At 34.8% G+C, this 230,686-nt stretch carries 207 protein-coding genes, 4 tRNA genes and 41 pseudogenes (1 of these 252 running past the window's edge); 157 read left to right on the forward strand and 95 right to left on the reverse strand.

All coding sequences use genetic code 11. The annotated features are described in order from the left end of the window. The 7 genes from OPR24_RS01725 to OPR24_RS01755 all read right to left on the reverse strand — a co-directional run. On the reverse strand, nt 1–32 hold the 5' end (the start) of the coding sequence (locus tag OPR24_RS01725; RefSeq protein ID WP_265033605.1) for a SurA N-terminal domain-containing protein. 1,114 nt of this gene lie to the left of the window's left edge; 32 of the gene's 1,146 nt are visible here — the first part of the coding sequence; its start codon is at nt 30–32; its stop codon lies beyond the left edge, outside the window. A gap of 175 nt (nt 33–207) precedes the next feature. Next, nucleotides 208–298, reverse strand: a tRNA-Ser gene (locus OPR24_RS01730). Between the two features lie 133 nt (nt 299–431). After that, nucleotides 432–938 (reverse strand): inorganic diphosphatase, encoded by a 507-nt coding sequence (gene ppa, locus OPR24_RS01735; RefSeq protein WP_265033606.1) that lies wholly within the window; start codon nt 936–938, stop codon nt 432–434. 114 nt (nt 939–1,052) lie between these two features. After that, the gene (locus tag OPR24_RS01740; protein ID WP_265033607.1) at nt 1,053–2,312 is read right to left on the reverse strand and encodes a WD1261 family protein; all 1,260 of its coding nucleotides are present in this window, start codon (nt 2,310–2,312) and stop codon (nt 1,053–1,055) included. 99 nt (nt 2,313–2,411) lie between these two features. Then, the gene (mnmA, locus tag OPR24_RS01745) at nt 2,412–3,524 is read right to left on the reverse strand and encodes a tRNA 2-thiouridine(34) synthase MnmA (RefSeq protein WP_265033608.1); all 1,113 of its coding nucleotides are present in this window, start codon (nt 3,522–3,524) and stop codon (nt 2,412–2,414) included. Nucleotides 3,525–3,841: 317 nt separating this feature from the next. Next, nucleotides 3,842–4,918, reverse strand: coding sequence for a rod shape-determining protein (locus OPR24_RS01750; RefSeq protein WP_264688040.1), 1,077 nt, complete (start codon nt 4,916–4,918; stop codon nt 3,842–3,844). Between the two features lie 20 nt (nt 4,919–4,938). Beyond that, nucleotides 4,939–6,354, reverse strand: coding sequence for a gluzincin family metallopeptidase (locus OPR24_RS01755; protein ID WP_265033609.1), 1,416 nt, complete (start codon nt 6,352–6,354; stop codon nt 4,939–4,941). Between the two features lie 278 nt (nt 6,355–6,632). Between OPR24_RS01755 and OPR24_RS01760 the strand changes: the two genes are divergently transcribed. The 4 genes from OPR24_RS01760 to OPR24_RS01775 all read left to right on the forward strand — a co-directional run bounded on the left by OPR24_RS01760 (nt 6,633) and on the right by OPR24_RS01775 (nt 11,226). Continuing rightward, nucleotides 6,633–7,112: an OmpA family protein gene (locus tag OPR24_RS01760; RefSeq protein WP_320157125.1), complete on the forward strand. Its 480-nt coding sequence runs from the start codon at nt 6,633–6,635 to the stop codon at nt 7,110–7,112. A gap of 142 nt (nt 7,113–7,254) precedes the next feature. Continuing rightward, nucleotides 7,255–8,547, forward strand: coding sequence for a tRNA lysidine(34) synthetase TilS (gene tilS, locus OPR24_RS01765; RefSeq protein ID WP_265033611.1), 1,293 nt, complete (start codon nt 7,255–7,257; stop codon nt 8,545–8,547). A 12-nt stretch (nt 8,548–8,559) separates the two neighbouring features. Further along, nucleotides 8,560–10,392 carry an ATP-dependent zinc metalloprotease FtsH gene (gene ftsH / locus OPR24_RS01770; RefSeq protein ID WP_265033612.1) on the forward strand — a complete coding sequence of 611 codons (1,833 nt, stop codon included), beginning with the start codon at nt 8,560–8,562 and terminating at the stop codon, nt 10,390–10,392. A 480-nt stretch (nt 10,393–10,872) separates the two neighbouring features. Then, complete coding sequence (locus tag OPR24_RS01775) at nt 10,873–11,226, forward strand: hypothetical protein (RefSeq protein WP_265033613.1); 354 nt, start codon at nt 10,873–10,875, stop codon at nt 11,224–11,226. Between the two features lie 25 nt (nt 11,227–11,251). Here OPR24_RS01775 and tmk read toward each other — a convergent pair whose 3' ends face one another. Then, nucleotides 11,252–11,854, reverse strand: coding sequence for a dTMP kinase (gene tmk, locus OPR24_RS01780; RefSeq protein ID WP_265033614.1), 603 nt, complete (start codon nt 11,852–11,854; stop codon nt 11,252–11,254). A 102-nt stretch (nt 11,855–11,956) separates the two neighbouring features. Between tmk and OPR24_RS01785 the strand changes: the two genes are divergently transcribed. Both OPR24_RS01785 and OPR24_RS01790 read left to right on the forward strand, forming a co-directional pair. Next, nucleotides 11,957–12,529, forward strand: coding sequence for a thioredoxin family protein (locus tag OPR24_RS01785; protein WP_182367219.1), 573 nt, complete (start codon nt 11,957–11,959; stop codon nt 12,527–12,529). 5 nt (nt 12,530–12,534) lie between these two features. Beyond that, nucleotides 12,535–14,253 (forward strand): monovalent cation:proton antiporter-2 (CPA2) family protein, encoded by a 1,719-nt coding sequence (locus OPR24_RS01790; RefSeq protein WP_265033615.1) that lies wholly within the window; start codon nt 12,535–12,537, stop codon nt 14,251–14,253. 30 nt (nt 14,254–14,283) lie between these two features. Here OPR24_RS01790 and OPR24_RS01795 read toward each other — a convergent pair whose 3' ends face one another. From OPR24_RS01795 to OPR24_RS01810, 4 genes are read right to left on the reverse strand one after another with little or no spacing between them, the layout of a single operon-like run. Then, nucleotides 14,284–14,901, reverse strand: coding sequence for an SURF1 family protein (locus OPR24_RS01795; RefSeq protein WP_265033616.1), 618 nt, complete (start codon nt 14,899–14,901; stop codon nt 14,284–14,286). A gap of 1 nt (nt 14,902) precedes the next feature. After that, nucleotides 14,903–15,379, reverse strand: a complete 477-nt coding sequence (gene bfr / locus OPR24_RS01800; RefSeq protein WP_265033617.1) for a bacterioferritin — start codon at nt 15,377–15,379, stop codon at nt 14,903–14,905. Between the two features lie 59 nt (nt 15,380–15,438). After that, entirely contained in the window at nt 15,439–15,933 is a 495-nt protein-coding gene (locus OPR24_RS01805) for an RDD family protein (protein ID WP_264328649.1), read from the reverse strand. Further along, nucleotides 15,933–16,571: an HAD family hydrolase gene (locus tag OPR24_RS01810; RefSeq protein ID WP_265033618.1), complete on the reverse strand. Its 639-nt coding sequence runs from the start codon at nt 16,569–16,571 to the stop codon at nt 15,933–15,935. Before OPR24_RS01810 ends, OPR24_RS01805 begins: the two co-directional genes overlap by 1 nt. A gap of 167 nt (nt 16,572–16,738) precedes the next feature. On the opposite strand from OPR24_RS01810, the gene OPR24_RS01815 reads away from it, so the two are divergent. The 6 genes from OPR24_RS01815 to hemA all read left to right on the forward strand — a co-directional run bounded on the left by OPR24_RS01815 (nt 16,739) and on the right by hemA (nt 24,629). Then, the gene (locus OPR24_RS01815) at nt 16,739–17,608 is read left to right on the forward strand and encodes a hypothetical protein (RefSeq protein WP_265033619.1); all 870 of its coding nucleotides are present in this window, start codon (nt 16,739–16,741) and stop codon (nt 17,606–17,608) included. Nucleotides 17,609–18,417: 809 nt separating this feature from the next. Continuing rightward, a complete protein-coding gene (gene htpG, locus OPR24_RS01820; protein WP_265033969.1) occupies nt 18,418–20,322 on the forward strand; it encodes a molecular chaperone HtpG in 1,905 nt (634 codons plus the stop codon). Between the two features lie 37 nt (nt 20,323–20,359). Beyond that, complete coding sequence (locus OPR24_RS01825) at nt 20,360–21,664, forward strand: hypothetical protein (RefSeq protein ID WP_265033620.1); 1,305 nt, start codon at nt 20,360–20,362, stop codon at nt 21,662–21,664. After that, complete coding sequence (locus OPR24_RS01830) at nt 21,574–23,199, forward strand: ankyrin repeat domain-containing protein (RefSeq protein WP_265033621.1); 1,626 nt, start codon at nt 21,574–21,576, stop codon at nt 23,197–23,199. The genes OPR24_RS01825 and OPR24_RS01830 overlap by 91 nt, the downstream gene beginning before the upstream one ends. Nucleotides 23,200–23,206: 7 nt before the next feature. Next, nucleotides 23,207–23,353 (forward strand): TomO hydrophobic C-terminal domain-containing protein, encoded by a 147-nt coding sequence (locus tag OPR24_RS06585; protein WP_458694317.1) that lies wholly within the window; start codon nt 23,207–23,209, stop codon nt 23,351–23,353. Nucleotides 23,354–23,426: 73 nt separating this feature from the next. Beyond that, a complete protein-coding gene (hemA, locus tag OPR24_RS01835) occupies nt 23,427–24,629 on the forward strand; it encodes a 5-aminolevulinate synthase (protein WP_265033622.1) in 1,203 nt (400 codons plus the stop codon). On the opposite strand, the gene OPR24_RS01840 is transcribed toward hemA, so the two are convergent. The 3 genes from OPR24_RS01840 to rimM all read right to left on the reverse strand — a co-directional run bounded on the left by OPR24_RS01840 (nt 24,621) and on the right by rimM (nt 26,463). Beyond that, nucleotides 24,621–25,319, reverse strand: coding sequence for an inositol monophosphatase family protein (locus OPR24_RS01840; RefSeq protein ID WP_265033623.1), 699 nt, complete (start codon nt 25,317–25,319; stop codon nt 24,621–24,623). The two genes, hemA and OPR24_RS01840, sit on opposite strands and share 9 nt — an antisense overlap. Before the next feature lie 8 nt (nt 25,320–25,327). Beyond that, nucleotides 25,328–25,894: an elongation factor P gene (gene efp / locus OPR24_RS01845; RefSeq protein ID WP_265033624.1), complete on the reverse strand. Its 567-nt coding sequence runs from the start codon at nt 25,892–25,894 to the stop codon at nt 25,328–25,330. A gap of 62 nt (nt 25,895–25,956) precedes the next feature. Beyond that, the gene (rimM, locus tag OPR24_RS01850) at nt 25,957–26,463 is read right to left on the reverse strand and encodes a ribosome maturation factor RimM (protein WP_265033625.1); all 507 of its coding nucleotides are present in this window, start codon (nt 26,461–26,463) and stop codon (nt 25,957–25,959) included. 120 nt (nt 26,464–26,583) lie between these two features. Between rimM and OPR24_RS01855 the strand changes: the two genes are divergently transcribed. The 5 genes and pseudogenes from OPR24_RS01855 to OPR24_RS01875 all read left to right on the forward strand — a co-directional run bounded on the left by OPR24_RS01855 (nt 26,584) and on the right by OPR24_RS01875 (nt 30,483). Next, complete coding sequence (locus OPR24_RS01855) at nt 26,584–27,318, forward strand: DEAD/DEAH box helicase family protein (protein WP_265033626.1); 735 nt, start codon at nt 26,584–26,586, stop codon at nt 27,316–27,318. Then, nucleotides 27,315–27,818 (forward strand): hypothetical protein, encoded by a 504-nt coding sequence (locus OPR24_RS01860; protein WP_265033627.1) that lies wholly within the window; start codon nt 27,315–27,317, stop codon nt 27,816–27,818. Before OPR24_RS01855 ends, OPR24_RS01860 begins: the two co-directional genes overlap by 4 nt. 108 nt (nt 27,819–27,926) lie before the next feature. After that, a complete protein-coding gene (locus tag OPR24_RS01865) occupies nt 27,927–28,601 on the forward strand; it encodes a hypothetical protein (RefSeq protein WP_265033628.1) in 675 nt (224 codons plus the stop codon). A gap of 220 nt (nt 28,602–28,821) precedes the next feature. Beyond that, the gene (locus OPR24_RS01870) at nt 28,822–29,427 is read left to right on the forward strand and encodes a hypothetical protein (protein ID WP_265033629.1); all 606 of its coding nucleotides are present in this window, start codon (nt 28,822–28,824) and stop codon (nt 29,425–29,427) included. Nucleotides 29,428–29,471: 44 nt separating this feature from the next. Next, nucleotides 29,472–30,483: pseudogene (locus OPR24_RS01875) on the forward strand (IS630 family transposase). Between the two features lie 823 nt (nt 30,484–31,306). Here the strand turns inward: OPR24_RS01875 and OPR24_RS01880 are convergent. The 3 genes from OPR24_RS01880 to rpmF are packed head-to-tail and all read right to left on the reverse strand — an operon-like array spanning nt 31,307 to nt 33,486. Further along, nucleotides 31,307–32,263 (reverse strand): beta-ketoacyl-ACP synthase III, encoded by a 957-nt coding sequence (locus OPR24_RS01880; RefSeq protein WP_265033630.1) that lies wholly within the window; start codon nt 32,261–32,263, stop codon nt 31,307–31,309. Continuing rightward, the gene (gene plsX, locus OPR24_RS01885; RefSeq protein WP_265033970.1) at nt 32,256–33,293 is read right to left on the reverse strand and encodes a phosphate acyltransferase PlsX; all 1,038 of its coding nucleotides are present in this window, start codon (nt 33,291–33,293) and stop codon (nt 32,256–32,258) included. Before plsX ends, OPR24_RS01880 begins: the two co-directional genes overlap by 8 nt. Before the next feature lie 10 nt (nt 33,294–33,303). Continuing rightward, nucleotides 33,304–33,486 carry a 50S ribosomal protein L32 gene (rpmF, locus tag OPR24_RS01890; protein ID WP_265033631.1) on the reverse strand — a complete coding sequence of 61 codons (183 nt, stop codon included), beginning with the start codon at nt 33,484–33,486 and terminating at the stop codon, nt 33,304–33,306. Nucleotides 33,487–33,825: 339 nt separating this feature from the next. On the opposite strand from rpmF, the gene OPR24_RS01895 reads away from it, so the two are divergent. The 5 genes from OPR24_RS01895 to OPR24_RS01915 all read left to right on the forward strand — a co-directional run bounded on the left by OPR24_RS01895 (nt 33,826) and on the right by OPR24_RS01915 (nt 37,774). After that, nucleotides 33,826–34,608, forward strand: a complete 783-nt coding sequence (locus OPR24_RS01895) for an MlaE family ABC transporter permease (RefSeq protein ID WP_265033634.1) — start codon at nt 33,826–33,828, stop codon at nt 34,606–34,608. Then, nucleotides 34,601–35,302, forward strand: coding sequence for an ABC transporter ATP-binding protein (locus tag OPR24_RS01900; protein ID WP_265033635.1), 702 nt, complete (start codon nt 34,601–34,603; stop codon nt 35,300–35,302). Before OPR24_RS01895 ends, OPR24_RS01900 begins: the two co-directional genes overlap by 8 nt. 107 nt (nt 35,303–35,409) lie before the next feature. Continuing rightward, nucleotides 35,410–36,519: a hypothetical protein gene (locus OPR24_RS01905; RefSeq protein ID WP_265033637.1), complete on the forward strand. Its 1,110-nt coding sequence runs from the start codon at nt 35,410–35,412 to the stop codon at nt 36,517–36,519. Between the two features lie 99 nt (nt 36,520–36,618). After that, nucleotides 36,619–37,509 carry a hypothetical protein gene (locus tag OPR24_RS01910; RefSeq protein ID WP_265033639.1) on the forward strand — a complete coding sequence of 297 codons (891 nt, stop codon included), beginning with the start codon at nt 36,619–36,621 and terminating at the stop codon, nt 37,507–37,509. Next, on the forward strand, nt 37,418–37,774 hold the full coding sequence (locus OPR24_RS01915; RefSeq protein ID WP_265033641.1) for a hypothetical protein: 357 nt from the start codon (nt 37,418–37,420) through the stop codon (nt 37,772–37,774). The genes OPR24_RS01910 and OPR24_RS01915 overlap by 92 nt, the downstream gene beginning before the upstream one ends. A 170-nt stretch (nt 37,775–37,944) precedes the next feature. On the opposite strand, the pseudogene OPR24_RS01920 reads toward OPR24_RS01915, so the two are convergent. Next, nucleotides 37,945–38,956: pseudogene (locus OPR24_RS01920) on the reverse strand (IS630 family transposase). Nucleotides 38,957–39,120: 164 nt separating this feature from the next. Between OPR24_RS01920 and OPR24_RS01925 the strand changes: the two are divergent. The 4 genes and pseudogenes from OPR24_RS01925 to OPR24_RS01940 all read left to right on the forward strand — a co-directional run bounded on the left by OPR24_RS01925 (nt 39,121) and on the right by OPR24_RS01940 (nt 42,845). Beyond that, nucleotides 39,121–39,618 carry a hypothetical protein gene (locus tag OPR24_RS01925; protein WP_265033643.1) on the forward strand — a complete coding sequence of 166 codons (498 nt, stop codon included), beginning with the start codon at nt 39,121–39,123 and terminating at the stop codon, nt 39,616–39,618. A gap of 73 nt (nt 39,619–39,691) precedes the next feature. Next, nucleotides 39,692–40,855 (forward strand): 1-deoxy-D-xylulose-5-phosphate reductoisomerase, encoded by a 1,164-nt coding sequence (gene dxr / locus OPR24_RS01930; RefSeq protein WP_265033645.1) that lies wholly within the window; start codon nt 39,692–39,694, stop codon nt 40,853–40,855. Nucleotides 40,856–41,098: 243 nt separating this feature from the next. After that, a pseudogene (locus OPR24_RS01935) lies at nt 41,099–41,867 on the forward strand (transposase); the annotation flags it as partial. A gap of 83 nt (nt 41,868–41,950) precedes the next feature. After that, nucleotides 41,951–42,845: pseudogene (locus OPR24_RS01940) on the forward strand (IS630 family transposase). A 41-nt stretch (nt 42,846–42,886) separates the two neighbouring features. Here OPR24_RS01940 and tsaB read toward each other — a convergent pair. From tsaB to OPR24_RS01960, 3 genes and pseudogenes are all read right to left on the reverse strand, one after another. Further along, nucleotides 42,887–43,489 (reverse strand): tRNA (adenosine(37)-N6)-threonylcarbamoyltransferase complex dimerization subunit type 1 TsaB, encoded by a 603-nt coding sequence (gene tsaB, locus OPR24_RS01945; protein ID WP_265033647.1) that lies wholly within the window; start codon nt 43,487–43,489, stop codon nt 42,887–42,889. Continuing rightward, nucleotides 43,489–44,620 (reverse strand): annotated as a pseudogene (locus OPR24_RS06455) (dicarboxylate/amino acid:cation symporter). Before OPR24_RS06455 ends, tsaB begins: the two are co-directional and overlap by 1 nt. A 263-nt stretch (nt 44,621–44,883) precedes the next feature. Then, nucleotides 44,884–45,873 (reverse strand): ribonucleotide-diphosphate reductase subunit beta, encoded by a 990-nt coding sequence (locus OPR24_RS01960; protein WP_253307200.1) that lies wholly within the window; start codon nt 45,871–45,873, stop codon nt 44,884–44,886. Nucleotides 45,874–46,003: 130 nt separating this feature from the next. Here OPR24_RS01960 and OPR24_RS01965 point away from each other — a divergent pair, with 130 nt between their 5' ends. After that, entirely contained in the window at nt 46,004–46,342 is a 339-nt protein-coding gene (locus tag OPR24_RS01965) for an outer membrane protein assembly factor BamE (RefSeq protein ID WP_265033654.1), read from the forward strand. A gap of 104 nt (nt 46,343–46,446) precedes the next feature. Here the strand turns inward: OPR24_RS01965 and OPR24_RS01970 are convergent, their stop codons facing one another. Next, entirely contained in the window at nt 46,447–47,067 is a 621-nt protein-coding gene (locus tag OPR24_RS01970; RefSeq protein ID WP_265033656.1) for a hypothetical protein, read from the reverse strand. 172 nt (nt 47,068–47,239) lie between these two features. Here OPR24_RS01970 and OPR24_RS01975 point away from each other — a divergent pair. Both OPR24_RS01975 and recO read left to right on the forward strand, forming a co-directional pair. Continuing rightward, nucleotides 47,240–48,270 (forward strand): annotated as a pseudogene (locus tag OPR24_RS01975) (PDDEXK nuclease domain-containing protein). 214 nt (nt 48,271–48,484) lie between these two features. Next, on the forward strand, nt 48,485–49,207 hold the full coding sequence (gene recO, locus OPR24_RS01985; protein ID WP_265033660.1) for a DNA repair protein RecO: 723 nt from the start codon (nt 48,485–48,487) through the stop codon (nt 49,205–49,207). A gap of 144 nt (nt 49,208–49,351) precedes the next feature. On the opposite strand, the gene OPR24_RS01990 is transcribed toward recO, so the two are convergent. The 5 genes and pseudogenes from OPR24_RS01990 to OPR24_RS02010 form a co-directional block, all read right to left on the reverse strand. Further along, nucleotides 49,352–50,734, reverse strand: a complete 1,383-nt coding sequence (locus tag OPR24_RS01990; protein ID WP_265033662.1) for a PleD family two-component system response regulator — start codon at nt 50,732–50,734, stop codon at nt 49,352–49,354. After that, nucleotides 50,706–51,002, reverse strand: a complete 297-nt coding sequence (gene tatB, locus OPR24_RS01995; RefSeq protein ID WP_182183153.1) for a Sec-independent protein translocase subunit TatB — start codon at nt 51,000–51,002, stop codon at nt 50,706–50,708. Before tatB ends, OPR24_RS01990 begins: the two co-directional genes overlap by 29 nt. Before the next feature lie 5 nt (nt 51,003–51,007). Then, nucleotides 51,008–55,711, reverse strand: coding sequence for an NAD-glutamate dehydrogenase (locus OPR24_RS02000; RefSeq protein WP_265033971.1), 4,704 nt, complete (start codon nt 55,709–55,711; stop codon nt 51,008–51,010). 27 nt (nt 55,712–55,738) lie between these two features. Next, entirely contained in the window at nt 55,739–58,402 is a 2,664-nt protein-coding gene (clpB, locus tag OPR24_RS02005; RefSeq protein ID WP_265033663.1) for an ATP-dependent chaperone ClpB, read from the reverse strand. A 119-nt stretch (nt 58,403–58,521) separates the two neighbouring features. Beyond that, a pseudogene (locus OPR24_RS02010) lies at nt 58,522–58,677 on the reverse strand (transposase); the annotation flags it as partial. An 886-nt stretch (nt 58,678–59,563) separates the two neighbouring features. Between OPR24_RS02010 and OPR24_RS02015 the strand changes: the two are divergent. From OPR24_RS02015 to OPR24_RS06595, 6 genes and pseudogenes are all read left to right on the forward strand, one after another. Continuing rightward, nucleotides 59,564–60,575 (forward strand): annotated as a pseudogene (locus OPR24_RS02015) (IS630 family transposase). Between the two features lie 85 nt (nt 60,576–60,660). After that, nucleotides 60,661–60,903 (forward strand): hypothetical protein, encoded by a 243-nt coding sequence (locus tag OPR24_RS02020; RefSeq protein WP_265033023.1) that lies wholly within the window; start codon nt 60,661–60,663, stop codon nt 60,901–60,903. Continuing rightward, on the forward strand, nt 60,900–61,085 hold the full coding sequence (locus tag OPR24_RS02025) for a head-tail connector protein (RefSeq protein WP_265033025.1): 186 nt from the start codon (nt 60,900–60,902) through the stop codon (nt 61,083–61,085). The genes OPR24_RS02020 and OPR24_RS02025 overlap by 4 nt, the downstream gene beginning before the upstream one ends. Nucleotides 61,086–61,143: 58 nt before the next feature. Continuing rightward, nucleotides 61,144–61,287 (forward strand): annotated as a pseudogene (locus OPR24_RS06590) (WPE palindromic element domain-containing protein); the annotation flags it as partial. Nucleotides 61,288–61,312: 25 nt separating this feature from the next. Further along, nucleotides 61,313–61,723: a DUF3168 domain-containing protein gene (locus tag OPR24_RS02035; RefSeq protein WP_265033027.1), complete on the forward strand. Its 411-nt coding sequence runs from the start codon at nt 61,313–61,315 to the stop codon at nt 61,721–61,723. Next, nucleotides 61,698–61,769, forward strand: a pseudogene (locus OPR24_RS06595) (phage tail tube protein); the annotation flags it as partial. The gene OPR24_RS02035 and the pseudogene OPR24_RS06595, both read left to right, overlap by 26 nt. Before the next feature lie 10 nt (nt 61,770–61,779). Here the strand turns inward: OPR24_RS06595 and OPR24_RS02045 are convergent. Further along, nucleotides 61,780–62,791 (reverse strand): annotated as a pseudogene (locus tag OPR24_RS02045) (IS630 family transposase). A gap of 51 nt (nt 62,792–62,842) precedes the next feature. Next, nucleotides 62,843–63,124: a hypothetical protein gene (locus tag OPR24_RS02050; protein ID WP_265033665.1), complete on the reverse strand. Its 282-nt coding sequence runs from the start codon at nt 63,122–63,124 to the stop codon at nt 62,843–62,845. Between the two features lie 219 nt (nt 63,125–63,343). Between OPR24_RS02050 and secA the strand changes: the two genes are divergently transcribed. Further along, nucleotides 63,344–66,004 (forward strand): preprotein translocase subunit SecA, encoded by a 2,661-nt coding sequence (secA, locus tag OPR24_RS02055; protein WP_265033667.1) that lies wholly within the window; start codon nt 63,344–63,346, stop codon nt 66,002–66,004. 3 nt (nt 66,005–66,007) lie between these two features. Here the strand turns inward: secA and OPR24_RS02060 are convergent, their stop codons facing one another. The 3 genes from OPR24_RS02060 to guaA form a co-directional block, all read right to left on the reverse strand. Continuing rightward, nucleotides 66,008–66,610, reverse strand: coding sequence for an ankyrin repeat domain-containing protein (locus OPR24_RS02060; protein WP_265033669.1), 603 nt, complete (start codon nt 66,608–66,610; stop codon nt 66,008–66,010). A gap of 2 nt (nt 66,611–66,612) precedes the next feature. After that, nucleotides 66,613–66,996 carry an ankyrin repeat domain-containing protein gene (locus OPR24_RS02065; RefSeq protein ID WP_265033671.1) on the reverse strand — a complete coding sequence of 128 codons (384 nt, stop codon included), beginning with the start codon at nt 66,994–66,996 and terminating at the stop codon, nt 66,613–66,615. A 237-nt stretch (nt 66,997–67,233) separates the two neighbouring features. Next, nucleotides 67,234–68,796, reverse strand: a complete 1,563-nt coding sequence (gene guaA, locus OPR24_RS02070; RefSeq protein ID WP_265033672.1) for a glutamine-hydrolyzing GMP synthase — start codon at nt 68,794–68,796, stop codon at nt 67,234–67,236. Between the two features lie 150 nt (nt 68,797–68,946). On the opposite strand from guaA, the pseudogene OPR24_RS02075 reads away from it, so the two are divergent. Beyond that, nucleotides 68,947–69,842, forward strand: a pseudogene (locus OPR24_RS02075) (IS630 family transposase). 50 nt (nt 69,843–69,892) lie between these two features. Here the strand turns inward: OPR24_RS02075 and OPR24_RS02080 are convergent. From OPR24_RS02080 to OPR24_RS02095, 4 genes are all read right to left on the reverse strand, one after another. Continuing rightward, nucleotides 69,893–70,399, reverse strand: a complete 507-nt coding sequence (locus tag OPR24_RS02080) for a DUF2924 domain-containing protein (protein WP_265033674.1) — start codon at nt 70,397–70,399, stop codon at nt 69,893–69,895. 401 nt (nt 70,400–70,800) lie between these two features. Then, the gene (gene gatC, locus OPR24_RS02085; RefSeq protein ID WP_065094978.1) at nt 70,801–71,154 is read right to left on the reverse strand and encodes an Asp-tRNA(Asn)/Glu-tRNA(Gln) amidotransferase subunit GatC; all 354 of its coding nucleotides are present in this window, start codon (nt 71,152–71,154) and stop codon (nt 70,801–70,803) included. Further along, nucleotides 71,144–72,070 (reverse strand): ribose-phosphate diphosphokinase, encoded by a 927-nt coding sequence (locus OPR24_RS02090; RefSeq protein WP_265033676.1) that lies wholly within the window; start codon nt 72,068–72,070, stop codon nt 71,144–71,146. Before OPR24_RS02090 ends, gatC begins: the two co-directional genes overlap by 11 nt. 351 nt (nt 72,071–72,421) lie before the next feature. Then, nucleotides 72,422–72,619: a hypothetical protein gene (locus tag OPR24_RS02095; RefSeq protein WP_265033677.1), complete on the reverse strand. Its 198-nt coding sequence runs from the start codon at nt 72,617–72,619 to the stop codon at nt 72,422–72,424. A 180-nt stretch (nt 72,620–72,799) separates the two neighbouring features. Between OPR24_RS02095 and sdhA the strand changes: the two genes are divergently transcribed. After that, on the forward strand, nt 72,800–74,605 hold the full coding sequence (gene sdhA, locus OPR24_RS02100) for a succinate dehydrogenase flavoprotein subunit (protein ID WP_265033678.1): 1,806 nt from the start codon (nt 72,800–72,802) through the stop codon (nt 74,603–74,605). A 278-nt stretch (nt 74,606–74,883) separates the two neighbouring features. Here sdhA and OPR24_RS02105 read toward each other — a convergent pair whose 3' ends face one another. Both OPR24_RS02105 and OPR24_RS02110 read right to left on the reverse strand, forming a co-directional pair. Then, nucleotides 74,884–75,135, reverse strand: a complete 252-nt coding sequence (locus OPR24_RS02105; protein ID WP_265033680.1) for a hypothetical protein — start codon at nt 75,133–75,135, stop codon at nt 74,884–74,886. After that, a pseudogene (locus tag OPR24_RS02110) lies at nt 75,132–76,143 on the reverse strand (IS630 family transposase). The gene OPR24_RS02105 and the pseudogene OPR24_RS02110 overlap by 4 nt, the downstream one beginning before the upstream one ends. A 194-nt stretch (nt 76,144–76,337) precedes the next feature. Between OPR24_RS02110 and OPR24_RS02115 the strand changes: the two are divergent. Continuing rightward, a complete protein-coding gene (locus OPR24_RS02115) occupies nt 76,338–76,739 on the forward strand; it encodes a DUF1016 N-terminal domain-containing protein (RefSeq protein WP_265033682.1) in 402 nt (133 codons plus the stop codon). 334 nt (nt 76,740–77,073) lie between these two features. Here OPR24_RS02115 and OPR24_RS02120 read toward each other — a convergent pair whose 3' ends face one another. Further along, nucleotides 77,074–77,895 carry a uracil-DNA glycosylase gene (locus OPR24_RS02120; protein WP_265033684.1) on the reverse strand — a complete coding sequence of 274 codons (822 nt, stop codon included), beginning with the start codon at nt 77,893–77,895 and terminating at the stop codon, nt 77,074–77,076. Next, entirely contained in the window at nt 77,885–78,424 is a 540-nt protein-coding gene (def, locus tag OPR24_RS02125) for a peptide deformylase (protein ID WP_253309681.1), read from the reverse strand. Before def ends, OPR24_RS02120 begins: the two co-directional genes overlap by 11 nt. A 149-nt stretch (nt 78,425–78,573) precedes the next feature. Between def and ftsA the strand changes: the two genes are divergently transcribed. From ftsA to map, 3 genes are all read left to right on the forward strand, one after another. Then, nucleotides 78,574–79,812, forward strand: a complete 1,239-nt coding sequence (gene ftsA / locus OPR24_RS02130) for a cell division protein FtsA (protein WP_265033686.1) — start codon at nt 78,574–78,576, stop codon at nt 79,810–79,812. Between the two features lie 41 nt (nt 79,813–79,853). After that, complete coding sequence (locus OPR24_RS02135) at nt 79,854–80,255, forward strand: nucleoside triphosphate pyrophosphohydrolase (RefSeq protein ID WP_265033688.1); 402 nt, start codon at nt 79,854–79,856, stop codon at nt 80,253–80,255. A 150-nt stretch (nt 80,256–80,405) separates the two neighbouring features. Then, the gene (map, locus tag OPR24_RS02140) at nt 80,406–81,188 is read left to right on the forward strand and encodes a type I methionyl aminopeptidase (protein WP_265033691.1); all 783 of its coding nucleotides are present in this window, start codon (nt 80,406–80,408) and stop codon (nt 81,186–81,188) included. 63 nt (nt 81,189–81,251) lie between these two features. On the opposite strand, the pseudogene OPR24_RS02145 reads toward map, so the two are convergent. Continuing rightward, a pseudogene (locus OPR24_RS02145) lies at nt 81,252–82,461 on the reverse strand (MFS transporter). A gap of 228 nt (nt 82,462–82,689) precedes the next feature. On the opposite strand from OPR24_RS02145, the gene rsmH reads away from it, so the two are divergent. Next, nucleotides 82,690–83,643: a 16S rRNA (cytosine(1402)-N(4))-methyltransferase RsmH gene (gene rsmH, locus OPR24_RS02150; RefSeq protein ID WP_265033695.1), complete on the forward strand. Its 954-nt coding sequence runs from the start codon at nt 82,690–82,692 to the stop codon at nt 83,641–83,643. Then, entirely contained in the window at nt 83,640–83,945 is a 306-nt protein-coding gene (gene ftsL, locus OPR24_RS02155; protein WP_265033698.1) for a cell division protein FtsL, read from the forward strand. The genes rsmH and ftsL overlap by 4 nt, the downstream gene beginning before the upstream one ends. Nucleotides 83,946–83,996: 51 nt before the next feature. Here ftsL and OPR24_RS02160 read toward each other — a convergent pair whose 3' ends face one another. Further along, a complete protein-coding gene (locus OPR24_RS02160; protein ID WP_253309377.1) occupies nt 83,997–84,296 on the reverse strand; it encodes an ETC complex I subunit in 300 nt (99 codons plus the stop codon). Nucleotides 84,297–84,441: 145 nt separating this feature from the next. On the opposite strand from OPR24_RS02160, the gene OPR24_RS02165 reads away from it, so the two are divergent. Together OPR24_RS02165 and pth are read left to right on the forward strand one after the other, a co-directional pair. Further along, nucleotides 84,442–85,050 carry a 50S ribosomal protein L25/general stress protein Ctc gene (locus OPR24_RS02165; RefSeq protein WP_265033699.1) on the forward strand — a complete coding sequence of 203 codons (609 nt, stop codon included), beginning with the start codon at nt 84,442–84,444 and terminating at the stop codon, nt 85,048–85,050. A 2-nt stretch (nt 85,051–85,052) separates the two neighbouring features. Further along, nucleotides 85,053–85,601, forward strand: coding sequence for an aminoacyl-tRNA hydrolase (pth, locus tag OPR24_RS02170; RefSeq protein WP_265033700.1), 549 nt, complete (start codon nt 85,053–85,055; stop codon nt 85,599–85,601). 1,030 nt (nt 85,602–86,631) lie between these two features. Here the strand turns inward: pth and OPR24_RS02180 are convergent. Further along, nucleotides 86,632–87,417 (reverse strand): hypothetical protein, encoded by a 786-nt coding sequence (locus OPR24_RS02180; RefSeq protein WP_265033702.1) that lies wholly within the window; start codon nt 87,415–87,417, stop codon nt 86,632–86,634. Nucleotides 87,418–87,482: 65 nt separating this feature from the next. Then, on the reverse strand, nt 87,483–87,815 hold the full coding sequence (locus OPR24_RS02185; RefSeq protein ID WP_265033703.1) for a phage tail protein: 333 nt from the start codon (nt 87,813–87,815) through the stop codon (nt 87,483–87,485). Between the two features lie 69 nt (nt 87,816–87,884). Here OPR24_RS02185 and OPR24_RS02190 point away from each other — a divergent pair. Continuing rightward, nucleotides 87,885–88,896 (forward strand): annotated as a pseudogene (locus tag OPR24_RS02190) (IS630 family transposase). Beyond that, nucleotides 88,893–89,558 carry a tetratricopeptide repeat-containing protein gene (locus OPR24_RS02195; protein WP_265033704.1) on the forward strand — a complete coding sequence of 222 codons (666 nt, stop codon included), beginning with the start codon at nt 88,893–88,895 and terminating at the stop codon, nt 89,556–89,558. The pseudogene OPR24_RS02190 and the gene OPR24_RS02195 overlap by 4 nt, the downstream one beginning before the upstream one ends. Before the next feature lie 38 nt (nt 89,559–89,596). Here the strand turns inward: OPR24_RS02195 and odhB are convergent, their stop codons facing one another. Beyond that, nucleotides 89,597–90,769 (reverse strand): 2-oxoglutarate dehydrogenase complex dihydrolipoyllysine-residue succinyltransferase, encoded by a 1,173-nt coding sequence (gene odhB / locus OPR24_RS02200; protein WP_265033705.1) that lies wholly within the window; start codon nt 90,767–90,769, stop codon nt 89,597–89,599. A gap of 261 nt (nt 90,770–91,030) precedes the next feature. Between odhB and OPR24_RS02205 the strand changes: the two genes are divergently transcribed. After that, the gene (locus OPR24_RS02205) at nt 91,031–91,738 is read left to right on the forward strand and encodes a pyridoxine 5'-phosphate synthase (RefSeq protein WP_265033706.1); all 708 of its coding nucleotides are present in this window, start codon (nt 91,031–91,033) and stop codon (nt 91,736–91,738) included. Here the strand turns inward: OPR24_RS02205 and OPR24_RS02210 are convergent. From OPR24_RS02210 to rplM, 3 genes are all read right to left on the reverse strand, one after another. Then, nucleotides 91,731–92,042, reverse strand: coding sequence for an HU family DNA-binding protein (locus tag OPR24_RS02210; protein ID WP_264688310.1), 312 nt, complete (start codon nt 92,040–92,042; stop codon nt 91,731–91,733). The genes OPR24_RS02205 and OPR24_RS02210 overlap by 8 nt on opposite strands. Before the next feature lie 145 nt (nt 92,043–92,187). Then, nucleotides 92,188–92,643: a 30S ribosomal protein S9 gene (gene rpsI / locus OPR24_RS02215; RefSeq protein ID WP_265033708.1), complete on the reverse strand. Its 456-nt coding sequence runs from the start codon at nt 92,641–92,643 to the stop codon at nt 92,188–92,190. A 10-nt stretch (nt 92,644–92,653) separates the two neighbouring features. Then, nucleotides 92,654–93,112 carry a 50S ribosomal protein L13 gene (gene rplM, locus OPR24_RS02220; protein ID WP_253309391.1) on the reverse strand — a complete coding sequence of 153 codons (459 nt, stop codon included), beginning with the start codon at nt 93,110–93,112 and terminating at the stop codon, nt 92,654–92,656. A 132-nt stretch (nt 93,113–93,244) separates the two neighbouring features. Between rplM and OPR24_RS02225 the strand changes: the two genes are divergently transcribed. From OPR24_RS02225 to OPR24_RS02240, 4 genes and pseudogenes are all read left to right on the forward strand, one after another. Beyond that, nucleotides 93,245–94,480 carry a TolC family protein gene (locus tag OPR24_RS02225; protein ID WP_265033711.1) on the forward strand — a complete coding sequence of 412 codons (1,236 nt, stop codon included), beginning with the start codon at nt 93,245–93,247 and terminating at the stop codon, nt 94,478–94,480. A gap of 19 nt (nt 94,481–94,499) precedes the next feature. Further along, complete coding sequence (locus OPR24_RS02230) at nt 94,500–95,075, forward strand: PopZ family protein (protein WP_265033713.1); 576 nt, start codon at nt 94,500–94,502, stop codon at nt 95,073–95,075. A gap of 76 nt (nt 95,076–95,151) precedes the next feature. Beyond that, on the forward strand, nt 95,152–95,730 hold the full coding sequence (locus tag OPR24_RS02235) for an RlmE family RNA methyltransferase (protein WP_265033714.1): 579 nt from the start codon (nt 95,152–95,154) through the stop codon (nt 95,728–95,730). Between the two features lie 610 nt (nt 95,731–96,340). After that, nucleotides 96,341–97,352: pseudogene (locus tag OPR24_RS02240) on the forward strand (IS630 family transposase). On the opposite strand, the gene OPR24_RS02245 reads toward OPR24_RS02240, so the two are convergent. Beyond that, nucleotides 97,309–97,923, reverse strand: a complete 615-nt coding sequence (locus OPR24_RS02245; RefSeq protein ID WP_265033716.1) for a hypothetical protein — start codon at nt 97,921–97,923, stop codon at nt 97,309–97,311. The pseudogene OPR24_RS02240 and the gene OPR24_RS02245 sit on opposite strands and share 44 nt — an antisense overlap. A 290-nt stretch (nt 97,924–98,213) precedes the next feature. Here OPR24_RS02245 and OPR24_RS02250 point away from each other — a divergent pair, with 290 nt between their 5' ends. Continuing rightward, nucleotides 98,214–98,999: an enoyl-ACP reductase FabI gene (locus OPR24_RS02250; RefSeq protein WP_265033718.1), complete on the forward strand. Its 786-nt coding sequence runs from the start codon at nt 98,214–98,216 to the stop codon at nt 98,997–98,999. On the opposite strand, the gene secD is transcribed toward OPR24_RS02250, so the two are convergent. From secD to OPR24_RS02270, 4 genes and pseudogenes are all read right to left on the reverse strand, one after another. Then, nucleotides 98,996–100,504: a protein translocase subunit SecD gene (gene secD, locus OPR24_RS02255; RefSeq protein WP_265033719.1), complete on the reverse strand. Its 1,509-nt coding sequence runs from the start codon at nt 100,502–100,504 to the stop codon at nt 98,996–98,998. The genes OPR24_RS02250 and secD overlap by 4 nt on opposite strands. A gap of 778 nt (nt 100,505–101,282) precedes the next feature. Then, nucleotides 101,283–102,178 (reverse strand): annotated as a pseudogene (locus OPR24_RS02260) (IS630 family transposase). A 44-nt stretch (nt 102,179–102,222) separates the two neighbouring features. Beyond that, complete coding sequence (locus OPR24_RS02265; protein WP_265033721.1) at nt 102,223–102,516, reverse strand: hypothetical protein; 294 nt, start codon at nt 102,514–102,516, stop codon at nt 102,223–102,225. A gap of 36 nt (nt 102,517–102,552) precedes the next feature. Continuing rightward, nucleotides 102,553–103,035 (reverse strand): hypothetical protein, encoded by a 483-nt coding sequence (locus OPR24_RS02270; RefSeq protein WP_265033723.1) that lies wholly within the window; start codon nt 103,033–103,035, stop codon nt 102,553–102,555. A gap of 603 nt (nt 103,036–103,638) precedes the next feature. Between OPR24_RS02270 and der the strand changes: the two genes are divergently transcribed. The 8 genes from der (at nt 103,639) to OPR24_RS02310 (ending at nt 111,564) form a co-directional block, all read left to right on the forward strand. Next, nucleotides 103,639–104,964 (forward strand): ribosome biogenesis GTPase Der, encoded by a 1,326-nt coding sequence (gene der, locus OPR24_RS02275; RefSeq protein ID WP_265033725.1) that lies wholly within the window; start codon nt 103,639–103,641, stop codon nt 104,962–104,964. Beyond that, nucleotides 104,961–105,491, forward strand: a complete 531-nt coding sequence (locus OPR24_RS02280) for a disulfide bond formation protein B (RefSeq protein ID WP_320157126.1) — start codon at nt 104,961–104,963, stop codon at nt 105,489–105,491. Before der ends, OPR24_RS02280 begins: the two co-directional genes overlap by 4 nt. Beyond that, nucleotides 105,466–106,008 carry a demethoxyubiquinone hydroxylase family protein gene (locus OPR24_RS02285; protein ID WP_265033728.1) on the forward strand — a complete coding sequence of 181 codons (543 nt, stop codon included), beginning with the start codon at nt 105,466–105,468 and terminating at the stop codon, nt 106,006–106,008. The genes OPR24_RS02280 and OPR24_RS02285 overlap by 26 nt, the downstream gene beginning before the upstream one ends. Nucleotides 106,009–106,178: 170 nt before the next feature. Next, the gene (locus OPR24_RS02290; RefSeq protein ID WP_265033729.1) at nt 106,179–106,529 is read left to right on the forward strand and encodes a hypothetical protein; all 351 of its coding nucleotides are present in this window, start codon (nt 106,179–106,181) and stop codon (nt 106,527–106,529) included. 81 nt (nt 106,530–106,610) lie between these two features. After that, on the forward strand, nt 106,611–108,530 hold the full coding sequence (locus OPR24_RS02295) for a collagen-like domain-containing protein (RefSeq protein WP_265033730.1): 1,920 nt from the start codon (nt 106,611–106,613) through the stop codon (nt 108,528–108,530). Between the two features lie 4 nt (nt 108,531–108,534). Next, complete coding sequence (locus tag OPR24_RS02300; RefSeq protein ID WP_265033731.1) at nt 108,535–109,857, forward strand: hypothetical protein; 1,323 nt, start codon at nt 108,535–108,537, stop codon at nt 109,855–109,857. Between the two features lie 123 nt (nt 109,858–109,980). Beyond that, nucleotides 109,981–110,961, forward strand: a complete 981-nt coding sequence (gene mraY / locus OPR24_RS02305; protein ID WP_265033732.1) for a phospho-N-acetylmuramoyl-pentapeptide-transferase — start codon at nt 109,981–109,983, stop codon at nt 110,959–110,961. 6 nt (nt 110,962–110,967) lie between these two features. Beyond that, the gene (locus tag OPR24_RS02310) at nt 110,968–111,564 is read left to right on the forward strand and encodes a ribonuclease HII (RefSeq protein WP_010082329.1); all 597 of its coding nucleotides are present in this window, start codon (nt 110,968–110,970) and stop codon (nt 111,562–111,564) included. Nucleotides 111,565–111,578: 14 nt separating this feature from the next. Here the strand turns inward: OPR24_RS02310 and virB9 are convergent, their stop codons facing one another. The 3 genes from virB9 to OPR24_RS02325 form a co-directional block, all read right to left on the reverse strand. Then, on the reverse strand, nt 111,579–112,364 hold the full coding sequence (gene virB9, locus OPR24_RS02315) for a P-type conjugative transfer protein VirB9 (protein ID WP_265033733.1): 786 nt from the start codon (nt 112,362–112,364) through the stop codon (nt 111,579–111,581). Between the two features lie 187 nt (nt 112,365–112,551). Further along, nucleotides 112,552–113,007, reverse strand: a complete 456-nt coding sequence (gene mlaD / locus OPR24_RS02320; protein ID WP_182184055.1) for an outer membrane lipid asymmetry maintenance protein MlaD — start codon at nt 113,005–113,007, stop codon at nt 112,552–112,554. A gap of 2 nt (nt 113,008–113,009) precedes the next feature. Then, a complete protein-coding gene (locus tag OPR24_RS02325) occupies nt 113,010–113,324 on the reverse strand; it encodes an NADH-ubiquinone oxidoreductase subunit NDUFA12 family protein (RefSeq protein WP_265033734.1) in 315 nt (104 codons plus the stop codon). Nucleotides 113,325–113,388: 64 nt separating this feature from the next. Here OPR24_RS02325 and OPR24_RS02330 point away from each other — a divergent pair, with 64 nt between their 5' ends. Genes OPR24_RS02330 through purF form a run of 3 tightly spaced genes read left to right on the forward strand, consistent with a single transcriptional unit; the run spans nt 113,389 to nt 117,415 of the window. Further along, on the forward strand, nt 113,389–114,855 hold the full coding sequence (locus OPR24_RS02330) for a proton-conducting transporter transmembrane domain-containing protein (protein ID WP_320157127.1): 1,467 nt from the start codon (nt 113,389–113,391) through the stop codon (nt 114,853–114,855). 45 nt (nt 114,856–114,900) lie between these two features. After that, nucleotides 114,901–116,004 carry a rod shape-determining protein RodA gene (gene rodA, locus OPR24_RS02335; RefSeq protein WP_320157128.1) on the forward strand — a complete coding sequence of 368 codons (1,104 nt, stop codon included), beginning with the start codon at nt 114,901–114,903 and terminating at the stop codon, nt 116,002–116,004. A gap of 25 nt (nt 116,005–116,029) precedes the next feature. Further along, nucleotides 116,030–117,415 (forward strand): amidophosphoribosyltransferase, encoded by a 1,386-nt coding sequence (gene purF / locus OPR24_RS02340; protein WP_265033736.1) that lies wholly within the window; start codon nt 116,030–116,032, stop codon nt 117,413–117,415. A gap of 19 nt (nt 117,416–117,434) precedes the next feature. Here the strand turns inward: purF and OPR24_RS02345 are convergent, their stop codons facing one another. From OPR24_RS02345 to OPR24_RS02355, 3 genes and pseudogenes are all read right to left on the reverse strand, one after another. Next, nucleotides 117,435–117,944, reverse strand: coding sequence for a DNA-3-methyladenine glycosylase (locus OPR24_RS02345; RefSeq protein ID WP_265033737.1), 510 nt, complete (start codon nt 117,942–117,944; stop codon nt 117,435–117,437). Nucleotides 117,945–118,000: 56 nt separating this feature from the next. Beyond that, complete coding sequence (locus tag OPR24_RS02350) at nt 118,001–118,573, reverse strand: hypothetical protein (RefSeq protein ID WP_265033738.1); 573 nt, start codon at nt 118,571–118,573, stop codon at nt 118,001–118,003. A 76-nt stretch (nt 118,574–118,649) separates the two neighbouring features. Then, nucleotides 118,650–119,661: pseudogene (locus OPR24_RS02355) on the reverse strand (IS630 family transposase). Between the two features lie 275 nt (nt 119,662–119,936). Between OPR24_RS02355 and bcp the strand changes: the two are divergent. From bcp to OPR24_RS02370, 3 genes and pseudogenes are all read left to right on the forward strand, one after another. After that, complete coding sequence (gene bcp, locus OPR24_RS02360) at nt 119,937–120,404, forward strand: thioredoxin-dependent thiol peroxidase (protein WP_265033974.1); 468 nt, start codon at nt 119,937–119,939, stop codon at nt 120,402–120,404. Nucleotides 120,405–120,420: 16 nt separating this feature from the next. Continuing rightward, entirely contained in the window at nt 120,421–121,500 is a 1,080-nt protein-coding gene (recF, locus tag OPR24_RS02365) for a DNA replication/repair protein RecF (protein WP_265033740.1), read from the forward strand. Nucleotides 121,501–121,809: 309 nt separating this feature from the next. Further along, a pseudogene (locus tag OPR24_RS02370) lies at nt 121,810–122,157 on the forward strand (IS110 family transposase); the annotation flags it as partial. A 150-nt stretch (nt 122,158–122,307) separates the two neighbouring features. Here OPR24_RS02370 and OPR24_RS02375 read toward each other — a convergent pair. Next, on the reverse strand, nt 122,308–122,661 hold the full coding sequence (locus OPR24_RS02375; RefSeq protein ID WP_265033742.1) for an IS4 family transposase: 354 nt from the start codon (nt 122,659–122,661) through the stop codon (nt 122,308–122,310). Between the two features lie 76 nt (nt 122,662–122,737). Between OPR24_RS02375 and OPR24_RS02380 the strand changes: the two are divergent. After that, nucleotides 122,738–123,749, forward strand: a pseudogene (locus tag OPR24_RS02380) (IS630 family transposase). 48 nt (nt 123,750–123,797) lie between these two features. Next, nucleotides 123,798–123,950, forward strand: a pseudogene (locus OPR24_RS02385) (IS4 family transposase); the annotation flags it as partial. Between the two features lie 129 nt (nt 123,951–124,079). Here the strand turns inward: OPR24_RS02385 and rho are convergent. Together rho and OPR24_RS02395 are read right to left on the reverse strand one after the other, a co-directional pair. After that, nucleotides 124,080–125,483: a transcription termination factor Rho gene (gene rho, locus OPR24_RS02390; protein ID WP_265033744.1), complete on the reverse strand. Its 1,404-nt coding sequence runs from the start codon at nt 125,481–125,483 to the stop codon at nt 124,080–124,082. Between the two features lie 192 nt (nt 125,484–125,675). Next, nucleotides 125,676–126,284, reverse strand: a complete 609-nt coding sequence (locus tag OPR24_RS02395) for a cell cycle transcriptional regulator TrcR (RefSeq protein WP_265033745.1) — start codon at nt 126,282–126,284, stop codon at nt 125,676–125,678. Between the two features lie 337 nt (nt 126,285–126,621). On the opposite strand from OPR24_RS02395, the gene OPR24_RS02400 reads away from it, so the two are divergent. From OPR24_RS02400 to trpS, 5 genes are all read left to right on the forward strand, one after another. Further along, nucleotides 126,622–128,430, forward strand: a complete 1,809-nt coding sequence (locus tag OPR24_RS02400) for a peptidylprolyl isomerase (protein ID WP_265033746.1) — start codon at nt 126,622–126,624, stop codon at nt 128,428–128,430. A gap of 241 nt (nt 128,431–128,671) precedes the next feature. Next, a complete protein-coding gene (gene rpsP, locus OPR24_RS02405) occupies nt 128,672–128,992 on the forward strand; it encodes a 30S ribosomal protein S16 (protein ID WP_006279266.1) in 321 nt (106 codons plus the stop codon). A gap of 11 nt (nt 128,993–129,003) precedes the next feature. Then, nucleotides 129,004–129,990, forward strand: coding sequence for a polyprenyl synthetase family protein (locus tag OPR24_RS02410; protein ID WP_265033747.1), 987 nt, complete (start codon nt 129,004–129,006; stop codon nt 129,988–129,990). Nucleotides 129,991–130,051: 61 nt separating this feature from the next. Then, nucleotides 130,052–130,603 carry a nucleotide exchange factor GrpE gene (locus OPR24_RS02415; RefSeq protein ID WP_265033750.1) on the forward strand — a complete coding sequence of 184 codons (552 nt, stop codon included), beginning with the start codon at nt 130,052–130,054 and terminating at the stop codon, nt 130,601–130,603. A gap of 17 nt (nt 130,604–130,620) precedes the next feature. Further along, on the forward strand, nt 130,621–131,619 hold the full coding sequence (gene trpS, locus OPR24_RS02420; RefSeq protein WP_265033751.1) for a tryptophan--tRNA ligase: 999 nt from the start codon (nt 130,621–130,623) through the stop codon (nt 131,617–131,619). 86 nt (nt 131,620–131,705) lie between these two features. Here the strand turns inward: trpS and OPR24_RS02425 are convergent. Both OPR24_RS02425 and OPR24_RS02430 read right to left on the reverse strand, forming a co-directional pair. Next, nucleotides 131,706–131,914: pseudogene (locus OPR24_RS02425) on the reverse strand (IS256 family transposase); the annotation flags it as partial. Between the two features lie 10 nt (nt 131,915–131,924). Further along, a complete protein-coding gene (locus tag OPR24_RS02430; protein WP_265033754.1) occupies nt 131,925–132,440 on the reverse strand; it encodes a gamma carbonic anhydrase family protein in 516 nt (171 codons plus the stop codon). Nucleotides 132,441–132,584: 144 nt separating this feature from the next. On the opposite strand from OPR24_RS02430, the gene secG reads away from it, so the two are divergent. The 3 genes from secG to OPR24_RS02445 are packed head-to-tail and all read left to right on the forward strand — an operon-like array spanning nt 132,585 to nt 134,958. Continuing rightward, nucleotides 132,585–132,905, forward strand: coding sequence for a preprotein translocase subunit SecG (gene secG, locus OPR24_RS02435; protein ID WP_265033756.1), 321 nt, complete (start codon nt 132,585–132,587; stop codon nt 132,903–132,905). Then, entirely contained in the window at nt 132,905–134,509 is a 1,605-nt protein-coding gene (locus OPR24_RS02440; RefSeq protein ID WP_265033758.1) for a CTP synthase, read from the forward strand. Before secG ends, OPR24_RS02440 begins: the two co-directional genes overlap by 1 nt. Nucleotides 134,510–134,550: 41 nt before the next feature. Beyond that, nucleotides 134,551–134,958 (forward strand): nucleoside deaminase, encoded by a 408-nt coding sequence (locus OPR24_RS02445; RefSeq protein WP_265033760.1) that lies wholly within the window; start codon nt 134,551–134,553, stop codon nt 134,956–134,958. 474 nt (nt 134,959–135,432) lie between these two features. On the opposite strand, the gene OPR24_RS02450 is transcribed toward OPR24_RS02445, so the two are convergent. Further along, a complete protein-coding gene (locus tag OPR24_RS02450) occupies nt 135,433–136,638 on the reverse strand; it encodes an MFS transporter (RefSeq protein ID WP_406833292.1) in 1,206 nt (401 codons plus the stop codon). Between the two features lie 306 nt (nt 136,639–136,944). On the opposite strand from OPR24_RS02450, the gene OPR24_RS02455 reads away from it, so the two are divergent. Continuing rightward, entirely contained in the window at nt 136,945–138,456 is a 1,512-nt protein-coding gene (locus tag OPR24_RS02455) for an ankyrin repeat domain-containing protein (protein ID WP_265033762.1), read from the forward strand. A 213-nt stretch (nt 138,457–138,669) separates the two neighbouring features. Here the strand turns inward: OPR24_RS02455 and OPR24_RS02460 are convergent, their stop codons facing one another. Continuing rightward, on the reverse strand, nt 138,670–139,425 hold the full coding sequence (locus tag OPR24_RS02460; RefSeq protein WP_265033763.1) for a hypothetical protein: 756 nt from the start codon (nt 139,423–139,425) through the stop codon (nt 138,670–138,672). Between the two features lie 267 nt (nt 139,426–139,692). On the opposite strand from OPR24_RS02460, the gene OPR24_RS02465 reads away from it, so the two are divergent. From OPR24_RS02465 to OPR24_RS06605, 10 genes and pseudogenes are all read left to right on the forward strand, one after another. Then, nucleotides 139,693–142,230, forward strand: coding sequence for a valine--tRNA ligase (locus OPR24_RS02465; RefSeq protein WP_265033764.1), 2,538 nt, complete (start codon nt 139,693–139,695; stop codon nt 142,228–142,230). Between the two features lie 68 nt (nt 142,231–142,298). Continuing rightward, nucleotides 142,299–142,484 carry a hypothetical protein gene (locus OPR24_RS02470; RefSeq protein WP_265033765.1) on the forward strand — a complete coding sequence of 62 codons (186 nt, stop codon included), beginning with the start codon at nt 142,299–142,301 and terminating at the stop codon, nt 142,482–142,484. 6 nt (nt 142,485–142,490) lie between these two features. Beyond that, the gene (locus OPR24_RS02475; RefSeq protein WP_265033766.1) at nt 142,491–143,111 is read left to right on the forward strand and encodes a hypothetical protein; all 621 of its coding nucleotides are present in this window, start codon (nt 142,491–142,493) and stop codon (nt 143,109–143,111) included. Beyond that, nucleotides 143,089–143,352, forward strand: coding sequence for a hypothetical protein (locus OPR24_RS02480; protein ID WP_265033767.1), 264 nt, complete (start codon nt 143,089–143,091; stop codon nt 143,350–143,352). Before OPR24_RS02475 ends, OPR24_RS02480 begins: the two co-directional genes overlap by 23 nt. Before the next feature lie 190 nt (nt 143,353–143,542). Then, nucleotides 143,543–144,554 (forward strand): annotated as a pseudogene (locus OPR24_RS02485) (IS630 family transposase). An 85-nt stretch (nt 144,555–144,639) separates the two neighbouring features. Next, on the forward strand, nt 144,640–144,882 hold the full coding sequence (locus OPR24_RS02490) for a hypothetical protein (RefSeq protein WP_265033023.1): 243 nt from the start codon (nt 144,640–144,642) through the stop codon (nt 144,880–144,882). Further along, nucleotides 144,879–145,064 carry a head-tail connector protein gene (locus tag OPR24_RS02495; protein ID WP_265033025.1) on the forward strand — a complete coding sequence of 62 codons (186 nt, stop codon included), beginning with the start codon at nt 144,879–144,881 and terminating at the stop codon, nt 145,062–145,064. The genes OPR24_RS02490 and OPR24_RS02495 overlap by 4 nt, the downstream gene beginning before the upstream one ends. A gap of 58 nt (nt 145,065–145,122) precedes the next feature. Then, a pseudogene (locus OPR24_RS06600) lies at nt 145,123–145,266 on the forward strand (WPE palindromic element domain-containing protein); the annotation flags it as partial. A gap of 25 nt (nt 145,267–145,291) precedes the next feature. Further along, nucleotides 145,292–145,702 (forward strand): DUF3168 domain-containing protein, encoded by a 411-nt coding sequence (locus tag OPR24_RS02505; protein ID WP_265033027.1) that lies wholly within the window; start codon nt 145,292–145,294, stop codon nt 145,700–145,702. Next, nucleotides 145,677–145,748: pseudogene (locus OPR24_RS06605) on the forward strand (phage tail tube protein); the annotation flags it as partial. The gene OPR24_RS02505 and the pseudogene OPR24_RS06605, both read left to right, overlap by 26 nt. Nucleotides 145,749–145,758: 10 nt before the next feature. Here the strand turns inward: OPR24_RS06605 and OPR24_RS02515 are convergent. Continuing rightward, nucleotides 145,759–146,770: pseudogene (locus tag OPR24_RS02515) on the reverse strand (IS630 family transposase). An 82-nt stretch (nt 146,771–146,852) separates the two neighbouring features. Here OPR24_RS02515 and OPR24_RS02520 point away from each other — a divergent pair. The 4 genes and pseudogenes from OPR24_RS02520 to OPR24_RS02535 form a co-directional block, all read left to right on the forward strand. Then, nucleotides 146,853–147,478 (forward strand): annotated as a pseudogene (locus tag OPR24_RS02520) (IS4 family transposase); the annotation flags it as partial. Nucleotides 147,479–148,192: 714 nt separating this feature from the next. After that, nucleotides 148,193–149,179 (forward strand): type I glyceraldehyde-3-phosphate dehydrogenase, encoded by a 987-nt coding sequence (gene gap / locus OPR24_RS02525; protein ID WP_265033975.1) that lies wholly within the window; start codon nt 148,193–148,195, stop codon nt 149,177–149,179. Next, nucleotides 149,176–149,934, forward strand: coding sequence for a twin-arginine translocase subunit TatC (gene tatC / locus OPR24_RS02530; RefSeq protein WP_265033769.1), 759 nt, complete (start codon nt 149,176–149,178; stop codon nt 149,932–149,934). Before gap ends, tatC begins: the two co-directional genes overlap by 4 nt. A 185-nt stretch (nt 149,935–150,119) precedes the next feature. Further along, nucleotides 150,120–151,131: pseudogene (locus OPR24_RS02535) on the forward strand (IS630 family transposase). Here the strand turns inward: OPR24_RS02535 and OPR24_RS06510 are convergent. The 4 genes and pseudogenes from OPR24_RS06510 to OPR24_RS02550 form a co-directional block, all read right to left on the reverse strand. Further along, nucleotides 151,088–151,198, reverse strand: a pseudogene (locus OPR24_RS06510) (hypothetical protein); the annotation flags it as partial. The pseudogenes OPR24_RS02535 and OPR24_RS06510 sit on opposite strands and share 44 nt — an antisense overlap. 40 nt (nt 151,199–151,238) lie before the next feature. After that, a complete protein-coding gene (locus OPR24_RS02540) occupies nt 151,239–152,399 on the reverse strand; it encodes an ankyrin repeat domain-containing protein (protein WP_320157131.1) in 1,161 nt (386 codons plus the stop codon). 57 nt (nt 152,400–152,456) lie between these two features. Further along, the gene (locus OPR24_RS02545; protein ID WP_458694318.1) at nt 152,457–153,671 is read right to left on the reverse strand and encodes a multidrug effflux MFS transporter; all 1,215 of its coding nucleotides are present in this window, start codon (nt 153,669–153,671) and stop codon (nt 152,457–152,459) included. Between the two features lie 146 nt (nt 153,672–153,817). Then, nucleotides 153,818–154,036, reverse strand: a pseudogene (locus OPR24_RS02550) (hypothetical protein); the annotation flags it as partial. 76 nt (nt 154,037–154,112) lie between these two features. On the opposite strand from OPR24_RS02550, the pseudogene OPR24_RS02555 reads away from it, so the two are divergent. Together OPR24_RS02555 and OPR24_RS02560 are read left to right on the forward strand one after the other, a co-directional pair. Beyond that, nucleotides 154,113–155,124: pseudogene (locus OPR24_RS02555) on the forward strand (IS630 family transposase). A 61-nt stretch (nt 155,125–155,185) separates the two neighbouring features. Continuing rightward, entirely contained in the window at nt 155,186–155,521 is a 336-nt protein-coding gene (locus OPR24_RS02560; RefSeq protein ID WP_265033771.1) for a hypothetical protein, read from the forward strand. A 433-nt stretch (nt 155,522–155,954) separates the two neighbouring features. Here the strand turns inward: OPR24_RS02560 and OPR24_RS02565 are convergent, their stop codons facing one another. Further along, a complete protein-coding gene (locus OPR24_RS02565; protein WP_265033773.1) occupies nt 155,955–157,232 on the reverse strand; it encodes an ankyrin repeat domain-containing protein in 1,278 nt (425 codons plus the stop codon). Nucleotides 157,233–157,386: 154 nt separating this feature from the next. Here OPR24_RS02565 and glpX point away from each other — a divergent pair, with 154 nt between their 5' ends. Beyond that, nucleotides 157,387–158,304, forward strand: a complete 918-nt coding sequence (gene glpX, locus OPR24_RS02570; RefSeq protein WP_265033978.1) for a class II fructose-bisphosphatase — start codon at nt 157,387–157,389, stop codon at nt 158,302–158,304. Nucleotides 158,305–158,485: 181 nt separating this feature from the next. On the opposite strand, the gene OPR24_RS02575 is transcribed toward glpX, so the two are convergent. After that, the gene (locus tag OPR24_RS02575; protein ID WP_265033775.1) at nt 158,486–158,968 is read right to left on the reverse strand and encodes a hypothetical protein; all 483 of its coding nucleotides are present in this window, start codon (nt 158,966–158,968) and stop codon (nt 158,486–158,488) included. 201 nt (nt 158,969–159,169) lie between these two features. Between OPR24_RS02575 and carA the strand changes: the two genes are divergently transcribed. From carA to OPR24_RS02755, 36 genes and pseudogenes are all read left to right on the forward strand, one after another. Beyond that, nucleotides 159,170–160,261: a glutamine-hydrolyzing carbamoyl-phosphate synthase small subunit gene (gene carA / locus OPR24_RS02580; RefSeq protein WP_265033777.1), complete on the forward strand. Its 1,092-nt coding sequence runs from the start codon at nt 159,170–159,172 to the stop codon at nt 160,259–160,261. A 114-nt stretch (nt 160,262–160,375) separates the two neighbouring features. Continuing rightward, a tRNA-Tyr gene (locus OPR24_RS02585) sits at nt 160,376–160,457 on the forward strand. Between the two features lie 4 nt (nt 160,458–160,461). Continuing rightward, nucleotides 160,462–160,532 (forward strand) — tRNA-Gly (locus OPR24_RS02590). Nucleotides 160,533–160,610: 78 nt separating this feature from the next. Then, nucleotides 160,611–161,783 carry an elongation factor Tu gene (gene tuf, locus OPR24_RS02595; protein WP_264329094.1) on the forward strand — a complete coding sequence of 391 codons (1,173 nt, stop codon included), beginning with the start codon at nt 160,611–160,613 and terminating at the stop codon, nt 161,781–161,783. 14 nt (nt 161,784–161,797) lie between these two features. Next, nucleotides 161,798–162,118: a 30S ribosomal protein S10 gene (rpsJ, locus tag OPR24_RS02600; protein WP_096616846.1), complete on the forward strand. Its 321-nt coding sequence runs from the start codon at nt 161,798–161,800 to the stop codon at nt 162,116–162,118. Nucleotides 162,119–162,127: 9 nt separating this feature from the next. Next, complete coding sequence (gene rplC / locus OPR24_RS02605; protein ID WP_265033778.1) at nt 162,128–162,850, forward strand: 50S ribosomal protein L3; 723 nt, start codon at nt 162,128–162,130, stop codon at nt 162,848–162,850. 2 nt (nt 162,851–162,852) lie between these two features. Beyond that, nucleotides 162,853–163,467, forward strand: coding sequence for a 50S ribosomal protein L4 (rplD, locus tag OPR24_RS02610; RefSeq protein WP_265033779.1), 615 nt, complete (start codon nt 162,853–162,855; stop codon nt 163,465–163,467). Next, entirely contained in the window at nt 163,464–163,751 is a 288-nt protein-coding gene (locus OPR24_RS02615) for a 50S ribosomal protein L23 (protein ID WP_064124642.1), read from the forward strand. The genes rplD and OPR24_RS02615 overlap by 4 nt, the downstream gene beginning before the upstream one ends. Nucleotide 163,752: 1 nt before the next feature. After that, nucleotides 163,753–164,577, forward strand: coding sequence for a 50S ribosomal protein L2 (gene rplB / locus OPR24_RS02620; protein WP_253309089.1), 825 nt, complete (start codon nt 163,753–163,755; stop codon nt 164,575–164,577). A gap of 3 nt (nt 164,578–164,580) precedes the next feature. Beyond that, nucleotides 164,581–164,865 carry a 30S ribosomal protein S19 gene (gene rpsS, locus OPR24_RS02625; protein ID WP_265033781.1) on the forward strand — a complete coding sequence of 95 codons (285 nt, stop codon included), beginning with the start codon at nt 164,581–164,583 and terminating at the stop codon, nt 164,863–164,865. 5 nt (nt 164,866–164,870) lie between these two features. Beyond that, complete coding sequence (gene rplV, locus OPR24_RS02630) at nt 164,871–165,221, forward strand: 50S ribosomal protein L22 (RefSeq protein WP_096616838.1); 351 nt, start codon at nt 164,871–164,873, stop codon at nt 165,219–165,221. Nucleotides 165,222–165,260: 39 nt separating this feature from the next. After that, nucleotides 165,261–165,875 (forward strand): 30S ribosomal protein S3, encoded by a 615-nt coding sequence (gene rpsC, locus OPR24_RS02635; protein WP_264329100.1) that lies wholly within the window; start codon nt 165,261–165,263, stop codon nt 165,873–165,875. An 11-nt stretch (nt 165,876–165,886) separates the two neighbouring features. Beyond that, nucleotides 165,887–166,300, forward strand: coding sequence for a 50S ribosomal protein L16 (rplP, locus tag OPR24_RS02640; protein WP_250294844.1), 414 nt, complete (start codon nt 165,887–165,889; stop codon nt 166,298–166,300). Nucleotides 166,301–166,311: 11 nt separating this feature from the next. Beyond that, nucleotides 166,312–166,515, forward strand: a complete 204-nt coding sequence (gene rpmC / locus OPR24_RS02645) for a 50S ribosomal protein L29 (RefSeq protein ID WP_265033798.1) — start codon at nt 166,312–166,314, stop codon at nt 166,513–166,515. After that, nucleotides 166,508–166,744 carry a 30S ribosomal protein S17 gene (gene rpsQ, locus OPR24_RS02650; RefSeq protein WP_182320424.1) on the forward strand — a complete coding sequence of 79 codons (237 nt, stop codon included), beginning with the start codon at nt 166,508–166,510 and terminating at the stop codon, nt 166,742–166,744. Before rpmC ends, rpsQ begins: the two co-directional genes overlap by 8 nt. 13 nt (nt 166,745–166,757) lie before the next feature. Beyond that, complete coding sequence (rplN, locus tag OPR24_RS02655; RefSeq protein WP_006279348.1) at nt 166,758–167,117, forward strand: 50S ribosomal protein L14; 360 nt, start codon at nt 166,758–166,760, stop codon at nt 167,115–167,117. Beyond that, nucleotides 167,117–167,434: a 50S ribosomal protein L24 gene (rplX, locus tag OPR24_RS02660; protein WP_406833290.1), complete on the forward strand. Its 318-nt coding sequence runs from the start codon at nt 167,117–167,119 to the stop codon at nt 167,432–167,434. The genes rplN and rplX overlap by 1 nt, the downstream gene beginning before the upstream one ends. Nucleotides 167,435–167,440: 6 nt before the next feature. Further along, the gene (gene rplE, locus OPR24_RS02665; RefSeq protein WP_010962750.1) at nt 167,441–167,974 is read left to right on the forward strand and encodes a 50S ribosomal protein L5; all 534 of its coding nucleotides are present in this window, start codon (nt 167,441–167,443) and stop codon (nt 167,972–167,974) included. A 16-nt stretch (nt 167,975–167,990) separates the two neighbouring features. Continuing rightward, complete coding sequence (gene rpsN, locus OPR24_RS02670; RefSeq protein WP_265033801.1) at nt 167,991–168,299, forward strand: 30S ribosomal protein S14; 309 nt, start codon at nt 167,991–167,993, stop codon at nt 168,297–168,299. Between the two features lie 21 nt (nt 168,300–168,320). Then, nucleotides 168,321–168,716 (forward strand): 30S ribosomal protein S8, encoded by a 396-nt coding sequence (gene rpsH, locus OPR24_RS02675; RefSeq protein ID WP_265033803.1) that lies wholly within the window; start codon nt 168,321–168,323, stop codon nt 168,714–168,716. Nucleotides 168,717–168,732: 16 nt separating this feature from the next. Further along, nucleotides 168,733–169,278, forward strand: coding sequence for a 50S ribosomal protein L6 (gene rplF / locus OPR24_RS02680; protein WP_253309084.1), 546 nt, complete (start codon nt 168,733–168,735; stop codon nt 169,276–169,278). 5 nt (nt 169,279–169,283) lie between these two features. Next, a complete protein-coding gene (gene rplR, locus OPR24_RS02685) occupies nt 169,284–169,655 on the forward strand; it encodes a 50S ribosomal protein L18 (RefSeq protein ID WP_265033805.1) in 372 nt (123 codons plus the stop codon). A gap of 12 nt (nt 169,656–169,667) precedes the next feature. Continuing rightward, nucleotides 169,668–170,180, forward strand: a complete 513-nt coding sequence (gene rpsE, locus OPR24_RS02690; RefSeq protein WP_265033808.1) for a 30S ribosomal protein S5 — start codon at nt 169,668–169,670, stop codon at nt 170,178–170,180. Nucleotides 170,181–170,183: 3 nt separating this feature from the next. After that, nucleotides 170,184–170,654, forward strand: a complete 471-nt coding sequence (gene rplO / locus OPR24_RS02695) for a 50S ribosomal protein L15 (RefSeq protein WP_265033810.1) — start codon at nt 170,184–170,186, stop codon at nt 170,652–170,654. A gap of 3 nt (nt 170,655–170,657) precedes the next feature. Beyond that, complete coding sequence (gene secY / locus OPR24_RS02700; RefSeq protein WP_265033812.1) at nt 170,658–171,986, forward strand: preprotein translocase subunit SecY; 1,329 nt, start codon at nt 170,658–170,660, stop codon at nt 171,984–171,986. Continuing rightward, nucleotides 171,983–172,624 carry an adenylate kinase family protein gene (locus tag OPR24_RS02705; protein ID WP_265033814.1) on the forward strand — a complete coding sequence of 214 codons (642 nt, stop codon included), beginning with the start codon at nt 171,983–171,985 and terminating at the stop codon, nt 172,622–172,624. Before secY ends, OPR24_RS02705 begins: the two co-directional genes overlap by 4 nt. A 59-nt stretch (nt 172,625–172,683) precedes the next feature. After that, the gene (rpsM, locus tag OPR24_RS02710; RefSeq protein WP_265033816.1) at nt 172,684–173,052 is read left to right on the forward strand and encodes a 30S ribosomal protein S13; all 369 of its coding nucleotides are present in this window, start codon (nt 172,684–172,686) and stop codon (nt 173,050–173,052) included. Nucleotides 173,053–173,076: 24 nt separating this feature from the next. Beyond that, nucleotides 173,077–173,463 (forward strand): 30S ribosomal protein S11, encoded by a 387-nt coding sequence (gene rpsK, locus OPR24_RS02715; protein ID WP_264732204.1) that lies wholly within the window; start codon nt 173,077–173,079, stop codon nt 173,461–173,463. 21 nt (nt 173,464–173,484) lie between these two features. Next, nucleotides 173,485–174,552, forward strand: a complete 1,068-nt coding sequence (locus OPR24_RS02720; protein ID WP_265033818.1) for a DNA-directed RNA polymerase subunit alpha — start codon at nt 173,485–173,487, stop codon at nt 174,550–174,552. Nucleotides 174,553–174,559: 7 nt separating this feature from the next. Next, nucleotides 174,560–174,988: a 50S ribosomal protein L17 gene (gene rplQ, locus OPR24_RS02725; protein ID WP_253309077.1), complete on the forward strand. Its 429-nt coding sequence runs from the start codon at nt 174,560–174,562 to the stop codon at nt 174,986–174,988. Between the two features lie 23 nt (nt 174,989–175,011). Further along, nucleotides 175,012–175,377: pseudogene (locus tag OPR24_RS02730) on the forward strand (YraN family protein). A gap of 26 nt (nt 175,378–175,403) precedes the next feature. Continuing rightward, entirely contained in the window at nt 175,404–175,964 is a 561-nt protein-coding gene (atpH, locus tag OPR24_RS02735) for an ATP synthase F1 subunit delta (protein ID WP_265033820.1), read from the forward strand. Continuing rightward, nucleotides 175,961–177,502 (forward strand): F0F1 ATP synthase subunit alpha, encoded by a 1,542-nt coding sequence (gene atpA / locus OPR24_RS02740; RefSeq protein ID WP_265033822.1) that lies wholly within the window; start codon nt 175,961–175,963, stop codon nt 177,500–177,502. The genes atpH and atpA overlap by 4 nt, the downstream gene beginning before the upstream one ends. A gap of 9 nt (nt 177,503–177,511) precedes the next feature. Then, the gene (gene greA / locus OPR24_RS02745) at nt 177,512–178,006 is read left to right on the forward strand and encodes a transcription elongation factor GreA (RefSeq protein WP_007549342.1); all 495 of its coding nucleotides are present in this window, start codon (nt 177,512–177,514) and stop codon (nt 178,004–178,006) included. A 6-nt stretch (nt 178,007–178,012) separates the two neighbouring features. Then, on the forward strand, nt 178,013–178,651 hold the full coding sequence (ribB, locus tag OPR24_RS02750; protein WP_265033823.1) for a 3,4-dihydroxy-2-butanone-4-phosphate synthase: 639 nt from the start codon (nt 178,013–178,015) through the stop codon (nt 178,649–178,651). 76 nt (nt 178,652–178,727) lie between these two features. After that, a complete protein-coding gene (locus OPR24_RS02755; RefSeq protein WP_265033826.1) occupies nt 178,728–180,008 on the forward strand; it encodes a M48 family metalloprotease in 1,281 nt (426 codons plus the stop codon). A gap of 28 nt (nt 180,009–180,036) precedes the next feature. Here the strand turns inward: OPR24_RS02755 and OPR24_RS02760 are convergent, their stop codons facing one another. Further along, nucleotides 180,037–180,372: a TrbC/VirB2 family protein gene (locus OPR24_RS02760; protein WP_265033827.1), complete on the reverse strand. Its 336-nt coding sequence runs from the start codon at nt 180,370–180,372 to the stop codon at nt 180,037–180,039. A gap of 95 nt (nt 180,373–180,467) precedes the next feature. Next, the gene (fabG, locus tag OPR24_RS02765; RefSeq protein ID WP_253309071.1) at nt 180,468–181,202 is read right to left on the reverse strand and encodes a 3-oxoacyl-[acyl-carrier-protein] reductase; all 735 of its coding nucleotides are present in this window, start codon (nt 181,200–181,202) and stop codon (nt 180,468–180,470) included. A 266-nt stretch (nt 181,203–181,468) separates the two neighbouring features. On the opposite strand from fabG, the gene OPR24_RS02770 reads away from it, so the two are divergent. The 6 genes from OPR24_RS02770 (at nt 181,469) to OPR24_RS02795 (ending at nt 190,476) form a co-directional block, all read left to right on the forward strand. Next, nucleotides 181,469–182,989, forward strand: coding sequence for an HlyD family type I secretion periplasmic adaptor subunit (locus OPR24_RS02770; RefSeq protein ID WP_265033828.1), 1,521 nt, complete (start codon nt 181,469–181,471; stop codon nt 182,987–182,989). A gap of 543 nt (nt 182,990–183,532) precedes the next feature. Next, entirely contained in the window at nt 183,533–184,297 is a 765-nt protein-coding gene (gene coxB, locus OPR24_RS02775) for a cytochrome c oxidase subunit II (RefSeq protein WP_265033829.1), read from the forward strand. Nucleotides 184,298–184,312: 15 nt separating this feature from the next. Continuing rightward, nucleotides 184,313–185,863, forward strand: a complete 1,551-nt coding sequence (gene ctaD / locus OPR24_RS02780; RefSeq protein WP_265033831.1) for a cytochrome c oxidase subunit I — start codon at nt 184,313–184,315, stop codon at nt 185,861–185,863. 1 nt (nt 185,864) lies between these two features. Continuing rightward, nucleotides 185,865–186,752: a heme o synthase gene (locus tag OPR24_RS02785; protein ID WP_265033833.1), complete on the forward strand. Its 888-nt coding sequence runs from the start codon at nt 185,865–185,867 to the stop codon at nt 186,750–186,752. A 177-nt stretch (nt 186,753–186,929) separates the two neighbouring features. Further along, a complete protein-coding gene (rnhA, locus tag OPR24_RS02790; RefSeq protein WP_253309066.1) occupies nt 186,930–187,367 on the forward strand; it encodes a ribonuclease HI in 438 nt (145 codons plus the stop codon). Then, nucleotides 187,360–190,476, forward strand: a complete 3,117-nt coding sequence (locus tag OPR24_RS02795) for a YhdP family protein (RefSeq protein WP_265033836.1) — start codon at nt 187,360–187,362, stop codon at nt 190,474–190,476. Before rnhA ends, OPR24_RS02795 begins: the two co-directional genes overlap by 8 nt. A 340-nt stretch (nt 190,477–190,816) precedes the next feature. Here the strand turns inward: OPR24_RS02795 and OPR24_RS02800 are convergent, their stop codons facing one another. From OPR24_RS02800 to OPR24_RS02820, 5 genes and pseudogenes are all read right to left on the reverse strand, one after another. Then, on the reverse strand, nt 190,817–191,707 hold the full coding sequence (locus OPR24_RS02800) for a hypothetical protein (RefSeq protein WP_265033838.1): 891 nt from the start codon (nt 191,705–191,707) through the stop codon (nt 190,817–190,819). 232 nt (nt 191,708–191,939) lie between these two features. Then, nucleotides 191,940–192,951: pseudogene (locus OPR24_RS02805) on the reverse strand (IS630 family transposase). 724 nt (nt 192,952–193,675) lie between these two features. Then, nucleotides 193,676–193,996: a hypothetical protein gene (locus OPR24_RS02810; protein ID WP_265033840.1), complete on the reverse strand. Its 321-nt coding sequence runs from the start codon at nt 193,994–193,996 to the stop codon at nt 193,676–193,678. Between the two features lie 59 nt (nt 193,997–194,055). Beyond that, nucleotides 194,056–195,067: pseudogene (locus OPR24_RS02815) on the reverse strand (IS630 family transposase). Between the two features lie 44 nt (nt 195,068–195,111). Further along, on the reverse strand, nt 195,112–195,429 hold the full coding sequence (locus OPR24_RS02820; protein WP_265033842.1) for a hypothetical protein: 318 nt from the start codon (nt 195,427–195,429) through the stop codon (nt 195,112–195,114). A 274-nt stretch (nt 195,430–195,703) separates the two neighbouring features. On the opposite strand from OPR24_RS02820, the gene OPR24_RS02825 reads away from it, so the two are divergent. Continuing rightward, entirely contained in the window at nt 195,704–197,164 is a 1,461-nt protein-coding gene (locus OPR24_RS02825; protein ID WP_265033843.1) for a TrkH family potassium uptake protein, read from the forward strand. Between the two features lie 27 nt (nt 197,165–197,191). Here the strand turns inward: OPR24_RS02825 and mgtE are convergent, their stop codons facing one another. After that, nucleotides 197,192–198,562: a magnesium transporter gene (mgtE, locus tag OPR24_RS02830; RefSeq protein WP_265033844.1), complete on the reverse strand. Its 1,371-nt coding sequence runs from the start codon at nt 198,560–198,562 to the stop codon at nt 197,192–197,194. A gap of 154 nt (nt 198,563–198,716) precedes the next feature. Between mgtE and prfB the strand changes: the two genes are divergently transcribed. The 3 genes and pseudogenes from prfB to OPR24_RS02845 form a co-directional block, all read left to right on the forward strand. After that, nucleotides 198,717–199,821 (forward strand): peptide chain release factor 2 gene (prfB, locus tag OPR24_RS02835; protein WP_265033846.1). Its coding sequence is split into 2 segments (ribosomal slippage): nt 198,717–198,791 and nt 198,793–199,821, totalling 1,104 coding nucleotides; the frame shifts between segments, so codons are not numbered across the junction. Nucleotides 199,822–199,899: 78 nt separating this feature from the next. Next, complete coding sequence (locus tag OPR24_RS02840; protein WP_265033848.1) at nt 199,900–201,054, forward strand: ankyrin repeat domain-containing protein; 1,155 nt, start codon at nt 199,900–199,902, stop codon at nt 201,052–201,054. A gap of 100 nt (nt 201,055–201,154) precedes the next feature. Continuing rightward, nucleotides 201,155–201,924, forward strand: a pseudogene (locus OPR24_RS02845) (Rpn family recombination-promoting nuclease/putative transposase); the annotation flags it as partial. Between the two features lie 63 nt (nt 201,925–201,987). Here the strand turns inward: OPR24_RS02845 and OPR24_RS02850 are convergent. From OPR24_RS02850 to OPR24_RS02865, 4 genes and pseudogenes are all read right to left on the reverse strand, one after another. Continuing rightward, nucleotides 201,988–202,999, reverse strand: a pseudogene (locus OPR24_RS02850) (IS630 family transposase). Between the two features lie 217 nt (nt 203,000–203,216). Continuing rightward, nucleotides 203,217–203,561 (reverse strand): DMT family transporter, encoded by a 345-nt coding sequence (locus OPR24_RS02855; protein WP_265033849.1) that lies wholly within the window; start codon nt 203,559–203,561, stop codon nt 203,217–203,219. A gap of 16 nt (nt 203,562–203,577) precedes the next feature. Continuing rightward, nucleotides 203,578–203,892, reverse strand: coding sequence for an SMR family transporter (locus OPR24_RS02860; RefSeq protein WP_265033850.1), 315 nt, complete (start codon nt 203,890–203,892; stop codon nt 203,578–203,580). A gap of 108 nt (nt 203,893–204,000) precedes the next feature. Further along, complete coding sequence (locus OPR24_RS02865) at nt 204,001–205,107, reverse strand: D-alanyl-D-alanine carboxypeptidase family protein (RefSeq protein WP_265033851.1); 1,107 nt, start codon at nt 205,105–205,107, stop codon at nt 204,001–204,003. A gap of 744 nt (nt 205,108–205,851) precedes the next feature. On the opposite strand from OPR24_RS02865, the gene radC reads away from it, so the two are divergent. Next, the gene (gene radC, locus OPR24_RS02870; RefSeq protein WP_265033980.1) at nt 205,852–206,526 is read left to right on the forward strand and encodes a RadC family protein; all 675 of its coding nucleotides are present in this window, start codon (nt 205,852–205,854) and stop codon (nt 206,524–206,526) included. Nucleotides 206,527–206,578: 52 nt separating this feature from the next. On the opposite strand, the gene OPR24_RS02875 is transcribed toward radC, so the two are convergent. After that, nucleotides 206,579–209,848 carry a UvrD-helicase domain-containing protein gene (locus tag OPR24_RS02875; protein WP_265033981.1) on the reverse strand — a complete coding sequence of 1,090 codons (3,270 nt, stop codon included), beginning with the start codon at nt 209,846–209,848 and terminating at the stop codon, nt 206,579–206,581. Nucleotides 209,849–209,929: 81 nt separating this feature from the next. Between OPR24_RS02875 and OPR24_RS02880 the strand changes: the two genes are divergently transcribed. The 9 genes and pseudogenes from OPR24_RS02880 to OPR24_RS02920 all read left to right on the forward strand — a co-directional run bounded on the left by OPR24_RS02880 (nt 209,930) and on the right by OPR24_RS02920 (nt 217,979). After that, nucleotides 209,930–210,796: a 4-(cytidine 5'-diphospho)-2-C-methyl-D-erythritol kinase gene (locus tag OPR24_RS02880; RefSeq protein WP_265033852.1), complete on the forward strand. Its 867-nt coding sequence runs from the start codon at nt 209,930–209,932 to the stop codon at nt 210,794–210,796. 4 nt (nt 210,797–210,800) lie between these two features. Further along, the gene (locus OPR24_RS02885) at nt 210,801–211,166 is read left to right on the forward strand and encodes an Mth938-like domain-containing protein (protein WP_264328959.1); all 366 of its coding nucleotides are present in this window, start codon (nt 210,801–210,803) and stop codon (nt 211,164–211,166) included. A gap of 1 nt (nt 211,167) precedes the next feature. Further along, nucleotides 211,168–211,977 (forward strand): metal ABC transporter permease, encoded by an 810-nt coding sequence (locus tag OPR24_RS02890; protein ID WP_253307337.1) that lies wholly within the window; start codon nt 211,168–211,170, stop codon nt 211,975–211,977. 131 nt (nt 211,978–212,108) lie between these two features. Next, nucleotides 212,109–212,294: a hypothetical protein gene (locus tag OPR24_RS02895; RefSeq protein ID WP_265033854.1), complete on the forward strand. Its 186-nt coding sequence runs from the start codon at nt 212,109–212,111 to the stop codon at nt 212,292–212,294. A 5-nt stretch (nt 212,295–212,299) separates the two neighbouring features. Further along, on the forward strand, nt 212,300–213,316 hold the full coding sequence (holA, locus tag OPR24_RS02900; RefSeq protein WP_253307336.1) for a DNA polymerase III subunit delta: 1,017 nt from the start codon (nt 212,300–212,302) through the stop codon (nt 213,314–213,316). Between the two features lie 137 nt (nt 213,317–213,453). After that, the gene (locus OPR24_RS02905) at nt 213,454–214,371 is read left to right on the forward strand and encodes an Rpn family recombination-promoting nuclease/putative transposase (protein WP_265033856.1); all 918 of its coding nucleotides are present in this window, start codon (nt 213,454–213,456) and stop codon (nt 214,369–214,371) included. 462 nt (nt 214,372–214,833) lie between these two features. Next, nucleotides 214,834–215,628: a 4-hydroxy-tetrahydrodipicolinate reductase gene (gene dapB, locus OPR24_RS02910; protein WP_265033858.1), complete on the forward strand. Its 795-nt coding sequence runs from the start codon at nt 214,834–214,836 to the stop codon at nt 215,626–215,628. After that, nucleotides 215,625–216,383 carry a phosphate ABC transporter ATP-binding protein PstB gene (pstB, locus tag OPR24_RS02915; RefSeq protein WP_253307333.1) on the forward strand — a complete coding sequence of 253 codons (759 nt, stop codon included), beginning with the start codon at nt 215,625–215,627 and terminating at the stop codon, nt 216,381–216,383. The genes dapB and pstB overlap by 4 nt, the downstream gene beginning before the upstream one ends. A gap of 584 nt (nt 216,384–216,967) precedes the next feature. Continuing rightward, a pseudogene (locus OPR24_RS02920) lies at nt 216,968–217,979 on the forward strand (IS630 family transposase). 211 nt (nt 217,980–218,190) lie between these two features. On the opposite strand, the gene pdxH reads toward OPR24_RS02920, so the two are convergent. Genes pdxH through OPR24_RS02935 form a run of 3 tightly spaced genes read right to left on the reverse strand, consistent with a single transcriptional unit; the run spans nt 218,191 to nt 219,716 of the window. Beyond that, nucleotides 218,191–218,775: a pyridoxamine 5'-phosphate oxidase gene (gene pdxH / locus OPR24_RS02925; RefSeq protein ID WP_265033982.1), complete on the reverse strand. Its 585-nt coding sequence runs from the start codon at nt 218,773–218,775 to the stop codon at nt 218,191–218,193. 16 nt (nt 218,776–218,791) lie between these two features. Further along, a complete protein-coding gene (mutM, locus tag OPR24_RS02930) occupies nt 218,792–219,607 on the reverse strand; it encodes a bifunctional DNA-formamidopyrimidine glycosylase/DNA-(apurinic or apyrimidinic site) lyase (protein ID WP_265033860.1) in 816 nt (271 codons plus the stop codon). Continuing rightward, nucleotides 219,573–219,716 (reverse strand): hypothetical protein, encoded by a 144-nt coding sequence (locus OPR24_RS02935; protein WP_265033862.1) that lies wholly within the window; start codon nt 219,714–219,716, stop codon nt 219,573–219,575. Before OPR24_RS02935 ends, mutM begins: the two co-directional genes overlap by 35 nt. 19 nt (nt 219,717–219,735) lie before the next feature. On the opposite strand from OPR24_RS02935, the gene OPR24_RS02940 reads away from it, so the two are divergent. Further along, a tRNA-Thr gene (locus OPR24_RS02940) sits at nt 219,736–219,808 on the forward strand. Between the two features lie 53 nt (nt 219,809–219,861). Here the strand turns inward: OPR24_RS02940 and OPR24_RS02945 are convergent. The 4 genes and pseudogenes from OPR24_RS02945 to OPR24_RS02960 form a co-directional block, all read right to left on the reverse strand. Continuing rightward, a complete protein-coding gene (locus tag OPR24_RS02945) occupies nt 219,862–221,388 on the reverse strand; it encodes an acyl-CoA carboxylase subunit beta (protein ID WP_265033865.1) in 1,527 nt (508 codons plus the stop codon). A 172-nt stretch (nt 221,389–221,560) separates the two neighbouring features. Next, nucleotides 221,561–222,572 (reverse strand): annotated as a pseudogene (locus OPR24_RS02950) (IS630 family transposase). 70 nt (nt 222,573–222,642) lie between these two features. After that, a pseudogene (locus tag OPR24_RS06610) lies at nt 222,643–223,311 on the reverse strand (transposase); the annotation flags it as partial. A 167-nt stretch (nt 223,312–223,478) separates the two neighbouring features. Next, on the reverse strand, nt 223,479–224,189 hold the full coding sequence (locus tag OPR24_RS02960) for a class II aldolase/adducin family protein (protein WP_265033869.1): 711 nt from the start codon (nt 224,187–224,189) through the stop codon (nt 223,479–223,481). Between the two features lie 280 nt (nt 224,190–224,469). On the opposite strand from OPR24_RS02960, the gene OPR24_RS02965 reads away from it, so the two are divergent. Beyond that, complete coding sequence (locus OPR24_RS02965) at nt 224,470–225,096, forward strand: AAA family ATPase (protein WP_265033871.1); 627 nt, start codon at nt 224,470–224,472, stop codon at nt 225,094–225,096. A gap of 44 nt (nt 225,097–225,140) precedes the next feature. Continuing rightward, nucleotides 225,141–226,152: pseudogene (locus OPR24_RS02970) on the forward strand (IS630 family transposase). Between the two features lie 4 nt (nt 226,153–226,156). Here the strand turns inward: OPR24_RS02970 and OPR24_RS02975 are convergent. Beyond that, nucleotides 226,157–226,573, reverse strand: a pseudogene (locus OPR24_RS02975) (helix-turn-helix domain-containing protein); the annotation flags it as partial. Nucleotides 226,574–227,258: 685 nt separating this feature from the next. Between OPR24_RS02975 and OPR24_RS02980 the strand changes: the two are divergent. After that, nucleotides 227,259–228,974 carry an ABC transporter ATP-binding protein gene (locus tag OPR24_RS02980; RefSeq protein ID WP_265033873.1) on the forward strand — a complete coding sequence of 572 codons (1,716 nt, stop codon included), beginning with the start codon at nt 227,259–227,261 and terminating at the stop codon, nt 228,972–228,974. Nucleotides 228,975–229,370: 396 nt separating this feature from the next. Then, nucleotides 229,371–230,210: a hypothetical protein gene (locus OPR24_RS02985; RefSeq protein ID WP_265033874.1), complete on the forward strand. Its 840-nt coding sequence runs from the start codon at nt 229,371–229,373 to the stop codon at nt 230,208–230,210. Nucleotides 230,211–230,686 lie beyond the last annotated feature (476 nt).

Genomic DNA, 230,686 nt, shown 5'->3' on the forward strand with positions numbered 1-230,686 from the left:
ACTATCAACAGTAAAATTAGTATTTTATGCATATAAGTAAGGTTAACAACCAATTCTATAATAAATACTGAGTCAACGCTAGCCAACTTTTTAATAGCTATCTAAGCAAAGACGGAAATAAAAACCATTGCAACAAGATCAGGTACATATCTAAACAGGCTAAAAACATGCCAATATAGCGAATTCAGACCGTGCTAAAACAGTATACGGAAGGAGAGGGATTCGAACCCTCGATACGACTTTTCAATCGTATAACGGTTTAGCAAACCGCCGCCTTCAGCCGCTCGGCCACCCTTCCAAATTTAGAACCTAAAGATTATATAATACCAAGACCTCTACCACCTGTCTAATGCTTTTAATTGCAATATTTACCCATTAAAAACAACAACATTTTTCCGAATAACTGTAATTCCAGGCTAAATCAACGTAAACTAATTTCTGCTTTTTTCAATGATTTTCTTTGCTTCTTCTATACCAACCCATTCTCCAACTGCTACCGTTTTTCCCTTTTCTAGATCTTTATAATGAGAAAAGAAATGAGCAATTTTATCTAATAGGTTTTTAGATAAGTCAGAATAGTCCTTTATATTGTCATAATAGCTATCAACACTGGAAACAGGCACAGCTAATATTTTTTCATCTTCCCCTTTTTCATCTTTAGTGAGTAATGCGCCTATTGGACGCACCGATATTAAAACACTAGATGCTAAGGGAAATTGAGTTAGCACCAAAACATCCACAGGATCACCATCACCTGCATGGGTATTTGGTATAAACCCATAATTGCAAGGATAAGTCATTGAGGTAGATAAAAATCTGTCAACTTGTAACAACCCAAGCTCTTTATTAAATTCATACTTTACAGGCTCAGCATTTGCACTTATTTCAATTACCACATTCACTGCGTTTGGTTCCGCTGTTATTTTACTTAAATCCATAAATCACCTCTTAACTTAAGAATAAGCATTATACAATATGTGCTTTTAAGTTGCTACATTTATGTAGTTCTAAGCTTGTTTTGCATGGGGCTGTTCTAAATTTTCATTCGTCATCTAATTGACTGTTGAAAGTGGTGATTTCTGTGGTGATTTCAATAGTTGAAATAAAGCATATACTACTACAATAGTCAGCACAGCAGCAATTATTAGATTAGTTTGTGGCAAAATATTTGTTATTGAGTTGAATAACTTTTGTTTCATAAGGAAATAGTCAGCAGCATATAACCCAACAGATAATACAAACACACCTAAAATAAGTTTACAGACTGTGTTTTTATAGTCTTTTTCTTTTTTCTTGCTGACAATGAAATTTGGCCTACATTTATTCTCTTCTTGTGGCACTGAGTAGTATATATTTTTAGGGCTCGTTACTAATTGTTCAAATTCATCACTATTTTGGTTTTTTAACAGTTGCTCTAGTGTGCTTTTTACATTTTTAGGATATAAGCAATCTTGATTGTATTGCTTGTTTTCAGCTATCAATTGATCAAATGCCTTATTTAGTGCGCTTATACCTTCATAATTAAGTGTATACTTGGTGAATCCATTTCTATGTGGTAACTCAATTTTTCCTAATACTCTTAACAAGTTCAAAGTGTAATTATAATACAGTGGTGTATTGATCATTTCAGCTTTCTTATTAATATATTGATTAAGTAGTAAAATATCTTTACTGCTGATATGCATAGAAAATATGCCATAACTAGAAAATAGTAATGCTATATCTTTATCTACTTTTATATTGTGGATAGAATAATAGTGATTGATGACCTCTTTACATAAGCTAAATTCTTTATCAAATTCATTTGTATAACTTATCTTTAGTAACTTTTTAACATTATTAAGTACTTGTTTCTCAAAATCATTATTATTGTTAAACAAAGCTTTACCTTTCGGATTCGCTAAAATATTAAGAAGCTTTAATTTTTTTTGATTTTCTGTCAATTCTGCTTGATCTACAACTTCTTTTAGCAGTTCTCCTAGCGCACTATAATTAGTAGATGTTCTTTCATTTTCAATTGCAGCATATATTTTATCAATTACTTCTTGAGTATTGAGCTGAGTATTTTCTATAAGAACGCTATAAGCTTGAGTATAAATTAAAAATAACCCTTGTAGACTAAATTTTAAGTTAAAATATTTATCTAATGGTTCCTCTTTTTTTCTAATGAATGCAGACAAACCAAAATGATTTCTGTGGTCTATGCAACGATCTAAGTCAGCATGTTGAAAACTGCCTTTACGAATGAATATAGCCTCTAATAAATTACCCTTGCCAACAATTTTTATTAGTTCTTTAACTTCCTTAACCATTGCTAAAACCTATAATGTTCTACTTTATAGTATAAGTGATACAGGGTAAAATAGCAATAAATATTATTATACGTTTACACTCTGCATTAAAGCCTTTAGTTAAGAGCATATCCATCCACCGCCAATTACTTGCTCATCTTTATACGCTACACAGGCTTGACCTGGACTGATGCCAAAGTAATCGTCGTTTAAAATGACACAGGCTTTATTTTTTTCGTCAGTTGAATGTATTGTTGCTAAACTTCCCGCATGTGATGATCTCAGCTTCACAGTTATTTCCATACCTTCCTTTGGTTGTTCTAACCAATTTAACTCTTTGATCAATATTTTTTTTTGCATTAATGCGTTGATCGGACCTACTATAACCTCATTATTCTCTGTATTAATTTTTATCACGTAAAGAGGCTCATTGTGTGCGATGCACAAGCCCTTTCTTTGCCCCACTGTGAAATTTACTATGCCACTGTGCTCACCTAGCACTTTTCCATTTACATCCACTATTTTACCTTTCTGTACAGATTGTGGAGCTAATTTAGCTATTGTTTTACTATAGCTTTCGGAAACAAAGCATATATCTTGACTGTCCGGCTTTTCAGAAATTTGTAAGCTGAAATACTTTGCTAATTTTCTTATATCACTTTTATAGAACCCACCTAGTGGAAATCGCAAAAGCTTCAACTGCTCCTTTGTTGTAGCAAATAGAAAATAGCTTTGATCTTTACTTTTATCAATGCTTCTGCACAACTTTACCTCACCATTTTTTTCTAATCTTCTCACGTAATGTCCTGTTACAAGCACATCCGCACCAAGATTTTTTGTAACTTGCAATAGATCACGAAATTTTACCGTTTGGTTACATCTTACGCATGGTATGGGAGTTTCCCCACGCATATAGGTACTTGCAAAATCCTCTATTACTTCCTTTTTGAATATTTCCTCGTAGTTTAAAATATAGTGAGGAAAGCCAACACTTTCAGCCACGCGCTTAGCGTCGTAAATATCCTGTCCAGCACAACATGCACCTTTTCTCGCATTAGCATTGCCATCAGTGCCATATAGCTGAAGAGTCACACCTATCACTTCGTACCCAAGGTTATACAGCAGTGCTGCAGCAACGGAGCTATCAACTCCTCCGGACATTGCAACAATAGCCTTGGTTTGCTGCGGAGCTTTATCTTTTAACAAAGGTTCAATTTCAAATTCTTTTAGCATAATCGCCTTAATTTATAAACGCAAATCTTGTGTCATTCCAACATACAACTGTGCAAACGTTTTGATTTGGGGGCAATTTACATAGTAGATGATGTCATGAAAGTAGCTGACACTGGAATCTAGTGTCTATTTATGCAAATTCATTAAAACAGCATATTTATTTGTAATCAAGTTTCCTGGATCCCAGTGTCAGCTACTCGGATGACACCCTTTCCTGCTGGAAGCTGCCTTCAAATTACTTGGTGCGTGACACTGGGATCTCATTTATATTACATAATTCCATCAAAACAATTCGATAAACTACCTTCAAAAACAATTTAATCTTGCTTGAATAAAACATGGCCAAAATAATCCATGTTTTCAAGCACTTTTCCACTACCCAAGGCAACACAACAAAGTGGGTCATCTGCAACACGAACTGGTAATTTTGTTGTTTCACTGATAACTTTGCCCAAGTTACGCAATAATCCACCACCACCGGATAAAATTATTCCTCTATCGACTATATCAGAAGAAAGTTCAGGTGGAGTGCTCTCCAGTGCAGTCCTAATAGCAGAAATTATCTGATGTACAGGCTCTATTAAACTTTCTGCAACTTGATATTCTGATAAAAGCATTTCTTTTGGCATGCCACTCACTAAATCCCTGCCTTTAATTATCATTCCCTCTTTGTTATTTTCACCTGGCAGACTTGCTGAACCTACGTTTTTCTTAATTTTTTCAGCAGTTGTTTCACCGATTAATAACTTATGATTTTCACGAATATACGATTTTATTGCTTCATCCATAATATCGCCACCTACTCTGGCAGAACGTGAATAAACAATTCCGCTTAAAGAAATAATTGCAACTTCAGTTGTACCGCCTCCTATATCAACGATCATAGAACCCTCAGGTTCAGTAACTGGGAGCCCAGCTCCGATTGCTGCAGCCATTGGTTCTTCAATCAAAAATACTTCATTTGCACCAGCACTTTCTGCTGCATCTTGTATAGCACGCCTTTCAACTGGCGTGGATCCAGATGGAACGCATATGATAATATTAGGTTTATTAACAGTGAATTTTGTGTTTGCACTGCGTATGAAATATTTTAGCATTTCTTCCGCACTTTTAAAATCAGCAATAACTCCATCCTTTAAGGGCCTTATCGCCTCTATTTCTCCAGGCGTTTTTCCAAGCATCATTTTAGCTTTTTTACCAAAAGCATAAGGAACGTAGCTTCCTTTTTCTTTTACTCTTGCTACAACTGAAGGCTCATCAAGCACTATTCCCTGATTTTTCTGATAAACTAAAGTGTTTGCAGTACCAAGGTCTATGGCAATATCGCTAGCAAACAAACCTTTGAAAGTAAAAAGGCTATAAAACTTTCCGGTTAACTTTCGAACAAAATTCATACATAACTCAAGAAAACCATTTATTGAGACAAATTATACTTTTCAGATAGGTAGTAAGTAACACACTCAACGTCTAAACCCTTGCCTGTTACTTTTTTTAGCAGTTCCAGGCCACACTTTGCACTGTATATATTTTGAGATAACCAACTGATAAGTAAACTAAAATCTCCTTTTATTATAGCACTTAATGACTCGTAATGATTCTTTTTAACGAAAGAGAAAATCTGCACAGCAGCAATTAAAGCAATAATTTTTATAGGAAAGTAGCCCATAACACCGCTTGCCCAATATTCATCTTGAAAATAAGTGTCCAGCTCATTTTTAGCTTTTACTGGAATTTTATAGTGCTTCATACCTTCCAGCCACGCATCGTGCAGATCCTTAACTTCCAGTGTACCATTTATTATATCCTGTTCTAACCTAGTTCTCAACATAATATGAGCTAACAGACTAAATTCATCTGCGTTCTTTAAAGAAGAGGAAAGGTTTATTTCATTGAAAACCAAGTGCAAATTTTCAACACTGCTATTAGTTTTGCCTTTTATAGCAAATTTCTCTTTTATGTGTGGTTGAATGAACTCAATAAATTCTCTGGATGTTCCAATCATACTTTCCATGAATAACCCTTGAGTTTCATACATAACATGTCTCGTAATTGGGCTACTTATAGAATTTTGCGCTAAACATTTTTGATAAATCGCATAACCACTATGCCGTAAAAGTGAAAATAAACCATAACAAAAATCAGATTCATCATAATCTATAGGGTAGTAATAAGAAGTACGAATCTCATTTAGTGCAATACCCATTTGCTGTAAACATAATGAGCCAAGTTCAATCTGCTTCTGAGTAGCAACTCTTTGTATATTAGTAACCTTATCCTTTTTCTGCTTTTCAATTATTTCATCCACATTTTCGCTAAAAAATTTGCCTACCTTGGGGAATACTTCCCTTATATTCTTTTCTGTGATATCAGAGTCATAGTCAGCAAGCAGTGAGTCGTATTTTGAGCATTTTAATTGCTGCGATTTTATAGAAGCTACTTCGCGAATGAGTGTGATTAAATCAGTAAAACGTTCTTTTAGTTTTTCTAAGTTACTGGTTTCAGAATGAGATAGTTTCCATAAATTTTGGCATTCAACCTTAGCTTTGGATAAAGACTTTACTAAATCAATAGGAACAGCTCTGTTGCTTTTATGTATTCTCTCTATTAACTTTAGCTGCTGAGTATTTGCACTTTTTTTGTTACCAAGAGCATTTGCTAATGATTCCTTTATTGCGTCATGAGAGATAATTTCATGTCTAATTTCTTCTAGAAGACTCATTTGTTCAACTTTGTCCTCTATATTCAATTGGCTTTGGTTTAGTACTTTTAGCGTATTTTCGATATTCTTTACCCTATATAATACTTCCTCTAAAAACTTATAAGATTTCATAATTTATTCATTGTTTTAGAAAACATCTGTTTAATATCGTAATAGATTAATAATAAAGTTAAAAGTATATTTGCTTAAAGTACAATAAAAAATTGTACTTTTTATTCCTTTATTGGATTTTTCTACTCAGAGTCCAGCATATTATAAGAAAATTAATTGTAAGGGTATAGAAAAAGTATTTAGTATTTTATTTCTCTTGACTATATTACAATATGGAGAGATTATTAGCTACTGGAATTAAAGTTACGCACTATTTTAAAATTTATGGAGGTTTAGTAATGTGGAGTAGACTGGTTATAATGTGCTGTTTTTGTTTACTACTTACTGGTGTAAGTTCTTGCCCAAAAAAAGGAGCAAATACAACAAATAAAATGAATTCTGTTGTTAAGCAGATAGGTGATAAAAGAGTTTTCTTTGGTTATGATGAATCTAGTATTACTGAAGTAAGCGCAGATGTATTACTTGACGTAACGAAGGTGTTACAAGATAACCCTGACGCGAAGGTTACTTTAACTGGTCATACTGACAACCGTGGTTCTCATGAATATAATCTTGCGCTAGGCGCTAGAAGGGCAGATGCAGCTAAAAAATTTATGGTTAGTTGTACACCCTACATAGAAAACAGAATAAAAACTGCTTCTAAGGGTGAAACTGAGCCTTTGGTTAATGTAAAAGATGATTCTAGAAATTCTAAATATGAAAAAGAGCATGCTAAAAATCGTAGAGTGGAATTTTCATTTTCTGGAATAAAGAAATAGTTTCTTGCATTAAAACCTGGATCCCAGTGTCAAGCACTGGGATGACAAAAGAGAGCAGTTCTACTGCTTGTTAGCGGGATCTATATATACCACAAATAAGTCGCTGTATGACGTAGAGACTATCTTGCCATCAAGAAACATAATGAAATTAGAGTTATTATTTCAAAATATAGCTAATAGCTTTGCTTTCTATAACCAAATCGCAGTTGCAGTATCAGGTGGTGTAGATAGTATAGTCTTACTGCACTTAATGACTAACTGGGCAAAAAAAAACAAGCTTTCACTTCCTATAGCATTAACAGTAAATCATGGGTTACGTTCAGAGTCTCAAAAAGAAGCTGATTTTGTTATAAGTTATACAAAAGAACTTGAAGCAAAGGAATCGTTCATATTAAATTGGGAGAAGCAAAATATTAAAGGTAATATTCAATTACAGGCACGAAAAGCACGATATAAGTTACTAGCAGAGTGGTGTAAAAACAATAATGTTAAATGTTTGCTCGTTGCTCATCACAAAGATGATCAAGCAGAAACGTTCTTATTAAGATTGGAGCGAGGTAGTGGCGTAGATGGATTATCATCAATGGATTACAAATCTTTCTTAAATGGTATTTATATATTTAGGCCATTGTTAAATTTTAGTCGTAGTGAAATAGAAAAGTACGCTAAGCTTCACCGGTTAAAATGGATCGAAGATAGAAGCAACTACGACTTAAAATACAGGCGAACTTTATACCGTAGCTTACTTAAAGCAAGTGACAATCAAGAGATTTTAACAGAGCGAATATGCCTCACAGCCCTTCATATGAAAAGAGCTGCAAAAGCGTTGATGCACTACACACGCCTTGCATTTAATGACTGTGTTAATGTTCATGATCTTGGTTATATTGAAATTAAACTAAGTGAATTTTATCAATTGCCAGAGGAAATAGCCTTGAGGCTTCTTCTTTACTCTATAATGGCAATTGCCAGTAAACATTATAAACCAAGGTACAATAGCCTTATTGCGATATTTAATAAAATATTGCAAAAGGATAGTAATGTTAACTGTACACTTTCTGGGTGCAAAATAAGAAAATATGGAGAAAATATCTTAATAATTAGAGAATCGTCAAAGATACAAGAAATTACCGTAAACCTACCTTTGAATGAACCTACTCAATGGGATAACAGATTTAGCTGCACAATACTCGGAAATCAAGAATGTTCAGTTATCATCGCTCCATTAAAAAAAACACAAAAAGTTCCTGAATTTCTGAACGATTACAACTGCTGCCCTGAAGTTTTCTACTCTTTGCCTACAGTACAAAAAGATGGAAAGGTGCTTGCTTATCCTGATGTAAATTATAACGAAAAAAATACCAATGACGATAAGGTTCAATGCATTATTAATAGCACAATAAAACAAAATTTGGTAAGCTTGATTAGTACTTAGTTAGAAATAGAAATGAAAAAATTTTTAGAAGGCTTATTGATCTGGTTAGTAATTATTGTTCTTATTTCAGTTGCTTATATTCAGTTCAGCGGAAATGTAGGTAGAAGTAAAACAACCATACCTTTTTCGGAATTTTTAACTAGACTAGAAGACAATGATGTAGAAAATATTGTCATAAAAAACCAGAGCATTGAGGGCAAGTTTAGGGATGGTTCAAGTTTCAACTCAAGCGGTGTTATATATAGCGACCTAATAAAAAATTTACATGATAGAAAAGTGAGATTCTCCTTTTCAACTGGAGATTCTGCCATGAGCGTAATTGGTGGATTACTTATCTCATGGGTCCCAACATTTATCTTTATTGGCTTTTTGCTATTCTTTCTTAAACAAACACAAGCGGGGGGCAACAGAACTATAAGCTTTGGCAAGTCAAGGGCTAGACTCATGACTAGTGGGAAAAAAGTAACATTTGATGATGTTGCCGGAATTGATGAAGCAAAAGAAGAGCTAGTAGAAATCGTTGATTTCCTTAAACAAAGGCAAAAATTTCAAATATTAGGTGGAAAAATACCAAAAGGGTGCCTTTTAATTGGCTCTCCTGGAACTGGTAAAACTTTACTTGCTCGTGCAATTGCAGGAGAAGCTAATGTGCCATTCTTTAGCATTTCTGGATCTGATTTTGTTGAGATGTTTGTTGGTGTTGGTGCGAGCCGTGTTCGTGATATGTTTGATCAAGGCAAGAAAAATGCTCCTTGTATAATTTTTATAGATGAGATAGATGCGGTGGGTAGACATCGTGGCATTGGTCTTGGTGGTGGTAATGACGAAAGAGAACAAACATTAAATCAGTTATTAGTTGAGATGGATGGCTTTGAGTCTAATGAGGGCGTAATAATAATTGCTGCGACTAACCGTCCGGATGTCTTAGATCCAGCACTGCTTAGGCCTGGTCGTTTTGACCGGCAGATTACTATTTCTTTACCCGATATAAATGGGCGCGAGAAAATATTAAATACGCATATGAAGAAAATATCAATGGCCCCTGATGTAAATGTGAAAACAGTTGCAAGAGGAACACCTGGTTTTTCAGGGGCTGATTTAGCAAATTTAGTGAACGAATCTGCGCTTATTGCTGCAAGAAGAAACAAGAAGATTGTTACAATGGATGATTTCGAATATGCACGTGATAAAGTGATGATGGGTGTGGAAAGGCGATCTCTCATTATGACAGAAGAGGAAAAGAGACTGACTGCATACCATGAAGCTGGCCATGCGATGATTGCTGTTAATATGCCTGCTTCTGATCCTATACACAAAGCAACAATTATTCCACGCGGTAGGGCACTCGGTTTAGTTATGAGACTACCAGAAACAGATAGAGTGTCCTTCACAAGAGAAAAGATGCTAGCAGATATAACTGTTGCAATGGGTGGACGTGTGGCAGAAGAGCTAATTTTTGGCTATGATAAAGTCACAAGCGGCGCATCTTCAGATATAAAACTAGCATCAGATTTATCACGTTCTATGGTAACAAAATGGGGAATGAGCGACAAAATAGGTCCGATCTATCACAATCGCGAACAAACTATGCATGGTTCTGAGATAATTTCTGAAGATACGTTAAAACTTATAGATGAAGAAGTGAAGAAAGTTGTGTCTTCTTGCTATGAAAAAGCGAAAGACATTTTGACCAAGCATAAGAAAGGCTTAGATCTCATTGCCGAAAATCTACTGGAGTTTGAAACTTTAACAGGAGATGAAATAAAGGACATATTAAGCGGAAAAGAAATTGTTAGAGAGGAAAATGAGAAGAATGAGAAAATAAAAAAATCCTCTCTCTATTAGATCTGACCCTAGCTTAAAATGCTAATCAGCTAACGCTGCAATAAAATATTCAGAATTGTAACTGTCAATATAAATTGTATTAGAATATTCATAATGTTGCATTTTCATCACAATAATGCTATCATTCAGTTAGTATTACTGTTTAATGAGGTATGAGTAATGGTTGATGTAGCTTCTATTGGTGTAAATGCAGTCATTGATCATAAGTATAAAAAAGAGCGCAATTAACTTTATTAGGGCTATTTCTTGTTGTATCAGCAGCAACTGCTGTCTGGTTTATCTTTCCTGTATCATAAAATGTACTAGTGCCATTTTTGCTCCCAGCCGTATTCTTGTTCTTTACTCTATCTATGGGTTATTACATGTTCATATTTAGTTGTGAAGAAAAATCTTTGGTAAAGAATGTTCTTGGTATGGTTGAACCAGCTGAATCAGTAAAGAGAGTGCATTGCCAAGAAAATATTATCCTTATTAGCAGAAGTGAGAAGTACTACGAGAGATAGGTTTTGCAACGCGCTTGTTAATCTTTGTTTTGAAGATCGTAGTAAAGCACACAAACTTGCATTATATGTGAAAGAAATTGACGATATTGTGTCTTCAATAAAAAATAAAGACCTCTTAGACCATTTTGATCAATTTTTTACTATTACTGAAGTAAGTAATAAAAAAAATAGAAGTGAATTAATGAACCTCACAAGGGCATATAAGATAATAAGTGAAGAAGATCCAGACAAAATACAGGATTTTTTAGCTACTCAAACAAAAAGTTATTCATGTGAAATAATGTTACCTAAAATTAATAATTTTCTATCACAAGTTAAAGGTTCGGTTTAAATTAGTAGAGGTTAAATAAATATAGTTAAGTCTTTGCAATAGTGATTTTATCAATAATCTTAGTGTGTACTTGATTATCATTTTTTGTTTCAATTTCAGTGATGACATGGCACCTACCGGGCTCTTTTATGGCAATTTCTTTAAACCCTTTTCCAACTTTACTATAAAAATTAACATCCATTTCTTCATATTTATTCTTGTCTTTCGCTCTACTTAACCCAACTTTAACATCAATATCTAGAATAAATGTAATATCTGGATATCTAACTCCAGCCAACCTGTGCAAATCTTCTATTAGTTTTAAATCAACTCCAAACCCATATCCTTGGTATGCAATGGTTGAATCAATAAACCGATCACAAATCACTATTTTCCCTTCTGCAAGAGCTGGTAATATTAATTTTTTCATATGTTCGTGCCTCATCGAGATAAGTAGCAAGAGTTCAGAAATAGGATCAATATTATTTGTTAACAACACTCCTCTTATCTTTTCTGCAAAATCAGTGCCACCTGGTTCTCGAGTCGACACTACATTATTTTCGCCGTGAATTTGCTTAAAATGATTTGTAAGTAGCTTAGATTGTGTTGTTTTACCAGAGCCGTCTATTCCTTCGAAAGTTATGAACATAAGTTTTATAATACTAAAAAAGAATATGCAAACAGTATACATAGAAACCGTTTGACATTTAAATAATAAGACCGTAAATTACATACGGTATAATAATAGTCTATGGTTGCTCTGAATACTCCTAAAGTCGATTTTAGTTTTACTGCAAAAGATTTTAATCTTTTGGGAGTAGATAATAAATACTATACATTAAGTGACTGTTGTGGAAAAAACGGTCTTATTGTAATGTTTATATGCAATCACTGTCCTTACGTTCAGTCAATTATTAGCAATCTGGTAAGCGATGTTGATCAATTGAAAAAAGATTATCAGGTAAACACCGTTGCAATAATGTCAAATGATGTAAATGAATATCCAGAAGATTCCTTTGAAAATATGATTAATTTTGCCAAGGAAAATAAGTTTACATTTCCATATTTAATTGATAGTACACAGAAAATAGCTAAAGAATACGGGGCTGTTTGCACTCCTGACTTTTTTGGCTTTAATTCCAATTTAAACCTTTGCTATCGTGGACGTTTTAATGACACAAAAAAAGAAAAGGTTCAAAGCTATGAAGTAGGAAGTAGTGATTTATTTCAAGCTATGAAATTTATTGCAGAAACTGGTAATTCTCCAATTGACCAAAAATCAAGTATTGGCTGCTCAATTAAATGGTCTAATTCTACAGGTTAAATATCATGCACAGTGGCTCTCAGCATTTGTTTGATATTATAATTTTACTTTCTGCTGCTGTGTTTATAGTCATAGCGTTCTGGAAAATGAATATTAGTCCAGTGCTCGGTTACTTCGTTGCAGGTGCAGTTATTGGTTCTCATGGATTTAATCTGATACACTCAGCTGAAGCAATGGATAATCTTGCAGAATTTGGTGTAGTTTTCCTATTATTCATTATAGGCCTTGAATTGACATTTGAACGCCTGATCGCTATGCGTATTCATGTATTTGGGTTCGGGTCTCTTCAAGTTATAGTTACCATGGTAGCAATATGGTGCATCGCTCTTGCTTTCGGAGTGAATACGAATATAGCAACAGTTATTGGTGGTGGGCTTGCGCTATCCTCAACAGCAATAGTGTTGCAGGTTCTGCAAGAAAAAGGTTCTCAAGCAAGTCAGGTTGGTAGGTTGTCAATAGCAGTACTATTAATGCAAGATTTTGCAGTGGTACCATTAATAGTATTGGTACCTTTACTTGCTGGCAATTCTGAGCACAGCCTGATAAGCTCATTGGCAGGTTCATTGGTGCAAGCAGCTATTGCATTAGTGCTGATATTTATAACTGGTAGATTATTGCTTAGACCTTTATTTTCGGTTATTGCTAAAATGGAAAGTAATGAGGTCTTTATATCAACAACGCTTTTAATAGTATTAGGAGCAGCATTTATTACTGAGCAATTCCATTTATCGTTGGCATTAGGTGCATTTGTCGCTGGATTGTTAGTTGCAGAAACAGAATACAGACACTCAGTAGAACACGCAGTATTGCCATTTAAAGATTTGTTTCTTGGCTTATTTTTCATGACTGTTGGTATGTCTATCAATACCGAACTTTTACTCAATAAGTTACCACTAATTACTTTATTATCGATTATCCTTATCGTTTTAAAAACATCTATCATATATATATTGTGTAGATTTTTTGGGTTTAAGAGTGCACCTGCTATACAAGCTGGGTTACTGCTTTCACAAGGCGGTGAATTTGCGTTTATTTTATTTCGCTTAGCAGATGAGCTAAATGTGCTACCAAGTGAAATCGCTCAAGTACTTATGATGGTAACTACAGTAACCATGGCTTTCACTCCTCTTTTATCGGGGCTTGGAGATTGGATAGCAAACTCATTTAGCACTGAGAAAACAATATTAGATGATGAAGCTGTTGAAACAGATACACAAGATCTTTATAACCATGTAATAGTTGCTGGATTTGGTAGAGTGGGATATATGGTAACAAAAATGCTTACTGCAGAGCATTTAAGTTACGTTGTTGTAGATATTCAATCAAAAATAGTCACAGAAGGAAAAAGTGATAGTTTTCCTATATATCTTGGAGATGTTACAAGATGTGAAATTTTAAAATCAGTAGGAATAGAAAGAGCTCAAGCTCTCGTTATTTCAATAAAGAATGAAGTTACTATAAAAAAAGTTGTTTCCTTAGTTGCTGCAAATTTTCCGCATGTAAATATTGTAATACGCTTACCAGATCTGAGTAATGTGGAGGTTTATAGAGATCTAGGAGCTAGTAAAATTATTCCTGAAACATCTGAGATAGGATTGCAGCTAGGTGGAGCTGCACTGAGCCTCAGTGGTATTAGCGAAAGTGGAGTTACGTCTTTAAAAAGTAGATTTAGAAAAGGCAATTACAGTATGTTAAAAGACCTTGGTAGTGATAAAGATGAATGACTACTTCTCTAATTTTATGTACAGAAAGCTTCAAGCTTTATTGAGGTTTTGTCTATAGTAAATTACGCACATAATCAACCAAGTTAAGGAAAGTGCAAACCAAGTTATTGCATATTCCAAATGCTTCATTGGCCGTATAGCTAATTTGCTGCCAAAATTGTTCGTCCACAATATACAATTCTCTAGCTTAATACCTAACTCATTGGAAATTTCTTCTGTACTCAGGGTAAACCATGTATTCGAAGCAGTATCGTTCTTGATAAACCAATTTTTGCTTTTATTGCTATCGCAATATAAAGTTCCATCTGCAACTACTTTTTCAATTTTTACTTTTTCCTCTTTTTTTTCTTTAACTATTCCTTTGTTCACTAACATATAATGTCCAGTAGCAATCAGCATAGGAGATAATACATAATAGCCGTGTTGCCCTGCAAAAACATAAAGTTCTATGCCACTTAGAATCCCACCAATCTTGGCATGCCTATAGTTAAATTTTTCAAGGTCGTTATTGGGCAACAGATGAACAACAGGAAGATTCATATTTTTGATAATATTATTCTTCCAGTTCAATCTGAATACTTGCCATAATCCTAATAAAAAAAGGAGCAAACAAGGTACAATTAAAATAAATACTATCTTTTTTAACACTCTATATTTGTGTTCTTAAATAGTTTTCAACACCCATTAGTTCAATAAGATCGATCTGCTTCTCAATCCAATGGAAGTGCTCTTCTTCATTTTTTAACATCTCTTCTAATAACATTACACTAACAAAATCTTTTTCTTTCTCAGCGATAGAAATCGTTTCTTTGATATCCTTAATACCTTTTCCCTCTAATTTCAAATTAGCTTCTAAGATTTTTTGTATTGTATCTTTTGTAAACTTTCTATCATACTTTGAGATTCCATTTGTATCTTGAAAATTTGGGACTCCTTTAAATAACAAAATTCTTTCTGCCAACTTGTTCGCATGTTCAAGTTCTTCGTTAAGCTCATTTTTTACCTTTTCTGCAAGTCTATTAATTCCATTGTTTTTGAGAACCGCAAAATGCAAAAGATACTGGCGTACAGAAGTCAGTTCATTGGTCAATAATTTGTTCAAATGTTTTACTATCTCTTCATTCATAATCTTCCCTGAGTTCAATTTATCAGCATAATTTATATGATAACGATAGTTATAGCAACTCATTTAATAGTTCCTTTGATAACAACCGTATTAAATAGCATGTCGTGGTATGTCTGTTTTTTCTTAGAGAAGCAAGCAACTAGATACCAATAGAGGGTGAGCAGCATTATAATTACTTTCAATGCACTCAAGACATTCACTAATACCTCCTGGTCTTGCAAAAATTCAGTAAGGACAACTACTACACTGTTTAACAAAGGAAGAAAAAACTGGGAAGTGCTTCTGTCAAACGCTAAATTCAAGTCTATTTTAGAATTATCTAAATTGATAGTACATATATTCATTAACTGTTGACCTGGAGTTGCTTGGGCCTTTGAAGATATAAAATATGTGAAGTAACTACAATTTACACACATGTATGATAGATGTAAGATCAACGGAGAATCCTCTAATAGCAGTATAATTAATAAAGTTGGAATTAATAAAATTGCTACATCTATTAAATATGCGCAAAAGCGCCTTTGTATACTGGCAATCTCTGTAACAGCGGTCATTACCTATCTTCTAAATACTTTATTATAAAATCTATAAGTTTATCAAAATGTTGAAAACATAACAAATCTTCATAACCGCTTATTGATTGACCGTATATAATAGGTAAACAATTGGCATTTTGTGCACACAGAACATCTGTGATGCTATCACCAACGAAAAACACATTTTCTCTATTTATAGGTAACGTACTCTCTTCTAGTGCAAATAGCAGTGGGGTTGCAGATGGTTTATCTTCTGCAGTATCGCATGACCCAACTACTTTTTCAAAGTAAGAATCTAGTTTAAAATAGGCAACTTCTTTACGTAAATTAGTATTTTTCTTATTACTTACTATTGCTAGATAAATATTGTGGCTTTTCAGTGTCTGCAACATTTTCTCTACTCCTTGATTCAGAGCAATGTTTTGCAATAGTGCATCATCTAAATATTGTTGATATATCTGATTTGCTTTTTTCCACTGATCGCCAAATAAATTGACCATATAGCTCTTTCTCGACTCATGGGAATTTCTATCGGCAGCTTTATTACTATACCCCATTGAGTTTACGGTATGCTTAATAGCATTAAAAATGTTATCTTGAGTGTCAACTAAGGTATTATCCCAATCGAATACTACTGCTAATTGACTATCCTTCATCTCTTATATGGTTATACATTTCAACTTAATAAGTAAATAGCATTTTAATAAAAAAAATATAAATAGAACGCTCTTGATAAACACTCTTTACCACAAGTTATGTTAACTGTTTTTTATATCATTAGCTAATATACTGGTTATATGATATGTTTTAATAGGTAGCAGGTATGGCGCAGATATCTAAAGAAAGTGTTGAAAAAAAGTTTAAAGATGTTTTTGAACGTTCTCCAGGTGCTTTTCCAGAAGGCACCTCATTAGAAGAGAAGGTTAATTATATTGCAAAAGGAACCAAGGCTCTAAAAGCTGTAAAAAGTAAGGAGCTTGAGAACAAAATGGAAAATATTGCAAAGTTAAACAAAGAACTTGAAAAACGACAAAGACAGAACGACGAAGAAATAGATAAACTTAGACAATCAACACAAGAGTTAAGGAAAGAGTTTGGTACAAGTAAAAGAAGTAGATCAGGTGCAATACTGCAAGAAGCTAGGCAAGATACGCAACTATCTGAAGGGTTGCGTGATAATAAAGAATTTCAAGAAGTGACTAACACTCCAAGAAAAACTACAACAACAGTTAAAGACCTTGAACATAATACACAGAAAAAGACTACTGAAGCTTCTGTGCAAACAGATACACAGCCATCAAAGCACGATTCACAAATCGTTAGTCCCTCAGTGAGCAAGAGTTCTGTAAAAGAGAAGCTCAACACTGAGCCGGACAAAAAAGATAACACACCTCAACCACAAGAAAATCAAAAAGAAGAAGGGTTTTTGAGTCTTCTGAAGCGCTTTGTTAAGAAAATATTAGAAAAACTTTTAGGTGAGGATGAAAAGAGTGTGGAAAATGCTCGTGGCATAAAAGAAGATGCTCAAAGAGATACGTCAAATAACGAAGAGCAACAAAAGAGTAAGCACTTTGATAAAATTTTAAATCAGGACCAAAGTATAAGCAAGGGCTTAGAGCAAGCAACACAACTTGAAAACCCAACGATAACACCTGTTAATACTCCTGAAGTAAATACAGGTCGTGAAAGGTGATCCGCTTTCAAGCTTCATTATACCGCCGCGAACCGTCATACCGCCGCGGTATCTCATCCGCTAACAAGCAGCGGGATGACGATTGTCAGGGTGTCATCCCAGCGCCTCTATGATGTCATCCCAGTGCCCAGACTACTTGGATCCAGAAAACTTAACTTTAAATAAGTGGCTGCATAATAAAGACTAGATTCCAGCGTCACGCGCTGGAATGACACCATTTTCGGTCTCTTAAATTGCTTTAGCTACAAACATTAAGAAATTTACCAAACGAAAAAAAAGGCAAAAGAAGCCCTTGTCATTGTCTATTTTCTGTATTGGCGTTTTTTTAAGTCTTAAACACTGCAATTTAGCTGCTTTTAAGTGCAACTCACCTTAGTTTAAATGTTTAAGAAATTTACTAAGCAGAAAAAAAGGCAAAAGAAATCCCGTGTTAGCTAGTTGTCACTCTCTAATCCTGCAAATTAGCGTACTATACTGTCTTAAACGACTTATAAGCGCGTTTCAGCTTGTGTAGGTAAAAACCTAGAAATATTGTGAAGACATAAGATGCACATAGTGCAAAAAATTAAAAATAAGACGCCAACTACGTTGTTTTCTTGCTGTTTAATCTGCACAGATGAAGATAACTGAATACCTTCAGTTTCATGATAAGGGGGCTGGCGGAGTTTGTAAAGGAATTTTTATGCAAGAGATCCCATAAATTGGGTGTCATAATATGGCGGCTACATTAATTTTGGCGTGCGTGACCTTGAAAGATTGCAGTGCAATACTTAGATTATTAGGGTAGTAGGCAAATAATGGAGCTCAAAATGCATAACGTACAAGAAACTGAAAATTTAAAATTTGACGCTGAAGTAGGGAAAGTACTGAATATAGTGATTCATTCACTTTATACTAATAAGGACATTTTTCTGCGTGAGTTAATATCAAATGCATCGGATGCATGTGATAAATTGCGCTATGAATCTCAATCTAATTCAAATTTGCTAGATTCAAGTGATGAGTTAAAAATCACTATTAGCTCCAATAAAGATAAGAACGAGCTATATATCACTGATAATGGCATCGGAATGAACAGACAAGATTTAATAGATAACCTTGGTACAATTGCAAGCTCTGGTACGCAAAAGTTCTTAGATGCGATTAAAAATAGCAAGGATTCAAGCCAAGCTGTGGAGCTGATTGGGAAGTTTGGTGTTGGTTTTTACTCAAGCTTTATGGTTGCATCAGAAGTAATAGTAGAATCAAGAAAAGCTGGAGAGGAGGAGTCTTGGGTCTGGAAATCCAAGGGAGATGGAGAGTATTCGATAAGTAAACTAGACAATCAAATTTCTCGTGGAACTAAAATTACACTCATTATGCATCCTGAAGAGAATGAGTTTTTAGATAAATTTCGTGTTGAAAACATTGTTACTACTTACTCTGATCACATAAATTTTCCTGTTGAATTCATAAATGAAGAAGGAAAAAGTGAAAAGTTAAACAGTAAGGCTGCAATTTGGACTAAGCCAAAAAATGATGTTACTCAAGAGGAACACAATGATTTTTTCCGCAGTGTTGCTCACGTTGGCGGGGAGCCTTGGATGATATTGCATAATAAAAATGAAGGTGCAATAGAATATACAAATTTGCTTTATGTTCCCTCTATTAAACCTTTTGATTTATTTCATCCAGATAGACGTTGCTCTGTTAAGTTATATGTAAATAAAGTATTTATCACTGAAGATAACGTACAGATCATACCGCAGTATTTACGTTTCTTGAAAGGTATTGTTGATTCACCGGACTTGCCTCTTAATATCAGCAGAGAAACGCTGCAGAATAATCGTGTTGTTGAGCAAATCAGAAAATCCCTCACTAAGCGTGTAATATCAGAGCTCGGTAAAAAGGCAAAAGAGAATTTAGAGGAATATACAAAATTCTGGACCAATTTTGGTGCAGTATTAAAAGAGGGTCTTTGTGAAGCTATGCCAACTGATGAGAGAGAAGCGCTACTCTCAATTTGCAGATTTCATAGTACTGGTGATGAGAAATTAGTCAGCATTGATGACTACATAAGCAGAATGAAGCCTGAGCAGGAACATATCTATTATCTCACCGGGAATAGCCTCGATTCAGTGAAAAACAGTCCGCAACTTGAGGGATTCGTCAGTAAAGGACTAGAAGTGCTCCTATTTGTTGATCCAGTTGATGATTTCTGGACTAGCGTGATTCATGAATATAAAGATCAAAAATTTAAGTCTGTGACCCGCGCTGATGTTGATTTGGAAAAATTCTCTTCAGAAGAAGATAAAAAAGATGAGGAAAATAAGCAAGATGAAGAAAAGACTGAAGAAAATACGGACTCTATACTGCAATATTTCACCAAGGTTCTTGGCAATTCAGTGAAAAGCGTGAAAATCTCAAAAAAACTGACTGACAGCCCTGTATGTCTAGCAGTTGATGAAGGTGCTATGGATCTTCGCATGGAGCGTTTTTTGCGTGAACAAAAGCAGCTAAATTACCGCACGCCAAAGGTGCTGGAAATTAACACTAAGCATCCTGTAATAAAAAGTATAATGAAATCTCACGCTGAAAATGGTGAAAAACCAACATTGGAGGACATGATTCACTTATTGTTTTACCAAGCTTGCATCGTGGAAGGCGAAGAGATGGACGATGCAAGCCTGTTTGCTAAGAGACTGAATAATTTGCTTGGCAAGATTTCTGTTTAATGCTATACTTAGCTTAGATATTAATCAGGGGTAAAACATGTTTGGTTCCAATTTTAGAGACTTTGTATCACAGGATGAAACTTCACAGGGCCAATCAAATTCTGAAAGATTAATCAAAAGTTGGCATGGTTTTGAAAAACCAGATTCTGAAGATTCAGGTAATTGTTCAGAGGCTGAAGAAGAACAAAATACCAACAGAGCGACTAGATTAGAATTTAAGCTAACGCAATCTTTGCTCAGTAAGGTAAAGGCAAATGAGAATAGCGCTGATGCTAATTCTGGCAAGCAAGCTTATATCGACTTACCTAGAATGAATTTTATAATCAATGGTAAAACCATAAGTAAAGATTTTGTTGGCCAGTTGTGTGATAGGTATAATCAAGAGCTTCAAAGTAATAAACGCCAAGTTGCAAAGCATGTTCTAATAGAAATGTTTAAGCATGCTGAGGCAGAAGTTCCAGATGATCATATACTGAAAGAGTTAATTACTAATTGCAATCAAGCCGGGTATGATGGCTCTTTGCTCATGCAGCTCTTTTCTATATTTTTTGAGCATAACCTACAATTGCCTGAAGCTAATGATAGAAAGATAAAGATTATATGTAATAGCCAAGATTCCCTAAATATTCAGTATTGTCCAAATATGCCTGTTAAGAAACTTGATACAAATATGGAAATATGCAAGCTTGATGCTATTTTAGAGTTCGCGCTTAAATCTCAGAATGGTAAGGTAGAGTATGAAGAAGGTAAAGTAACACTTACCATTCCCGAGCAATTAAAGAATTATCAAGCCGAAGATAAAAGTTTACTAGATGATATCAATGAGTATTTTAAAGATGCTGATAACGCAGTTGTTGAGTCGCTTATTGCAAATATTGATGAAGGTCCTAAGTCATTTGTTGCAAATCCGCCAGCAGAGGTGGATTCAGGTGTTGATAATTCATTTGATATTATTCCTAAAAGTTTAACCTTTGATAAATTGGTAGATATTATAAATAAAGCAAAAAATGGTGATTATAATGATTTAGACGAAGTTATGAGTAACATAAAGGAAGAGAAAGATGACATACCTATTAACCCTGATCTTAAAAATCTGAAGGATTTTTGCTCACAGCAACTTAATTTGACGGCACAAACAGATCATGAGCGCGTGTGTAAAGTGCTCATAGAAAAAATATATAAAAAAGAGAATGCTACGGTGAAAGGATTGGTACTTCTAGCCATTGCAGCTAATGATACGCTTGTGGAAAGATGCACGAAGGTATATTATTCACGCAAGATGAAGATTTGGATAGGCTACTTCTTGGTGTTGGTGGACAATGCTATATTAAATTTTTGTTAGAGCATTTAGGAAAAAAACTAAGTTCTATTCCATCTTGGCATGGTATATATGAAAAACTTAAAAGGGCGTCGTCAATTGGCAATCAGGAATGCGTGAAAGCGATACTAAATAGATTTGAAGATACTGAGAGTAGAGATCCTACTATATCATCAAAACTTTTGCACTATGCTGTAGAAACAGGCGATTATGATTTAGTAAACTTACTTATTAAAAATGGCGCTAATGTTGGTATTCAAGATAGGAATGGCAAAACAGCTTTACATTATGCTGCTGCTTCCAATAAGGATGAAATAGTAAGGCTGCTTTTAAAAGAGGGAGCTAATGAGGAAATTAAAGATAAATCTAATGAGACATTTTTAGCTTATCTAGGCACGGGAGCTTCGGAAACTAAATCATTCCTTTTTAACGTGTTACACCAACAAGGGCTTTTGTATCATGCTGCTATGGAAGATAACATTGACAGGGCTAAAAGACTTCTTGCGAAGGGTAAGGATATTAATGCTAAAAATAGCCATTGTGAGAGTCCTTTAAGTGTAGCTATTGAACGTAATTGCTTGCAGATAGTTAAGTTATTTCTTGAAGAGAAAGCGAAAATTGGTAAGGAGGAAGTTAAAAAAGCCATTAGAGCAGGTAATCTGGAAGTAATAAAATTGCTTGTGAGGAAGAATGCTGTTATAACTGAAAAAGCCATACAATACGCACAAAATGTTTATAAAAACTGTAAGGAAGATAAAAAGCAAGCTCATTCAAGCGTATTAAAGTTTCTTGAGAAGACTAGTAAAGATCAATTTGAAGAAGCCATTAAACAAGGTAACCTGGAAAGAATAAAATTCCTTGTAGAGAAAGGTGCTGTTATAACTGAAGAAATCAAAAAATACGCACAACATGCTTATAAAGACTGTAAGAAGAAAAGAGTTTATATAGCGAATTATCCAGGTGGAATGAAGGCTGAGAGGCAGAATCGTAAAGAAATCCTAGGTTTTTCAACTAACGAAATCCCTGAACAAGAAGATGGTACTCAAACTACCACCAAGCAGCAAGAAATGTCGCTTTTTCCTTATATGCAGAACGGTCGTGTGCTTCCAAGTGGAAGTCTTAACCCTATTGCCGGAATGGAAAATACACAGAATTTGCAATCTGCAATTTTAAGTAGTCAACAGCTTGCTTTCCGCAATGTCATTGAAATTTCCAACAAGCATGGTAGAGAGGATTTTACTCCACTAACACCTACGCCGGTACCAACGCCAAACCTAACACCAACACCGAATCCAATTCCAACACCTACGCCAGAGCCGACACCACAACCAACACCGGCACTGAAGCCAACACTAATACCTTCAGTAGCTAACAACAAATCTGAGCAGGTGAATGATACTCAAACCAATGGCAAGCTGCCTAATAATCCAGGAAATGGAAGTATTACTGCAACACAAAATACGCAAAAGAGTAATTGGCCTACCGTAGCTACATGGACGTTCGCAGTAGCTGGAATACTTGCAGGGGCTGCTGCAACCGGCTGCATATTTTGCTTTTAGTGTTAGCTTGCTGACAACAGGAATAATAGCAGGTGTTGGAGTTCTTTGTTTAGTTGCTGCTGTAATCATATATTGCCGTAACAGACCTTCAAGTTCACTTGAGGGTAGTAATGTTGAACCTGTAGCTAACGGAAAGCTTGTTGAACAACAGTAAGTTGAAGAATAAATATTGTAGTTTACCATTTAATAATTTATTATAATTATATTAATTATTAGCGAATAAAAACTTGGTAAACTACGAAGAAATATTCTTAAATAAAATCAAAGATATAAAAGAGGAGGGGCGCTACCGTGAATTTACGCACTTTGCGTCATTGCCAGGTAGGCTCCCCCACATTATGGACTATGAAAGAAATAGGGAAATAATCGTCTGGTGCAGTAATAATTATCTGGGAATGTCGCAGAACGAGAAAGTTATTGCCGCTATTCAAAATTCATCAATTGGTGCGGGGGGGACAAGAAATATATCTGGTACAACAAAAGAGGTTGTCGAACTTGAAAAATCCTTAGCTTGTTTGCATAAAAAAGAGGCTGCTTTAACTTTTGCTTGTGGCTACCTTGCTAACCAGACAACACTTAGCACTTTATCGTCTATTATCCCAAATGTAGTAATTTTTTCAGACGAGAAGAACCATTCTTCAATGATAGAAGGCATAAAATCAGGAAAAAGACCAAAACATATATTTAGACATAATGATGTTGATCACTTAGAGCAGTTGTTAAAGTCCGTAGACACAAAAACACCAAAGATAATAGCGCTTGAATCCGTATATTCAATGGATGGCGATATAGCGCCGCTTGAGGCGATATGCGATCTTGCGGATCAACATAATGCAATTACCTATTTGGATGAGGTGCACGCAGTTGGCATGTATGGTTCACATGGTGGCGGAATTGCAGAAAGAGAAGGCCTGATGGATAGAATAACCGTTATTCAAGGTACACTATCGAAGGCTTTTGGAGTGATGGGTGGGTATATAGCGTCTTCAAAGAGCTTGGTAGATGTAATAAGAAGTTCCGCTCCAGGATTTATTTTCACCACTGCTATGTCGCCTGTTTTAGCAGCGGCAGCAAAGGCAAGCGTTGAACACCTAAAATCGAGCAACATTGAAAGGGAAAAGCAAAAGCAAGTCGTTGAAAAAGTAAAAAACTCACTGAGAAATGCAGGAATTAATTTCATTCCAACAGAAACTCATATAATTCCAATAATAATTGGCGACCCAGAGTTATCCAAAAAAGCATCAAAATTATTATTTGATGAGTATGGAATATACGTTCAACATATAAATTATCCAACGGTGCCAAGAGGAACTGAGCGTTTCCGTATTACTCCTACACCTTATCATACAGATGAAATGATAAAGCATTTGACAGGATCTCTTGTAAAAATTTTCGAAAAGTTGTCTATCTCTGTAGCCTGTTTATCCTAATTTAATATCGCCAGCGATAATCAATCCGTTGTCTTCCGTTAGCCTTCCACCGCTTTCTTGTAGAAAAAGTCTACCGAGCAAGGTTTTATATTTGTTAACTCTAGAGTAAACTATTCCACCGTGCCTTCCTGCCGCAAAGTATGCAAAGCCTAAAATTATTGAACCGATGGAGCGTACATTACTATTACCAGGCAGCAATTTATTTAATAAATTACCACTTACATCTATCAGACCCCCTTCACGGCTTTTCACCCGCATTTTTATATGACGAGATCTAAAATCCTCAAGAAAAGCACCTTTCTTTTCTTCTGCCCAAAAAGTTTCTCTAAGAGCCGGAGCATCAATTACAGCTGCCACAACTTTATTTTTATGAATGAGACAGACTGATACTGCAAAATAAACCATGCAACTAGAAAAGTTCTCCCTGCCCTCTATAGGCATAATAAACCAAGTGTAACCGTTATCTTTTATTTCTTGGTCAGTATCATCTTCGGAAATAAACTCATAGTCTTGTTTGTAGTCGTGCAAGCAATCGTATATGGTTTGCTTGGATTTTGAATAAGTTTTATTAATAAAGTCTGCTGACTTAACATTAGAAATTTGCAATTCATTAAAATCGCGCATAAGCTGCCTGGAAGCACTACGCACAGAATCAAGCATCACATTAATTCGTGGTGATGAAATGGACATTCTTCCTTTTACTCTTTTACTCTTTCATAATAGCTGTCATCTGGAGTATATACTACAATTTTATCCTCTTCTTTTATAAACTGAGGCACGTTAACGCGCATTCCGTTTTCTAAAATTGCAGGCTTATAAGAAGCAGTAGCAGTTTGTCCTTTAATAACAGACTCTGTTTCTTTCACAGCAAGTGTAACATAATCAGGCACATGCGCAGAAATTATTTTGTCTTGATAAGTTACTATTTTAACTTTCATATTATCCTGTAGATAAATCTTTTTTTCTCCCAATAAGTCCAAATTTATAGTGATTTGCTCGTAATTACTTGGATGCATAAGATTTACAATGTTTCCTTCAGTGAAAAGGTAAGCATACTCCTCTTCATCTAAAATTGCCCTTCTGATTGTTGCATCAGAGCGAAATCTTTCATAGTGTTTTGCTCCGGTTTTAATGTTTTTCATTTCGGCTTGTATGTATGCACCACCTTTACCAGGTTGAGTATGCATAATACCTACAACCAAAAATAATCCGCCGTTATGTTCCAACACCTGACCTGGTCTGATATCGTTAGCTCTTTCTGCCATAATTACATTTTCAACTTGATCTTATAATTATAAATAGCTTTATATAAATATCAAAGTCTTTATTAGTCAATAAATTCTGGCATATTTAATACTATATACCTCCCCCTTATATTTATATGTGGAAATATCTCTTTAGTGAAAGATAGCATAATGCGTTTTTTTGTGCTGATAACCAAAATTTCTAATATATCCCCTGAGCCGAAATTATACACAGATTTTATATTGCCATATAATTCATTACTTTCCAACCTTACTTCCATATCTACAAGGTCACTTTGATAAAATTCATTCTCATCATTTAGCTTCGGTAGCTTGCTTCTTTCTATATACAGCTTCTTATTCCTTAAAAGCTCTGCTTCATTAAGGGAATTTACTCCGCTGATTGTAGCTATTACTAGATTATCACCTATGACGGATACTAAGTCTATTTTATAATTCTCATCACCACTTATTAGCTCACCATATAAGGAGATATTTTCAGGTTTTTCGGTAAAAGTTTTTAATTTAACAGCTCCTTTAATTCCGTGAGGAGAAGTAATCATTCCGAGGCATACCAGATTGTCGTTCATATTAAGATGATAACTAATGTTGGATTTTTTGTCTATAAGGCATAAAATACCTAAAAATGTTTATTGTAATTCTATCAATACAATGTATTATGGAATACATTGTATTGATAGTGGGAAGATATGAGTCAATGTATTACTAATCAAATAAAAGAGCTTATCCCTCATTTAAAGGAAGTTAATAGTAAGCTACAAGGTGAATCTATAAAGCTCTTCAGTGACAAAGAATCTATAATAGTAGAACGTCGTAAACCTGTTGTTGAAGAGATGCTAAAGCATCTAGAAAGTTCTTCCATCACTAACTGTAATACTATGATTGATGCAGAAACTGGGTTTGGCAAGACTTATGATATTGGATTGTGGAGTCATGCGCTAGCTCAAGCAGGATATCACCATTTAGTTGCAGTGCCAAATGGTAATTTAGTTGAACAAGCTAAGAAAATGATAGATGGTGCATTTACTGTAGATGTTAAAACACCTAAAACTGTGCAAGAAATTAAAGATGCGCTGAAAGTCACTGAACCTACAACAATTATAGTAACACATGATCTGCTTTTACAGCAAGAGAATGATCGAAAATTTGAAGAGCAAAACGGTGAAAAGCCTAAATTGTGGGTTAGTGTTGATGAAGCAGATAGCATTAACAAGCAGCAGGACTTTGAAAATATGTGCAAACTTGATGCGGAATATCCTACGACTTACCTAACCGCAACACCAAAGAAAAGGATTTTAAACAGATGTGGAAAAATTATCAGTCCTACAAGATCAAGTAGACGCTGCATTGCAGACACTATCAAAACAGTAAATGTTATTGCAAAACTAATGAAAGAGAAAAATTCAATCGAGCATTCGTGGTGAATGTTGCTGCTACCATAATACCTTTAATTACATTATTCCCTATTATAAATAGTAATGTTGCTCCAATAATTGGTCTAACTTCAGATTATTGGCTGTATTCCGCTTTAATTGAGAATCTATATTATATAGTTTCTATGTTTATATTTAGTATAGTAATGTTGCCAATTTGGTGGGCGTTGACCAAAATAACTGGAGTAGAATCAAAAGAACTGCTCCTTAGGTTTGCTGCTAACGTGCGCAGCTTATTTACTAGGGAAAAGTCTAGTCCAGCTCATGAATATGTTGAAGAATGTGAAGAAGTTTTTAATTACAATAAACTTGTTGACTCTGATAATCTGCTGGAATCTGTGAGATGGAACATACAAAGTCCGGTTGGAGAAAATGCTCTTATTCTAGTTAATGATGTGAATAGCATAATTAACCTTAGCTTTGCGTTGCAAGGTGAGAATAATTTGGTATATGAAGATGGTACGCGTTATGAAGTTTATAATGAATTTTAGCCTGAAGGAATGTCGTACCAAGATTACAGATTCAAATTACGTCAATCAAACTTTATAAACTGCGTTAAAAAGCAACACCCCGGTCTAACGGAAGAACAGATATCTAAATTGAAAGACAAGGTAGATCTTCGCGATACTGCTAAGTATCTAGAATACAGAGTAATGCATTCAATGATTGATCTTACACTTTCGTATTTAGTGGAATGTGATAACACCGCTTTGGATAAACAAAGAAGAGAAGATTTGGGTAGATTAATAGAAGGTGTTAAAAATAAGATTAATACTGCTAATGATGGCAGCATTATAGCTTTCTTAAAGGAAAAAGGTTTTAGTGAGCAATTCGCTAGGGACAAGCTTTTACCACAGGTAAATACAGTTATTAGTGCACTGAAAACAAGCAACGATGATCGAAGCAGATTAATAGTAGACAATTGGCACTTAAGTAAAGAGCTGCATGATCTTATAGAAAGAGAAGAAGGTGTACTACACAACCTCAGCGATTTCTGCAAAAAAAATAAATGTATTTTTGCAGGACTTGGAAAAAATGATCTTGGTATTGAGACAAATAAACCTTTTTTTAAAATAACACGTAATGACGCAGGTAAATATGGAGCTGACTATTGTAATTATGACCAAGGCGATTTAAGTACATTAGCTAAATATGCGTTGACAACAATTATAGACGAGTCAAAAGGCCGTGGTTTCGATAGTGAGTATAATCACGTTGCATCAATATTTACAGATTCAACTAGTCAGTTCAACAATCCATACGCGTCAAGTTAAGGGAAAGTAGCATAAGGAAAAAGAAAAGTGGTAAAAATTATTTTAGATATTAAGTAATAAAGCTAGTAATTTATAGACTCTTCTAAAAGAATTATCTTATTTTAGATCAAAATTTCCCAAAAAATAAATGTAATAAACAAGATACCCACTTTAAATGGTGCTATATTGGGCCTTAACTTGACGCGTATGGTTCAACAATCCAGCAGAAGCTTTGCAGAATTTGGGAAGAAATAGAGAACGCAATCCTAACAGGCAACCTTGGTTTTTTGCTGCTGGAGGTGAAAAAGTTGAGTTATTTGTAGATAAAGTTTTAGCAAAATTAAAAAGCGCACCGCAGGATTTTTGTCAAGAGGTTTTATTTCCAGCTACTGATAGGTACAATAAACTAATAAAAAATAGAATGGGAATAGAGCTTGGAGAAAAAATAGAGATCTATATTAGCGAAAACATGGATGCACTAGGAAATATCGATGACGCAGCTCTGAAAAAATTTTCAAAGGATTTGATAAAAGAGGTGTATGAAAAAGTACATGATATAAATGATTTTGACGTAAGAAAGACAGAAGAAGATTTACGTAAGATTTTAAAAAGCACAGAAAAATATCTTTGTTCATATGAAGACAGAATTAAAAACAACGGTAAGTTATCTTTTACAAACAAGGTAATTTTCTTTGTTGCAAGCACAGTTGCCAAAATTGTTTATTATATATGGTTTGCATTTAATTATGTAATCTTTCTGGCTAAATCATGTACTCTGAATAAAAAAACTGATGGACAAAATGTACTAATACCAATTCCCACTATACAAAGAACGGATAGACAATAATGGGAAAAAAGCCATACTAAAGTAAGTGAAGTAGCGAGGTATAAATGGCATTAAGATCAAAATTATTGGATGAAAAAGTAGTAGAATCAGCAAAAGAAATGCTGAAGAAAGTAAGGAACAATGCATATGTTTCAAAAAAACTAAATGCTGTAATTGCGGCAAAAAAGCATAGTATAACGGCTGTAGCAAAAATATATTGAATTTCAAGAAGCGCACTAACTTCGTGGATAAAACTCTTGAAATTTGGCAGAGAAGAAAAACTGTTTGCTCCTCCATCACGCCGTAGAAAAACTAAATTAAATCAGGCTCAACTACAGCAAATTGAAGCATGTATAGAAGAAAATCCTAATATTACCATTAAAGAAATGAGAATAAGAATCCAGGAAAAGTTCGGATTAAATATCAGCAAATCTACAGTACACCGCCATATGCAAAAGATGAAATTTTCATATATTACACCAAGACCAGTACACAACGTACAAGATAAAAGTAAACAAGAGGAATTCAAAAAAAAATCTCAATGAAGTTATTGGCAAGTATCCAGAAAAAGAGCTATTTTTCTTTGATGAATCAAGGTTTGGCACACATTCGAAAGTTGGGCATGGATGGTTTAAAAAAGGCACTAGGACTCGGGTTAAAATAAAATTAGGTAGGCATAATTTTTATCTCTACAGTGCAGTTAATCCTAAAAATGGAGAGAGTTTTAGCTTATTTGCACTAAATGTTAACACTGATTGCATGAATGTATTTCTTGAGCAAATGTCGCAATATCTAGGGACAAGAGAAGCTGTTCTTGTTATGGACTGTGCTAGTTGGCATAAGTCAAAAAATTTAAAGGTAGCTAAAAATATTGAGATTATATACCTACCTCCATATTCACCTGAACTCAATCCTGTTGAGAGGCTTTGGTTATACATAAAACAGAACATTTTGCGCAATAAAATATACGATACAATTGCTCTGCTTTAGGGTGCTTTGTGCAAATTTATTACTTCTCTTGCCAGCTCCACAATTAAACAACTCTGCAATTTCTCCTATTTGACTGACCAACAATGAGAATTGGTATTATGACTCAAAACTTGTTTTTGACCTGCAGGCTCAATGACAAAATTCAGTAAAAAACTCAGGGTATTTATTGGCGGATTACATAAAATTATAGCGGCTGCATGTCTTTTAAATTTTTTCTACATTCAGCCAAACCGCGCTTAAACTAAGCGTCAGCAAATTATTACAGCACCAATTTAAATTATTATAGGGTCAAAACTCGCACCACGGGGCTTCTTTTGCCTTTTTTTTCGTTTGGTAAATTTCTTAATGTTCGTAGCTAAAGCAATTTAAGAGACCGAAAATGGTGTCATTCCAGCGCGTGACGCTGGAATCTAGTTTTTATTATGCAGCCACTTATTTAAAGTTAAGTTTCCTGGATCCAAGTAATCAGGGCACTGGGATGACACCTTGACGATTTGAAGAATCGTCATCCCGCTACGTGTTAGCGGATGAGATACCGCGGCGGTATGACGTAGGGGTTGCCGAGAACTTGTCATTCCAGTCTGGAATCTAGTTCTTATTGTACATTTACTTGATGTAGAGTTAAGTTTCCTGGATCCCAGTGTTGGCTACTTGGATGACATCATAGGGGCGCTGGGATGACACACTGACAATCGTCATTCCGCTACTTGTTAGAGGGATCTAGAGATACCGCGGCGGTATGACAGCGTTAGCTATACTTTTATACTCACCAACTCAGCATCCAATCAAGTAGTCAAAGCACTCGGATCTGGTGGACTAAAATCACAATGTTCATACAGTTATGCTGTGCCCTATGGTGTGATGTTCTACGAGTATAGCTACTTGGGTGACAGGAGGTAATGCAAGAAGTCTAATAGCGCAGCAACACGGAACCCCATGTGAGACCTGCACCTATTGCAATTAGCAGTACCAGATTTCCTGATTTTATTTTTGATTCTTGTATTGCATAGTCTAAGGCCAGTGGAATTGACGCTGCTGAGGTGTTTGCATGCTTATCAACGTTATTAATCACTTTCTCTATAGGAAAATCTAATTTCTTTACTACTGCTTCAATAATACGAATGTTTGCTTGATGGGGAATTAACCAGTCAATATCAGTGATTTTCAAATTATTGCATCTTAGTGTTTCCTCTACTGAGGCTGTTAACTTATCCACTGCATGTTTAAACACTTCTCTTCCATTCATGCATATTTTTCCGGAATCATCAGTAGAGGATACCCCTCCGTTCGTACATAATATGTCCACATTGCCATCAGAGTGTAAGTTTGTTGATATGATGCCGCTGCTACCCATTTCCGATTTTATTATCACTGCACCAGCACCATCACCAAAGAGTACACAAATTGACCTATCTTCCCAGTCAACAATCCTAGACATTATTTCAGCACCAATAACGAGCGCATATTTAATTCTATTGTTAGATTTTATGAGCGAATCAGCAACTGTAACTGCATATATAAAACCAGAGCATGCTGCTTGTACATCAAAAGAAAATGCGTTTTTACATTTTAACTTACTTTGTACAATCGTTGCACAGCTAGGCAAAGTTTTATCAGGCGTTGTTGTTGCAACTATAATCAAGTCAATTTCATCTACTGAAATTTTAGCTTTTTCTATAGCACTTTTTGCTGCATTTACAGCTAGATCTGACGTTAATTCTCCTTCATCTGCTATATGCCTTTGAACTATTCCTGTTCTCTGCCTTATCCATTCATCGCTTGTCTCAACTATCGATGCAATTTCGTTGTTACTCAACGTTTTTCTTGGTAGATAAGATCCAGTGCTTAATATGAAACTTTTATTCAATATGACTTATCCCGTTAATTATCTTTTGATTTAAATTTTCACTAATTGCATTTACTGCAAATTTTATAGCATGGGCAAAAGAAATAGCATCAGAATTTCCATGACTTTTAATGATGATACCATTCAGCCCTAAAAACATAGCTCCACTTCTAATTTTGGGATTAAAACGCGTTAATGCTTTATTTAGTTTAGATTTTAACAATATACCAATAAGCATTTTCGCTATCCACGACTTGAATACTTCCTGCTTTATTAGATTGATAAAAGTACTAGCGGTTGCCTCAGCTGTTTTGAGCATTACATTACCAACAAAACCATCAGCAACAATCACATCTATATTACCCTCTAAAAATTCACTTGCCTCTATATACCCTTTGAAATTAATGCCTGGAGCGTTTTTAAGCAACTCAAAAGCGCCGCGCACTGAGTCATTACCTTTAACTTCTTCTGTACCGATATTTAGCAAAGCAACCTCAGGATTGTCAATTTTTAGCGCTACTTTTGCAAATATACTTCCCATTAATGCAAATTGGAATAACGAATCGGCATTACAATCGACATTTGCACCAAGATCAAGCAAAGCGAAGCTTTTTGTCTTAGTTGGACAGATAGAGACAATAGCAGGACGATAAATATTTGGTAATGTTCCTAAAATAAATCTGGAAATTGCCATCAACGCCCCGGTGTTGCCTGAAGATACCACTCCGAAAGCTTTACCTTCTTTCACTGCAACAATTGCAGCTTTCATACTTGAGTCTTTACGATGTCTCAGCGCAAAAGATGGCTTATCATTTGCAAGGACATTGTCAGAACAATGAGTAAACTCAGAATTGTTACTTACTTTTTTATATTTCAAAAGCAAAGGAGATACTTTTTCCTTATCTCCATAAATATGAAAAAGAACTTTAATGCCTGGGTCAACAAGATTATCCAAAAAAAAACCAGCACCCTGAATTACGGAAAGAGGCGCAAAATCGCCCCCCATAGCGTCAAGTGCAATAACTATGTGATTATTGACCGTAGGTAACATACCATAATAGTCATTCTGCCTGTTGCTTAATGAAAACTCGTTTTCCTTTGTAACTGCCATCGACTGCTACATTGTGAGGCAACATGAATTCTCCAGTTGTTGAACATACCATAACATTCTTAGGCTCAATAGCATGATGAGAACGATGCATATTACGCCTTGACTTCGACTTTTTTCTTTTTGGAACTGCCAAAACTTCCTCCATTCTACTACAAAATTCAATTCATTAGTAACATGTTTTTTACAAGAAGTAAACAGGGATAATAAAATAAGTAAGGTTTGCTTATGTAATTGAGTCCTATAGCTAAAGTGGCTTAGGTTTACCTACAATTTGAAAAACCGTCATTCCGCTACTCGTTAGCGCCGCGGCGGTATGACGTAGGGAAACCTTTCTTGGGTTAGCTATATGAGCTTTAAATTAAAACATCAAGTATGTTGAACTTAAAACATATCTCAGCTATACTTTGCGATAAAGTTAATAAAAATTTTAATAAAATCAGTAAGACTAACCTCTAGCTAAAATGAATACAAAGTGAGCTTTTTTGATATAAATAGTGTTAGAATAATTGGTAGGTACTTTATCAATTTTTTGTTAAGGCTTGGTAGTGCATTCATATTTTTTATTCAATCTCTATACCACTGCTTTATGCCACCATATTATTTTAGCAACGTAGCAAAACAAATTATAGAGATAGGCTTTTTCTCTCTGCCAATTGTTGGGCTCACTGGAGTTTTTATAGGAGCGGCGATAGTTTTACAAAGCAGCTTGAGTGACTCATTAATTAACCAAGAGCAGATAATACCCAAACTTGTTACAATCACTATCATTAAAGAGTTAGGACCAGTTTTGATCAGCTTAATAATGGTAGGAAAGGTTGGATCATCAATTGCGGCAGAAATTGGTACAATGCGCATCACCGAGCAAATAGATGCCCTTACAACTTTGAACATCAACCCTTTCAAATATTTAATTGCACCGAGAGTTTTGGCATCAGTTATAGTATTCCCTATACTTACAATATGTGCAGATCTAATAGGAATATTTGGAGGGTATGTCACTGCAGTCTTCGAATTTAACCACAATCTAAATATATACATTAAATACACAGCTCAATTCTTTAATATGTACGATTTTATTGTTGGGCTAATAAAAGCAATTGCTTTTGGCTCCATAATTTCTGTCTCAAGTTGCTATTACGGTTACCATTGCAAAGAAGGTGCACGAGGAGTAGGTGTTGCTACAACATCAACTGTTATTTTATCGTCCATACTGATCATTTTAGCAAACTACATGATTACTTTGATACATGCGTAACCCCATAATATCAATATTGAACTTAAGCTTATCTTTTGATGATAGGACAGTACTAAAAGATCTAAGTTTCGATATATTAAAAGGGGAATCATTAGTCATACTTGGCGGCTCAGGGAGCGGCAAATCTGTACTAACAAAAACAATTATCGGCTTGCTTGCTCCAGACTCAGGGTCTGTTAAAATAAATAGTAAAAGCAAAAATAAATTTGGGGTTTTATTTCAAAATTCCGCTTTATTTGACTACGTTACAGTGTGGGAAAATATATCTTTTAATTATAAAAAGCGCTTTAATATCAGCAAAAAGGAGGCAAAACAGCTAGCAATCGAGAAGTTAAATGATGTTGGACTGGAGGAAAGCATAGCAGATATGTTTCCAATAGAGCTATCAGGTGGAATGAAAAAAAGAGTAGCACTTGCAAGGGCGATTGCACACAATCCAGAAATCATCGTATTAGATGAGCCAACTTCAGGATTGGACCCAATTATGTCAGATATAGTAAACGAGATAATAATAAAATTATCTAAAGATCTTAACACTACAATTATCACGATTACACATGATATTCATAGCGCATTTAAAATAGCTGACAAAATAGCAGTATTATATGAAGGGGAGATCATTTCCCATGGAACTGTTCAGGAAATACAAAATACTAATAACGAATATATAAAAAAATTCATTCGTTATATATAGCTATAGGTTCACAAACGAGATTGTGAGTACTAAACAGTTTAACATAAAAATTGACAAAGCTCGATTCTTAAAGTATGTTTAATTGAAGTAGTAATTACGAAACTATAATGGCGGTAAAGCTCATAAGAAAACGTTTATATCAATCTATAATGCTGCCACTGACAGCACTGCTTTTTATAGCAGTAGCTCCATTCTTCTTGATTATTGCTATCTGGGAGACAAAAAACATAAATATAGCATTAAAGTACATTATTATTGCTCCATTGGTAGTGCTGTGTTTGCTATGTGTAATACCAGCTTTAGTATTAAATTTATTGGCTTATGCATCATTGAAGGTTGCAAAAATTACACTTTTTCCTGAGTTCTTTTTGTCTTTGTGGATTAAGGAAGGAATTAAATTTAGTAGAGTTTTTAGCTTATCTATTACCCAGTTCTCCGGTGACGGTCTATATACAGCAGACCTTGAAAATTTTCTTGAGGTAAAAGATAGTAACAAAGAACTTTTAACAGAGCTTCTCAAGAATGGTGATTTTAGTATAAGGGAAGTTATCTCTTGCTGCGTAGGACACTCAAGGCTTATAGCAAGTGTCACTACTAAGATTCATGACAAAGAGAAATCAAAAATTATATCCGACTATTTAGGCCTAAGTAACTCAAAACCTTTAGTTCAGAAAGAGGGGTATGGCAGATATCATATACATGAAATCTATAACACACATGAAAAGCTTGCTAGAGTAGTTAATGCTATCGATATAGAATTACTTAAAACACTGTTTAAGTTAGATGGATTTTTACTAGGGAGGGATCCAAGATATGCACATGCCTCACACTTATCTAACTTCGTAGACTTATTTGACAACCATGATTTAGTGAAGAATATGTCTGATGCCTTTAGAGATAAAAAGATGCTTGCTGTGCAAATAACTAAATATATACCAGTAATCCTTTGTTGCTCATATGATAGATATGATGGGTACCACAAAAAAAGAATAATTCAAGATAATCTTAGAAGATTACTTTTAAAGAAAGATTTAGTTGAAGCCCTACCTTCTGATTTCAGTTATCAGTCCAGTCTGTTTGGAGCGATCAAAGATTTTTTGCACAGAAAGATGAGTGAAGAAGAGTTTGATAGCTTCGCTTCAATGTTGGAAAATAAAAATGTGATTGATAATTTAAAACATATTGATGACCTCAAAGATACTTTTCCGCCTGATTAATCAGAATTCTTCCGTAGTCGTATTGGTTTCTTAGGATGCAAAGAGATTTATGACATTCACGTATCTGCCTCATTTTTAATAGAAAAGTTACACCCATTTTTGGCAAATAACAGGTTATTTTGTAAGCTAATGGACATTCCTACTGAGGTTCTTAAGAACATTTTCAGTACTAAGCTATATGAAAACTGTGCAAATGTTGACGAAGTTTTAGCATTCTTTGATTGCTTGGATGATAAAAGTAAAAATAAAAATATTTTAGATAATCTAATAGTTGCTTTCGAAAAAGACCCTGATGCAACTAATGCGCTCTTAAATAGTAAATTATTCAATTCTCGGGGTGAAGTACTACAAATGCTTTCGGATGAAAGATTTGATGGCAATGAAGTAAGAGAAATATTGAATCGCATTAACTTGTGGTGGACATTGCAAGAAAATAATATGGTTTATAAGGTAAACTATTTAAACACAACAAGAAAGTTTTCTTGCGTGTTTAATCCACAGCTCATAAAATTTGCCTTTTACGTACATACAAATGATTATGTTCTGCACAATGAATCTGACCAGCAGAAAAGAGCTTTTCTTGAAAATGTTGGATTGTTTCAATTTCTCCTCGAAGCGACCATAAAAGCTAGGTATGAATCCGTATTCTCTATCATAAAAGATACTAAATTTGAGCACTTAGCTGATGGCAGATTTATCTCAAAAGTAAGAGATAAAATAAACCGCTATCTTTCTCACTTACTTATTTTTGAAGGAACCCTGTTTTCAGATATAAGTAACACATTTAGATTACAAATAATAGATATCTTTTGTTTCATTCAATTCTCAAACGAAACTGCATACCACTCTAAAAGAACGATGGGAAAAAATATTGAAAATCAAGTTTACAGAGCTTTTTGTGGCACAGAAGTATCAGCAAATTACACCAGAATCTTTAGCAAAAATTCAAGATTTAACAATAAAAGACTTATCAGCAATACCAGAAACTGAGGAGATAGAAGAATTTTTAAGAAAAAAAGGAATAACAAATTCAGATGATCTATCTTTACTAGCAAAATTGATAGAGGACGTTATTCATATTGTAAACACAATTGCGGAGAGGATAAGTCTCAAAAAAGACATGATACAAACAATTTATGATACATTTAAAGATATCCCTGTAAGCGATATTTTAGAAGTAACACCATCAACTCTCCTTGATTTGTGTAAGACAAATATAATTAAAAGCTCATTAACTGAACAAATAAGCTGCTAGGCAGGTTTAGGGATTTATTTTAAAACTTTTGGCATTCGGCGCCTTGATGCTTTACCACAACGCTTTTGTTAAAATCTGTCATCTGGAAAATGATAGTTTTTCAAATTGTCGGTAAATCTAAGTCAGTTTAGCTATATATAGGATGACAGAAATTGTTTTTATACCAATTCTCATTGTTGGTCAGTCAAATAGGAGAAATTGCAGAGTTGTTTAATTGTGGAGCTGGCAAGAGAAGTAATAAATTTGCACAAAGCACCCTAAAGCAGAGCAATTGTATCGTATATTTTATTGCGCAAAATGTTCTGTTTTATGTATAACCAAAGCCTCTCAACAGGATTGAGTTCAGGTGAATATGGAGGTAGGTATATAATCTCAATATTTTTAGCTACCTTTAAATTTTTTGACTTATGCCAACTAGCACAGTCCATAACAAGAACAGCTTCTCTTGTCCCTAGATATTGCGACATTTGCTCAAGAAATACATTCATGCAATCAGTGTTAACATTTAGTGCAAATAAGCTAAAACTCTCTCCATTTTTAGGATTAACTGCACTGTAGAGATAAAAATTATGCCTACCTAATTTTATTTTAACCCGAGTCCTAGTGCCTTTTTTAAACCATCCATGCCCAACTTTCGAATGTGTGCCAAACCTTGATTCATCAAAGAAAAATAGCTCTTTTTCTGGATACTTGCCAATAACTTCATTGAGATTTTTTTTTGAATTCCTCTTGTTTACTTTTATCTTGTACGTTGTGTACTGGTCTTGGTGTAATATATGAAAATTTCATCTTTTGCATATGGCGGTGTACTGTAGATTTGCTGATATTTAATCCGAACTTTTCCTGGATTCTTATTCTCATTTCTTTAATGGTAATATTAGGATTTTCTTCTATACATGCTTCAATTTGCTGTAGTTGAGCCTGATTTAATTTAGTTTTTCTACGGCGTGATGGAGGAGCAAACAGTTTTTCTTCTCTGCCAAATTTCAAGAGTTTTATCCACGAAGTTAGTGCGCTTCTTGAAATTCAATATATTTTTGCTACAGCCGTTATACTATGCTTTTTTGCCGCAATTACAGCATTTAGTTTTTTTGAAACATATGCATTGTTCCTTACTTTCTTCAGCATTTCTTTTGCTGATTCTACTACTTTTTCATCCAATAATTTTGATCTTAATGCCATTTATACCTCGCTACTTCACTTACTTTAGTATGGCTTTTTTTCCATTATTGTCTATCCGTTCTTTGTATAGTGGGAATTGGTATTATTAGCTATATTCAAAAGCTCTATTGATATTTTGCAATATTTGTGATAAAATAATAGCTTAAGGTTGAGAGTAAAAATTTATGAGTGAAGCTCAAGGTCCAAATATTGCAGAATGGCAAGCGCAGCAGCAACACCAAGAAGCCGCTGGTGAGAAAAGTGGTTTTGGTCTTGGTCATAGTGACTCTGTTTCAACAGTCGTGGATGGAATGAAATGGTTGTTCAACTTTCATGAAGGAGCAATTGCTGCTTATAGTAACGTGTTTGAAAGTTTGGTAAGTGGCAGTAGTTTAGTAACACTGTTTGGAAAATCAGGTAATATGTTTGGCATAAAATTTCTTGAAAGCCTTGGAGAACATTTTTCAGGTGGAGGTGGGGAAGATATGCCATCAGAAGGAATGGATATGGCTCATGGTGATGAGGGACCTCACTCAGATGATTACCCTCATGCCAATAATGAAATGGCTCATAATGCTGATGGTTTGCAAGACATGCATGATGCAGGTGATCATCATGGTCAATCTTTTTCACCTGATCCTTCACCATCTGTTGGCGATGACCACGGGCATGAACTTGGTTAAACGCTTAAAAACTGCTGAATAGTGTGCGAGAAGGCCTAATAAGAAAAGTTGCTATTGTTATGAGTTTGTCTTAGTGAAAAAGGTTGCAGTTTTAGGATCAACAGGAAGTGTTGGAAAAAGGACTGTAGATTTGCTCTCAAGGAGAAAAGAAGAATACCAAGTGGAAGCACTAAGTGCCCATTCAGACTTTGCTCTACTGGCACACCAAGCAAAACTGCTGAATGCAAAATACGTTGCTATCTCCGATGAAAGGTTTTACAAAGATTTAAGAGAAAACCTACTTGGTACAGATGTAAAAATAGCAATTGGCGCTACAAATATTGCTACCATACCTGTTGATCTCTCAGTTGTTGCAATAATTGGCATTGCAGGCCTTGAACCAGTTATGCACATCATAGAAAGCGGTACTAAAGTCATTGCACTAGCAAACAAAGAAAGCATTGTTTGCGGTGGAAAGTTATTACTCAAAAAAGCTAAAGAAAAAAACGTACAAATAATCCCTATCGACTCTGAACACAACGCAATTTTTCAAGTTTTGCAAAATGACGACAAATGCGTAGAAAAGATCATACTTACTGTTTCTGGTGGACCATTCTTAAACTATAGTTCTGAGCAATTAAGAAATGTCACGGTAGATCAGGCGCTTAGTCACCCCACTTGGAATATGGGAAGGAAAATCTCAGTTGATAGTGCAACAATGATGAATAAGGCACTAGAGATAATAGAAGCACATAACTTGTTTAACATCAGCCCGGATAAAATTGAAGCAATAGTGCATCCTGAGTCAATAGTACATGGAATTGTAACTTATAAGGATGGGTTCAACTTTGCTGTGCTTGCAGAAACTGACATGGCAATTCCTATTTCATATGCTTTGTCTTGGCCGGAAAGATCAGCTTTAAATCGTAAATTAGATTTAACAAAGCAAGGAAAATTGACCTTTCAAGAACCAGACCATAAGCGTTTTCCTGCGCTAAAGCTTAGCATGGCAGTGTTAAACTCTTCTGCTCCACAAACAAACAGTATTGTGCTCAATGCTGCAAATGAAATAGCTGTTAATGAATTTTTGAAGTCACGAATTGGCTTTTTAAAAATAGTAGAGGTAGTGGAATCAACAATGGAAAGTTTTGATAGTTACACTGATATTAATTCACTATCTGATATAATAAATATTGATTGTGAAAGTCGTATTATTGCTAATAAAATTGTTGAAAGTAAAGTTGTTGCGTATAGCTAGAATAATGTAACCAGACTGCATTCTGTGATTTTAGCAAAACACGATCTTTCATTTGAGCTTTCTTCAATTTAAAATAAATACAGAAACTAGCTATCTTCAAAAATATGGTTGAATAATTGTATCCGTTCAGGCAATGGCGTCAACTTAAGGGATGTTAAGGAGTAAAATACTACAAGAGACAGCACTTTTGTTTCTATTTTATTTCAACAAAAAAGTTTAAAATGTGTCATTTTTAGGTGAGGCATGCAAAAAAGAAAAGATCTTATCTTACAAATTAAAAATGCAATATACTCGAAAACTTTTCAGAAAATCCATTGTGTTGAGTTTTACACGAACAAGAAAACTTCCTTTTTCGACAGTATTTTCTATGATTTTAAAGTTAGTTAAAAAAAGTTTGGGAATAGAATGTGAACTTATGGAGCCGTTGACATGTAAAACTCCACCCTCAAAGCAAGCTTTTTCTAAAGCAAGGTATAAGATTTGCCATACAGGCTTTCAAGAATTTAAGCATCCAAACAGCCTATCAGGATGAACCTGAGTATGGAACTTGGAGAGGCTATAGACTTATTGCAGCAGATGGTTCTGGTATGAGATTACCCAGCTCTGAGGAAATTGTATCCGAGTTTGGCCGCTTTAAACCAAATGGAACAACAGGCACAATGCCACCATTAGCAATTTGTTTGTTGATTTGTGTACTTCGCTGATTTGTAGTGCTCGTCTTGCGGCTTGGAATATAGGTGAACAAACGTTGGCGGAAGAGCAATTACCCGAAGTTATCACTCAAATGCGTTCATTAAATCAAGAGAAATTATTATTTATCTATGATCGTCTTCAGTAAAATTCATTCAGCAGCATGATGATTTGGAAGTAGATTTTATTTTTCGCTTGCAAAAAAGAAGTTATAGCAAGCTATGGGAACGCTGGCGAATTAGATTTTGATTTTATATTGGAAAATGAAAAGCTAAAAAATAAAATGAAAGGACAGAAAGTAAGAGCTATAGTGCTGACATTATACTAATTCCCATTACAAGGCAAACAGATGGACAATGATGGAAGAAAAGCCATAATGAAGCAAGTAAAATAGTTGAGGTATAAATGGCATTAAGATTAAAATTATTGGATGAAAAAGTAGTAGAATCAGCAAAAGAAATGCTGAAGAAAGTAAGGAACAATGCATATGTTTCAAAAAAACTAAATGCTGTAATTGCAGCAAAAAAGCACAGTATAGCGGCTGTAGCAAAAATATATTGCATTTCAAGAAGCGCACTAACTTCGTGGGTAAAACTCTTGAAATTTGGCAGAGAAGAAAAACTGTTTACTCCTCCACAACGGCGTAGAAAAACTAAATTAAATCAGGATCAACTACGGTAAATTGAAGAGTGGATAGAAGAAAATCCTAATATTACCATTAAAGAAATGAGAATAAGAATCCAGGAAAAGTTCGGATTAAATATCAGCAAATCTACAGTACACCGCTATATGCAAAAGATGAAATTCTCATATATTACACCCAGACCAGTTCATAATGGACAAGATAAAAGCAAACAAGAGGAATTCAAAAAAAATCTCAATGGAGCTATTAGCAAGTATCCAGAAAAAGAGCTATTTTTCTTTGATGAATCAAGGTTTGGCACACATTCAAAGGTTGGACATGGGTGGTTTAAAAAGGGGATTAGAACACAGGTTAAAACAAAATTAGTTAGGCAAAATTTCTATCTCTATAGTGCGGTTAATCCTAGAAATGGAGAGAGTTCTAGCTTATTTGCACCAAATGTCAACACTGATTGCATGAACATATTTCTTGAGCAGATGTCGCAATATCTAGAAACACGAGAGGCTTTGGTTATATATAAAACAGAACATTTTGTGCAATAAAATATACGATACAATTGCTCTGCTTTAGGGTGCTTTGTGCAAATTTATTACTTCTCTTGCCAGCTCCACAATTAAACAACTCTGCAATTTCTCCTATTTGACTGACCAACAATGAGAATTGGTATTAGCCACATTGTATGTACGCGAAAGAATAGTCTATAATGATTTCATATACTGAGGCTCATTTAAATATAGAGCCTCAACTTCATTTAATTTTTGCTTGTTCTTCAGTCTATAATGAACCAATAGTCCTGCATGGCTAGCATTTAAATTGCAATCCATATGTGTAATGCAGTCACTGCTTGTAGCGTGACACTTGGATCCAGGGTCACGTGCTGCAGTTGGACCAGATAGCGGCAATAAATTGAAATCAAATAACTGCGTATAAAACCCTTGAGCATTTTTGATTATAGCTCTGATATTTTTTTTGCTATTCGTACAAAGCAAAGATATTGTATAAGCTTGAACTTCCAGCGCATTAACTCCGTATAATGGCTTATTTGTAGCAAGATTTATACCTTGTGCTGCTGATATACCAACTCTAATTCCAGTGAAACTTCCTGGTCCAACTACTACCGCTAAATGATCTATTTTATCATAATTATAATTGTGCTTATCAAACAAAGTATTCAGAATTTGAAAAAATGATTCTACATGATTGTTGCTGGCGGAATTGCGCGCTACAAAACAATTACCATCATAATCAACTATTGCTATTGAACTACCAGTACCTACAGTATCAATCGCTAAAATAGACATTACTTAAGCTTATCATAGAGTTTTGTAAACATCATAGTAAAGGCACCATTACCCATAACATTTGCTGAAGTGATTATTGGATCAAACACTATATACAAGGCTGTGATTAACGAAAGCATTTCTGGAGAAAATTTGAGGTATTTCTCAAGAATAGGTAGCATTACCATAATTCCTCCTGCCGGCACTGCAACGATAGCAAACTTAAATAACAAAAAATAGAGAAGAAAAGTTACATAGTCCGTTGTGGACAATAAATAACCAGAAGTAATTACCATTGATAATATTATAACAAAAAAGCAATCACCTACTAAATGGAAGCTAGCAGTTATTGGTATAACAGACGATGCTATATCAGGTTGCTTTACATTTTTTTTGCTTCCTTCAAGAGTAAGCGGCATAGTTGCATTACTAGACATTGTGCTCATCGCAGTAATAAATGCCGGTATCATATTGCTTATACTAGCTATCCAGCTTGTGATCTTGAATGAATTTGCTGCTGCCATATAAGAGGAAAACATAAAGGTAGGTTGCAGATGCTATAATAATGAAAATTATTGAGTAATCCTTAAATATTATAGATAAAACTTGATCATGCTGCATTTTTAAAGCAAGCCCAAGTACAAATATTGGAATAATTGGCGTCAAAAACGTCTTCAAAATAAAGAGAGTTAAATCTAACATTTTGTTCGAAAGCTCTTTGCTTTTCTTAGGTAGCAGTATAGACACTACTATGCTGGACACAAATCCACAAGCAAGAGCATGAAAGTTAGAAAGGAGTAGCGGAAGCCTAAACGACCATAAAGGAACAATTGTTTCTTCATACGTTATATCTTGTATTGAATAAGTGTTTTGTATGATAAAATGCCCAACAGAATAAGCTATTAAACTTGAAGCCAGATTCGATAAGAAGATCATTATAATAAGTAACAATATAAACTTTATAGCTGACTGCTTAAGATTGTTAACACTGCTAAAGATTAACGCAAAAATAATAAAAGGCATTATAAATAGCAAAACCTCTTTTATACTCAGGCTCGTTGAGTACAAGAAGGTTTTTGCTTCCATTGGAACTAAATGACCAAAGAATGCAACTGAAGTGATGACCGTGAGTAAGATTAATAGTTGTAGCACGTTCTTATATACCAATGTCCTATGGACATATATATGGTAAGTTAGTTGTTAAGTAAAGCAAAACTGCCTATTGCTACGAAACATTATGAAAGACAAGCAGCTTTTGTTACTCCCGCGCGTACTGCACGAATATTATCTATTAGATCCCAGTGCCTTGACTACTTCGATCCAGGAAAATTGATTATGCACTATACAACATTCTCGATCAAAAAACTGATTCCAGTGTCAGCTACTTGCATGACAAAGAAGAGTGAAATTAGCACTCACCTATTATTCGTGTCGTTTTCAGTAAAAGCCTCCTCCCATGTGCCTTGAGTTGCTGCACGACTATACTCTGTTACTCTATTTTCAAAGAAATTCGTATGTTCAACGCCATTTAGTATTTCATCGAGCCATGGAATAGGATTATCATTGACATCATATATGGACTCAAGACCTAATTGCATTAACCGTCTATTTGCTACGTAGCGTATGTAATTGCGCACTTCTTCTGCGGATAGTCCTTCAACATCTCCTAAATCAAAGGCAAGCTTTATGAATTCGTCCTCAAGCTCAACAATAGTGCGGCATGCAGAATATAATTCCTCTTTAAACTCGTTGTCCCAAATTTCATTATTCTCTTTAATAAATGTATTAAATAACATAATAATTGAATTGGTGTGCAAAGTTTCATCACGGGCTGACCAGGCGATTATCTGCCCCATGCCTTTCATTTTTCCAAAGCGTTGGAAATTGAGCAAAATTGCAAACGATGCGAATAACTGCAACCCCTCGGTAAATGCACCAAACACTGCTAGAGTTTTAGCTACATGTTTTTTATCGTGTTTTTTGCTTTCCTCAAATTCCAGCATGTATTCATATTTCTTTCTCATAGCATCATACTTTAAAAATGCTTGATACTCGCTTTCTGGCATGCCAATTGTGTCTAAAAGATAAGAATAAGCTGCAATGTGTATGGTTTCCATATTGGAAAAACTTGCAAGCATCATGCATATTTCTGTTGGCTTAAATATATTTGAATAATGCCTCATGTAGCAGTTATTTACTTCAATGTCCGCTTGAGTAAAGAATCTAAAAATCTGAGTTAGTAGATTTTTCTCTACGTTTGAAAGTTTAGTTTTCCAATCCTTCACGTCATCAGCAAGCGGAACTTCCTCAGGTATCCAATGGATTCTTTGTTGCTGCAGCCACGCATCATACGCCCAAGGGTAATTAAAAGGTTTGTATATTGGATCTGCTTCTAACAATGACATAAGACACCTATTATTTTCTAAAGTAAATATTATATTAAGTGATATTGAGAATCGGTCAATTTAACTTTTTGAAATTTGACGGCAGGTAATTTATTAGTGTATTATAGCTTCAAGTAATTTATCAACAGAAATGCGAGTATTAATATCTTTTATTTTATTATTTACAGTGAGCTGCACACACACTATTCACAACCACGGAGCTCCTGGCATTAGTGTTGAATTGTGGAGCAAGATAAAAGCAGGTGACGATAAAGAAAAAGTGGTTCACACTTTAGGATTACCAACATTAGTATCAAAGTTCGATGACAATGTTTGGTACTATGTCTCATATAAAATTAAACAAGCTAACTTCTTAGGAAAAAGGAAGTATAGCAGTAAGACTCTGCAAATTTCATTCGATCAGGACGGTAAAGTTGCAGATACAAAAGAAACTGACATCTTAGAGAGATCTTTGGCTGTTCCTGATTGAAAGTTTGCTCAGATCTTCCTACGTCATACCGCTGCGGTATCTCAGAATAGATTCCGCTAACAAGCAGTGGAATGACGGCTTATTAAATTATAGAATTACTTTAGCTATAGAATAAAGTCTAGTGTTACTTCACGCCAAATGTGGTGGTGCTGAGTAGGCAAGCCAGTCAATGGGCTACATTTATATACTGCACGCATTGCATTATCTGCTATCGACCTGAAAAGTGGATTATTTCGATAGGAATCACTGTCTGCTACATCGGACATAATTATCTCGCCTTGACTGGATAATAATAAGTTAATTTTTATATTAAAATTTTCTTTGTAAGCTATGCTTTCAGGAATGCTCCAGCATTTTGTAAGTTTGTCTCTTATAGAGTTAATAATTTCTGTTACAACTAATTCATCCTTTTTATTCTCAACGCTTTTTTCGTTTCCTATTTCATTTTTTGCCTCTCTAACATCCCTTCTTAGTTTCTTCCCTACACTTTTTTTTCTTTTTGGAACTGGAATGAATTCTTTACCCTCGTTAATAATGACTTCTTCTTGCATTTCGATAATTTGCCTCGGTTGTGCTACAACAGTGTGCTCAACTGTTTCTTTTTTCCTTTGTGGTATAGGAACAACTGACGTATCATTCGTTTGGGCTTTTGTTGAAGGTAACGAAAGGAGCAGAAAACAACATAAAGATAAAAAAAGAATGTAATTAGAATAGAAAAAACGCATATGTTAAGCAGTTTGTTTTACTGGTTTAAAGCTAATATTGCACATAAAGTCAATATATTTTAGTTGATGGACGAGTTTGAAGTAAATAAGGAATCCCTTCAAAGTTGCAGGCAAGCGAAAGATTGTCTTCTCGACAGACAAAGGAATTGTATAATGAATTAAAAGGAACCGTATGACAAAAATTATAGCAAAAGAATATACAGAATTTTTAGAGCAGTTGAAAGAACATATCGCTACTAGTCGTTATAAAGCAGCACTTGCAGTAAATAGTAAGCTTATTTTGCTTTACCACCATATTGGTACAGAGATCCTAAAACGCCAAAAAGAACATGCCTGGGGAGCTAAGGTAATTGATCAATTAAGTAAGGATTTGAGAAGTACATTTCCAGAAATGAGAGGCTTTAGCACGAGAAATCTGAAGTATATGCGTAAGTTTGCCGAAGAATATCCTGATGTTGAATTTGTGCAGGAGCCTCTTGCACAATTAACTTGGTATCACAATATCACTCTTTTGGAAAAAATAGAAAGTCATGAAATAAGATTATTTTATGTAAAAAAAGCTATTGAACATGCCTGGTCACGTAACATTATGGTTATGCAGATAGAGCTTGGACTACATAAACGTCAAGGGAAAGCTATTACTAACTTTAAAGAAAAATTACCATCCTCTCAATCAGATTTAGCACATTATACATTAAAAGATCCATATATTTTTGATTTTTTAAGTATAGGTAAGGATGCTCATGAAAGAGAAGTAGAAAAAGGACTCGTAGGACATATGGAAGAATTTCTGTTAGAACTCGGTGAAGGATTTGCTTTTGTTGGCAGACAATTTCATTTAGATGTTGGAGATGAAGACTTTTATATTGATTTATTATTCTACCATTTAAAATTACGTTGCTTTATAGTGATTGAGTTGAAAGATAATAAATTCAAACCAGAATACGCTGGAAAAATGAATTTTTATCTTTCTGCAGTGGATAATTTGCTAAAACACTCAACAGACCAGCCATCTATAGGATTAATTTTATGTAAATCAAAAATAATGTACTGGCCGAATATACACTGCGAGACATGACAAAGCCAATAGGTCTTGCAGAATACCGAATAACTGAAAATCTACCAGAGAACATAAAAACAGCTTTACCGACGATAGAAGAATTAGAAGCTGAATTATCCAAAATTTCAGATGAGGAAAAGTAATGTTACTAAAATCATTCAAACAATTATTTAGCAAACCAAAAACCAAAAGCTCAGTATGAAATGCATCAGGCTCAGGAAGAAGAGTGGCAGCCAATAACTTACTCTCTCATAGCCTTGAAACTTTGGAAGCAAACAGTAACAGAGTAAGTGATTTTTATGGATTACAAGCTCTAGGTGTACTATCCTATAATATCATATGGTCAATATACTCTAAATGAGATGGAAAGATGAAGGCATCATTATAGCTGCTAAAAAATACGTCGATAAAAACTTAATTCTTTCTCTGTTTACAAAAAATCATGGAAAGCGCAGGGGATTAATTAAGCTAACAAACAATAGCAATTATAAGTTTCAGATAAGTAATCTATTACATGCAGAATGGAGTGCTAAGTTACCTGAAAATCTAGGTTTTTTAAAGTGCGAATTAATCGAATCTCCATTCCATCATTTCTTTCAAGATAGGTTAAAAAGCATTACTATTGTCTCTTTCTCCTCTATTTTAGAAAAAGTGCTTCCAGAAAGTGAACCCTGTGCCGTGCTGTATGACAATTTTCGATATTTCATCGATGTAATTAAACACAACAATCAGTCTTGGCAAAGCCATTATCTTAACTTAGAGCTTCTGCTTCTTACGCAATTGGGATTCAAGTTAGACTTATCCAAATGTGCTGTAACAGGTGTTAAGGAAAACTTACAATTTATTTCTCCAAAAACTGGTAGAGCAGTGTCAAAAAAAGCAGGAGATTATTATGCAGATAAACTCCTACCTTTTCCACAAATGTTGCATGATGTATACAATAATAACTTACAAAACAGCTACTCATTCCAAGAATTTCAGTTAGGACTGAAAGTCACAGGATATTTTTTAAATAAGTATCTATTTTTGCAGTTAAACATGAAATTTCCAGAGCTGAGAAACCTCATGTTGTCGCTTTAACCTTAGTTATCATTTTTTTGAAATCATTTCAGAAATCTATAGCTAACCCAAGCAACACGTCATACCGCGATTCATTCGCGGTATCTCAGCATAGATTCCGCTAACGAGTAGCGGAATGACGGTTGTCGGTAAACTTAAGCCACTTTAGCTATAGCCAGTAACCACTCTATTTCTACCACTGTTTTTTGCCTTATATAAATATTTGTCAGCACGTACTATAAATTTTTTAATATCGTCAAGGTCAGATCCTTGCATTTCTGCAATTCCAATGCTCACAGTTATGTTATGGGTTGTATTTTTGTCCGCAAGTATAAAAGGTTCTTTAGCAATAATTTTTCGTATTCTCTCCGCAATAGTATACGCATCTGATACATTGGTATCTGGCATTACAACAACAAACTCCTCACCACCAAACCTAGCTAGTAAATCTGTCACTCTGATATTTTCAGAAATTCTTTTCTGTACTTGCTTTAAAAGTTCATCTCCAGCACTATGCCCAAAACTGTCATTCACCATCTTAAAATAGTCTATATCAAGTATCATAAGAGACAACCTTCTATCCTTTTCCACAGAGTTCTTAACAATGTTTCTTAAGTGTGCATCAAAATATCTTCTATTATAACAGTTAGTTAATGGGTCCTTTATAGACATTTCCGCATTATTAAATAAATTCATTCTCAAGGCATCTTGATATCTTTTGCGTTTTACTTGCGAATTAACCCTTGCTATTAACTCGCCCTCATCCAAAGGTACTGTTAAATAATCATTAGCACCTACATCAAGTGCTTTTACTAAATTGTTTTTATCATAATCCTCAGAAAGAATCAGAATTGGTGTATAGCGTGTTTCTACTTTACTACGAAACTCAGAACACAAACGCAGGCCGTCAGTTTTTGAAAACTGCATATCAGAAATGATCAGGTCGTAATTATTCTTAATACCAACCTTTAATGCCTCCACTGGATCACTCAGTATTTTAATTGACCTAAAGCGGTGCTTTAGTATATTATATATCTGCTCTGCTTGAAAGACATCTTCATCTACAACAAGTATGCTAGCATCAAAAATCTGATTAGAATAATCCATAATACTGTTTCCTGCTACTCCGCCAATCTCAGCGTTGGTTTCTCCTCTTAAACGCAATTCATCTATAATCATTTTTAAGCGCGTGAGAGACTTGATCCTTGCAGATAAAGCAGTTTCGTCTATTGGTTTAGTCAGAAAATCATCTGCACCAGCATTAATGCCCTGTACTCTATCATGAGCGTCATGCAGCGCAGTTACCATAATTATTGGAATATGGGTTGTCAAGGGATCATTCTTTAGCTCCTTACAAACTTCAAAGCCATTCATTTTTGGCATCATAATATCGAGTAATATAATATCGGGCTGCTGTTTTGCTACTAAATCCATGGCTTCCTCACCATCATAGGCCACGATAACCGTATAGTACTCTGCTTTTAGTCGAACTTCTAAAAGCTTAACATTACATAGTACATCATCTACTACTAGGATCTTTGCTGTCATTATCTTTGGATGTATTATCTATATCGTAAGTAGGATAAAGCTTACCATTTTTACCAACTATGTAATTTACTTTTTCAGTATTACACTCTTTATATAAGTCTTCAATTCCTGCGTCTTTCAATAACCTCCTAGCTTTTGATTTTATAATCATAAGATACTTATATGTATTCCTAATAAGATCAATAAATACAGGCACCTTATTTCTATCAAGAACAATTATGCTCACTAAAGCAACGACCAAAATTTCTGAAAGACCTATATTAAACATTTTTCCTATGAAGCAAGTACTTTAATCCTCCTGATTATAAATATTAATTTGCTTAAATCAAGTTTAGAAGCAACTATCTCATCTAAAAAACTATTATAACGTTCTATGTAGTCCTTATCATTACAAGCCCAGGTTTGAACCTTATCTTCGGGGTTATCAGTAGCTTTTATGACTTTAACAGCTAGCTTGTGATGGTAATTGCTTAAATCGTCCAATAAATCATTAACTAAGCTGCGATCCCAATAAGAAGAGCGGCTTTTCATCTTGATGGCAATTGTTCTAATCAGATCGAATCTTAACAGCGACTTTAACTCAAAGTATATTTTACCAGCATCAAGAATGGACAAAGATGTCTGTTCAGCAACAGATATAATGTCCAGTGCATAAGCAAGAACGCATAGATCAGCAACTTTTTTTGCTAGATCTTTATTTATATTAAGTTCTACTAAAGAAGTTGATCCATGGCTATAGACCTTTAATAGGTGTTCATCTAAAACATCAGTTAAGTTCTGGCCTAAAGTTTCAATTGCATCTTTAAATTTTGTAACATCATCCAACTCTACAAAGCTAAGCTTGCCAAGATTTTTCACTAACCAAAACGATACTCTGCCAATAAATTTCTGCACGTTCCTCACTATTTGTAAGTATGAGTTAACATCAATTTTTCCATCCAATTCATCAATTTTCTGCCACAGGCTGTTTAAATCATACAGGTGGTTAACAACAATATATATGTTAACCGCTTCTTGTACCTTAATTCCAGTGTTCTCAGCCAAATTATTGATGAATATACAGCCCATTCTATTCACTACATCATTTGCAATGCAAGTAGAGATAATTTCTCTACGAAGTTGGTGTTTTAATATGAAATCCTTAAACTTTGTTATCATCTTTTTAGGAAAATAACCTAGCAAGTAGTCATTAGATATAAGATCTTTTTCAGGCAGATCGGAATGTATAATTTCATTTTTTATTGCCGTTCTAGCATAAGACATTAGAATAGAAAGCTGAGGAGAACTGAAACCTTCTGCACTAGTTAACATCCTTGCTATCTCTTCTTCAGTTGGAAGAAATTCTACGCTTCGGTTTAACAGCCCAGATTTTTCTAAACTGAGCAGTAACCTGTGGTGCTGCTCCAATCTCTCTTTAGCTTGCAAACACTCAAGAAGTAATGCTTTTGTTTCAATTCTGTTGTGGTTCTCAAGCACTTTGGATGCAACTTCGTCTACCATACTTGCCAGTATTTCATTCCTTTTTTCTAAAGAAACACCCCCTGCTTTCATAGCTGAAACAAATGCAATCTTGATGTTAACTTCAAGGTCCGAACATATCACTCCGGCTGAATTATCAACAAAATCTGCATTGATATATCCACCTCTTTCAGCATATTCTATTCTTCCAAGCTGTGTGCATCCCAAATTTCCGCCTTCTATAAACATAGAAGCTCTAATATCTTTACCATTTACTCTTAACTCATCGTTTGCTTTGTCACCGACCATGCTATGATTTTCACTCTTTGCCTTAACAAACGTGCCAATTCCTCCATTCCATATGAAGTCCACTTCTGCTTTGAGTAGATATCTAATCAAATCACTTGGAGGTAGCATATCTTCTGTTATATCAAAGCATTTTTTTATTTCTTGAGAAATGTTTACTTGCTTGCTGCTACGCTCAAATACTCCTCCACCCTTAGAAATCAAATCTTTGTTATAATCCATCCAAGTTGAAAATGGTAACTCAAAGAGACGTTTACGCTCTGTGAAACTCTTTTCTGCACTAGGATTTGGATCAATAAAAATATGCATATGGTTAAATGCGCCGATTAAATGTATATTTTTTGAAAGCAGCATACCGTTTCCAAATAGATCGCCAGCCATATCTCCAATTCCAATAACAGTTGCATCTTGGTAAATATCCTTATTCATTTTCCAAAAATGCCTCTGCGCTGCAATCCATGCACCTCTGGCTGTAATACCCATTTTTTTGTGATCATAACCTGCTGATCCACCAGATGCAAATGCATCGCCAAGCCAAAAATTGTATTCAGAGGCTATTTGGTTTGCATAGTCAGAAAAAGAAGCAGTGCCTTTATCTGCTGCAACTACCAAGTATGGATCATCCTCATCATACCTAATCACATTCTCTGGTGGAATTATTTTGCCATTAACTACATTATCAGTAATGTCAAGCATTCCCCTGATAAAACTCTTATAGCATTCAACACCTTTCTCTCTTAAAATATCTTTGTCTTTATAAACTTGCTTAATTACAAACCCACCCTTTGCGCCAACAGGTACAATAACCGCATTTTTTGTCATCTGAGCTTTCATGAGCCCCAAAACTTCAGTGCGAAAATCTTCCGTCCTATCCGACCACCTTAAGCCACCACGGGCCAATTTCCCTCCTCTTAGATGTATTCCCTCAAAAAGATTTGAATAAATATACAATTCACGATATGGACGAGGATCAGGCAAACCATTTATTTTATTTGAGTCAAATTTTGTAGATAAATATGGTTTATCGTCTTGATAATAACTGGTCCTTAAAATAGCCATTATCAAGTTAAATATTGAGCGCAAAACGTAATCATGTGAAACATTGCTGATCTCTTTTAGAAGTTCCTCAATTTTTTCTATGAAAATGTCCGTGGTTTCTGCTCTATCAATGTCTATGCTAGGATCAAATCTTGCATGAAATAGTTGTATCAAATACTTTACTATTTTTGGATACTCTGAGACTACCTTTTGGATATATTCTGGATTGTAGTTAAATGACGTCTGCTTTAGGTAAGCACTTAACGCTCTAACCAGAAGCACTTCTTTCCACTCCAGTCCAGCAATAATGACCAAACTATTGAAATAATCATTTTTAATTTCCTTTCTAAACACTTTCGCAAGTGTTATTTCAAATTGCTCTTTTAGAGTAATGTTGTCTATTAATTCATCGACTCTTGACAACACAAAATGGTGTATCCATATTCCGCCGTTAATTTCTATGTAATAGCCATTATGAGATAGAATCTTAGCTCCCAAATTCTTAGTAATTCTTAATATCTTCGATAATTCAAGACCTCCATTGCTCGAAGTGTAAACCTTTAATTGATAATTAAGATTATCACAAGTAAGTCTTAAATCGACCTCGCTAACTCCTTTTTTCCTCACTATCTCCAATTTTTTCATATCGTAATATGCGTAATGAGGTTCGAAACTCTCTTGATAGCTTATTGGAAATGCCTTGCAATAACGGATGAATATATCCTCAACAGTACTAAAAGTATTATATAAATTGTCTATAAAACGATCTTCCCACTTTTCCGTAATGTTCCTTAATTTGTTTTCGATACGCAAAACTTCGTCATCAGGAACACTAGCATTTTTGGTCTTTAGCACTACATGCAATTTCATCAAATCATATTCATTGATAATGTGATTGTTATAAATATCTGAACTTTCTGCACTTGTCTCATCCTTCAATATGTCACGTATCTTGAACATTAGCCTAGCGCTAGCATAACGCATTGGTATCAGCACTATGCAACTAATAAAATCCCTTACTCTTCTTAAAAATAATCTGACCCTTGGCCTAATCGCAAGAGACATGATCGAAATGCAAATTTTAAATAATTCGTCTTCATTTGATTGGAATAATTCATCACAAGAGAATGCTTGTAAAATAGAAATTAAAGCTTTGTTATTGTGGCCCCCGGTTACAAACCCTGCATTTTTTTCTATAACTTTAACTTTATCTCTTATTATTGGAATAGTTCGAATATCTTGGACCTCCGCTACAGAAGTAAATAGCCCGAAAAAACGCCGTTCCTTTACTACATTACCCTGGTCATCAAATTCTTTTACTCCTATACAATTCATGTATGTACGCCGATGGACTATTGAGATTAGATCTGATCTCAATATGTATAGGGAATCAAGGTTTGCAGAAGGAATCAACGTACTTTGACCTACTCTCAGGCCAAGGTCCTTTTTGCTATCACAGACGAGTTTTTCATCTTTACCAGCAATATATTCTTGATAACCTAGAAATACAAAATTATTGTTTTTTAGCCAATCTAAGAAATCTTTTCCTGGTATCACTCCAGCATTCGACACTGGCTGCTCGATGGCAAAAAGAAGACTTTTTGCTTCATCAAGTTTCTTGAGCATTAAGTGCCAATCTTTCACAACGCAATTAACTGCTTTCAGCGTTTTTTGTAGAGATTCTTTTAATGTATCAACAAAACTGTCACTTATACCTTTGATAATTACATATATAACTGACTCTTTGACTCCATTGCTTTCTTCCAAAGAGTAAATCTCATCTATTAGGCCATCTTTTCTTTTAATGTTAATTATGCTGTTGCTGTAATAGCATATGGTTAAATTGTGCGATTTAATAGTTGCAATAACAGAATCAACCAAAAATGGCATATCATCGTTTGTTATCTTAATCGTGGTAAAATCTCCTTCTATTCCTGGTATATCATCTATATTGCTTACTACTAACTTACTTTCATCTTTCTCTTTTTGAGAAACAAAATTGTAAGCATCGTTTACAATATATAGCAAAAACTTATCGTTGGCTTTTAGGTCGCTTTTATAAACAAAACTATAAAAATACTTAATAAATCTTTTAATTTTTTCTTTATCTTGCTGATTTTCTTGATCAACTAACTCAAATAAAGACTCAGTGTCAACATTATGATCTATACACATTTTTTTTAACAAAAATACACAGTGAACTTAAACCTTTTTAACTAAGATTTCATTGTCAAGAGCGTACACTATTAGCTCATCATTTTCTACTACTTTCCCTGATAAAACTAATTTAGCTAAATTATTTTGAATACACTCTTGTATAACCCTTTTTAGGGGCCTTGCTCCATATTCAGGGTCATAGCCAGTTTGTGCTATTAGTTCTTTAGCTTCCTGCGACAAACTTATACTCAGTTTACGCTTAGCAAGTGTTTTTTGTAAATAAGAAAATTGAACATCTATAATTTTATAGATGTCATCTCTGGTTAAACTGTGGAATATAATAATTTCATCCAGCCTGTTTAAAAATTCTGGACGAAATGCTGATTTAACTATTTGCATCACTTCGCTTTTTACAGAGTTAGCAACTCCTCCTTCCGATGTCATTCCAGCGCGTGACGCTGGAATCTGCATCTGGATCCCAGTGTCAGCTACTTGGATGACAGGAGGTAGAGTCTCATTTTCTGTAACTCCCTTAAGCATTATCTCTGCACCAAGGTTAGAAGTTAAGATCAGTATGGTGTTGCGAAAATCAACTAATTTGCCATGACTATCAGTGAGTCTACCCTCATCCAAGATTTGCAGCAATAGATTAAATATATCTGGATTTGCCTTCTCTATTTCATCAAACAGAATAACCTGATATGGCCTTCTTCTTACTGCTTCGGTTAATCTGCCACCTTGCTCATAGCCAACATACCCTGGAGGCGCGCCAATTAGCTTTGAAACAGAATGTTTTTCCATGTATTCTGACATATCAAAACGCAAAAGCGCTGATTGATCGTCAAACAGAAATTCAGCAAGGGCTTTTGCCAGTTCTGTTTTTCCAACCCCGGTTGGGCCTAAGAATAAAAATGAACCGAAAGGTCGATTAGTATCTTGCACACCAGAGCGAGAGCGCCTAACTGCATTACTTATTGCTTCTATCGCGCCTTTTTGCCCTATTACTCTTCTTCCTATTTCATTCTCCATGTTAAGAAGTTTTTCCTTTTCGCTGTGCATCATGTTATCAACTGGAATTCCTGTCCACTTTGAAACAATGTTTGCAATATCATCTCCAGTCACTTCTTTCTTTAAGAAACTATCAGTAACCTTTTCCTGATTTTTTAATTCATTCTCAAGCTGAGGGATCACACCATACATCAGCTCTCCTGCTTTTCCTAAATTTCCACTCCGCTGAGCCAATTCCAGCTCTTTTCTGGCGTTATCTAATTTTTCAACTGTTTCTTGTATTCTAGCTATTTTATTCTTTTCCATCTGCCATTTGCTGCTCAAGTCAGCAAATTTACTGTTTAGATTTTCGATCTCTTCATTTATCTTTTTTAAACGCTGTTTAGAATTTTCATCACTTTCTTTTTTTAGAGCTTCTGCTTCAATCTTTAGCTGTATAACCTTTCTCTCAAGTTCATCAATAACTTCAGGCTTGCTATCCATTTCAATTCTCACCCTACTTGCTGCTTCATCAATCAAATCAATTGCTTTATCAGGTAAAAACCTATCTGTTATATATCTATTGGACAACGTTGCAGCAGCAATTATTGCACCGTCTGTAATTCTTATACCATGATGCACTTCATATCTTTCCTTCAAACCCCTGAGTATTGAAATGGTATCAGTTTCAGTTGGTTGAGAGATAAACACAGGCTGGAAACGCCGTGCAAGTGCAGGATCTTTTTCTATATGTTCACGATATTCATCTAAAGTTGTGGCTCCTATACAGCGAATTTCTCCACGCGCAAGAGCAGGCTTCAGCAGATTCGAGGCATCCATTGCACCACTTGTTGCTCCTGCTCCAACTAAAGTATGAAGCTCATCTATAAACAAGATAACTTTTCCCTCTGTTTTTGAAATTTCATTAATCACTGCTTTTAACCTTTCTTCAAATTCTCCTCTAAACTTCGTTCCAGCGATTAATGCACCAAGATCCAAAGCTAAAACCTTTGCATCACGCAAACCAAGTGGCACATCATTTGCAACAATTCTGTTTGCAAGCCCCTCGACTATTGCAGTTTTTCCAACACCAGGTTCACCTATCAGCACTGGATTATTTTTTGTCCGCCTCAGTGACACCTGCATAGTTCTTCTGATCTCTTCATCACGACCAATTACAGGATCAAGCTTGCCTTGCATAGCAAGCTCTGTAACATCTTTTGTATATTTCTTTGCCGCGTTTAATTTTTCCTCACTGTTTGGCGAGTCCGCACTGCTGCCTTTTCTCATTTCTGCAATAACTGAGTTCAGTTTTTGTGGAGTCACACCATTCTCTGCCAGAATTTTGCCTACAGTATCATCTTTTTGTGCAGTGAGGCCCTGCAGTAAACGCTCAACGGCAACAAACGAATCTTTATTCCTCCGAGCAATACCAATTGAATCTTCAAAAACTTTTGCTATTTCCCTTGAAAGTTGAAGGCCCCCACTTCCTGGACCTTCAATTACTGGCAGCTTTTTTATTGCGCTATCCACAGCATCAGAAATACTTTGCACATTTCCACCACAAGCGTTTATCAAATCCTGAACTAAACCTAATTCATCCTCAAGCATTACTTTTAGTAAATGTTCAGGCATAAAAATCTGATGCCCAGCTCCCAACGCTTTCATCTGAGCACTTTGAATTAGACTTTTTGCTTTTTCAGTAAATTTATTTAAGTCCATAACACCAGTTAAATCCGTATTTGCTTATGTATATAACAACTGATTTCATAAATTTAAACCTAAAGTTGTTTATTGTTAGGTATGGTCTGCAAAAATTTAAAACTTTCTTAAGAACCTGTTTAAAATCTTCGTAATAGGAGAGAAATGAAGGAAAGGACAATCATTTGCAAGCTGGTATTGAGTTTACGTTCGCAATTTTTCCACAACCGCCTACACTTTTCCAACCAAGCAAAAGAGCGCTCAACGACTCATCTCTTTGGCAATACAACAAAGGTCACTGGGATCCAGAAAAGTTTGCTTGTTTATAAGCAAACTAGCATGGAAAGTAGCTGATCTTATACTAAATGAATGTTTTTGATGAGGTTGCATAAAAGCTGGATTCCAGTGTCAAGCACTGGAATGACAGCAGTCCTACGTCATACCGCCTCGGTATCTCTAGATCCCGCTAACAAGAAGCGGGATGACGAATTACTATACCACCGCGAACCGTCATAACGCCGCGGTATCTCATCCGCTAACACGTAGCGGGATGACGATTCTTCAAATCGTCAAGGTGTCATACCAGTGCCCTGACTATTTGGATCCAGGAAACTTAACTTTAAATAAGTGGCTGCATAATAAAGACTAGATTCCAGCGTCACGCGCTGGAATGACACCATTTTTGGTCTCTTAAGTTGCTTTAGCTACAAACATTAAGAAATTTACCAAATGAAAAAAAAGGCAAAGAACTCCCGTGGTGCGAGTTTTGACTCTCTAATACTTTAAACTGGCGCTGTAATAATGTGCGAACGCTTAAAATAAGCGTGATTTGGCTGAATGTAGAAAAAATAAAAAAGACATGCAGCCGCTATAATTTTATGTAATCCGCCAATAAATACCCTGAGTTTTTTACTGAGTTTTGTCATTGAGCCTGCAGGTCAAAAACAAGTTTTGAGTCATAAATACCCTTATTGTCATAATAAGGGGGCTGGCGGAGTTTGTCAAGCAACTTTCTATATAATATTTTCTAAAATAAATGGACTTCTCGCATCCAATTTCGGCAGCGCGTGACACACAACTGCAATGACAAGGTGTTGTAATACCAATTCCCACTATACAAAGAACGGATAGACAATAATGGGAAAAAAGCCATACTAAAGTAAGTGAAGTAGCGAGGTATAAATGGCATTAAGATCAAAATTATTGGATGAAAAAGTAGTAGAATCAGCAAAAGAAATGCTGAAGAAAGTAAGGAACAATGTATATGTTTCAAAAAAACTAAATGCTGTAATTGCGGCAAAAAAGCATAGTATAACGGCTGTAGCAAAAATATATTGCATTTCAAGAAGCGCACTAACTTCGTGGATAAAACTCTTGAAATTTGGCAGAGAAGAAAAACTGTTTGCTCCTCCATCACGCCGTAGAAAAACTAAATTAAATCAGGCTCAACTACAGCAAATTGAAGCATGTATAGAAGAAAATCCTAATATTACCATTAAAGAAATGAGAATAAGAATCCAGGAAAAGTTCGGATTAAATATCAGCAAATCTACAGTACACCGCCATATGCAAAAGATGAAATTTTCATATATTACACCAAGACCAGTACACAACGTACAAGATAAAAGTAAACAAGAGGAATTCAAAAAAAAATCTCAATGAAGTTATTGGCAAGTATCCAGAAAAAGAGCTATTTTTCTTTGATGAATCAAGGTTTGGCACACATTCGAAAGTTGGGCATGGATGGTTTAAAAAAGGCACTAGGACTCGGGTTAAAATAAAATTAGGTAGGCATAATTTTTATCTCTACAGTGCAGTTAATCCTAAAAATGGAGAGAGTTTTAGCTTATTTGCACTAAATGTTAACACTGATTGCATGAATGTATTTCTTGAGCAAATGTCGCAATATCTAGGGACAAGAGAAGCTGTTCTTGTTATGGACTGTGCTAGTTGGCATAAGTCAAAAAATTTAAAGGTAGCTAAAAATATTGAGATTATATACCTACCTCCATATTCACCTGAACTCAATCCTGTTGAGAGGCTTTGGTTATACATAAAACAGAACATTTTGCGCAATAAAATATACGATACAATTGCTCTGCTTTAGGGTGCTTTGTGCAAATTTATTACTTCTCTTGCCAGCTCCACAATTAAACAACTCTGCAATTTCTCCTATTTGACTGACCAACAATGAGAATTGGTATAAGTCTGAATCTTTTCCAGTTATTTTAGAAGAGGTTAAATCTTTTTTACGCATTGAGAACGATCAAGATGATAAGTTGATTTCAGATCTAATTTTTATGGCAACTGATTATGCTGAGTGGCATATGGAAAAGTCACTGGTGAAACAAACATGGCAAGTTTCATATGAATATTATGTACCTCGTAGGATCTATTTAAGCTATGGCCCTGTGAGTAAGATAGTATTGGCTACTGCAATGATGTCTAAAGGTCAAGAGAAGAGAACACTTAAGTATTATTTTAGTGATGTAGGGGCTACGTTGAGTTTTTCAATTATTTGAATGCAATAAGAGTTGATGTTGTATACGAGGCTAGCTATGACAATGTTCCTGAGCAGATAAAACTAGGTATTATGCGGCATGTTTCTGCTATTTACAAAGATCGTGAATCGTGGGTAAGTAGCCATTTGTCTGAAGTGAAGAAGGTGTATTCTCCATTTCGCGAACCAAAGGTTGTTTTGTAGCTCTTTCTTGTCATCCAAGTAGCTCTGTACAAACATTGTCCACCAGAAGGGTGTCATCCCAGTGCCCAGACACTGGGATCCAGAAAAATTGATTGTGCACTATACAACATTTTCGATCAAAAGCTGGATTCCAGTGTCAAGCACTGGAATGACACCATCTGCCACGCAAATTGCCTGCAAATTGCAATGTCCGTACAGCCGCGTCTGAGTAAATCTGAGGATTAATCATGGAAAAAATTCAAGCTATAAACGAGTTGTACAGTAGCATTTATGAAGCACTAAAAGCAAACTCTGATTTAAGGAAATATGTTACTAACATTTATGACTACTTACCTAAACAGGTCACCATTCCTTACCTGAGATTGCATGTAGTGAATTATAATAATCTGCATATGCTGTCCAATTTTGCTACAAAGGCAAGATTTTCATGCGACATATATACCCATCATATAGGCAGTATGTTTGCCATTATAAGGTATATTAACTTGATACTTAAGAGTATTAAATATTCTGATAATGAAACTATTTTGGAAAGTAATTGTGCTATGAGTCAGCACGATGAGATTTTACATTCAACAATTAATTTTGATATTTTAATGAAAGGAGGTGATAATGAGCAAATTACAGCTAAAAATTAAAGATCATGACAATAATTTTATTGTGTTAAATAATATACGAAACCTAATACCAATTCTCATTGTTGATCAGTCAAATAGGAGAAATTGCAGAGTTGTTTAATTGTGGAGCTGGCAAGAGAAGTAATAAATTTGCACAAAGCACCCTAAAGCAGAGCAATTGTATCGTATATTTTATTGCGCAAAATGTTCTGTTTTATGTATAACCAAAGCCTCTCAACAGGATTGAGTTCAGGTGAATATGGAGGTAGGTATATAATCTCAATATTTTTAGCTACCTTTAAATTTTTTGACTTATGCCAACTAGCACAGTCCATAACAAGAACAGCTTCTCTTGTCCCTAGATATTGCGACATTTGCTCAAGAAATACATTCATGCAATCAGTGTTAACATTTAGTGCAAATAAGCTAAAACTCTCTCCATTTTTAGGATTAACTGCACTGTAGAGATAAAAATTATGCCTACCTAATTTTATTTTAACCCGAGTCCTAGTGCCTTTTTTAAACCATCCATGCCCAACTTTCGAATGTGTGCCAAACCTTGATTCATCAAAGAAAAATAGCTCTTTTTCTGGATACTTGCCAATAACTTCATTGAGATTTTTTTTTGAATTCCTCTTGTTTACTTTTATCTTGTACGTTGTGTACTGGTCTTGGTGTAATATATGAAAATTTCATCTTTTGCATATGGCGGTGTACTGTAGATTTGCTGATATTTAATCCGAACTTTTCCTGGATTCTTATTCTCATTTCTTTAATGGTAATATTAGGATTTTCTTCTATACATGCTTCAATTTGCTGTAGTTGAGCCTGATTTAATTTAGTTTTTCTACGGCGTGATGGAGGAGCAAACAGTTTTTCTTCTCTGCCAAATTTCAAGAGTTTTATCCACGAAGTTAGTGCGCTTCTTGAAATTCAATATATTTTTGCTACAGCCGTTATACTATGCTTTTTTGCCGCAATTACAGCATTTAGTTTTTTTGAAACATATGCATTGTTCCTTACTTTCTTCAGCATTTCTTTTGCTGATTCTACTACTTTTTCATCCAATAATTTTGATCTTAATGCCATTTATACCTCGCTACTTCACTTACTTTAGTATGGCTTTTTTTCCATTATTGTCTATCCGTTCTTTGTATAGTGGGAATTGGTATTAGCTTGAACCAAGATAATTCTCGATTTGTTCTTCTGATCTTTATACTCAAAAAAAATATCATCAAAGGCTCCAAAACCTTCTATGTTTGATGCTAACCAAAAGTCAATTTTACTACTTAACCCATGAAGTAGATACAGCATTAATAATTTTACTTCATACTTGCGACCTTGATAACCTGTTGATGTGCCATCTCTCTTCTTAAATTTAGGATTACCAAGTTCTTCAGACTGCTTATTTTCTACATTCATACCCTACTAAACCTACGAATAACTTCTTTCTATAAAAAATTAAAGTCACCAAGTGCCTAAGATAATGCAACAGATTCTTTAATATTTCGATAACAGTGCCGAACAGGGTTGATTTTGTTTTCTATCTTAAGTATAAAGACTCCCCAAATCTAATATGTCATTGCTGTAGGCTGCATTTAGTAATATAATCTCATATTAAATAAGACGTTACTTAAGTTTATGCTAGATTCTCCGCTAATTTTGACAGCCATTCTTATATTTTTCATTTTTACGTTGTCATTCTTTTTTATAAGAAAGATATTTGGGTCAACAAACAAGAAGATAATAAAATCCTTCAGGAAAATTGTTCAGCAAATAAATGCATTAGAAACAGAAATGCAGAGCTTATCTGATGAGGAGCTTGCTGGTAAAACTCAAGAATTAAAACAGGAATTGAAAAATGGGAAAACGTTAAATGATCTTCTCGTACCTGCATTTGCGGTTGTGCGCGAAGCCTCTCGAAGGTTTCTTAACATGAGACATTTTGATGTTCAACTGATTGGTGGAATGGTGCTCCATAATGGCATGATATCAGAAATGAAAACAGGAGAGGGAAAGACACTCGTTGCAACTTTAGCAGCATATCTAAATTCCTTAGAAGGGAAAGGCGTGCACGTCGTAACTGTTAACGATTATCTTGCAAAACGAGACACAGAGTGGATGAGCAAATTATATAATTCTCTTGGGGTTTCTGTTGCGTTTATCACAAATAACTTGACAGATGAAGAGAGAAAAGAGGCTTACAGTGCAGATATCGTGTATTCCACAAATAACGAGCTTGCCTTTGATTACCTGCGAGACAATATGAAATTTTCTCAAGAAGACATGGTTCAGAGAGGCTTTCACTACGGAATAGTTGATGAAGTAGACTCAATACTCATTGATGAAGCTCGCACTCCGCTTATTATTTCTGGCCAGATTGAGGAAAACAATCAGATATATAAGCATATCAATAAAATAGTAACCAAATTAGTTGACTCTGATTATGAGGTGGATGAAAAGGGTAGGGCAGTATTCCTTACTGAAGATGGTATTTCACGAGTGGAAGAACTACTCAGGTCATACAATCTCATTCCTGAAAATTCCTCGCTCTATGATACTGACAGCATGATAATGACTCATTATATAGACCAAGCATTACGTGCACATAAGCTGTTTACTGCTGATAAAGATTATATAGTAAAGGATGGCAAGGTAGTGATTATTGATGAATTTACTGGGCGTATGATGGAGGGCAGGAGATATTCCGATGGTCTTCATCAGGCACTTGAAGCGAAGGAGAATCTTGAAATTCAGCATGAAAACCAAACTTTAGCATCGGTCACATTTCAGAATTACTTTCGTATGTACAATAAACTTTCCGGAATGACTGGAACAGCAGCAACAGAGGCAGAAGAGTTTCGTGATATATACAGACTAAATGTAGTAAAAATTCCAACCAATGTACCTGTAAAAAGAGTTGATATTGATGATGAAATTTATGGCACAGGAAAAGAAAAATTTAATGCTGTGTTGAAGTTTATAGAAGAATGCCACAAACGCCTTCAACCGGTCCTTGTTGGCACGGTAAGCATCGAAAACTCTGAGAAGCTTTCTGCGCTTTTGCAAAGCCATTCTCTTAAGCATTCAGTATTGAATGCTCGTTATCATGAACAAGAGGCGTACATAATAGCACAAGCTGGAGTGCCAGGTAGTATCACTATAGCAACTAACATGGCAGGACGTGGAACTGATATTCAACTCGGTGGAAACGCTGAAATGATTGCAAAGGTAGAGCTAAAGAAGATAAAAAATGCTGATGAAAGAGAAAAAAAATACCAAGAAATAGTCGAAAGAGTAAAAAAAGATAAGGAAATTGCTATAAAAGCTGGTGGTTTATGCGTGGTTGGAACCGAAAGACATGAAAGCAGGAGAATAGATGATCAATTACGCGGCCGTTCTGGTCGTCAGGGGGATCCTGGACTTTCTAAGTTCTTTTTATCGCTTGAAGATGACCTAATGAGAATATTTGGTTCTGATAGAATGAGAAGCTTTTTACAAAAAGTAGGGTTAAAGAATAACGAAGCTATTCATCATCCATGGATCAATAAGGCACTTGAGAAGGCGCAGAAGAAAGTTGAAGCTAGAAACTATGATGTGCGGAAGTCTTTGCTTAAGTTTGATGACGTAATCAACAACCAACGTAAAGTTATTTTTAAGCAGAGAAACAATATCTTAGGCAACGAAATTAATGATTTACTTGAAGTATATAGCGAAGTAAATGAGAGCATAGTAGAAGGTATAATCCAAAGTGGCTATTATGAGGATTATATTGAAGATATAGTCAAAGAATTCCATACAAAGTATGGAATAACGCTTGATAAAGAAGATTTAGCAAAGTTTTTAAACAAACAAGAAGCTTTGAATTATATAAATGATAAGATACAAGAATTTTTTACTGAGAAAGAAAAATATTTCAACAGTCAGCACACTACAGATTTGTGGAATACGATCGTGAAGCAAGTAATGATCATGACACTCGATCATTTATGGAGGGAGCATCTTTCAACTTTAGAAAGCTTAAGACAAAGCATAAGCTTACGTGCCATGGGGCAGAAAGACCCACTGAATGAATTTAAACGCGAAGCTTTCTTGATGTTTGAGTCAATGCTTGAAAAATGGAAGGAACTCACCATTCATCGCTTAGCACACTTTAAGTTGGCAGACAACCAAGAGATAGGCAATAGATTACATTCTGCGAGAAATAACAGACTTCCCAAAGTCTCAAGAAACGACAAATGTCCTTGCAACTCCGGAAAGAAATACAAACACTGCCACGGCGCGGTTACTGTGGTGAGCTAATAATTATGGTTGTACAGTTTGTTTATTTCCATCAACATTACTGCATCTAACCTCACTTAGCTTACTGCCAATTGTAACTCCATAGGCAGAGCATATAACTCCATAAACAATACTACCAGCTATTAACACAGATGCTGCAGTAATTCCAACTATTGCTAGTACAGATAATTCAGTAGCGTATGCAAGCATCAATGGAATTACAACAGTAGTAATAGCACCCACAGCAGCGCTAATTTTTATTGCTTTATTCTTAATACATGATGGATCTGCACCATAGTCTAGTAGTAGCTTTATTAGCTTTGGATGTTTATAATTGTAATGAATAGCGTAATCCAAGGGAGTTTTTCCTTCTCTATCTAGCAAATTAACACTTGCTTTTCTTTCGAGTAGAGGTTTCACTATTTCTGTATTGCTTTCCCTCATAACGGCATAATGCAAAGGAGTTCTTCTATAAAATTGATTTTGTACATTAACATTCGCTTCTTTTTTCAGTAGAAGCTCTACTATCTCTACATTGCCGAACCAAGCAGCATAATGCAAAGGTGTCATTTCAAGTTCACTTCGCACATTAACATTTGCATTGCTTGCTAGCAAGAGCTTTACCATTTTTAATTTTGTTCACCGACAGCAAAGTGTAAAGGAGTCCTGTTGAATATGTCTTTCACATCAATATTAGCCCCTATTTCCATTAAGAATCTTGCTAGCGTTTCATAACCATTTTTAACCGCTAGGTGCAATAAACTATACCTATCTTTACACCCAAAACCTGTATATTCGTATTCTTTGAATATGTGATTTACATTGAAATTATTCTTTTTCCATTGAAAATATTGATCAAAACTATAAATATCGTCTTGATTATTTTTGGGAGGACATCTTTTTTCCAATTTGTCTCTTATTTCATCAATTATATTTTCTTTATTTATATCTTGATTATTATTGATCTCTTGTAATATTTCTTGTAACCACATCATTTTTCGTTTAAACTTCATAGTTTTATTATGGCATATGAAGTGAATTATGTCAATGAAGAACTAAGAAACTGGTTCTTCTTTTTTTCTATAGCTTTAGGTTTACCTACAATTTGAAAAACAACAAATTCGTCATTCCGCCTCAGTATCTCTAGATCCCGCTAACACTTAGCGGGATGACGAGTTACTTAACGTCATACCGTGATTTATTCACGGTATCTCAACCGCTAACAAAGCGGGATGACTAGACTTTTTGATTTACTCCCACTCAATGGTTGCTGGTGGTTTAGAAGTTAAGTCATAGACAACTCTATTTACTCCGGAAACGTTATTAATAATTATACTGCCAACATTCTGTAAAAAGTCCCAAAACACTAGCGAATGCTGATCCTTATCTTCAAATGGAAATGCATCAGCCGTCATACCATCGGACGATGTTACAGCCCTTAAAGCACAAACATATCCGTATGTACGACCATCTCCCATGACGCCTACAGTTTTTATTGGTAATAATACAGCAAAAGCTTGCCATATCTTATCGTATAGATCGTAATTTTTCATCGTATTAATATATATTTCATCTACTTCTTGCAATATTCGCACCTTTTCTTCATCGATTTCACTTATAATCCTCACTGCAAGTCCGGGTCCAGGAAATGGATGTTGAAATATTATCTCGTCTGAAAGCCCAATTTCTTTTCCAAGTAGCCTTACCTCATCTTTAAAGAGGTAGCGTAAAGGCTCTACTAGCTTCAGGTTCATCTTTTCTGGCAACCCACCAACATTATGGTGAGACTTAATTGTACTAGTGTTGTCTGAGGCATGCCCTGACTCAACTACATCAGAGTAGATGGTACCTTGCATCAAAAAATCCACATCACCTATTTTTTTTGCTTCTTCTTCAAACACTTCAATGAAAGCGTTACCGATAATTTTTCGCTTTTTTTCTGGATCAGTTATTCCCTTTAACCTACTCAAAAATAAATTTGATTTATCAACGTAGTTTATCGGAATTTCTTTCAACATAGCAATGGTCTGGTTCTTGCGTAACAACCCAGTATCGATAAAAATACAGTTCAATTGTTTTCCTATAGCTTTATGTGTGAGAGCCGCTGCAACACTTGAATCAACCCCACCACTTACTGCAGCGATTACTTTTTTCTCTCCTACTACATTTTTGATTTTTTCCTTCTGCTTTTCAATAAACGATTTCATTGTCCAGTCTCTCTCGCAATTTGCAATATCCAAGAAGTTAGAGAGCAATTTACTGCCATTTGTTGTGGGCCTCACTTCAGGATGGAACTGAGTACAGTAAATCTTCCGCTGTTCGTTAACAATCATTGCAATTGTTTGATTTATCACACCTGATGCGATAACAGTAAATCCCTGTGGTATAGTATCAACACTGTCCGCATGGTTCATTAATACATCCACTTCAGAATTAACATCCCAGGTATCCTTTATAATGGGGGATTCTTTTAGTATCTTGATTTTAGTTCTGCCAAACTCCTGTTTGAAACTCTCTTTTACTTTTGCTCCAAAATAATGACAAATGAGTTGCTGTCCATAGCATATTCCAAGTATAGGAACGTTTGTTGCCTTATTAAGTTTTATAATTTCATGTACTACTCTACTTGTTTCAGAACAATCATCATTTACAGATTGTGGTCCTCCAGAGAGAATAAACCCATTGAATTTTGATATTGTTTCAAAACTGATGTTGCTTGGAAATATTTCGCAATACACACCCATTTCCCTGACTTGTCTTGCGATAAGCTGTGTAAATTGTGAACCAAAATCAATAATGGCAATTGCTGACAATTTGCTCCTCCATATTATTTAAAAGTGATATCTGATAATAAAGAAAATAAAGAAGTAAGTAAACTAATACCAATTCCCATTACAAGGCAAACAGATGGACAATGATGGAAGAAAAGCCATAATGAAGCAAGTAAAATAGTTGAGGTATAAATGGCATTAAGATCAAAATTATTGGATGAAAAAGTAGTAGAATCAGCAAAAGAAATGCTGAAGAAAGTAAGGAACAATGCATATGTTTCAAAAAAACTAAATGCTGTAATTGCAGCAAAAAAGCACAGTATAGCGGCTGTAGCAAAAATATATTGTATTTCAAGAAGCGCACTAACTTCGTGGGTAAAACTCTTGAAATTTGGCAGAGAAGAAAAACTGTTTACTCCTCCACAACGGCGTAGAAAAACTAAATTAAATCAGGATCAACTACGGCAAATTGAAGAGTGGATAGAAGAAAATCCTAATATTACCATTAAAGAAATGAGAATAAGAATCCAGGAAAAGTTCGGATTAAATATCAGCAAATCTACAGTACACCGCTATATGCAAAAGATGAAATTCTCATATATTACACCCAGACCAGTTCATAATGGACAAGATAAAAGCAAACAAGAGGAATTCAAAAAAAAATCTCAATGGAGCTATTAGCAAGTATCCAGAAAAAGAGCTATTTTTCTTTGATGAATCAAGGTTTGGCACACATTCAAAGGTTGGACATGGGTGGTTTAAAAAGGGGATTAGAACACAGGTTAAAACAAAATTAGTTAGGCAAAATTTCTATCTCTATAGTGCGGTTAATCCTAGAAATGGAGAGAGTTCTAGCTTATTTGCACCAAATGTCAACACTGATTGCATGAACATATTTCTTGAGCAGATGTCGCAATATCTAGAAACACGAGAGGCTTTGGTTATATATAAAACAGAACATTTTGTGCAATAAAATATACGATACAATTGCTCTGCTTTAGGGTGCTTTGTGCAAATTTATTACTTCTCTTGCCAGCTCCACAATTAAACAACTCTGCAATTTCTCCTATTTGACTGACCAACAATGAGAATTGGTATAAGACCTCTTAAAAGCTTTGATGTATGACTTAAACGTTAGCTATGATTTATTTTGAGTTGACAGAAACTTTGCATGGTGGTGACTCAGAGTCCTCAGTTTTTCTTTGGGGTCAAGGCATACTTTAAAAAAATCCCAACCGTTGCAACTTTTACCGGTAATTCTTGTGCCAGCCGTAGAATGAGCACTATATTCTTCCCCATTGTAAATAAACTTTCCCTCATTACTGACTGTAACTTCATACATTTTCTTTTTATATTCTCCAACAAGTGTTCTAACTATAAAAAGAGCTTTAATAACTTTTTGATTTTGCGTTAAGCCATCATCATCAACTTGCACAATTTCTTTAGGTTTATCTATTTTGAGCTCATTTAGTGGCTCATTACCCACCATATTGTTTAATACTTTATTTATTATATATGTTACTGCCTCATCTTTGACTTCTTCTACTCTTTTATCTACATATTTTTCTACTTCACTACGCACATGCCTTTTCAAACTTTCAAGCAAATCCTGTAAGTCGAGTAAAGTTAATTCAGATGTTTCCATAAAAACCCCCAGTTTTATTATCACGTATCAATAATACATCTAGTATACTTAAAATATCTTTAAGAAAGGCAACTCTGACCTTCAGGTAGCTAATGTTAACTACCGATATCGTACGTGAACCAAAATCAATAATGGCAATTGCTGACAACTTACCCCTCCATATTATTTAAAGCAATATCTGATAATAAAGAAAATCATGGGGCAAGTAAACTATAGCTAAAGTGGCTTAGGTTTACCTACAATTTGAAAAACAACAAATTCGTTATTCCGCTACTTGTTAGCGCCGCGGCGGTATGACGTAGGGAAACCTTCTTGGGTTAGCTATACCTGTTTTGCCACTCTGCTGAACGGATACTTTGAAAGTAGATCTATTATAGAATTGATATGAGCCTTATTTTACCCTAATCGTTTATAACCTTTGGCACTACGAAATACCCATGCTCAGGTTTTGTATTGGACAATATCTCTTCTTTAATGTTTTGAGAATTTATAACATCATCGCGTACATGAATGTCCTTGTCTATACTGCCATAACGCATAGGAGAAACACCTTCAGTATTAACTTGCAATAAAGTATCATGTATCCAATCCAGCATTGTCAGTTCTTTGGAGTAGTGATCAATCTCGTCATTTGATAACTTAATCCTTACAAGCTGTGCAATTTTAAGCATTTCTTCCTTGGTAATTGTTATTTTTCTCTTATTTGCAAATTCTATTAGTGAAGTAATAACGTCTTCTGTTGACTTAGCTGGCATCTTTACCTCCTTGGATGAAGTGAGTTAAAATATCTACGACCGAAACAACTTCCATTTTACCAGTTTTTTCAAGTTTGTGAAGTATAGTATCCGTAATCACTAATTTATCTAAAGAAGAGGAAGAAATTTTTTCAACTGCACTTCCTGAAAGCACGCCATGTGTGATGCATGAAATTACGGACTTTGCTCCGCAATTTTTTAAAGCAAGGGCTGCATTACACAATGTTCCACCAGAGTCAACTATATCATCAACAATGACACAATTTTTATTCGCAACTTCTCCTATTATGTTCATTACTTGAGATGTGCCTGCTTTCTCCCTATATTTATCTACTACAATAATCTTATCACTTAACCCTATCTTGTACTTTTCCTCTAAAGTCTTTGCAAAAGCACGTGCTCTGCCAATTGCTCCAACATCAGGTGCAACAATTGCCAAATTTTCCGTGTGTATACAGTCAACAAATGCTTCAAAGCAGTTCAAATTAGTTATCGGTACATCAAAGAATCCTTCAATTTGACTTGAGTGCAAATCAATCACTGCAACACTACTTGCACCTGCAGTTTGAATAAGATTTGCAACTAATTTGGCATTTAAAGCAGATTGCATATCATTGTTCTTGATAATTCTATCTTGTCTGCTATATCCATAATAAGGAATAATTACTACTATCCTTTTGGCTCCTAATCTATTTACTGCATCAATTATAAGCAGAAGCTCCATAAGGTTATCATTCACAGGGGGAGAAAGAGATTGTACTATGTATACTTCTTGATTATATAGATCATTTGCTACTTCTACATTTACCTCGCCATCGGTAAACTTTGATATCCAAGCAGAGGATGGTTGAACATCTAGCCGGTTAACTACTGATTCCCCTAATTCTTTACTAGCATTACCTATTATTATCTTCATAATGTACCAATTGAGCTTGTAAGATTATACAGAAATTATAAAATAATTGAAATGTAAGTTTCTTTATCTAGCATTCTTGTCGGCAAATTAGGTACCTCTTGTACAATGACCTGTCATTTTCACGCATTGTTTCAATATACAGACCCAAATTGAAACAACTATACAAAATCCTGCTTATGTTTCAAGATAAATGACTTCAATGAAATATAATTTACCTTACCACTTCGTTTTGATTCTCCAGTTCAACATAGGATAAATTACTCATACATTCTCCTAGTATTTCCTCCTTTTTATCATTATCTAGTCCACTACTAAACCCCTGACACTTTTTCTCAAGAGCTAAGCGTGTAGCTATCTTACTGTTTCAGATGATAATTCCGGCAACTCATTACGAATCTTTTCCTGCTCTTCCTCAGAGAAATTGCCAAGGTTTTCCCTGGCCATTTCAGAAAATTTTTGAGTAATCGTTTCTTTTATCGTTCCACCAACTTCCTGTTTATTTAGTGTAATAACTACCGATGGATGCAAGCCAGATAAATACTCAACCATTTTATTGTATGTTCCACCTGAAGTAAGTAAAATAGCGAGGTTTAAATGGCATTAAGATCAAAATTATTGGATGAAAAAGTGGTTCACTAATAATGAGAATTGGTATTAGCTATAGAAAACTTGTATAGATTTTTTCTACTTCTGTGATATCATAAGCCTGTAATAATAAAATAAGCAAATATGGATAAGTCAGCGTATGAGATCATAGAACATGAGTATGATGTGGTAGTAGTGGGTGCAGGTGGAGCAGGGCTCAGAGCAACGCTTGGGATGGCTGCAACTAATTTTTCAGTTGCCTGCATTTCTAAAATTTTCCCTACACGAAGTCATACAGTTGCAGCACAAGGCGGAATTAGTGCAGCTTTAGGTAATATTGGTGAAGACGATTGGCGCTGGCATGCATATGACACAATAAAAGGTTCAGACTGGCTTGGTGATCAAGATGCAATAGAATATATGTGTAAAAACGCTGCTAAAGCTGTTATTGAACTTGAAAATTTTGGCGTACCTTTTTCTCGTACAGAAAATGGCAAAATATACCAGCGTTCCTTTGGTGGAATGACAACTCACTTTGGTAAAGGAAAATCAGCGCAGCGCACTTGTGCGGCAGCAGACAAAACTGGGCACGCAATCCTTCACACTCTATATCAGCAGTGTCTTAAATTCAACGCTGAATTTTTTGTTGAATACTTTGTGATTGATTTAATTATGGATAGCGAAACCGGAGCATGCTGCGGAGTTCTTGCTTGGTCGCTATGCGACGGTACATTACATAGATTTCGCGCACATTCGGTGGTGCTAGCAACAGGTGGATATGGACGTGTTTATTTCTCTGCAACAAGTGCGCATACCTGCACAGGTGATGGTAATGGCATGGTGGTGAGAGCTGGGTTACCACTTGAAGATATGGAATTTGTACAATTTCATCCAACAGGAATATATGGCTCAGGGTGCTTGATGACAGAAGGGTGCCGTGGAGAAGGGGGGTACCTCGTTAATTCTCAGGGCGAAAAGTTTATGGAACGTTACGCACCAAAAGCAAAAGATTTAGCTTCCCGTGATGTGGTAAGTCGTGCAATAACAATTGAAATTAGAGAGGGAAGGGGAGTTGGACCGAAAAAAGATCATATGTATTTAACTATAGCGAATCTTGATCCGGAAGTAATAAAACTCAGATTGCCGGGCATCAGCGAAACCGCAAGAACTTTTGCTGGAGTTGATGTCACTAAAGATTCAATACCGGTCATTCCGACTGTTCACTATAACATGGGTGGCATTCCAACCAATTATCATGGAGAAGTGATCACGCTGAAGCAAGGTAAGGAAGAAGTGGTAGATGGACTATTTGCAATTGGAGAAGCTGCGTGTGTCTCTGTGCACGGTGCAAATCGACTTGGTTCTAACTCGCTTCTTGATCTTGTGGTTTTTGGTAGAGCTGCAGCACTCAAAGCAAAAGAGAAACTAAAATCCTGTACATCACATAAAAAATTGAGCTCAGATTGTACAGATTGGATAATAGATAGGTTTAATAAAATGCGATTTGCTTCTGGGAAGCTCAAAGTAGCAAAAATACGCAGCGAAATGCAGAACACTATGCAAAAGTACGCATCAGTGTTCCGTGTTGCTGAAGTTTTAGAAGAAGGTAAAAAAGCTATAAAAAAGGTAGCAAAAATGATGCCTGATATTTCACTTGAGGATCGCAGTATGATATGGAACAGTGAGTTAGTTGAAGCACTGGAGCTTGCTAACATGATCCCACAAGCGGTTATTACCATGGAATGCGCAGCCAATCGAGAGGAGAGTAGAGGTGCTCATGCTCGTGAAGATTTTCCTGAGCGTGATGATAAAAACTGGATGAAACACACCATAGCGTGGCTTGAAGAAAAGAAAGGTCAAATTAACGTAAAAATTGATTATAAAAAAGTGGCTGAAAAAACTCTGAGCGATGAAATTGACTTCATCGCTCCAGAAAAGAGGGTATACTAGTTATATTGTTAACCCATCTGCGGGAGATTTTGTTGATGTATCTTTCATTTCACTTTTTGGATTTCTTGCACGCTTTGTCTGTCGGTCATTGTCAGTAGAGTTCTTTGTTTTATTAGTTAGTTTTTCAAAACATTTCTTAACACCACTAAACCCTAAAGTAAGAGCAAGACATGTAGCTATAGCAATAGCTGCGAGGAATAAAGCGGCAAGGGCCCCAATGTAACCCTGAGAGACACCATATGCTACAGCTGAAATGAAAATAACCGTTGTTATGGATATTAATGTTTGACGGGTTCTCTCTTTGCTGGATCTATGTACTTTCCAGCAGCAGATACTGCTTTTCCTGCAGTAGATGCTGTTTTTTCTATAAAAGAACCTGCTTTTTCAATGCCAGACTGACATTTTTTTGAAGCAGTTTTACAGTGGTATTTTTCCTCGAGTTTCTCCTTTAGCTCTCTAACCTTTTTTTGTGTTTCTTGTGTAATTCTTGGATATTCTTTTAAATTAAGTAAAGTAATACCAATTCTCATTGTTGATCAGTCAAATAGGAGAAATTGCAGAGTTGTTTAATTGTGGAGCTGGCAAGAGAAGTAATAAATTTGCACAAAGCACCCTAAAGCAGAGCAATTGTATCGTATATTTTATTGCGCAAAATGTTCTGTTTTATGTATAACCAAAGCCTCTCAACAGGATTGAGTTCAGGTGAATATGGAGGTAGGTATATAATCTCAATATTTTTAGCTACCTTTAAATTTTTTGACTTATGCCAACTAGCACAGTCCATAACAAGAACAGCTTCTCTTGTCCCTAGATATTGCGACATTTGCTCAAGAAATACATTCATGCAATCAGTGTTAACATTTAGTGCAAATAAGCTAAAACTCTCTCCATTTTTAGGATTAACTGCACTGTAGAGATAAAAATTATGCCTACCTAATTTTATTTTAACCCGAGTCCTAGTGCCTTTTTTAAACCATCCATGCCCAACTTTCGAATGTGTGCCAAACCTTGATTCATCAAAGAAAAATAGCTCTTTTTCTGGATACTTGCCAATAACTTCATTGAGATTTTTTTTTGAATTCCTCTTGTTTACTTTTATCTTGTACGTTGTGTACTGGTCTTGGTGTAATATATGAAAATTTCATCTTTTGCATATGGCGGTGTACTGTAGATTTGCTGATATTTAATCCGAACTTTTCCTGGATTCTTATTCTCATTTCTTTAATGGTAATATTAGGATTTTCTTCTATACATGCTTCAATTTGCTGTAGTTGAGCCTGATTTAATTTAGTTTTTCTACGGCGTGATGGAGGAGCAAACAGTTTTTCTTCTCTGCCAAATTTCAAGAGTTTTATCCACGAAGTTAGTGCGCTTCTTGAAATTCAATATATTTTTGCTACAGCCGTTATACTATGCTTTTTTGCCGCAATTACAGCATTTAGTTTTTTTGAAACATATGCATTGTTCCTTACTTTCTTCAGCATTTCTTTTGCTGATTCTACTACTTTTTCATCCAATAATTTTGATCTTAATGCCATTTATACCTCGCTACTTCACTTACTTTAGTATGGCTTTTTTTCCATTATTGTCTATCCGTTCTTTGTATAGTGGGAATTGGTATAAGAGGAAGTAGTAATGTTTTTTCGGGGTGAAAGTAACCTCTTGCATACATATTAAAATCTAAGAAAGTTAGTTTTTGTGCTATAATGGTTCTTTATTGAAAATAGCGTTGATGGATATCGCTACTAGCTTATTAGGGGATATTAGTAATTTAATAGATAGAGCAAAGAATCATCTTGCTACACATTTCAATTCTACTCTAGTATTGTTAAATTGGGAAATTGGCTTCAGAATTGATCAAGATATCTTAAAGCACAAACGTGCAGACTATGGCAAACGAATCATCTCCCAACTTGCAAAAGAGCTTCAGATTAAATATGGACGTGGGTTTGATAGAGCTTCATTGTTTCGGATGGTGCAATTTTCCAAATTCTTTCCCGATCAAGAAATTGTCGCGACATTGTCACAACAATTGAGTTGGTCACATTTTGTAGAAATTATTACAATTTCTGATGACTTGAAGCGCAGCTACTATTTAGAAATGTGTCGTATTGAACTTGCTATTTTTTCATAGGGGATTAAGGCGCCTTATTGCAATAGAACTAAAAATTGGTCGATTTGATTCTGACCCATTAATATTAACTTCATTAAGCCTTTAAATACGATTTTGCCCACTAACTTAGTGTTGCACTTATCTACTCCTGTCATCCCAGTGCCCAGACACTGGAATCCAGAAAACTTAACTCTACACTAAGTAAATGTACAATAAGAACTAGATTCCATGTCGTTTTAATCTGCACAGATTGCGAAGTTAAATGAAATAGCTTCAATTTCATGATAAGGGGGCTGGCGAAACTTGTCAAGTAAGTTTTTTCGTTTCTGCGGGCTACTTCTCGACACCAGTGGTGTTAAGTATTCGTACAGTTATTGGTATTATTAAGATACTCCCTAATCTTCTTTAAATCCTCCCAGGCTAAACGTTTTTGCATTGGCTGACGCAGTAGGTAAGCTGGGTGAAATATAGCAGCTGTAGTGATTGAGTGAGATAAATATTGGTTAGTGTACGTATGAAATCTACCACGCAAATTCGATATAGTTTTTGTGCTGTCAAGAAGGCTATAACACGCAATTCCCCCGACCAAAATTAGAATTTGCGGTAAAACCAGTGCAACATGCTTCTCAACAAATGGTCTGCACATATCAAGCTCTAGGTCGGTTGGCTTTCTATTGCCAGGTGGGCGCCAAAATACGGTATTGCTTATGTATACCTTAGTGCGATCAAGATTGATTGCATTTAACATTTTATCGAGCAACATTCCACTTGCACCACAAAATGGTATGCCTTGAAGGTCTTCATTTGCTCCTGGAGCTTCACCAACGAGCATAATTTTTGCGTTTGGATTACCATCGGAAAAAACAGTATTAGTTGCAGTTTTTTTTATCTCACAACCTTCAAATGATTCAACTGCACTTCTTAGTTCATCCACACTACTACATTTACTTGCAAGTTTCCTTGCTTCAATTATCCAAACACTTGGAAACATGTCTTTTCCATCTTTAGTGTCACCCCAGCGCGTATCTGCATCTTTCTTCTGGGTCCCAGTTTGGATAACAGAGGGTTGCACACCCTCTTTGCTCTCCAACTTTTTTTCCTCTTCACCCTCTGTTAGTGTGCAATCAACGCCCACTTCATGGTAAAATTTTAATAATTCTAGGTCTTCATTGCTCATAATGCTTTTTAACCTTTTGTGCTTTTTTCATGGCCATATCATACTTTAATTTAGATAAATGTCTAATATATAATATGCCATTTAAGTGATCTAGCTCATGCTGAATACACCTTGCGAGCCAGCCGCAAGCTTTTAGCGTCTGTTCCTCATTATTTAAATCCTTATATTTCACAGTCAAATATTTTGGACGCTTAATTTCATAGCTTTGCTCTGGAATTGAAAGGCACCCTTCTTTGAGAATTACTTGTTCATCGGATAATTCCGTAATTTCAGGGTTAATCATGTAAAATTTGCCAGTCGATTCATACCCTACTGGCTCGTCTTCAGCTCGGGAAAGCTGAATGTCCATAACAAAAACTCTCCTCAGCACTCCAACTTGCACTGCAGCAAGGCCAAGACCTTCTGCATCGTACACAGTTTCGAACATGTCGTTTACTAATTCTTTAATTTTATCGTTTATATCTGTTACTTCACTGGCACGTGTGATTAGTCTTTCATCAGGGGCAATTACAATTGGTAATATGGACATAATATGGACATAAAAATTATAATTTTATGTTTTGCTTTTCCTTTTGTCCAGAATTTAGTGTATATTAAAATGTTGCTATATCTATAACAGAAATATAAATTATTAAAGAAAGCTACAATTTAAATGAAATTGCGTAATAAGGTTAACTAATGTACTCTGCAGTAATAGCAAAACCAAAGAGAAACGTTTTTGCTGTTTTAGACATAGGTACAACAAAGATTATTTGTCTAATCGTTAAGATAAATAGCAACTTCAGCTATAAAGTAACAGGAACGGGCTATAAGATTGCAGAAGGTGTAAACGGTGGGTCGATAACTAATGTAAAACACGCAAATTACTCCATCTCATCAACTATAGGTTTAGCTGAGCAAGTGTCAGAGGAAACTATAGACCAGATATATGTGAACATTGCTGGATGTGGCATCTCATCTTTTAATGTACATAATGAAATTATTGCAGCTAATCATGAAATTTCTGACCGGGATATAAAACGTGTAGTTTTTCAGACGTTTGAGAAATATATTGAAGAAAATGTTATCATTCACAATATACCACTGAAATATCACTTAGATGACATGACTGACATAAAAGAAGTTGGTGGATTGTACGGAAAAAGACTATCTGCTGATGTTAATGTTGTCACTGCTTCGCGTCCAGCGCTTACCAATATTGAAAACTGTATTACCAATAATGGTGGATTAAATATGGCAGGTTGTATTGCTTCTGCATATTCTGCAGGTCTTGCCTGTCTGAGTGAAGATGAAAAAGAGCTCGGAACTGCTATTGTTGATATAGGCGGTGGGTGCACTGCAATTGGAATTTTCAAAAGAGGGAAACTTGTGTATGCAAGCAGCGTTCCAATTGGTGGCGTTCATATCACTCGAGATATTGCTTACGGGCTATGCACAAGCATAGAACGTGCAGAGTATATAAAAATACTGTATGGTAGCACTATCGTAACTTCAATAGATGAGAACGAATATATTACAGTCCAAAATAGTGAAAATGATGAACCTACTCAAGTATTCAAATCTGAGCTTATTAACATCATAAGACCAAGAGTTGAAGAAATACTTGAAATGGTAAGAGAGCAATTTCAAGAGCAGAAAGATCCAATTAATAAAGTAGTGATCACAGGTGGAACTAGTCAACTCACAAGCATGAAGGAAATTGCAGGCTATATATTCAATAAGCAAGTTCGAATTGGGTGCCCTGAGTCTTGTAGCGGTCTTGATGGCGAATATGATAAAAATCCTGTATTTTCTGCTGCTATAGGTTCTATAAAGCTAATAATTGACACTTTTTATAAGAATAACTCTGGAATGCTCGGTCAAGATGGTAAAATAAGTAAGTTGTACCATTGGGTTAAATCAAAAGTTACAGTTTAATTTTACTGAATGAAATTCTTATATCCATCAAAGGAAACATTATGAATAAAAAACATTGTTTCAAAATTAATAAACTTGTTCGTGATCATACAACTGAAATTATACGTTCCCATGGAATTATTGTTTATGAGAGGGTGATGGAAAAAGATGAATACATTGAACGTCTCAAAGATAAACTTTTAGAAGAAACAAAGGAAGTTATTGCCTCTAAAACCTCAGATGAAAACCTTGAAGAGTTAGCTGATTTACTTGAGGTCATACATGCATTAGGCAAAGAAAGTGGACTATCTATAGAACAAATTGAAGAAAAGCGTATCTCTAAAAAACAAGAGAGAGGTGGTTTTGAGAATCGTATCTACAATACTTACATTGAGGTGAATTCTAAGAGCATCGATTACTATCACAAAAAACCTTCAGATTATCCTGAGATAGTAGTTGTATAGTTCAGATTATTAAATAGACTTCTTGCTTGACCACCTTTCATACAAATGACTTGACACTAGGATCCATAGGGCTTATTTTCATAATACGTAAAGTTATTACATTTATGTACTTGCAAGTAAGCGTACCAATTACAATAAGACATGGAAAATATGAACATAACTATACACTCACAAGAAGATTTTGAATTTATGCACAAGGCTGGCAGGCTTGCTGCTGAAACTCTTGATTTCATTGCACCGTACGTAAAGGTAGGGGTGACAACTAATGAGTTAAATGATCTATGTCATGATTTTATAATTAATGCAGGTGCAATTCCAGCACCACTAAACTATAGGGGGTATCTAAAATCGATTTGCACTTCAAAAAATGCAGTTGTGTGCCATGGTGTTCCCGATGATAAACCGCTTAAAGATGGAGATATTTTAAATATTGATGTCACGGTGATTTTAAATGGTTGGCATGGTGATACAAGTCGCATGTTTTGGGTTGGCAAGCCATCAATAAAAGCAAAACGTTTGTGTGACGCTACTTATCATGCATTGATGGAAGCAATTAAACAAGTTAAACCCGGCAATAAGTTAAATGAAATAGGGCTTGCTATAGAGAAATATATTAGAGATTTTGGATATTCTATCGTACGCAGCTACTGCGGACATGGTATAGGAAAAGTCTTTCATGCTCCACCAAATGTAGTGCATTTCTATGATCAAGATGAAAATCTCATCCTGAAGGAAGGTATGTTTTTTACAATAGAGCCAATGATTAATGCTGGAAAACATGAGACTCTGCTCAGTAAACTCGATGACTGGACAGTAACAACACGCGATCTTTCACTTTCTGCTCAATTTGAACATACGCTCGGAGTAACTAAAGATGGTGCTGAAATATTCACATTATCACCTAAGAATTGGCATTTCCCACCTTATAATTAGATTTTTTTTAATTCTGCTATACTGCAACTATACTTGGTTTACTTTGGGTGATTTTGAAGAAAGCTAATCCTTAATTTGCGATATAGCAACTAGCCCAATTAATGCACAGAAAATCATGTAAAAACTAGCTGAAGCCTCTTTTCCTGTAACTTTGATAATTGTTGTGCATATAAATGGTGCAAGGCCACCAAAAAATCCAGCAGCTATATTTCTTGACAAGGCAAATCCACTGTACCGAACCTTTGTTGGAAATAATTCACACACAAATGCACTGACAGGACCAAGCGATGCAGCTATTGGAATTATAAAAAGAATATGTGCCGTAAAAGTGAGTAAGTAATTGCCACTACATAACATTGAGAAAACTGGATAACTCACTATTACAAAAGCTATAAATGCAAATTTCATAACTTTTTCTCTTCCTACCTTATCAGAAAGTATTGCAAACAATATTGTCAATCCTCCGAGCGCAATTTGACTCAGTATTTCTACCATATGGTTAAAATGAGTATTTATTGTTGATGTAAGCACATTGAAAAATACCAGATATATGTAAAGAGATGAGTTTTCAACTATATCAACCCCAACTGATATCAGAAAAGGTTTTTTATAGCTATTCAATAACTCTTTTAATGGCAGTTTAGATGGATTTTTCTGTCTTTTATACTCTGGGCTTTCATCAAGTATATATCTCATATATATGCTGATTAATCCCATTGCTAAACTGAAAATGAAAGGTAATCTCCACCCCCAAGATTCAAAATCAGATACTTTTTTGCATATGAGTACTGCTATCAGGCTTAATACTGAACCAAAAATTGCGCTTAATACTTCAATGCTGCCAAAAAATCCTTTTTTGTTTTTAGGAGCGTGTTCTATTAAAAATGGTGCATTTCCTGCTTCTCCTCCAAGGGATATACCCTGCAATAATCTTAAACAAACTACCAGCATTGACGCTAGTATTCCAATGCTTTGATAACCTGGAACAAAAGCAATTAATACAGTTGATAAAGTCATTAATATAATCGAGAGCAATAAGGCAACTCTTCTGCCATGCTTATCACCAATGTGACCAAATATAGCAGCGCCGACTGGTCTCATTAAGAAACCCACTGCAAACACTCCAAAAGCCTTCAATACGCTGGTTAGTTGATCATCCGATGGAAAAAACACACCACCTTATGTTTATTAAGTGGCCAAAAAGCATGTGGTCATACCACAATAAAGTGTTACAAATCAAACTTGAAAATATTACTTTTGTTATTTGCTGCATAATTTTCTATAGTTTGTTTAGTATTTAGTAATATACATTACTTTTTTTTATATAATAGAAAAATTTGAACATTATATTAATAATAGTATCTTATTAAATCTTAATATTTTTATATCATTGACTATATCCAAGTATTTTTATATTATTGCCTATATATTTCCATGAAATATCATGTTTTAGTGGGAAGCTATTTTTATTTGTATGCACAGAGTCTCTTGATGGAGCACTATGACACACACTCCAGTTTTGTTAAAAGAGATGCTATCACTACTATCACCGCAGGATGGTGGTATATACGTGGACGCCACATTTGGAGCTGGAGGGTATAGCAAAGCAATATTGGAGTCAGCTGATTGCAAGGTATATGCAATTGATAGAGATGAAACGGTAACTAAGTTTTATGATGATTTAAGCGTTAGATATCCCGATAGAATAAAACTATTCATTGAGAAGTTTAGTAATATTAAAAGTATACTAAGCAGCGTTGAGCCATTTCCTGTCATCCCAGTACTTGATACTGGAAAAAATAACTGGTCACGCGCTGGAATGACATCAAACGGAGTGGATGGGGTGGTTTTTGACATCGGAGTTTCATCTATGCAGCTTGATAACGGAGATAGAGGGTTCTCATTTTTACATGATGGTCCACTCGATATGAGCATGGATAACTCTTCTTATATAAACGCTTCAACGTTTGTTAACGCTTTACGCGAAGAAGAAATTGCAAATACTATATATAACTACGGAGGAGAGCATCATTCTCGCAAAATCGCAAGAGCAATAGTAAGTGCACGGAAGAAGAAAACTATCAAAACTACATTTGAGCTTGCGAACATTGTACGTTCTGTGGTGTTCCGTGGAAAAAGCAAAATTGATCCTGCAACCAGAACATTTCAGGCAATCAGAATATGGGTAAACGATGAGCTGGGAGAACTTGAGAGGGGCATTAAAGCTGCATCTGAAATTTTAAATGAGAATGGCAAATTAATTGTTGTCACCTTTCATTCTTTGGAAGATCGTATAGTCAAAACTTTTTTTAAAGATCTATGTGAGCCAAGATCTACTGATTGTAAGACATTCTCTCTTCTAAATAAAAAAGTGATCAAAGCAAGTATAGAAGAAGTAAGTGCAAATCCGCGTTCACGCTCAGCAAAACTAAGAGCTATACAGAAGTTGTCATGAGAACTTTCTGCATCATCTCAATAGTTATGTTTTTTCTTAGCATTGTAGGACTATTTAAGATAAAACTACATGTTCAGTCATTAAATAGAGAGCTAATAAAAATAAAAAGTGAAATTAGTTTAGTACAAAGTGATATAAAAGTTTTACAAGCAGAGTGGAGCTATTTGAATAATCCAAAAAGACTTGCAAGCCTTGTAAAGAAATACCTAAAAAATAACTCTTTAATACTGGCTAGCCAGGTTAAAAATCTTGACTCTTTAAATGGCTGCAGTGTGTTAGCACAACTTAAAACCCAGAGTTAAATTGGTTATACTAAGCTTTATCTTTTACAGATAAGCACACCACAATAAACCTTACTTTAGTATGAAATTGCTTGCGTAAGATTTTGGCAGCCTCTTAACATTTTTTGGCATTTCAATTACGTATTTAACGTTGCGTTTTTTTGCGTAGAATACTGCTTTTTCAAGAGAATCAAACTTTAATACAATCTGTTTTTTTGGATCTTTTGAGCCAACCCACCCCATTAAAGGTTCAATGTAGTAAGAACCAGATTCAATTTTTAGGTGCCAGAGATTTGTATTACCTAAACCAGATTGTGTTGCAGTTTTTGTTGGTTTATAAATCCTAAAAACTACTTTATCATCAATGCCCATAGTTCTTGTTAAATAAGCTTAAATATATATCTAAATAAATCCTTTCACAAACAATTAGTATGAAAGAATGAAGTTTGAAATAAATATTTTTATGTTATATTATTATTGAATTATATTAAAAGGATTAGCTGAATAGGAGTAATCGATGACGCAACAAGAAATAGTAACAATTAATGCAGAGTTACGTGATATAACAAAAATAAAAGCGATGCATTCTCTAAGGAAGAAAGGAAACATCCCTGGAATCATATATGGAAAGGGTCATGATAATGTAAATTTAACATTGTCTGCAAAGGAATTCACGAAGCAATATAAATCAGGCTCTCTTTCTGCACATTTGATAGAGCTGAATATTTCGGGCAAAAAGGAATATGCTCTTGTTCGCGATATCCAATTGCATGTAGTAAAGGATACTGTGCAACATGTTGATTTTCAATTTGTTGATAAAGGCAGCGAAATTAAAATAGACATACCTCTATCATTTGTGAATGAAAGTAAAGCTCCAGGGATCAAGTTAGGTGGAGTGCTTAATGTTTTGTGTCGTTCTATTACTGTTAAATGCTCTCCTGATAAAATACCTCAGGTTATAGAAGTTGATTTATCTGGTAAAATGATTGGCCAATCTATACATATCAACGATGTAAAATTACCAGAAGGTGTTAAGTTTGTAGCTCATGAAGAAGAAAATTTTACTATTGTTACAATTTCTGCTGCCGATAGTGACGTTGAAGAACCTCAAGCAGAAACAGAGTAATAGTGCATCTGATAGTTGGACTTGGTAACCCTGGTGGTCAATATGAGTTAACGCATCATAATATCGGCTTCATCGTAGTTGATAAAATTTACAAATATTGGAATTTCCAGTCGTTTTCTAAAAAAGCCGATTATCTAATAACCTCTGGCATAATTAATGATAATAAAATCGTGTTAATAAAGCCTTATTCATTTATGAATAATTCAGGCATCCCTGTTGCAAAAATACGAAACTTTTACAAATTATCGCTAGATAATATCGTTGTCATACACGATGACGCTGATTTGGAAATTGGAAGAATAAAAATAAAGAAAGGTGGTAGCCCTGCTGGACATAATGGACTTAAATCCATAGATAGTTTTATTGGTAATGATTATTGGCGCTTGAGATTTGGAGTGGGTAGACCTGAAGGTGAAAAAAGCTTAGCAGATTATGTATTATCAAAATTTTCAAATTTTGATAACGTTACTCCCTTAGTGGAAAAAATAGCAAAAAATATACACTTAATGCTGCAAGGAGATAATACAGCTTTTATCAATTTGATTGTATAATATTACGAAACACAAAACTAAATTTCACACAATTAAAATAACAGATTTCTTGCACTACCTCCCAAGCCACAATTGTCATTCAGTAGAAACGAAAAACTTCCTTTACAAACTCCGTCAGCCCCCTTATTATGACAATAAGGGTATTTACGACTCAAAACTTGTTTTTGACCTGCAGGCTCAATGACAAAATTCAGTAAAAACCTTAGGGTATTTTTTGGCGGATTACATAAAATTATAGCGGCTGCATGTCTTTTAAATTTTTTCTACATTCAGCCAAATCGCGCTTATTTTAAGCGTTGGCACATTATTACAGCGCCAGTTTAAATTATTATAGGGTCAAAACTCGCACCACGGGAGTTCTTTGCCTTTTTTTTCTGCCTGGTAAATTTCTTAAATATTAAAGCTAAGGTGAGTTGCACTTAAAAGCAGCTAAATTGTAGTGTTTAAGACTTAAAAAACGCCAATACTGAAAATAGACAATGACTAGGGCTTCTTTTGCTTTTTTTTTATCTGGTAAATTTCTTAACATTTATAGCTTAGGTTAGTTACAAATTAAGAGCAATATTCACTAGGGAGGATGTCATCCGAGTAGCTGACACTGGGATCCAGGAAAGTTTGCTTGTGAGCAAGCAAACTATAGCTAACCCAAGTAAGGTTTCCCCGAGTGCTAAAATCAATAGCCGAATTGATATCGGGCCAAAAGTTCTGCAGAACTTTTCTTATGGCATGCTTGATGGCAAACCATAACTTTTCAATTGGATTTAAATCCGGCAAGTATCTTTGTTTTTGCACGTATTGCCAAATTTTTCAATTATCTTTTCTCTTGCTTATCTTCTCCATAGTCATTTTTTTCTCGTCTACTACTTTCAAAACACGTTCCCTCAGATCCTCACTTTGGCATCATTCTACCTTATCTAAAGCCATTTTATACCTTTTTATCCCTTCTGGGGTAACCTTTTTTCAGTTAGCTATATAACCCTAATTATGAATTAACAGACAGTAGAATCGAAAGATTATTACAAGGAAAAGTCTACACAGATCGACCTTTTTGTGAATCTGCGTTTCTGCTTTCTTCAACTTGTTTTGCAAAAGATGTTTCCTGTTTGCTGATATGCTGAAGTGGCTTAGCAATTTCGCGCACAACGGCAGTAACTGCTGTTAAAAATGTTTTTAACAATGCACCTAAAGCTCCACCAACTGCTTCCCTGCCATATATATGAGCTCGCTTTTCGTTATCGTCAGCAGTTTCCCCTGCTCTCCTTCTTGGATCCATCCTATGAGCAATCACCGAAAACAACACTCCCCTGATAGAAGACTTCACTCGTTTTTTTGCTTCATCATTATGTGCTGTTTCATGTCCATGACTTAAGTGTTTAGCGTTCATTAGCTCCTTTTGTTGCTGGGCAAACATGCTACTTAATACTTCTTCTATTGCTTGCTTCCTTCTTTTCTCTCTAACCCTTTTCATAGATTCTGATTTATCGCGAGTATGCTTTGTGGTTTCAAATTCTGCATCAATATCTTCAGACGCAGCCTGACTATATAAAGTCTCTATGAGCCTGTCTATGCTTCGCTTTATTTGCATAGTCCTTTCGTAACTATCAGAATTATCAATTCCTTCGTCGATCTGATTTAAAATATCCTCAAAAGCTTTTAAATAATCTTGAATATACTGTATTATGTATTGCTTATCTTCCTCTTTGTATTGTTCTTCTTGATTTTGCTGATTTTCATTTTCTAAACTTTTCTCTCTTTTATCATCGTTATTTTCTTCAATATTACCACCGTCTTCCTCGAAAAGGTCTTCGTCGTTCATGATTTTTTTTAATTTAGTTAAAATTCTCACCAGTTACTATTGTATATGAAAAAATTAAATTAACATTAATGAAAAGCGTTTACAACTTCAGCACTCGCTAAAATTACAGTAAAACTGTCAAAAGCAGCGGGGTCATAATATCTCTCATATAGTTCAACTGAACACCGTAATCTGATCTTTTCCTTAGTGTTAAAATTAATTTCATAATCATTATTAGAGTTTAATATAGCAGAATTACGTAATAATTCATCAGCTAATACAGAGTCTAAAATTCCATTAATTTTTATCGTAATGTGTCTGCTTCCAGCACAATCGAGCACTTTTCTCCAGCCAAAAGAAGAAATATCTTTCACCTCTTCTCTGTTATTACGCAAAGTAAACCTTATACCAATTCCCACTATACAAAGAACGGATAGACAATAATGGGAAAAAAGCCATACTAAAGTAAGTGAAGTAGCGAGGTATAAATGGCATTAAGATCAAAATTATTGGATGAAAAAGTAGTAGAATCAGCAAAAGAAATGCTGAAGAAAGTAAGGAACAATGCATATGTTTCAAAAAAACTAAATGCTGTAATTGCGGCAAAAAAGCATAGTATAACGGCTGTAGCAAAAATATATTGAATTTCAAGAAGCGCACTAACTTCGTGGATAAAACTCTTGAAATTTGGCAGAGAAGAAAAACTGTTTGCTCCTCCATCACGCCGTAGAAAAACTAAATTAAATCAGGCTCAACTACAGCAAATTGAAGCATGTATAGAAGAAAATCCTAATATTACCATTAAAGAAATGAGAATAAGAATCCAGGAAAAGTTCGGATTAAATATCAGCAAATCTACAGTACACCGCCATATGCAAAAGATGAAATTTTCATATATTACACCAAGACCAGTACACAACGTACAAGATAAAAGTAAACAAGAGGAATTCAAAAAAAAATCTCAATGAAGTTATTGGCAAGTATCCAGAAAAAGAGCTATTTTTCTTTGATGAATCAAGGTTTGGCACACATTCGAAAGTTGGGCATGGATGGTTTAAAAAAGGCACTAGGACTCGGGTTAAAATAAAATTAGGTAGGCATAATTTTTATCTCTACAGTGCAGTTAATCCTAAAAATGGAGAGAGTTTTAGCTTATTTGCACTAAATGTTAACACTGATTGCATGAATGTATTTCTTGAGCAAATGTCGCAATATCTAGGGACAAGAGAAGCTGTTCTTGTTATGGACTGTGCTAGTTGGCATAAGTCAAAAAATTTAAAGGTAGCTAAAAATATTGAGATTATATACCTACCTCCATATTCACCTGAACTCAATCCTGTTGAGAGGCTTTGGTTATACATAAAACAGAACATTTTGCGCAATAAAATATACGATACAATTGCTCTGCTTTAGGGTGCTTTGTGCAAATTTATTACTTCTCTTGCCAGCTCCACAATTAAACAACTCTGCAATTTCTCCTATTTGACTGACCAACAATGAGAATTGGTATAACAAACCTCGGTGGCGCTTATGGTGCTTTAGGTGATCATAAGAAACAAAAGGAGTTGCTTGAACGGGCTTTAGCAATTGACAAGAAACATTATGGCTCTGATCATGTTCAAGTTGCTAAATCACTAGCAAACCTAGGTGTCGCTTATGGGGATTCAGGTGATCTTCAGAAACAAAAGGAGCTGCTTGAACGTGCTTTACCTATTTTTGAGAAACATTACGGTCTTGATCACGTTCAAGTTGCTAAACAACTGGCAAACCTCGGTAATACTTATAGTGCTTTAGGTAACTATAAGAAAGCAAAAGAGTTGCTTGAACGGGCTTTAGCAATTAAAGAGAAATATTATGAGGCTAATCATTTTGAAGTTGCCATTGCACTGACAAACCTAGGTAATGCTTATGGGAATTCAGGTGATTCTCAGAAACAAAAGGAGTTGCTTGAACGAGCTTTATCTATTTTTGAGAAATGTTATGGCTCTAATCATTTTCAAGTTGCTAAACTACTGGTAGAATTAGGTATTGCTTATGGTGCTTTAGATGACCACGAGAAAAAAAGGGAGTTGCTTGAACGGGCTTTACCTATTTTTGAGAAGCATTATGGCCCTGATCATTCTAAAGTTGCTAAACTACTGGCAGAACTAGATGATATTTAGGCTTTTAGCAACACTAGATTAACAACAACTCATTTGAGCTACACTTCCAAAACTAATCTATTTGGATCTTCTATATAATTTTTTATTTTGACAAGGAAAGTCACTGCTCCTTTGCCATCAACTATTCTGTGGTCATAAGAGAGAGCGATATACATCATAGGTCTGATTTCTACTGCATTACCCACGGCAACTGGCCTATTTTGTATTGAATGCATTCCAAGTATTCCAGATTGCGGAGGGTTTATTATCGGAGTGGAAAGAAGTGAACCGTATACTCCACCGTTTGAGATGGTAAATGTTGCACCTTCCATTTCTGATACTTGTAATTTGCCTTCTCGTGCTTTTTTGCCAAGAGCAACTAAAGTCAACTCAATTTCTGCAAATGACATCTGATCGGCACTCTGAATAACTGGCACAACAAGACCTTTATCGGTGCCAACAGCAACACCTACGTCATAGTAATGTTTATATATGATTTCATCGCCTGAGATTTCAGCGTTAATTTCAGGGATCTCTTTCAGTGCTTGCACCGCTGCCTTTATAAAAAACGACATAAAACCAAGTTTTATTCCATATTTTTTTTCAAAAGTGTCCTTATATTTTGCTCTTAGATCCATGACATTTTTCATGTCAATTTCATTGAATGTGGTCAGTATTGCGGCAGTATTTTGCGACGCTTTCAAACGAGCGGCAATTACTTGCCTTATTTTGCTCATTTTTACTCGTTCCTCTCTTTGCTCTCCACTTACTACACTTTTTGGCAATTCATATTGTTTTATTGCAGGCTGTTCTGCTTTGTTCATGTGGCCTATCACATCTGCCTTTGTTACTCTGCCTCCCATGCCAGTTCCTTTGACACTTTCTGCATTAATTGCATTTTCTTCCATAATTTTGCGAGCTGATGGAGCATCTTTTTTAGCAGAACTTTCACTTTTATCTTCTTTTCTCGCTTCCTCTTTTACTTCCCCCACGGAAAACTTCGCTAACAATTGATCAGGACTTATCACATCATCTTCCTTTACAAGAAATTCAGTTATTTGCCCTGAAGCTTCTGCAGTTAATTCGAGTGCTGTTTTGTCAGTCTCAATTTCAAAGATCAAGTCATCTACTTTTACTGCTTCTCCAATATTTTTCTTTATTTTTACTATACCTTCCGTAACTGACTCACCACCAAGAGTTTTTGGCGCTCTGATTTCTATAATTTTGCTCATAAAACAACTTCCGTATAAAACTTTCTATAGATTTATACATGAAAAGAGACATATAATAAACTAATAAATTCATTGAGGCTCTTATCATTTAGAAGTGACAAACGGATAACATACTCCCAAATGTCATTCCAGCGCGTGATGCTAGGCCATCTTGACACATTTCGCCAACCCCGTCTCTCGGTATGGTATTGCTAATCAAACAATGACTATGCAAAAGACCTAATAACATGTATAATCCATAAATAATTTTTGAGGTAGATTGTGAAACTAGGTGTTAATATTGATCACGTTGCAACCCTCCGCAACGCACGCGGAACTTCCTACCCAGATCTATTGAAAGCAGCAGAAATAGCCATTGACGCTGGAGCAGACTTTATTACTGTACACTTACGAGAAGATAGAAGGCATATTAGAGATGAAGACGTATTTAACCTAAAAAAAAGCATTAGCACTGAGCTAAATCTTGAAATTGCAGCCACGGAAGAAATGCTTGAAATAGCAAAAAAGGTAAAACCCTATTCGATTAGTATAGTACCAGAAAAAAGAGAAGAATTAACAACCGAAGGTGGCCTGGATATCGTGAATATGCACAGTAAACTTTCTAGTATAATAGAGGAAATGCATAGCTCTAGCATAAAAGTCTCACTGTTTATCGATCCAAATATTAATCAACTAAAATATCTTGAGAAGCTAGAGATAAAACCTGACATAATAGAAATTCACACAGGGGATTACTGTGATAATCCATCAGAGAAAAAGTTACAGTTAATTACTAATGCTGCAGAGTACGTCAATAAATTAGGAATAGAATGCCATGCAGGACATGGCATAACTTATAAACACGCTAAGAAGATGACAAGAATACCTCACATCTCAGCTCTTAACATAGGCCACTATTTAATTAGCGAAGCTGTATTTTATGGCTTACACAGCATAGTAAAAACAATGAAAATGATAATGTCTAACTAACTGCTGCTTTTTCCTTCTCATTTAAAATACTTAAAAGAGTTTGGCTTGCTTTAAATTTTACCCTTGTCTTTTCAGGAACAGTCATGATCTCACCATTTTGGGGGTTACGACATTGTTTCTCCTGACTTATAGCAGTAGAAAATGTTCCTATTCCATGCAAACGTATTTCACCTTTCCCATGCAGCTCATCCTTTATTATTTTAATAAACGCATCATGAATCTTGCTCAAATCAGATTTTGTTATATCTATATTCTGACCAGAACAATCTTCCTTTAATTGTTTTATTATATCTTCTTTACTCATAAATTACCTTAATATTGAAAAATCACACAAATAGCATATTATGTTGACACCGATAGTCAACTAAATTCATCACAAAAATAGAGGATATCATACACTTTTGCAAATATTTGTATAATACTTACAAAAAAACACCACTATGAAATAACTATCTCTTAGAAAATTGACACTTTTTCCGAGCTTTATGTTGACCATATTTCTTACGTTCAACAACACGCGAATCTCTAGTGAAGAACTCACCATTACGTAATATAGAATGCAAATCTTGGCTTACACTACTTAAAGCTCTGCTTATTCCATGAGCTAGAGCACCTGCTTGACCAGATAGCCCTCCACCTTTTACAGTTGCAAATACATCATATTTATCTAAAGTAGAAGTTGCTACAAATGGCATTTTCACTATTTGGCACACTGACTCTCTTTTAAAATAAGAAATTAGATCGCCTTTTTTGTTAACACTAAATTTTCCACTTCCCGGCTTTATCCATACTCTTGCTGCAGATTCTTTTCTTCGGCCTGTAGCATATAAACGACCAAGCGAATCAACTGCTGATTTAATTGTCTTTTCTGACCAATCACTATTATTTATTGTAGAACTCTTCATTTTTACTCCATTACTTTTTATTTTTACGATTCAAAGAGGCAAAATCTATCTTTTCAGGTTGCTGCCCTTGATGCTTATGCTCTGAACCAGAATAAACATACAAATTTTCAAAGCGTCTACGCGCCATAGGGCCATCATCAAGCATCCTTTTCACTGCCATTTTTATTACACGCTCAGGAAATTTGCCATTTAAAATATTATCTGGAGTAGTTTTCTTCAAACCACCAGAATAACCTGTATGCTTATAGTAAATTTTATCTTTAAGCTTCTTCCCGGTAAAATGCACCTTTTCTGCGTTGATAATAATTACATTATCGCCACAATCCATATGAGGTGTATACTCAGGTTTATGCTTTCCACGCAATAGTGTCGCTACAAATGCTGCAAGCCTTCCTACCACTAATCCTTCTGCATCTATGACAAACCATTTTTTGTCGATTTGTTTCTCTTTTAAGAAAAAAGTTTTCATTGTAATTTAACTAAACAATAGTAAGCTACTATATACTTAATTTCTCAATAGTGTCAACAATATTAGTTATTGATTATTAAAGTAATTTATGTTAGTAATTGAGCTGCGCAACCAATATGCATAGGAAGTAAAATGTTTCGATTGATTATCACACTTGCGATCATTTTTAGTACTATAAGTTGCTATGCAACCGATGTGGGAGAAGTTATAAGCAAAGCGATCAAAAATAGCTCAAAAATAAAGTCTCAATTTTACCAATATAAAAGCGCAGAAAAACATCTTAAGTCTTCTGGGTTAGCTGGATTTTTACCTGACATTAGTTTGCAGTACAATTTTGATAGTAATTTTAATCTTTATAATCAACCTAATCAACCTGGAAAACGTCTGATATTAAGCCAAAGGATAATAGATGGCGGTGGCACCTTTGCCACATTCAGTCGATCAAGTCATCTTCTCAAAGCAGAAAAAATGCGATTTCAGCGATTAAAACAAGAGGTTGCACTTAATGCTGTGGAAGCATATGTTGGTGTTTTACAAAAGACAGAAATATTAAAGCTCAGAGAACATAAAGAACGCGTTTCTTTGGAACATTTGTCAGCTATGAAAAAACGCTTTTCCCTTGGAGAGGTAACCAATGCTGAAGTTTCGTTAGCAAAAGCAAAATTTTCGTCTTCTATATCCGAAAGAGTTGATGCTGAAGGTAAATTAAAGTTGGCAAATATTGCTTATTATCATTTGATTGGCGAAGATGCTGATGACCTTTCTGAGGCTAATGATAAACTACCTTCTGTTCCAGAGCTAAATGAATGTTTACAATTAGCAAGAACCAATAATTTATCTCTAAAAGCAGCAGTTTATCAAAAAAGAGCAGCCGGAATGGAAGTGATCGCTGAAAGCTCCAAGTGGCTTCCTTCTTTAAATCTAAGCGCAAGCAAAGATTTTGGGAAGGATGGTGTAAAATTAGACAAGCTATTAGAAAATGTTCATATAGTTTTTACTCTTGATGTTCCAATCTTTAAAAAAGGAGCGAATGCTTTTGGTGTCAGTAAAGCTAAAATGGATGCAAAAAATTCTACCTACTATTATTATGAAACGGTAAAAAATATAGAACAAGCAGTTGTAAATGCTTGGAATAATGTGCTAACAGCAAAAGCCATTATTAAAGCAAGTCAAGAAGCGGAAAAAGCAGCAGCTTTAGCATTGGAAGGAGTTAAGCAAGAGGTAAACTTAAGTCTAAAGAGTACATCTGACCTTTTGGACACTGAAGATGCATTATTTAAAGCATCTTCAGACTTAGTTGAAGCAAAAAGCAATTATGTGATTAGTGTTTATAATTTGCTTTTTATAATTAATAGTATAAATCTCTAAATTTAATGGTATTAGCACTATGCATGATGAACAAGGCAATCAATCTGTAAAAGATATTCTAGAAGATATAAAAAAAGCTATATCGGGTAAAAACGCAAGTAACGATAAAGCAGAAATAAAGGATGAAAATGATGATGTGCTATACCTTGAGGAAGAGTATCCAGAAAACATGGAAGAAGATGGCAAAAAAGAAAATAGTGAAAAAGAGGACATTGATAATGATGAGCAAAGTGAGGAAATGGCTTGCAACAATAACCAATTTAATGGCCATAGCTACAATTCAGAAGAAAAAAAAGATATTTATTTGTACGATAATATCAAAATAAGTAATAACAAAGCGAGTAATAGCGGCTTACAAGCGCAAAATAACGATCATCTAATTTTAAAAGAGAATATGGAAGAGATCAAAGCGCTGCTTGGAAAAATGCAAAACGAATTGCAGCATAAACAACAAAAAAGAGCGAATCTTACTGTTGAAGAATTAGTTACATCTCTTTTAAAACCTCAGCTCTCAGAATGGCTGAATAAATATCTACATGCACTGGTAAAAGAAGTAGTTGAAAAGGAGCTCAAAGATATAATCAATAATAAGTAGGGTATTAGCAATAAAAACTAGAGTAAAGACGGCTAGAGGCAGAAAACTATCTTCAACAAGGTGGCTACATCGTCATTTGAATGATCAGTATGTGCGAAAAACTAGTAAGGATGGTTATAGGTCACGCTCAGCATATAAGCTGGTAGAAATGGATAATAAATTTAAATTATTCCAAGAAGGGCAAAAAATTATTGATCTTGGTGCTTCTCCTGGTGGATGGTCACAAGTCGCGTCTCAGAAAGGTGCAAATGTAGTTGCTCTTGACATGAAACCAATGAACGCAATTAATGGAGTAGAGTTTATACAATGTGATATTATCAATGGGCTTGAAATTTTAAGAGAAAAATTCAAGGATCAAAAATTTGATGTAATTTTATCTGACATGGCGCCCGAATCTTGTGGTTTAAAATCGTTGGATCATATCAGAATTATGCTTTTATGTGAGGCAGCGCTCAATTTTGCAAAGCATTTCTTGAGCCATGGTGGCACGTTTGTAGTAAAAATTTTCCAAGGAGAATCTGATAAAGATTTTTGTAACGAGCTAAAAAAAATGTTTAAAACAGTAAAATATTTTAAACCAAAGTCAAGTAGATCTGAATCTACAGAAATGTATTTGGTAAGTTTAGGCTTTATTGGCAGCAGAACTCCTATATAATATTAACCCAGGTAGCCCGCAGAAACGAAAAAACTTCCTTGACAAACTCCGCCAGCCCCCTTATCATGAAACTGAAGGTATTCAGTTATCTTCATCTGTACAGATTAAACAGCAAAAAAACAACGTAGTTGGCGTCTTATTTTTAATTTTTTGCACTATGTGCACTTTATGTCTTCACAACATTTCTAGGTTTTTACCTATATAAGCCGAAACACGCTTATAAGTCGTTTAAGACAGTATAGTACGCCAATTTGCAGGATTAGGGGGTGAACACTAATTACCACGGGGTTTCTTTTGCCTTTTTTTCGTTTGGTAAATTTCTTAAATATTTATGGCTAAAGATTACACGAATGTTACAATTACAAAAGCGATCTCTACTAAGGTGTCATCCCAGTGCCCCTATGATGTCATTCCAGTGCTCCTTTTTTTGTCATGAAAGTAAACCAGTGTCAGCTACTCGGATGACAGAAGAGGGTACTGGAATGACATCATAGGGGCGGCTGGAATGAAGGGAGAAGGGGCTACTTATACCAATTCCCACTATACAAAGAACGGATAGACAATAATGGGAAAAAAGCCATACTAAAGTAAGTGAAGTAGCGAGGTATAAATGGCATTAAGATCAAAATTATTGGATGAAAAAGTAGTAGAATCAGCAAAAGAAATGCTGAAGAAAGTAAGGAACAATGCATATGTTTCAAAAAAACTAAATGCTGTAATTGCGGCAAAAAAGCATAGTATAACGGCTGTAGCAAAAATATATTGAATTTCAAGAAGCGCACTAACTTCGTGGATAAAACTCTTGAAATTTGGCAGAGAAGAAAAACTGTTTGCTCCTCCATCACGCCGTAGAAAAACTAAATTAAATCAGGATCAACTACAGCAAATTGAAGCATGTATAGAAGAAAATCCTAATATTACCATTAAAGAAATGAGAATAAGAATCCAGGAAAAGTTCGGATTAAATATCAGCAAATCTACAGTACACCGCCATATGCAAAAGATGAAATTTTCATATATTACACCAAGACCAGTACACAACGTACAAGATAAAAGTAAACAAGAGGAATTCAAAAAAAAATCTCAATGAAGTTATTGGCAAGTATCCAGAAAAAGAGCTATTTTTCTTTGATGAATCAAGGTTTGGCACACATTCGAAAGTTGGGCATGGATGGTTTAAAAAAGGCACTAGGACTCGGGTTAAAATAAAATTAGGTAGGCATAATTTTTATCTCTACAGTGCAGTTAATCCTAAAAATGGAGAGAGTTTTAGCTTATTTGCACTAAATGTTAACACTGATTGCATGAATGTATTTCTTGAGCAAATGTCGCAATATCTAGGGACAAGAGAAGCTGTTCTTGTTATGGACTGTGCTAGTTGGCATAAGTCAAAAAATTTAAAGGTAGCTAAAAATATTGAGATTATATACCTACCTCCATATTCACCTGAACTCAATCCTGTTGAGAGGCTTTGGTTATACATAAAACAGAACATTTTGCGCAATAAAATATACGATACAATTGCTCTGCTTTAGGGTGCTTTGTGCAAATTTATTACTTCTCTTGCCAGCTCCACAATTAAACAACTCTGCAATTTCTCCTATTTGACTGACCAACAATGAGAATTGGTATTAGTATAGAGAAATATTTGGATGGATAAGAATTTGATTTTGTTTTACCACCGTTAAGAAGGTTTGTGATGTCCTCTTTATATAACTCGAGTTTTTTGATCTCAGATGAAGCTTTCGTTATTTGTTCGTCTATTTTATCTATAGCAAGTGCTTTAGCCTTTTCACTGTGCATTTCTACATTATTTAAATTAGTTCTATCTTCTTGTAATTTCTTTTGCTTGTCTTGCAGATCTTTTAAATCTTTATCCATTGCACCTTGCAGCTTTTGATTTAGTTTATCCAAATCATCTTTGGCTTCTTGAAGTAAATTTTTATGAGTGAAATATCTTAATAAAATAGGTAGAGTTAAAGGATCTTTTTTATGAGTAAAACACAAAGCATCCAGAGTAACACTATCAGGTATTATTTCTCTTGGCAGAGTTACAGCGTATCCTGAGATCAGATCTGCTAGGTACTTTTCTTTATCACCATCAGCTGACCTAAGAAATTTTTTGTTACTAAATATCTTAGCTAGTGCTTTCGTATCCCAGCCACTAGCTTGTTTTATAATATCACTTAACATCGTAACCTCACTAATTATTTTATGCACGCAGTTTAACACTATTTTAATTACTTGTCAAGAAAGTGTAATTATTAACTATAATATTTAATTAATAAAGCTTTGTTTTTTTAATAAAAAGCAATCTAAGAAACTGTTATAGATGACTGCTAGAAACTCTCATCGCTGCCTTTTTGTTAACAGTGGTATTGCTAATACTAGACTTCAAGTTACTGCAAAAAATGTTTTAAAACATAGTGATATCTTGACTTTGCCTAGTTAATACTCCAAATTATAAAAAAACAGATAGTTCTATGACGACAAGTCTATTACAAGGCAAAAAGGGATTAATAACCGGAATAATAAATAAGAGATCGATAGCATGCGGTATAGCAAAAACTCTCTCAGAGCACGGGGCAGAACTTGCAATCACCTACCAGAACGAAATAGTAAAAGAAAAATTATTACCAATAGCAGATGAATTAAATGTGGAGCTAATATTACACTGTGACGTTTCAAATGAAAAAATCATAGATAACGCTTTTAAAATAATAGAGAAAAAATGGGGTACTCTTGACTTTTTGGTGCATGCAATAGCATTCTCCGATAAAAATGAGTTAAATGGTAAATATGTCGATACTTCACTGAACAACTTTCTCAATGCAATGCATATATCGTGCTATTCTTTCACTGCTTTAGCGCAAAGAGCTGAAAGAATGATGTCAGGTGGTGGTAGTTTACTTACTTTATCTTATTATGGCGCTGAAAAAGTTATGCCAAATTATAACGTTATGGGTTTATGTAAAGCAGCACTTGAAGCAAGTGTAAAATATATAGCATGTGATCTTGGACCACAAAATATCAGAGTAAATGCCATTTCCGCTGGTCCAATCAGAACTTTAGCATCTTCTGGAATAAGCGATTTTCACTTCATATCAGAATGGAATAGAAATAATTCTCCACTTAGACGCAACGTCACAATAGAAGATGTTGGCAAGGCAGCGCTATACTTATTAAGCGACTTAAGTAGTGGCACTACTGGGGAAATTTTGCACGTCGATTCAGGATATAACGTTGTGGGAATGAAGGTGGTTGACTAACAAAGCACTAGTTCCTTCGGGTTCATACACAACTCTATCAGGAGTTTTGTGACTGTGATTGCAGAAAACATCGAACATAAAATTCCTATTGATAAAGTGACAGAAAAGCCTCTAATTGCTCCGCTGCCAATAATGAACATTATTCCTGCAGCAATTAATGTAGTGATATTTGAATCCAGTATTGTCTTTATAGCGTTTTTAAACCCTTCTTCAATAGCACGTTCCACTCTCTTGCCAGATTTGATTTCCTCGCGAATTCGCTCAAATATTAAAACATTTGCATCCACCGCCATACCGACAGTAAGTGCAATACCTGCAATTCCAGGTAAAGTTAGAGTTGCTTCAAGCAGAGTGAGAATTGATAATATAAGAATTACATTAGAAAAAAGCGCAACAGAGGCCAATACACCTAATTTGCCGTAAGTGATAATTATAAATAAAGCCACGGCTACAATAGAGATTGTTGCTGCCATTTCCCCTGCCTTTATTGATTCTTCTCCAAGGCTTGGGCCAATGTTTTTTTCTTCAATTATTTTAAGTGGTGCTGGCAGTGCTCCAGATTTTAAAAGTATTGCAAGTTCGCTTGCTTGTTTTTCAGTGAAATTACCGCTAATTTCTCCCTCTCCATTTAAAATTGGCTCACGTATTGTAGGTACTGTTAAGACTGTGTTATCCAGAACAATTGCAAAAGGTTTTCCTACATTTTCTTTAGTGATTTTCGCGAATCTTTTACTCGCTATGCTGTCAAATTTAAAATGCACTGTCGGTTTACCTAAATTGCCGAATCTAACTGATGCGTTAACCAGCGAATCGCCACCTATTTCAGTTTTGCGAAATATCGGATAAGAATTGCCTAAAGAGTCCTTGAGCATGACAGTAGTTTCGTGATCTATATCCTGCACCTTGGCTACGTTAGTGTTTGCCAAGTGGAAAGCTAGCTTAGCAGTTTTGCCAAGCAGAGATTTTATCTGCTTGGTGTCTTCTACTCCAGGCACCTGCACTAATATTTTATTCTGCCCTTGTTTTTGAACGCTGACTTCCTTTGTGCCAAGTTTGTCCAAACGCCGCTGGACATTGTTTATTGATTCTGCAGCTACTTCACTGATCAAAGAATTTTTATAATGGGGTTTATACGAAATGAGAATTGAAGAATCTTTTCTATTTAGCTCTAAATTTGGATTTATCGCATTAATCAACACAGATGCTTTTTTATAGTCATCAATATTATTTAAAGTTACAACGCTATTTTGTACGTTAGATTCAATATTTTTTGTTATCAATGTCTCTTTTATCTCATCAGCTAGCATGCCTAGCTTTTCCTTAAAATAGAAGTCTAAGTCTATGTTTAGAAGCAAAGATGCCCCTCCTTTCAGGTCAAGGCCTAAGTTTATTCTTTTTTTCGAAATGAAAAGCTTATTATCAAAGAAATTTGGCAGTGTTATGTATAAAGCAAGTAAACAAATGCATAATACTGAAAAAGATTTGACTATAAGCCTGTTGTACATAAGTTGTAGGTTTAAAATTGCAGTGTAAGTTAAAAATAGATTTTTGTAAAATTCTCTGTTGCCTAAATAACCTATGGTGTCATCCAAGTAGCTATAGAAACGAAAAACTTCCTTGACAAGTTTCGCCAGCCCCCTTATCATAACAGTGAAGCTATTTATTTATCTTCGCAATCTCTGCAGTGGATTAATGACAAAAAACTTAATGTATTTGGCGTAAATCATGCTTAATTTTTGCACTATGTGCACCTCATGTCTTTATAAAACTTCTAGGTTTCTACCTATATAAGCTGAAACGTGCTTATAAAGCGTTTAAGACAGTAAAAGACGTCAAATGACAAGGGAGAATTTGAATACTAGCTACCCTAGGGTTTCTTTGCCTTTTTTTCCGCTCAGTAAATTTCTTAACGTTTATAATTTAGGTTAATCGCATTTAAAAGCGGCTGAATCGTAGCGTTTAGAATAAAAAACGCCAATATTTTGAAGTACATATAAATAACTAGTCACCAACGGGGCTTTTTTTGCCTTTTTTTTCATTTGGTAAATTTCTTAAATATTTATGGCTTAGGTTAGTTACAAATTAAGAGCAATATTCACGGAAATGGTGTCATTCCAGTGCTTGACACTGGAATCCAGCTTCTATGCAACCTCATCAAAAACATTCATTTAGTATAAGATCAGCTACTTTCTATGCTAGTTTGCTTGTTCACAAGCAAACTAGCCCCCATCAAGAATCTTATCTGTTAGCTATATATAAAATTTGATACTCTGATACCAATTCTCATTGTTGGTCAGTCAAATAGGAGAAATTGCAGAGTTGTTTAATTGTGGAGCTGGCAAGAGAAGTAATAAATTTGCACAAAGCACCCTAAAGCAGAGCAATTGTATCGTATATTTTATTGCACAAAATGTTCTGTTTTATATATAACCAAAGCCTCTCGTGTTTCTAGATATTGCGACATCTGCTCAAGAAATATGTTCATGCAATCAGTGTTGACATTTGGTGCAAATAAGCTAGAACTCTCTCCATTTCTAGGATTAACCGCACTATAGAGATAGAAATTTTGCCTAACTAATTTTGTTTTAACCTGTGTTCTAATCCCCTTTTTAAACCACCCATGTCCAACCTTTGAATGTGTGCCAAACCTTGATTCATCAAAGAAAAATAGCTCTTTTTCTGGATACTTGCTAATAGCTCCATTGAGATTTTTTTTTGAATTCCTCTTGTTTGCTTTTATCTTGTCCATTATGAACTGGTCTGGGTGTAATATATGAGAATTTCATCTTTTGCATATAGCGGTGTACTGTAGATTTGCTGATATTTAATCCGAACTTTTCCTGGATTCTTATTCTCATTTCTTTAATGGTAATATTAGGATTTTCTTCTATCCACTCTTCAATTTGCCGTAGTTGATCCTGATTTAATTTAGTTTTTCTACGCCGTTGTGGAGGAGTAAACAGTTTTTCTTTTCTGCCAAATTTCAAGAGTTTTACCCACGAAGTTAGTGCGCTTCTTGAAATGCAATATATTTTTGCTACAGCCGTTATACTATGCTTTTTTGCTGCAATTACAGCATTTAGTTTTTTTGAAACATATGCATTGTTCCTTACTTTCTTCAGCATTTCTTTTGCTGATTCTACTACTTTTTCATCCAATAATTTTGATCTTAATGCCATTTATACCTCGCTACTTCACTTACTTTAGTATGGCTTTTTTTCTATTATTGTCTATCCGTTCTTTGTATAGTGGGAATTGGTATAACTTCTTCCAGAACACTAAATAGCTCACTTTGTTTTCCGTTTTTCTCTTCGACAAAACTTTTAGCAGCTTCAACAACCTTGCTTATACGAGGTTCTTTTTCTAGCTTTTCAAGATACTTTGAGAAGATTTCACAACTTTTATCATCCATATGCACCATTATTTTGCCAAAGCTTGAGGCATTCTCGGGCTTGTCAGCTTTTTCAGAAGATAAGGTTATCACAATCTTTTCACTGTTGCTTATTGGAAAAGTCATCTGGAATCTGCCCTTTATATCATGATATTTTCCATCTTATATTCGTATTACATCATCTCCTTCCCCGATCTTTAATGCTCCATCTAAATTTTGAAATTCTGGATTACTCAGAAATTTTGCAGGAGTGATAACGCTTTCCTCTGGACATTGTATATAATAAAGTCCATTATCTCTTTCCAGTATAACGCCATCTTTTTTATCGTTTTCAATGCTATCACATACAATTTGTTTTAGATTTGATAGATAATTGTTACGTTTCTCTAGCAGATCTGTTGGTAAGAGTTTCAAAGCTTCCTCACTCATATAAATGTCTGTTGAAACTAGGTCGAATACTTTTGACGAAAGAAGGTCTAGTTGATCTATTTCATAAGTGGACAACCCTTGCATTTTTAGGGTATATAAGTTGTACACCAAAAAATCTATTAATGATCTATTCTCAGAGAACACATTACATGGCATACCAAACAGGATCTTTTTATCTTCTCTAAGTGCTATGAGTTCTAGCGATTCCTTTATCATTCCCTTTGCGACTGTCTCATCGCTACACAAGGGTGGGGTGCTAGCTTGACGTCTTGTGTTCAATAATGTACTTAAGGTATTTTTTCGTACACATTCATCAACTTGTTTATATATTGCTATGTCTGGTTGAGGCGCGCCCGTTACTTTTAAATCTTCAAGTTCATCTTCATTTTCTATTATAAACGTTTTACTTAATATGTGATCAGGTGTATCTTTATCATCTTCTATAAAAGCTTTATTTAATATATTGCGATCAGATTTATCCTCAGGCTCATTTGTAAAACACCTATAAAAACTAGGACATCGTTCATCTATAGGCGTTTTATTTGGTACATTGTGATCAGATGTACCTTCATCCTCAGGCTCAGGCTCATCTATGGCACCATCTTCAAAATTAGTAGGAGTAGGAGAACGAGTAATATACCCCTGATCTATCTAATCTGAATTATGCTTTTGTATACCTTGATCTACCATATATCCCCCTACTTGACATAATAAAACAAGAAATTCTAGTTGTATTATGCTTGCGTGATCTATAAAGTCAATAGTTAAATTGAAAAATTTTGATTATAATTTACTTTACATAGAAAATGCCCTTGAATTATGCTAAAAATCGCTATAGTAGGCCTACCAAATGCTGGAAAATCGACCCTTTTTAATAGACTTGTGGGAAGAAAAGCAGCAGTAGTGAGTAACATTCCAGGGGTGACGAGGGATAGACGTGAGGGAATAGGGAGAATTAGTGATCTGGAGTTTAAAGTTATAGATACAGGAGGATGGAACGACCAAACTAGTTTTTCACTGCAAGTTATTGAGCAAATAGAGTTTTCTTTATCCAGTTCAAACATAATTTTCTTTCTTGTTGATGCAAAAGTGCAAAATGAGCGAAATAAAGAGTTTGCAAAGTGGCTGAAGAGAAAAATAAATAAACCTGTAATCCTCATAGCAAATAAATGCGAGAGTCATAAATCCGAAAATGTTGATTATTTGCAGTTTTTTGATTTTCTTGGCCCGGTATACATCTCAGCCGAACATAATCTTGGCATGGTTGATCTTTATGATGAATTAGCTGGTGTTATTGAAAATTTGAATGAAAACACTGATCTATTTGGCAGTGAGTCCAGTAAACTAAGGATCGCAATCATCGGTCGCCCGAACGTCGGAAAATCAACTTTTTTAAACAATTTACTTGCAGAAAACAGAGTAATAGTGAATTCAGAGCCAGGCACAACACGTGATTCTGTAGATATTGTATACGATCATAATGGGGAGCTAATTACTCTCATTGATACTGCAGGAATTCGAAGAAAGGCGAATGTTGTAGATGGCTTAGAATCAAGATTTGTTGAGAAAAGCTTGGAATCAATCAAGCGCTCTCATGTGGTAGTTTTAATGCTAGACTCCCTAGTTGGTATTGAGCAACAGGATTTATCAATTGGTGAAGCTGCAATTAAGGGAGGGAAAGGGATTATTGTTATTTTAAATAAGTGGGATTTAATAGGTAAGGATGACAGAAGTAAGTTAATAAAATTTGTCAAACAACACGAAGTGACTCGGTTATTCTTGGAAGTGCCAACTATAACAGTTTCTGCGTTAAAAGGCATGCGCTGCGGTGATGTGATAGATAAGTGTCTTGAAGTGAGTGAATCTTTGAACAAGAAAGTCAGCGCTGCAAAACTGAATAAGTGGCTAATTAATGCTTTAGATAGGCACTCTCACCCGCTTGTAAAAGGCAAAGCAGTTAAAATGAAGTATATCGCTCAAATTGGTACTAAACCTCCAGCTTTTTCTTTGATATGTAACATACCTGAAAGTGTTGATGAAAGTTACAAACGCTATTTAATTAATGACCTTAGAAAAAATTTCTTTGCTGAAGGCGTGCCAGTCAGATTACTTTTGAAAAAAAATAAAAATCCCTATGCAAAATGAATACTCTGCTTTATACTTTCAGGGGTCCTTACAATAATTTACTTAAAGTCGTGTGTAATAACTCCAGAATTCCTACAATCTTTCTGCTATTAAGTGCTTTTGCTCTAATTTTTGCATATATGCTAGAATATTTTTTCAACATGCTGCCATGCAAGTTATGTACATACGAGCGGGTAGTTTACTATGTTGCAGGGTTACTTGCAGTAATATGCATGCTTAAAGACAACAAAATTCTAATCTATGCAATGTTTTGCAGCTACCTCATAGGTGCAGTAATATCTTTTTATCATGTAGGTCTTGAACTCCTCTTATTTCATGATGTTTTAGGTTGTACAGAGCAAGCAAGTGGTAACGTTAGTATAGAAGAGCTCAGAAATAATCTACTAAATCCTAATTACTCTCCATCTTGTGACAGACCTCATTACGTTCTAGGTGTTTCCTTAGCAACATGGAATTTAATTTATCTCATAGCAGCTCTGTTCGTATCAGGTAAGGTGTATTGTGGAGAAAGAAAGAAATCTAAATAATTTAAGGTACAGCAACAATCAGTTCTTGCAACAGGCAATTAGAGTAAATCATGCTGGGGAATATGGAGCTATTTGCATTTATTCTGGTCAAAAATTTATTCTTAAAAAATCTTCTATAATCAATGAAATAATTGAAATGGAAGAGCAGGAAAAAAAGCATTTTCACTATTTTAATGAGAAAATCAAAGAGCAAAAAGTTCGTCCTACTGTTTTGTTGCCAGTTTGGCGTGTTTTAGGAGTGTCACTTGGCGTTGCAACTGCCATTATGGGCAAAAAAGCTGCTATGGCTTGCACTGCTGCAGTTGAAGAAGTTATAGGGGAGCACTACAAAGAGCAAGTTTCACATTTAGAAGATGGGGAATTAAAAGAAACTATAAGTAAATTCCGCGATGAGGAGCTAGAACACAGAGATATTGCAATTCAGCACAATGCTGAAAGCGCATTTGGCTACACCATTTTATCTTCATTCATAAAAACAGGCTGCAAAACTGCTATTTACTTGTCCAAGTTAATTTAACTAAGCAGCTTTCTTAAAGTGTTTTTAATGTTATGATGACACCAGAAACCAGGAAGAAATTCAAGTGTAACAATTATTTTATAACTATATTTACATATCACCATTATTAATCAATAATTAGTGTTTGTAAACTAACTACATTTAAAGTATAGACCGCAAAGGAGGCAAAAGTGCGTTTTAATTTAGAACCAGGAGATACTGCTTGTGATGGTAGAAGTAAGCTCGTAGCTGTCAAAATAAATAACGAAGAAAGAATTAACTTACCTTTCACATCTTACGTTTTCGATAAGGATCATTTTGTCATATCTAACTTTAGACACAATCCGATGAACAGCGTACTAACCAATTTATCTCAAGGACTACAATTAAAACTAGAAAAAGCAGGAGGTGATTATAAGCTAGCTTTGGTTAATGATTCAGGTCAATATTATCACTTCTATTACCATGATCCAAACACTGTAAAAATTGCTACTTTCGATTCCATACCTAGCAATTTCATAGAATATCGGGATCAGGAGTAAATTTACTCTTATACTGAGGAATGTTCAATCAACCTTGTACCGTTAATAAAGAGTAAGGTCCTGATAGATCCAAAAGATATAATGAGTAGTGAAGACATAAATCTTATTTTAAAAGAACTTGAAAGTTCACCTGATAAAAGGCTTAGAATAAGCGCTGGAGAAAATTTTTTAATATCGCACAATTACAAGAGTGTCAAAATATATAATCCCTCTAATAATTCTATAGGAATATTGAACAATATTGCTGCTAGTTTTAATGATGAAAAGCTGCTGTTATCCTCTAGAAATGCTACTGTTGTAACAGATGAGTCTGACACTGGGCTTAAGAGAACTAACCCCCGCTTTAGAATAAAAAGATTAAATAACGACAATTATGTTGGATGTATATTAAGTGAATATGGTAAATGTGCGAGATTTTATGCTCTGACACCTGAGAGCTTTGAACAAGACGAGCATCTTCACTTAGATTACTATGATGACTATGAGGATGACTCACCAAGTCATTCCTCACACCCTTATTACTACTATTTACATGGTCTGGAGGTTAGCATGAATCATAAAAAAATTAAAGATTTAGAAAAGAAAATTGAGAATCTACAGCTACGTATGGAGTCAGTGGTAGCAATGCCTGGACCTCCTGGGCCAAGAGGTTTGCCAGGTCAAAGAGGCAAACTAGGACCACGTGGTCTTGATGGGCTGCCAGGCATACCTGGAGAAAAAGGAGAAAAGGGCCAAGAAGGCGGGTTTTATGCAGTCTCAGAACTAACAGGAAAGCCAGGTCCTAAAGGGGATCAAGGTCATCCAGGTCTAAACGGGTTGCCTGGAGAGAAAGGTGACAAGGGTGCTCAAGGTCGAGTAGGTCCAAAAGGTGATAAAGGAGATTCAGGTCCAGTAGGCCCTCAAGGAGTAGATGGTGCTCCAGGTGTGTCTGGAGAAAAAGGTGATCTTGGTCTCAAGGGAGATAGAGGTGAAATTGGAGCACCAGGAATGGATGGATTGCCAGGTCTACAAGGCTTTAATGGCACGCAAGGAGAAAAAGGTGCTCAAGGTCGAGTAGGTCCTAAAGGCAACACAGGAGCGCCTGGTCCTAAAGGCTCAAAGGGAGAAGATGGGGTAGGTGCTGCAGAGGCTGATCAGTTTTTGCGAAAGATGAATCAAACAAAAATTGAAATCCAGAATGCTCAAAAAGCAGCAGAGGTAGCTAAAACCGCTTCTGAAAAATCTGCCAAAGAAGCTCAAGACGCTGAAGGTAATGTTACAAAACTACACGATAAAACAGTGAATTTAACAAAAAGAGCTGAAACTTTTAAGAATAAAGTAGTGCAATTGCAACGAGACACAGAGGCTTTGCATCAAGACACAAAGGAATTCTACAGTAAAGCAAGAGATATATTTTGTAAGACAAACCCTGCAGACCAAATCTGTACTACACGTAGAAAGAAGAGGGAAACTAAAAATTTAAACAATCCAGTGACAAGTGGAGTAGGTAGACCAACTTCATTTATATCTCAAGTAATAAATTTCTTTTATCCTTTTGTAAAACAAGATGAATATAAAATAGAGAATAAAACACAAGAGCTTAATCAAGTGGCAAAAATAATAGATGCAGCAGATATTGCTATAAAATTTGAAAAAGTATCAGAAGAAACAGCTTCAAACTGCGGCATACCAAAAAAAAGCTTAAATTTTAATCCAGTAAAACTACAGTCAACCATTCTAGATAGGTCATTATTTAATGATGAAAGTCGTAACGAGCTGTTAAAACTCTTATATTTATCTGCAAAAAAATCATGTCCAAATTACAAACAAACTGATAGATTTTTGGCTACTTTCAAAGATCGTATGGAAAGAACATTAGAAAACAATGAGCAACAAAGGGGGTTTGTTAATATTGAGAAAACAGCACCAGATAAGGAGCAGCCAAGGAGTTTTATGAGCGATATCACTCCTCCAAGTAGTTTCAAGACGATTGATCTGAAGGCTGTTAATTGTTTAAGGTAATAGTATGGGAAATACATTTAGAATAGATAATAAAGATCCGCTCTATAAGAAGCTGATTAAACTTCCTACTGCATATTACAGGTTAGAGATTAATAACAACAAGTATACTATCCATTCACACATTGGTACGGCTGAGTCGGGTGATACTATTAGTGATGTAAAGTTACAGAGGCAGGGTGATGAAATAGTTTTATGTACAGAAGACTCAGCTCTGAAACTAAATGGAGGAAACTTTGTTATAGAACAAGAAGCTATCATAGGTGAAAATCAGGAGAATATTATAAAACGGCTTCAATTAGGAGAAGAAGCATTAATTTCACGCAAGAACATAAAAGGTAGTGAAAATTTCGCTATTGATTTTATAATTAGTAATGACGATGGAACTGAGTTAAATGGAATGCTAAGCTTCATCAATTTTAATGATGAAAATGATCCAGTACTACAGAAGATCAAAGGAGAAAATGGTGGACTTTATTTTACAATAAAAGATGACAATATCTATATATCAGACAAAAATGGAAAGTGTCTTCCAGTGTGTGAAGATGGCAGCTGCTATAAGTATCAATATACAAAAGATGAATGTGATGTATTAACAATAAGTGATGTATCAACAATAATAGGCAATTTAACCGAGACTAACAACGAAAAGCAGAAATTCACTTTGCAAAAAGGGAAAGAATTACCGCCTGATATCTATGAAGCAGATATTGTCTTAAATGGTAAGCTTATAGCTACTTTACCAAAAATAGGTTACTACATGCTCAATGATCAATTGGTCATGCGTAATTATGTTACACAAGAGAAGGTAGTTATCCCAAGAGATTTTCACTATTTAAAAGTTATTAAATTTAATAATGATGATTATAAATTAACGTTTTGTAATTTTTTAGGTAATGAATTCTTTGAATACAAAAAATACGATCCCCAGTATTCGAACGTTTCAGATGAATATAAATTCATCAGTTTAAATTGTGCGAAAAAAGAATGTAATCCAAATCTTTGGGAATTATTTAGTCATCGACCATCGTTTTTTATTACAGAAGAATCTCCTGAACCAGGCTCTCCAGGTCACTATTCAGTTGCCGTGTTCGAATTCATAAGTGGTAAAAAAGGTAGGAAAATGGCTACATTAATTGATGAATTTGGCTCTTTCAATAAAGAGGGTAAGTTTCAGTATTATGATTACCATACAAAAGCAGAGTATGGTGTTTATGATTCTTCTGAGATTAATCTAAAAGAAATGTATACATGGACAGATGCAAATAGCGAATTTTGTTTTGCAGAAGATGACAATATAACTCTTCATACTATTCCAGAGTTATTGTAATTATACGCACCAAATTAGGAAAGAATGAAGTGAAAAAGGAATAATATGGTCAGGCTATAGGATGACAGAAGTTGGCTTTATTAGCTATAGGTGGTATGATACTTAGTCAATTTAAGTAAGCAGATGATCTTAGCTACAAAAGTATTTTTTACCTCATTTGTTTTTGGATTTATTCTTTTTCCCTATTTTATAAAGCTTCTAAAAAAAATAAGTAAAGATGGGCAACCAATTAGATCATGTGGACCAGAAAGTCATTTAATAACAAAAAAGAATGTACCACCTATGGGCGGAATAATAATACTGATTTCTTCTTTATTACCAATTTTACTCTGGGCTCAGTTAACACCAGAAATCTTGCTGCTGATATTGATAACTCTATTTTTTGCTCTACTTGGATTTATTGATGATTATTTAAAATTGAAGACAAATCACTATCGAGGTTTAAGTGCAAAAACCAAAATACTTATTCAGTTTATTGTAACTCTGGTTAGTATGTCTATACTTAAGCTATACTCTGCTGAAGGTTTTACAAAAATGTCCCTATTTAAAGGAGTAATAATCGACTTTGGCTATCTATATGTTCCATTCGCTGCATTTGTAATTGTCGGCTCTGCTAATGCTGTGAATCTCACAGATGGTTTGGATGGCCTTGCTGCAACTCAAGTCATCACTTCCTTTGCTTTTTTGGGGCTAATTGCATATATAACTCAAGCAGATATGAATATTACTTTATTCTGCATTGCATTTATAGGAGCTATTTTAAGTTTCTTGTGGTTTAACACACATCCAGCAAAAATATTTATGGGTGATGTTGGTAGCTTGTCGGTAGGCGCAGCTTTAGGGTTAACTAGTGTCCTAATTAAAAGAGAAATGCTTTTTGCCGTTATTGGAATAATCTTTGTAATAGAGACTCTATCTGTGATTATTCAGATATCATATTTTAAATATACAAAGTTTAAATATGGAGAAGGAAAAAGAGTTTTTCTTATGGCACCAATACATCATCACTTTGAGAAGAAGGGATGGTCAGAAAATGTAATCGTTATGAAATTTTGGATAATTTCTATTATCTGTTCAGTTTTTACTATAACTTTCTTATTATAAAAACCTATGAAATACCCAGACTTTACATTAGAAAATAAATTATCAGGAGTGATAGCAGGAGTGGATGAAGTTGGAAGAGGTCCGCTAGCTGGTCCAGTAATATCCGCAGCCGTAGTGTTTATTGATAGAAATACAATTATTGATGGAATCAACGACTCGAAAAAGTTGACTCCTCAATGTAGGCAAGTCCTATATGAAAAAATAACATCCGTTGCAAAATTTGGTATAGGAATGGCAAGCGTAGAAGAAATAAATTCATACAATATCTTGCAAGCAACAAAACTTTCAATGAAACGTGCGTTGATAGACCTGGACCTAGAATTAGATTATGTGCTAGTTGATGGTAATCAACCACCTGAAGTGAAATGGCAAGTGAAATCCATAGTAAATGGTGATAATTTAAGTACATCAATTGCAGCAGCTTCAATCGTTGCAAAAGTTACGAGAGATCGGCTTATGCAAGAATTGCACAATAAGCATCCTGAATATAATTGGTATAAAAATAAAGGATATGGGACAAAAGAGCACCTTAACGCTATTGGCCTTTATGGAATTACAGAACATCATAGAAAAAACTTTGCACCCATATCTCGGGCATTATAGCCTTTAGATAGTAATCACTTACCTTTTTTGAAAGGCATGTTTTCATTAAATAGGCAAACTGTACTTGATCCATTCCTTAAGGTAAACACTGAACTCACCCTTTCGATTATCAGGTAGTTGTCAGCTGTACGGAAGTTTACTAAAGACTCATACCCTGCAGAATCAACCATAAAAACTGCCGGGAAATCAGAGTTTGTTTTATTGAATTGTAAATATGTAAATTTTCCGTCATCAAAAACCTTAATTGGTATTATTGACTGACTGCCTTTAACATGCGAGATGGAATAATTAAAATTTAAGCCCTTCTTTACAACTTCAATGTCGTTTATATCAGGAATAATGGTATGACTAGCTTGTTCGAAGATATCGCCGTTATTTGTTGTGTAAATCTCATCACTGCTAAATAATGGATAAAGAAACCTTACTTCATATGCTAATTTTGGATCATCTAGTCCAGTTGCTTCTTCAGCATGAAGTTCAAAGTAATAAACTCTTTTATTGGTAATTATAGTTGCGTTAGTATCGGCAATATCATCTATAGGCTTAATAAACAATCTGTTACCTTGAGGAAGGAGTTGCCAACCAGTTGAATCACCCATTGAAAGGTTTTGTATTACCTCCCCTGGTTCAAACAATATGCTGGATTGATAACCATAAAAACCCGTATACTTATGTATAGCTTGTGGGTTATAATTTATTACCTTTATGTGATTATCTCCAGCTATTGAACGTGGCTCCTGTTTTGCAAGTGCATCACTACCACAAAAAAACAACAGTACGGCAAACAGTAAACCAATCATAATATCAAAATAAATTAATCTTCATTTTATCATTGATAGACATGCACTGCAACTGTTAAGCTGTACTATAAACCCCAATTATAGGTTAGCAAGGGGTAGAAAAGGCAAGAAATAAGGCAAACTCCTTAAATACTTTAGAACTACAGGAGGCTTCACCTGAACGGATATACTTGGAATCCTGCCATTTTCACTTCGTAAACATACCAAGAATTCTGTCCATTATTCCACCCATATTTGCTTCAGCTTGAGTATACTCTATTTTACCACCGTGCAAGATTAGTTTAATATCTGATCCAGGTGATATATTAACAAATTTACTGCCAACAACTCCACTGCTAGTGATCAGAGCTGAGCTATCAACTGGCAACTTTATATCTCGGCTTACGCACATATCGATTCGTGCTATGTAGGTAGCTTTGTCAAGTGACACACCAGTTATGCTTCCAACGTCCACACCAGAGATCTTGACACTATCACCAACTCCTATACCGTTAGCGTTAGCAAAAAGACCATATATTTTATAGCAATCCTTATAGTTTTTCTTTATGTAAGATAGCTTATCAATAGCAAAGAAAATCAGAAAAATAGTGAAAACTAATACAAATAATCCAGCGGTTATTTCAAGTATATTTGACCTTCGCATCTTTAGTTATCAGGACTCCAGCTTTTATAGTAATTTTTCACTTTTTGGTTTGGATAGTATGCATCTTTTGTACCCGTTAAATTAGGAGTATGTTTTACTTTTCTTTTTTTATTATTAACTGGTACTACATTATCAGTATAGTGAAGCCATATATGCCATTCCGGAGGCACTGTTGTAGGCTCAGAAACACTGCTATACATAATCCACCTTTTCCCTTTACTTGATTCATAGTAAGAATTTCCATTTTCATCTCTTCCTGCAAATTTATCTTCTCTTCGTAATAGGCGTTTTATTGCGTTACAAATTTTAGATAACATAAGAGTATTAAAACAAAAAGTATTATATATACTAATACTTTAACGATATATTAACAACAATTTAATGCAATTACCAATTTTACAAGTTATTATATCAATAATTGCATCAATGTTTTGCTTTCTTACCAAGAAACACAAGGTATCTTGGTTTATTTCTTTTATTGCAACAACAATCACTCTTATCATTTCATCAATACTACTCATAAAAACATATAGAGGCGAGATTATAACTTATCACCTTGGAAATTGGGCTCCTCCGCATGGAATAGAGTTAAGAATCGACGTGTTAAACTCCTTGATTCTAACTTTGGTGAATTTTATAGCGCTGATTAGCGTGCTTTATAGCTTTTATATTAACGAAAAAGAAATTAGCAAAAACAAAATCACTGGTTTTTACTCTCTATTTCTACTGTGCTTAAGCGGACTGCTCGGGATTCTAGTAACAAACGACATATTCAATCTTTATGTTTTTTTGGAAATTTCATCTCTTTCTTCTTATGTATTAGTTTCAATGGGAAGGGATAAAAAAGCCTTGGTTGCAGCATTTGAATATCTAATTAGTGGCACTATAGGGGCAACGTTTTACTTGTTTGGTGTTGGGCTTTTGTACTCCATGACAGGAACGCTCAATATGTCTGACATGGCTGAAAGAATAGTTCCATTATACGATAACAACATCATAAAACTTGGCACATTGTTCATTTTTGTTGGTCTCTCAATTAAAATGGCACTGTTTCCATTAAGCAGGTGGCTGATTAATGCATATAGTGAGGCGCCAAGTTTCATTAGCATATTCTTTTCAGGCACAGTGACAAAAGTGATGATATATGTTTTCATTAGGATCTTCTATACTGTTTTCCATCAGAATTTCTTCTTATTTAAACCATCACTAAGCAACGTGATAATTATCCTAGCACTTTGCGCTGTTATATTTGGGTCAATATCTGCAATAACTGCAAAAGATATAAGAAGACTGCTTGCTAATTCTAGTGTCAGCCAAATTGGTTATATAATTTTAGCACTGAGTTTTAACTCAAAAACAGGTGTATTTGCAGCAATTCTTCACATAGTAAACCACAGCATAATAAAAACATCTTTATTCATGGCTGCAGGATGTATTTCTTACAAATTTGATACAACAAAAATAGAGAATTTATCGGGACTCAAGAAATCAATGCCTTATACAGCACTTGCGTTTACTCTACTTAGTTTAGCATTAGTCGGTGTGCCGCTAACAAATGGCTTTGTAAGCAAATGGTATATAATGAAAGCAGTTATAGAATCTCGCGCGTGGATTTCCCTGATAGCTTTTGCTGCCGGTTCTTTTCTTGCACTAATATACATGTGGAAGATGGTAGAGAAAATGTATTTTGAAAATAGTGCAGCATCAAGCGCTGGAATGACACCGGACAAAATTAATGATGTGCCATTTCCTATGCTTTTCTGTCTATTGTTTATGGCAGCTTTAACAATAGTAACTGGAATATATAGCACTCCAATTCGGTTAGTAGTTGAGAAGTTGGTTTTTTGATTTTTATCTTTGTTTCATATTTTACTATACTTTAAGGTTATAAGTGTGGATAGGCTGAAGAAGACTCATTGGTTATTAGTCATTAACGTGATAGTGCTGTTTTGCGTTGGCATTGCTGTTCAATACTCTTCTGCTGGAGGAAAGTGGGTACCATTTGCAATTCACCAAATAGTCATATTTTCCTTCTTTTTCCTACTCGCTATAGCTATGTCATTCATAGAGCTAGATTTTTATTTGAAGCACGCCTACTTTTTTTATATAGCAGCAGCGATTTCGCTATTAGCAGTAAATTTTTTTGGCTCGCACATAATGGGTGCGACGAGGTGGATAAGAATTGGGTCAATTAGTTTGCAACCATCAGAATTTGCAAAAGTAGGCTTAATACTTGCGCTTGCTCGTTATTTTGATAAGCAAAGTGTGTATAAAATGATGGAATTTAAAAGATTGCTTAAGGCGGTAATAATTATTTTCTTGCCTGTATTCTTGGTGTTAAAGCAACCTAATTTAGGCACAGCTGTGATAATGTTGTTTATAGGAGCATCAATTATATTCACAGCAGTAATAAAAAGAGCTCATTTAGTAATTTGTGGGACGCTTGGCATTTTTGCAGTACCGGCTATTTGGCCTTTTTTACGTCCTTATCACAAGCAAAGGATATTGTCGTTTTTGGATTCATCAGTGGATCCACTTGGAATAGGTTATAATGCGCAGCAATCTCAGATAGCTATTGGTTCAGGAGGTTTGCTTGGTAAGGGCTTTGTTAACGGAAGTCAAACTCAACTTGGATTTTTGCCGGAGAAACGTACGGATTTTGCTTTTGCAGTGCTGAGTGAGGAGTGGGGCTTTTTAGGTAGCATGGCTTTAATTTTGCTTTATACCTCATTACTTGGCATAATTTTCTCTATCGCTTATAGGTCGAAAAATTATTTTTCTAAGTTAGTATCTATCGGGATTTTTGCTTTTTTTGGCGCTCATTTTTTTATAAACATTGGAATGTCAATAGGCCTCTTGCCTGTGATAGGCGATCCACTGCCATTTCTTTCCTATGGAGGAAGTACAACTGCTGCAAGCTTGATATGCATAGGATTATTGCTGGCAATAAAAGCAGATGAACAACAAAATGCTTGTATTTTACCTATGCTAAAGTAAAATTAAACTTTACTTAATAGTTTTTATGCTAGATGAAATGCGTGAGGAGTGTGGGGTATTTGGCATAAGTTGCAACCAAAGTGCTGCTTTTAACTCTATACTTGCTCTCCATGCTTTGCAGCATAGAGGTCAAGAGTCTTTTGGCGTAGTAACCAGTAACAACGATAAGCTGCACTCTTATCACTTTCAAGGTCAAGTGAGCAGCGTATTTGATGATATAGATGAAATAAAGAAATCCTTACCTGGAGATTGTGCAATAGGTCATGTTCGTTACTCAACAAGTGGTAGTAAATTTGGAGTGCAACCCATGTTTGGCAAAAGTGGCAAATTTGGGGATTTTGCCATAGCACATAATGGTAATTTAATTAATATTTCTCCGATACGCGAACAATTAATTAAACAAGAGTGCGTTTTTCAGTCAGATATTGATACAGAAGTAGTAGTGCATCTGACAGCAAGCGGTGAAAAAGATAGCTTTTTAGAGAGTTTTATATATGCATTAAAGCAAATACAAGGTGCTTATTCTTTTGTGGCAATCAATCAAGAAGTAGTTATTGGAGTACGTGATCCATCTGGAATCAGGCCTCTTGTTTTAGGAAAGTTAAACGGTTCTTACGTTCTTGCATCTGAAACTTGTGCTCTTGATATAATAAATGCAGAGTTTGTTAGAGAAATAGAACCAGGCGAATTAGTTACCATCAGTTCGGATAGTAAGCTAGCCTCAATGTTTCCTTTCCCACAGCAAAAATCAAGTTTTTGTATTTTTGAATACGTTTACTTTTCGAGACCAGACAGCATAATGGAGAACAGGTCCATATATGATATAAGAAAAGAAATAGGAAGAATACTTGCAGAAGAGAGCCCACCAAAAAACAATGTAAATATGGTTGTACCAATACCTGATTCTGGAATACCTGCAGCTATTGGATATGCAAAGCATTCAGGATTACCTATGGAACTGGGGATAATTCGTAATCATTACATAGGAAGAACTTTTATACAACCAACCGCTGAAGTACGTAAAGTTAGAATAAAATTAAAATTCAATGCTAATAAGCACACTTTGAAAGGTAAAAACATAATTTTAATAGATGATAGTATAGTGCGTGGTAGTACGTTAACAAATATAATAGTTATGCTAAAGGATGCAGGAGTAAAAGAGATTCACCTCAAAATTTCAAGCCCACCAATTAAGCATTCTTGTTTTTATGGGATAGATACGCCAGAGTGCAAAGATTTAATTGCTGCAAATAAATCTGTAGAGGAAATTAAGGAAGTTATAGGAGTAGATAGCCTAGCCTTCTTGAGTATTGATGGACTATATCAGGCTGTTAAAGGAGAGGTACGTAACAATGCTACACCACAATATTGCGATGCTTGTTTCACTGGTGATTATCCGATTGGCAAATAGTCTACGCAAGATCTTAAGTTTAGAAAATCTTAAACCGCCAAAATTTCTCTTGGCCTTTACTAATTCCGATTCTCGGAGTGCAAATATAATCTGGTTTGAGGTGAGATTCATAAACACAAAATTTGTGGCTTATAGTAAGGTCTTGCTCATTATGTTCTTTTGTAATGTTTAATCTTTTGCACAATATTCCTGGCCCACCTAAATTTGCCTCAAGCGGTTCAATGAGCTTTAATCCCCGTATTAACACTGCTGCTGGGAACCCTTCTGCTTCTGTTACAATATTTAAACAGTAATACATTCCATATATAAAATACACGTATGAAAACCCCGGCATACCAAACATTACTGAGGTTCGGTTAGTATAGCCTCTTGCCGCGTGACAAGCTGGGTCATTCATTCCTATATAGGCTTCAACTTCGGTTATTATTCCACTAAAGTTAGAAAATTTGAGGACTTTTCCTAATAACTCTCCAGCTACAGTTAAGGTCGGCCGTTCGTAGAAATTTCTTGGTAGTATTACATTGCTCATTGTAAAAGTATAAGTTACTTACAAATGCAAGCAACTTATACTGAACTTTCACTATTTTATCTATTTTGAGCAGCAGAAACTTGATGCTTTTGTGATGCGCCGCTCAAGTCTTCTACATTTGTTGAAAGCTGCTCCAAAAATTTTACTTCTTCAGAGCTTTGTTGTAATTGTGTTTGTGGCAATTGTGATGCTAATGCTTCATGTAAAGACTTTGGTTCACGTCTCTTGCCTACTTTTACTTCTTTGTTTGCACGTAACTGTTCTTCAGTAACACCTTTGCTTTCAAGGAGCTTTACACCATTCTTATCGTCAATATTAATTTTAATTTTACGTTCTTTTCCATCAACATACCACTTTAAAGTCATTTCATATAATCCACTAATTATTTCATAAACTCTTTCCCCTTTATCATTAATATAGCAACATGCCCCTCTCTTTTTTTTCTGATTAGAATGACAAAATGTAATTGTTTTTACATTGTACTTTTTACATATATTACCACTCAGAAGTTTAGCTATATCTACTCCTTCTTTACTAACATTCAACACAACTCTCACGGAAGGGTAAACAACATTCCCTTCCCTTTTGCCTTCTTTTATCATTATGGACCCTATAGTATTATTTTTCATACCTTCAGATATCTCTGATTTAATTTGGTCAGCAATTTTGCCTACAATCTCTTTGCCGTGATACTTATACCAATTCTCATTGTTGGTCAGTCAAATAGGAGAAATTGCAGAGTTGTTTAATTGTGGAGCTGGCAAGAGAAGTAATAAATTTGCACAAAGCACCCTAAAGCAGAGCAATTGTATCGTATATTTTATTGCGCAAAATGTTCTGTTTTATGTATAACCAAAGCCTCTCAACAGGATTGAGTTCAGGTGAATATGGAGGTAGGTATATAATCTCAATATTTTTAGCTACCTTTAAATTTTTTGACTTATGCCAACTAGCACAGTCCATAACAAGAACAGCTTCTCTTGTCCCTAGATATTGCGACATTTGCTCAAGAAATACATTCATGCAATCAGTGTTAACATTTAGTGCAAATAAGCTAAAACTCTCTCCATTTTTAGGATTAACTGCACTGTAGAGATAAAAATTATGCCTACCTAATTTTATTTTAACCCGAGTCCTAGTGCCTTTTTTAAACCATCCATGCCCAACTTTCGAATGTGTGCCAAACCTTGATTCATCAAAGAAAAATAGCTCTTTTTCTGGATACTTGCCAATAACTTCATTGAGATTTTTTTTTGAATTCCTCTTGTTTACTTTTATCTTGTACGTTGTGTACTGGTCTTGGTGTAATATATGAAAATTTCATCTTTTGCATATGGCGGTGTACTGTAGATTTGCTGATATTTAATCCGAACTTTTCCTGGATTCTTATTCTCATTTCTTTAATGGTAATATTAGGATTTTCTTCTATACATGCTTCAATTTGCTGTAGTTGATCCTGATTTAATTTAGTTTTTCTACGGCGTGATGGAGGAGCAAACAGTTTTTCTTCTCTGCCAAATTTCAAGAGTTTTATCCACGAAGTTAGTGCGCTTCTTGAAATTCAATATATTTTTGCTACAGCCGTTATACTATGCTTTTTTGCCGCAATTACAGCATTTAGTTTTTTTGAAACATATGCATTGTTCCTTACTTTCTTCAGCATTTCTTTTGCTGATTCTACTACTTTTTCATCCAATAATTTTGATCTTAATGCCATTTATACCTCGCTACTTCACTTACTTTAGTATGGCTTTTTTTCCATTATTGTCTATCCGTTCTTTGTATAGTGGGAATTGGTATGACTACAATATACTACTATAGATAAAAGTGTTATCAATGGAGCAAAGTATGGAATTAACAGTAGGAAATAATGTACCATACTACTATAATACCACAGAAGTGGTATTAATGGAGCGAGGTATGGAATTAGCAGTAGGAAATAATGCACCATATTACTATAATACCATAAAAGTGTTATTAATGGAGCAAGGTATGGAATTAGCAGTAGGAAATAATGCACCTGATTTTAGCTTACCAACAGATTCTGGTGAAAATTTATCATTGAGTGAATTTTTTGATAAAAAAAATGTAGTTCTTTATTTTTATCCTAAAGACGATACTCCGGGTTGTAGGATGGAGGCAAAAGGCTTTAGAGATAAAATAGATGATTTTTCTTCCCTTGACACAGTGATAATTGGTGTATCAAAAGATAGTGTTAAGCGCCACGCTAACTTCAAAGCAAAATATTCTCTGCCATTTTCCTTAGTTTCTGATGAGAATGCTGAAATGTTGGAAAAATATGATGTTTGGGTAGAGAAAAGTATGTTTGGCAAAAAGTATATGGGAATAGAGCGCACTACTTTTTTAATAGATAAAAAAGGTAAAGTAGTGAAGATCTGGAAAAATGTAAAAGTTAGTGGGCATGTTGATGAGGTTTTGGAAGAAGTAAGGAGAATGTAAACTAAAGAATAGGTTAATGGCTACCCATTGCTACATAAAAAAGCTGAAATTACATAATTTTCGTAGCCACTCAAACTTTGAACTGGATTCAGATGATAGCTCAGTTGTAATAACTGGCGAAAATGGTATTGGTAAAACTAATATACTTGAAGCAATCTCGTTGCTTGCTAAAAGCAATGGAATGAAAAAAGCAAAAGCCAGTGAGATACAAAATAGATTCAGTAATGAAGATTGGGTAGTGCACTATGATTTTTTTAATGGAACGGATTTTAATTCAATTGGTATCGCAAAGAGTTTTGATAAGAAACTAATACAAATTGATGGAAAAACGCAATCAAGTTATTCATCTCTGTATAAGGTATCCAATGTAATATGGCTGATTCCACAAATGGACTATGTTCTTCTTAATTCTCCAAGTGACAGATTGAAATTTTTAGACCGTATAGTTTCACTGTTTGAAGAAAATTACACTTGCTGCTACATGAAATATAGAAAAGCTAAACATGAGCGAAGTAAACTATTGAGGGAGAACATTTTGAACAAAAACTGGTTCTCTAGTCTTGAAAACATAATGGCCGTTAATGCAGTTAGTATTTTACATATGCGATCGTCTGTTTTAAAAATATTACAAGATACAATTGATAACCATTCCAGTAAGCTTTTTCCGAAGGCAAGTTTGAAATTCAGCAGCCAGCTAACTTTGGACGATACTGCAGAATATTTTCAGAATCGTCTAAAGGAAAACAGAGAAAAAGATTCATTGACTGGTAGAGTAACCCTTGGTGTGCATAACGATAATTTTCGGGTTTTTTGTCAAAAAAGAAACGTACCAATAAATCTGTGCTCCACTGGAGAACAAAAGTTATTACTGCTTTCTATTATTTTATCCAGTGTAAAAGCAAGGTGTATTCATTACAATAAGGCACCACTTCTTCTACTTGATGATATAATGTCTCATCTAGATAAACATTACAGAAAGGCGTTAATAGAGGAAGTGTTAAGTATTCAATGTCAAACTTGGATAACTGATGTAAATCAAGATAATTTCAATAGCTATCTTTATTCTTTCAAGTTTTTTGAATTGTTAAGTAAATAAGTGACAATATTCTTCTGCAAAAGGAAAGAAATACTTACGTCCTTGGTCTTTTATTATATGACTGTGACCTTACCCAGATGATATGAATAAGTATTGCTTGGTTGAAAGCAAGAGAAGATGATAACTTTTCAGAGTGGATAGGTGGCAGGTTGGTACTTCTTTTTAGGCACTTTCTGCTCTTACATGGAGTGTAGGAAGAAGACCTCGTGAACCAGATTAACCACCCCTGCCACCGGCGAGGCTCACAAAATGTGATGACCTCGTATAGGAGTTTGGAACAACCGGTACTCTGATATATTGAAATATGCAATTGGAGGAAAAAATGCGTCACATTGGAGTTATACTAATAGCTTTACTGCTTGTTATCTGCAAGAAGGGAAGCCAGAGTATATTCAAACGTTTTGCTTAAAAGACTTGGATAATTTTATCGAAAATCTTCAAGAAACAGATAAAGTGGCTATAGAAGCAACAGGCAATAGCTGTTTCTTTTATGATGCAGTTTCACCTTGCGTTAAGCGTGTGGTAATAGTCGCTCCCGGACAGTTTGAAGTTGTGCGTCGCTCTATACACAAAACAGACAAGCATGATGCAAGAGCTATTGCTTTCTTTCTAAGCAAAGATATGTTGCCTGAGGCAAGGCATAAAAGCAAACAATGTTAGCAGTTATAGTATTTTCTAAAACGAATGATAAACGTCTAAAATGGTATTACCAACTAAAAGTTGTAAGTCTGTACATTGATGCATTAGAGGTCTGAGGCGACTTTTGATGGTGTGCCAACAATGCTCTATCGGATTTAGATCTCACTTTTACCCACAATTTTGAGAGGTCATTATGTGAAGCATAACTATGCTCTCCTTAAGGTTTTCATAGCCCCGACATAGAGTCATAGACCCTGGTAAATTATCACTTTTTCTATTCATAAATCCACCCAATTTTCCTAACCAAATAATAGCTTGTTTTATGTTTGGAGGTTCTTCGGGTAATGTTGCTACCCGATACTCACGCATGTAAAGGACCTTCCACTCTTCGTTGCTTAAAATTTTAGTACAAATTTCCATGGGATTTGATAAAGCCACTTTTGTCAAATATAAAATTTTAAACGCGATTATACTTTTTATAGCAATTAACTTCTGTAATCTTTCTTTTGTAGCTAATACCAATTCCCACTATACAAAGAACGGATAGACAATAATGGAAAAAAAGCCATACTAAAGTAAGTGAAGTAGCGAGGTATAAATGGCATTAAGATCAAAATTATTGGATGAAAAAGTAGTAGAATCAGCAAAAGAAATGCTGAAGAAAGTAAGGAACAATGCATATGTTTCAAAAAAACTAAATGCTGTAATTGCAGCAAAAAAGCACAGTATAGCGGCTGTAGCAAAAATATATTGCATTTCAAGAAGCGCACTAACTTCGTGGGTAAAACTCTTGAAATTTGGCAGAAAAGAAAAACTGTTTACTCCTCCACAACGGCGTAGAAAAACTAAATTAAATCAGGATCAACTACGGCAAATTGAAGAGTGGATAGAAGAAAATCCTAATATTACCATTAAAGAAATGAGAATAAGAATCCAGGAAAAGTTCGGATTAAATATCAGCAAATCTACAGTACACCGCTATATGCAAAAGATGAAATTCTCATATATTACACCCAGACCAGTTCATAATGGACAAGATAAAAGCAAACAAGAGGAATTCAAAAAAAAATCTCAATGGAGCTATTAGCAAGTATCCAGAAAAAGAGCTATTTTTCTTTGATGAATCAAGGTTTGGCACACATTCAAAGGTTGGACATGGGTGGTTTAAAAAGGGGATTAGAACACAGGTTAAAACAAAATTAGTTAGGCAAAATTTCTATCTCTATAGTGCGGTTAATCCTAGAAATGGAGAGAGTTCTAGCTTATTTGCACCAAATGTCAACACTGATTGCATGAACATATTTCTTGAGCAGATGTCGCAATATCTAGAAACACGAGAGGCTTTTCTCGTTATGGACTGTGCTAGTTGGCATAGGTCAAAAAATTTAAAGGTACCTAAAAATATCGACATTATATACCTACCTACATATTCACCTGAGCTAAATCTTGTTGAGAGGCTTTGGTTATATATAAAACAGAACATTTTGCGCAATAAAATATACGATACAATTGCTCTGCTTTAGGGTGCTTTGTGCAAATTTATTACTTCTCTTGCCAGCTCCACAATTAAACAACTCTGCAATTTCTCCTATTTGACTGACCAACAATGAGAATTGGTATTAGTTCTTTATTCATTCTCACAATCCGTGAACGGTTACTTGTTTTTAGCGTTAAGCAGCAAAATTAATAATTTGAGAATTTTCCTGAAAAAACTTACCACAAACTGGTCACAATTTTCTGTGAAAGACAGATATAGAAAGACTAGAGTATCCACCTTAAGTTCATTGAATTTTCTTACCTTTGCTTCTTAACTTGACGCGTATAGTTTATTTAACGCTCCCTAAGTTCGCCATTGCCTGAACGGATACAATTATTTTAACTATAAAAGCGATAAAATCTTTTACTTTTTGCTCAGCATATCCATCATAACTGGCTTACTTTTAGTGATTCATGGAGTTAAAAAAGTCAGCATTGCTCTTTGTTAAAAGTAGTTTGTCACGTAAAAATTCCATTGCTTCAACAGGTCCCATAGGATTGAGTATTCTACGCAACACCCATATTTTATTTAGTATAGCCTTATCAACTAATAGCTCTTCCTTCCTTGTTCCGGATTTTGTAATATCAATAGCTGGAAATATACGTTTATCAGAAAGTTTTTTATCAAGTATGATCTCAGCATTTCCTGTACCTTTAAACTCTTCAAAAATAACTTCATCCATTTTTGAGCCAGTCTCTATAAGAGCTGTGGCGATTATAGTTAAAGAACCCCCATTCTCAATATTACGAGCTGCTCCAAAAAAGCGTTTTGGTCTCTGCAGTGCGTTTGAATCTACACCACCAGTTAGAACTTTTCCAGACGAAGGAATAACAGCATTATAAGCACGTGCAAGTCTAGTAATATTGTCAAGTAGAATTACCACATCTTTTTTATGCTCAACCATTCTTTTAGCTTTCTCTATTACTATTTCAGCAAGCTGTACGTGACGGTAAGCAGGCTCATCAAACGTAGAACTTACTACCTCACCTTTTACAGAACGTATCATATCTGTTACTTCTTCAGGCCTTTCATCTATAAGTAACACTATTAATTCTATTTCAGGGTGATTTATAGCTATAGAGTTAGCCATTTGCTGAAGCAATACAGTTTTTCCTGTGCGAGGTGGAGCAACTACTAACGCTCTTTGCCCTTTTCCAAGAGGAGCTACTATATCTATAGCACGCATGCTTAAGCCTTTTTTATCATCACCACTATTACACTCAAGTACTATGCTTTCCTCAGGATAAAGAGGAAGCAAATTATCAAAATGGACGTACTTTCTTAATTCACTGACTTCAGTAGAGTTTATACTTTGAACCTTAGTTAAAGTAAAATATCTTTCTTTATCACCAGGTGGCCTTATTTCTCCACATGCCATATCTCCTGTGCGTAAATTAAACTTCTTTATTTGCCCGTTAGAAATATAAACATCATCGGTACTTGGAGCATAATTTGCACTTGCTGAACGTAAGAAACCGAAACCATCAGGCAATATTTCCACTATTCCACTCCCTGTGGTTATGCCTCCTTCTTCGCTCATTTTCTTCATTAAACTGAATATCATTTCCTGCTTTAGCATTCTACCATTGCTTTTACCGTTAGTTGAAATTTTTCTTTCTTCAGCTAACTCTAACAATTCTTCTGCTGTTTTCTCTTTTAATTCGCTCAGATCTAATGTTTTTCTGTTTTTCTCAGTACCTTCATTGACCATCTGTTTTACTGTATCGTTATTGTGAATTTGCTCACTTTTTTCAGGTTGAGCTGTAACCTTTCCTTTTGCCAAAACATCTTCATTGATTGTTGTCATAATCCTCCAAAAATTTTAATTGATGCTTACTAACCTAAAATGTGACTATAAGATAATAAATTAGGCTGAGCTAGTTTTAGTGCTTATTAAGCTTAATTATTATTAAACCCCGTACTTTACTTACATTATACTAATAAACTTTAGCAAGTCAAGTTAATTTAATGTTAACAAAGCACAAAAATTTGAGGATTTTCAATAGCTATTCTTTATATTTTTTAACCTTTCTTGCTTCTCTTCTTCTACTTTTGCTTTTTCCACTTCTGCTTCTAAATTTTCTTGACTACATAAGCCAAGTAGTACAGGATCTTGGGGTTTTATATTTTGCATGTTATGATGAGATCCATCTCTTACCTGCTCAACTGTGTAATTTGTTGTACTAATTAATTTAGCTATAACGTTATTATCCAAGATAGGAAATTTTTTTACTAAATAATAAATCGCATCAGGTTTATCTCTACGCCTTGCCGTAGAGGCAAAGCCAAGAATGCTACCAATCGCTTTACTCCTTTTTTTTATATTTTTTATAATCAAATTTGGTACACGGTTTGAATTTTTTTTGCAATCATCGATTTCTTTTTCAGTAATTATCCCAGAAATAATAGGGTTATATTTTTCAACTTCTATTTCCTCATCAGCTATGTCTTGTACTTCTTCAAGGTCCAACCTACAGCATTGTGCTATTTGATTAAAAGTTAAACCAGTGTTGTCTACTAACCAAGCAGCTATTTGCATTAGAAACTGTTTATTTCTATCGTTATTGCCCTTAGAAGATTCCATTGACATCAAAAAAGCATCTCCCATTCAAAGTATCCCTTACTGTTATACAGAGCTAAAATATAAGCTATTAAAACTAAAAAAGCATTAATTTTGTCATTCAATGACTTTTTGTTTGTCACTTTCCACCTCTTAAGTTAATTAAATGCGCTTACGTTTAAGCATACTTCAAACGATTCAAAAAAATATTTTCCCTTCTTAAGGTATAGTATAACTCAGTCAAACATATGTTTCTATTTAAGAAAAGAGTTAAATTTTAAGTTAATATATTGTAATATTATATATATTGGCTAATAAAGCAACAGGTTTACAAGAATTAAATTATCACTATTCTATAATTAACCATTAATTAACTGAGTTTAAAATGAATGTTAAAAATTTTTTCACTAAAGTAACCGTTGTCCTTTTAGCTTGCTTATTAGTCTTCATGGGAATTGGCAACCTTTTATCAGGTGATGATGAAAAAGAAGAGGTAGCTAGGGTTGGAAAAGAAGTTATAACGTCAGATGAGTATAAGTCGCTATATCAAAATTATGGAAAACAAATTTATGGATCTGATGCGAGTAGAGAACAAGTAAAAAAGCTGAAATATGATTTGCTTAACACACTTATAGAGCAAAAACTATTGTTTAACCTAATTAGTGAGCTGGGGTTGACAGTTGGAGAAGAGTCTATAAAAAACCATATTAAAAATACCAAATACTTTCAAAATGATAAAGGCGAATTTGACAAAAATAAGTTCCATGAAACGCTAAATAGCCTGCATATAACAGAAAACGAGTATATAGCAAAGCTAGAGAAAATCCTGCCTGCAATGATGTTTATGACTTCGTTATTTAAAGATAATTATCCGGTAACTTTTGGCGAGAAAATTGATGAGCAGATTTACAACAGTCGCTACCAAACTAGAGTAGTTGATATTGTTAAGATAACTGAAGATGCAGTTACAAACATTCCTGAACCAGATGATCAAACCTTACTTGATTTGTACGAAAGAAATAAATCCCATTTTTATTATCCTGAGTATCGAACTGCGCAATATATTTCCCTAGGCCAAAAGTATTTTGAAGATCAAATCAAGATCTCAGATGAAGAAGTTGATGGTATAATAGAACAACAGGAACTAAAAGATCAAAGAGATGTATTCAATGTAATATTTTCTACCAAAGAAGAAGCTGAGACAGCAAGAAGAGCATTTGAGGAGGGTAAAACAAGCTTTGAACAGATAGTAGGAGAGTTTGGCAAAGCAAAACTTGAGGAAACTAGAGTAAATAATATAACTAAGGATTTTTTACCAGAAGACGTGAGGGAAAAGGTATTTGCTCTCAAAGTAGGTGAAGTAAGTGAAGTTTTAGCAAGCAGTTTTGGTTGGCATATAATAAAAGTGGAAAGTGCGCATCAAATCTCTGATGAAGACTTAGTTGATTTAAAAAAAGACATAAAGTCAGTTCTAACTAACCAAAAGTCTTTTGAAAGAGTCAATGATTTCATAAACCAAGTGAACTATAAGATATACAATGGTTCAGAAATTGAAGAAATATTGAGTGAATATAATTTACCTATACAAACTATTGGTCCAGTAGATGCGAGTGGAAAAGATCAAAGCGGTAATAACGTAGGAGATTCTAGTGATTTGATTTCTTTCATTTTTTCGCGAGAAAAGGATCATAAAGGTTATTTCAAGGGCGTTGGGGACGCTGTTGTTAGTGTAAAAATCATTGATATCGTTCCACCCAAATTGCAAAGTTTTGAAGAAGGCAGGGCATTAGCGGTAGAGCTTTGGTGTAGTGAGTTTATAAAAGAAAGAATGTTTAAAATTGGGCAAGAGGTTGCAGTTCAACTAAGAGAAAAAACAGATTTGGAAGAAATTCAAGGTGTGGAATTAGTTAAAGGTCAGCAGATGCACCGCAATGAAGTGGATCAACAAAACTACCCCTTTTCTTTTGTAGAAGAGATTTTCAATATGAAAACAACTGGTTCAGTGACAGACCCTATTCAATACAATAATGAAATTATAATAGGTGTTCTAAAAGAAATGCATTCATCAAATGGTAAATTAAACACGCTTGACACCGGAAAACGTGTAATGATATCGCTAAAAGAGCAATTAATTAGCTATCTGGAATCAAAGTATAAAGTCGAAGTTAATCACGCTATACTTGATGATATATAGCCAGATAAGAATTAAATCCTTATAAGAACCTGTTTTACCTCAAACGCATCCAGTGCTCCGAACTTGGACCCAGAAACTTACTAAGTGGCTGCATGATGCAAACTAGATTCCAGTGCCCGGTGCTGGAATGACACCTTACATTATTGGTAATTATATTATAAGGTGCAAAAGTTGTATAATTCATTTGACTTAAAACGGCTCATTGTATAAAATTGTGACTAATATATGAATAAAGGTTAACATGGCAGTTAAAATAAGGTTGGCAAGGTTTGGCGCAAAGAAACGCCCTTTTTATAGGATAGTTGTAGCTGATTCACGAGCACCAAGAGATGGGCGTTTTATTGAGAAAATAGGACAATATGATCCAATGTTACCAAAAGACAATAAAAATCGTGTTGTGGTGAAGGCTGATAGATTAAAACATTGGCTAAGCGTAGGCGCGCAAGCAACTGAAAGAGTACTATGGTTCATTAAAAAAGGCATAGTAACTTTAGAAACAGAACCAAAGAAAACAGAAAAGAAGAAAGTAGAGAACGAGAAAGCACAGGGACAAGAAGCATAAGTCTCTTTAAAATGCTAAATACTGATTTAACAAATAATGGTAAATTAGACGATGTCGTATCTTCTGATTTATCAGTTATGAAGGACTTTATCTTCAAAAATGTCAATGATGAAGGTGCTAAGCTTGCTACTGATATTATATCTCATCTTGTTAGTTCAGGTGGAAAAAAAATAAGGCCTAAACTAGTTTTTATTATATGTAAAATGCTAAACTATTCTGGGGAGGATAGGATCAACGTTGCTGCATCGGTAGAGTTTATACACAATGCTACTTTACTTCATGATGATGTGCTCGATGAAAGTGAGGCACGCCATGGAGTTAAAACAGCGAATAAGATTTGGGGAAATAAATCAAGCATTTTAGTTGGTGATCTATTGTTGACTCTAGCATTTAGATGGCTTATAGAGTGTGGAAATTTAAATATTCTCTCTATTTTATCTAAAGCATCGCATTTACTTGTGAAGGGTGAAATAAAGCAGATGACAACACGTTTTGACCCCCACACAGTCAGGGAAAATTATTTTGATATCATTGGAGAAAAGACAGCATCTTTATTTTCTGCATGCTGTGAAGCTGCATCTACAGTATCTGGTGCAACAAATGACGAAACAGAGAGGCTAAAGAATTTTGGTTTTAATTTTGGTATGGCATTTCAAATAGTTGATGATATGCTCGATTATACTGCTAATCAAGGCACTTCTGGAAAACAAGTCGGAAAAGACTTTTTTGAAGGTAAAGTCACCTTACCTGCTATTATAGCATACGAAAAGGGCAGTCCAGCAGAGCAAAAATTCTGGGAAAAATGCTTTTCTTCAGCTAGACACAATTTTGACCAAGCATTACACTATATTAATCACCATAATGCCATTCAGCTTTCTATGGAAAAAGCTAGACACTACATTAATATGGCACAAAATGATATTAGTACTTTTTCTGATTCTTTTTATAAAACTACTTTAATTGACTTTTTAAATGCGAGCATAGAAAGACGAATGTAGCTGGCGCTTGATATTTTCAGATTAATTGTTATATATTTATTAGATTCTTAAGGATAGTGATATGTCAGACAGCAGTAAAGAAAAAAAGAGGGAATTTGCCGATATGGTAAATAGGCAGAAAGGTAACGATCAACAAAATGATGATTTAAATGAAGATCTCAATACATTAAAAGAACGTGCAGCTCAGCTTGAAGATCATTTACGCCGTGCTGTTGCAGATAATGAAAACGTCAAACGTATAATGCAAAAGCAAATTAGCGATGCAAGTGACTATGCAGTCACAAAATTTGCACGTGATATGATCGACTCGTGCGACAATTTAAAAAAAGTAATGGAAATTTTGAAAGACGGTGATCCTGTTCATGAGGGGATTAAAGTAGCTTATCAAAAAATTATAAATGATCTAAAAAAACATGGAATAGAGGAAGTAGATCCACTTGGTGAGCTTTTTGATAGTAATTTACACCAAGCTGTTGTGGAAAGAGAAGACAATGAAAAAGAGCCTGGCACCATTGTAGAAGTACTACAAACTGGTTATACTATCAAAAATAGGTTGCTCCGTCCTGCAATGGTTATTCTTTCTAAGAAATCTGCTGATTGTGGAAGCGATTAGCATGAGGTAAATGTATAATGACAAGTATTGTCTTTTCAGGTATCCAGCCAAGTGGCGTACTACATTTAGGTAATTATCTTGGTGCAATCAAACAGTGGATAGACTTACAGGATAAATACAAATCTCTTTTTTGTATTGTCGACCTACATGCAATCACAGCAAATAAGCTTCCCTCAAGTGAATTAAAAAGTAATATTTTCAAAACAGCAGCAGCTTATATTGCATGTGGAATAGATCCAGAAAAGTCCATTATTTTTAATCAGTCCACGGTTAGTGGTCATGCAGAACTGGGCTGGCTGCTTGGGTGCTATACACCAATTGGTTGGCTTAATCGCATGACTCAATTTAAAGATAAAGCTGGCTGCGATAAACAAAAAGCCTCTCTTGGATTATATAGTTATCCAGTACTTATGGCTGCAGATATATTGTTGTATCAAACTAAATACGTTCCTGTTGGTGATGATCAAAAACAGCATTTGGAGCTTGCACGTGATATTGCATCAGCTTTTAACAATCATTATAAACTGGATTATTTCATCGTACCTGAAATCTTAACTTTGGATTGCACATCAAGAATAATGAGCTTAAGAGATGGTACAAGCAAGATGAGTAAATCTGACCCTTCAGAACATTCGTGCATTAACCTTGATGATACAGATGACTTAATTGTTAAAAAAATAGAAAAAGCAAAAACAGATTCAATTCTAGGCTTTGATTTTGCTACTTTAGAGTGCCGACCAGAAATAAGCAATTTGATAAACATTTATTCAGTGCTTAGTAATTTAAATGTGGAAAAAGTGTGTGAAGAAGTGAACAAACATGACATGAAACACTTCAAAAAAGAGTTAGCTGATTTAATTATCAGTGTTATGTCACCCATACGTGAGGGGATGAATGATCTTTTAAAAGACCAATTCCATTTACATGAAATATTAAAAAAAGGTACAAAGAAAGCAGCAGAAATTGCAACCCATAATATAAAAGAAATCAAGGATATTATTGGATTTGCTCAATAGACCTCTTGCATAACCTAAGGAATCAATTCAAAATTGTAAAAACAGGCAATAAGGGAATGTTCAAAAAGGTGTGTCAAACCGCATTTTTAACTCAACTCAATTTTCAATCTACCAGGAAAGAAAATATCAAGTTGAGATATAGTTAAAGCCTAATTAGGATAGTCCAATTTTGCTCTGCCTTTTTTATAGCACAATATACCTGTTTGTACAAGCTAGTAAATGAGCACTTAGTTTTAGTGAATTTTCTAATCTGTCTATGCAGTCCCTCAATAGGGTTGGTAGTATAAATTAGCCTCACGCGAACTTTAATTTTTATATTCTTTCATTAGCATAATATAATTTTGTGCTGATTGTGTAATATGTTTAATTTCTTCATTTGACATTTTTTTGAAGAATTTTGCTGGCCTACCAGCCCATATTTCCCCACTTTTTATTACTTTTCCATGTGCCACTAGTGAGCCAGCAGCTACCATAGCTTCAGACTCCACAACTGCATGGTCCATCACGGTAGAGCCCATACCAATAAACGCTTTATCATGCACCGTGCATGCATGCAACATACAAAAATGTCCCACTGTTACCATGCTGCCAATAATTGTGTCACCACCTGGGTTTCTACCCACATGAATTACCGTTCCATCTTGAATATTTGTTCCATTACCTATTTTTATTGATCCAACGTCCCCTCTGACCACACAATTAAACCAGATGCTTGCATCTCTTCCTATTTCAACCTTGCCTATGATATGCGAACCACCTGCGATGAAAGCACTTTCGTCTATTTTTGGTTCATAATCTTTGTATTTTAAAATGTGATACATATTAAGCCCAAAGTCTTATGCATATGTTAATCAAAATAAGGTAGGCAGTAAATACATACTTAGATTTCAAGCTACTTGGGTGACAGATGTCCTTGACTTACGTGCTTTGTACTGCTAAGATTTTTATTTTCAGCCCTATCTATAATGTCAGTAGCGGTATTAAGTATATTTCAAATAATATTGGTTGTTGTGTTAGTAATTTTAGTGCTCTTACAGCCGCCTGGGAGTAGTTCGTTAAGTGGTTTTAGTAATGCACAACAGGGAGTCAATTCGATGATTCCGGTGAAATCTTCTGAAAACCCGCTCAGCAGAATAACGGCTATTGTTGCTGGATTGTTTATTATAAACACATTGCTATTGTCAGGATTATATTCAAAAGACGTACATAAAAAATCGATTGCAGAGAAAATTATATTAGAAAAAAAGCAAGAAAATGAACCTACTTCTGTTCCATTTGAAAATTAATGAAGGAAGCTAAATTTATCTTTGTCACAGGTGGAGTTGTGTCATCGCTTGGTAAAGGCTTAGTTGCTTCAAGCGTTGGTGCGCTTCTTCAAGCTTACGGTTTTAAGATCCGTATCAGAAAACTTGACCCGTATCTCAACATTGATCCTGGGACAATGAACCCAACTCAGCACGGAGAGGTGTTTGTTACCGAGGATGGTGCTGAAACTGATTTGGATCTTGGGCATTATGAGCGTTTTACTGGAATTAAAGCAACAAAAGATGATAATATAACAACTGGTAAGATATATCATGAGTTGTTGAAGAAAGAGAGGCGTGGTGATTATCTGGGCAAAACTGTGCAAGTCATTCCTCATGTGACAGATTTAATCAAATCGTTCATTTTTAATGGTACGGAAGGTTTAGATTTTGTAATATGTGAAATAGGCGGAACTGTAGGTGACATTGAAAGCCAACCATTTTTGGAGGCTATACGCCAAGTTAACTACACATTAGGAAAACAAAGAGTTATCCTTATTCACTTAACTTTAATACCATATCTTACCGCAGCGCAAGAATTAAAGACAAAACCAACGCAGCATTCAGTTCGAGAGTTAAATTCCTCGGGGTTACAACCAGATATTATATTATGCCGCAGTGAGAAAGAAATTTTCGATAATCAGAGAGAGAAAATAGCTAAGCTTTGCAATGTTTCTTTGTCCAATGTGATACCTGCTCCTGATGTGAGTCATATATATGAGTTACCGGTGTTGTATAGCCAATGTGGGCTTGATACGCAAATTTTGGAGCACTTTCATTTAAGTGAGCCAAAACCAAGCTTGATTAAATGGGATCAAATAGTGCATTCCATAAGGCACCCAACACAGGAAGTTACTGTGTCTATAGTGGGAAAATACACCGAATTCCCTGATGCGTATAAATCACTAGTTGAAGCATTAAATCATGGTGCGATTAGTAATAAAGTCAAAGTAAAGATAAATTGGGTTAACTCAAGAGAGAAGGAAGAAAAACCTATAAATGAAAAGCTTATAGGGGAGAAGTTACAGAATTCTCATGCAATTCTTGTCCCAGGGGGGTTTGGTGATGATGGAGTAGAGGGTAAAATATTAGCAATAAATTATGCCCGTACAAATAATATCCCATTTTTCGGAATTTGCCTTGGTATGCAGCTTGCAATTATTGAGTTTGCTCGTAATGTTGTTAAACTTGAAGATGCACACTCTGAAGAATTTCATAACTGTAAACATCCAATCGTTAAGTTAGCTGGCGATCAAGATGACGATCTTGGTGGAACCATGAGACTTGGGGCATACAAATGTAATATAAATGCAAGCTCTAAAATGATGGATGCATACAGTAACACTACTATTTCAGAGAGACACAGGCATAGATACATAATCAATTCAGATTATAAAGATGATTTGGAAAAAAATGGGCTTCTATGCAGTGGCATATCAGAAGATGGAACGTGCATAGAGGCAGTAGAGTTAGAGAGTCATCCGTGGTTTATTGGTGTGCAGTTTCATCCAGAGTTTCAATCAAAGCCGTTTTCTCCTCATCCTCTTTTTGTATCATTTATTAAGGCAGCAGTTAATAAAATTTAAAAGAAGAAGATTAGCAAAGGAAAGTGTTCAAGTATCAATATATGGAGCTTGCCATAGAGCAAGCCAAACTTGCTCAGAAAGATGATGAGGTTCCCATAGGTGCTGTAATAGTTAGTGGAAGCAATGTTGTTTCTTCTGCACACAATATATCCAATGATCCAACTGCACACGCAGAGATGTTAGCGATCAGACAAGCATTTTCAACTTCCACGCTTTGTGATGCTGAGATGTACGTAACATTAGAACCATGTCCGATGTGTGCTCAAGCTATTTCCTTTGCCAGAATTAAACGATTGTACTTTGGGGCTTATAATCCAAAAGGTGGAGGAATTGAAAATGGTGCTAAGATATTTCAATTTTGCAGCCATATACCTGAAGTTTATGGTGGAATATTAGAAACAGAATGCTCTTTTTTGTTAAAGGATTTTTTTGAGAAACTAAGAACCTAACTTAGACTTACCAAGCACCATTAGACTTTCCTGTTATTCCAGTACGTGACATACAACAGAGGATGTCATGCAAGTAGCTGACACACATCTGTACGAACATTGTCTACCAGGAGGGTGTCATGCAAGTAGCTGACACATAGTTGTACGAATATTCATTTTTGAAGGTAAATTGCACAGCAAATGGTGTCATCCCAGTTCCCAGACACTGGGATCCAGTAAATTTATTTCCTATATATGAAAAGTTATTATGTTTATATACAGACACATCAGGAATGGAAAGATTTATATGATGAAATTGCATGATAAAGGCTGGATCCCAGTGTCAGCTACTTGCATGACAGCAGTCCTACGTCATACCGCCGCGGTATCTCTAGATCCCGCTAACAAGCAGCGGGATGACGGTTGTCAGGGTGTCAGCTACTCGGATGAAACCCTTTCCCGGTGGAGATCACTATCAAATCACATAAGAGAAAACTAAGACCAATCAAATTTCTTATCTTGCGGTTTTATTTGCAATATTGCTACCACACTGACCAACAAGCAGAAGACTATATAAAGTCCAGCAGCAAGGTTTGTTTGAGGAAATGTTACAGTCAACCAAATACAAACCATAGGAGTAAATCCTCCATGTAACGCATAAGAGATATTGCGTGATAAGCTCACACCACTAAATCTAACATTGGTAGGAAAGAGTTCAGATGCGACTATTCCTATGGGAACTATACCTCTTTCTATTATAGAAAGAGCCATTACACTAAGCATAATTATAAGGTAATTTTTGTAGTAATATGCGATAGATAACGCAGGACAACATAGTGCCATTGTAATTGCTATAAATAAGATTGCAGTGCGCTCTTTTCCAACTTTATCAGCCAACATTCCAAACGCTATTGAAGATATCGGCATTAATACACTGGTTATAATCAATACAATTTCGTTGATATATGTCGTTACATACACATCCACTAATGCTATTTCCTTTGCGAGTGTTCGAAGAAATATGGTAAATCCGACAGCAACATTAACAGGTACAGATATTAAAATAGCAAGTATAAGAGCTCTCTTGTGGCGCTTTATAAGCTCTATTATTGGCAAATCAGGTAAATTTCTTTGTTTTCGATTTTTTTCATATGCTGGAGTTTCTCCCAATGTGTATATGCTATACGCGCTAATTAATCCTAAAATAGCTGAGAAAATAAATGGCAATCTCCAACCCCAGATGCAAAAATCAGTAGTTTTTTTGCAGATAATTACTATCACCGCAGAAAGCAAGACACCAATGGAGCGACCAAAGCCCATTATTCCAAAATACATCCCTAAGTTTTCTTTCCTACTGGATAAATGCTCTATAAGATAAACAGAACTTCCTTGTTCACCACCAAGTGCAATTCCTTGTGTTATATGGATTGCAAGAAGCAATATAGTAGAAATGATACCTACTTGATTGTGACTTGGAATAAATGCAATAAGACTTGATGGTATCGATATTAGCAAGATAGTAATTATTAATGCTATCCTTCTTCCATACTTGTCACCAATGTGACCAAATATGAATGCACCAAGTGGCCTTACAATTGCGCCTAGCCATACAATTCCAAATAATTGCAGTATGCTGTAGTAGACATCTTTTGCAAAACAAAACTCTCTGCTGATTATGTTAATCAAATCAATAAAGAGCATGTAGTCATACCATATTGCGATTCTGCAGAGTATGGTTGATATCAACACCCTTGTTTGCACTAAATTCAATTCGTAAATGTTTGCTTATTCTATTCTGGCTGCTTTTTGGGATTTTACAACCTAAACATATATAGCTAAAGTGACTTAGGCTTACCGATAATTTGAAAAACAAAAATTCGTCATTCCGCTACTAGTTAGCACCGCGGCGGTATGACGTGGGGGAACCTTTCTTGGGTTAACTATAGAGTTGACTTTTTTATTATGGTGTGTGATAATTAAAATGCTATTAAAATCAGAGGTAAAGTTATGACAATGGAATATGAGCAGTGGAAAAGAATACTAAGTACAGTTAATGAAGAAGGGAATTTAAGTAAGGACAATGTAATTGAAAGAATAGAAAAAGCATTAGGAAGTAGGTTAATTGAACTATCAAGTCAGTTAAGTGGAACCCATGATCAGGAACATGATGAACTCAAGGAAAAGCTTCGCCTATGGAGGGAAAGTGGATTTTTATTGGATTATCGATTCGGTAGTGATATAGGTACATTACTGCACATAGCTGCTAGAAATAACTATGTAAATATAATAAAGCCCCTGAAGGACAAGGGTACAGATATTAATATACAGAATGAGCGTGGAAATACTCCCTTACATGAAGCTGTTGAAAGTGGCTGTAAAGAAGCGGTACAGTCTCTAATAGAAAATGGAGCAGATGTAAATGCAAAAACTGAAGGGAGTGAAGACACTCCTTTGCACTTTGCTCGTAATGCAGAAATAACAGAACTTTTAATAAAAAATGGAGCGAGTGTTAATGAAAAAAACAAACATGGACTTGTCCCTTTACATAATGCAGTTGAGTGCAAAGTAGGTATAGTAGGATGGTTAATAAAAAAAGTGTTCAGCATTACTGCTCGAGATGAGGATAAAAATACGCCTTTACATAACGATGGCCATACAGATGCAGTAAGGGTTCTGTTACAAGCAAAAGGGATTGATATTAATGCAGCAAATGAAGATGGGCTGACTTCTTTACATTTAGCTGTAACACGCGGCTGTACAGGTACAGTGAAGACCCTATTACAAGCAAAAGGGATCAATGTTAATGCAGAAGATAAAAATGGATGGACTTCTTTACATTTGGCTGTATTACATGGCTATACAGATACAGTAAAGGTTCTATTACAAGAAGAAAGAATTGATGTTAATGCACCAAGTAAAGAGAGATATACCCCTTTACATTTAGCTGCATTATGTGGCAACACAGATATAGTGGAGATTCTACTACAAACGAAAGGGATTGATGTCAATGCAGAAGATAAAAATGGATGGACCCCTTTATGTATGCGATTAGCCACCCAACATACAACCCAATATATAACGAATGTTGCAACAGAGGCAGGCATAAATGTTAATACCACAGACTTATCGACATTTTTAGATGAAAATAGCAGTAAAAAGATAGTAGATGCTCTTATGGCAAAGAGTGCAAACCATCTATTAAAAAGCAAAAATGGTGAAACTCCCATGGATTTTGACAAAAATGGATATATAAGACAGTTTTTAGAGAAGAAGGCAATAAAAAATGGGTTATTTGCCGGTTGTTCAACAGCAGTATTAGGCGCTGCTATAGCAGTAGCACTTTTTGCAACCGGAACGGTTGCAGTTGAGTTAATACCTATAGTAATAGCAGTGGTTGCAGTTGCAATAGCAGCACTAGCGGTTGGTGGTATTACGTATATGATGTCAAAGCCTAGTACTAAAATGGAAGAAGCAAAAGAAGAAAAAACTGCTGGAGATGAGCGGGAAGTACCATCCTAGTGTCCGCTACTCAAATGACGTGGTGAGGCGTCATCCCGCGCAGAATAATTAATCGTCATCCCGCTAACAAGTAGCGGGATGACGATTGTCAGGGTGTCATCCTAGTAGTGTGACACTGGTTCACTCTATAATGATGCCATCCCAACGCCCTCTTCTTGTCATCCGAGTAGCTGACGCTGGTTCCTTTATGACGGTTTCAGCCCAGTGCCTTTGTTACTTCTTTTTCCCATTCTCATTTACTTCTTGTGCTTTTGCTCCATCTACTTGAGTACCAGGTAATACTGCATATGTAATACCACCAACTACGAGTGCAGATGTTACTGCTATACCAATCATTACTAACATCTCTAACCTAACTGTACGTTCAAGTGCAGTAAATGCTATCAGTCCAGCAGCAAGATCCATACCAACAGTAGCGGTGTACAGTGCTGCATTGCTTTGTTTTGGTTGCTCAGTTGTTTTGTTTTTAGCTTCTAATTCTTTATTTTTCTGCGTTAACTGCTGAACTTGAGAATTTTGAGCTTGTAAGTCTTTCTTTAGGTTTTCAACTTCAGTATTTAGTTGTGCTATTTCCTGATTTTTAGTGTTTAATTGCTCATTTAAGCTTTTAACTTCGGTATTTTTAGCGTTTAAGCCTACCTCTAACTGCTCAAGCTTGCTTACTTTTTGTTTTATTTCATCTGATAGTTCACCTTTAGCTTTATTTTTGAAATCATCTTGAGCTTTCAGTTCAGTTTTTGCAGCCGTTATTGTTGCTTGATCAGCTTTGAGTTGAGTTTTCACTTCCTCTGTTAACTCAATTTTTAGATCAGCTTTTACTTGATCTATTAGATCAGTTTTGAGCTGAGTTTTCAGTTCATCTCTTGCAGCCGTTATTGTTGCTTGGTCAGTTTTCAGTTCATTTTTTATTTCCTCTCGTAATGCAGCAATTTCCTCTTCTACGTTGATTTGTTCATTTTTACCATTCAACGCTTTTTAAGAAAATTTCCTAGGGCTTGTTTTTGTGGGATAGCCAGGCTCTGACCATTATTATCTAAAACAGCAATAAGACTTTTTAAATCTGAATTAGGCATATTAAACCTCAATATATATAATTAATATTACATCACACCTTTAGAACCTAAGGTCAAGTAATATTTTTACCATAGCATAGAAAATTTATGTTCGTAAACAAAAAATTTTGGCGTAAAATTGCCGTAATTGTGCTAACTTAGAGCTTAAAATTGAGAAATATTTATGTTAAAAGAAAAATACGGCTTTAAAGAAATTGAAGACAAATACAACATATTATGGGAAGGTAGTAAAGTTTATAAATGGAATGGTGAAAAGGATAACACTTTCACTATAGACACACCTCCACCAACAATATCGGGTAAATTGCATATCGGCCATATATTTAGCTATTGCCACACAGACTTTATTGCAAGGTTTCAGCGCATGCTGGGAAAAGATGTGTTTTACCCAATTGGGTTTGATGATAATGGGCTCCCCACTGAAAGATTGGTTGAACAAACCTATAAAACACGTGCAAAAGAAGTTGGCAGAGAAAAATTTATAGAGATGTGCCATGAGGTTATTGAAAAATCAAAGCAAGAATTTAAGAAACTATTTAAATCGGTCGGCATTAGTTATGACTGGAGTTTGGAATATCACACGATCAGCAAGGAAACTGTGACACTTTCTCAAATGTCATTCATTGATCTATATAATAAAGGGTATGCATATAGAAAAATGCAACCTATTCTTTGGGATCCGGTTGATAAAACCGCAATTGCGCAAGCAGAAATAGAAGATAAAGTTTTTGAGTCATCCTTAAATACGATAGTTTTCTCTACTCAAGAAAATGAGCAGATCAATATTGCAACTACGCGACCTGAGTTACTTCCCGCATGTGTTGCAGTTTTTTGCCACCCAGAGGATGCACGCTACACTCATCTGATCGGAAAAACAGCCGTAGCGCCAATAACAAAGGAAAAAGTTCCAATAATAGCTGACGATAAGGTAAAAATAGATAAGGGCACTGGGCTTGTTATGTGTTGTACATTCGGTGATGAACTCGACATATATTGGCAGCAAAAGCATAATCTACCAATGAAAATTATCATCGATCAGGATGGGAGGATGAACCTGCATCCACCACATGGTCAGAAGGAAAGAGCATGGATCCCAGTGTCAGCTACTCGGATGACAGGAGAAAGGGCTACTCAGATGACAAAAGAAGACGTCATTCCAGCGCGTGACGCTGGAATCTACAATGAAATCAATGGATTGAAAGTTACAGCAGCAAGAAAGAGGATGATTGAAATCTTGAGTGGAAAAGGACTTTTGATAGAAAGCACTAGCATTTCTCATTCTGTCAAATGCGCAGAAAGGTCTGGTGCATCACTTGAGATATTGCCTACTTATCAATGGTTTATCAAGACCTTAGAGCAAAAAGCTCAAGTATTAGATAAAGTAAAAGAATGCAATTGGCATCCAGCTACTATGCGTAAACGTATGGAAGTGTGGATAGAAGGGCTAAATTGGGACTGGTGCATCTCAAGACAGCGCTATTTTGGTGTGCCATTTCCAGCGTGGTATTCCAAACGTAAGGGAGAAGAAGGTAAAATTATTCTAGCTGAGATAAAGGACCTACCTATAGATCCACTCAAAGATTTGCCAAAAGGGTATAGCAAAGAAGAGGTTATCCAAGATCAAGATGTAATGGATACCTGGGCCACAAGTTCAATTACTCCTCAACTAAGTGCACTGGCAGTAAACAGTGAGTTTAGCTTACCAAATCATCGCTATAATACAATATTTCCTGCAGATCTGCGCAGCCAGAGCCATGAGATAATAAGAACTTGGGCTTTTTATACGATTTTGAAAGCACATTATCATGCAGATTCTTTACCTTGGAAAAACATTATGATCAGCGGTTGGTGTTTAGCCGATGATAAGAAAAAGATGAGTAAATCAAAAGGTAACATCATCACTCCTCATGTAATACTTGAAACTTATGGAGCTGATGTAGTACGCTATTGGGCAGCGAACTCAAGGCTTGGAGTTGATACAGTCTACTCTGAAAATATATTTAAAATTGGCAAGCGCCTAGTTACAAAACTTTGGAACGCTAGCAAGTTTGTTTCCATGTTCATGGAAAAGCATCAAGTGATGAGCATAAATTCTGCTCACGAGACAATAGATAAGTGGATATTGTCTAAGTTATACAAAGTTATAGAAAGAGCAACGAATAACCTATTACAGTTTGAATACTGCGAAGCTTTGGGCGTAATAGAGGAATTTTTTTGGAAGGATTTTTGTGATAACTACTTGGAATTAGTAAAAAAACGCGCGTACGGAAGCAGTGAAGCAACCTTAAGTGCAAAACAAAGCTTGGCGTATGTGTTAAATGTTATTTTGCGGTTATTTGCACCTTTTTTGCCTTACATGACAGAAGAGATATACCACCAGTTGTATAGTTATAATTCTGTACACAATCAAAGTAATTGGCCGAGCAAAGAAGAGCTTATCTACGATAAATATTCAGAGGAAATGGGAGACAATTGCGTGCAGATATTAAACATTATCAGAAAGATAAAAGCAGATAATAATGTATCAGTTAAGCATTTGATAAAGAAATTAGTGATAAAAGCAGATCTACGAGAGGACAAATTGAATCAATCCGTGCAGAATGACCTACAAGCAGTTTGCAATGCGGAAATGATAGAGTGGATGCAGTCTGAGCTTGAAACTGAAGACGGGAAATACATAGTGAATATAGACTTATACTGATTTTTATAGCTTTACTTCCTTTGATATCCATGCTATTATAATCATTATTAGTTGTGAGGATGAGGGATTTGTATAGTAAAACCAATGCACCATATCTTATAGCTGGTGCTTTTGCTACTTTGGTATTGCTTGCATCTGGGACACTTGCTGTTGCTTCTTATGTTGCATTCTTATCTCCAATTGCAGCCTTTAATGTAGCTCTTCCTGTTGCCTTGAGTTTATCTATACTATCTACTTTGATACTCGCATTTTAATGCAAGATGATTAGTAATAATAAGAAAATAGAGGTTGAGAAAAATAAATTTGCTGAAAAAGAGCAAGAGTTAGAAAGCATAAAACAACAATTTGAGAGTAAGGTACAAGAGTTAGAAAATAAAATAGCTTTAGGAAAAGAAGCTGCAAGCAAAGAAGTGGAGGAATTGAATAATCAACTAAATAGATTAACTCGAGAAAAGCAAGATGCAGACAAAGTGATTGAAGGGTTAAATAAGGAAATAGAGTGGTTAGAGGACCCACAAGAAGAACTATATGATGAATCAGAAGGGAAGGGGGGAGATGAAAATAAAAATGAGGAGTTAGAAAAAAAGATAACAAAAGAAATAGAGAATCTAAAGGCATGCCTCAATATAACAAGTAAAAATGTTGATTTACATAAACAAAAAGAAAAGCATTCATCTGAAAATTCTAATATTGATAATGCTCTTTTTGATAAATCTCTAAAATTGGAAAAGAAGCACAACGAACGTCTTAACAATACAGAGGAAATGCTAAACACGCTGGAACAAAATTTATTACAAGGAAAAACAGTACAAGAAATAGCTAATTTACTGGAAATGATAATGATAAAGGGTCTAAGCAGTGAACATTCATCAGAAATTTGAAGGAACAGGTGAAAATAAGCTCGCTAATGGACTAACTTTCCCGAAACCACTTTCTCCTCGCACATCCACACCAAGAAGATATCCTAGAAAATCTCTATCTCCTAAAAAGGAAGATGAGGATGAGAATAAAGAAAATTCAGAGCAACTAAATCACGAAAATCCTAATACAAGTACTGGCAGCCCTAATTTATCGCTTTTTAGAGATGCAACAAATAATTCCTATCACACCTTAATGATGTAAGTGCAGGGACCTCCACAGATAAGAGAATTTTAATAAATATATACAAGACTGCTAAAGTTTTGTTCATGAGGGGAGGGGAGTAATGAGCAATTTGTTTAACAAAGCTAATACCAATTCCCACTATACAAAGAACGGATAGACAATAATGGGAAAAAAGCCATACTAAAGTAAGTGAAGTAGCGAGGTATAAATGGCATTAAGATCAAAATTATTGGATGAAAAAGTAGTAGAATCAGCAAAAGAAATGCTGAAGAAAGTAAGGAACAATGTATATGTTTCAAAAAAACTAAATGCTGTAATTGCGGCAAAAAAGCATAGTATAACGGCTGTAGCAAAAATATATTGCATTTCAAGAAGCGCACTAACTTCGTGGATAAAACTCTTGAAATTTGGCAGAGAAGAAAAACTGTTTGCTCCTCCATCACGCCGTAGAAAAACTAAATTAAATCAGGCTCAACTACAGCAAATTGAAGCATGTATAGAAGAAAATCCTAATATTACCATTAAAGAAATGAGAATAAGAATCCAGGAAAAGTTCGGATTAAATATCAGCAAATCTACAGTACACCGCCATATGCAAAAGATGAAATTTTCATATATTACACCAAGACCAGTACACAACGTACAAGATAAAAGTAAACAAGAGGAATTCAAAAAAAAATCTCAATGAAGTTATTGGCAAGTATCCAGAAAAAGAGCTATTTTTCTTTGATGAATCAAGGTTTGGCACACATTCGAAAGTTGGGCATGGATGGTTTAAAAAAGGCACTAGGACTCGGGTTAAAATAAAATTAGGTAGGCATAATTTTTATCTCTACAGTGCAGTTAATCCTAAAAATGGAGAGAGTTTTAGCTTATTTGCACTAAATGTTAACACTGATTGCATGAATGTATTTCTTGAGCAAATGTCGCAATATCTAGGGACAAGAGAAGCTGTTCTTGTTATGGACTGTGCTAGTTGGCATAAGTCAAAAAATTTAAAGGTAGCTAAAAATATTGAGATTATATACCTACCTCCATATTCACCTGAACTCAATCCTGTTGAGAGGCTTTGGTTATACATAAAACAGAACATTTTGCGCAATAAAATATACGATACAATTGCTCTGCTTTAGGGTGCTTTGTGCAAATTTATTACTTCTCTTGCCAGCTCCACAATTAAACAACTCTGCAATTTCTCCTATTTGACTGACCAACAATGAGAATTGGTATAAGTCTGAATCTTTTCCAGTTATTTTAGAAGAGGTTAAATCTTTTTTACGCATTGAGAACGATCAAGATGATAAGTTGATTTCAGATCTAATTTTTATGGCAACTGATTATGCTGAGTGGCATATGGAAAAGTCACTGGTGAAACAAACATGGCAAGTTTCATATGAATATTATGTACCTCGTAGGATCTATTTAAGCTATGGCCCTGTGAGTAAGATAGTATTGGCTACTGCAATGATGTCTAAAGGTCAAGAGAAGAGAACACTTAAGTATTATTTTAGTGATGTAGGGGCTACGTTGAGTTTTTCAATTATTTGAATGCAATAAGAGTTGATGTTGTATACGAGGCTAGCTATGACAATGTTCCTGAGCAGATAAAACTAGGTATTATGCGGCATGTTTCTGCTATTTACAAAGATCGTGAATCGTGGGTAAGTAGCCATTTGTCTGAAGTGAAGAAGGTGTATTCTCCATTTCGCGAACCAAAGGTTGTTTTGTAGCTCTTTCTTGTCATCCAAGTAGCTCTGTACAAACATTGTCCACCAGAAGGGTGTCATCCCAGTGCCCAGACACTGGGATCCAGAAAAATTGATTGTGCACTATACAACATTTTCGATCAAAAGCTGGATTCCAGTGTCAAGCACTGGAATGACACCATCTGCCACGCAAATTGCCTGCAAATTGCAATGTCCGTACAGCCGCGTCTGAGTAAATCTGAGGATTAATCATGGAAAAAATTCAAGCTATAAACGAGTTGTACAGTAGCATTTATGAAGCACTAAAAGCAAACTCTGATTTAAGGAAATATGTTACTAACATTTATGACTACTTACCTAAACAGGTCACCATTCCTTACCTGAGATTGCATGTAGTGAATTATAATAATCTGCATATGCTGTCCAATTTTGCTACAAAGGCAAGATTTTCATGCGACATATATACCCATCATATAGGCAGTATGTTTGCCATTATAAGGTATATTAACTTGATACTTAAGAGTATTAAATATTCTGATAATGAAACTATTTTGGAAAGTAATTGTGCTATGAGTCAGCACGATGAGATTTTACATTCAACAATTAATTTTGATATTTTAATGAAAGGAGGTGATAATGAGCAAATTACAGCTAAAAATTAAAGATCATGACAATAATTTTATTGTGTTAAATAATATACGAAACCTAATACCAATTCTCATTGTTGATCAGTCAAATAGGAGAAATTGCAGAGTTGTTTAATTGTGGAGCTGGCAAGAGAAGTAATAAATTTGCACAAAGCACCCTAAAGCAGAGCAATTGTATCGTATATTTTATTGCGCAAAATGTTCTGTTTTATGTATAACCAAAGCCTCTCAACAGGATTGAGTTCAGGTGAATATGGAGGTAGGTATATAATCTCAATATTTTTAGCTACCTTTAAATTTTTTGACTTATGCCAACTAGCACAGTCCATAACAAGAACAGCTTCTCTTGTCCCTAGATATTGCGACATTTGCTCAAGAAATACATTCATGCAATCAGTGTTAACATTTAGTGCAAATAAGCTAAAACTCTCTCCATTTTTAGGATTAACTGCACTGTAGAGATAAAAATTATGCCTACCTAATTTTATTTTAACCCGAGTCCTAGTGCCTTTTTTAAACCATCCATGCCCAACTTTCGAATGTGTGCCAAACCTTGATTCATCAAAGAAAAATAGCTCTTTTTCTGGATACTTGCCAATAACTTCATTGAGATTTTTTTTTGAATTCCTCTTGTTTACTTTTATCTTGTACGTTGTGTACTGGTCTTGGTGTAATATATGAAAATTTCATCTTTTGCATATGGCGGTGTACTGTAGATTTGCTGATATTTAATCCGAACTTTTCCTGGATTCTTATTCTCATTTCTTTAATGGTAATATTAGGATTTTCTTCTATACATGCTTCAATTTGCTGTAGTTGAGCCTGATTTAATTTAGTTTTTCTACGGCGTGATGGAGGAGCAAACAGTTTTTCTTCTCTGCCAAATTTCAAGAGTTTTATCCACGAAGTTAGTGCGCTTCTTGAAATTCAATATATTTTTGCTACAGCCGTTATACTATGCTTTTTTGCCGCAATTACAGCATTTAGTTTTTTTGAAACATATGCATTGTTCCTTACTTTCTTCAGCATTTCTTTTGCTGATTCTACTACTTTTTCATCCAATAATTTTGATCTTAATGCCATTTATACCTCGCTACTTCACTTACTTTAGTATGGCTTTTTTTCCATTATTGTCTATCCGTTCTTTGTATAGTGGGAATTGGTATTAGAAGTAAAGTTTAGTAACTTTGTGATGAATGCATCAAAAAACAACGCTAGACGTAAAACCCAAAAACTTCCTAATTTAAATTTAAATGCTGTCTATGTTATAGAAAAATATCCCCATTTGGCGAAGAGCCCATGAACTGGATTTTGTTAACAAATATAAATATTAATAATTTTGAAGAAGCAGTAGAAAAAATACAATGGTATTGCTTAAGATGGAGAATAGAGGTTTTTCATAAAATTTTGAAATCCGGTCTTAAAGTTGAAGAATGTAGGCTCCAAACAGCAGACAGATTGATCCGCTTTCTTACAATTATGAGTATAATTGCATGGAGAATATTTTTTATCACATTGGTAGCTAGAACAAATCTGAATCTTTCTTGCACTGTCATACTGACTGATGACGAATGGAAGGTTTTATATACCAAAATGCTTAAGACAAAAAACTATCCTGAGACTCCACCACCTATAAGAGAAATTGTGAGGTGGGTGGCCAAGTTAGGAGGGTTTTTAGCTCGCAAAAATGACTTAGAACCAGGCCCTATAGCTTTGTGGAAGGGATGGAAACGTCTCTTTGATTTAGCAGAAGGATGGAGACTTGCTCATGAATTCTATACTTGTGGGTAATAGTAAGCGCTAACACGTAGCGGGATAACGAGGTTATCGTCATGCCACCGCGAACCGTCATACCGCCGCGGTATCTCTAGATACCGCTAACAAACAGCGGGATGACGGTTGTCAGGGTAGTACCTTCTCCTGTCATCCCAGTGCCCTGACTACTTGGATCCAGAAAACTTAACTTTAAATAAGTGGCTGCATAATAAAGACTAGATTCCAGTGTCAAGCACTGGAATGACATCATAGGGGCACTGGGATGACAAAAAAAGGAGCACTGACCATTTTCGGTCTCTTAAGTTGCTTTAGCTACAAACATTAAGAAATTTACCAAACGAAAAAAAAGGCAAAAGAAGCACCGTGGTGCGAGTTTTGACCCTATAATAATTTAAACTGGCGCTGTAATAATGTGCTGACGCTTAGTTTAAGCGCGATTTGGCTGAATGTAGAAAAAATTTAAAAGACATGCAGCCGCTATAATTTTATGTAATCCGCCAAAAAATACCCTAAGTTTTTTACTGAATTTTTATTGTTGAACCTGCACAGATCAAAAACAAGTTTTGAGTCATAAATACCATTAATACTACAATAAGGGGGCTGGCGGAGTTTGTAAAGCAATTTTTTAGCCCTGTCTCCTTGCCATAATGTTCATATCGATAGAAAAGCAAAAGAATAAAATGAAATATCAAGTGATATCCTCTATAATTAAATTTTTTGAATGAAGAGATGACGATTCGTGTAGGAATTAATGGTCTGGGTAGAATAGGCAGAGGCGTATTGCGTGCTATTTTCGAAATAGAAGAATATAGCAAACAAATAGAAGTTGTAGCTGTCAATGGATCGCTCAGTGCAAAGCAGCATGCACATTTGATTAAATATGATTCTGTTCATGGCAAATTCAGTGGTGATATTGACTTTAATGAGTCTCAAAATTGGCTATTTATAAATGGCAGAAAATTTTCTTTATATAGAGAACGGAGCCCTGAAAATATTCTTTGGAATGTTGATGTAATACTTGAATGTACTGGTGCATTTAACAAGCGTGAAGAAGCAATAAGGCACAATGCAGAGAAAGTGATTGTCTCTGCTCCAGTTCCAGATGCTGATGTAACTATAGTTTATGGTGTGAATAATGATATGCTCAAAAAAGAGCATAAAGTAATATCAGCAGGTTCTTGCACTACAAATTGCCTTGCTCCGATTGTGAAAGTCCTACACTCTAATCTAGGTATAAAAAGTGGCTTTATGACTACTATACACGCCTATACGAATGATCAAAATGTTCTTGATGGCAATCATAGAGACTTATGCAGAGCAAGGGCTTGCGGATTATCTATAGTGCCAACTACAACCGGGGCAGCAAAAACAATTGGTTCTATAATTCCTGAATTAAAGGGAAAGCTAGATGGCACTGCCGTCAGAGTTCCGGTTAGCAATGTTTCTATGGTTGATTTTAAATTTACGACTGATAAGAAAGCGACCGTTAAAGAAATAAATGAAATGTTTAAGGATGCAGCAAGCAATGTGCTTTCTGTATGCACGGAACCTTTAGTTTCAATAGACTTTGTGCATAACCCTTATAGCGCAATTGTGGATTCAACTGGTACATATGTTACAGGCGACATCTGTAGAGTTGCAGCGTGGTATGACAATGAGTGGGCTTTTTCGCTGAGAATGTTAGACATAGCATCATTGAGCCATAGTAAAGTATGAATGGAAACCCAAACAAATATGCTTCATTTTGTGAGCACTTTGCGGAACTCAGAAAAAGAGTTATCTTTTGCTTTCTATTTTTTTGCGTTGCTTTTGGTTTTTGTTACTACTTTAAGGAAAATATATACCGTTTTTTACTTGCACCTTTAATAGAAGCAACAAAAGATAGCGAAGGTTTTTCTTTAATTTACACAGACTTAACAGAGGCATTTTTTGTGTATCTTAGAGTTGCAATGATGAGTGCACTTTTGCTCTCTTTTCCTGTGTTTGCATGGCAATTCTATATGTTCTTAGCACCTGGGTTATATAAAAGTGAAAGGGCAGTGTTGTTACCATATTTAATTGCAACCCCGGTTTTATTTGTAACGGGAGCTACTGTAGTCTATTACTATATATTTCCTTTAGCCTGGAAGTTTTTTATCAACTTCGAACACAGTGGTAAATCCTTCGATATACCGATAGAGTTTATGCCATCAGTTAGCGAATATTTAGACCTCGTTCTCCAATTTATGTTTGCATTTGGCACTGCATTTCAAATTCCAGTAATACTCACATTGATGGTAAGAGTAGGGTTACTAACTACACAAAGTTTGTCAAATAAACGCAGAATCGCGATAGTGGTAATTTTTATTATCGCTGCAATCTTAACTCCACCTGATGTATTAAGCCAAGTAGGGCTTGCAATACCAATGCTGATTCTATATGAATTGTCCATTTTGATATGTAGGTATATTGAGAAGAAGGCAAAGGTTTGAATAAATATGTATTTGTAACGTTCTTTTTCGAGCACGAGCACCTTTTTCTTGCTTAAGCGTGTGTGATCATTACTAATAAGACTTTGTGTATTTGACTCTTTATACCAATTCCCATTACAAGGCAAACAGATGGACAATGATGGAAGAAAAGCCATAATGAAGCAAGTAAAATAGTTGAGGTATAAATGGCATTAAGATTAAAATTATTGGATGAAAAAGTAGTAGAATCAGCAAAAGAAATGCTGAAGAAAGTAAGGAACAATGCATATGTTTCAAAAAAACTAAATGCTGTAATTGTGGCAAAAAAGCATAGTATAACGGCTGTAGCAAAAATATATTGAATTTCAAGAAGCGCACTAACTTCGTGGATAAAACTCTTGAAATTTGGCAGAGAAGAAAAACTGTTTGCTCCTCCATCACGCCGTAGAAAAACTAAATTAAATCAGGCTCAACTACAGCAAATTGAAGCATGTATAGAAGAAAATCCTAATATTACCATTAAAGAAATGAGAATAAGAATCCAGGAAAAGTTCGGATTAAATATCAGCAAATCTACAGTACACCGCCATATGCAAAAGATGAAATTTTCATATATTACACCAAGACCAGTACACAACGTACAAGATAAAAGTAAACAAGAGGAATTCAAAAAAAAATCTCAATGAAGTTATTGGCAAGTATCCAGAAAAAGAGCTATTTTTCTTTGATGAATCAAGGTTTGGCACACATTCGAAAGTTGGGCATGGATGGTTTAAAAAAGGCACTAGGACTCGGGTTAAAATAAAATTAGGTAGGCATAATTTTTATCTCTACAGTGCAGTTAATCCTAAAAATGGAGAGAGTTTTAGCTTATTTGCACTAAATGTTAACACTGATTGCATGAATGTATTTCTTGAGCAAATGTCGCAATATCTAGGGACAAGAGAAGCTGTTCTTGTTATGGACTGTGCTAGTTGGCATAAGTCAAAAAATTTAAAGGTAGCTAAAAATATTGAGATTATATACCTACCTCCATATTCACCTGAACTCAATCCTGTTGAGAGGCTTTGGTTATACATAAAACAGAACATTTTGCGCAATAAAATATACGATACAATTGCTCTGCTTTAGGGTGCTTTGTGCAAATTTATTACTTCTCTTGCCAGCTCCACAATTAAACAACTCTGCAATTTCTCCTATTTGACTGACCAACAATGAGAATTGGTATAAATAGGAATTCTATTACGTCTTTATATCCTTTTTGAGCAGATAAGTGTAGAGGAGTCTCTTCAGATTCATTTTTTGCATCAACCTTTGCTCCTTTACTAAAATAGGAATTCTACTACGTCTTTATGGCCATTTTGAGTAGCTAAGTGTAGAGGAGTCTCTTCAAATTCATTTTTTGCGTTAACCTGTGCTTTTCCTTCTTCATCCAACAGATTTTTTACATCATCAATATTACCGCTTTTAGCAGCCTCAAGTAGTTTATCATTGGCCTCTTTTACGCTTTGCAATAGATTTTGTATTCCTTTATCAGTGGCTGAATTGAAAGGAGTCTCTCCTTCATCATTTTGTACATCAACATTTGCCCCTTTATCCAATAGGGCTTTTACTACATCTTTTTCGCCATTTTGAGCAGCAAAATGTAAAGGAGTCCATCCATCATTATCTTGTGCATTAACATCGATTCCATCTTTATCCAATAGGGCTTCTACTATCTCTTTATGGCCAATTCCAACAGCCCAATGTAAAGGGATATTTCCATAATTATTTTTTGTATTAACATCTGCTCCTTTTCCCAATAGGGCTTCTACTACCTCTTTATGGCCAATTCCAACAGCCCAATGTAAAGGAGTTTTTCCATTTTTGTCTATTGAATTAACGTTTACTTTTTTACTTAATAGACTTTGAACTTCCTCATAATTATCACTTTTAACAGCTGAATACAAAGCTTCGATGTCCTGTTGCGTTTCTTCTAGAATTTTTACTATATGTTTCCTGCCTTGTTGAAAGGCAAGATTTAAAGGAGTGCTGCTAGTATTATCTAGTGGAGTAACATAAATTCCTTTTGCTTCTAATAGAACTGTTACTATTTCCTTATCGTAACTTTTAGCAGCTTCATGTAAAGGAGTCTTTCCATCTCCATCTACTGCATTAACATTGGTCCCTTCTGCTTCTAATAGAGCTTTTATTATGCTTGTATCGAGTGTTTGCGTTCTGTTGGCTTTTCCAACAGCAACATGTAAAAGAGCGCGTCCGGTTTCGGACTGTGCATTAACATCTGCTTTGTTATCAATTAAAAGCGAGACCATATCTTTGTTTCCTCTGACAATAGCATGCCATAAAGGAGTAAATTTGTTTCCATCTAAAGCATTAACATCTGCTCCTTCCTTTATTAGACGCTTTGCTCCATTAATATCACCACTTTTAGCAGCCTGAAATAAATCAGCATTTATATCTCTTATATCTCTGTTTGAATTGCTTATCCCACACCTCCTGTAAAATTATATTATCACGGCAAAATCATTAATAACCCATGAACTCTATGTTCCTGGATCACGCAAATAACGCCCGTGTTTTTCAGTATATTTGAGCAGGCTGTACATAAGAATCGCAATTGTAGAGCATATTATTGTTAATAGTAAATTTGGTAAAATGCCATAGCGAAAAAATTTTCCTACTATATATATTCCAATAGCCCCAAACATCATATTGCAGAATGAGAGGACTGCACTACCAAGCCCTATACCTTTGATCGTTTCTAAAGCAGAAGTTACGTTATTGCTGATTACTAATGCAAGCCCAATATTGGCTGGAATCCAGGCAACTTGAAGAATTAATATATTTAACTTGTCCGCGAAATAAAAATATACCAATAAACTATCGGATATTATCGGTAACACCAAACCTATTATTAGCATTTTGCTCACCCCTACTTTTGGTACATACCTTCTATTAATTAAAGTTCCAATTATGTAAAATATGACTATGATCGATATGAGGTAGCCAAAATACTGTACTTCAATGCCCATTGATTCAAATATGAACGGGTAGTTAGCAACATATGCCCAAAGCCACATGAAAGTTAATCCATGAATGGCTGAAAACCCAAGGAAACGATAATTTCTAAATATTGATATGTATTGCTTACAGATATTAGTAGTTATACTGGTTTCATTTTTATTCACAGTGAGTGTTTCTTGTAACTTAAAGTAAATAAAAATAAGCATAGCAATTGCCACAAGTAACATAATAAAAAACAAAAATTTCCAACTATACCCATGTGAAATTATATAACCGCCTACCACTGGAGCTATTCCAGGTGAGAGTGCCACTACCATATTTAACTTTGAAATTACTCTCGAGTATTCACTACCCGAGTACATATCCCTTATTGCTGCATACCCAACAACACCTGCAACACCAGCCCCTGCTCCTTGTATGAAGCGAATTAGTATCAAGAGCATAATACTGTCGGCTATATAACACATGACACTTGCCAAAGTAAAAATTGTCATACCAATCAGCATCATTGGACGCCTACCATAATGGTCCGATAATGGACCATAAATTAATCCAGATACTGCAAATCCAACTAGATTCAAGCTAATTGTAAGCTGCACTACACTGCCTTCTACTTTAAAATAATTGGCAATGCTTGGTAGTGCAACTGAGTATAGGTCAGTTGCCATATCGACAATTGCTACAGACAATATCATAATAAGAGAGATGATATTTTGCGAAAGAGCTGTTTTCACTTAATGATTTACTGGATTAAATATACTTGATTATAATATATTTTTTTCATTAGTATAAGTACAATGTTACATAGTAAACGATGTCATTCGAGTAGCGGACATTGGAATCTTAAGCTAAAATCATGAAAAGCCTGAATTTCAATATCTTATCTTGGATTATTCACTTTAAGTTTTAAGTATTCAACAGAAGATGCATTTGACTCACTTACTACCTTTAGTGGTTTACCAAGGCTATGTTCTATTTTAGTCTCAAATTTAAAACCTAATTTTTCGCAAATTTTTTGAAAATATTCAACAATAATATCAAACAGATTCTTATCATTTACTTTGTAGTTTTTTAGCTCTTTAGGAATGGTAATACCAATTCCCATTACAAGGCAACCAGATGGACAATGATGGAAGAAAAGCCATAATGAAGCAAGTAAAATAGTTGAGGTATAAATGGCATTAAGATTAAAATTATTGGATGAAAAAGTAGTAGAATCAGCAAAAGAAATGCTGAAGAAAGTAAGGAACAATGCATATGTTTCAAAAAAACTAAATGCTGTAATTGCAGCAAAAAAGCACAGTATAGCGGCTGTAGCAAAAATATATTGCATTTCAAGAAGCGCACTAACTTCGTGGGTAAAACTCTTGAAATTTGGCAGAAAAGAAAAACTGTTTACTCCTCCACAACGGCGTAGAAAAACTAAATTAAATCAGGATCAACTACGGCAAATTGAAGAGTGGATAGAAGAAAATCCTAATATTACCATTAAAGAAATGAGAATAAGAATCCAGGAAAAGTTCGGATTAAATATCAGCAAATCTACAGTACACCGCTATATGCAAAAGATGAAATTCTCATATATTACACCCAGACCAGTTCATAATGGACAAGATAAAAGCAAACAAGAGGAATTCAAAAAAAAATCTCAATGGAGCTATTAGCAAGTATCCAGAAAAAGAGCTATTTTTCTTTGATGAATCAAGGTTTGGCACACATTCAAAGGTTGGACATGGGTGGTTTAAAAAGGGGATTAGAACACAGGTTAAAACAAAATTAGTTAGGCAAAATTTCTATCTCTATAGTGCGGTTAATCCTAGAAATGGAGAGAGTTCTAGCTTATTTGCACCAAATGTCAACACTGATTGCATGAACATATTTCTTGAGCAGATGTCGCAATATCTAGAAACACGAGAGGCTTTTCTCGTTATGGACTGTGCTAGTTGGCATAGGTCAAAAAATTTAAAGGTACCTAAAAATATCGACATTATATACCTACCTACATATTCACCTGAGCTAAATCTTGTTGAGAGGCTTTGGTTATATATAAAACAGAACATTTTGCGCAATAAAATATACGATACAATTGCTCTGCTTTAGGGTGCTTTGTGCAAATTTATTACTTCTCTTGCCAGCTCCACAATTAAACAACTCTGCAATTTCTCCTATTTGACTGACCAACAATGAGAATTGGTATCAGGAGGAATATGATCTAGAAGCTGAGGAAATAGAGAAGAAGTTAAAAGCAATGAGAAACCAGAAGGAAGAGGTGGTTGATGAAAAGGAACTACAGAGGGAAATAGATTTTATCATAAGTAGTATAAAAGGTTTTGCCTCTGTGGTTGAATCAGAACTTGGTCAAGCAGATTGGGAGGCTAAGCTTAATATAATTAGAGCATTAGTCAAACGCGTTGAAATTAATCACGATAATATACATATAGTGTTTCGATTTCAAGAACTTGCCCTGGCGGAAATGCAGAAAAAAAATGTTCAACATTATATCAGGAGTCCAGTATTACGTAATTGGCGTCTTATTTTTAATTTTTTGTACTATGCGCACCTTATGTCTTCACAACATTTCTAGCTATATAAGCTGAAACGCGCTTATAAAGCGTTTAAGACAGTATAGAACGCCAATTTGCAGGATTAGAGAGTGACAACTAGCTAACACGGGATTTCTTTTACCTTTTTTTCTGCTTAGTAAATTTCTTAAACATTTAAACTAAGGTGAGTTGCATTTAAAAGCAGCTGAGTCGCGGTTATTAGATGTTTAAAACATAAAAAAACGCCAATGTTTTTAAATAGATATTAACAGGGGTTTCTTTTGCCTTTCTTTTCATTTGGTAAATTTCTTAAACATTTATGGCTAAAGTAATTTAGGCCTACCGACAACCGTCATCCCGCTACTTGTTAGCGGCTAAGAGATACCGCGGCGGTATGACGTAGGGCTGTGCTAGCTATAGACCACAGTGTCAGCTACTCGGATGACACCCTTCCTAGTGGAGATTTTTCTCAAATCACAATGTTTGTGCAGTTTTTGAACTTACGTGTTCAACTTTATTTTTTTCCATTTCTCTATAGCTTGGTAATGTAGAATTTTTTATATGCAACCCGGTACATACTGCAACCAAAGCAGCTACAATACCGCAAATTGCTGCACCAGCCACAAATGGAACTATTACAGCAGCAGCAATGAATAATCCTGTAATAACAACTCCAACAGCATCTTTCGTTAATGAGGTGTAAAAATTTTCCTTGCTTTCTTTATATTTAGTTTCTCTTTCATTGCTTGGCATGGCAGCTTGACCATTATTTATTTCCTCTGTTACTACAAGCGTTTTATTTTCGTTATTATGATTATCACCATTAGTACTAACTGGAGGCACTGTTGCTACACTACTACCAATGTTTCCATTACTGCTGCAAGGTTTTGCTCTGTTTTTTTCTACATTAGGTGTTTCTGGTACAATAAAGTTTAAAAGCACCTGAGTAATTTCTTCTTGTGTATTATTCATAGCCAACTCTAAAGCTGCTTGTCTGCTTTCATCATTTACATAACCTAAAAATGCCCCAACTTCTTGGACATTACCTTGAACAATAGCAGAACGCAAAGCGTTAAATTTTTCCGTTTCATCAAACTTATCACTGCCCAAAAGTACCTTAACAACGTCAGCTTGTTTTGTTATTGCAGCTATGCCCAATATAGTTCTGGAAGCAGTATCTTTAAAATCGATTCCAATGTTTAAATTTGTGAATAACTCAACAACCTTTAGAAATATACTGCGATCGCCGGTAATACTAGGCCCTTCTGAACGAACAGCATAATAAAGCAAAGTCCAACCATTTTGATCTATTATTTCTTTATCTATTTTCTCCTTTTTGAGTTCCTTATCAAACTCCCCAGCAGTTATATCGGGGTTTTGAGTTATAATTTCCTTTATCTTTTTATATGACGTAGCAAATTGAGCATCTTTGGAGTTACTAGAATCTACTTCATTGCTGTCTGCTTTATTTTCTCCTATACCAGGTGTGTTTTGCCCCTCTTCTTCCTTGTTTATTGCTGCGGTTATTTGCTCTTGTTGAAGGGGTTTACACCCATTTTGGAGGAGAAAATCCTTAACGAGTGTGTTGTTATTTTTGGTTGCATGTTTTAGAAGTAAGTCTCCTAATGAATTGTCTCCTTCACATTTATCTTGGAAATTAACTTCTTTCCACTTTGGTTCCTTTTGCAAATATTTAAGACTAGCAATTCCCTTATCATCATATTTTACAATTGTAGCTATCTTTCGATACAACTCTCTAATATCATCATTATTATATACTATAACTAAACCTACTACTATATGTTAGTTTATTATAGCAACTTTCCCACAACCAGTCAAGACATATTGCAGTTTCAAGCAGCATGATATATATTGAATGCTTTATTTATAGTTCTTAAAGCAAATGATGGAAGATTTAGCCTATGAATTAGTTAAAGTGACCGAAGCTGCAGCACTTGCTGCATATAAACTAGCAGGCTTCGGTGACGAAAAAAAGGCTGATCAGGTTGCAGTTGATGCAATGCGTACAGTATTAAATTCAATGGAAATAAATGGTACTATCGTAATTGGTGAAGGTGAGAGAGATTCAGCACCAATGCTATATATTGGCGAGAAGGTTGGTACAGGAAATGGTCCTGAGATTGACATCGCTGTTGACCCACTTGAGGGCACTACGATTTGTGCTCACCATAAACAAGGGGCAATGTCCGTTCTTGCTGCAACGAAAAAAGGTGATTTTTTACACGCACCTGATGTTTATATGGAAAAAATAGCGGTAGGAAAAAATCTTCCAGAGGGTGTAGTCTCACTAAAAAATAGCATTGAAAAGAATCTAGACAATTTAGCCAAGGCAAAAGGATGTAAAGTAAATGATCTTACAGTAACTATACTTAAACGTGAAAGGCATGATGAATTAATGTTGAAAATCAGGAAGTTAGGAGCAAAAGTTAAACTAATAGATGATGGTGATGTTGCGGCCGTAGTTTCACTAGTAAATGGCAATCACGATATGTATATCGGAATAGGAGGGGCACCAGAAGGGGTGCTTGCGGCTGCAGCGCTGAGTTCAATCGGTGGGCAGATGGAGGGAAGATTAATATTTGACACAGATCAGTTAAGAGAAAGAGCAAAAAATTTAAATATTGATGACCCAGAAAAAATCTACACCATAAAAGATATGGCAAAAGGTGAATCAGTGTTTATTGCAACTGGAGTAACAAGCGGAGAACTTGTGGATGGAGTTGAATTTAGTCATAACGTCTGTTCAACTAGTTCTTTAATAATTCTACCTAACAAGCTGATAAAGGTGCAAGTTATAAGTTAGGTTAATTATTTTTCAATATATTATGTAAGAGTTAAAGGGAGTGTTAAAATGTTAGATTCATTTTCTCAAGAGAAACTAATTGTACAAGAAGTTCCTCAAGACGGACATAAAAAGAAGGCTGAAGCCTTTTCAAAACCTTCTATCTATTGTTTCTTAAACCACTCTGCTGAACGGAGACAGTTTAGGCTGTTATGCCTGGCGGCTTTGTTGGAATAAGTTTTTCAACATTGCTAACAATAAAATTGATTGTATCGTCAGCTACCTTATCGAATTTATCATTTATCTCTTTTCCTATTTTTTCATTTTTAACATATTCGTGTAGAGCTAAAGCAGTTATAGCTGCACATGCTGCAATTAAGCCAGTTTTTGCTATAATGAGCATTGATAATCCTCCTGCAAATATAAATGTTAATCCAATAGCTAGGTTTATAATTTTACTTTGTGTTGTTTGTTGTGCTGCCTGATTCTGATCTACTTTTTCTTTTTCAAGAGCGTTTGATATTGTTTTTGAGAAAATTTTTACCGCGATTGTTGCAATTGCGATCATAGCTAATCCTATGGCTATTTTTGCTAAGAGAAAAAATGATGGGAACACCATCGCAAAGAATAGTAAGCCAGCTCCTACAATTAGTAACTTATTTTTAGGTTGGATTTCATTTGACATAATAAACCTCCATTTCATAACTGCCGAAGTATACCTAATATAAAATACGGAGATAGTCAACATATTTTATGAAAGGGCACGTTAAAAGTTTTTTTCATGTTGTTCTTCGCCGCCTCGTGGTTAAATTTGGAATTTTAGAAAGAGTTACGTATTATTTAAAATTCTTGTATACTGTTTTGAATCAGTTAAATAGATAATGAAGTGCAAGACGCAGTTTTAATTTTACAAGATGGTAAATGCTTTTGGGGAAAATCAGTAGGTAAAAAAGGCAAGTGCATAGGTGAGGTCTGTTTTACCACTGGTATGACCGGTTATCAGCATACTATAACTGATCCTTCTTTTGCTGATCAAATTATAACGTTCACTTTTCCTCATATTGGTAACATTGGAATAAACCATAAAGATAATGAAGGAGAGAAAATTTTTGCAAGTGGTGTGGTTATGCGTGAACTTTCTTCTATGTCCCACCCTTCTTCATATATCAGTTTAAATGATTGGTTAGAGAAAAATAACGTGATTGGGATATCAGGAGTTGATACTAGAGCTTTAACGAGACATTTGAGAGAACATGGATCTCAAAATGGAATGATATGCTCATCGAGTAAGGCGCATGCGTTGGACAAATTGAAGGAATATAAATCTGTAAATGGGATAGAAATAACCAATAAAGTTAGCTTGCATAGTAATTTTAAAAGTGACCTTAATGCAAAATATAGGGTTGTAATCGTTGATTTTGGCGTAAAAATCAGTATAGTTTCACGCTTAATAGAACTTGGTTGTACAGTTGAATTAATCAGACCAAGCACAGGTTTTGCTCAAAAAGTGTTGAGTATGAATCCAGATGGTATAGTGCTTTCAAATGGTCCTGGTGATCCGCAAGAAATAGGAGAAAGTATAGTTTCAGAGATAGACATTATTATAAAATCTAAAATACCAATTTTTGGCATATGCATGGGTCATCAATTACTTGCGATTACTTTGGGAGCAAAGACCATCAAGATGGATATTGGTCACCGAGGGAGTAACCATCCAGTTTATGATGTAATTAGTGGAAAAGTTGAGATCACTAGCCAAAATCATGGTTTTGTTGTTGATTCAGCTTCTCTTCCAAGTAATGTTGAAATTACTCACATTTCTCTATTTGATAATAGTGTAGAGGGAATAATGATGAAGGATTACTCAGTCTTTTCTGTGCAATATCATCCAGAAGAAGCGCCAGGTACGCATGATTCGCATTATTTATTTAGACGTTTTATTGGCAATATTGTGTTGTATAAAATGAAATCTGCATGATTTTAATCAGGGTAGGTTTTATTGCTTGATTTTTTAATTTTAGGCGTTTAGTATTAAATACAATAAAAGCTTGAGTTAAGGTACTAAAATAGCGTTCTCTTAACAAATTTTTGTGGAGGAGTGACCGAGTGGTTAAAGGTAACAGACTGTAAATCTGTCCGCATTGCGTACGTAGGTTCGAATCCTACCTCCTCCATTGTGCGGGTATAGCTCAATGGTAGAGCTCTAGCCTTCCAAGCTAGTGACGTGGGTTCGATTCCCACTATCCGCTCTTTTTTTTGTTGTATTTTTATAAAATCAACATATTATTTATTGATGTATTTGTATTTTAGGTAGAAAAGTTTAAATTATGACAGCAGTAGTGGAAGCATTTGGAAAGCCGCATGTAAATGTGGGAACAATAGGACATGTGGATCATGGGAAGACAACGTTAACAGCGGCAATAACAAAGCATTATGGAAATTTTGTAGCGTACGATCAGATAGATAAGGCGCCAGAAGAAAGGAAAAGGGGGATAACGATAGCAACAGCGCATGTTGAGTATCAGACGGAAAAAAGGCATTATGCACACGTTGATTGTCCTGGACATGCTGACTATGTAAAGAACATGATAGTAGGTGCAGCACAGATGGATGCGGCGATATTGGTAGTGTCGGGGGTTGATGGGCCAATGCCACAAACGAGAGAGCATATATTGCTAGCGAAGCAGGTAGGTGTTGGATATATCGTGGTGTATATAAATAAAGCTGATGTTGCTGATGCTGATATGATAGATTTGGTAGAAATGGAAGTGAGGGAATTGCTGAATAAATACGGATTTCCAGGGGATGAAGTGCCTGTAGTAGTGGGGTCTGCGTTGAAAGCGCTGGAGGATGACAGTAGCGAATATGGAAAGAAATCAATAGATAAATTGATGGAAAAGTTAGATGAGTATGTGGCGGTTCCACCAAGGCCTGTGGATTTACCATTTTTATTGCCAATCGAGGATGTATTTTCGATATCGGGGCGAGGAACGGTGGTAACAGGAAGGATAGAGAAGGGAGAGATAAAGACGGGAGAAGAGATAGAAATAATAGGTCTGAAAGCGACGCAAAAGACGATATGCACAGGTGTAGAAATGTTTAAGAAGTTGCTGGATAAGGGGAGTGCAGGACTCAATGTAGGAATATTGTTAAGAGGAACAAAAAGAGAAGAAGTGGAGAGAGGGCAAGTATTAGCAAAACCGGGGACGATAACGCCGCATAGAAAGTTTAGGGCGGAGGTTTATATATTAAAGAAAGAGGAAGGAGGAAGGCATACACCATTTTTTGCGAATTACCAGCCACAGTTTTATTTAAGGACAACGGATGTAACTGGGAGCATAAAATTGCTAGATGGGAAGGAGATGGTAATGCCAGGAGATAATGTGAGTGTAGAAGTAGAATTGCAAGTACCGATAGCAATGGATAAGGGATTGCGTTTTGCGATAAGAGAAGGCGGTAGAACTGTTGGTTCTGGTGTTGTTTCTGAAATTTTGGAGTGAGTGTAGTAACTAAGATGAAGCAAGATATATATATTAACATTAAGGCTTTCGATTGTTCTTTATTGGAGGAGTGTGTTCGAAAATTTGTTGATGAATTAAAGCGGTCCAATGCAAAATTATCTGGTCCGATTGCGTTGCCAAGAAAAGATTCTAAATTTATTGTTAATAGATCTCCTCACGTTGATAAAAAATCTCGTGAACAGTTTGAAATGAGAACTTCTAGGCGTTTGATTGTTTTACATGATCTTACTCCTACTATGATGCAGATGCTTACAGGTTTATCTTTTTCTGCTGGCGTAGAAGTGGATTTAAAAGTCAAGGAAGTTAAGGTTTAGGAGAAGGAAATGAAGAGAATAAATTCACTGAGGAGAATTGGTTTATTAATGACGAATATTGGTCATACTGCTATATACTCTGACAATAGTCGCATGGCTGTAACTTTATTGCATCTCAGCGAAACTCATATTGTTGATATAAAAGGACAAGATAAATGTGGCTATAATTCAGTCATTTTAGGCACAGGAGATTTTAAAAATATAGCAAAACCTCAGTTGGAATATTTAAAGAAAAAGGGTATAAGTAATAAATGTAAGTTATACGAAAGTAGATTAAATGACCTGTCGGGAATAGAATGTGGTAAAAAAGTGGGAATCAATCATTTTGTGGTTGGTCAATATCTTGATATTACGAGTTATTCTATAGGTAAAGGATTTGCTGGTGTGATGAAGCGGCATAACTTCAGTGGGCTTAGGGCATCTCATGGTGTTTCTATTGCTCACAGATCACAAGGTTCCACTGGTCAATGTCAGGATCCTGGTAGAGTATTCAAAGGAAAGAAAATGGCTGGTCATTTAGGTAACAGCAGAATAACTGTACAAAATATGAAGATATTATCCATTGATCATGAAAATAGTATAATTGCTGTGAAGGGTAATAATGTTCCTGGGTTTAAAAATTCCTATGTTTTTGTAAGAGATGCAGTTAAAAAATCTTTACATAAAGATGTTCCTTTTCCGGTAGGTTTACTGTTAGATGTAAATGATGATGCTAGTAATTTGGTAAGTTAGTTATGGAATGTAATTTAGTTAATCTATCTAATAATAATGTAGGTACTGCTCAGCTCAATCCTTTGATATTTTCTGCTAAGCAAAAATTGAGTATTTTGCATGATATAGTGAGATGGCAATTAGCGAAGAGAAGAGCTGGTACTCATAAAACAAAAGGTATCAGTGATGTCTCTGGTACAACAGCTAAACCTTATGGTCAAAAACGTACCGGTAGGGCAAGACAAGGGAGCTTGCGATCTCCTCAATTTAGAGGTGGTGGGATTATTTTCGGCCCTGTTGTGAGGAGACATACTTATTCTCTTAATAAGAAGGTACGCAAATTTGGTTTAAAAATTGCTTTATCTCTAAAGTATTTAAATAATCAAGTGATTATTCTAGATAATTTAAATATTGATGTGAAGAAAACGTCTGAAATGTGTAAATGTATTAAAAATTTTAAATTTTCTTCCTTTTTGATAGTTGGTGATTATGGAGATGGTTTGTTGCGTGCTGTTAGAAACTTGCATTATGTAGACTTAATCAAACCTATTGGGTTAAATGTCTTTGATATATTGAATCACGAATGTGTGATGTTGACAAAGGATACTTTAAAGCATCTTGAAGGTAGATTGTTATGATCAAATATAATAATATAATAAAATCTCCTATAATTACAGAAAAGGCCTCTTTTTTGAGGGAGAAGTTTAATAAATATTCTTTGTATGTTTTTGTAAATGTAAATAAGCGTCAAATAAAGTTGGCAATAGAGTCTCTATTTGATGTTAAAATTTCTTCTATAAATGTTGTTAGAATTAAGCCTAAATATAGGCGTTTCAGGGGTGTGATTGGTTGTGAAAAACAGAAAAAGAAAGTTTATTTTTCTTTGATAGATGGTCAAAAATTAGATATAATGAGCGTTTAATATGGGTATGAAATTTTTTAATCCTGTTACTCCGTCTTCTCGTGGGACTGTGTTAGTAAGTAAAGTTGGTTTATCAAAAGATGAGCCAGAAAAGTCTCTTACATCCGGTAAAAAGTCCAGTGGTGGAAGAAATAATTATGGTAGAATTACAACTCGTCATAGGGGTGGTGGTCACAAAAAGAAGTATAGAGTTATAGATTTTAAGCGTAATAGAAGTGGTCAGGGTATAGTTGAAAAAATAGAGTATGATCCAAATAGAAGTGGGTTTTTAGCGTTAATATCATATAAGGAAGATGATATTAAGTCTTATATATTAGCTCCTCAAGGTATGAAGCCTGGTGATATTGTTACAGCTGGAAATGATGCTGATATTTTGCCAGGTAATTGTTTGCTACTCAAGTATATACCTGTTGGTTCTTTCGTTCATAATGTTGAGCTGAAGCCAGGTAATGGTGCTGCGATTGCTAGAGCTGCTGGTTGTTATGCGCAAATCGTTGGTCGTGATGGCCAATATGTTTTATTACGACTCAGGTCTGGTCAAATTAGGTTGATTTTATCTTCTTGCAAGGCTACTATTGGTGTAGTATCTAACCCTGACCATAAGAATAGAAAGCTGGGTAAAGCTGGAAGAAGTAGGTGGCTTGGAATTAGACCTACTGTGCGTGGGGTTGCAATGAATCCGGTTGACCATCCTCATGGAGGTGGGGAAGGAAAAACCTCTGGTGGTCGTCATCCTGTTACTCCTTGGGGTGTTGCAACAAAAGGAAAGAAAACTCGGAGGAAAAATAAATCTAGTGATAAGTATATAAAACAATTGAAAGGTTAGTTTATGAGTAGATCTGCGTGGAAGCCTCCTTTTTGTCATCCTTCTATATTAAAGTCGGTGAATAATGCTTTAAACAAGGGGTTTGTTAACATGGCTATAAAAATTCATTCCAGGGCTTCTGTAATTCTTCCTAATTGTTTAGGTTTAAAGTTTGCTGTTTATAATGGTAAGGATTACATTCCTGTTAATGTTAATGATCAGAATATGATAGGTCATAAGTTTGGTGAATTTTCGCCCACTCGTAAATTTACTGGGCATAGTGGTGATAAAAAGGCGACAAGAAGGTAATTGATATGAAAAACAGAGATGTAATAGTTAAAGCTGGTTCTAGGGTTTTAAAATCAACTCCTCGTAAATTGAATTTGGTTGCTGGTTTAGTACGTAATAAAAAAGTTTCTTTTGCCACTGTGCAATTAAGATTTTGTGAAAAGAAAGCTGCAGGTCTTATAAGGAAGGTATTAAATTCTGCGATTGCTAATGCTCAATATAATTATGGATTGGATATCGATAATTTATATATAAAAGAAATTTCAATAGGTAAGTCTCTTACTTTGCGTAGGGTATGTCCAAAAGCTATGGGTAGAGCTAATAGAGTTAGTAAACGTTATAGTAATATAACTGTAAAATTGGGAGAAATTATATGATTCATAAAAATAGAAAATTAATAAGGAAAGTGCAAAAGTATGGGAAACGTTAATCCTAAAGGGTTTAGGTTAAAAATAATTAATACTTGGTTGTCTGTTTGGTATGCTGAGAAGGGTTATAAACAAGGGTTGCATCAAGATTTATCTATTCGCAGTTATATAAATGAATCTTTTAAGCATGCTGGTGTTTCTAAAGTAATTATAGAGCGTACAATCGATTTGGTGTCTGTAATAATACATTCCTCTAGACCTGGAGTGATAATAGGTAAGAAAGGCTCAGATATTGAGAAGATAAAGCAAAAAATAGCTGAAAAAGTAAAAAATAATGTGGAAGTGAATGTAGTAGGAGTTAAAAGGTCTGAAATAGATGCAACTTTAATATCAAACAGCATTGCGCAACAGTTAGAAAAAAGGGTTTCATTTAGAAGAGCGATGAAAAAAGCTATTCAAAGTTGTTTGAGGATGGGTGCTAGAGGTATTAAAGTAAGTTGTTCTGGGCGCCTTGGCGGAGCTGAGATAGCTCGTACTGAATGGTATAAAGAAGGTCGTTTGCCTTTACACACTTTACGTGCTAATATAGACTATGCTTTTTGTGAAGCAAAAACTATATATGGTATTATAGGAGTTAAGGTTTGGGTTTATATTGGTAATTAAGGTATATTGAGATGTTTGTTCCCAAAAAGAGTAAATATAAGAAGGTATTTAAGGGGCGAATTAAGGGTAATACAAAAGGTGGTAGCACATTATCTTTTGGAGATTATGGCTTAAAAGCTGTAGAAGCAGGTAGGATTCAGTCTAAGCATATTGAAACTGCAAGGCGTGTAATATCTAGAACATTAAAACGCTCTGGTAAAGTGTGGATAAGAATTTTTCCTGATACCCCTGTTAGTAAAAAGCCGGCAGATGTACGTATGGGTAAGGGAAAAGGTAGTGTTGAATTTTGGGTGTTTAAAGCTAAGCCCGGTAGAATGTTGTTTGAAATTAGCAGTGATGTTCCCATGCATTTAGCAAGATTGGCGCTTGAAAAGGCAACCGCTAAGCTTCCTATGAAGTGTAAATTTGTATCTAATCATAATTAAATGGAGTTGCAATGGATATAGCTGACATTGAATCGAGGTCTTCACAAGAATTGCATGAAATTCTTGTAAATTTGAGAAAAGAGTTTGTTAATTTGGTTTTTCAAAAGAAGTTGGGGCAGTGCAACAATATTTCGCGTTTTAGCTTAATAAGAAAGAGCATAGCTCGTATTCTAACTATATTAAATAAAAGAAGAAGAGAGGAAAAGAATGCCTAAAAAGGTTTTTTGTGGTACTGTAACTAAGGCTAAGTGTGATAAGACTGTAAAGGTTTCGGTATTACAAGTGTATAAGGATGAGTTGTATAAAAAGGTTATAAAAAAATACAAGAAGTATACAGCACATGATGAGAATAATAGTTGTAAAGAAGGGGACAAGGTTTTAATACAAGAACACAAGCCTATTTCTACTACTAAAAAATGGGTTGTTGTTAATAGCTCACATTGAATAGGATATTTATATGATTCAAAAAAATACATTGTTGGAAGTAGCTGATAATTCCGGTGCGCGTGCAGTGCTTTGTATTGGTTTATTGGGTGGTAGAAAGTCTGCATCTATAGGTGACACAGTTATTGTATCTACTAAATCTATTACTCCAAGAGGGAAGGTTGAGAAGGGAAAAGTATATAGAGCAGTTGTGGTGAGGGTGAAAAGCCCTATTAGAAAATCTGATGGTTCTGTAATTCGTTTTTCTAGCAATGCTGTAGTTTTGATTAACGATCAAGGTGAACCACTTGGCACTCGGGTATTTGGTCCGGTAAAAAAGTTATCATCTGGTTCTTTTATGAAGATAATGTCATTAGCTGTTGAGGTTTTATAATGAGTGCTAAAATAAAAAGTGGTGACGACGTTATAGTTTTAACTGGTAGAGATAAGGGAAAAATTGGTAAAGTGATTAAAGTTGTGGCATGTGATGCTAAAAAGAAAGTAATTGTTTCTGGGGTAAATGTACATAAGAGACACACTAAACCAAAAGCTGGTAGTAATGGTGGTATATTAAATAAAGAGTTAGCTATTGATATATCCAACGTTGCAACATTGGACCCTAAATATAAAACTCCAACTAGAGTGGGGTTTAAGGTTATAGACGGTAGAAAAGTGCGTTTTGCAAAAGTTTCTGGAGAAGTGATAGATTAGGTTGATATGTTTAAAGAATTGTATAAAGATAGCATAGTAAAGTCCTTAAAGGACAAGTTTAACTACGGCAATATAATGCAAGTGCCTAAACTTGTCAAGGTGTGTATCAATATGGGCGTTGGAGATGCTGCTACAGATAGTAAAGCAATAAATGAACCACTTGATAGCCTATATTTGATTGCTGGGCAGAAGCCTTTATCAACTTTTGCAAAAAAATCTATTTCTGGCTTCAAGATCAGAAAAGGTGCTACAGTAGGTTGCAAAGTAACTTTGCGTAGAGATAAAATGTATGAGTTTTTAGAAAGATTGATATATATTGCTTTGCCAAGGGAAAAAGATTTTAGAGGATTTAGTGTGAAGCAATTTGACGGTAATGGTAATTTTTCCTTTGGTATAAAGGAACATATCTCGTTTTTAGAAATAGACTATGATAAAATAAGTAAAATTAGAGGTATGGATATTAATATTATAACAAGTGCAGTTAGTGATAAGGAAGCAAAGGAATTATTACTGGCTCTTAAATTTCCTTTTTTTGATTAATTGAGAGGAGAAATATATGGCAAAAAAATCTATGATAGAAAGAAATCTTCGCAGAATAAAGCTGTGCGATCAATATAAAGAAAAAAGAGAGAAATTGAAATCTATAATAAATAATAAGAATTTGTCTATTGTAGAAAGGTTTACAGCTCAAAATGAATTAATTAAAAAATTGCCTAGAAATTCTTCTAAAACCAAAATTAGAAATAGGTGTGTTTTAACTGGGAGGCCAAGAGGAGTATATAGAAAATTTGGTTTATGTAGAATTGTTTTGCGTGATTTATGTTCTTTTGGGCAAGTTCCAGGGGTTACAAAGTCTAGTTGGTAAATATAATATAAGGAGTATATTGTGGCGTTATCTGATAATATTGGTGATTTTTTAACAAGGATACGTAATGCTCAATTGGCAATGCATAGAACAACAAGAGTGTTGTTTTCTAAAGTGAATTCTTCTATACTGAAGATTTTAAAAGATGAAGGGTATATCCTTGATTATGAAAAGCAAGTTGTAGATAATTTACCTTCTTTCATTGTAAAATTGAAGTATTATGAGAAGTCACCTGTAATTAGTGACATAGTTAGGGTGTCAAAGCCTGGTTGTCGTTGTTATTCTAAGTATAAGGACATTTCTAAAGCATATAATGGTCTTGGTATTTTTATTATATCGACACCTAAAGGAGTGATGACTGATTATAATGCACATAAGTTAAAGGTTGGTGGAGAAGTTTTGTGTCGTGTGTTTTAAATAATAGGAGAAATTCATGTCTCGTATAGGTGCTGCTCCTATCAATATTCCTGCTGGTATTTCAGTTGAATATAATAATGGTAGGATGTTAATAAAGAGTGCTAAGGCTGAAAAAGAGCTTAGCTTAATCAGTGATGTTGTGTGCCGGATTGTTGATAATCAGCTACTCCTTTCTGTGGATCAAGATAAAGATGATTATGATGAAATAAAGCCTATGTGGGGCACTTATAGGAGTAATATTAATAATATTATTAACGGCATGGTTGATGGTTTTTCTGTTAATCTTGAGATTAACGGTGTTGGATATAAGGCAGAGTGTGATGGTAAGTATTTGACTTTGTATCTTGGTTATAGCCATAATGTTAAATATAAAGTGCCTAAAGATGTTGAGATTAAGTGCATAAAGCCAACTCACTTAGTAGTTAGTGGTATGGATAAGCAAAAAGTCTATATGGTGGCATCTGATATATGCAGGATTAGGAAGTACGATCCTTATAAAGGTAAGGGTATTGTAATAAAGGGTAAATTTATGTTGCGTAAAGTTGTAAGTAAAAAGAAGTAATTAAGATGAGAAGGTTATATAATTTTTTAAGTAACTATGAAAAAAGGAAGTTGCGTAATAGAGCGAAGCTTGACAAGAGCGATGAACGTTTGCGTATATCCATATTTAAATCTAATAGGCATTTTTATGTCCAGTTAGTTAATGATGTAAAAGGAGTAACTCTCACTTCAGCTTCTACTTTGGATACTAAAATTAAGGATGTATGTAAAGGAAAAGTCAATGCTGAAACTATAAAACAGGTTTCTTCTTTAATGATTGAGCGCTTATCTGGTCTGAAATTAGAACAAAAGCTAGTATTTGATCGTGGAGCGTATAAATATACAGGATTAGTTTCTCAATTTGCTGAGGCTTTAAAAAGTTCTGGATTTGAGTTTTAGAAGGTTTCGAATATGGCTATAAAGAATTTACAAAATAATAATGATTTATCAGAGCTTTTAGTTTCGGTACGAAGAGTAACAACGGTTACCAAAGGTGGCAGAAGATTTTCATTTTCAATTTTGGTTGTTGTTGGCGATGGGAAGGGTAGGGTAGGATGTGGAATAGGTAAGCACGCAGAAGTTGCTGAAGCAAGAGTCAAAGCTGTAAATGCTGCAAAGAAATCGATGATTAGAGTGTACTTGCGTGAAGGTAGAACTTTGCATCATGATATTAAAGCTAAATTTTGTTCTGGTGAGATAGTTTTAAGAACCGCAAGAGCCGGAACAGGTATTATTGCTGGTGGAGCGATTAGATCAGTTTTTGAGGTGTTAGGTATAAAGGATGTGGTAGCTAAATCCACTAGATCAAATAATCCTCATAACGTTATATGTGCGGTATTTAAGGCTTTTGATAGTATGTTATCTCCTCGTCAGATAGCAAGCAAAAGAGGCAAAAAGATTAGCGAGATAGTTGGAAACAGGTAAAGTATGAATAATGCTGTAAAATTAAACTCTATATTTACTAAGTTATCTAAGAAAAAGAAGCCTAAGTTGCTGGGTAGAGGTATCGGTTGTGGTAAAGGTAAAACATCCGGTAGAGGGCATAAAGGGCAGAAGGCTAGAAGTGGAGTTTCCATAAATGGTTTTGAGGGTGGACAACAGTCTATATATACTCGTTTGCCTAAAAGAGGTTTTAATCCTATACGTAGGAACATATATTCTATAATTAATGTTGGCGATATACAGCGCTTAATGGAAGCTAAAAAAATAGTGAAAGACTCTGTTATAGATAAGGAGAGGCTGTATAGATTAGGTTTTATAAAGTCTATTAAGGATAAAATTAAACTTCTTAATAAAGGTAAGTTGAGCGAAAAATTTGTGTTTCATGTTGATTTTGCGTCAGAAGCTGCAAAAAAATCTGTAGCTTCAGTTGGTGGTAGTGTGGAAATACTATCGTAAATCATGGGCAATAAATCCGCATTTAATAGCTTGGATCCTACGTTGTTATATAAAGGCGATTTATTAAAACGTATATTTTTTACGCTAATAGCTTTAATTTGCTATCGCTTGGGTACTTATGTGCCTATTCCTGGAATTAATCTTGATGTAATTAATGATATATTTCCCAAAGAGGGCTCAGGTGTTTTTGGAGTATTTAATTTATTTTCTGGTGGTGCATTGGCTAGAATGACAATTCTAGCATTGAACGTTATGCCATATATAATGGCTTCTATCATTATTCAGTTGCTTTCTTCTGCGATTAAAGGAATGAAGGAAGTTAAGAATGATGGAGAGTCAGGCCGTAGAAAGATGAATTCTTATATACGCTACCTGACCATAGTAATTTGTGTATTTCAATCAATTCCAATTTTGGTTGGATTGGAAGGGATGAATAGGGAAGGGGTATTGGTTGTAATCGAACCTGGTGTTATGTTTCGTACAATAGGTGTTTTCAGCCTTTTAGGTGGAACTATGCTTTTAATATGGCTTGGTGAACGAATCAGTGCTAGCGGTATAGGCAATGGTATCTCATTAATCATTTTCACGGGCATAATATCAGAGTTACACAGCGCTTTGTCATCTCTGTTAACGTTAAATAAAAACGGTAGCGTATCGTTATTTATTATCCTTTTTGTTTTGGTATTGTTTTTTTTGCTGCTAGTCTTAGTCATTTTTGTAGAGTCTTCTTATAGAAAAGTTATTGTTCAACATCCTAAAAAGCAATTTAAAAGATTACATAATGACGATTTTACTTATATTCCATTGAAGATTAATTTATCTGGTGTAGTACCAACCATTTTTGCTAATGCAATTTTATTGACACCTATTTCAATTGCAAATTTCTATAAGGGGCACGCTTTTTCTGATTTTATTTTAAATTACTTTATAGCAAATAGAGTAGTATATATTGTAGCCTATTTGGTGCTGATAGTATTTTTTAATTTTTTCTATACCAATTTTATATTTAATCCAGAGGAAAACGCAGATTTTCTTAAAAAAAATGGTGGTTTTATACCTGGTAGAAGGCCTGGGAAACATACTTCTGATTACCTTCAAGATATAGTTTTTAAGTTGACATTCATTGGCTCTGCGTATTTGGTAGTCATATGTACTGTACCTGAAGTTATGAGATATTATTATGATATACCATTTATTTTTGGTGGGACGAGTTTACTGATTATAGTGAACGTTATTACTGATACTATTATGCAAATACAATCTTATATTTTTTCGAATAGGTACGATAGCTGGATAAAGAAATATGAGTCTAAAACGAGGAAAGTAAGATGATCATTACGATTTTTGGTCCTCCAGGTTCTGGTAAAGGTACTCAGTCAAGCTTGTTAATAGCAAAATATAATTTAAAATTAATTTCAGTGGGGGATTTATTAAGGAATATTATATCTGATGGCAGTGAGTTAGGTAAAAAAATAAAGGGTACCGTGGAATCTGGTAATTTAATTCAAGATGAAATTATATGTGGATTATTGCATGACCAGCTTGCATTAATGGATGATAATTGCTTATTAGATGGTTTTCCGAGAAATTTAAACCAGGCTCATTTTTTGACTCAAGTTTTGCAAGAAAAATATAATAGGGATGTTGATATTGTAATTGAACTGCAGCTTGACGATAATATTGCAATCGATAGATTAAAAAATCGTCTCGCGTGTTTGGACTGTAAAAGCATATATAGTGTATCTTCTTTTAAGAGTACTACTTGTGCTAAATGTAAAAGTACGAGGTTAGAGAAAAGAATTGATGATGCTGATATGTCTGCAATTGATAAGAGAATAAGTGAATATCACCTTCAAATGAAAGGTTTACGCGAGTATTATAAAGGTAAATTATTAACAATTGACGCTAATTTGAGTGTTGATGAGGTAACACAAGAGATTGAAAGTAAAATTTCTTGTAATTTGGTTTGACTCTGAGTTGTTTTATGGTATAAATTAAGAGTTGTTATTAATAAAGTATCGAGGTACCAGTGGCACGTATTGCAGGCATAAATATTCCATTGAGGAAATGTGTTCCTTTTGCATTAACTTATATATATGGTATAGGTATTGCTACTGCGAATGTAATTTGTCACGCTTGTGAAGTTGATAAGCGCAAACGTGTTTCAGAATTACGAGATAAAGATATAGAAAAGATCAGCAGTTTCATTAGACAAAATTATGTTATAGAAGGTGAGCTCAGAAAAGAAGTGGCTATGAACATAAAATCTTTAGTGGAAATGGGATGCTATAGAGGAGTGAGACATAGAAAAGGTTTACCTGTGAGAGGGCAAAGGACTCATACTAATGCTAAGACTCGTAAAGGTAGATCTCGGTTGCCTATTGCTGGGAAAAAATAAAATTTATTATTATTGTGAGTTTTAATGAAAAAAGTCAAAACGGTTGGTAAGAGTACAAAGGAGTTTATTACTGGTGTTGTTCATATTCGTGCAACTTTTAATAATACTTTTGTAAATGTAACTGATGTTCATGGTAATACGCTATGTCAAACTTCTGTGGGTGCATGTGGTTTTTCAGGTTCGAGAAAATCCACACCTTATGCTGCAGGTAAGGCTGCGGAGGCTGCTGCGAAGAATGCAATGGAGAGATTTGGTATGAAGGTTGTCTCTGTAATAATTCGTGGTCCTGGCTTTGGTACCGAAGCTGCGGTTAAAGCACTTCAGAGCTGTGGGTTGACTGTGACTTCAATTGCAGATAAAACCGCAATTCCTCATAATGGGTGCAGGTTAAGAAAAAAAAGAAGAGTATAGGATATTTGAAAAGGTTGTTTTATGTATTATAATAATGATGTTTCTCTCTGTAGCAATTTAGATAAATTAATTAAACCTAGTTCAGTTAAGGTAATATCAGATGATTCAAGTGAAAAAAGTGATATAGTCCTAGAACCGTTGGAAAGTGGTTTTGCTTTAACATTAGGTAATGCATTAAGACGTGTAATGTTATCTTCTCTTAAAGGTAGTGCTGTTTATGGAATAAAAATTGAAGGTGTAACTCATGAGTTTACTTCAATTCAAGGAGTAAGAGAAGACGTAACTGATATAGTATTAAATATGGGCATGTTGAGGTGTAAATTAAAAGGTGCTTCTAATAAATGCTTAAATTTAAACGCTAAAGGGCCTTGCCAGGTATTAGCTGGGATGATAGAAACTGATGATCAATGCTCTATTGTTAATAAAGATTTGTTAATATGTACGCTGGGGCAAAATGTAGAGCTTAACATGACCATATATGTGGCTAGCGGAAAAGGTTATCTTCCTGTAACTAAGTATAAAGAAAATGAACTTTTGAAGCTTATGAGTGAACAGGATTTAATTGGTTTTATTCCAGTTAATGCTTTGTATAGCCCTATCAACAGGGTTTCGTACAGGGTAGAGAATAGTCGTGTTGGCCAAGTTACTGATAAGGATAAGCTGATATTGTCAATTGAAACTGATGGTACAATCTCTCCAAGTCAAGCTGTTGACTCTGCTGCAAGAATATTACAGGAGCAACTTCAGCCCTTTATTAGTTCTGATGTAAGTTATAAAAAATCGCAGGTTTCTTCGTCTAGTGGCGCTAAAGATTTGGGTTATGACCCTGTCTTATTGCGTAAGGTAGATGAAATGGAATTATCTGTCAGGTCTCATAACTGTCTGAAAAACGAAAACATCACTTATATAGGTGATCTTGTGCAAAAGACAGAAGGTGAAATGTTAAGAACTGCTAATTTTGGCAGGAAGTCTTTGAATGAGATTAAGGCAGTTTTGGCTAATTTTGGTTTGTCTTTGGGTATGAATGTGCTAAACTGGCCGCCTAAGGATATAGATGAGTTGGCTAAACAACATACTGATGAAGATTAGGTGATATATGAAACATGGAATAAAAAAACGTAAACTATCTCGTTGCACTGAACATAGATTATCGACGTTAAAGAATCTATCTATCTCATTAATTAACCATGAGCAGATTGTAACTACTTTACCAAAAGCTAAGGAACTTCGTCCATATGTCGAAAAGTTTATTACAATTGCTAAGAATAAGAATACTTTACATGGTAGAAGACTTTTGCTTTCACGCCTTCATAATAGTAAGTTAGCAGTTGATAAGTTATTAAACGTCTTAGCCAGCCGTTATCAAGATCGTAAAGGTGGGTATTCTAGAATAATAAAATTTAGCACTCGAAAGGGTGATTGCGCTTCAATGGCAGTGATAGAACTGGTTAATAGGGATATTGCAGCAAGAGGTAAGGTTTATAGTAAAAATAGAGAAGGAGGCAAAGTAGTTACACAAAGTTAATTGTTATCATAATTGTTCTTCTTATGGTAAGTAGGTTACGCTACTTTGTAGGTTACTTTGGCGAATTGTTAGTTTTGGCATATTTAAAGCTGAAATGGTATAATGTTATAAAACGCCGTTACCGTTGTAAGTTCGGTGAAATTGACTTAATTGTATCTAAAAAAAAGGAGCTGATTTTTATAGAAGTTAAAACAAGTTTACTTGGAAAAGAAATACCGATATCTCATCTTCAATGTTAGTCTATTATAAATTCTTCTAAGTATTTCTTAAGTACAAACCTTAGTTTTTTAGATTATTCAGTCAGATATGATTTATGTTTTCTTTCCTTAAAGAGAGGACCTGTTTATATAAAAAATGCTTGGATTGAAGAATGGAAGATTTGTAGCTGAATTAATTTAGATTTACTGGATTTAATATGAAAAAGACCCAATACAATAATTTAGTTTCATCTTACGCTAGAGTGCTGTTTCATGTCTCAGGAAGCAGGTTAGGTATTATAAGGAAAGAAGTAGAATTTTTATTGGCTTTTTTTAAGGATCAACGTGATGTTTTTGTGTACCTATCTCATCCTATGATTTCTTTTGCACACAAAAAAGAAGTGATTCTTTCTATAAATGAGCACTTGAGTGAAAATTTAGTAAAATTTATTATGGTTATATTTGCAAACAAACGCTCTAGTTTATTGATCCTTATATTAGAAAAATTCTTAAGCCTTGCAAAAGAAAATGAAAATGAATTCGAAATTACTATAAAGTCAGCAGAAGCTTTAAAGGAATCTGATATAAAAATAATTACTGAATCTTTGAGCTTTCTTGGTAAAATAATAAAAGTAAGCAATGTGGTTGACCCTTCTATACTAGGTGGCTTCATAGTTAGGTATGGTTTTAATTTGATCGATGCTTCGCTAAAAAGTTACTTAGATAGGTTAGTTGACTTAAGTAAAATGGAAATATTAAAAGTAAGGAATTTTGTATGAAGAACAGTATGAATGTTTCTGAGATAGCAAGTGTAATAAGGGAAAAAGTTGAGACGTTTGATAATCCTATAAAGCGGGAAAATATAGGTGAAGTAATTTCAGTAACAGATGGTATCGCATTGGTTTATGGGCTGGAAAAAGCAAAATTCGGTGAAAAGGTATTTTTTGCAAGCGGTGTAGAAGGAATAGTTCTTGATTTAGATCATGATACGGCTGGAATAGTTGTGCTTGGTAATGACCGTGATGTGAAAGAAGGGGACGTTGTAAAATGTAGTGGTGATGTTGTGCAGGTGCCTATAGGGCATGAATTGTTAGGGAGAGTTGTAAATGCGTTGGGCCATCCTATAGACGACGGTGGGGAAATTAGAGCCAAAAACAGAATGGATATAGAATCTAAAGCGCCAGGCATTATTGATCGTAAGTCTGTGCATGAGCCACTGCAAACAGGAATTAAAATTATAGATTTGCTAATTCCAATAGGTAGAGGGCAGCGTGAATTAATTATTGGCGATAGACAAATTGGTAAAACTACTATTGCGCTTGATACTATTATCAATCAGAAGAAGATTAACGATGAGGTAAACGAAAATCAAAAAATTTACTGTGTTTATGTTGCTATTGGACAAAAAATTTCAACAGTAGCAAAAGTGGTAAATAAGCTGAAAGAAAGCGGAGCATTAGAGTATACAACTGTAGTTGTGGCTAGTGCATCTGACTGCGCGCCTATGCAATTTTTAGCACCTTATGCTGGTTGCACTATTGGGGAATTTTTCCGTGACAATGGAATGCATTGTTTGATTATATATGATGATTTATCTAAGCATGCTGTGGCATATAGGCAGATGTCTTTATTGCTCAGACGTCCTCCTGGTCGTGAAGCTTACCCTGGAGATATATTCTATGTACATTCTCGCTTGCTTGAAAGAGCTGCTAAAATGTCTGATAAAAAAGGGCAGGGGTCTTTAACTGCTTTGCCGATTGTCGAAACTCAAGCTGGTGATGTATCTGCATATGTGCCAACAAATGTTATTTCAATTACCGATGGGCAGATCTTTCTTGAGTCTGAATTATTTTATAAAGGATTTCGACCTGCAGTAAATATAGGTTTGTCAGTTTCACGGGTTGGTTCTGCTGCACAACTAAAGTCTGTGAAGAAAGTTGCTAGTTCTATAAAGCTAAGCTTAGCTCAGTATAGAGAATTAGAAGATTTTGCAAAATTTGGTTCTGATCTTGATGCTAGTGTTCAATTATCCTTGAATAAGGGTAAATATCTTGTCGAGTTATTAAAGCAAAAACAACATTTACCTATGTCAATAGAAGAGCAAGTAGTGCTGATGTATATTTTTTCTAACCTATATAATCAGTTAAGTAAAATACAAATAAGTTACATTAATAAATTTGAACATGATCTTATTAATTATTTTCATACTGTACACCCTGGGGTTTTAAAAAAGTTGTCAAGTGACATGAGTGATGATATAAAAGGTGATATTTTTAACATTGTGAGTAATTTCGTTACTCAATTTAATTGCGTTTAGGTGGTGATTATGGCTTCATCCATTATTAATAAATTTCCTATGACGAGGGAAGGTTTTGAGAATATGCAAGCCGAACTTGAAAAATTAAAGGAAGAAAAACCTTCTGTGATACAGGCTATTTCTGATGCTCGTGATCAAGGTGATTTGTCTGAAAATGCAGAGTATCATGCAGCACGGGAAAGGTTAGGTTTTATTGAAGGCCGTATAATGGAGATAGAAAGTAAGCTCTCACATGCGGAAGTAATAGAAGTAAAAAATTTGTCTGGTGATTCAGTAATGTTTGGTGCAACTGTGACATTAAGCATGTTAAGTGATAATAACGGTGAAGTGGAATATGTTTATAAGGTTGTAGGCGAATATGAAGCTGATGTTTCAAAGCAGTTAATATCTACTAGTTCACCACTCGGGAGTGCCTTAATCGGCAAAAAAGTCGGTGAGTATGTGGAAGTGACAGTGCCAAATGGAGAGAAATTGTATAAAATAGTTAAGATTGAATTTAAGTAAATTATTATGGTACAGGCCACTTATGCTTCAATGAGTCTACCAGGTATTTCTTCTGTGGAAGATGTATTAGAGGATGCTCGTTCCGGTAAATTATTCATTTTAGTTGATGATGAAAGTAGAGAGAATGAAGGTGATTTGGTTGTCTTAGCTGAAAAAGTAAAACCAGAACATATGGCTTTTATGGTTAGGTACGGTACAGGGGTTGTGTGCTTAGCAATGACTAAATTTCACATGAAGAGGTTGGGCCTTAATTTCATGGAAAAGAAAAATATTGGTGAAAATCATACCGCATTTACTACATCAATCGATGCACGTTATGGCATTACAACCGGTGTTTCAGCAGAGGATAGAACGAAAACTATACATGCTGCTATCAACAAGGATGGCACTCAGGATGACATCATAACTCCAGGTCATGTTTTTCCTGTAATTGCACATAAAGGTGGGGTGGCACAACGTGCTGGTCATACTGAAGCGAGTGTTGAAATGGCGAAGTTAGTAGGGTTTGATCATTCAGCAGTTATTTGTGAATTAGTAAATGATGATGGCTCTATGATGCGCTTACCTCAGTTACTTAAATTTGCTGAACAACATAAAATTAAGTTAACTACCATCGACAAACTTATCAGTTACGTTAAAAATTAAACTAGCGTTTATAAATTTGTATAATTTGAGTGTTAAAATATAGAACTCCTATAAATTATATAAGCACAGAATTTCCATGTTTAGAATTGCTAAGTTTTTGACCTTATTGTTCTTTTTTGCATATTATAATAATGCTTACTCTATTAACATTATTAGAGATAGTGAAGTGGAAGCAATAGTGAAAGAGCTAGCGCAACCTTTATTTTGCGCTGCAAACATTGATAGTGACCGAATGAAAGTTTTTATAATTAATGATAATTCGATTAATGCTTTTGTAATTAACAACAACAGTATCTTCATTCATTTAGGACTTTTACAATACTCGGCTAAACCTTATGTCCTGCTTGGTATATTAGCACATGAGATTGCTCACATATCTGCTGGTCATATATTGCAAATGAGTAGTGCTATGGGTTATTTTCAATCGATAGCAATGATTAGTTATATGGTAGGATTAGTTTCTAGTATTATCATTAACCCTCAGGTTGCTGGTGCAATTTTGCTTAGTGGTGTAGCACTCAGTTCAAGGCTATTTTTTAACTATTCTCAAGAGCAAGAAAGTGTAGCAGATAGCTATGCTTTAAGGTACCTTGATGAATCTGGCTATGATAATTCAGGTATGAAAGAGATTTTTGATTATTTTAAAAGTATTGAGCATGAGAACACCGAGGAATATTTCCGCACTCACCCACTTAGTGAGAAACGCATATTTGCTGTACAAAATTATAAGGTCAAAAACAACGTAAAACCAATTTTTGCGGATAAGTTACTAAAGTTTGAGCGTGTGGTTGCAAAGCTAGACTCTTTCTTTGCTCCTATTCATGTGTTATCTAATAAATATGAAAATAATTCTGAGTATGTAAATGCTATAGTTTGCTATAGGCAAGGAAAGATAGAAGAGGCTATTGCTAAAGTTAATTCATTGGTTCAAGAGTCACGCAATGACCCATACCTATATGAATTAAAAGCAGAAATGCTATACAAGGCCGGAAATTTAAGTGAAGCAATAAAAATGTATGAGGAATCGCTTAGGTATTTATCTGAGAAAAACAGTTATTTAGTGAAACTTGCATTATCTCATACTTTATTATTACACGGTGATGCAAAAAAGGCGATTTTTTACCTGGAGCAGATTTTGAATGTAGAACCAAATAACGCTTTTGTCTGGAAATATTTAAGCATTGCATATAAATGTGAAGCTGATACGGCAATGCATTATTTTGCCTTGACAAAAAAGGCTTGTATTGAAGGTGATTTAAAGGAATTTACAAAATATGCTGACCTAGCTGTTAAAACTCTACCAAAAGATAGTCCTTATTTGTTGCAAGTTGAAGATATGAAGCGATTTAATGGATAACAAAAAAGCATTTCTGCACTTTTATGGGTTATTTTCCACACTTTTCCAACATAGCTTTTGCTTCATCACTTACGTTGGGCATAATTTTCGTTATGATAGTTTTAGCGCCAAAAAATACACCACAGAACATGCCTAGAGCAAAGAGGGCTGGCCACGGCATCCTGCCAAATATTGCAAGCAAAGCTGCACCAATTATTACTACCGTCATAAGTGGACCGCCTATTCCCCAAACGTAACCAATAATATTGCATATTACTTTAGTTGTGTCATCCATATCAGAATCAGTGGTAGCTGCATAACCTGAGAAAGAGAAAAGTAATACTACACAAAAAACACTAAAAAACCTTTTTATTATAGAGCTCATTTTCTTGCCTTTAAATAATAAATTAACGCAAACGCAAACCTACACATATTTTTATTTTAAAGTAAAAATTATAATTTGTCCATACATAAGTGTTGCTACATAAATAACCCACCATTAATGTTAAGCACATGCCCTGTTATATATTTTGCTTCATCACTTGCTAAAAATAAGACCCCTGCTGCTATTTCTTCCCCTGTTCCCATTCTTTTCATTGGAATATTATCTAATATTTTTCCCTTTTGTCCTTCATTTAAAACTTCAGTCATTTTAGTATCTATAAACCCAGGAGCAATACAATTTACTGTTATATTACGACTTGCAACTTCTTTTGCTATAGATTTGCTCATAGCTATTATTCCAGCTTTAGACGCTGCATAATTTGCTTGCCCGGCGTTTCCTGTCAGTCCTATTATTGAGGAAATATTTATAATTCTTCCCCAATTATTCTTAATTAGTCTCTTACATGCTTCTCTACTCAGCTTAAATGTAGAGCTCAAGTTAATATCAATTACTTTTTGCCATGCTTCATCTGTCATTCTCAATAATAAACTGTCTCGCGTAATGCCCGCATTGCATATAAGCCCGTCAAAGCCTTCCATCAACTCACTTGCTCTATTTACTAGTTGATTTACTTCCTCAGCATTTGATAAGTCACAAGGGAGTATGTGCATATTTTTTTCATATTGTTTAGCAACTTCTTCGAGCACTTCTTTTTTTGTGCCAGAAATACATAAAGTTGCTCCGGCTTTGTGCATAATTTTTACAATTGCTTGCCCTATTCCGCCTGATGCGCCAGTGATCAGGAACTTTCTGCTTTCCAATCTAAACATAATAACTTTATATTATCTTAATTCCTAACAGAATATTGACTGGTTGGCAATAGATTTCTTACATAATATAAGTAACTCAGATATTCACAAAATAAAGGAAAAGTTATAATAAAGTTAAACGTCAAAAAATTTTAAAAACATAGTTGATGCAGGAATTGTTACTAAATAGTTTATTCTGGTGCTCTGCAGTCTAAATGGAATGCCTAAATTATAGATTCTTTGTTTTTGTGTGTTATCTTGAGTTAACACAAATTCACAGTAGTATTATGATAAGTAAGTTGAAAAAGCTTAGCACTGGATTTTCTTTGACAGGCCTGATTGGCCATAGTGATAATATAAATATGCAAGGAGCAAAAAATAAAAAGAAGAAGTACCCAAAATTTTTGGATAAGACGTTTGCATTGATTGATGCAGTGATAAATTTTATTTTAAAACGCGAAAGTAATAACGTAAATGAAGTTCTGAGAGTAACATGGGGACCACTATTTTTTGGTCTGGTAGTAATACTCATCTTTTTTGGGATAGGTGGTATTTGGTCGGCTATAGCTCCAATTGACGGTGCGGTGCATGCAAGTGGAGAAGTTATTGTATCTTCAAATAGGAAAATAGTTCAACACTTGGGCGGAGGAATAATAAGCAAAATTTTAGTCAAAGAGAGCCAAGCAGTTAAAAAAGATGAGCCTCTAGTTTTGTTGAGTGATGTTAACGAGAAGGCGAATTTAAGTATTATCAAAGAGAAGCTCTTATCATTTTTAGCAACAGAAGCAAGGCTTATTGCAATCAGAGGAGATTTAGACACGCTCGAGTTTCCTGATGAGGTTAAAAAATTATCTCACGATGAACTTGTAAATAAAGCGATAAAGAATCAAGTAAAGTTGTTCAACTCTCAGAGAAAGAGCATATTGGGAAAAACAGACATACTGCAACAACGTATAAAGCAGTTAAATGATGAATTAGCTGGGCTAAACTTTCAACTAAATGCAGCTCATAAGCAATATGACTTGATAACTGAGGAGTTGGAAACAAAAAGACAATTACTTGATAGTGGCCATATAAGCAAACCACACATTTTAGCTTTAGAAAAACAGTTTGCTGAAATTGAAGGCAGAGTTGGACATTACCGTTCTTCAATATCTCAAGTGCAGCAAAAAATTGGAGAGAACGAATTAGAAATTATAAACGTGAGAAATGATTCTCAAGAAAGAGCAAACGCTGAACTTAAGGAAGTTAGTACGTCTATTGCAGACTTGAAAGAGAGGCTGATTGTTGCTGAAGATTCATTAGCACGTACAATAATTAAATCCCCTCAAGATGGGATAGTCACAGATATAAGATACCATACTGAAGGTGGTGTTATACAATCTGGAGTTCCAATCATGAGCGTAGTGCCATCGGATGATGACCTAATAATAGATGCTAAAATTCAGACCAGAAACATAGAAGAGGTACTGTCAGCACAAAAGAAAGATAGCAACATAGTCTCTATTGATGGGCTAGAAGGGCTAAAGGTTAAAGTCCGGCTGAGTGCTTACAGTGCACGCCGTTTAAGTTTAATTAGTGGTATAGTAAGCCATATTTCTCCTGATGCTCTTGATGATCCAAGACTAGGGCGTTATTATTCAGTGCGCGTAGTGATACCGAAGTCAGAGCTTGCTCAATTTAAAAATGTATACCTATACCCTGGTATGCCAGCAGAAGTGTACATAGTTACTCAATCCCGTACTCTTTTATCATTTTTGTTTACACCTATAATTGCAACAGTCGATAGGTCTTTTATAGAAAGGTAGCTCTATTTGGCTTCTCTAAAGATTTCGTTTACAGAATCTAGTAACTCAGCTATGCATAATGAAAAAAGTTTGTATGGTATACAAATATAGTGTGTTTTTTTATAATTATTTTCTATAATGCGTAAACCTTTGGTCCAAGCTGTAAATGCTACCATAGGCATTAAAAGTTAATTAACAAACTGCAATGTATAATAAAATAAAGAAACTTGTAAGATTTTGATCTTACAGATTATAAACTTGTCATAAAGTTTAATAGTGTCTGTTACTACTTTTAGGTGTGAGTCTAGAGGGTTATTAGCAGTAACAGACACTATTAAACTTATTATAGAATTTACTTAAAGTAAATACTTAATTTAAAATATTATAATATTTTTACTTACAATAGATTTATGTAAATGCTTTTTTACTCAAATTAGTATTGTACTATTATACTTGTTGAATGCTAAAAAATTATTAACCATCACTAATCTCTATTTGCATAGTAAGTTTATATATACTATTATACAGTATATCATTTAGTTTTATAGCAAACAAACAAAAGATATGGTGAAGTTATTTGCACTATTGATAATATTTTACTCAAATATATCTGTTGCCTCTGCTCCTACTTACTGGCAATTTGGATTTCCTGCTCCTGCAACTGAAGTAATGGAGGCTGTAGTTAGGTCACATTCGTTTGTAATGGTTGTGATGGTTGCAATAATGCTTTTTGTGTGGGCGCTGCTTGCTTATGTAGTATTTCGCTTTCGTAAAAGCAAAGTGGCAAACGTAAGCCAAACTAACCACAATGTCCTTTTAGAAATTGTTTGGTTTGTTATACCAACGATTATTGTTGGTATATTAGCCTTTGAAAACGCTAAATTACTGAAGCTACAGGAAGAAATACCGAAAGCTGATATAACACTAAAAGTTATTGGCCATCAATGGTATTGGAGTTACCAATATCCAGAATATCAAGGTGTGTCATTTAATAGTTATATTAAGGGAAAAGAAGACTTTATCGAAGGAGATTTAAAGCTATTCTCTGTTGATAACAACATCGTTTTACCCATTAATACTAACGTTCGTTTACAAGTTACAGCAGGAGATGTGATACACAGCTGGGGAGTACCGGCTTTCGGTGTAAAAATTGATGCGGTACCAGGTAGGCTGAATGAGGCGTGGTTTAATATCAAAAAGTCTGGTGTTTATTACGGGCAGTGCTACGAATTGTGTGGTCAAGGCCATGGATTTATGCCAATTGTTGTTGAAGCAGTAAGCAAAAAAGATTTTAATAAGTGGATTGAAAATAGAAAATTAGTGAGTTAAATTTGGAGTATAGATATGAGTGACATACCAAAGGGCATAAAGCGTTGGTTGTTTTCCACTAATCATAAAGACATAGGGACACTGTACATTATTTTTTCCATATTAGCTGGAATTATTGGTGGATTATTATCGGTGATCATTCGCACTCAGCTAATGCACATTAATATACTTAACAATAATTATCAATTATATAACGTAATGGTTACAGGGCATGCGTTGATAATGGTGTTTTTTATGATAATGCCAGCCCTCATGGGAGGATTTGGTAACTGGTTTGTACCTCTCATGATTGGTGCACCAGATATGGCATTTCCTCGTATGAATAATTTAAGTTTTTGGTTATTAGTGTCATCTTTTATTTTGCTCATTCTCTCAGTGTTTATTGGTGAAGGTCCAGGTACAGGTTGGACTTTATATCCACCTTTATCACAGGTAATGTCCCATCCAAGTGCAGGAGTTGACATTGCTATACTTGCACTTCATGTTGCTGGTATGTCGTCAATTGTTGGGGCGATCAACTTTATAGTTACTATATTTAACATGCGCACAAAAGGAATGTCATTAACTAAGATGCCACTGTTTGTTTGGTCTGTCTTGCTAACAGCATTTATGTTGATTGTTGCCTTACCAGTGCTTGCCGGTGCTATAACTATGCTTCTTACTGATCGCAATGTTGGTACTTCCTTTTTTGATCCTGCCGGTGGCGGAGATCCTGTGTTATTTCAACATCTATTTTGGTTTTTTGGTCATCCAGAAGTTTACGTAATTATTTTTCCTGCATTTGGCATCATAAGTCAGGTTGTATCAACTTTTTCTCACAGACCTGTATTTGGTTACATAGGGATGGTTTATGCTATGATAGGTATAGCAGTATTTGGCTTTATGGTGTGGGCTCATCATATGTTCACTGTTGGGCTTAGTGCTGACGCTGCTGCATTTTTTAGCACTACCACAATTTTTATCGGTGTTATAACTGGTGTAAAAGTCTTTAGCTGGATTGCAACTATGTGGGGTGGAGCAATTGAGTTTAAGACCCCTATGCTATTTGCACTAGGTTTTATTTTCATGTTTGTTGGCGGTGGCATAACGGGAATAATTCTTTCTCATGGTGGAATAGATAAGCTTCTGCATGATACCTACTATGTTGTTGCTCACTTCCATTATATCATGTCACTTGCTGCATTATTTGGAGCTTTTGCTGGCTTTTATTATTGGATTGGTAAAATGTCGGGTAAACAATATAATGAGCGCTTAGGTCAAATCCACTTTTGGCTTACTTTTATTAGTACCAATATCACTTTTTTACCTCAACATTTCTTAGGATTAGCTGGTATGCCAAGGCGTATACCTGATTATCCTGATGCGTTTATCCCTTGGAATTATATATCCTCAATTGGCTCATATATGTCCTTTGTTTCAGTTATGTTTTTTGTGTTTATAGTTATATATCTCTTTAAATGGGGCAAAAAAGCTGGAGATAATCCTTGGGAAGGTGACACCTTGGAATGGACGGTATCTTCACCACCACCTTTTCATACTTTCGAAAAGCCACCAGTGGTAAAATAGAATGTACACAAGTGTTTTGCTAAATGTTGAATCAACAATACTGGATTTTTGGCGTTTGCTGAAGCCAAGGATAATGTATCTTGTGGTATTTACTGCAGTTGCTGGTATGGTTACTGCACCAGGTAGTATGCACCCTTTTCTAGCACTAATATCTCTTATATGTGTTGCTCTTGGCTCAGGATCTTCAGGTGCTATAAATATGTGGTATGACAGAGACATAGATCTGCTCATGGAAAGGACAAAAAACCGCCCTATACCCTCAGGAAGAATTCTTGCAGAAAGTGCGCTTGAATTTGGTATAACTCTTGGAATATTGTCAGTATTTATCATGGCAATAGCAGTAAACTATATTTCTGCTGCTTTGCTTGCAGTTAGCATATTATTTTACGTTTTCGTATATACAATTTGGCTAAAAAGGCGTACTCCACAGAATATCGTTATCGGTGGTGCAGCAGGTGCTTTTCCTCCAATGATTGGCTGGGCAGCTGTGACTAATTCTGTCAGCTGGGAAAGTTTCATTTTATTTTTAGTAATTTTTATGTGGACTCCACCACACTTTTGGGCCCTATCTTTAAATAAGTCTGAAGACTATGCAAGAGCATCGATTCCTATGTTCAATATTGTTTATGGTCCGGAAAAAACAAGAAAATATATATTAATTTATAGTGTGTTGCTGGTATTAACCAGCTTGCTTCCAGCTCTATTTTTGAAAAAGGCTTTACTTTATCTAAGCATGGCAATTTTTGCAGGTTGCATCTTTATTTGGTACGCTATATCAATTCTCAGATTCAAGAACCACAACTCACAGAAACAAATGTTTTCTTATTCAATTTCTTATCTATTTTCCCTATTCGCCAGTATTATTTTTTGTTCTATTGATTTATTTTAGTTATGAAAGAACGGCAGAAGCATAAAAACTATTTTTTACTTTTCCTTTTGGTAATGCTCGTTGTCACACTTTTTTTTGTTTCTATAATAAAATTTAAAGGTGCAGCTTAAACTACCTTTAGAAATTGTGCTTTCATAAAAGCAACTATATACTTTAGTTAATTCATTACAGTTAAAGATGAGCAAAAAGGAAGTGACAATATACACGGATGGGGCGTGTTCTGGTAATCCTGGAGCGGGAGGATGGGCAGCTATCATATTATTTCAAGATTATAGAAAAGACATTTATGGTAGAGAAGAAAATACCACAAACAATAAAATGGAGTTAACAGCGGTGATCAATGGGCTAAAAGTATTGAAATTTTCTTGTAATATTAATTTATATACGGATAGTCTTTATATTAAGCATGGCATAACAGAGTGGATAAATAAGTGGAAAATGAATGGCTGGAAAACAAGTAATAAAAAATCAGTAAAAAATATGGAATTGTGGAAAGAGCTAGACAACGTTGCTTCACAACACGAAATTGATTGGAAGTGGGTTAAAGCACACAGTGGCAATAAATATAATGAGGAGGCTGATATTTTAGCAAGAAAAGCAATAATCGATGCTTAAAAAAATTACTATATTATTTTCCGTAGCTTTATTGTTCATATTGTGCTTCTTTATTTTTTTAAAGCCTTTAGAAATCAATATTAATTATATTAATTTTTATGTTAAACATAAAATATCAAAAGTATTTGTTGGCTCAAGCGTTAATATGGAGAATACCTCAGTTGTTTGGCAGAAAGATGGCAAAGATCCGTATTTAGTCATTACAGATTTGGCAATAGCAAACCCTAATTTTACTATAAAAGTTCCTGAGCTTTTTGTACATTTTAAGTTAAGTTCCTTATTTAAAGCTAGCACAAATCTCTCTCAGGTTTCAGCTGATAATGTGCATGTATGTATCAAGAGAGAAGAAACTAATGTTAATCCGCAAAACTCATTAGACCTTTTGGATAATCATTATTTAAATAGTAACCGCCTTCCTTCGGTGTCATTCCAGCGTGTGACGCTGGAATCTAGAAAAAAAGAAACAAGTAGTCAAGCTACTTGGATGACAAGGACGAGTGCTGGAATGACAGGGAAGAATTTCAAGATGACAGAAAGCAGTGCAAAAAATCTATTAAAAACAATAAGGGAATTTTTTTTTGACTTAAATGCGGATTCAAAAATTGAATTTACTAACATCGCTATTGATAAAAGCACAGAAGATGAATTTTTTATTGATAAATTATATATAGGGAAGGGGGAAGATTTTAATGTTTTAGATATTCATGTGAATACAAAAGATGGAAAGGGATTTTTGGATGATTTATCAATTACAATAAAAAATCGCAACAATTTGCTAAATGTATACGGGACATTTTATAATCTAAAATTGGGACTATTGAGCGAGTTTTCTACATTAGTTAAAAGCTACAATTTGGACAAAAATATAGGATTCAAAGGAAGCTTCTCAGTGAAAATTAATAAAAAGGATGAAATTGTAGATGGAAATATATACGTATTGAATACAGAAAACTATTTGAACAAAAATTTGGCCTTAACTAATATAAATATAAATTTAACATATAGTGATGGAATTATTAGTGTAAAAAACTTCCATTTTAAGTTAAATGACACGTATCTCTCTTTAATAGGTAAGATGAACTTTAGTGCAAGTCATGCTTTGCTTAGAATTAATATTAGCAAGTTTGCTGCAAAGGATTTATGTACTTATGTACCAGATGGTGTAGTGAATAGTAAATTTAGAAGCTGGTATTGTGATAATATTAATGGGGATGTTTTAAATACCATTGTAAGTTTCAATGGCAAAATTAACAATTTGGTTGATGACGATCTGCCAGACATTGTAATTGTTGCTGATATAGAAAATGGTAGCGTAAAATTTGATGAAGATTTTGAGCAAGTAAAGGAACTAAAGGGTGATTTGATCATCAAGAATAACGATCTTGAGATTACTGTAAATAGCGCTAAGTTTCAGAATTTCACTATTAATGGTGGTGATATTGAAATGAAATCTCTCAATAAGGAAAATTCAGTTCTAACCATTAATGGCCAAGCTGTAAGTGATGCGTATGGTTTATATGAGCCTATAAGATTTAAGCTGGATGATGTGGTGAAGGTTGAAAGGGATAAAGTAAGTGGAATGGCAAAATCTGTATTTAATTTTCGCATTTTTAATCTAAATGCTGATGACAAAAAAGTAGACTTCTCAGCAAATTTTCATTCTGAAATTGACAATTTGGCCGTCTATAATGCAAGTCTTGGTAAATATGACATTAAGCTTAGTTTTGGCAGTAACTTTATAGATTTAAATGGTAGTGGTATGGTGAATAACACACAGCTATTATTTGACCTGAAAAGTAGCAATAGGAATGAAAGTTTTGCCTGGAATTTGACCGGAGATTTACCCGCTCAAATACTTGATTTTGATAAAAATATAGGTGGCTATGTCAATACAAATATAGAATCGGTGATAAATCAAGATAAGACGGGACATGTTAATGGTAATATGGATTTATCAGAGCTTGAATCACGTTCAAGTTATTTTGGGTGGAAAAATCGTTTTGAAGATCACAATAAAGTTTTGTTCTCTGTAAAATTAAAAGGTGCCGATGAATTGTTAATAGACAAATTAGATGTTATAGGAAATGACCTAGATATAAAATTCAGCGGAAGAGTAGGAAATGGAAATTTATATTTAAATTCTAGTAGTTTTAAATTGCCTGATAATGATTTTAGTATAGAAATTGAATCAGGTAAGGAAAAAAATGCCATAACTATTTATGGTGAGAAAATCAATTTGAGTGATATTTTAGGCTTGCTTGGCAAAAACAATAATGGATTAAACAAAGATATAGAAATTAGTATGAATGTTGACAATGTAATTATGAAAGAAGGCGTCGTTATCAAAAATGCTAAGCTGAATGTAACCTGTACTAAAGGTAATTGCAATGGAAGTCAATTTACAGGACAGTTTCTAGAAGATAGCAGCAACATACTAGCGGAATACAGTGGAATAGGGCTCGAAATATATGCGGATAATGCAGGTATACTTTCGCGTTCCTTAGGCATTAGTAAATCAGTCAAAAATGGTAAACTTTCTCTTTATCTATCTCCTCAAAGAGAAAATGAAGAACATTATGGCATGTTATCTATTAGTAATTTTTATATTAAAGATGCTCCACTACTCACTACTTTATTATCGATGTCTTCGCTTCCTGGTATTGTAAATGCTATAAAGGATGAAGGTGTATACTTTTATAAATGTAATGTACCTTTCTCATACAAAGATGGCTCTGTCGAAATTGAAGAATCTTGGCTTGAAGGGGCGGAATTAGGCATTAGCACTAGCGGTAAGCTCGACATTAGAAATTATGAATTCCAAGTTAAAGGACAGGTAATACCAGCATATTCAATTAATAAATCTTTGTTAAAAATTCCTATAATTGGGAAACTTCTTACTGGCGGGAAAAGTAGGGGAATCGTTTCAATAGACTATAAAGCAAGTGGTGATGACAAAAACAATAACGTATCTGTTGATCTTATCTCTTCGCTAACTCCAAACCTATTAAAGAGGTTATTGGGAGTGTTTGATCGCATTATGACAAAAACTAACGAAGCTGTCATCGGTGGCTTAAAAGGTGGTGTGAAAAAGAAATTTGGTTCGACATGACCAAAAGGGAAGTTGTTTAACAAAATTATGGACAAAAATGCAAGAATTTCAGAATGATCCACCTGGTTTTTTATCTAATTATTTAAGCAATACCACTCTCTTTCTGGAAACTTGATTATGATAAAGTAAAAGTTATTTCTTTACAAAATTATAGACAAAAAATGCAAGAATTTCGGAATGATCCACCTAGTTTTTTATCTAGTTGTTTAAGTGCCATTTATCGCCTCCCATATCTGCAAAGTTATAAATACAACTAGAAGGGTAGGGGATAAAAGTTCTTTATTTTACTATATTAGGTCATCATGTTGGTGATAATCATGATTACATAGTGAGTAATTGCCTACGTAGTTTTCGTCAGCATCGTGATAAACATCAGGTTTAAGCAAAGAAAGATTGTCATCGGATTGTTCTTCTGATAAGTTAAGCAAAGAAAGGTTGTTATCAGATTGTTCTTCCTCTTTAGACCCAAATAACCATGAAAAGAATGATGAGATAGAATCAATAACGGATTTAATTGCTGAAAAATATTGGATAAGAAATTACTGGGTTGCTCTATTTCATCCACATCCACTTCAGGTTTACTTCTGCTTATAAGTGTCTTATCTAACCATTCGGACATATTCTTGTCTGGATTATGAAAATACATTTGACTTATCTCCTTATTTTCATCAATAGAAATTACTACAGTTGCATTCTGACTTAATTGCCCTTCATTTAATCTATAACGTTCACTAACGAGCGATTCATGAGAGTTCTTTATATCTTGAATCAATCGAAGTTTTTCTTCTTCTACCAAAAGATAACCTTTGTGTTCTGCTCTATAAGTTGTACCTTCGTATTTAAAACTAAACATCCATCCACGATCTTCATATTCGTCTAGTCCAGAATTCTTGACACGTTGTATAATTTGAAATTTTTCTTCTTCTGAAAGATTCTTGCGGTATATACTACCAGTTGTACCTTTGTATTTAAAACTAAACATCGATCCATGGTCTTTATATTCATCTACTAGTTCATGAATATTCTTGACATTTTGTATAGCTTTAAATTTTTCTTCTTCTGAAAGGTTCTTGTGATATTTATAAAGTGTACCTTTATATTTAAATTGAAACATCCATCCACGGTCTTCATATTCATCTACACCCATCTGCTTGCAAATAGCTTTATAATTTTTTTCTTCTACTTCTCGTCCAACAACATTTGCTATGAATTCAGTATCCTGAGTACTCAAAGCTTTGACTGTTGCCGATGGTGAAAAACGCAATTGAAATATGTGGCCTAGCTCATGACCTAGAACAAAATCCATGGCACTTTGCTTATATGTCAGAATATTCTGACAATCTGTTACTCCTCGTGTAATATATACTGGACCACCATCTTCATCTAAGCCGAGAAGATCATTATACTTTGTATAATCGCTTCTATTATTAAAAATGTGAACCGTTATAATGTAATACCAATTCTCATTGTTGGTCAGTCAAATAGGAGAAATTGCAGAGTTGTTTAATTGTGGAGCTGGCAAGAGAAGTAATAAATTTGCACAAAGCACCCTAAAGCAGAGCAATTGTATCGTATATTTTATTGCGCAAAATGTTCTGTTTTATGTATAACCAAAGCCTCTCAACAGGATTGAGTTCAGGTGAATATGGAGGTAGGTATATAATCTCAATATTTTTAGCTACCTTTAAATTTTTTGACTTATGCCAACTAGCACAGTCCATAACAAGAACAGCTTCTCTTGTCCCTAGATATTGCGACATTTGCTCAAGAAATACATTCATGCAATCAGTGTTAACATTTAGTGCAAATAAGCTAAAACTCTCTCCATTTTTAGGATTAACTGCACTGTAGAGATAAAAATTATGCCTACCTAATTTTATTTTAACCCGAGTCCTAGTGCCTTTTTTAAACCATCCATGCCCAACTTTCGAATGTGTGCCAAACCTTGATTCATCAAAGAAAAATAGCTCTTTTTCTGGATACTTGCCAATAACTTCATTGAGATTTTTTTTTGAATTCCTCTTGTTTACTTTTATCTTGTACGTTGTGTACTGGTCTTGGTGTAATATATGAAAATTTCATCTTTTGCATATGGCGGTGTACTGTAGATTTGCTGATATTTAATCCGAACTTTTCCTGGATTCTTATTCTCATTTCTTTAATGGTAATATTAGGATTTTCTTCTATACATGCTTCAATTTGCTGTAGTTGAGCCTGATTTAATTTAGTTTTTCTACGGCGTGATGGAGGAGCAAACAGTTTTTCTTCTCTGCCAAATTTCAAGAGTTTTATCCACGAAGTTAGTGCGCTTCTTGAAATTCAATATATTTTTGCTACAGCCGTTATACTATGCTTTTTTGCCGCAATTACAGCATTTAGTTTTTTTGAAACATATGCATTGTTCCTTACTTTCTTCAGCATTTCTTTTGCTGATTCTACTACTTTTTCATCCAATAATTTTGATCTTAATGCCATTTATACCTCGCTACTTCACTTACTTTAGTATGGCTTTTTTCCCATTATTGTCTATCCGTTCTTTGTATAGTGGGAATTGGTATTACTATCAAAAAAAGAAATGTCGGTATTACCAATTTTGCAATTTTGTATAGATTGCCCGCAAGTGCCATCATTTGCACAATCGTGATGATTTGGGTCAGTCTTCTTATGAAACCATGCGTTGGTGTATTTTTCCATTTTGATACCTCACTACCAAACAGCGGTATGACGATAAGCTCGTCATACCGCCACTAATCGTCATACCGCGATTCATTCGCGGTATCTCGGCATAGATTCCGCTAACTAGTAGCGGAATGACGAATTTGTCGTTTTTCAAATTGTCGGTAAATCTAAGTCAGTTTAGCTATATAAACATAGTATAAAAAGAGCTATTTAAGCAAAATTTTAAACAAATAAAATTCATTAGCTTCACAATTGGCGCTTTATGAGAAAAGTACACTTGATATACAGATTTAAAATACAAGTTAACGAATTATTATGATTTTTACCAAGATAATAATATAGCGCTACTTGTTAGCGGCTGAGAAATACCGCGGCGGTATGACGTAGGAAAACCTTTCTTGGGTTAGCTATAGTTTGCTATATTATGTGATTTTATTTTCCATAATGTATATTATGTAATTTTCAATACTAATAAAACTACTTCCCAACCTTTTAAACAGCAACTTGTCGAACCTCCAGATTAGTACTTAAGAGAAAGTGTTAAAGTATCTCTTGTAATACCACCAGCAACAAGTCCAACTGCCAGCGCAGCAGCTACAGCTATAGCTAATACTGATAATTGAACACCGGCAACACCACATCCAATACCGACTGCCAATGCAGCTATAACACTACAAGTGATACCAATTCCTATTGCTTTATTAGTTACTTGTTTAGTTTCTATCTCATGTTTCTCTTTCATTTTATCATTAAAACCTTTGGCAAAACCCTCGACAAAATCCCCAATTGCATTCTGTAATTGATTATATAATACCCGTTGTTCCTCTGTTAAACCTGACATATAGCTACCTCCATAAAAACTTAAGTTTAATTATTCCATATTTTATGTAATACCAATTCTCATTGTTGATCAGTCAAATAGGAGAAATTGCAGAGTTGTTTAATTGTGGAGCTGGCAAGAGAAGTAATAAATTTGCACAAAGCACCCTAAAGCAGAGCAATTGTATCATATATTTTATTGCGCAAAATGTTCTGTTTTATGTATAACCAAAGCCTCTCAACAGGATTGAGTTCAGGTGAATATGGAGGTAGGTATATAATCTCAATATTTTTAGCTACCTTTAAATTTTTTGACTTATGCCAACTAGCACAGTCCATAACAAGAACAGCTTCTCTTGTCCCTAGATATTGCGACATTTGCTCAAGAAATACATTCATGCAATCAGTGTTAACATTTAGTGCAAATAAGCTAAAACTCTCTCCATTTTTAGGATTAACTGCACTGTAGAGATAAAAATTATGCCTACCTAATTTTATTTTAACCCGAGTCCTAGTGCCTTTTTTAAACCATCCATGCCCAACTTTCGAATGTGTGCCAAACCTTGATTCATCAAAGAAAAATAGCTCTTTTTCTGGATACTTGCCAATAACTTCATTGAGATTTTTTTTTGAATTCCTCTTGTTTACTTTTATCTTGTACGTTGTGTACTGGTCTTGGTGTAATATATGAAAATTTCATCTTTTGCATATGGCGGTGTACTGTAGATTTGCTGATATTTAATCCGAACTTTTCCTGGATTCTTATTCTCATTTCTTTAATGGTAATATTAGGATTTTCTTCTATACATGCTTCAATTTGCTGTAGTTGAGCCTGATTTAATTTAGTTTTTCTACGGCGTGATGGAGGAGCAAACAGTTTTTCTTCTCTGCCAAATTTCAAGAGTTTTATCCACGAAGTTAGTGCGCTTCTTGAAATTCAATATATTTTTGCTACAGCCGTTATACTATGCTTTTTTGCCGCAATTACAGCATTTAGTTTTTTTGAAACATATGCATTGTTCCTTACTTTCTTCAGCATTTCTTTTGCTGATTCTACTACTTTTTCATCCAATAATTTTGATCTTAATGCCATTTATACCTCGCTACTTCACTTACTTTAGTATGGCTTTTTTCCCATTATTGTCTATCCGTTCTTTGTATAGTGGGAATTGGTATAAGATCCATTACTCTCCTGTGCTCTTCCATTTCTTGAATAACTGTTTTAAGAGCAGGTATGTCACTAAGGCCAGTTTCTCTTTGAAAGTTTTGAAAACTCTCTATTGCATGACCACACACAGAACCACGAATTTTTCGATTAGTTTTCTGCCAAATTAGTTCAATGATCCTTACGCTTTTTTCAAATTTTTCTTGATCTTCAACTACAGCGTTAAGGCGAGTAATAGCAAAATATAAAATGATATCTTTGTCACTAGTCGGAGCCCCCTTGTGTCTCAAAGCTGCTTGTATATCATCATATTCATCATTGTTAAATATGTCCTGGACCGTTTTAAGGTTGTTATTGCTGATTGCTGTAATTAATGAAGTTTGAATTTGTTGTTACGTATTAGTTAATCCAATCATATTTTACCTCTATTTTCCATAACAAGTTTAATTGTTACACATATTTACAAGTAAGTCAAGTATATTGTTAACAACTGTTAATAAAGGCCAACAAAGTGCTTGACGTTAGAGTAGCTTTTATGGTTTTGTATAGCGAGGAAATAACTCTATGAAAAATCATCAACGTTTACAAACTTTACGTTCAATTGTATTTATTGTGGGAATATTCCTATTGTTATTTAGCTTAGCAATGCTTATTCCTGCTATTACTAATAAATGTCTCAGCTACGAATGGAAAAATTTTCTCGCTGGATTCATAATTACCTGCACATCTGGCGTAACTTTTATTTTGTTCGGTAAATTAAGTAGATTACATGGCATGCCGGCAATTTTTGCGATTACTAGCTGCACCTGGATTGCCTTGTCTTTGTTTGCAGCTATTCCTTTCTATTTTGATAATCTGAGCTATGTTGATGCATTATTTGAAGCGATATCTGGCTTTACAACCACAGGGGCAACTATATTTGATGATATTGAAAAACAATCTCCAGGAATACTGCTGTGGAGGACAATGCTACATGGCATAGGTGGTTTTGGCGTAATCACTTTAGGAATTGCAGTTTTTCCTATGCTTAAGATTCTCAGCCTAAATAATTTACTTTACTCTGAATATTCAGATGCCACCAAAAGGAAGTTGCCGAATACGCGAAGCGTAGTGATTCATGTTACAGCAATATATTATAGCCTAATTTTATTATGCGTATTTTCCTATTATCTAGCTGGTATGCCACTGTTTGATGCAATATGTCACGGAATGTCCGCTGTATCAACTGGTGGATTTGCTAACTATAATGATTCTATAGGGCACTATAATAACCCTATGTTAGAAGTCATAACGATCATTTTTATGATTTTGGGTTCTCTGCCTTTTCTTAGCTATTTAAAAATTATAAGACGGTTAGACATTTGCTATGATGAACAGGTCTCTTACTTTGTTAAGATAGCTATTGTTTCATCTTTATTTGCTTGTTTTTGGTTGTATAAAAATGTTGATTTAGGAGTGTCATTATCATTTAGATGCAGCACATTTACCATCAACTCCTTGATTACGTCAACTGGTTATGCAATCTGTGATCATATAGATTGGAGCTTCATTTCAGTCTTAGCTTTTTTTCTAACCTTTGTTGGTGGATGTAGTGGTTCTTCAAGTGGTGGCATTAAAATCTTTCGTTTGATCATTTTTCTAAGGTCTATAGAAAATCACTTTCGCCTTTTATTAAACCTTAATGCAGACAATAGAGTAAAATTCAATGGAAAAACCCTGGAGAATGATGAAGTTCACTCTGTCTTTATATTTTTTGCAATTTTCATGTTAACGTTTACCATTTCATCAATAGTGATGTCTTACTTAAGCAATGCAGACTTTATAACTAGCATCAGCTCAGTCTCTGCAACGCTTACAAATTCTGGCCCGGGATTTAGTAATTTAATAGGCCCTTCAGGTAACTATTCTTCTTTCAGTAATGAAGTAAAATTATTTTTGTCGTTTTTGATGCTGCTTGGTAGACTTGAAATATTGCCAATCTATTTTTGTATAGGTAATTTATTCTTATTTAATAGAAAGAAATAGTTGGTAAAGTTGTGAAACTTGATATTGTCAACTGTTTAATAAAAAGATCGTAGCTAAACCAAGAAATATAAGAGCTGAGAGAATATCAGTTGTTGCCGATGTTAGGATTGAAGAAGAAACTGCAGGGTCAGACTTTAAACGGTGAAGCATTATAGGAATGAAAGTTCCGATGAACGTTGCAATAATTGACATCATAATCATGGAGACCACAAAAATCATCTCCACTTTGAAATTGTGAAATCTTATTGCTAATACTACGAGTGAAATGGTAGATAAAATTACCCCGTTTATAAGACCTATTAAAAATTCTTTCATCAGTACTCTTTTTGCATTTTGCTCAGTTAGATATTTTGTTGCGATTGCCCGGATGGTTAGCGTTACTGTTTGGGATCCTGCATTTCCGCTCATTGATGCAATTATCGGCATGATTATTGGCAGTACTATAGAACTTTTTATTACATCATCGAAAAAGCCAACTACTATGGAACACATTGTTGCAGCTAAGAGGTTAAACAGTAACCAAGGTAGCCTTTTAATTATAGTTTTATGTATAGGGGCATTTATATCGGCTTTAGAAGATACACCGCTTATTTTGAGTACATCCTCTTCTGTTTCTTGTTGAACAACTTTTATCACATCTTCAATTAAGATCACACCAATAATTTTACCATTCTTATTTACTACCGGAGCCGATAATAGAGAGTAATCTTTAAATATTCTTGCTACTTCCTCTTGGTCTACTCCAGTTTTAATGATTTTTATGTCATGATCCATTATCTCTTTTATTATTGTGTCTCCTGAGTGAGATATTACCTTATTTAAATTAACACTGCCTATAGGCTCTAATTTTGAGTTGATAATGAATATCTGGTGAAATCTTTCTGGTATTTTTTTATAGTTGTGCAAGAATTCCATTAGCTGATTTATCGTCCAATAATATGGAGCTATAACTATATTTTTATGTATCAACCTTCCTGCACTTTCTTCTGGGTATGATAACAATTCCTCTACTAATTTTTGAGTTGCATTGGGTAAGTAGTTAAGTATGTTTTCTATAGACTTTCTATCCAAATCTTTCACTATGGTTACTATATCTTCTACATCAAGGAGCATTAGTAACTTTGCTGTATTTTCTATTCCCAATGTTTCTATGATCTCTCTTTGTAAATCTGGCACTACATGCACTAGGGCATCACTTAACAAATGTTGATCGAGGATATTAACTAATTTCTCCCTGTGATCACTGATTGAAGTAGATAAAAAATAAGCTAACTGAACGCTATCTATCGTTTTTACAATATTACGAACATTTTCTAGCTCCTCGTTATCAAGTGACTCTATTAAGTCATCAATAGCCTTTTTGTCTAAACCATAATGAGAACTTATTTTAATATTCATTACTTTACCTTGTTTTTTAATAAATATACACACTTGATTTCCTTAAACATTAAAGTATAATGAAATTATTTTGAATTAACTATCATATGGTTAAATTTCTATTTTGTTTGCTGTTATTGTTAGTAATAGTAAATATATTAAAATCTAAAGTATAATGAAAACTTATTCAGAAATTTTCGAATACTTTCAAGGCTTAAATAAAAGTATTTCTCTTATCAGGAGGTGTCTTTGACATAGAAAAATTAAAGTTGCGTCTTGAAGAGCTGGACTACCAAGCGTCGAATGATAATCTGTGGCAAGACAATCAAAAGGCACAAGAAATTTTAAAAGAACGTTCTAAAATTAAGAATGACGTAGAGTTATTTTTAAAGCTGGAAAGCGATTACAACGATGCCATTAGCTTAATGAAGTCTGCTATTGATGAGAATGATGAAGAATTTTTCTCTGAAGTTGAAAGTGAATTAGCTAAGCTAGAGAAATTAATCAAACTTAAAGAGACAGAATCCTTATTTACTGGTGAAGCAGATAACAATAACTGCTTTTTAGAAATCCACTCAGGAGCTGGTGGAACAGAGAGCAATGATTGGGCTGAAATGCTGATGCGCATGTATACAAGATGGGCAGAAATTTATCACAACTTCAAAGTTGAAGTTGTAGAAAAATTAGAAGGAGAGTCGGTTGGTATAAAGTCTGCAATGATAAAAATCGTTGGAGAAAAAGCTTACGGGTGGGCAAAAAGTGAAAGTGGAATTCACAGGCTGGTTAGAATATCGCCGTTTGATGCAAATGGTAAACGTCATACCAGTTTTGCAAGTGTAGGAGTAACTCCAGTGATCGAAGATTCAATTGATATTGCTGTGGATGAAAAGGATCTAAAGATCGACACCTACCGTGCTTCCGGAGCAGGCGGTCAGCACGTGAACAAGACTGAAAGTGCGGTACGCATTACGCATATTCCAACTGGTGTTGTAGTTCAATGCCAAAATGGTCGTTCTCAACACAGAAATAAAGATGAGGCGTTAAAATTACTTAAAGGACGTTTATACCAAATTGAACTGGAAAAGAAAGAACAAAAGATGGCTGAAGAATATGGTAAAAAATGCGATATAGGCTGGGGTAATCAGATCAGATCGTACGTTATGCATCCGTATCAAATGGCGAAGGATTTAAGAACTGGACATGAAGTGGGTAATATAAATTCTGTTTTCGATGGTAATATAGACTGTTTCATAGTTAGTGTGCTTACTAAGCAAAATTAAGAATTTATGTGGAGTTGACTTTCTTGCCATAATATATGATAATTAAAATATTGTTAAAGTAGGAGTAAAGTTATGACAATGAGCAATGATGAGTGGAGAAAAGTATTAACTGATGTAAATGCTTACGCAGATTATTATAAAAATAATATAATTACAAAAATACAGAAGAGGTTGCAATCATATCCTGAATACAAAGAGTGGAAACAAGATAATTTTAACGTAAATCATAAATTTACTGTTTTTGACGAAACACTGTTATATTTAGCTGTTAAAAATGACTGTTTAGTATTGGTAAATGTTCTATTAGGAATAGAAGGTATAAATGTTGATGCAGTAAACAGACATAATGGATATACTCCTTTGCATTGTGCTGTTCGAGGTGGTTATACAAGGATAGTAAAGGCTCTAATAGGAAATGGAGCAGATGTTAAAGTGGTAAATAAAAATGGAAGTACCCCTTTACATTTAGCCGCTGCACGTTATCGCGATGAAGAAACTGTAAAAGCTCTAATAGAAGAAGGGGCTGATGTTAATGCGTTAGATGAAGATGGGTATACTCCTTTGCATTTGGCTTGTGCAAATGGTCAAACAGGAGTAGTAAATCTCCTATTGAAAAGAGAAGATATAGATGTTAATGCAGTAGGTAAAAATGAATGTACTCCTTTACATATTGCTGCTCTAAATGGTTGTAAAGAGGTGGTACAAACTCTAATAAGAGCAGGAGCAAATGTTAATGTAGTAAATAAATATGGAAGTATTTCCTTGCATTTTGCTATTCAAAATGGTTGTAAAGAGGTAGTACAAGCTCTAGTAGAAAATAAGGCAGATGTTAATGCATTAGATGACGACAAACGTACTCCTTTACATATAGCTACTCAATTTCGCAGTAATAAAGAGATAATAAAAATCCTAGTAGAAGCAAAAGCAGATGTTCATGCAGCAGATAAATATGGATGGACTCCTTTACATATTGCTGCTGAAAATGGTTGTAGAGAAACAACAGATATTCTGATGGCGAAAGGTGCGGATCCTTTATTGAAAAATAAGGATGGTAAAACTCCAATGGATCTTAACAAAAGCAGATATATAGCAGCAGCTATCATTACAGCAGCGGCACTAGCAGTTGGTGGTATTACATATAGCATATTAAAACCTAGTACTAAAATGGACGAAACGAAAGAAGCGCAAAACGTAAATGGGAATGTGCCAGGAGGTGGCAAGGCGGCAACTTGACATAGTTTTTTGAGCCATAGTATCAAGTTAAGCTTAAAATATGATTGAATAGTTGTTAATAATAGTGTATAATTATTAATCTTTTCTAAGCACTTTAGCTATGGCTATTTCTAAGTTTCTCGATCCTAAAAACGACTTTGCCTTTCGGCGTATTTTTGGCTCTGTAAATAATAAGGACATTCTTATTCACTTTCTTAATGATATGCTAGGCCTTACTGGTGTTGATCAGATAGAAGATGTTTCTTTCTTAAGTCCCATTCAGGACCCTGATATTGCTTCTCAAAAGCAGAGCATTGTTGATGTTCTCTGTACTGATTCTGCTGGAACCCAGCTAATTATTGAAATGCAAGTTGTTAAAACTACAGGCTTTGAGAAACGCGCTCAATACTATGCTGCTAAAGCTTATTCAAGTCAAGCTCACAAAGGTGATCAATATCAAGATCTTAAAGGAGTTATTTTTATTGCTATCGCCGATTTTATCTTATTTCCTAACAAGCTGGCTTACAAATCTGATCACGTTACTTTTGATAAAATTACCTATGAACATGATCTCAAAGATTTTAGTTTCACTTTCATCGAGCTACCAAAGTTTAATAAGACAAAAGAAGATCAGCTTTCAAATATTGTTGAAAAATGGATTTATTTTTTTAAGTACGCCGATGAAACTAGCGAAGAAGATCTACAGAAAATAATAGGTAGTGATGTTATTATTGGTAGAGCTTATGATGTGTTAAATCAATATAACTGAGTAAAGAAGAACGTTTTGCTTATGATCAAACTAAGAAACATATTGATGATTATCTTTCCTCTATTCAACAAGGAAAAATTGAAGGCATCAAAATTGGTGAAGAGAAAGGTAGGAAAGAAGGTAGAGAAGATTGATGTTAACACTATTGTCAAGTGTACTGGCCTGTCCATTAGTGATACCAATTCTCATTGTTGATCAGTCAAATAGGAGAAATTGCAGAGTTGTTTAATTGTGGAGCTGGCAAGAGAAGTAATAAATTTGCACAAAGCACCCTAAAGCAGAGCAATTGTATCGTATATTTTATTGCGCAAAATGTTCTGTTTTATGTATAACCAAAGCCTCTCAACAGGATTGAGTTCAGGTGAATATGGAGGTAGGTATATAATCTCAATATTTTTAGCTACCTTTAAATTTTTTGACTTATGCCAACTAGCACAGTCCATAACAAGAACAGCTTCTCTTGTCCCTAGATATTGCGACATTTGCTCAAGAAATACATTCATGCAATCAGTGTTAACATTTAGTGCAAATAAGCTAAAACTCTCTCCATTTTTAGGATTAACTGCACTGTAGAGATAAAAATTATGCCTACCTAATTTTATTTTAACCCGAGTCCTAGTGCCTTTTTTAAACCATCCATGCCCAACTTTCGAATGTGTGCCAAACCTTGATTCATCAAAGAAAAATAGCTCTTTTTCTGGATACTTGCCAATAACTTCATTGAGATTTTTTTTTGAATTCCTCTTGTTTACTTTTATCTTGTACGTTGTGTACTGGTCTTGGTGTAATATATGAAAATTTCATCTTTTGCATATGGCGGTGTACTGTAGATTTGCTGATATTTAATCCGAACTTTTCCTGGATTCTTATTCTCATTTCTTTAATGGTAATATTAGGATTTTCTTCTATACATGCTTCAATTTGCTGTAGTTGAGCCTGATTTAATTTAGTTTTTCTACGGCGTGATAGAGGAGCAAACAGTTTTTCTTCTCTGCCAAATTTCAAGAGTTTTATCCACGAAGTTAGTGCGCTTCTTGAAATTCAATATATTTTTGCTACAGCCGTTATACTATGCTTTTTTGCCGCAATTACAGCATTTAGTTTTTTTGAAACATATACATTGTTCCTTACTTTCTTCAGCATTTCTTTTGCTGATTCTACTACTTTTTCATCTAATAATTTTGATCTTAATGCCATTTATACCTCGCTACTTCACTTACTTTAGTATGGCTTTTTTCCCATTATTGTCTATCCGTTCTTTGTATAGTGGGAATTGGTATGAGATTGAAGAATTGCAGAATTAAGTGTGAACGGTTACGGTTTCTCGTCTCCACCATGCTGTATAGAAAAAAGTCTGGATTCCAATTTGCATGACAATGTGGAGTATCTGCTTCTGTCATCCCAGTGGGATCTCTTATTCCATTTTATCAACAGTTTGTTTTGTAGTATCAAACAATTTTAATCCTATAATCCCGAATGTAACTAAAATAAAGCATATTACTTCGAATAAATTAACTGGTTCATTAAATAGGTAAACTCCAAGTATCGAAGCTCCTATAGCACCTACTCCAGTCCAAATTGCATAGCATACTCCGATAGGTATAGAACGTATAGCGAGCGAAAGTAAATACGTACTAAGAGCCATGGAGAGTATGCTAATTATTGATGGTACGAGATAAGTAAATCCACAACTATGCTTAAGTGTTATTACCCAGAACACTTCAATTAGTGACGATAAGAGTAAATATATCCAATTCATGCATAAATTTTTAGGTTTAAATAGAGAGCTTTAGCCCTATGGTTCCTATTATAATTAAAATGATACATAAAACTTGAGATAAATTAATATTCTCTGTGAAAGCGGTTGCACCAATTATAGTTATTCCAATTGTGCATATTCCAGAGGAAACTGCATAGCATACTCTAATAGGTAGAAAGCATGCTGCAAGAGATAAAAAATAAATGCTAATGATCATAATTACCAATGTTGCAATCGAAGGCACAACCTTAGTAAAACTGTTACTAAACTTTAGCGTTACAGTCCACAGTATCTCTAGGATACTAGACAGCAACAAATATAACCAGTACATTCTCGTAACATTTCAATCTTGTATTGTAACAGAAATTGTTAGTTAAAACTACACTAAAGTGCAATAGATCTCTCTTTCGAAATTGCTTTGAAAGCCAATATATTAAACTTAAAATAACATTCTAAAAAACTTTTCTACGAAATTCAATTCCTGTACGTCATTTGCTGCATAAAGAGGTGTAGTTTGTTGCTCAATACCTGGTATTTCTACAAAAACTTTGCCCACTTCTTGACCTTTTTTAATGGGTGCAGGTATCATATCTTTATATTTAATACGCACCTTAATTTGGTCATGCAATTTGCGGTTGTAAGTTATGGTAACATCGTTTGCAACTGTAATAGGCACTTTTTTATCTTTTCCATAGAGAACATTTACTTCCTCAACTACACTGTCTTTAGCAAATATTTTCTTAGTATTAAAATGATTTAAGGAGTATTGTATCAGTCTTTTTGCTTCTTCTATTCGCTCTTTCTCAGTGTTTAAACCATTTACGACAGCAAAAATTCTCCTATCATTTCGTTTTGCAGATGCTACAATGCCATAACCACCAGCATTTGTATAACCGGTTTTTAAACCGTCAACCCCAATGTCCTGAAAAAGTAGAAGATTTTTATTCTTTTGTGCAATTTCGTTATATGTCAAATATTGTTCAGAAAATAAATCGTAATATTCAGGAAAATCAGTGAAAATCCTTTTTGCCAGCATTACCAAGTCTTTTGCGCTCATAAAATGATCTCCATCTGGCCACCCGCTTGAGTTGACAAAATGACTGTCATTCAGGTTCAAATTTTGTGCAACCTCATTCATTTCAGCCACAAAATTCTCTTCTGATCCTGCAATACCCTCGGCTAGTGTTATGCAGGCATCATTACCTGAGACTATTGTAATTCCTTCGAGTAATTCCCTCACCGTAACGTATTGACCTTCTTTCAAAAACATAGAAGAGCCTTTTCTTTCCCACGCTTTTCTGCTTACTCGAAATTTATCCTCCATATTTATTATTCCAGCTTTTAGATAATCGAAGGCTATATATAAAGTCATTAACTTGCTCATTGAAGATGGGGCCATTTTTTCATCGGAATTATGGTCAAAAATGAACGAGTCTGAAGATAAATCTAAGACTACTGCTTGCTTTGCTTTGGTTCTAAACTGGTATGAGTATGAAGAAAAAGGAAATATGGAAACTAATAGCAAAATTACCAATCTGCTTAACATATCTATAATTTTAAATTTATAGTGTACTAATTAATAGTATAATTTTACAGGGGCATTTCAATAGATCTCTTGCATAAAAATTCCTTGACAAGCTTTGCCAGCCCCCTTATTGTAGTATTAAGGGTATTTATGACTCATTGTTTTTGACCTGCAGGCTCAATGACAAAATTCAGTAAAAAACTCAGGGTATTTATTGGCGGATTACATAAAATTATAGCGGCTGCATGTCTCTTTTATTTTTTCTACATTTAGCCAAATCGCGCTTATTTTAAGCGTTAGCACATTATTACAGCGCCAGTTTAAATTATTATAGGGTCAAAACTCGCATCACGGGGCTTCTTTTGCCTTTTTTTTCGTTTGGTAAATTTCTTAAATATTTTCTTAAATTTTATAGCTAATCAGTACTGGGATGACAAGAAAGGAGCACTGGAATGATACTATTATAGAGTGAAATGAGATCCCAGTGTCAGCTACTCGGATAACATTATAGGAGTACTGGGATGACATTATAGGGGCACTGGGATGATACCCTGACAATAGTCATCCCGCTACTTGTTAGCGGGATCTGCTGAAATACCGCGAATGAATTGCGGTATAACGTAGAGCTCGCGTCAGCTACTTTGATGACACCATTTACTGTCTTTAAAAATGAATGTTCTTACAATTGTGCGTCATGCGCTTTATTAAATATTTTACTTAAAAATCTAACTTCTTATTATACAAGAGATAAGCAATTCACTAATGATGAAAAATTACGAAAAGGGGCATAGAAAGCGCCTAAGAGAGAAAATTATTTTAGATAATGGACAATCATTACTTGATTATGAAGTTTTAGAGCACATTTTATATTCAGCATACAGTAGAATTGATGTAAAGCCGATAGCAAAGAGTTTGATAGAAAATTTTGGCAGTTTGAATAAAGTTTTTAATGCTGAACTGGAAGCACTGCAAAATGTTGATGGTGTCAGCAATGCAGCAATATCTGCCATCTTTTGTGTGAAACAAGCCTTTGTTCGTTCTGCAAGAGAAGAAATAAAAGACCTGCCTATAATCGATAACTGGGAAAAATTGCTTGATTATTTAAGAATAAGCATAGGAAGCCTCAATAAGGAAAATTTTCGCGTCATCTATATGAATAAAAAGTATCGTCTAATAGTGGAAGACCTGCAAAACGTTGGTAAAGTAGATCAAACTCCTCTTTATGTCAGAGAGATCATCAAGCGCGCACTTTTGATTGGTTCAACATCCATTGTAATATCTCACAATCATCCAAGCGGAGATACACAACCTTCAAATAGCGATATATCTCTCACTAGACAACTAGCAGAAGCTTGCCAAAGTATAGGAATAGAATTAATAGACCACATTATTATTACATTCAGTAGCTATTTTAGTTTCAAGGAAAATAGGTTGTTGTGAAAGCTTGTAGATTTTGAAATCCTTTTTATTGCACTCTTGTAATCAAGTTTCGTTAAAGGTCAGATTGAATGGTTAAATCTTCCACCCGAATAACCACACACTCTACTTGCTTGTTTGGATATATTTCTTGTACTAAGGTTTTATAGGTCAGCATTTGCTTTTTTATTTCATTTAATAAGGAAACAGAAACGTTACGGTGTGATTTGTAGTCAATTATGATCGCTTTATCTTGCGTTATGCATAGCCTATCTAGTCGTACTAATACTGGTTCGCCATCGATTATTCCACTCAGTGTAATCTCTGATTTGCCTTCTAAGTCAAACAAATAGCCATATTTTTCATTAAAGGCCAATATTTTACTGTAAATTTCATCCTTATCTTCACTGGTGTTTATATTGTCAAGATATTTTCTGACCCAGTTTTTTCTCCTTTCTTTTTCTATCTTGGGCATATACTGCAATATGCTGTGAATGATTTTTCCTCGGGTAAATCCTTCTTCTTGTTTACTCTCTTCTTCAATTACAACAACTTCTCTTAAAGCTGGCGGAAGGGAAATGACTGGAACGTCAAAATAATCACGTTTTTTATAAATGTAAGGGTAGTTTGCATTCACACATAGCACTTCAACTTTTTCTTTAAATATTGGCTGTAAGTATGCTTGTTTCTTTTCATATGGTTCTCCATACTGAGTGATTAGATCATACCAAGAGCCCTTTTGCACTGGCTCTTTACTTAAGATGTATAACTCATCTTCAGCACGTGTGAGTGCTACGTATAATAAACGCAAATATTCATTATAATCCTCTAGTTTTTTCTCTCTTTTTACTTGATCACAATAAGCGTTATTGTTTTTTCCACACCAAAATGGCACTTCCGTTCCATCAAAGATAATGCTTTCACTGTTTCTTGGCACTGTGTTTGTATCAACCAAAAATACTATGGGAGCTTGCAGACCTTTTGATTTGTGAATTGTCATTATTCGCACAGCATTGCGTTCTGATTGCATATCATTCTTAATCTCCGGGTTATTCTCCTTGATCCACTGAACAAACGCTTGAAGAGATGGGTTTTCAAATTGCAACACAAGGTTCATAAATTCGTCTAGAACCTCGAAGCACTCAAGACCTAGCCTTGCAGCAAATTTCTTCTTACCTGTACGCAATATATGTGTAAATAGTGCAAGAGGAGACTCTATGCGAGATAAGTTAATGAGATAGTTTAATTCACTATAGATAACCACAGAATAATCATGAATTCTTTCCCATAGTGAATGCTCTTTACGGTCATATGCAATGTTAAATAAATCATCCTCGGTAAAATTGAATAACGGTGATTTTAAAGCATTTGCAAGAGCTAGATCATTTGCCTGGAGGAGTAAAAATTCGGCCAAAGCTATTAAGTCCTGCACGGCTATATAGTCCATAATTCTAAAATAATCTCGGCCTACAACTGGCACGTTTGCTTTTTTAAGTTCGCTTATTATGTAATCAACTAACACGTTTCGTTGCCGTACCAGAATCACAATGTCCCTCGGCTCTATATGGCGATCTTTAGCGACTAAAATCCGCCCTTCGTTTAACCAATTGTGAATTCTGTTGGCTATTGTTTGAGCAAGTAATCGATCTGTTATTATATAATTTTCCCTGCATGTCAGAGGAATTTGTAAAGCTCGCTGTTCTTTCTCTTTACACTTTGGTAACGCTGGCCAAATTTCAATATATCCTTGATCATTTTCTCTATGTGGAACATGTTTTATTTCATTATCAACAAAAGATATTTCTGTGCGGAAGTTGTTAAATATTCTATCTACAAGCATTAAAACTTCTGGAGTTGAACGAAATGACTTTTCAAGTTGGCATGATATCCAATCTCTGCTACCAGTTTTCGTATGAAAGTATTGTTGCATGTAGTTGAATAGATGGGGATTTGCTCCTTGAAATCTGTATATGGATTGTTTTACGTCACCAACTACAAATAAGGTTCGCTTTTCATCATTACCGGCAAAAAATTCATCGCAGAGATTTGTTATAATTTTCCACTGGCTGATGCTATTGTCTTGTGCCTCGTCAACAAGGATGTGATCTATTTTTTGATCCAAGTTAAACAATATCCAATCTTTGTAGTTTGGATTGCTGAGAAGATTTGTTGCTAAGCCAATTATATCATTGTAGTCAAGCAGTGCGTTTTTTGATTTTTCGCTACTGTATAGATCAACATATACTTTAAATATACCAAGTAAGCTACTGGTTCTCTTGAATATTTGATAAGAATTCATGTCTTTTATATGAGTAAACACTACATTCTGAACGCTCTCTATTATTTGCTCTGCATCTCTAAATTTTTCCAAAGTACTTTTTGTTGCAATGGATGATATGCTCTTTTTTTCGTGCGATTCTGATTTGAGAAATACCTTGGCTAAATCTTCTATTCTGGTGTCTTTCCGCTCCATTCCGGTGTCATCCCAGTGCTTGACACTGGGATCCATATTTCTTTTTTTCTGGATTCCAGCTTCACGCGCTGGAATGACAGAGAGTGGTGGAATGATAGGAGATTTTACAAGGAATCTATTACACCAATCATAGAGCATTGCACTATAACTCTGATCTCTTTTACTGCCTTCACTTAATATCTCGGCTAATCTTTTTATGTGCTCAGTCGTTTCACTCTGTAAGTCATGAATTTCATCTGGAGCACTGAGTTTATCTTTGATATATTCTGAATCATTTTCTGATATCGATCTTTTTATACATAAAGTATAAAGCAAATCGCGTAGTTTATTTTCATCAATTTCAGTTGCAATGAAGTTTATACTATCTTGCACAGCCTCATTATGGAGCGCTTTATCAAATACGATAGAATGTAATTCTTTACATTCACTCAGTGTACAATTTGGAGCGATGCCAGCTTCTATGGGAAAGTTGGAAATTAATTTGTAACAGAAAGCGTGTATGGTTTGTATAGTTAGACCAAGATTTTCCAATTCAGAGAAAAGCCTTCTTGCTCTTGTTAAATAATCTTTATTTTCTCTGGTCGAGCACTGGGATGACAAATAGGGGTGCTGGGATGACATCGGAAAGAAATCTAATTGTTCTAAATCTGCTATCAACACACTCTCTGAGCATATTGCCCACTTACTGATTATGCTGTGAACACGATTCTCCATCTCGTTTGCTGCAGCATTGGTGAACGTTAAGCAGAGAATATTTCTTTTGTTTTCTAATAAAAGTCTCAATACTCTGTCTATTAAGATTTTTGTTTTGCCTGTACCAGCGGACGCATTTACCCATACAGAGAAATTAGGATTTATGGCATTTTTTCTCATCAGAAGTGCGAAAACCTTATAGAAGTTGAATAAAATAGCATTATACATATAATGTAAAAATAATCTTAGTGAAGATATATAATGAAAAGTTTTTGTGTAAAGGCGCCTGCAAAAATCAATCTTTTTTTGCATGTTGTAAATAAGAAGGAAACAGGATATCACTTGATTGAAGGTTTATTTGTCTTTGCTAATCTTTCTAATTTTTTGGAAATAAAAGTAGGTGAGAAGTATTCTAGATACGATAACTCTACAGTTGAATTTGTAAATTCCGAACTTAGAATTAATAACAGGTACAACACCGTAATGAGAGCAGTTAATCTATTGCTTAGATATGCTCCTGCGCGAACTAAAGTCATTGTAAAGGTTGTGAAAAATATACCAATTGCTGCGGGTTTGGGCAGTGGCTCCTCAGATGCTGGAGCTGTGGTACGTACGCTAGGGAAGCTGTGGAAGATTGATAGGACGATTTTAAATGAAATAGCTTTAAGCGTTGGTGCTGATGTTCCTGCGAGTATAGATAGCAAGCCAGTTTTTGTTAGAGGTATTGGTGAAGAGTTGTATCCCATAAAAAAATTCTCTCTACCCACAAATATAGTACTGGTGAAGCCGAAAAAAAAGTTTTTGAGCACACTAGAGGTATTTTCCAAACATGAAGGAGAATTTTCTGAGCCAATTAAATGGAGCGATGACGCTGAAAAGGATTTGTTGAAGTTTCTTAAAGAGACGAGAAACGATCTTCAAGAAATAGCAATAAGCCTTGTACCTGAAATTCAGGATGTGATATCAACACTTGAGTCACAAGAAGGCTCTATACTTTCTCGCATGTCAGGCAGTGGTGTATCATGCTTTGGAATATTCGATAGTGAGGAAAATGCAAAAGCTGCTGCAGTTAATATCAGAGAAAAGCAACCAGAATGGTGGGTATGTGACACTCAATTAATAGTTTGACTTTATGGATATAACTCCCTTAATTTCCGAGAATAAAAATCTTATAAATGGTTACAGGGAAGGAAAATTTTTGGTGAATAATAGAGAATATTGCGGCTCAATTATAGTTTTTCCTGAAAAGGTGATTAAATTGAAAGAAAGTGATATAAATAGCAAGGAACATTTTAAATCTTTTTTAACAGAGGAAATAGAAATTTTGATAATAGGTACTGGTAAAACACGCAATATACCAAGTTCTTCAGTGAAGTCCTATCTTATGGAACAAAAAGGTTTAAATTTTGAATTTATGACAACCGGTGCAGCATGCAGAACCCATAACGTTTTAATATCCGAAGATAGATTTGTTGTCAGTTATCTAATAGCCATATAGCATGCTTGAAATGTTTACCCAGGACTTTTTCATCAATAGTCTAGTTGCAGTAGTCGTAATTAGCCTAGTAACAGGCGCTTTAGGATCGTTTATGATATGGCAAAGGTTATCTTATCTTGGTGATAGTTTGTCCCATTCTTCGTTGCTTGGTGTTGCACTTGCTTTAATCTTTAAGATTAGCCCATCGCTTAGCATAATGCTCATTGCAATTACATTTGCTATACTACTTTCTCTTAATTTTAACAGATTATATTCTGCTGATACGATATTGAACATTGTTACCAATGTAGTTTTATCATCGAGTTTAATACTTATGTCTTTTCTTCCATCGGGCAATAATAGTATTATTAGCTCACTGTTTGGTGATATATTAACGCTCGATCAAAGTGATATAATATTGATTTTTTTAATCTCTGTAATAGTTACTTTGATATTAATATTTAGATGGCGTTATTGGTTAATGATTTCAATTAATCAAGATTTAGCAGTAGTTGAGAAGATTAATGTTAACTTTGTTAGACTAGAATTTTTAATCACTCTTGCTATATTTATAGCAATTGCTGCCCAATTAATAGGAATATTACTCATTGCTGCATTTTTGCTAATACCAGCAGCATCTGCAAGGCTCATTTCGAAAACTCCAATGCAGATGATTATTGTTGCAACAGTTTTTTCTGTGATTTCTGGGATATCAGGTCTGATGTTATCTGCAAGTTTTGATTTGTTAACTGGACCTGCAATTATACTTGTTGCAGCCGTATATTTAATTATCGCTTATTTTATAAGGTTAGTATTAAGCAGGTTGGCTTGATTTTAGTCTCAAATGTTAATAATTTTGTAATATACTCATTATAAAACATCACCATCTTAGCACAAAACAGTCTTTGCTATATTATTGTTTATGTGCTAATGATAATCTGTTAGTTTTATGGAGTAAGCAATATGAGCGGAGAAGGATTTTTTTCTAAATATATAGTACAACCTATGAAAAATTTTTACAATAAGTGTGCTTCTTTTTGGAGGAAGGATGCATCAAATGATGTGCAGAGTACGGCAGATGATATTGTACAAGAAAGCTCAGAGTCTTTGGATACTCATATACAATCAAATGAGAATGATATCATATAGATGGCATGAGGGTCATACCATCCAAAGTTAAAAAATTCCTAGAGAAACCTGATGCTTTAAGTGGTGTGTTAATTCATGGAAGTGATAACAGTAGGGTTGGTTTTTATGTACAAGAAATAATTGCCAATTTGGATGAGTATTCAGTTCAGGTGATGGATTTTGCAATAGTGAATAAGTCACCCGGTTTACTGTTTTCTGAATTGGCAAACATTTCGATGTTTACCAGCAAAAAATTAATTAAGCTGATAAATGTGAGTGGAGGTATATCCAAAGAGTTAAAAAACGTATTAGATTATAACGCAAGTGGTCACTATGTAATGATGGTAGCAAGTGATCTTCCATATAATTCTGCGACTAAAAGTTATATGGAGAGTTCAAAAATTTTTGGTGTGATTGCTTGCTATAAGGACAGCAACAGCAATCTTTATGACATTATATCAAGTTACTTAAAACAAAATGATATAAAATGCACAAATGAGATAATCTACCATTTGCAATCTTACTTTAATCATAGCAAGCTGCCTATATGTTCAGAACTTGAGAAGTTAGTTTTGTACTTAGGGGAGAGAAAAGACCTAAAACTTACTGATATAGAATTATGCTTTTCAACTTCCGGCAACGACTATGCTACACTTGATGATCTATGCTCTGCCATAGCAAGTAAAGATATGTCGCGCTTCATTAGAATTTCTGATGCATTGATATCGCAAGAAAATTTTTCACCGATAGCGCTAATTCGCATTATATCAAATTATTTCCTACGCCTTGAAAACGTTTTGCTGTCAGTGCAAGGTGGAATGAGTGAGCAGGCTGCGATTGATCAGCTAAGCCCTCCATTGTTTTTTAAACAATTGCAGAGCTTTAAATCTCATTTGAAAAGTTTGCAACTTTCAGAACTTAAAAAGATTTTGGAAGAATTGATAAGCTTAGAAGTTACCTGTAAAAAAACTGATTTAGATCATAAAATGATTTTTCAGCAGGTGATTTGTCATATTACAAATACAATTACTTGCTATAGCTAACAAAGATAAGGTGTAACCAGACTGCATTCTGTGATTTTTAGCAAAACACGATCTTTCATTTGAGCTATCTTCAAAAATATGGTTGAATAATTGTTAATAATAGTGTATAGTTATTAATATTTTCAAGCATTTTTGCCATGGCTCTTTCAAAATTTCTCGATCCTCGCAATGATTTGTGTTTCAAAAAAATCTTTGGAACGGAAAAAAATAAGAATATCCTGATCCACTTTTTGAACGATATTTTAGGGTTTACTGAGATAAATGCAATACAAGAAGTTGAGTTTCTTAGCACTATTATGGATCCTGAGATTGCTTCTGATAAACAGAGTATTGTTGATGTCCTCTGTAAGGATTCTCACGGAAATAGATATATAGCAGAAATGCAGCTCGCTAGAGACAAGGGCTTTGAAAAACGCGCTCAATTATATGCCGCTAAAGCCTACTCAAGACAATTAGATAAATCTGGCAACTACATTGATTTAAAGAAAGTCTTCTTTATTGCTATATCAAATTGTAACTTACTTCCTGAAGAAGTTGATTATATCTCTACTCATAATATACGTGATATAAAAACCAACGGACATTACTTAAAAGATTTTCAATTTATCTTTATAGAATTGCCCAAATTTTCAAAAAGTAAAGTAGAGCAGTTAGAAAGTATAGTAGAAAGGTGGTGTTTCTTTTTTAAATACGCAGAAGAAACAACAGAAGAGGACTTAAAAGAGATAGCAGAAAAAGCGCCAATAATAAAGCTAGCATATGATGAATTAGACAAGTTTCGTTGGAACGAAAAAGATTTAGTAGCTTACGAAGAAAGAATAATGGATCTACGGAAAGAAGAAGCCATTCTTGAATACAGACTTGATCTTGCTGAAGAGAAAGGTATACAAAAAGGTATAGAGAAAGGAAAAATTGAAGGGAAAATTGAAGGGAAAATTGAAGGGAAAATTGAAGTCGCAAAAGCAATGCTGGCTAATAATGTTGATGTCAACACTATTGTCAAGTTTACAGGCCTTTCTATTAGTGAGATTGAAGAATTAAGTGAAAATCTGTGAATGGTTACACTTGGAAAACCTTTGTGGCATAATTTAAGTGGGCAGCGTAGTCTACGATTACCGCATAATTTACTATATAGATATTCCAGAACATACAGACTTCAATTGAACACAGAAAAGATTCTTATCAAAGTTAATTACCCTTATTGTCAATAACTATTAGCTACAGACCAGTTCTTGTTAAGTTACAGTAAAGAAATGAGTCATATATAGCTAAACTGAATTAGATTTACCGACAATTTGAAAAACCGTCATTCTGCTACTAGTTAGCGCCTCGGCGGTATGACGTGTTGCTTGGGTCAGCTATAGCTAAAGTAACTTAGGTTCACCGACAATCGTCATTCCGCTACTAGTTAGCGGAATCTATCCGCAACGGCATGACGTGTTGCTTGGGTCAGCTATAGAATATAGATCAGAAGTGACAGAGCTTAAAAAAAGGCCTAATATAACACAAAAAGCTTTATGAAAATCAGAGTTGGAGTAATAGGCTGCTTAGGCAGAATGGGCAAGAAAATACTCAATGAATTAATTACAAATGCCGAAGTGGAAATAGCAGGTGCTGTTGCCCGTTCAGGCGGTAAGTACATAGGCTTAGATATTGGACCAATTATAGGCTGCGGTTCCAATCTAGGAATTGAAGTTACAAGTTCTATTAGTGGCATATTTGAGTCATCTGACGTTGTAATAGATTTTACAACTAAAAAATGTATGTTAGACTGCCTTAAAGCAGCTGTAAAATTTAAAACACCGCTAGTTAGTGGCACAACTGGAATAGAAGGTGTCAATTTAAAAGAGTATGCTGCTGAAGTTCCAATATTATGGTCAGCAAATATGAGTGTTGGGGTTAATGTGTTGCTGAAATTGGTAAAAAAAGCTGCTGAGCTTTTAGGTAATGAATATGACGTTGAGATTTGGGAAATGCATCATAACTTAAAAAAGGATTCACCATCTGGAACAGCTATAGAACTTGGCAAAACAATTGCTAACGCTTCAAAAGTGGATTTTCAGTCCAATCAATATTTACATAGTGGTTCAAACATAAGAAAAAAGGGGGGAATAGGTTTTGCAGTATCTCGTGGAGGTGGAGTAATAGGAGATCACAGCGTGATGTTTGTTAATTCTGATGAACGGATAGAACTAAACCACAAAGCAATTGATCGCACAACATTTGCTAGAGGAGCTGTTCAAGCAGCGGTATGGCTATATGAAAATAAAAGAGAAATTCCGGGGCTCTATTCAATGCAGGATGTGATATGAGCAATACACGTGCCTCTGTTAAAGATTTAAATCTCTGGTATGGCTCTAAGCAAGTTTTATTCGATATAAATTTGAATATTTATAAAAGAAAAGTTACTACTTTTATCGGACCATCCGGGTGCGGTAAATCAACATTTTTGCGTTGTTTTAATCGTATGAATGACTATGTACCTGGATGCAAAACTGTTGGTGAATTAGATATCGATGGGCTGGGTGATATATATTCACGCGATATGGATGTTGTGCTACTCAGAGCAAAAGTTGGCATGGTATTTCAAAAGCCAAATCCTTTTCCAAAATCAATATATGACAATGTTGCTTATGGGCCAAAACTGCATGGTATGGTGAAGGATAAGCAAAAATTGAATGAGATGGTGGAAAATAGTTTAACTAAAGTTGGCTTATGGGAAGAATTAAAAGACAGATTGCAAGATAGTGCACTCGATTTATCCGGTGGCCAACAACAGAGGCTATGCATCGCTCGCGCAATTGCAGTGAAGCCAACTATTTTATTAATGGATGAACCGTGCTCCGCTCTTGATCCAATGGCAACCAATGCAATCGAAAATCTTATACAAGAGCTGAAATTAAGGTTTACTATAATTATGGTAACTCATTCAATGAAGCAAGCTAAAAAGTTATCTGATAGTGTAATTTTCTTTCATAATGGCAGAATTGTTGAGTCTGGAAGCACTCAAGAAATATTCGAAAATGCTCAATCTCCCTTAACAAAGGAGTATATCCTGGATCATTAAATTTCTGTCATCAAAGTAGCCTGGCTACTTTAAAAAATGTATCCGTATGCCGTATCTGTCGTTCAGCATGGTATAGCTAAACCATACGCGTCAAGTTAAGGCCCAATATAGCACCATTTAAAGTGGGTATCTTGTTTGTTACATTTATTTTTTTGGAAATTTTGATCTAAAATAAGATAATTCTTTTAGAAGAGTCTATAAATTACTAGCTTTATTACTTAATATCTAAAATAATTTTTACCACTTTTCTTTTTCCTTATGCTACTTTCCCTTAACTTGACGCGTATGGTATAGCTAAACTGACTTAGATTTACCGACAACCGTCATCCCGCTGCTTGTTAGCGGGATCTATAGCTAAAGTGGCTTAGGTTTACCTACAATTTGAAAAACAACAAATTCGTCATTCCGCTACTAGTTAGCGGATGAGATACCGCGGCGGTATGACGTAGGGAAACCTTTCTTGGGTTAGCTATAGAGATACCGCCGCGGTATGACGTACTGATACCAATTCCCACTATACAAAGAACGGATAGACAATAATGGGAAAAAAGCCATACTAAAGTAAGTGAAGTAGCGAGGTATAAATGGCATTAAGATCAAAATTATTGGATGAAAAAGTAGTAGAATCAGCAAAAGAAATGCTGAAGAAAGTAAGGAACAATGCATATGTTTCAAAAAAACTAAATGCTGTAATTGCGGCAAAAAAGCATAGTATAACGGCTGTAGCAAAAATATATTGAATTTCAAGAAGCGCACTAACTTCGTGGATAAAACTCTTGAAATTTGGCAGAGAAGAAAAACTGTTTGCTCCTCCATCACGCCGTAGAAAAACTAAATTAAATCAGGCTCAACTACAGCAAATTGAAGCATGTATAGAAGAAAATCCTAATATTACCATTAAAGAAATGAGAATAAGAATCCAGGAAAAGTTCGGATTAAATATCAGCAAATCTACAGTACACCGCCATATGCAAAAGATGAAATTTTCATATATTACACCAAGACCAGTACACAACGTACAAGATAAAAGTAAACAAGAGGAATTCAAAAAAAAATCTCAATGAAGTTATTGGCAAGTATCCAGAAAAAGAGCTATTTTTCTTTGATGAATCAAGGTTTGGCACACATTCGAAAGTTGGGCATGGATGGTTTAAAAAAGGCACTAGGACTCGGGTTAAAATAAAATTAGGTAGGCATAATTTTTATCTCTACAGTGCAGTTAATCCTAAAAATGGAGAGAGTTTTAGCTTATTTGCACTAAATGTTAACACTGATTGCATGAATGTATTTCTTGAGCAAATGTCGCAATATCTAGGGACAAGAGAAGCTGTTCTTGTTATGGACTGTGCTAGTTGGCATAAGTCAAAAAATTTAAAGGTAGCTAAAAATATTGAGATTATATACCTACCTCCATATTCACCTGAACTCAATCCTGTTGAGAGGCTTTGGTTATACATAAAACAGAACATTTTGCGCAATAAAATATATGATACAATTGCTCTGCTTTAGGGTGCTTTGTGCAAATTTATTACTTCTCTTGCCAGCTCCACAATTAAACAACTCTGCAATTTCTCCTATTTGACTGATCAACAATGAGAATTGGTATCAGCATAGATTCCGCTAACAAGTAGCGGAATGACGAATTTGTTATTTTTCAAATTATCGGTAAACCTAAGTCACTTTAGCTATAAAATTATAAGTTATTGATATTTTTGCTCTTTTTTATCCTTAATACAGAATTCGGATTAGTATGGTGTCATCCAATTCTCAATGGTAAATTAAGAAGGTTCTGCAATAACGAACGTAGCTAGGGATATAATTGTTCCACTTTCCAATTGCTTTCTTCAATAAGAGTATATCTAAACCTAGTGTGTCTCCTATATTCACCTTCTTGCCAAAATTCAATTACTTTTGGGATTACACAAAATCCCACCCAAAAATCAGGACGAGGAACTTGTGTATTGTAAAATTCCTTCTCCTTCAATTTGATGGCTTGCTCAAAATCTTGCCAATTTTTCAGAACGCTCGATTGTTTTGAGCACCATGCGCTAATTTGACTATCGCGCGCTCGAGAAGAGAAGTATTTGTCAGTTCTTTCATCGTTTAGAAGTTTAACATATCCTTCAATTCGCACTTGCCTAGCAAATTCTATCCAATGAAACACTAATGCAGCTTTGGGGTTCTCAGTCAATTCTTTCCCTTTTTTACTGTTTACGTTAGTGAAAAACACAAAACCTTCTTTACTATATTCCTTTAGTAATACTACTCTTGCAGATGGAATACAGTCTTTGCTACAAGTTGCTAGCGTCATTGCAGTTGATGAAGAATTAAGTACTGCTTTATACCACTTTGAAAACAAATCAAACGGATCTTTTTCAGGTGAGAATGTCATATCTAAAAATAAAATCTTAATTCTGGCACGCATTGCAAAAATAAGTGCTACGGCCATTTTGTCGTATAAGTGTTATGATATTGTTGCAGATCTTGCAAGGTTTTTGAACTTTACCATATACGTAAAAGTTATTTTGAAAGTATCCAGCAGATCCAGATGGCTGTGCATAATCTTTCAGTGTTGAACCGCCTGCAGCAATTGCATCACTCAGAGTATTTTTTATTTCAGCAGCAAGTTTTTCGCACTCTCTATAGGTCAAGTCTTTTGCTGACCTGAGTGGTGATATGCGGGCTCTAAACAAACTTTCAGAAGCATATATGTTGCCTACGCCAACTATTAATTTATTGTCCATTAATGCTGATTTGATATTCACTTTTTTGTTTTTCAGCAACTCCTGTAAATAGTCTCCACTGAATTCATCCGTGAGGGGCTCTATTCCGAAACCGTCAAAAAAATTTATTTCTTGTTCTTTGCTTAAAATAATAACTAATCCAAATCTTCTTGGATCATTAAAGATTATTGAAGTATTATCGGAAAATAAAAATACCACGTGATCGTGCTTATTCCGCACTTGATCGTGGTCAGCATATATAAGCTTTCCGCTCATGCCAAGATGTATGATTACAGCCATACTACCATCTGTATTCCAGATCGTATACTTACCTCTACGCTTGATGTTGCGTATGACTTTGCCCTTTAGCATATCATCAATATTTTTTGTTATTGGGGCACGTAAATTCCAATTATTAACTATAACATTACTAATTTGCTTGTTTTTAATTTTATCAAGCAAAAAGTTAGAGATTATTTCTACTTCTGGTAGTTCTGGCATCTTGTCTACTCTGTTGCTGCTTTTTTCTTTTCAAAATATTTTGCTTTAAAGCTTTCGCTAATCTTTTTTTCTCCTCTTCTTTTTCCTTATTCCTTTTTGTATTATTCATTATCATAATATATAAACTTGCCGTTGTAGCTCAGGTGATAGAGTACGTCATTGGTAATGACGAGGTCCCAAGTTCGAGTCTTGGTAACGGCACACTGATTACACTTATAATATTGCATAACTTGCAATCAAGGCTTAAAAGAAAGTTACAGAGGTAGGTTATCATGCTTTTTCCATATCCTTTCTACTTTCTTGTTTTTGAGTAGCTCTAATGCTTTGTGAAAGTGATGCCTTGTTTTACTTGGCACTATAATGTCATCAATGTATCCATGTGATGCAGCAAAAAATGGATTAGTAAATTTCTCTTTATATTCTTTGATTAACGTTTGCTGGTCTTTTTCATGCCTAAATATAATTTCAACTGCACTTTCAGGGCCCATTACAGCTATTTCAGCAGTTGGCCAAGCATAATTTACGTCACCTTTTAAATGTTTCGAGTTCATAACGATATATGCACCACCATATGCTTTTCTAGTAATAAGGCTAATTTTCGGCACAGTCGCTTCAGCGTAAGCGTAAAGCAGTTTCGCTCCGTGTTGTATTATATTATTGTATTCTTGGTTTGTACCAGGTAAAAACCCCGGAACATCAATAAGTGTGATGATCGGAATGTTAAATGCGTCACAAAACCTTACAAATCTTGCAGCTTTTCTTGAAGAATCAATATCCAAACATCCTGCAAGGTGCATAGGTTGATTTGCAACAATACCAACAGTATTTCCTCCAATCCTACTAAAACCAATTATAATATTACGAGCAAAATCAGGTTTTAGTTCAAAGAATTTCTTCTCATCGCACACCTTTTCAATAAGTTCATACATATCATAAGGAGTATTAGGATTGCTAGGAATCAGAGTATTTAAAGATTCATCAATATCATTAACTGAATCACAGGTTGATTCAGGTTTCGGTGATTCTTGATTATTTGCTGGTAAGAAAGTAAAGAATTCACGCATTTTTAGCAGCATTTCAACATCATTATTGAATGCAAAATCTGCTACTCCTGTTTTGCTTGTATGAATTTTTGCTCCACCAAGGTCTTCGAAACTTACATCTTCGTAGGTAACCTTTTTTACTACATCTGGCCCGGTTATAAACATATATGAACTGTTTTTCACCATGAAAGTAAAGTCAGTTAATGCTGGGGAATAAACTGCACCACCTGCACATGGACCCATGATTAAAGAGATTTGTGGTATAACGCCCGATGCATTTATGTTTCTTTGGAAAATTTCTCCATAACCAGCAAGGGAATTTACTCCCTCCTGAATTCTGGCTCCACCAGAGTCATTTAGTCCGATAATTGGAACCCTGGCATTAATTGCCATATCCATAATTTTGCATATTTTTTTTGCATGTGACGCACCAAGTGACCCACCAAAGACAGTAAAATCTTGCGAGTAAACGAAAACTTTTCTGCCATAAATAGTACCATGACCAATCACTACTCCATCACCTAAAAAATTAGCATTTTGCATGCCAAAATCAGCTGCGTGATGCTTCACGAATTTATCGTATTCCTCAAACGAATTTTCATCAAGCAATATACTGAGCCTTTCTCTAGCAGTTAATTTCCCTTTTTCGTGTTGTTTATTGATTCTGTTAGAACCTCCTCCTTTTTCAGCTTCTAGTGCTTTGATTTTTAGATTTTCTAGTATTTTAAAGCCTTGCATACGATAAAGTAGTTTTTAAATTGGTTGTAGACTTTATTAAGCTTACAAACTCTACTACTATACACATACACTATTGCATGTGGCAATAGTGTATGTGTATAACAATTATTAAAACTTTAACCTTGATGTTGGTGATTACAATGAGAACGCTTTGATATACTAATACCAATTCTCATTGTTGGTCAGTCAAATAGGAGAAATTGCAGAGTTGTTTAATTGTGGAGCTGGCAAGAGAAGTAATAAATTTGCACAAAGCACCCTAAAGCAGAGCAATTGTATCGTATATTTTATTGCGCAAAATGTTCTGTTTTATATATAACCAAAGCCTCTCAACAAGATTTAGCTCAGGTGAATATGTAGGTAGGTATATAATGTCGATATTTTTAGGTACCTTTAAATTTTTTGACCTATGCCAACTAGCACAGTCCATAACGAGAAAAGCCTCTCGTGTTTCTAGATATTGCGACATCTGCTCAAGAAATATGTTCATGCAATCAGTGTTGACATTTGGTGCAAATAAGCTAGAACTCTCTCCATTTCTAGGATTAACCGCACTATAGAGATAGAAATTTTGCCTAACTAATTTTGTTTTAACCTGTGTTCTAATCCCCTTTTTAAACCACCCATGTCCAACCTTTGAATGTGTGCCAAACCTTGATTCATCAAAGAAAAATAGCTCTTTTTCTGGATACTTGCTAATAGCTCCATTGAGATTTTTTTTTGAATTCCTCTTGTTTGCTTTTATCTTGTCCATTATGAACTGGTCTGGGTGTAATATATGAGAATTTCATCTTTTGCATATAGCGGTGTACTGTAGATTTGCTGATATTTAATCCGAACTTTTCCTGGATTCTTATTCTCATTTCTTTAATGGTAATATTAGGATTTTCTTCTATCCACTCTTCAATTTGCCGTAGTTGATCCTGATTTAATTTAGTTTTTCTACGCCGTTGTGGAGGAGTAAACAGTTTTTCTTCTCTGCCAAATTTCAAGAGTTTTACCCACGAAGTTAGTGCGCTTCTTGAAATACAATATATTTTTGCTACAGCCGCTATACTGTGCTTTTTTGCTGCAATTACAGCATTTAGTTTTTTTGAAACATATGCATTGTTCCTTACTTTCTTCAGCATTTCTTTTGCTGATTCTACTACTTTTTCATCCAATAATTTTGATCTTAATGCCATTTATACCTCAACTATTTTACTTGCTTCATTATGGCTTTTCTTCCATCATTGTCCATCTGTTTGCCTTGTAATGGGAATTGGTATAAGTAATATCGTTTACCCAAACTTTATTTGGCTGATCAGTGGTGAATTTTTGATCCAATGTGTTCGGAGCCACAACTCGGTTGCTTATTTGCTGTTTTTTATTTTTGAACCTTCGTCTAAGTTTGGCTTTAATGGCATTTTCTTGCATAACACTTTGTACTGTTTTGATGTTATAATTTTTGCCTAAAGCTTTTAATTCAGCGTGAATTTTAGGGATATGCATTTGGATGCTTTTTTTGAATATCTGCTAGAAGCCCATCTCTTGCTAATTCCTTACTGCTTTTTCCCTTAGCAACCCATTTATAATAACCACCAGCAGATATGTCTAAAACCCTACATAGTTCCTGTATTTTATAGCAATTTCTATATAAAAGAATACTTTACTCTTTTTGTTTGGTCAGGGCTTTTTTTTAAATGTCTCTTTCTCTTGTTACTCTTGCTAGTTCTTTTTTAGATCAAATCTCTCTTTGCCATAAGGAGCCTTTGCCTGGAAATGCGTATGCTTCTGACATTTTTCCATCATATTTTCTTACCCATTTACTTAACATACTGCCATCTATGCCTAGATCTTTTGCTATTTTTTTACTTCTGTTTCTTTAACCAGCTTAACAGCTTCTAATTTGAATCCTGCTGTATATTCCCTTCTATTTGCCATATTTTGAAAAAACGTTTTATTTTACTCCAAAAACGTCTTAACTTTCTCTCTACTTTTTCTGGGTAAGGTCAGAGTATCCGCTTTAACCTCTCTAAATTTGCTCATAACCTCTTAACTTGACGCGTATGACTCCCTACTTGGATGACAGATAGTAGTGCGAAAGCCTCTTACAACTTACTTTTAATTAGTCTAACCCATGCTTGCCAATCCCTCTCACCAAGATTGCTTTCAAAAGATAGGAGATCCTTTACAGCTTTTGAGCAAATTTCTTCACTTGGAATTGATAACTCCCTATTCATTGCTAACGTTAAACATTGAGTTTTGCACGCTCGTTCTAAATGATACGTGTAAAACATTGCTTCTTGTATAGTCCGACCACACGTTATAGATCCATGATTGCGCATTAACATGACAAAATTTTCTTTCAGATCAGCTATTAACCTCTTTCCTTCTGTATTGCTAAGTGCTAGGGAATTATAATTATGGTAAGAGATTTTATTGTAAAAGTGCAGTGCCCATTGACTTATTGGAAGTAGTCCATCTTTTAGAGAAGAAACTGCTACAATAGAAGGTATATGCAGGTGAAAAATTGCTTGAATGTCTTTCCTTGCTTGATAAACAAAACCATGAATTATATAGCCAGTTTTATTATATTGATATTCTGTACCCTCAATCACATTTCCATCTAGTGATACTCTCATCAATGAATTTTCATTCACTTCGTCAAAGCGTATACCAAATGGGTAAATATAAAACGACTTTTGATCTTCAGAACATACCGAGAGGTGAGTATATGTATGATCATCCAGTTTAAGGTAAGACAAAATCTGATAGGCATAGACTAGATCCCTTTTTACTCTGCTCTTTGTTAACAACACAATCCTCTGTTAGAATCTTCTGAAGATTTATACACGAAAAAAGGCTTGTAGTAAACTAATAAGTCTATGCCACTCTGTCTTGCTTTCTGAATACCAAACACTTCTGTGTTTTAGCTTGCTTAGAAATAGTTATCGTTATTATAGAGTTTATATACAGAATTTATGTTTCTAAATTACATAATATCTTAACTATAAAAATAATTTTCTATATAATATTTCATATGTTTTAAAGCTTTATTTTTATGTTATTATAAATGTAAGTTTCAAGATTGAAAATAATATGGTAAGTATTAACACAAAAAAACAGCCAGCAGGATTTTTCATATATCTCTCTGGTCTTTCAGGAAGTGGTAAACTTTCCACAGCAATAGAATTGTCCAATATGATAGACGCATTAATTGTAAATGGTAAGTTCTATAACAATGTTCAAGTTTGCTCTATATACAATGGTGTCTTTGAACGTGATCAAATACCTAAAGAAGTTCAAGATAGAATATATGACATTATGCAAATTATGCTTCAGGTAATAGAAAATTATCCGATTCACTCAAAAAATTACATATTTATTGATGGGTTGATGGAAAATAATGACCAGAACATGAGGATGTATGATTCAATAGTAAGGCTTAGTAAAAAAATGAACACAGAAATCCTTCCTGTGGTACTTAGGTGTGATCTACCGACATTACAAAAGCGTATTGCATTAAAAAGGCAAAGAAAAAATAGGAAGGTGACTAATGTAAATAGCATGATAGAGCAATTTAGGATTAACAATTTATTTATACCACCGAGTGCCATAGAGATAGAAAATTCAGATATGAGTATAAAAGAAGTAGCTCAAGAGATAGTAAACCAGATGCACAGGCTAATACCAATTCCCACTATACAAAGAACGGATAGACAATAATGGGAAAAAAGCCATACTAAAGTAAGTGAAGTAGCGAGGTATAAATGGCATTAAGATCAAAATTATTGGATGAAAAAGTAGTAGAATCAGCAAAAGAAATGCTGAAGAAAGTAAGGAACAATGCATATGTTTCAAAAAAACTAAATGCTGTAATTGCGGCAAAAAAGCATAGTATAACGGCTGTAGCAAAAATATATTGAATTTCAAGAAGCGCACTAACTTCGTGGATAAAACTCTTGAAATTTGGCAGAGAAGAAAAACTGTTTGCTCCTCCATCACGCCGTAGAAAAACTAAATTAAATCAGGCTCAACTACAGCAAATTGAAGCATGTATAGAAGAAAATCCTAATATTACCATTAAAGAAATGAGAATAAGAATCCAGGAAAAGTTCGGATTAAATATCAGCAAATCTACAGTACACCGCCATATGCAAAAGATGAAATTTTCATATATTACACCAAGACCAGTACACAACGTACAAGATAAAAGTAAACAAGAGGAATTCAAAAAAAAATCTCAATGAAGTTATTGGCAAGTATCCAGAAAAAGAGCTATTTTTCTTTGATGAATCAAGGTTTGGCACACATTCGAAAGTTGGGCATGGATGGTTTAAAAAAGGCACTAGGACTCGGGTTAAAATAAAATTAGGTAGGCATAATTTTTATCTCTACAGTGCAGTTAATCCTAAAAATGGAGAGAGTTTTAGCTTATTTGCACTAAATGTTAACACTGATTGCATGAATGTATTTCTTGAGCAAATGTCGCAATATCTAGGGACAAGAGAAGCTGTTCTTGTTATGGACTGTGCTAGTTGGCATAAGTCAAAAAATTTAAAGGTAGCTAAAAATATTGAGATTATATACCTACCTCCATATTCACCTGAACTCAATCCTGTTGAGAGGCTTTGGTTATACATAAAACAGAACATTTTGCGCAATAAAATATACGATACAATTGCTCTGCTTTAGGGTGCTTTGTGCAAATTTATTACTTCTCTTGCCAGCTCCACAATTAAACAACTCTGCAATTTCTCCTATTTGACTGACCAACAATGAGAATTGGTATAATATATGAGAATTTCATCTTTTGCATATAGCGGTGTACTGTAGATTTGCTGATATTTAATCCGAACTTTTCCTGGATTCTTATTCTCATTTCTTTAATGGTAATATTAGGATTTTCTTCTATCCACTCTTCAATTTGCCGTAGTTGATCCTGATTTAATTTAGTTTTTCTACGCCGCTGTGGAGGAGTAAACAGTTTTTCTTCTCTGCCAAATTTCAAGAGTTTTACCCACGAAGTTAGTGCGCTTCTTGAAATGCAATATATTTTTGCTACAGCCGCTATACTGTGCTTTTTTGCTGCAATTACAGCATTTAGTTTTTTTGAAACATATGCATTGTTCCTTACTTTCTTCAGCATTTCTTTTGCTGATTCTACTACTTTTTCATCCAATAATTTTGATCTTAATGCCATTTATACCTCAACTATTTTACTTGCTTCATTATGGCTTTTCTTTCATCATTGTCCATCTGTTTGCCTTGTAATGGGAATTAGTATAAGTAACTAGCCAACCACGGGGCTTCTTTTTCCTTTTTTTTTTATTTGGTAAATTTCTTAATGTTTGTAGCTAAAGCAATTTAAGAGACCGAAAATGGTGTCATTCCAGCGCGTGACGCTGGAATCTAGTCTTTATTATGCAGCCACTTATTTAAAGTTAAGTTTTCTGGATCCAAGTAGTCTGGGCACTGGGATGACACCCTGACAATCGTCATCCCGCTGCTTGTTAGCGGGATCTAGAGATCAACTATGTTTTTTTTAAAATTTTTTATTTGTGTAATTTTGCAACTTCATATGGGCAATACGAGAAATGCTTTTCTCTAATTTTATGTTTTTTGCAACATTGTTGACGGAGTAATAAGAAAAGCTCTGCAGAACTTTTGTCCCGATATCAATTCGGCTATTGATTTTGTTTTTCAGCACTCGGGAAAACCTTACTTGGGTTAGCTATAGACCCCAAGTGTCAGCTACTTGAACAACATCACTTTGCTTAAAAATTGCAACGTTTGTACACGGTATGACGTTAGCTATTGTGCTACACCTTTCCCCTTTCCCCTGAAACTAAAATCTATATACTTAACTTTAGAAACTTCAAAATACGATGCGATCTAATATTAGAGAGTTATTTTGCTATATAAAGCCTAATCTATCTTATTTCATCATAGCTTTTATTGCAGTTTTATTTTCAGCCTTAACGATCCTCCTCTTTGGCAGAGGCTTAAGCAACATAATTGATTCTGGCACAGAGCACGATTTTACTACCAAACTATTAGTTGCAATACTTATAGTTTTAGCCATTTCTCTCACTGCATTTACTCGGTTATATTTCATTGGCATTGGCAGCGAGAAAGTTATCGCAAGAATCAGATATGACTTATATAGCAGTATCACTGACTTGCAACCAAGTTTCTTTGAGAACACAGGCGTACAAGATGTTATCTCAGCACTCATTACTGATACCTCTGCGCTGCAATCAATAATAAATAGCAGCCTACTCACCATATTGCGAAATTTTGTAACATTAATTGGCAGTGTTGCCATGTTATTATATACAAATATACAACTAACTGCGTATGCAGCTGCAATAATACCTATACTACTCATTATCGTGACCTCACTTGGAAAAAAAGTGCGTAGACATGCACGCTTTGCCCAGGATAAATTAAGTGAGCTTGCATCACTTAGTGAGGAAAATTTTCGATCTATAGTGACTATCAAATCGTTTGTACTCGAAGAAAATGAAAAAACCCGTTTTAAGGAGTATTTAAACTCAGTATCAAAATCATACGTAAAATTAGTACTCTTGCGTGCTATTCTAGTAACTCTAGTTATCACGTGTGTGATAGGTTCACTAGTTGTTTTGCTCTTTTTTGGTATTAAAGAAGTCTTAAGCAATAATATAACTATTGGAGAACTCTCCTCATTTGTGTTTTATTCAGCGCTCGCAGCAGGAGCTATAAATAATTTGAGCGATAATATCAGTGATTTACAACGAGGTCTTGGAATAGTAGAGCGTTTATTTGAATTTAAAAATATGAAAAGCTCTATAGTAGATCCCGATGATCCTATAAAAATTTGTAGTGTTCAAAAAGGAATTTCGTTTAATGGCGTAACATTTTTTTATGAATCTCAGTCTGATAAGCCAGCGTTAAATAACGTATCATTTTCTATAGAGGCTGGTCAATCTGTCTCAATTGTTGGACCATCTGGCAGTGGTAAAAGCACCATTTTAAAGCTTCTGCTCCGTTTTCATGATCCAAGCAGAGGCAGCATTGCTATCGATGGGCACAATATTAAGTCAATTGCGCTAAATGACCTCAGATCGTTGTTTGGCTTAGTGCCACAAGATCACATGATATTTTCTTGCTCAATAATGGAAAATATACTATATGGCAAACCTGGTGCTGAATATGAGGAAGTAAGGCAAGCAGCTATCGGTGCTTATGCAATGGAATTTATTGATAGGCTGCCTGATAAATTTGATACATTTGTAGGAAAAAGAGGATTAAAACTTTCTGAAGGACAAAAACAACGTATTGTAATAGCAAGGGCCATACTCAACAATCCCCAGATTTTAATACTGGATGAAGCAACCTCTGCCCTTGATTATAAAAGTGAGAACCTCGTGCAAAAAGCATTGAGCAAGTTAATGCAAAACAGAACAACGATCGTAATTACGCACAGGCTATCAACCGCACTTAAAACTGACAAGATTATAGTAATTAATCATGGAAAAGTAGAAGAAGTAGGAACTCATGACTCTCTAATGAGTAAAGACGGGCTATATGCAAAACTGGCGAAGATACAGTGGAATTGAAAGAAAATTTAAATCATATCGTTAGTTGATATGCTAGATTCATAATCAAAGTTATTAAATTTTTAATCATTTTAATTTATAATAATCTCATAGTATTTTTTTAAGGATTATTATGACCCATAATTTTTTCATCTTCATGCACTCCTGTAGATACAGCTTGCATAACGGTAAACTTATGGGCAGCTGTGAAAACAATTCTTCATGTGTGATGCATGTGTAGAAGTAATAAACTCTTCTGTGTTAGATTTAAAAGAGGTTAAAACCTATTTTTCTCTCCATCAGTACCAGAGGGTGCGTTGATATTATATCAAAGTGATGAAGTGTGTACATTGTCAGTACACACTTTCACTTTATGGTTAATTTTTTAATAATCTCATTTACCAATGGAGGTACTTTATGCTAGTAAAAAATCTTTCTTGTCCGAATCAGGAAAATACAAATTATATGTATTGGTTGCCATTTAATACGTGCTGTACCAGTGATACATTAGGAATTAATTTTATTATAGATCCATGTGATGATACTGCCAATAGGAGTAAGGTGATCTATAATAAATGTGGTAAAGATCTTAAGTGCGAAATTGATGATGAGACTAAGAATGAATTGAAGAAAAATATTAAGGGTGAACTAGAAAAAGATCTTAAGTGTAAATGTATTGAAGAAGAAGTTACTGAGGAAATTACTAAAGAAGTTGACGAGAGTGGGTGTAATCGAAGGGGATGTGAGAATGCTAGAGAAGATGGTGAATATGTTAATGTAGGTAGTGATGCTAAGCTTTACATAAGAAAAGCATTGGATAAATTTTATCCTGACTTAAGCGCAGAAATTATTGACAAAATTAAAGCTGGGGATTATTATGTAGAACAATTTGGTATAAAAGTAACTAACTGTGATAAGAATGGCACAGACTCCAGTTATATCACTACTAGAGGAAGTATGGATTCACGGTGCGTTACTATTCCTCTGGGTGATCTTTGCAAAGAATCTTATGATATACGGCAAGATGTTGAAGGTGATTGGTATGAGGATTGTAAAAATCGTATTTTTGATGATAACGCTCATGTAGTAAGCGCAAAAGTATATCACAAAGGTGGAAGCATCGACAAAAATAAGCCAGCGGTAGTGCTTTTTCAAAATCAACCACTGATTATTGCTGACAAGAAAACGCATAAACTTGTAAAAAAAGATGGGACAATAAGTGATAAAACACTTGATGAATGCAAAGAATTTTTTTGATAGTGATAAAAGAATAACTAGTTGTGCAGAAGAAAAAGGAGATTGTGAAGTTTGCAAAGAAACAATTTGGGATTTTCATGATGTAGTACCAGCGTTTTTTATATAAGTGATATTTTGAATCAGGTGTCAGTAATGTTATAGGCTTATGCGGCTTCACATAATATATGCCATAAAAGAAAAGACTGTTGGGTCTGCTGCACAACATAAGACCTAGTACATAAAGGTAAAGGGAATCAAGATCTTGCATAACCATATGAAAAACCAATAGCCCATTCTTCTTTGTCATTCCAGCGTTACGCGTTGGAATGACAGGGCTATAGGTGTCATCCAAGTAGCTGACACGGAGCAACACGTCATACCACCGCGGCCGCTAACGAGTAGCGGAATGACAGTTCTTCAAATTGTCGGTAAACCTAAGTCACTTTAGCTATAGATTACATCAGATAAACCTTCAACTAGCACAACTTATTCGCTAT

It is taken from the genome of Wolbachia endosymbiont (group A) of Sicus ferrugineus (assembly GCF_947251515.1).
Taxonomy (GTDB): Bacteria; Pseudomonadota; Alphaproteobacteria; order Rickettsiales; family Anaplasmataceae; genus Wolbachia.

Coding starts and splice junctions, on each gene's coding strand:
- OPR24_RS02865 (WP_265033851.1), bottom strand. CDS start 205,107: ATGTTAAGCAGATTGGTAATTTTGCTATTAGTTTCCATATTTCCTTTT.
- rplD (WP_265033779.1), top strand. CDS start 162,853: ATGGAATGTAATTTAGTTAATCTATCTAATAATAATGTAGGTACTGCT.
- OPR24_RS02720 (WP_265033818.1), top strand. CDS start 173,485: ATGTATTATAATAATGATGTTTCTCTCTGTAGCAATTTAGATAAATTA.
- OPR24_RS02840 (WP_265033848.1), top strand. CDS start 199,900: ATGAGCAATGATGAGTGGAGAAAAGTATTAACTGATGTAAATGCTTAC.
- OPR24_RS02135 (WP_265033688.1), top strand. CDS start 79,854: ATGAATAAAAAACATTGTTTCAAAATTAATAAACTTGTTCGTGATCAT.
- OPR24_RS02455 (WP_265033762.1), top strand. CDS start 136,945: ATGACAATGGAATATGAGCAGTGGAAAAGAATACTAAGTACAGTTAAT.
- der (WP_265033725.1), top strand. CDS start 103,639: ATGCTAAAAATCGCTATAGTAGGCCTACCAAATGCTGGAAAATCGACC.
- ftsA (WP_265033686.1), top strand. CDS start 78,574: ATGTACTCTGCAGTAATAGCAAAACCAAAGAGAAACGTTTTTGCTGTT.
- OPR24_RS01740 (WP_265033607.1), bottom strand. CDS start 2,312: ATGGTTAAGGAAGTTAAAGAACTAATAAAAATTGTTGGCAAGGGTAAT.
- rpsC (WP_264329100.1), top strand. CDS start 165,261: ATGGGAAACGTTAATCCTAAAGGGTTTAGGTTAAAAATAATTAATACT.
- rpsJ (WP_096616846.1), top strand. CDS start 161,798: ATGAAGCAAGATATATATATTAACATTAAGGCTTTCGATTGTTCTTTA.
- OPR24_RS02440 (WP_265033758.1), top strand. CDS start 132,905: ATGAAGGAAGCTAAATTTATCTTTGTCACAGGTGGAGTTGTGTCATCG.
- rpsN (WP_265033801.1), top strand. CDS start 167,991: ATGGCAAAAAAATCTATGATAGAAAGAAATCTTCGCAGAATAAAGCTG.
- mgtE (WP_265033844.1), bottom strand. CDS start 198,562: ATGAATATTAAAATAAGTTCTCATTATGGTTTAGACAAAAAGGCTATT.
- OPR24_RS02905 (WP_265033856.1), top strand. CDS start 213,454: ATGGCTCTTTCAAAATTTCTCGATCCTCGCAATGATTTGTGTTTCAAA.
- OPR24_RS01990 (WP_265033662.1), bottom strand. CDS start 50,734: ATGACAGCAAAGATCCTAGTAGTAGATGATGTACTATGTAATGTTAAG.
- pstB (WP_253307333.1), top strand. CDS start 215,625: ATGAGCAATACACGTGCCTCTGTTAAAGATTTAAATCTCTGGTATGGC.
- OPR24_RS01750 (WP_264688040.1), bottom strand. CDS start 4,918: ATGAATTTTGTTCGAAAGTTAACCGGAAAGTTTTATAGCCTTTTTACT.
- secY (WP_265033812.1), top strand. CDS start 170,658: ATGGGCAATAAATCCGCATTTAATAGCTTGGATCCTACGTTGTTATAT.
- OPR24_RS02985 (WP_265033874.1), top strand. CDS start 229,371: ATGCTAGTAAAAAATCTTTCTTGTCCGAATCAGGAAAATACAAATTAT.
- secA (WP_265033667.1), top strand. CDS start 63,344: ATGCTAGATTCTCCGCTAATTTTGACAGCCATTCTTATATTTTTCATT.
- rplO (WP_265033810.1), top strand. CDS start 170,184: ATGAATAATGCTGTAAAATTAAACTCTATATTTACTAAGTTATCTAAG.
- OPR24_RS01925 (WP_265033643.1), top strand. CDS start 39,121: ATGAGTGAAGCTCAAGGTCCAAATATTGCAGAATGGCAAGCGCAGCAG.
- OPR24_RS02105 (WP_265033680.1), bottom strand. CDS start 75,135: ATGAGAATTGGTATTACTTTACTTAATTTAAAAGAATATCCAAGAATT.
- OPR24_RS02400 (WP_265033746.1), top strand. CDS start 126,622: ATGAATGTTAAAAATTTTTTCACTAAAGTAACCGTTGTCCTTTTAGCT.
- OPR24_RS02410 (WP_265033747.1), top strand. CDS start 129,004: ATGCTAAATACTGATTTAACAAATAATGGTAAATTAGACGATGTCGTA.
- OPR24_RS02980 (WP_265033873.1), top strand. CDS start 227,259: ATGCGATCTAATATTAGAGAGTTATTTTGCTATATAAAGCCTAATCTA.
- rsmH (WP_265033695.1), top strand. CDS start 82,690: ATGACACACACTCCAGTTTTGTTAAAAGAGATGCTATCACTACTATCA.
- OPR24_RS01960 (WP_253307200.1), bottom strand. CDS start 45,873: ATGTCATTGTTAGAAGCAGATCCAATATACAAACCTTTTAATTACCCT.
- OPR24_RS02615 (WP_064124642.1), top strand. CDS start 163,464: ATGATCAAATATAATAATATAATAAAATCTCCTATAATTACAGAAAAG.
- clpB (WP_265033663.1), bottom strand. CDS start 58,402: ATGGACTTAAATAAATTTACTGAAAAAGCAAAAAGTCTAATTCAAAGT.
- mlaD (WP_182184055.1), bottom strand. CDS start 113,007: ATGCGAAGGTCAAATATACTTGAAATAACCGCTGGATTATTTGTATTA.
- OPR24_RS02785 (WP_265033833.1), top strand. CDS start 185,865: ATGTACACAAGTGTTTTGCTAAATGTTGAATCAACAATACTGGATTTT.
- rpsI (WP_265033708.1), bottom strand. CDS start 92,643: ATGAAGAGTTCTACAATAAATAATAGTGATTGGTCAGAAAAGACAATT.
- tilS (WP_265033611.1), top strand. CDS start 7,255: ATGAAATTAGAGTTATTATTTCAAAATATAGCTAATAGCTTTGCTTTC.
- OPR24_RS02160 (WP_253309377.1), bottom strand. CDS start 84,296: ATGGGCATTGATGATAAAGTAGTTTTTAGGATTTATAAACCAACAAAA.
- OPR24_RS02165 (WP_265033699.1), top strand. CDS start 84,442: ATGACGCAACAAGAAATAGTAACAATTAATGCAGAGTTACGTGATATA.
- OPR24_RS02300 (WP_265033731.1), top strand. CDS start 108,535: ATGGGAAATACATTTAGAATAGATAATAAAGATCCGCTCTATAAGAAG.
- OPR24_RS02210 (WP_264688310.1), bottom strand. CDS start 92,042: ATGAGTAAAGAAGATATAATAAAACAATTAAAGGAAGATTGTTCTGGT.
- rplB (WP_253309089.1), top strand. CDS start 163,753: ATGGGTATGAAATTTTTTAATCCTGTTACTCCGTCTTCTCGTGGGACT.
- tsaB (WP_265033647.1), bottom strand. CDS start 43,489: ATGTCTATTTTAGCGATTGATACTGTAGGTACTGGTAGTTCAATAGCA.
- OPR24_RS02065 (WP_265033671.1), bottom strand. CDS start 66,996: ATGAAGTTTAAACGAAAAATGATGTGGTTACAAGAAATATTACAAGAG.
- sdhA (WP_265033678.1), top strand. CDS start 72,800: ATGGATAAGTCAGCGTATGAGATCATAGAACATGAGTATGATGTGGTA.
- rplV (WP_096616838.1), top strand. CDS start 164,871: ATGAAAAACAGAGATGTAATAGTTAAAGCTGGTTCTAGGGTTTTAAAA.
- OPR24_RS02465 (WP_265033764.1), top strand. CDS start 139,693: ATGTTAAAAGAAAAATACGGCTTTAAAGAAATTGAAGACAAATACAAC.
- gap (WP_265033975.1), top strand. CDS start 148,193: ATGACGATTCGTGTAGGAATTAATGGTCTGGGTAGAATAGGCAGAGGC.
- rpsS (WP_265033781.1), top strand. CDS start 164,581: ATGAGTAGATCTGCGTGGAAGCCTCCTTTTTGTCATCCTTCTATATTA.
- OPR24_RS02230 (WP_265033713.1), top strand. CDS start 94,500: ATGCATGATGAACAAGGCAATCAATCTGTAAAAGATATTCTAGAAGAT.
- ftsH (WP_265033612.1), top strand. CDS start 8,560: ATGAAAAAATTTTTAGAAGGCTTATTGATCTGGTTAGTAATTATTGTT.
- ribB (WP_265033823.1), top strand. CDS start 178,013: ATGGTACAGGCCACTTATGCTTCAATGAGTCTACCAGGTATTTCTTCT.
- mraY (WP_265033732.1), top strand. CDS start 109,981: ATGATCTTAGCTACAAAAGTATTTTTTACCTCATTTGTTTTTGGATTT.
- OPR24_RS02575 (WP_265033775.1), bottom strand. CDS start 158,968: ATGTCAAATGAAATCCAACCTAAAAATAAGTTACTAATTGTAGGAGCT.
- OPR24_RS02280 (WP_320157126.1), top strand. CDS start 104,961: ATGAATACTCTGCTTTATACTTTCAGGGGTCCTTACAATAATTTACTT.
- ctaD (WP_265033831.1), top strand. CDS start 184,313: ATGAGTGACATACCAAAGGGCATAAAGCGTTGGTTGTTTTCCACTAAT.
- OPR24_RS02270 (WP_265033723.1), bottom strand. CDS start 103,035: ATGATAAAGGAATCGCTAGAACTCATAGCACTTAGAGAAGATAAAAAG.
- rnhA (WP_253309066.1), top strand. CDS start 186,930: ATGAGCAAAAAGGAAGTGACAATATACACGGATGGGGCGTGTTCTGGT.
- OPR24_RS02825 (WP_265033843.1), top strand. CDS start 195,704: ATGAAAAATCATCAACGTTTACAAACTTTACGTTCAATTGTATTTATT.
- OPR24_RS01900 (WP_265033635.1), top strand. CDS start 34,601: ATGCGTAACCCCATAATATCAATATTGAACTTAAGCTTATCTTTTGAT.
- OPR24_RS02245 (WP_265033716.1), bottom strand. CDS start 97,923: ATGTTAAGTGATATTATAAAACAAGCTAGTGGCTGGGATACGAAAGCA.
- OPR24_RS02225 (WP_265033711.1), top strand. CDS start 93,245: ATGTTTCGATTGATTATCACACTTGCGATCATTTTTAGTACTATAAGT.
- pdxH (WP_265033982.1), bottom strand. CDS start 218,775: ATGACATTCTCACCTGAAAAAGATCCGTTTGATTTGTTTTCAAAGTGG.
- OPR24_RS02180 (WP_265033702.1), bottom strand. CDS start 87,417: ATGAACGACGAAGACCTTTTCGAGGAAGACGGTGGTAATATTGAAGAA.
- ppa (WP_265033606.1), bottom strand. CDS start 938: ATGGATTTAAGTAAAATAACAGCGGAACCAAACGCAGTGAATGTGGTA.
- tatC (WP_265033769.1), top strand. CDS start 149,176: ATGAATGGAAACCCAAACAAATATGCTTCATTTTGTGAGCACTTTGCG.
- OPR24_RS01970 (WP_265033656.1), bottom strand. CDS start 47,067: ATGCGTTTTTTCTATTCTAATTACATTCTTTTTTTATCTTTATGTTGT.
- recF (WP_265033740.1), top strand. CDS start 120,421: ATGGCTACCCATTGCTACATAAAAAAGCTGAAATTACATAATTTTCGT.
- rplQ (WP_253309077.1), top strand. CDS start 174,560: ATGAAACATGGAATAAAAAAACGTAAACTATCTCGTTGCACTGAACAT.
- greA (WP_007549342.1), top strand. CDS start 177,512: ATGGCTTCATCCATTATTAATAAATTTCCTATGACGAGGGAAGGTTTT.
- OPR24_RS02345 (WP_265033737.1), bottom strand. CDS start 117,944: ATGAGCAATGTAATACTACCAAGAAATTTCTACGAACGGCCGACCTTA.
- rplF (WP_253309084.1), top strand. CDS start 168,733: ATGTCTCGTATAGGTGCTGCTCCTATCAATATTCCTGCTGGTATTTCA.
- OPR24_RS02415 (WP_265033750.1), top strand. CDS start 130,052: ATGTCAGACAGCAGTAAAGAAAAAAAGAGGGAATTTGCCGATATGGTA.
- holA (WP_253307336.1), top strand. CDS start 212,300: ATGAGGGTCATACCATCCAAAGTTAAAAAATTCCTAGAGAAACCTGAT.
- rpsQ (WP_182320424.1), top strand. CDS start 166,508: ATGCCTAAAAAGGTTTTTTGTGGTACTGTAACTAAGGCTAAGTGTGAT.
- rplN (WP_006279348.1), top strand. CDS start 166,758: ATGATTCAAAAAAATACATTGTTGGAAGTAGCTGATAATTCCGGTGCG.
- OPR24_RS02115 (WP_265033682.1), top strand. CDS start 76,338: ATGGATATCGCTACTAGCTTATTAGGGGATATTAGTAATTTAATAGAT.
- fabG (WP_253309071.1), bottom strand. CDS start 181,202: ATGTTTAGATTGGAAAGCAGAAAGTTCCTGATCACTGGCGCATCAGGC.
- rimM (WP_265033625.1), bottom strand. CDS start 26,463: ATGAACGACAATCTGGTATGCCTCGGAATGATTACTTCTCCTCACGGA.
- OPR24_RS02120 (WP_265033684.1), bottom strand. CDS start 77,895: ATGAGCAATGAAGACCTAGAATTATTAAAATTTTACCATGAAGTGGGC.
- OPR24_RS02430 (WP_265033754.1), bottom strand. CDS start 132,440: ATGTATCACATTTTAAAATACAAAGATTATGAACCAAAAATAGACGAA.
- rpsE (WP_265033808.1), top strand. CDS start 169,668: ATGGCTATAAAGAATTTACAAAATAATAATGATTTATCAGAGCTTTTA.
- secG (WP_265033756.1), top strand. CDS start 132,585: ATGTCAGTAGCGGTATTAAGTATATTTCAAATAATATTGGTTGTTGTG.
- tatB (WP_182183153.1), bottom strand. CDS start 51,002: ATGTTTAATATAGGTCTTTCAGAAATTTTGGTCGTTGCTTTAGTGAGC.
- OPR24_RS02505 (WP_265033027.1), top strand. CDS start 145,292: ATGGAAAAAATTCAAGCTATAAACGAGTTGTACAGTAGCATTTATGAA.
- mutM (WP_265033860.1), bottom strand. CDS start 219,607: ATGCCAGAACTACCAGAAGTAGAAATAATCTCTAACTTTTTGCTTGAT.
- OPR24_RS01790 (WP_265033615.1), top strand. CDS start 12,535: ATGCACAGTGGCTCTCAGCATTTGTTTGATATTATAATTTTACTTTCT.
- OPR24_RS02810 (WP_265033840.1), bottom strand. CDS start 193,996: ATGTCAGGTTTAACAGAGGAACAACGGGTATTATATAATCAATTACAG.
- OPR24_RS02310 (WP_010082329.1), top strand. CDS start 110,968: ATGAAATACCCAGACTTTACATTAGAAAATAAATTATCAGGAGTGATA.
- OPR24_RS02295 (WP_265033730.1), top strand. CDS start 106,611: ATGAGTAGTGAAGACATAAATCTTATTTTAAAAGAACTTGAAAGTTCA.
- OPR24_RS02195 (WP_265033704.1), top strand. CDS start 88,893: ATGAGAATTGGTATAACAAACCTCGGTGGCGCTTATGGTGCTTTAGGT.
- radC (WP_265033980.1), top strand. CDS start 205,852: ATGAAAAATTACGAAAAGGGGCATAGAAAGCGCCTAAGAGAGAAAATT.
- virB9 (WP_265033733.1), bottom strand. CDS start 112,364: ATGATTGGTTTACTGTTTGCCGTACTGTTGTTTTTTTGTGGTAGTGAT.
- OPR24_RS02860 (WP_265033850.1), bottom strand. CDS start 203,892: ATGTACTGGTTATATTTGTTGCTGTCTAGTATCCTAGAGATACTGTGG.
- OPR24_RS01815 (WP_265033619.1), top strand. CDS start 16,739: ATGGCGCAGATATCTAAAGAAAGTGTTGAAAAAAAGTTTAAAGATGTT.
- OPR24_RS01905 (WP_265033637.1), top strand. CDS start 35,410: ATGGCGGTAAAGCTCATAAGAAAACGTTTATATCAATCTATAATGCTG.
- coxB (WP_265033829.1), top strand. CDS start 183,533: ATGGTGAAGTTATTTGCACTATTGATAATATTTTACTCAAATATATCT.
- OPR24_RS02445 (WP_265033760.1), top strand. CDS start 134,551: ATGGAGCTTGCCATAGAGCAAGCCAAACTTGCTCAGAAAGATGATGAG.
- rplX (WP_406833290.1), top strand. CDS start 167,117: ATGAGTGCTAAAATAAAAAGTGGTGACGACGTTATAGTTTTAACTGGT.
- OPR24_RS01785 (WP_182367219.1), top strand. CDS start 11,957: ATGGTTGCTCTGAATACTCCTAAAGTCGATTTTAGTTTTACTGCAAAA.
- mnmA (WP_265033608.1), bottom strand. CDS start 3,524: ATGCTAAAAGAATTTGAAATTGAACCTTTGTTAAAAGATAAAGCTCCG.
- rplE (WP_010962750.1), top strand. CDS start 167,441: ATGTTTAAAGAATTGTATAAAGATAGCATAGTAAAGTCCTTAAAGGAC.
- OPR24_RS01805 (WP_264328649.1), bottom strand. CDS start 15,933: ATGACCGCTGTTACAGAGATTGCCAGTATACAAAGGCGCTTTTGCGCA.
- OPR24_RS02250 (WP_265033718.1), top strand. CDS start 98,214: ATGACGACAAGTCTATTACAAGGCAAAAAGGGATTAATAACCGGAATA.
- gatC (WP_065094978.1), bottom strand. CDS start 71,154: ATGCCAGCTAAGTCAACAGAAGACGTTATTACTTCACTAATAGAATTT.
- atpA (WP_265033822.1), top strand. CDS start 175,961: ATGAAGAACAGTATGAATGTTTCTGAGATAGCAAGTGTAATAAGGGAA.
- OPR24_RS02885 (WP_264328959.1), top strand. CDS start 210,801: ATGGATATAACTCCCTTAATTTCCGAGAATAAAAATCTTATAAATGGT.
- tuf (WP_264329094.1), top strand. CDS start 160,611: ATGACAGCAGTAGTGGAAGCATTTGGAAAGCCGCATGTAAATGTGGGA.
- rpmC (WP_265033798.1), top strand. CDS start 166,312: ATGGATATAGCTGACATTGAATCGAGGTCTTCACAAGAATTGCATGAA.
- def (WP_253309681.1), bottom strand. CDS start 78,424: ATGTCCATATTACCAATTGTAATTGCCCCTGATGAAAGACTAATCACA.
- OPR24_RS02875 (WP_265033981.1), bottom strand. CDS start 209,848: ATGAGAAAAAATGCCATAAATCCTAATTTCTCTGTATGGGTAAATGCG.
- OPR24_RS02890 (WP_253307337.1), top strand. CDS start 211,168: ATGCTTGAAATGTTTACCCAGGACTTTTTCATCAATAGTCTAGTTGCA.
- OPR24_RS02895 (WP_265033854.1), top strand. CDS start 212,109: ATGAGCGGAGAAGGATTTTTTTCTAAATATATAGTACAACCTATGAAA.
- OPR24_RS01755 (WP_265033609.1), bottom strand. CDS start 6,354: ATGAAATCTTATAAGTTTTTAGAGGAAGTATTATATAGGGTAAAGAAT.
- OPR24_RS01760 (WP_320157125.1), top strand. CDS start 6,633: ATGTGGAGTAGACTGGTTATAATGTGCTGTTTTTGTTTACTACTTACT.
- OPR24_RS01825 (WP_265033620.1), top strand. CDS start 20,360: ATGTTTGGTTCCAATTTTAGAGACTTTGTATCACAGGATGAAACTTCA.
- bfr (WP_265033617.1), bottom strand. CDS start 15,379: ATGAATGAAGAGATAGTAAAACATTTGAACAAATTATTGACCAATGAA.
- odhB (WP_265033705.1), bottom strand. CDS start 90,769: ATGAGCAAAATTATAGAAATCAGAGCGCCAAAAACTCTTGGTGGTGAG.
- OPR24_RS02090 (WP_265033676.1), bottom strand. CDS start 72,070: ATGAAGATAATAATAGGTAATGCTAGTAAAGAATTAGGGGAATCAGTA.
- glpX (WP_265033978.1), top strand. CDS start 157,387: ATGGAAGATTTAGCCTATGAATTAGTTAAAGTGACCGAAGCTGCAGCA.
- map (WP_265033691.1), top strand. CDS start 80,406: ATGAACATAACTATACACTCACAAGAAGATTTTGAATTTATGCACAAG.
- OPR24_RS02935 (WP_265033862.1), bottom strand. CDS start 219,716: ATGAATAATACAAAAAGGAATAAGGAAAAAGAAGAGGAGAAAAAAAGA.
- OPR24_RS02325 (WP_265033734.1), bottom strand. CDS start 113,324: ATGTTATCTAAAATTTGTAACGCAATAAAACGCCTATTACGAAGAGAA.
- OPR24_RS02855 (WP_265033849.1), bottom strand. CDS start 203,561: ATGAATTGGATATATTTACTCTTATCGTCACTAATTGAAGTGTTCTGG.
- dapB (WP_265033858.1), top strand. CDS start 214,834: ATGAAAATCAGAGTTGGAGTAATAGGCTGCTTAGGCAGAATGGGCAAG.
- OPR24_RS02095 (WP_265033677.1), bottom strand. CDS start 72,619: ATGGTTGAGTATTTATCTGGCTTGCATCCATCGGTAGTTATTACACTA.
- OPR24_RS02770 (WP_265033828.1), top strand. CDS start 181,469: ATGATAAGTAAGTTGAAAAAGCTTAGCACTGGATTTTCTTTGACAGGC.
- OPR24_RS02450 (WP_406833292.1), bottom strand. CDS start 136,638: ATGCTCTTTATTGATTTGATTAACATAATCAGCAGAGAGTTTTGTTTT.
- OPR24_RS02475 (WP_265033766.1), top strand. CDS start 142,491: ATGATTAGTAATAATAAGAAAATAGAGGTTGAGAAAAATAAATTTGCT.
- OPR24_RS02035 (WP_265033027.1), top strand. CDS start 61,313: ATGGAAAAAATTCAAGCTATAAACGAGTTGTACAGTAGCATTTATGAA.
- secD (WP_265033719.1), bottom strand. CDS start 100,504: ATGTACAACAGGCTTATAGTCAAATCTTTTTCAGTATTATGCATTTGT.
- OPR24_RS01840 (WP_265033623.1), bottom strand. CDS start 25,319: ATGTCCATTTCATCACCACGAATTAATGTGATGCTTGATTCTGTGCGT.
- rpsP (WP_006279266.1), top strand. CDS start 128,672: ATGGCAGTTAAAATAAGGTTGGCAAGGTTTGGCGCAAAGAAACGCCCT.
- OPR24_RS02795 (WP_265033836.1), top strand. CDS start 187,360: ATGCTTAAAAAAATTACTATATTATTTTCCGTAGCTTTATTGTTCATA.
- rplP (WP_250294844.1), top strand. CDS start 165,887: ATGTTTGTTCCCAAAAAGAGTAAATATAAGAAGGTATTTAAGGGGCGA.
- rho (WP_265033744.1), bottom strand. CDS start 125,483: ATGACAACAATCAATGAAGATGTTTTGGCAAAAGGAAAGGTTACAGCT.
- atpH (WP_265033820.1), top strand. CDS start 175,404: ATGAAAAAGACCCAATACAATAATTTAGTTTCATCTTACGCTAGAGTG.
- OPR24_RS02395 (WP_265033745.1), bottom strand. CDS start 126,284: ATGGGAGATGCTTTTTTGATGTCAATGGAATCTTCTAAGGGCAATAAC.
- tmk (WP_265033614.1), bottom strand. CDS start 11,854: ATGTTCATAACTTTCGAAGGAATAGACGGCTCTGGTAAAACAACACAA.
- OPR24_RS02050 (WP_265033665.1), bottom strand. CDS start 63,124: ATGAATGTAGAAAATAAGCAGTCTGAAGAACTTGGTAATCCTAAATTT.
- plsX (WP_265033970.1), bottom strand. CDS start 33,293: ATGTTACCTACGGTCAATAATCACATAGTTATTGCACTTGACGCTATG.
- purF (WP_265033736.1), top strand. CDS start 116,030: ATGCTAGATGAAATGCGTGAGGAGTGTGGGGTATTTGGCATAAGTTGC.
- rpsK (WP_264732204.1), top strand. CDS start 173,077: ATGAAAAAAGTCAAAACGGTTGGTAAGAGTACAAAGGAGTTTATTACT.
- OPR24_RS02755 (WP_265033826.1), top strand. CDS start 178,728: ATGTTTAGAATTGCTAAGTTTTTGACCTTATTGTTCTTTTTTGCATAT.
- htpG (WP_265033969.1), top strand. CDS start 18,418: ATGCATAACGTACAAGAAACTGAAAATTTAAAATTTGACGCTGAAGTA.
- OPR24_RS02945 (WP_265033865.1), bottom strand. CDS start 221,388: ATGCAAGGCTTTAAAATACTAGAAAATCTAAAAATCAAAGCACTAGAA.
- OPR24_RS01810 (WP_265033618.1), bottom strand. CDS start 16,571: ATGAAGGATAGTCAATTAGCAGTAGTATTCGATTGGGATAATACCTTA.
- OPR24_RS01855 (WP_265033626.1), top strand. CDS start 26,584: ATGAGTCAATGTATTACTAATCAAATAAAAGAGCTTATCCCTCATTTA.
- OPR24_RS02705 (WP_265033814.1), top strand. CDS start 171,983: ATGATCATTACGATTTTTGGTCCTCCAGGTTCTGGTAAAGGTACTCAG.
- OPR24_RS02000 (WP_265033971.1), bottom strand. CDS start 55,711: ATGTGTATAGATCATAATGTTGACACTGAGTCTTTATTTGAGTTAGTT.
- ftsL (WP_265033698.1), top strand. CDS start 83,640: ATGAGAACTTTCTGCATCATCTCAATAGTTATGTTTTTTCTTAGCATT.
- trpS (WP_265033751.1), top strand. CDS start 130,621: ATGACAAGTATTGTCTTTTCAGGTATCCAGCCAAGTGGCGTACTACAT.
- OPR24_RS01965 (WP_265033654.1), top strand. CDS start 46,004: ATGCGAGTATTAATATCTTTTATTTTATTATTTACAGTGAGCTGCACA.
- OPR24_RS02760 (WP_265033827.1), bottom strand. CDS start 180,372: ATGAGCTCTATAATAAAAAGGTTTTTTAGTGTTTTTTGTGTAGTATTA.
- OPR24_RS02965 (WP_265033871.1), top strand. CDS start 224,470: ATGGTAAGTATTAACACAAAAAAACAGCCAGCAGGATTTTTCATATAT.
- rplC (WP_265033778.1), top strand. CDS start 162,128: ATGAAGAGAATAAATTCACTGAGGAGAATTGGTTTATTAATGACGAAT.
- recO (WP_265033660.1), top strand. CDS start 48,485: ATGAGATGGAAAGATGAAGGCATCATTATAGCTGCTAAAAAATACGTC.
- OPR24_RS01830 (WP_265033621.1), top strand. CDS start 21,574: ATGCACGAAGGTATATTATTCACGCAAGATGAAGATTTGGATAGGCTA.
- rplR (WP_265033805.1), top strand. CDS start 169,284: ATGAGAAGGTTATATAATTTTTTAAGTAACTATGAAAAAAGGAAGTTG.
- OPR24_RS02265 (WP_265033721.1), bottom strand. CDS start 102,516: ATGACTTTTCCAATAAGCAACAGTGAAAAGATTGTGATAACCTTATCT.
- OPR24_RS02060 (WP_265033669.1), bottom strand. CDS start 66,610: ATGGTAAAGCTCTTGCTAGCAAGCAATGCAAATGTTAATGTGCGAAGT.
- bcp (WP_265033974.1), top strand. CDS start 119,937: ATGGAATTAGCAGTAGGAAATAATGCACCTGATTTTAGCTTACCAACA.
- OPR24_RS02880 (WP_265033852.1), top strand. CDS start 209,930: ATGAAAAGTTTTTGTGTAAAGGCGCCTGCAAAAATCAATCTTTTTTTG.
- efp (WP_265033624.1), bottom strand. CDS start 25,894: ATGGCAGAAAGAGCTAACGATATCAGACCAGGTCAGGTGTTGGAACAT.
- OPR24_RS02330 (WP_320157127.1), top strand. CDS start 113,389: ATGCAATTACCAATTTTACAAGTTATTATATCAATAATTGCATCAATG.
- OPR24_RS02080 (WP_265033674.1), bottom strand. CDS start 70,399: ATGGAAACATCTGAATTAACTTTACTCGACTTACAGGATTTGCTTGAA.
- OPR24_RS02560 (WP_265033771.1), top strand. CDS start 155,186: ATGAGAAACCAGAAGGAAGAGGTGGTTGATGAAAAGGAACTACAGAGG.
- OPR24_RS02350 (WP_265033738.1), bottom strand. CDS start 118,573: ATGAAAAATAATACTATAGGGTCCATAATGATAAAAGAAGGCAAAAGG.
- rplM (WP_253309391.1), bottom strand. CDS start 93,112: ATGAAAACTTTTTTCTTAAAAGAGAAACAAATCGACAAAAAATGGTTT.